223 protein-coding genes, 1 tRNA gene, 2 other RNA genes, 3 pseudogenes and 2 riboswitches (1 of these 231 only partly in view) are annotated in these 230,686 nt (G+C 29.9%); of the genes and pseudogenes, 54 read left to right on the top strand and 175 right to left on the bottom strand.

Annotated features, from left to right (window positions below; genetic code table 11):
- From ppdK to Q6H37_RS11405, 5 genes are all read right to left on the bottom strand, one after another.
- On the bottom strand, positions 1–457 hold the beginning of the coding sequence (ppdK, locus tag Q6H37_RS11425) for a pyruvate, phosphate dikinase (protein ID WP_318742015.1). 2,174 nt of this gene lie to the left of the window's left edge; the window shows 457 of its 2,631 coding nt (coding positions 1–457); it begins with the start codon at positions 455–457; its stop codon lies beyond the left edge, outside the window.
- Between the two features lie 157 nt (positions 458–614).
- Positions 615–2,675, bottom strand: a complete 2,061-nt coding sequence (locus Q6H37_RS11420) for an HD domain-containing phosphohydrolase (RefSeq protein WP_318742993.1) — start codon at positions 2,673–2,675, stop codon at positions 615–617.
- Positions 2,676–2,715: 40 nt separating this feature from the next.
- Positions 2,716–3,156 (bottom strand): transporter substrate-binding domain-containing protein, encoded by a 441-nt coding sequence (locus Q6H37_RS11415; protein WP_318742013.1) that lies wholly within the window; start codon positions 3,154–3,156, stop codon positions 2,716–2,718.
- Between the two features lie 209 nt (positions 3,157–3,365).
- The gene (locus Q6H37_RS11410; RefSeq protein ID WP_318742011.1) at positions 3,366–4,157 is read right to left on the bottom strand and encodes an EFR1 family ferrodoxin; all 792 of its coding nucleotides are present in this window, start codon (positions 4,155–4,157) and stop codon (positions 3,366–3,368) included.
- 56 nt (positions 4,158–4,213) lie between these two features.
- Positions 4,214–5,089, bottom strand: coding sequence for a cell division protein FtsZ (locus Q6H37_RS11405; protein WP_318742009.1), 876 nt, complete (start codon positions 5,087–5,089; stop codon positions 4,214–4,216).
- Between the two features lie 254 nt (positions 5,090–5,343).
- Between Q6H37_RS11405 and Q6H37_RS11400 the strand changes: the two genes are divergently transcribed.
- Positions 5,344–5,919 (top strand): ECF transporter S component, encoded by a 576-nt coding sequence (locus Q6H37_RS11400; protein WP_318742007.1) that lies wholly within the window; start codon positions 5,344–5,346, stop codon positions 5,917–5,919.
- 65 nt (positions 5,920–5,984) lie between these two features.
- On the opposite strand, the gene ftsH is transcribed toward Q6H37_RS11400, so the two are convergent.
- Entirely contained in the window at positions 5,985–7,805 is a 1,821-nt protein-coding gene (gene ftsH / locus Q6H37_RS11395; protein ID WP_318742005.1) for an ATP-dependent zinc metalloprotease FtsH, read from the bottom strand.
- Between the two features lie 296 nt (positions 7,806–8,101).
- Between ftsH and Q6H37_RS11390 the strand changes: the two genes are divergently transcribed.
- A complete protein-coding gene (locus tag Q6H37_RS11390; protein WP_318742003.1) occupies positions 8,102–9,025 on the top strand; it encodes a cation diffusion facilitator family transporter in 924 nt (307 codons plus the stop codon).
- A 91-nt stretch (positions 9,026–9,116) separates the two neighbouring features.
- Here the strand turns inward: Q6H37_RS11390 and Q6H37_RS11385 are convergent, their stop codons facing one another.
- The 30 genes from Q6H37_RS11385 to Q6H37_RS11240 form a co-directional block, all read right to left on the bottom strand.
- On the bottom strand, positions 9,117–10,307 hold the full coding sequence (locus Q6H37_RS11385) for an MFS transporter (protein ID WP_318742001.1): 1,191 nt from the start codon (positions 10,305–10,307) through the stop codon (positions 9,117–9,119).
- Between the two features lie 30 nt (positions 10,308–10,337).
- Positions 10,338–10,526: a DUF4250 domain-containing protein gene (locus Q6H37_RS11380; protein WP_318741999.1), complete on the bottom strand. Its 189-nt coding sequence runs from the start codon at positions 10,524–10,526 to the stop codon at positions 10,338–10,340.
- Between the two features lie 135 nt (positions 10,527–10,661).
- Positions 10,662–10,829 carry a hypothetical protein gene (locus Q6H37_RS11375; RefSeq protein ID WP_318741997.1) on the bottom strand — a complete coding sequence of 56 codons (168 nt, stop codon included), beginning with the start codon at positions 10,827–10,829 and terminating at the stop codon, positions 10,662–10,664.
- A gap of 15 nt (positions 10,830–10,844) precedes the next feature.
- Positions 10,845–12,119 (bottom strand): Ger(x)C family spore germination protein, encoded by a 1,275-nt coding sequence (locus Q6H37_RS11370; protein WP_318741995.1) that lies wholly within the window; start codon positions 12,117–12,119, stop codon positions 10,845–10,847.
- Positions 12,112–13,212 (bottom strand): endospore germination permease, encoded by a 1,101-nt coding sequence (locus tag Q6H37_RS11365; RefSeq protein WP_318741993.1) that lies wholly within the window; start codon positions 13,210–13,212, stop codon positions 12,112–12,114. Before Q6H37_RS11365 ends, Q6H37_RS11370 begins: the two co-directional genes overlap by 8 nt.
- Positions 13,205–14,926: a spore germination protein gene (locus Q6H37_RS11360; protein WP_318741991.1), complete on the bottom strand. Its 1,722-nt coding sequence runs from the start codon at positions 14,924–14,926 to the stop codon at positions 13,205–13,207. The genes Q6H37_RS11365 and Q6H37_RS11360 overlap by 8 nt, the downstream gene beginning before the upstream one ends.
- Before the next feature lie 179 nt (positions 14,927–15,105).
- Positions 15,106–15,372, bottom strand: a complete 267-nt coding sequence (locus tag Q6H37_RS11355; RefSeq protein ID WP_318741989.1) for a hypothetical protein — start codon at positions 15,370–15,372, stop codon at positions 15,106–15,108.
- 8 nt (positions 15,373–15,380) lie between these two features.
- Positions 15,381–16,445: a C45 family peptidase gene (locus Q6H37_RS11350; RefSeq protein WP_318741987.1), complete on the bottom strand. Its 1,065-nt coding sequence runs from the start codon at positions 16,443–16,445 to the stop codon at positions 15,381–15,383.
- 64 nt (positions 16,446–16,509) lie between these two features.
- A complete protein-coding gene (locus tag Q6H37_RS11345) occupies positions 16,510–17,517 on the bottom strand; it encodes an amidohydrolase family protein (RefSeq protein ID WP_318741985.1) in 1,008 nt (335 codons plus the stop codon).
- A 56-nt stretch (positions 17,518–17,573) separates the two neighbouring features.
- A complete protein-coding gene (locus tag Q6H37_RS11340; RefSeq protein WP_318741982.1) occupies positions 17,574–18,503 on the bottom strand; it encodes an alpha/beta hydrolase in 930 nt (309 codons plus the stop codon).
- Positions 18,504–18,534: 31 nt separating this feature from the next.
- A complete protein-coding gene (locus Q6H37_RS11335; protein WP_318741980.1) occupies positions 18,535–18,996 on the bottom strand; it encodes a MarR family transcriptional regulator in 462 nt (153 codons plus the stop codon).
- A gap of 277 nt (positions 18,997–19,273) precedes the next feature.
- A complete protein-coding gene (locus Q6H37_RS11330) occupies positions 19,274–20,293 on the bottom strand; it encodes an ADP-ribosylglycohydrolase family protein (RefSeq protein ID WP_318741978.1) in 1,020 nt (339 codons plus the stop codon).
- Complete coding sequence (locus tag Q6H37_RS11325; RefSeq protein WP_318741975.1) at positions 20,286–21,236, bottom strand: carbohydrate kinase family protein; 951 nt, start codon at positions 21,234–21,236, stop codon at positions 20,286–20,288. Before Q6H37_RS11325 ends, Q6H37_RS11330 begins: the two co-directional genes overlap by 8 nt.
- Before the next feature lie 13 nt (positions 21,237–21,249).
- A complete protein-coding gene (locus Q6H37_RS11320; RefSeq protein WP_318741973.1) occupies positions 21,250–22,320 on the bottom strand; it encodes an ABC transporter ATP-binding protein in 1,071 nt (356 codons plus the stop codon).
- The gene (locus Q6H37_RS11315) at positions 22,321–23,115 is read right to left on the bottom strand and encodes an ABC transporter permease (protein ID WP_318741971.1); all 795 of its coding nucleotides are present in this window, start codon (positions 23,113–23,115) and stop codon (positions 22,321–22,323) included.
- A gap of 3 nt (positions 23,116–23,118) precedes the next feature.
- Positions 23,119–23,937 carry an ABC transporter permease gene (locus Q6H37_RS11310; RefSeq protein WP_318741969.1) on the bottom strand — a complete coding sequence of 273 codons (819 nt, stop codon included), beginning with the start codon at positions 23,935–23,937 and terminating at the stop codon, positions 23,119–23,121.
- An 89-nt stretch (positions 23,938–24,026) separates the two neighbouring features.
- Complete coding sequence (locus Q6H37_RS11305; RefSeq protein ID WP_318741967.1) at positions 24,027–25,124, bottom strand: ABC transporter substrate-binding protein; 1,098 nt, start codon at positions 25,122–25,124, stop codon at positions 24,027–24,029.
- A 541-nt stretch (positions 25,125–25,665) separates the two neighbouring features.
- Entirely contained in the window at positions 25,666–26,424 is a 759-nt protein-coding gene (locus tag Q6H37_RS11300; protein WP_318741965.1) for a SagB/ThcOx family dehydrogenase, read from the bottom strand.
- A 175-nt stretch (positions 26,425–26,599) separates the two neighbouring features.
- Positions 26,600–27,589, bottom strand: a complete 990-nt coding sequence (locus Q6H37_RS11295; protein ID WP_318741963.1) for an inorganic phosphate transporter — start codon at positions 27,587–27,589, stop codon at positions 26,600–26,602.
- Positions 27,582–28,205, bottom strand: coding sequence for a DUF47 domain-containing protein (locus Q6H37_RS11290; RefSeq protein WP_318741961.1), 624 nt, complete (start codon positions 28,203–28,205; stop codon positions 27,582–27,584). The genes Q6H37_RS11295 and Q6H37_RS11290 overlap by 8 nt, the downstream gene beginning before the upstream one ends.
- Positions 28,206–28,561: 356 nt before the next feature.
- Positions 28,562–29,506, bottom strand: coding sequence for a sugar kinase (locus Q6H37_RS11285; protein WP_318741959.1), 945 nt, complete (start codon positions 29,504–29,506; stop codon positions 28,562–28,564).
- A 45-nt stretch (positions 29,507–29,551) separates the two neighbouring features.
- Complete coding sequence (locus tag Q6H37_RS11280) at positions 29,552–30,196, bottom strand: bifunctional 4-hydroxy-2-oxoglutarate aldolase/2-dehydro-3-deoxy-phosphogluconate aldolase (protein WP_318741957.1); 645 nt, start codon at positions 30,194–30,196, stop codon at positions 29,552–29,554.
- A gap of 35 nt (positions 30,197–30,231) precedes the next feature.
- Positions 30,232–31,506 carry a lactate racemase domain-containing protein gene (locus Q6H37_RS11275; RefSeq protein WP_318741955.1) on the bottom strand — a complete coding sequence of 425 codons (1,275 nt, stop codon included), beginning with the start codon at positions 31,504–31,506 and terminating at the stop codon, positions 30,232–30,234.
- 19 nt (positions 31,507–31,525) lie between these two features.
- Positions 31,526–32,539, bottom strand: coding sequence for a zinc-binding alcohol dehydrogenase family protein (locus Q6H37_RS11270; RefSeq protein WP_318741953.1), 1,014 nt, complete (start codon positions 32,537–32,539; stop codon positions 31,526–31,528).
- A 60-nt stretch (positions 32,540–32,599) separates the two neighbouring features.
- Positions 32,600–33,916: a gluconate:H+ symporter gene (locus Q6H37_RS11265; protein ID WP_318741951.1), complete on the bottom strand. Its 1,317-nt coding sequence runs from the start codon at positions 33,914–33,916 to the stop codon at positions 32,600–32,602.
- 218 nt (positions 33,917–34,134) lie between these two features.
- The gene (locus tag Q6H37_RS11260) at positions 34,135–34,992 is read right to left on the bottom strand and encodes an SDR family oxidoreductase (RefSeq protein WP_318741949.1); all 858 of its coding nucleotides are present in this window, start codon (positions 34,990–34,992) and stop codon (positions 34,135–34,137) included.
- Positions 34,993–35,007: 15 nt separating this feature from the next.
- Entirely contained in the window at positions 35,008–36,054 is a 1,047-nt protein-coding gene (gene uxuA, locus Q6H37_RS11255; RefSeq protein ID WP_318741947.1) for a mannonate dehydratase, read from the bottom strand.
- 299 nt (positions 36,055–36,353) lie between these two features.
- Entirely contained in the window at positions 36,354–37,040 is a 687-nt protein-coding gene (locus Q6H37_RS11250; protein WP_318741945.1) for a GntR family transcriptional regulator, read from the bottom strand.
- Positions 37,041–37,220: 180 nt separating this feature from the next.
- Entirely contained in the window at positions 37,221–37,631 is a 411-nt protein-coding gene (locus Q6H37_RS11245) for a DUF3139 domain-containing protein (protein ID WP_318741943.1), read from the bottom strand.
- A 466-nt stretch (positions 37,632–38,097) separates the two neighbouring features.
- Positions 38,098–38,173: transfer RNA gene (locus tag Q6H37_RS11240), tRNA-Met, on the bottom strand.
- Positions 38,174–38,430: 257 nt separating this feature from the next.
- Between Q6H37_RS11240 and Q6H37_RS11235 the strand changes: the two genes are divergently transcribed.
- The 7 genes from Q6H37_RS11235 (at position 38,431) to Q6H37_RS11205 (ending at position 45,342) form a co-directional block, all read left to right on the top strand.
- Positions 38,431–38,961, top strand: a complete 531-nt coding sequence (locus tag Q6H37_RS11235; protein ID WP_318741941.1) for an RNA polymerase sigma factor — start codon at positions 38,431–38,433, stop codon at positions 38,959–38,961.
- Positions 38,954–39,694 (top strand): hypothetical protein, encoded by a 741-nt coding sequence (locus tag Q6H37_RS11230; RefSeq protein WP_318741939.1) that lies wholly within the window; start codon positions 38,954–38,956, stop codon positions 39,692–39,694. The genes Q6H37_RS11235 and Q6H37_RS11230 overlap by 8 nt, the downstream gene beginning before the upstream one ends.
- A 15-nt stretch (positions 39,695–39,709) precedes the next feature.
- The gene (locus tag Q6H37_RS11225) at positions 39,710–40,597 is read left to right on the top strand and encodes an ABC transporter ATP-binding protein (protein ID WP_318741937.1); all 888 of its coding nucleotides are present in this window, start codon (positions 39,710–39,712) and stop codon (positions 40,595–40,597) included.
- Positions 40,572–41,864 carry an ABC transporter permease gene (locus Q6H37_RS11220; RefSeq protein WP_318741936.1) on the top strand — a complete coding sequence of 431 codons (1,293 nt, stop codon included), beginning with the start codon at positions 40,572–40,574 and terminating at the stop codon, positions 41,862–41,864. The genes Q6H37_RS11225 and Q6H37_RS11220 overlap by 26 nt, the downstream gene beginning before the upstream one ends.
- 438 nt (positions 41,865–42,302) lie before the next feature.
- Positions 42,303–42,842 carry a biotin transporter BioY gene (locus Q6H37_RS11215; protein ID WP_318741934.1) on the top strand — a complete coding sequence of 180 codons (540 nt, stop codon included), beginning with the start codon at positions 42,303–42,305 and terminating at the stop codon, positions 42,840–42,842.
- Positions 42,838–44,022 carry a thiolase family protein gene (locus Q6H37_RS11210; protein ID WP_318742990.1) on the top strand — a complete coding sequence of 395 codons (1,185 nt, stop codon included), beginning with the start codon at positions 42,838–42,840 and terminating at the stop codon, positions 44,020–44,022. Before Q6H37_RS11215 ends, Q6H37_RS11210 begins: the two co-directional genes overlap by 5 nt.
- Positions 44,023–44,028: 6 nt before the next feature.
- Entirely contained in the window at positions 44,029–45,342 is a 1,314-nt protein-coding gene (locus Q6H37_RS11205; protein WP_318741932.1) for an AMP-binding protein, read from the top strand.
- A gap of 163 nt (positions 45,343–45,505) precedes the next feature.
- Here Q6H37_RS11205 and Q6H37_RS11200 read toward each other — a convergent pair whose 3' ends face one another.
- The 5 genes from Q6H37_RS11200 to Q6H37_RS11180 form a co-directional block, all read right to left on the bottom strand.
- Positions 45,506–46,927 carry a cell wall-binding repeat-containing protein gene (locus Q6H37_RS11200; protein ID WP_318741930.1) on the bottom strand — a complete coding sequence of 474 codons (1,422 nt, stop codon included), beginning with the start codon at positions 46,925–46,927 and terminating at the stop codon, positions 45,506–45,508.
- Between the two features lie 257 nt (positions 46,928–47,184).
- Positions 47,185–48,108 carry a DUF4434 domain-containing protein gene (locus Q6H37_RS11195; protein WP_318741928.1) on the bottom strand — a complete coding sequence of 308 codons (924 nt, stop codon included), beginning with the start codon at positions 48,106–48,108 and terminating at the stop codon, positions 47,185–47,187.
- A gap of 529 nt (positions 48,109–48,637) precedes the next feature.
- On the bottom strand, positions 48,638–49,954 hold the full coding sequence (locus Q6H37_RS11190; RefSeq protein WP_318741925.1) for a hypothetical protein: 1,317 nt from the start codon (positions 49,952–49,954) through the stop codon (positions 48,638–48,640).
- Between the two features lie 64 nt (positions 49,955–50,018).
- Positions 50,019–51,506: a HAMP domain-containing sensor histidine kinase gene (locus Q6H37_RS11185; protein WP_318741923.1), complete on the bottom strand. Its 1,488-nt coding sequence runs from the start codon at positions 51,504–51,506 to the stop codon at positions 50,019–50,021.
- Positions 51,507–51,672: 166 nt separating this feature from the next.
- On the bottom strand, positions 51,673–52,353 hold the full coding sequence (locus Q6H37_RS11180; RefSeq protein ID WP_318741921.1) for a response regulator transcription factor: 681 nt from the start codon (positions 52,351–52,353) through the stop codon (positions 51,673–51,675).
- A gap of 353 nt (positions 52,354–52,706) precedes the next feature.
- Between Q6H37_RS11180 and Q6H37_RS11175 the strand changes: the two genes are divergently transcribed.
- Positions 52,707–53,003, top strand: coding sequence for a hypothetical protein (locus Q6H37_RS11175; RefSeq protein WP_318741919.1), 297 nt, complete (start codon positions 52,707–52,709; stop codon positions 53,001–53,003).
- 129 nt (positions 53,004–53,132) lie between these two features.
- Here Q6H37_RS11175 and Q6H37_RS11170 read toward each other — a convergent pair whose 3' ends face one another.
- The 4 genes from Q6H37_RS11170 to mtnK all read right to left on the bottom strand — a co-directional run bounded on the left by Q6H37_RS11170 (position 53,133) and on the right by mtnK (position 56,913).
- Positions 53,133–53,336, bottom strand: a complete 204-nt coding sequence (locus Q6H37_RS11170; protein WP_318741917.1) for a hypothetical protein — start codon at positions 53,334–53,336, stop codon at positions 53,133–53,135.
- Positions 53,337–53,973: 637 nt separating this feature from the next.
- The gene (locus Q6H37_RS11165; protein WP_318741915.1) at positions 53,974–54,621 is read right to left on the bottom strand and encodes a class II aldolase/adducin family protein; all 648 of its coding nucleotides are present in this window, start codon (positions 54,619–54,621) and stop codon (positions 53,974–53,976) included.
- A gap of 16 nt (positions 54,622–54,637) precedes the next feature.
- Positions 54,638–55,693, bottom strand: coding sequence for an S-methyl-5-thioribose-1-phosphate isomerase (gene mtnA / locus Q6H37_RS11160; protein WP_318741913.1), 1,056 nt, complete (start codon positions 55,691–55,693; stop codon positions 54,638–54,640).
- Positions 55,693–56,913: an S-methyl-5-thioribose kinase gene (gene mtnK, locus Q6H37_RS11155; protein WP_318741911.1), complete on the bottom strand. Its 1,221-nt coding sequence runs from the start codon at positions 56,911–56,913 to the stop codon at positions 55,693–55,695. The genes mtnA and mtnK overlap by 1 nt, the downstream gene beginning before the upstream one ends.
- A gap of 314 nt (positions 56,914–57,227) precedes the next feature.
- Here mtnK and Q6H37_RS11150 point away from each other — a divergent pair, with 314 nt between their 5' ends.
- Both Q6H37_RS11150 and Q6H37_RS11145 read left to right on the top strand, forming a co-directional pair.
- Positions 57,228–57,611: a BlaI/MecI/CopY family transcriptional regulator gene (locus Q6H37_RS11150; protein ID WP_318741909.1), complete on the top strand. Its 384-nt coding sequence runs from the start codon at positions 57,228–57,230 to the stop codon at positions 57,609–57,611.
- A 5-nt stretch (positions 57,612–57,616) separates the two neighbouring features.
- Positions 57,617–59,395 (top strand): M56 family metallopeptidase, encoded by a 1,779-nt coding sequence (locus tag Q6H37_RS11145; RefSeq protein WP_318741907.1) that lies wholly within the window; start codon positions 57,617–57,619, stop codon positions 59,393–59,395.
- A 95-nt stretch (positions 59,396–59,490) separates the two neighbouring features.
- Here the strand turns inward: Q6H37_RS11145 and Q6H37_RS11140 are convergent, their stop codons facing one another.
- The 3 genes from Q6H37_RS11140 to Q6H37_RS11130 form a co-directional block, all read right to left on the bottom strand.
- Positions 59,491–60,222, bottom strand: coding sequence for a TerC family protein (locus tag Q6H37_RS11140; RefSeq protein ID WP_318741905.1), 732 nt, complete (start codon positions 60,220–60,222; stop codon positions 59,491–59,493).
- Between the two features lie 741 nt (positions 60,223–60,963).
- Positions 60,964–62,079 carry an amidase domain-containing protein gene (locus tag Q6H37_RS11135; RefSeq protein WP_318741903.1) on the bottom strand — a complete coding sequence of 372 codons (1,116 nt, stop codon included), beginning with the start codon at positions 62,077–62,079 and terminating at the stop codon, positions 60,964–60,966.
- 413 nt (positions 62,080–62,492) lie between these two features.
- The gene (locus Q6H37_RS11130; protein ID WP_318741901.1) at positions 62,493–63,221 is read right to left on the bottom strand and encodes a J domain-containing protein; all 729 of its coding nucleotides are present in this window, start codon (positions 63,219–63,221) and stop codon (positions 62,493–62,495) included.
- Between the two features lie 265 nt (positions 63,222–63,486).
- Between Q6H37_RS11130 and Q6H37_RS11125 the strand changes: the two genes are divergently transcribed.
- A complete protein-coding gene (locus Q6H37_RS11125; protein ID WP_318741899.1) occupies positions 63,487–64,032 on the top strand; it encodes a serine/threonine protein kinase in 546 nt (181 codons plus the stop codon).
- A gap of 93 nt (positions 64,033–64,125) precedes the next feature.
- Here Q6H37_RS11125 and Q6H37_RS11120 read toward each other — a convergent pair whose 3' ends face one another.
- The 6 genes from Q6H37_RS11120 to Q6H37_RS11095 all read right to left on the bottom strand — a co-directional run bounded on the left by Q6H37_RS11120 (position 64,126) and on the right by Q6H37_RS11095 (position 70,115).
- Positions 64,126–65,526 (bottom strand): L,D-transpeptidase family protein, encoded by a 1,401-nt coding sequence (locus Q6H37_RS11120; protein WP_318741897.1) that lies wholly within the window; start codon positions 65,524–65,526, stop codon positions 64,126–64,128.
- A gap of 184 nt (positions 65,527–65,710) precedes the next feature.
- Positions 65,711–66,172: a peptide-methionine (R)-S-oxide reductase MsrB gene (gene msrB / locus Q6H37_RS11115; protein ID WP_318741895.1), complete on the bottom strand. Its 462-nt coding sequence runs from the start codon at positions 66,170–66,172 to the stop codon at positions 65,711–65,713.
- Between the two features lie 51 nt (positions 66,173–66,223).
- The gene (locus tag Q6H37_RS11110; protein ID WP_318741893.1) at positions 66,224–67,861 is read right to left on the bottom strand and encodes a rhamnogalacturonan lyase B N-terminal domain-containing protein; all 1,638 of its coding nucleotides are present in this window, start codon (positions 67,859–67,861) and stop codon (positions 66,224–66,226) included.
- 248 nt (positions 67,862–68,109) lie between these two features.
- Positions 68,110–68,886, bottom strand: a complete 777-nt coding sequence (locus Q6H37_RS11105) for a hypothetical protein (protein ID WP_318741891.1) — start codon at positions 68,884–68,886, stop codon at positions 68,110–68,112.
- The gene (locus Q6H37_RS11100) at positions 68,879–69,361 is read right to left on the bottom strand and encodes an RNA polymerase sigma factor (RefSeq protein WP_318742988.1); all 483 of its coding nucleotides are present in this window, start codon (positions 69,359–69,361) and stop codon (positions 68,879–68,881) included. Before Q6H37_RS11100 ends, Q6H37_RS11105 begins: the two co-directional genes overlap by 8 nt.
- Before the next feature lie 406 nt (positions 69,362–69,767).
- The gene (locus Q6H37_RS11095) at positions 69,768–70,115 is read right to left on the bottom strand and encodes a hypothetical protein (protein ID WP_318741889.1); all 348 of its coding nucleotides are present in this window, start codon (positions 70,113–70,115) and stop codon (positions 69,768–69,770) included.
- Positions 70,116–70,361: 246 nt separating this feature from the next.
- Between Q6H37_RS11095 and Q6H37_RS11090 the strand changes: the two genes are divergently transcribed.
- The gene (locus Q6H37_RS11090; protein ID WP_318741887.1) at positions 70,362–72,443 is read left to right on the top strand and encodes a methyl-accepting chemotaxis protein; all 2,082 of its coding nucleotides are present in this window, start codon (positions 70,362–70,364) and stop codon (positions 72,441–72,443) included.
- Positions 72,444–72,855: 412 nt separating this feature from the next.
- The gene (locus tag Q6H37_RS11085) at positions 72,856–74,055 is read left to right on the top strand and encodes a pyridoxal phosphate-dependent aminotransferase (RefSeq protein WP_318741885.1); all 1,200 of its coding nucleotides are present in this window, start codon (positions 72,856–72,858) and stop codon (positions 74,053–74,055) included.
- 119 nt (positions 74,056–74,174) lie between these two features.
- Here the strand turns inward: Q6H37_RS11085 and Q6H37_RS11080 are convergent, their stop codons facing one another.
- Together Q6H37_RS11080 and Q6H37_RS11075 are read right to left on the bottom strand one after the other, a co-directional pair.
- Entirely contained in the window at positions 74,175–75,155 is a 981-nt protein-coding gene (locus Q6H37_RS11080; RefSeq protein WP_318741883.1) for a serine hydrolase, read from the bottom strand.
- Between the two features lie 30 nt (positions 75,156–75,185).
- Positions 75,186–76,115 carry an AraC family transcriptional regulator gene (locus Q6H37_RS11075; protein WP_318741880.1) on the bottom strand — a complete coding sequence of 310 codons (930 nt, stop codon included), beginning with the start codon at positions 76,113–76,115 and terminating at the stop codon, positions 75,186–75,188.
- Between the two features lie 218 nt (positions 76,116–76,333).
- Between Q6H37_RS11075 and Q6H37_RS11070 the strand changes: the two genes are divergently transcribed.
- The 4 genes from Q6H37_RS11070 to ssrS all read left to right on the top strand — a co-directional run bounded on the left by Q6H37_RS11070 (position 76,334) and on the right by ssrS (position 78,681).
- Positions 76,334–76,801, top strand: coding sequence for a hypothetical protein (locus Q6H37_RS11070; RefSeq protein ID WP_318741878.1), 468 nt, complete (start codon positions 76,334–76,336; stop codon positions 76,799–76,801).
- A 521-nt stretch (positions 76,802–77,322) separates the two neighbouring features.
- Entirely contained in the window at positions 77,323–78,108 is a 786-nt protein-coding gene (locus Q6H37_RS11065) for a ribonuclease H (protein ID WP_318741876.1), read from the top strand.
- Positions 78,109–78,211: 103 nt separating this feature from the next.
- Positions 78,212–78,477, top strand: an RNA gene (ffs, locus tag Q6H37_RS11060) — signal recognition particle sRNA large type.
- A 12-nt stretch (positions 78,478–78,489) separates the two neighbouring features.
- Positions 78,490–78,681, top strand: a non-coding RNA gene (ssrS, locus tag Q6H37_RS11055) — 6S RNA.
- A 70-nt stretch (positions 78,682–78,751) separates the two neighbouring features.
- Here ssrS and Q6H37_RS11050 read toward each other — a convergent pair.
- Positions 78,752–80,302, bottom strand: coding sequence for a cell wall-binding repeat-containing protein (locus Q6H37_RS11050; protein ID WP_318741874.1), 1,551 nt, complete (start codon positions 80,300–80,302; stop codon positions 78,752–78,754).
- Between the two features lie 309 nt (positions 80,303–80,611).
- On the opposite strand from Q6H37_RS11050, the gene Q6H37_RS11045 reads away from it, so the two are divergent.
- Positions 80,612–81,688, top strand: a complete 1,077-nt coding sequence (locus Q6H37_RS11045) for an AI-2E family transporter (RefSeq protein ID WP_318742985.1) — start codon at positions 80,612–80,614, stop codon at positions 81,686–81,688.
- Positions 81,689–81,737: 49 nt separating this feature from the next.
- Here Q6H37_RS11045 and Q6H37_RS11040 read toward each other — a convergent pair whose 3' ends face one another.
- The 13 genes from Q6H37_RS11040 to Q6H37_RS10980 form a co-directional block, all read right to left on the bottom strand.
- Complete coding sequence (locus Q6H37_RS11040) at positions 81,738–82,217, bottom strand: XRE family transcriptional regulator (protein WP_318741872.1); 480 nt, start codon at positions 82,215–82,217, stop codon at positions 81,738–81,740.
- Between the two features lie 82 nt (positions 82,218–82,299).
- Entirely contained in the window at positions 82,300–82,989 is a 690-nt protein-coding gene (locus tag Q6H37_RS11035; RefSeq protein WP_318741870.1) for a radical SAM protein, read from the bottom strand.
- 14 nt (positions 82,990–83,003) lie between these two features.
- Positions 83,004–83,711 (bottom strand): B3/4 domain-containing protein, encoded by a 708-nt coding sequence (locus tag Q6H37_RS11030; RefSeq protein WP_318741868.1) that lies wholly within the window; start codon positions 83,709–83,711, stop codon positions 83,004–83,006.
- A 111-nt stretch (positions 83,712–83,822) separates the two neighbouring features.
- A complete protein-coding gene (sugE, locus tag Q6H37_RS11025; protein ID WP_318741866.1) occupies positions 83,823–84,143 on the bottom strand; it encodes a quaternary ammonium compound efflux SMR transporter SugE in 321 nt (106 codons plus the stop codon).
- 100 nt (positions 84,144–84,243) lie between these two features.
- Positions 84,244–84,339, bottom strand: a riboswitch (guanidine-I (ykkC/yxkD leader).
- A 194-nt stretch (positions 84,340–84,533) separates the two neighbouring features.
- A complete protein-coding gene (locus Q6H37_RS11020) occupies positions 84,534–84,866 on the bottom strand; it encodes a hypothetical protein (protein ID WP_318741864.1) in 333 nt (110 codons plus the stop codon).
- 539 nt (positions 84,867–85,405) lie between these two features.
- Positions 85,406–86,128: a polymer-forming cytoskeletal protein gene (locus Q6H37_RS11015; protein WP_318741862.1), complete on the bottom strand. Its 723-nt coding sequence runs from the start codon at positions 86,126–86,128 to the stop codon at positions 85,406–85,408.
- Positions 86,129–86,146: 18 nt separating this feature from the next.
- Positions 86,147–86,776 carry a YhbD family protein gene (locus tag Q6H37_RS11010; RefSeq protein WP_318741860.1) on the bottom strand — a complete coding sequence of 210 codons (630 nt, stop codon included), beginning with the start codon at positions 86,774–86,776 and terminating at the stop codon, positions 86,147–86,149.
- Between the two features lie 210 nt (positions 86,777–86,986).
- On the bottom strand, positions 86,987–87,973 hold the full coding sequence (locus Q6H37_RS11005; protein WP_318741858.1) for an alpha/beta hydrolase: 987 nt from the start codon (positions 87,971–87,973) through the stop codon (positions 86,987–86,989).
- Positions 87,963–88,535: a MarR family winged helix-turn-helix transcriptional regulator gene (locus Q6H37_RS11000; protein ID WP_318741856.1), complete on the bottom strand. Its 573-nt coding sequence runs from the start codon at positions 88,533–88,535 to the stop codon at positions 87,963–87,965. The genes Q6H37_RS11005 and Q6H37_RS11000 overlap by 11 nt, the downstream gene beginning before the upstream one ends.
- Positions 88,536–88,643: 108 nt before the next feature.
- The gene (locus Q6H37_RS10995; protein WP_318741854.1) at positions 88,644–89,348 is read right to left on the bottom strand and encodes a helix-turn-helix domain-containing protein; all 705 of its coding nucleotides are present in this window, start codon (positions 89,346–89,348) and stop codon (positions 88,644–88,646) included.
- Between the two features lie 318 nt (positions 89,349–89,666).
- Positions 89,667–90,017, bottom strand: coding sequence for an SdpI family protein (locus Q6H37_RS10990; protein WP_318741852.1), 351 nt, complete (start codon positions 90,015–90,017; stop codon positions 89,667–89,669).
- 147 nt (positions 90,018–90,164) lie between these two features.
- Positions 90,165–90,926, bottom strand: a complete 762-nt coding sequence (locus Q6H37_RS10985) for an MBL fold metallo-hydrolase (protein WP_318741850.1) — start codon at positions 90,924–90,926, stop codon at positions 90,165–90,167.
- Between the two features lie 226 nt (positions 90,927–91,152).
- Positions 91,153–93,942, bottom strand: a complete 2,790-nt coding sequence (locus Q6H37_RS10980; RefSeq protein WP_318742982.1) for a DEAD/DEAH box helicase — start codon at positions 93,940–93,942, stop codon at positions 91,153–91,155.
- A 486-nt stretch (positions 93,943–94,428) separates the two neighbouring features.
- On the opposite strand from Q6H37_RS10980, the gene Q6H37_RS10975 reads away from it, so the two are divergent.
- Entirely contained in the window at positions 94,429–94,998 is a 570-nt protein-coding gene (locus Q6H37_RS10975) for a dihydrofolate reductase family protein (protein ID WP_318741848.1), read from the top strand.
- A gap of 268 nt (positions 94,999–95,266) precedes the next feature.
- Here Q6H37_RS10975 and Q6H37_RS10970 read toward each other — a convergent pair whose 3' ends face one another.
- Positions 95,267–97,282, bottom strand: coding sequence for a molybdopterin-dependent oxidoreductase (locus Q6H37_RS10970; RefSeq protein WP_318741846.1), 2,016 nt, complete (start codon positions 97,280–97,282; stop codon positions 95,267–95,269).
- A 217-nt stretch (positions 97,283–97,499) separates the two neighbouring features.
- Positions 97,500–98,189: a Crp/Fnr family transcriptional regulator gene (locus tag Q6H37_RS10965; protein ID WP_318741844.1), complete on the bottom strand. Its 690-nt coding sequence runs from the start codon at positions 98,187–98,189 to the stop codon at positions 97,500–97,502.
- Between the two features lie 178 nt (positions 98,190–98,367).
- Here Q6H37_RS10965 and Q6H37_RS10960 point away from each other — a divergent pair, with 178 nt between their 5' ends.
- The gene (locus Q6H37_RS10960; protein WP_318741842.1) at positions 98,368–99,054 is read left to right on the top strand and encodes a YjjG family noncanonical pyrimidine nucleotidase; all 687 of its coding nucleotides are present in this window, start codon (positions 98,368–98,370) and stop codon (positions 99,052–99,054) included.
- Between the two features lie 59 nt (positions 99,055–99,113).
- Here the strand turns inward: Q6H37_RS10960 and Q6H37_RS10955 are convergent, their stop codons facing one another.
- From Q6H37_RS10955 to Q6H37_RS10940, 4 genes and pseudogenes are all read right to left on the bottom strand, one after another.
- On the bottom strand, positions 99,114–99,869 hold the full coding sequence (locus tag Q6H37_RS10955; RefSeq protein ID WP_318741840.1) for a hypothetical protein: 756 nt from the start codon (positions 99,867–99,869) through the stop codon (positions 99,114–99,116).
- A 44-nt stretch (positions 99,870–99,913) separates the two neighbouring features.
- The gene (locus tag Q6H37_RS10950) at positions 99,914–100,633 is read right to left on the bottom strand and encodes a hypothetical protein (RefSeq protein ID WP_318741838.1); all 720 of its coding nucleotides are present in this window, start codon (positions 100,631–100,633) and stop codon (positions 99,914–99,916) included.
- 21 nt (positions 100,634–100,654) lie between these two features.
- Complete coding sequence (locus Q6H37_RS10945) at positions 100,655–101,584, bottom strand: ABC transporter ATP-binding protein (protein ID WP_318741836.1); 930 nt, start codon at positions 101,582–101,584, stop codon at positions 100,655–100,657.
- Between the two features lie 44 nt (positions 101,585–101,628).
- A pseudogene (locus tag Q6H37_RS10940) lies at positions 101,629–101,871 on the bottom strand (IS3 family transposase); the annotation flags it as partial.
- Positions 101,872–102,091: 220 nt separating this feature from the next.
- On the opposite strand from Q6H37_RS10940, the gene Q6H37_RS10935 reads away from it, so the two are divergent.
- On the top strand, positions 102,092–103,213 hold the full coding sequence (locus Q6H37_RS10935; RefSeq protein ID WP_318741835.1) for an HD-GYP domain-containing protein: 1,122 nt from the start codon (positions 102,092–102,094) through the stop codon (positions 103,211–103,213).
- Positions 103,214–103,285: 72 nt separating this feature from the next.
- Here the strand turns inward: Q6H37_RS10935 and Q6H37_RS10930 are convergent, their stop codons facing one another.
- The 7 genes from Q6H37_RS10930 to Q6H37_RS10900 form a co-directional block, all read right to left on the bottom strand.
- The gene (locus Q6H37_RS10930; RefSeq protein ID WP_318741833.1) at positions 103,286–107,419 is read right to left on the bottom strand and encodes a beta strand repeat-containing protein; all 4,134 of its coding nucleotides are present in this window, start codon (positions 107,417–107,419) and stop codon (positions 103,286–103,288) included.
- 58 nt (positions 107,420–107,477) lie between these two features.
- The gene (locus Q6H37_RS10925) at positions 107,478–107,771 is read right to left on the bottom strand and encodes a DUF6916 family protein (protein WP_318741831.1); all 294 of its coding nucleotides are present in this window, start codon (positions 107,769–107,771) and stop codon (positions 107,478–107,480) included.
- A 21-nt stretch (positions 107,772–107,792) separates the two neighbouring features.
- Positions 107,793–108,455, bottom strand: a complete 663-nt coding sequence (locus Q6H37_RS10920; protein ID WP_318741829.1) for a phage tail protein — start codon at positions 108,453–108,455, stop codon at positions 107,793–107,795.
- Positions 108,456–108,543: 88 nt separating this feature from the next.
- Positions 108,544–109,056 (bottom strand): GNAT family N-acetyltransferase, encoded by a 513-nt coding sequence (locus tag Q6H37_RS10915; RefSeq protein WP_318741827.1) that lies wholly within the window; start codon positions 109,054–109,056, stop codon positions 108,544–108,546.
- 124 nt (positions 109,057–109,180) lie between these two features.
- Complete coding sequence (locus Q6H37_RS10910) at positions 109,181–110,197, bottom strand: phytanoyl-CoA dioxygenase (RefSeq protein ID WP_318741825.1); 1,017 nt, start codon at positions 110,195–110,197, stop codon at positions 109,181–109,183.
- Between the two features lie 886 nt (positions 110,198–111,083).
- Positions 111,084–111,449, bottom strand: a complete 366-nt coding sequence (locus tag Q6H37_RS10905) for a diguanylate cyclase (RefSeq protein ID WP_318741823.1) — start codon at positions 111,447–111,449, stop codon at positions 111,084–111,086.
- A gap of 320 nt (positions 111,450–111,769) precedes the next feature.
- A complete protein-coding gene (locus Q6H37_RS10900; protein WP_318741821.1) occupies positions 111,770–112,591 on the bottom strand; it encodes an Imm6 family immunity protein in 822 nt (273 codons plus the stop codon).
- A gap of 160 nt (positions 112,592–112,751) precedes the next feature.
- On the opposite strand from Q6H37_RS10900, the gene Q6H37_RS10895 reads away from it, so the two are divergent.
- Entirely contained in the window at positions 112,752–113,477 is a 726-nt protein-coding gene (locus Q6H37_RS10895) for a YfcE family phosphodiesterase (RefSeq protein WP_318741819.1), read from the top strand.
- Between the two features lie 271 nt (positions 113,478–113,748).
- Here Q6H37_RS10895 and Q6H37_RS10890 read toward each other — a convergent pair whose 3' ends face one another.
- Genes Q6H37_RS10890 through Q6H37_RS10875 form a run of 4 tightly spaced genes read right to left on the bottom strand, consistent with a single transcriptional unit; the run spans position 113,749 to position 117,326 of the window.
- Complete coding sequence (locus Q6H37_RS10890; protein WP_318741817.1) at positions 113,749–115,149, bottom strand: fructose-specific PTS transporter subunit EIIC; 1,401 nt, start codon at positions 115,147–115,149, stop codon at positions 113,749–113,751.
- 21 nt (positions 115,150–115,170) lie between these two features.
- Positions 115,171–115,614, bottom strand: a complete 444-nt coding sequence (locus Q6H37_RS10885; protein WP_318741815.1) for a PTS sugar transporter subunit IIA — start codon at positions 115,612–115,614, stop codon at positions 115,171–115,173.
- Positions 115,615–116,553, bottom strand: a complete 939-nt coding sequence (pfkB, locus tag Q6H37_RS10880) for a 1-phosphofructokinase (RefSeq protein ID WP_318741813.1) — start codon at positions 116,551–116,553, stop codon at positions 115,615–115,617.
- A gap of 2 nt (positions 116,554–116,555) precedes the next feature.
- Positions 116,556–117,326 carry a DeoR/GlpR family DNA-binding transcription regulator gene (locus Q6H37_RS10875; protein WP_318741811.1) on the bottom strand — a complete coding sequence of 257 codons (771 nt, stop codon included), beginning with the start codon at positions 117,324–117,326 and terminating at the stop codon, positions 116,556–116,558.
- Positions 117,327–117,883: 557 nt separating this feature from the next.
- On the opposite strand from Q6H37_RS10875, the gene Q6H37_RS10870 reads away from it, so the two are divergent.
- Positions 117,884–118,930, top strand: coding sequence for a hypothetical protein (locus Q6H37_RS10870; RefSeq protein WP_318741809.1), 1,047 nt, complete (start codon positions 117,884–117,886; stop codon positions 118,928–118,930).
- Between the two features lie 172 nt (positions 118,931–119,102).
- On the opposite strand, the gene Q6H37_RS10865 is transcribed toward Q6H37_RS10870, so the two are convergent.
- Together Q6H37_RS10865 and Q6H37_RS10860 are read right to left on the bottom strand one after the other, a co-directional pair.
- Complete coding sequence (locus Q6H37_RS10865) at positions 119,103–119,729, bottom strand: class I SAM-dependent methyltransferase (protein ID WP_318741807.1); 627 nt, start codon at positions 119,727–119,729, stop codon at positions 119,103–119,105.
- A 146-nt stretch (positions 119,730–119,875) separates the two neighbouring features.
- Complete coding sequence (locus Q6H37_RS10860; protein WP_318741805.1) at positions 119,876–121,165, bottom strand: serine dehydratase subunit alpha family protein; 1,290 nt, start codon at positions 121,163–121,165, stop codon at positions 119,876–119,878.
- A gap of 637 nt (positions 121,166–121,802) precedes the next feature.
- Here Q6H37_RS10860 and helD point away from each other — a divergent pair.
- A complete protein-coding gene (gene helD / locus Q6H37_RS10855) occupies positions 121,803–124,043 on the top strand; it encodes an RNA polymerase recycling motor HelD (protein ID WP_318741803.1) in 2,241 nt (746 codons plus the stop codon).
- An 88-nt stretch (positions 124,044–124,131) separates the two neighbouring features.
- Here the strand turns inward: helD and Q6H37_RS29570 are convergent, their stop codons facing one another.
- From Q6H37_RS29570 to Q6H37_RS10845, 3 genes are all read right to left on the bottom strand, one after another.
- On the bottom strand, positions 124,132–124,239 hold the full coding sequence (locus Q6H37_RS29570; RefSeq protein ID WP_412523917.1) for a DUF4351 domain-containing protein: 108 nt from the start codon (positions 124,237–124,239) through the stop codon (positions 124,132–124,134).
- Positions 124,202–124,963 carry a hypothetical protein gene (locus tag Q6H37_RS10850; protein ID WP_318741802.1) on the bottom strand — a complete coding sequence of 254 codons (762 nt, stop codon included), beginning with the start codon at positions 124,961–124,963 and terminating at the stop codon, positions 124,202–124,204. The genes Q6H37_RS29570 and Q6H37_RS10850 overlap by 38 nt, the downstream gene beginning before the upstream one ends.
- 395 nt (positions 124,964–125,358) lie before the next feature.
- Positions 125,359–125,994 carry a hypothetical protein gene (locus Q6H37_RS10845; RefSeq protein ID WP_318741800.1) on the bottom strand — a complete coding sequence of 212 codons (636 nt, stop codon included), beginning with the start codon at positions 125,992–125,994 and terminating at the stop codon, positions 125,359–125,361.
- A 211-nt stretch (positions 125,995–126,205) separates the two neighbouring features.
- Between Q6H37_RS10845 and Q6H37_RS10840 the strand changes: the two genes are divergently transcribed.
- From Q6H37_RS10840 to Q6H37_RS10820, 5 genes are all read left to right on the top strand, one after another.
- Positions 126,206–126,838 (top strand): helix-turn-helix domain-containing protein, encoded by a 633-nt coding sequence (locus Q6H37_RS10840; protein ID WP_318741798.1) that lies wholly within the window; start codon positions 126,206–126,208, stop codon positions 126,836–126,838.
- Positions 126,839–126,981: 143 nt separating this feature from the next.
- Positions 126,982–127,998 (top strand): fumarylacetoacetate hydrolase family protein, encoded by a 1,017-nt coding sequence (locus Q6H37_RS10835; protein WP_318741797.1) that lies wholly within the window; start codon positions 126,982–126,984, stop codon positions 127,996–127,998.
- 124 nt (positions 127,999–128,122) lie between these two features.
- Positions 128,123–128,812: a hypothetical protein gene (locus Q6H37_RS10830; RefSeq protein WP_318741795.1), complete on the top strand. Its 690-nt coding sequence runs from the start codon at positions 128,123–128,125 to the stop codon at positions 128,810–128,812.
- Between the two features lie 234 nt (positions 128,813–129,046).
- On the top strand, positions 129,047–130,279 hold the full coding sequence (locus tag Q6H37_RS10825; RefSeq protein ID WP_318741793.1) for a sensor histidine kinase: 1,233 nt from the start codon (positions 129,047–129,049) through the stop codon (positions 130,277–130,279).
- Positions 130,276–131,007: a LytTR family DNA-binding domain-containing protein gene (locus tag Q6H37_RS10820; protein ID WP_318741791.1), complete on the top strand. Its 732-nt coding sequence runs from the start codon at positions 130,276–130,278 to the stop codon at positions 131,005–131,007. The genes Q6H37_RS10825 and Q6H37_RS10820 overlap by 4 nt, the downstream gene beginning before the upstream one ends.
- Before the next feature lie 359 nt (positions 131,008–131,366).
- Here Q6H37_RS10820 and Q6H37_RS10815 read toward each other — a convergent pair whose 3' ends face one another.
- The 6 genes from Q6H37_RS10815 to Q6H37_RS10790 all read right to left on the bottom strand — a co-directional run bounded on the left by Q6H37_RS10815 (position 131,367) and on the right by Q6H37_RS10790 (position 137,895).
- The gene (locus tag Q6H37_RS10815; RefSeq protein ID WP_318741789.1) at positions 131,367–133,040 is read right to left on the bottom strand and encodes a PEP-utilizing enzyme; all 1,674 of its coding nucleotides are present in this window, start codon (positions 133,038–133,040) and stop codon (positions 131,367–131,369) included.
- Positions 132,967–133,707 carry a PEP/pyruvate-binding domain-containing protein gene (locus tag Q6H37_RS10810; RefSeq protein WP_318741788.1) on the bottom strand — a complete coding sequence of 247 codons (741 nt, stop codon included), beginning with the start codon at positions 133,705–133,707 and terminating at the stop codon, positions 132,967–132,969. The genes Q6H37_RS10815 and Q6H37_RS10810 overlap by 74 nt, the downstream gene beginning before the upstream one ends.
- A 14-nt stretch (positions 133,708–133,721) precedes the next feature.
- On the bottom strand, positions 133,722–134,345 hold the full coding sequence (locus tag Q6H37_RS10805) for a TetR/AcrR family transcriptional regulator (protein WP_318741786.1): 624 nt from the start codon (positions 134,343–134,345) through the stop codon (positions 133,722–133,724).
- A gap of 259 nt (positions 134,346–134,604) precedes the next feature.
- Complete coding sequence (locus Q6H37_RS10800) at positions 134,605–135,837, bottom strand: MFS transporter (protein ID WP_318741784.1); 1,233 nt, start codon at positions 135,835–135,837, stop codon at positions 134,605–134,607.
- 52 nt (positions 135,838–135,889) lie between these two features.
- Positions 135,890–136,858, bottom strand: coding sequence for a DUF2087 domain-containing protein (locus Q6H37_RS10795; protein ID WP_318741782.1), 969 nt, complete (start codon positions 136,856–136,858; stop codon positions 135,890–135,892).
- Positions 136,859–137,022: 164 nt separating this feature from the next.
- On the bottom strand, positions 137,023–137,895 hold the full coding sequence (locus tag Q6H37_RS10790) for an AraC family transcriptional regulator (protein WP_318741780.1): 873 nt from the start codon (positions 137,893–137,895) through the stop codon (positions 137,023–137,025).
- A 176-nt stretch (positions 137,896–138,071) separates the two neighbouring features.
- On the opposite strand from Q6H37_RS10790, the gene Q6H37_RS10785 reads away from it, so the two are divergent.
- The gene (locus tag Q6H37_RS10785; RefSeq protein WP_318741778.1) at positions 138,072–139,661 is read left to right on the top strand and encodes a cell wall-binding repeat-containing protein; all 1,590 of its coding nucleotides are present in this window, start codon (positions 138,072–138,074) and stop codon (positions 139,659–139,661) included.
- Between the two features lie 159 nt (positions 139,662–139,820).
- On the opposite strand, the gene Q6H37_RS10780 is transcribed toward Q6H37_RS10785, so the two are convergent.
- The 3 genes from Q6H37_RS10780 to Q6H37_RS10770 form a co-directional block, all read right to left on the bottom strand.
- A complete protein-coding gene (locus Q6H37_RS10780) occupies positions 139,821–140,948 on the bottom strand; it encodes a DUF6985 domain-containing protein (protein ID WP_318741776.1) in 1,128 nt (375 codons plus the stop codon).
- A gap of 57 nt (positions 140,949–141,005) precedes the next feature.
- The gene (locus Q6H37_RS10775) at positions 141,006–141,440 is read right to left on the bottom strand and encodes an SMI1/KNR4 family protein (protein WP_318741774.1); all 435 of its coding nucleotides are present in this window, start codon (positions 141,438–141,440) and stop codon (positions 141,006–141,008) included.
- Between the two features lie 137 nt (positions 141,441–141,577).
- Positions 141,578–142,297, bottom strand: a complete 720-nt coding sequence (locus Q6H37_RS10770) for an Ig-like domain-containing protein (protein WP_318741772.1) — start codon at positions 142,295–142,297, stop codon at positions 141,578–141,580.
- A gap of 280 nt (positions 142,298–142,577) precedes the next feature.
- Here Q6H37_RS10770 and Q6H37_RS10765 point away from each other — a divergent pair, with 280 nt between their 5' ends.
- Positions 142,578–143,120 carry a phosphatidylinositol kinase gene (locus Q6H37_RS10765; protein WP_318741770.1) on the top strand — a complete coding sequence of 181 codons (543 nt, stop codon included), beginning with the start codon at positions 142,578–142,580 and terminating at the stop codon, positions 143,118–143,120.
- Positions 143,121–143,355: 235 nt separating this feature from the next.
- Here Q6H37_RS10765 and Q6H37_RS10760 read toward each other — a convergent pair whose 3' ends face one another.
- The 9 genes from Q6H37_RS10760 to Q6H37_RS10720 all read right to left on the bottom strand — a co-directional run bounded on the left by Q6H37_RS10760 (position 143,356) and on the right by Q6H37_RS10720 (position 155,847).
- A complete protein-coding gene (locus Q6H37_RS10760) occupies positions 143,356–144,171 on the bottom strand; it encodes an SDR family oxidoreductase (protein WP_318741768.1) in 816 nt (271 codons plus the stop codon).
- A gap of 24 nt (positions 144,172–144,195) precedes the next feature.
- Positions 144,196–144,390 (bottom strand): hypothetical protein, encoded by a 195-nt coding sequence (locus Q6H37_RS10755; protein WP_318741766.1) that lies wholly within the window; start codon positions 144,388–144,390, stop codon positions 144,196–144,198.
- Positions 144,391–144,602: 212 nt separating this feature from the next.
- On the bottom strand, positions 144,603–145,043 hold the full coding sequence (locus Q6H37_RS10750; RefSeq protein ID WP_318741764.1) for a MarR family transcriptional regulator: 441 nt from the start codon (positions 145,041–145,043) through the stop codon (positions 144,603–144,605).
- Positions 145,044–145,378: 335 nt separating this feature from the next.
- Positions 145,379–146,905 carry a hypothetical protein gene (locus Q6H37_RS10745; protein ID WP_318741763.1) on the bottom strand — a complete coding sequence of 509 codons (1,527 nt, stop codon included), beginning with the start codon at positions 146,903–146,905 and terminating at the stop codon, positions 145,379–145,381.
- Between the two features lie 18 nt (positions 146,906–146,923).
- Complete coding sequence (locus Q6H37_RS10740; RefSeq protein ID WP_318741761.1) at positions 146,924–149,719, bottom strand: hypothetical protein; 2,796 nt, start codon at positions 149,717–149,719, stop codon at positions 146,924–146,926.
- Position 149,720: 1 nt separating this feature from the next.
- Positions 149,721–153,314, bottom strand: a complete 3,594-nt coding sequence (locus tag Q6H37_RS10735; RefSeq protein WP_318741759.1) for a phospholipase D-like domain-containing protein — start codon at positions 153,312–153,314, stop codon at positions 149,721–149,723.
- A gap of 683 nt (positions 153,315–153,997) precedes the next feature.
- Positions 153,998–154,903, bottom strand: coding sequence for a DMT family transporter (locus tag Q6H37_RS10730; protein WP_318741757.1), 906 nt, complete (start codon positions 154,901–154,903; stop codon positions 153,998–154,000).
- A 342-nt stretch (positions 154,904–155,245) separates the two neighbouring features.
- Positions 155,246–155,458, bottom strand: coding sequence for a DUF4177 domain-containing protein (locus Q6H37_RS10725; protein ID WP_318741755.1), 213 nt, complete (start codon positions 155,456–155,458; stop codon positions 155,246–155,248).
- A 41-nt stretch (positions 155,459–155,499) separates the two neighbouring features.
- Positions 155,500–155,847: a hypothetical protein gene (locus Q6H37_RS10720; RefSeq protein ID WP_318741754.1), complete on the bottom strand. Its 348-nt coding sequence runs from the start codon at positions 155,845–155,847 to the stop codon at positions 155,500–155,502.
- A gap of 491 nt (positions 155,848–156,338) precedes the next feature.
- Between Q6H37_RS10720 and Q6H37_RS10715 the strand changes: the two genes are divergently transcribed.
- Positions 156,339–158,060, top strand: coding sequence for a cell wall-binding repeat-containing protein (locus Q6H37_RS10715; protein WP_318741752.1), 1,722 nt, complete (start codon positions 156,339–156,341; stop codon positions 158,058–158,060).
- 291 nt (positions 158,061–158,351) lie between these two features.
- On the opposite strand, the gene Q6H37_RS10710 is transcribed toward Q6H37_RS10715, so the two are convergent.
- The 22 genes from Q6H37_RS10710 to Q6H37_RS10605 all read right to left on the bottom strand — a co-directional run bounded on the left by Q6H37_RS10710 (position 158,352) and on the right by Q6H37_RS10605 (position 176,659).
- Positions 158,352–159,074 carry a 4Fe-4S binding protein gene (locus Q6H37_RS10710; RefSeq protein WP_318741750.1) on the bottom strand — a complete coding sequence of 241 codons (723 nt, stop codon included), beginning with the start codon at positions 159,072–159,074 and terminating at the stop codon, positions 158,352–158,354.
- A complete protein-coding gene (locus Q6H37_RS10705; RefSeq protein WP_318741748.1) occupies positions 159,055–159,645 on the bottom strand; it encodes a PadR family transcriptional regulator in 591 nt (196 codons plus the stop codon). Before Q6H37_RS10705 ends, Q6H37_RS10710 begins: the two co-directional genes overlap by 20 nt.
- A 226-nt stretch (positions 159,646–159,871) precedes the next feature.
- Positions 159,872–160,732, bottom strand: coding sequence for a hypothetical protein (locus tag Q6H37_RS10700; RefSeq protein ID WP_318741746.1), 861 nt, complete (start codon positions 160,730–160,732; stop codon positions 159,872–159,874).
- A 4-nt stretch (positions 160,733–160,736) separates the two neighbouring features.
- On the bottom strand, positions 160,737–161,294 hold the full coding sequence (locus Q6H37_RS10695) for a sigma-70 family RNA polymerase sigma factor (protein WP_318741744.1): 558 nt from the start codon (positions 161,292–161,294) through the stop codon (positions 160,737–160,739).
- Positions 161,295–161,539: 245 nt separating this feature from the next.
- Positions 161,540–163,054, bottom strand: a complete 1,515-nt coding sequence (locus Q6H37_RS10690; RefSeq protein WP_318741742.1) for a cell wall-binding repeat-containing protein — start codon at positions 163,052–163,054, stop codon at positions 161,540–161,542.
- Between the two features lie 314 nt (positions 163,055–163,368).
- A complete protein-coding gene (locus Q6H37_RS10685; RefSeq protein WP_318741740.1) occupies positions 163,369–163,605 on the bottom strand; it encodes an Imm6 family immunity protein in 237 nt (78 codons plus the stop codon).
- Complete coding sequence (locus tag Q6H37_RS10680) at positions 163,602–163,877, bottom strand: Imm6 family immunity protein (protein WP_318741738.1); 276 nt, start codon at positions 163,875–163,877, stop codon at positions 163,602–163,604. The genes Q6H37_RS10685 and Q6H37_RS10680 overlap by 4 nt, the downstream gene beginning before the upstream one ends.
- 391 nt (positions 163,878–164,268) lie before the next feature.
- Positions 164,269–164,721, bottom strand: coding sequence for a barstar family protein (locus tag Q6H37_RS10675; protein ID WP_318741736.1), 453 nt, complete (start codon positions 164,719–164,721; stop codon positions 164,269–164,271).
- A gap of 336 nt (positions 164,722–165,057) precedes the next feature.
- Positions 165,058–165,864, bottom strand: coding sequence for an ExeA family protein (locus Q6H37_RS10670; protein ID WP_318735097.1), 807 nt, complete (start codon positions 165,862–165,864; stop codon positions 165,058–165,060).
- 15 nt (positions 165,865–165,879) lie between these two features.
- Positions 165,880–167,139 (bottom strand): DDE-type integrase/transposase/recombinase, encoded by a 1,260-nt coding sequence (locus Q6H37_RS10665; protein ID WP_318734736.1) that lies wholly within the window; start codon positions 167,137–167,139, stop codon positions 165,880–165,882.
- 206 nt (positions 167,140–167,345) lie between these two features.
- Positions 167,346–167,900 (bottom strand): DUF6431 domain-containing protein, encoded by a 555-nt coding sequence (locus Q6H37_RS10660; RefSeq protein WP_318742904.1) that lies wholly within the window; start codon positions 167,898–167,900, stop codon positions 167,346–167,348.
- Positions 167,901–168,285: 385 nt separating this feature from the next.
- Positions 168,286–168,666: a hypothetical protein gene (locus Q6H37_RS10655; protein ID WP_318741734.1), complete on the bottom strand. Its 381-nt coding sequence runs from the start codon at positions 168,664–168,666 to the stop codon at positions 168,286–168,288.
- A 105-nt stretch (positions 168,667–168,771) separates the two neighbouring features.
- Entirely contained in the window at positions 168,772–169,143 is a 372-nt protein-coding gene (locus tag Q6H37_RS10650) for a hypothetical protein (RefSeq protein WP_318741732.1), read from the bottom strand.
- A 373-nt stretch (positions 169,144–169,516) separates the two neighbouring features.
- Positions 169,517–170,044, bottom strand: coding sequence for an Imm6 family immunity protein (locus Q6H37_RS10645; RefSeq protein WP_318741730.1), 528 nt, complete (start codon positions 170,042–170,044; stop codon positions 169,517–169,519).
- A gap of 493 nt (positions 170,045–170,537) precedes the next feature.
- Positions 170,538–171,041 (bottom strand): hypothetical protein, encoded by a 504-nt coding sequence (locus Q6H37_RS10640; protein WP_318741728.1) that lies wholly within the window; start codon positions 171,039–171,041, stop codon positions 170,538–170,540.
- Between the two features lie 199 nt (positions 171,042–171,240).
- Complete coding sequence (locus Q6H37_RS10635) at positions 171,241–171,489, bottom strand: hypothetical protein (protein ID WP_318741726.1); 249 nt, start codon at positions 171,487–171,489, stop codon at positions 171,241–171,243.
- A gap of 198 nt (positions 171,490–171,687) precedes the next feature.
- Complete coding sequence (locus Q6H37_RS10630; RefSeq protein WP_318741724.1) at positions 171,688–172,035, bottom strand: hypothetical protein; 348 nt, start codon at positions 172,033–172,035, stop codon at positions 171,688–171,690.
- A gap of 574 nt (positions 172,036–172,609) precedes the next feature.
- Complete coding sequence (locus tag Q6H37_RS10625) at positions 172,610–173,128, bottom strand: metallophosphoesterase (protein ID WP_318741721.1); 519 nt, start codon at positions 173,126–173,128, stop codon at positions 172,610–172,612.
- Between the two features lie 842 nt (positions 173,129–173,970).
- Positions 173,971–174,381, bottom strand: a complete 411-nt coding sequence (locus tag Q6H37_RS10620; protein WP_318741719.1) for a hypothetical protein — start codon at positions 174,379–174,381, stop codon at positions 173,971–173,973.
- 50 nt (positions 174,382–174,431) lie between these two features.
- Positions 174,432–175,124 carry a hypothetical protein gene (locus Q6H37_RS10615; RefSeq protein ID WP_318741717.1) on the bottom strand — a complete coding sequence of 231 codons (693 nt, stop codon included), beginning with the start codon at positions 175,122–175,124 and terminating at the stop codon, positions 174,432–174,434.
- A gap of 262 nt (positions 175,125–175,386) precedes the next feature.
- Positions 175,387–176,226: a methyl-accepting chemotaxis protein gene (locus Q6H37_RS10610; protein WP_318741716.1), complete on the bottom strand. Its 840-nt coding sequence runs from the start codon at positions 176,224–176,226 to the stop codon at positions 175,387–175,389.
- Positions 176,227–176,485: 259 nt separating this feature from the next.
- Positions 176,486–176,659, bottom strand: coding sequence for a hypothetical protein (locus Q6H37_RS10605; protein WP_318741713.1), 174 nt, complete (start codon positions 176,657–176,659; stop codon positions 176,486–176,488).
- A gap of 1,110 nt (positions 176,660–177,769) precedes the next feature.
- Between Q6H37_RS10605 and Q6H37_RS10600 the strand changes: the two genes are divergently transcribed.
- A complete protein-coding gene (locus tag Q6H37_RS10600) occupies positions 177,770–178,594 on the top strand; it encodes a WG repeat-containing protein (protein ID WP_318741711.1) in 825 nt (274 codons plus the stop codon).
- A 129-nt stretch (positions 178,595–178,723) separates the two neighbouring features.
- Here the strand turns inward: Q6H37_RS10600 and Q6H37_RS10595 are convergent, their stop codons facing one another.
- The 6 genes from Q6H37_RS10595 to Q6H37_RS10570 all read right to left on the bottom strand — a co-directional run bounded on the left by Q6H37_RS10595 (position 178,724) and on the right by Q6H37_RS10570 (position 186,475).
- Positions 178,724–180,607: a cell wall-binding repeat-containing protein gene (locus tag Q6H37_RS10595; RefSeq protein WP_318741709.1), complete on the bottom strand. Its 1,884-nt coding sequence runs from the start codon at positions 180,605–180,607 to the stop codon at positions 178,724–178,726.
- 212 nt (positions 180,608–180,819) lie between these two features.
- Positions 180,820–181,182: a VOC family protein gene (locus Q6H37_RS10590; protein WP_318741707.1), complete on the bottom strand. Its 363-nt coding sequence runs from the start codon at positions 181,180–181,182 to the stop codon at positions 180,820–180,822.
- Between the two features lie 132 nt (positions 181,183–181,314).
- Positions 181,315–182,838 carry an FGGY-family carbohydrate kinase gene (locus tag Q6H37_RS10585; RefSeq protein ID WP_318741706.1) on the bottom strand — a complete coding sequence of 508 codons (1,524 nt, stop codon included), beginning with the start codon at positions 182,836–182,838 and terminating at the stop codon, positions 181,315–181,317.
- 233 nt (positions 182,839–183,071) lie between these two features.
- Positions 183,072–183,185: riboswitch (FMN riboswitch) on the bottom strand.
- A 59-nt stretch (positions 183,186–183,244) separates the two neighbouring features.
- A complete protein-coding gene (locus Q6H37_RS10580) occupies positions 183,245–184,801 on the bottom strand; it encodes a DHA2 family efflux MFS transporter permease subunit (protein ID WP_318741703.1) in 1,557 nt (518 codons plus the stop codon).
- Positions 184,802–184,811: 10 nt separating this feature from the next.
- Positions 184,812–185,471 (bottom strand): HlyD family secretion protein, encoded by a 660-nt coding sequence (locus Q6H37_RS10575; protein ID WP_318741701.1) that lies wholly within the window; start codon positions 185,469–185,471, stop codon positions 184,812–184,814.
- Between the two features lie 14 nt (positions 185,472–185,485).
- Positions 185,486–186,475, bottom strand: a complete 990-nt coding sequence (locus Q6H37_RS10570; protein WP_318741699.1) for an efflux RND transporter periplasmic adaptor subunit — start codon at positions 186,473–186,475, stop codon at positions 185,486–185,488.
- Positions 186,476–186,652: 177 nt separating this feature from the next.
- On the opposite strand from Q6H37_RS10570, the gene Q6H37_RS10565 reads away from it, so the two are divergent.
- The 3 genes and pseudogenes from Q6H37_RS10565 to Q6H37_RS10560 form a co-directional block, all read left to right on the top strand.
- Positions 186,653–187,297 (top strand): TetR/AcrR family transcriptional regulator, encoded by a 645-nt coding sequence (locus Q6H37_RS10565; RefSeq protein WP_318741697.1) that lies wholly within the window; start codon positions 186,653–186,655, stop codon positions 187,295–187,297.
- A gap of 61 nt (positions 187,298–187,358) precedes the next feature.
- Entirely contained in the window at positions 187,359–187,478 is a 120-nt protein-coding gene (locus tag Q6H37_RS29565; RefSeq protein WP_412523916.1) for a hypothetical protein, read from the top strand.
- Between the two features lie 53 nt (positions 187,479–187,531).
- Positions 187,532–187,759: pseudogene (locus Q6H37_RS10560) on the top strand (DNA replication protein); the annotation flags it as partial.
- An 11-nt stretch (positions 187,760–187,770) separates the two neighbouring features.
- On the opposite strand, the gene Q6H37_RS10555 reads toward Q6H37_RS10560, so the two are convergent.
- The 5 genes from Q6H37_RS10555 to Q6H37_RS10535 all read right to left on the bottom strand — a co-directional run bounded on the left by Q6H37_RS10555 (position 187,771) and on the right by Q6H37_RS10535 (position 192,251).
- Entirely contained in the window at positions 187,771–188,100 is a 330-nt protein-coding gene (locus Q6H37_RS10555) for a hypothetical protein (RefSeq protein WP_318741695.1), read from the bottom strand.
- Positions 188,101–188,334: 234 nt separating this feature from the next.
- Positions 188,335–189,360, bottom strand: a complete 1,026-nt coding sequence (locus tag Q6H37_RS10550) for a radical SAM/SPASM domain-containing protein (RefSeq protein ID WP_318741693.1) — start codon at positions 189,358–189,360, stop codon at positions 188,335–188,337.
- Positions 189,361–189,362: 2 nt separating this feature from the next.
- Complete coding sequence (locus Q6H37_RS10545) at positions 189,363–190,289, bottom strand: hypothetical protein (protein ID WP_318741690.1); 927 nt, start codon at positions 190,287–190,289, stop codon at positions 189,363–189,365.
- Positions 190,290–190,362: 73 nt separating this feature from the next.
- A complete protein-coding gene (locus tag Q6H37_RS10540; protein WP_318741688.1) occupies positions 190,363–191,451 on the bottom strand; it encodes an AAA family ATPase in 1,089 nt (362 codons plus the stop codon).
- A 2-nt stretch (positions 191,452–191,453) separates the two neighbouring features.
- Positions 191,454–192,251 carry an RNA ligase family protein gene (locus tag Q6H37_RS10535; protein ID WP_318741686.1) on the bottom strand — a complete coding sequence of 266 codons (798 nt, stop codon included), beginning with the start codon at positions 192,249–192,251 and terminating at the stop codon, positions 191,454–191,456.
- A gap of 655 nt (positions 192,252–192,906) precedes the next feature.
- Between Q6H37_RS10535 and Q6H37_RS10530 the strand changes: the two genes are divergently transcribed.
- The 5 genes from Q6H37_RS10530 (at position 192,907) to Q6H37_RS10510 (ending at position 196,727) form a co-directional block, all read left to right on the top strand.
- Positions 192,907–193,374: a hypothetical protein gene (locus Q6H37_RS10530; RefSeq protein WP_318741684.1), complete on the top strand. Its 468-nt coding sequence runs from the start codon at positions 192,907–192,909 to the stop codon at positions 193,372–193,374.
- A 149-nt stretch (positions 193,375–193,523) separates the two neighbouring features.
- Positions 193,524–193,991, top strand: a complete 468-nt coding sequence (locus Q6H37_RS10525) for a hypothetical protein (protein ID WP_318741682.1) — start codon at positions 193,524–193,526, stop codon at positions 193,989–193,991.
- Positions 193,978–194,643: an accessory gene regulator B family protein gene (locus Q6H37_RS10520; RefSeq protein ID WP_318741680.1), complete on the top strand. Its 666-nt coding sequence runs from the start codon at positions 193,978–193,980 to the stop codon at positions 194,641–194,643. The genes Q6H37_RS10525 and Q6H37_RS10520 overlap by 14 nt, the downstream gene beginning before the upstream one ends.
- The gene (locus Q6H37_RS10515) at positions 194,640–194,774 is read left to right on the top strand and encodes a cyclic lactone autoinducer peptide (protein WP_318741678.1); all 135 of its coding nucleotides are present in this window, start codon (positions 194,640–194,642) and stop codon (positions 194,772–194,774) included. The genes Q6H37_RS10520 and Q6H37_RS10515 overlap by 4 nt, the downstream gene beginning before the upstream one ends.
- 90 nt (positions 194,775–194,864) lie before the next feature.
- The gene (locus Q6H37_RS10510; protein ID WP_318741676.1) at positions 194,865–196,727 is read left to right on the top strand and encodes a sensor histidine kinase; all 1,863 of its coding nucleotides are present in this window, start codon (positions 194,865–194,867) and stop codon (positions 196,725–196,727) included.
- A gap of 137 nt (positions 196,728–196,864) precedes the next feature.
- On the opposite strand, the pseudogene Q6H37_RS10505 reads toward Q6H37_RS10510, so the two are convergent.
- Together Q6H37_RS10505 and Q6H37_RS10500 are read right to left on the bottom strand one after the other, a co-directional pair.
- A pseudogene (locus Q6H37_RS10505) lies at positions 196,865–197,210 on the bottom strand (transposase); the annotation flags it as partial.
- Between the two features lie 273 nt (positions 197,211–197,483).
- Entirely contained in the window at positions 197,484–197,783 is a 300-nt protein-coding gene (locus Q6H37_RS10500; RefSeq protein ID WP_412523915.1) for an RNA ligase family protein, read from the bottom strand.
- 640 nt (positions 197,784–198,423) lie between these two features.
- Here Q6H37_RS10500 and Q6H37_RS10495 point away from each other — a divergent pair.
- From Q6H37_RS10495 to Q6H37_RS10485, 3 genes are all read left to right on the top strand, one after another.
- A complete protein-coding gene (locus Q6H37_RS10495; RefSeq protein ID WP_318741674.1) occupies positions 198,424–199,023 on the top strand; it encodes a hypothetical protein in 600 nt (199 codons plus the stop codon).
- Positions 199,024–199,453: 430 nt separating this feature from the next.
- The gene (locus Q6H37_RS10490; RefSeq protein ID WP_318741672.1) at positions 199,454–199,591 is read left to right on the top strand and encodes a hypothetical protein; all 138 of its coding nucleotides are present in this window, start codon (positions 199,454–199,456) and stop codon (positions 199,589–199,591) included.
- 50 nt (positions 199,592–199,641) lie between these two features.
- Positions 199,642–200,400, top strand: a complete 759-nt coding sequence (locus Q6H37_RS10485; RefSeq protein ID WP_318741670.1) for a hypothetical protein — start codon at positions 199,642–199,644, stop codon at positions 200,398–200,400.
- 382 nt (positions 200,401–200,782) lie between these two features.
- Here Q6H37_RS10485 and Q6H37_RS10480 read toward each other — a convergent pair whose 3' ends face one another.
- The 18 genes from Q6H37_RS10480 to Q6H37_RS10395 all read right to left on the bottom strand — a co-directional run bounded on the left by Q6H37_RS10480 (position 200,783) and on the right by Q6H37_RS10395 (position 211,860).
- Positions 200,783–201,088: a hypothetical protein gene (locus Q6H37_RS10480; RefSeq protein WP_318741669.1), complete on the bottom strand. Its 306-nt coding sequence runs from the start codon at positions 201,086–201,088 to the stop codon at positions 200,783–200,785.
- 371 nt (positions 201,089–201,459) lie between these two features.
- Positions 201,460–201,900 carry an SMI1/KNR4 family protein gene (locus tag Q6H37_RS10475; protein ID WP_318741667.1) on the bottom strand — a complete coding sequence of 147 codons (441 nt, stop codon included), beginning with the start codon at positions 201,898–201,900 and terminating at the stop codon, positions 201,460–201,462.
- Between the two features lie 314 nt (positions 201,901–202,214).
- Positions 202,215–202,520 (bottom strand): hypothetical protein, encoded by a 306-nt coding sequence (locus tag Q6H37_RS10470; RefSeq protein WP_318741665.1) that lies wholly within the window; start codon positions 202,518–202,520, stop codon positions 202,215–202,217.
- Positions 202,521–202,712: 192 nt separating this feature from the next.
- Positions 202,713–203,747 (bottom strand): RNA ligase RtcB family protein, encoded by a 1,035-nt coding sequence (locus tag Q6H37_RS10465; RefSeq protein WP_318741663.1) that lies wholly within the window; start codon positions 203,745–203,747, stop codon positions 202,713–202,715.
- Positions 203,748–204,010: 263 nt separating this feature from the next.
- On the bottom strand, positions 204,011–204,586 hold the full coding sequence (locus Q6H37_RS10460) for a hypothetical protein (protein WP_318741661.1): 576 nt from the start codon (positions 204,584–204,586) through the stop codon (positions 204,011–204,013).
- A 328-nt stretch (positions 204,587–204,914) separates the two neighbouring features.
- Positions 204,915–205,250, bottom strand: a complete 336-nt coding sequence (locus tag Q6H37_RS10455) for a hypothetical protein (protein WP_318741659.1) — start codon at positions 205,248–205,250, stop codon at positions 204,915–204,917.
- Entirely contained in the window at positions 205,243–205,488 is a 246-nt protein-coding gene (locus tag Q6H37_RS10450; protein ID WP_318741657.1) for a hypothetical protein, read from the bottom strand. Before Q6H37_RS10450 ends, Q6H37_RS10455 begins: the two co-directional genes overlap by 8 nt.
- A 67-nt stretch (positions 205,489–205,555) precedes the next feature.
- Entirely contained in the window at positions 205,556–205,975 is a 420-nt protein-coding gene (locus tag Q6H37_RS10445) for a hypothetical protein (protein WP_318741656.1), read from the bottom strand.
- Positions 205,976–206,218: a hypothetical protein gene (locus Q6H37_RS10440; protein WP_318741654.1), complete on the bottom strand. Its 243-nt coding sequence runs from the start codon at positions 206,216–206,218 to the stop codon at positions 205,976–205,978.
- 227 nt (positions 206,219–206,445) lie between these two features.
- Complete coding sequence (locus Q6H37_RS10435; protein WP_318741652.1) at positions 206,446–206,814, bottom strand: hypothetical protein; 369 nt, start codon at positions 206,812–206,814, stop codon at positions 206,446–206,448.
- Positions 206,804–207,841 carry a hypothetical protein gene (locus Q6H37_RS10430; protein ID WP_318741650.1) on the bottom strand — a complete coding sequence of 346 codons (1,038 nt, stop codon included), beginning with the start codon at positions 207,839–207,841 and terminating at the stop codon, positions 206,804–206,806. The genes Q6H37_RS10435 and Q6H37_RS10430 overlap by 11 nt, the downstream gene beginning before the upstream one ends.
- A gap of 3 nt (positions 207,842–207,844) precedes the next feature.
- Positions 207,845–208,102, bottom strand: coding sequence for a hypothetical protein (locus tag Q6H37_RS10425; RefSeq protein ID WP_318741648.1), 258 nt, complete (start codon positions 208,100–208,102; stop codon positions 207,845–207,847).
- A gap of 352 nt (positions 208,103–208,454) precedes the next feature.
- Positions 208,455–208,856, bottom strand: coding sequence for a hypothetical protein (locus Q6H37_RS10420; RefSeq protein ID WP_318741646.1), 402 nt, complete (start codon positions 208,854–208,856; stop codon positions 208,455–208,457).
- 21 nt (positions 208,857–208,877) lie between these two features.
- Positions 208,878–210,533, bottom strand: a complete 1,656-nt coding sequence (locus Q6H37_RS10415; protein WP_318741644.1) for a hypothetical protein — start codon at positions 210,531–210,533, stop codon at positions 208,878–208,880.
- Positions 210,534–210,560: 27 nt separating this feature from the next.
- Positions 210,561–210,791 carry a WXG100 family type VII secretion target gene (locus tag Q6H37_RS10410; protein ID WP_318741642.1) on the bottom strand — a complete coding sequence of 77 codons (231 nt, stop codon included), beginning with the start codon at positions 210,789–210,791 and terminating at the stop codon, positions 210,561–210,563.
- A 209-nt stretch (positions 210,792–211,000) separates the two neighbouring features.
- Positions 211,001–211,252, bottom strand: a complete 252-nt coding sequence (locus Q6H37_RS10405; protein WP_318741640.1) for a hypothetical protein — start codon at positions 211,250–211,252, stop codon at positions 211,001–211,003.
- A 134-nt stretch (positions 211,253–211,386) separates the two neighbouring features.
- Positions 211,387–211,638, bottom strand: coding sequence for a hypothetical protein (locus Q6H37_RS10400; RefSeq protein WP_318741638.1), 252 nt, complete (start codon positions 211,636–211,638; stop codon positions 211,387–211,389).
- Positions 211,639–211,722: 84 nt separating this feature from the next.
- Positions 211,723–211,860, bottom strand: a complete 138-nt coding sequence (locus tag Q6H37_RS10395) for a hypothetical protein (protein ID WP_318741636.1) — start codon at positions 211,858–211,860, stop codon at positions 211,723–211,725.
- Between the two features lie 146 nt (positions 211,861–212,006).
- On the opposite strand from Q6H37_RS10395, the gene Q6H37_RS10390 reads away from it, so the two are divergent.
- From Q6H37_RS10390 to Q6H37_RS10370, 5 genes are all read left to right on the top strand, one after another.
- On the top strand, positions 212,007–212,231 hold the full coding sequence (locus Q6H37_RS10390) for a DUF1659 domain-containing protein (protein WP_318741634.1): 225 nt from the start codon (positions 212,007–212,009) through the stop codon (positions 212,229–212,231).
- Between the two features lie 54 nt (positions 212,232–212,285).
- Entirely contained in the window at positions 212,286–212,504 is a 219-nt protein-coding gene (locus Q6H37_RS10385; RefSeq protein ID WP_318741632.1) for a DUF2922 domain-containing protein, read from the top strand.
- Positions 212,505–212,602: 98 nt separating this feature from the next.
- The gene (locus Q6H37_RS10380) at positions 212,603–212,776 is read left to right on the top strand and encodes a YvrJ family protein (RefSeq protein WP_318741630.1); all 174 of its coding nucleotides are present in this window, start codon (positions 212,603–212,605) and stop codon (positions 212,774–212,776) included.
- A gap of 412 nt (positions 212,777–213,188) precedes the next feature.
- A complete protein-coding gene (locus Q6H37_RS10375) occupies positions 213,189–213,827 on the top strand; it encodes a hypothetical protein (RefSeq protein WP_318741629.1) in 639 nt (212 codons plus the stop codon).
- On the top strand, positions 213,818–214,402 hold the full coding sequence (locus Q6H37_RS10370; RefSeq protein WP_318741627.1) for a sigma-70 family RNA polymerase sigma factor: 585 nt from the start codon (positions 213,818–213,820) through the stop codon (positions 214,400–214,402). The genes Q6H37_RS10375 and Q6H37_RS10370 overlap by 10 nt, the downstream gene beginning before the upstream one ends.
- 117 nt (positions 214,403–214,519) lie before the next feature.
- Here Q6H37_RS10370 and Q6H37_RS10365 read toward each other — a convergent pair whose 3' ends face one another.
- Complete coding sequence (locus tag Q6H37_RS10365; RefSeq protein ID WP_318734740.1) at positions 214,520–215,764, bottom strand: IS110 family transposase; 1,245 nt, start codon at positions 215,762–215,764, stop codon at positions 214,520–214,522.
- Positions 215,765–216,082: 318 nt separating this feature from the next.
- Here Q6H37_RS10365 and Q6H37_RS10360 point away from each other — a divergent pair, with 318 nt between their 5' ends.
- Together Q6H37_RS10360 and Q6H37_RS10355 are read left to right on the top strand one after the other, a co-directional pair.
- Positions 216,083–217,066, top strand: a complete 984-nt coding sequence (locus tag Q6H37_RS10360; protein WP_318741625.1) for a DnaD domain protein — start codon at positions 216,083–216,085, stop codon at positions 217,064–217,066.
- Positions 217,002–217,751 carry an ATP-binding protein gene (locus tag Q6H37_RS10355; RefSeq protein ID WP_318742980.1) on the top strand — a complete coding sequence of 250 codons (750 nt, stop codon included), beginning with the start codon at positions 217,002–217,004 and terminating at the stop codon, positions 217,749–217,751. The genes Q6H37_RS10360 and Q6H37_RS10355 overlap by 65 nt, the downstream gene beginning before the upstream one ends.
- Positions 217,752–217,905: 154 nt before the next feature.
- On the opposite strand, the gene Q6H37_RS10350 is transcribed toward Q6H37_RS10355, so the two are convergent.
- Both Q6H37_RS10350 and Q6H37_RS10345 read right to left on the bottom strand, forming a co-directional pair.
- Entirely contained in the window at positions 217,906–218,292 is a 387-nt protein-coding gene (locus Q6H37_RS10350) for an OsmC family protein (protein WP_318741623.1), read from the bottom strand.
- Positions 218,292–219,077, bottom strand: coding sequence for a class I SAM-dependent methyltransferase (locus tag Q6H37_RS10345; protein WP_318741621.1), 786 nt, complete (start codon positions 219,075–219,077; stop codon positions 218,292–218,294). Before Q6H37_RS10345 ends, Q6H37_RS10350 begins: the two co-directional genes overlap by 1 nt.
- A 109-nt stretch (positions 219,078–219,186) precedes the next feature.
- Between Q6H37_RS10345 and Q6H37_RS10340 the strand changes: the two genes are divergently transcribed.
- Positions 219,187–219,837: a Crp/Fnr family transcriptional regulator gene (locus tag Q6H37_RS10340; protein ID WP_318741619.1), complete on the top strand. Its 651-nt coding sequence runs from the start codon at positions 219,187–219,189 to the stop codon at positions 219,835–219,837.
- 30 nt (positions 219,838–219,867) lie between these two features.
- On the opposite strand, the gene Q6H37_RS10335 is transcribed toward Q6H37_RS10340, so the two are convergent.
- The 9 genes from Q6H37_RS10335 to Q6H37_RS10300 all read right to left on the bottom strand — a co-directional run bounded on the left by Q6H37_RS10335 (position 219,868) and on the right by Q6H37_RS10300 (position 230,619).
- Positions 219,868–220,242 (bottom strand): helix-turn-helix domain-containing protein, encoded by a 375-nt coding sequence (locus Q6H37_RS10335; protein ID WP_318741617.1) that lies wholly within the window; start codon positions 220,240–220,242, stop codon positions 219,868–219,870.
- 236 nt (positions 220,243–220,478) lie between these two features.
- Entirely contained in the window at positions 220,479–220,694 is a 216-nt protein-coding gene (locus Q6H37_RS10330; protein WP_318741616.1) for a hypothetical protein, read from the bottom strand.
- A gap of 186 nt (positions 220,695–220,880) precedes the next feature.
- On the bottom strand, positions 220,881–220,937 hold the full coding sequence (locus tag Q6H37_RS29560) for a hypothetical protein (protein WP_412523940.1): 57 nt from the start codon (positions 220,935–220,937) through the stop codon (positions 220,881–220,883).
- 302 nt (positions 220,938–221,239) lie between these two features.
- The gene (locus tag Q6H37_RS10325) at positions 221,240–221,374 is read right to left on the bottom strand and encodes a hypothetical protein (protein ID WP_318741614.1); all 135 of its coding nucleotides are present in this window, start codon (positions 221,372–221,374) and stop codon (positions 221,240–221,242) included.
- Between the two features lie 44 nt (positions 221,375–221,418).
- Positions 221,419–221,634: a hypothetical protein gene (locus Q6H37_RS10320; RefSeq protein WP_318741612.1), complete on the bottom strand. Its 216-nt coding sequence runs from the start codon at positions 221,632–221,634 to the stop codon at positions 221,419–221,421.
- A gap of 16 nt (positions 221,635–221,650) precedes the next feature.
- Positions 221,651–224,848, bottom strand: a complete 3,198-nt coding sequence (locus Q6H37_RS10315) for a UvrD-helicase domain-containing protein (protein WP_318741610.1) — start codon at positions 224,846–224,848, stop codon at positions 221,651–221,653.
- A 47-nt stretch (positions 224,849–224,895) separates the two neighbouring features.
- Positions 224,896–227,871 carry a PD-(D/E)XK nuclease family protein gene (locus Q6H37_RS10310; RefSeq protein ID WP_318741608.1) on the bottom strand — a complete coding sequence of 992 codons (2,976 nt, stop codon included), beginning with the start codon at positions 227,869–227,871 and terminating at the stop codon, positions 224,896–224,898.
- Positions 227,872–228,014: 143 nt separating this feature from the next.
- A complete protein-coding gene (locus Q6H37_RS10305) occupies positions 228,015–228,878 on the bottom strand; it encodes a hypothetical protein (protein WP_318741606.1) in 864 nt (287 codons plus the stop codon).
- 314 nt (positions 228,879–229,192) lie between these two features.
- Positions 229,193–230,619 (bottom strand): IS1182 family transposase gene (locus Q6H37_RS10300; protein WP_412523864.1). Its coding sequence is split into 2 segments (ribosomal slippage): positions 229,193–230,031 and positions 230,031–230,619, totalling 1,428 coding nucleotides; the frame shifts between segments, so codons are not numbered across the junction.
- Positions 230,620–230,686 lie beyond the last annotated feature (67 nt).

Raw genomic sequence — 230,686 nt, 5'->3', positions numbered from 1 at the left:
TTCTCTTTTCAATTCCCATAACAACATCAGAAAACATTTGAATGAATCTTCTATATGAGTCATAAGCAAATCTCTCATTTCCTGTTAGCTTACTTAAGCCTTCTACAGTTTCATCATTTAATCCCAAGTTTAATATTGTATCCATCATTCCCGGCATAGAAACTCTAGCTCCAGATCTAACTGAAACAAGTAAAGGATTATGTACACTTCCAAACTTTTTACCAGTTGTTTCTTCAATCTTAATAAGTGCTTCATAAACTTGATTCATTACTTCTTCTGATAACTTTTTACCATCTTCATAATACTTTGTACAAGCTTCTGTAGACAATGTAAAGCCTTCTGGAACAGGCATTCCTAAATTCTTCATCTCGGCAAGATTTGCCCCTTTCCCGCCAAGTAAATTTCTCATATTTGCATTTCCTTCGTTAAAAAGATATACATATTTTCTAGTTTCCATACAAATAGTAACCCCCTAATGTAAATACTTTAATTTTTAATATGTGCTATACATTTCATTATATGTTATATACTATATAACAAAAATAACTTATATGCAATACATAATATATAAAAATAACTTATATTTAATTTATTGTACTATTAATGTGTAAAATTTAAACTACCTTTTCAACAAATATCTTTACAAGTTCTGGATCAAATTGAATACCTGCGTTCTTAATTAGCTCTTTTACAGCTTCTTCCCTTGATAAAGAATTTTTATAAGGTCTCTCACTGATCATTGCATCAAAAGCATCAGCAATTGCAATTATTCTTGATTTTAATGGAATTTGTTCTCCCTTAAGACCTTTAGGATAACCACTTCCATTCCATTTTTCATGATGTGCTAGAACATATTCCGCTATTTCTGACATATCGTTAACAGAGCTTAAAATGCGATATCCTATTTCTGGATGACGTTTTAACTCTTCCCACTCTCCATTAGTAAGCTTATCAGATTTATTTAAAATATCCTCAGGTATAGCAATTTTTCCTATGTCATGTAATAACCCTACAGTTTTTAATTCCTGTATTTCACCATCTGGTAAGTGCATGGATTTTCCTAAAAGATTACAATATTCAGATACTCTGTGAGAATGCTGTTCCTCCCTTTTATTTTTTTCATGCAGTGTATTTATAATGGCATCAACTGTTTTTCCCCTCATGCTTGGACTTTCAAAAAGCTTCCTTTTATACATAAAATCCTCTGCTTTTTTCAATATTTCAAATATATCCTCTTCATCATGGTACTTTGTAGCAAACCCGAAAGAAACTGAAAGCTTTATTGATGCTACCTCTTCCTTTGAAGCTAATTCCGAAATATGCTTAAGTATTTCCTCTGTTTCAAGAGCATTTGTTCTTGGCAGCAATATTACAAATTCATCTCCTCCTATACGTGCTATTATTCCATTATCACCACAGCCATAAAGCATTACTGATGAAACTTTTTTTAATAATTCATCACCAACAGCATGTCCAAATGAATCATTTATTAGTTTTAATCCATTAACATCAGCCATAACAATAGTAAGTGGAAGACTTTGACTATTGTCCAAACGTTTAAGCTCTTCTTCAAAAAATCTTCTATTATATAATCCTGTAAGTTGATCATTATAGCTTAAAAATTCAATTTCCTTTTGATTTTTTCTTTCAACTGTAACATCCCTGCTTATTGCAATAACTTCATTTTTTCTACATTTAACTATTCTGAGTTCAAAATATTTATTACCTAATGGTGTATCAATTTCATATTGAAAGCTTTCCACAGAATTATTTTCAAGAGCCACCTTAATTTTAACATAAGCAATTTCATATATTTTAGGTGGAAGCACTTCCCAAAGAGTTTTTCCTATGAACTCATTCTTAGGCTTTATTAAAACAGAATTATCTTTTGTTTCACAATCTTTAAAAACGCCATTTTCATCTACAACAAATATAATATCAGGAATTGCACTTACTATTGCTCTATTTCTTTCTTCACTTTTCTTTAAATTATCTTCACTTTCCATTAACATTTCATATTGATTTCGAAGTTCTTCCTCTATTGCAAACAATTCATTATAGGAAGCTTCTATTTCTTCATTTGATGCCAAAAGCTCCTGTTTATTTTTATTCAAAGCTTCATTTGCTTCTAATAGTTCCTTAGTACGTACAGAAACTCTCTTTTTTAAAGTTATGTTCCACAATAATAGGAGAAATATACTTGCTGCTACTGACACTATTACCCAAATGTTTTTCATTACTGTCTCATAAAAAGTTTTTTCTTCATAAACTCCCAACCATTTATTATATATCTCATCATATTTTCCTGTAGCCTTGAGTATTTGTAAACCACCATTAAGGGCAAATAACAAATCATCATTTCCCTTTTTTACAGCCAAACAATAATCATCAGGATTGATAACTAGTCCATTGTTTTTTAGATTTGAAAGATTATCTTTTTTTATAAAATAATTTCCTATTACAGTGGGAACTACTGAATATTCATATTTATTCATAGATACAAGTTTAAGTGCATTCTCAGATGAACTAACTTCAATAAAGTTAATTCCAAGATTCTGTTTTTTTAGATATTCCCCTGATATTTCATCTGCCTCAACTACTACTGTCTTTCCTTTCAAATCGCTTATATCCTTTACATTTTTACCATTTTTCGTGAATACATCAGCCCTAGTTATTGTACTCTTTGTCGTAAATGAGTAATTTTTTTCCCTATCCTTAGAAATAAAACATACCTGCTATGGCATCTATTTTACCACTTTCAAGCTCATTCCTAATATCATTCCAAACACCTAATTTAATCTTTACCTTAAATCCCATTGCCTCTGCTGCAGCCTTTGCAAGCTCTATATCAAAACCAGCTGGATTACCATTTTTATCTATAAAGCTGTAGGGAGGATAACCCTTATCATCACCTATTATTATTGTTCTATCTGATTTTTTATCATTACTAATTGGCTCATTATAGAAAGTTTCTCTATTTACACTAACACTTTCTCTATTCTCGGCAAACACTACTTTTCCGAAATTATTATCTAATAAACAAGTTAAAATTATAAAAAATACTATGATAAAAACTTTATGTCTTATTATAATCATACCCCTTCCTTTTACATATATTGCAATAGTATCCAATACTGCTGTTGGTTTAAAAAACATTTATATTTTTACACTATTCTACACAAAACATAAATTTCCTTTGTATTTTTTTATTTTCAAAAAATTTTTAAGGCTATATTCATATTTTGAACATAGCCTTAATTATCTCATAATTCAACCTAATTTCATTCTAATTTTTTAGAATCATATAATTTCCTTGTCTACTATTATAGATAAGAATTTACTAGCTTCCACTTCTATTATTGATTTTAAAGTTTTATTTTCAATTCTTCTACAGTTACATCAGGATTCTTATATCTTCCTTTACTTTCTGTAGTTTTACCACATTGAATTGCCTTAACTGGGCAAAGATTAATGCAAGCTAAACATTGACTGCATTCATTTCCCCACTTAGGTTTCCCTTCAACTTTTATAGTTTGACAATTACATACACTTTCACATATGCCGCAGCCTGTGCAATTATCCTTAGCATAAAAATTTTTAGTATTCATAGCTGACTTATTAAATAATGGATTTACTATACTAGTTCGAATTCCTGGCATAGATCCTTTTACAACTTTAAAAATATTTTTTTCTCTTTTCTGTATAATAATGTTTATACTTTTTAAATTTTCTTGAACAGCTAAAAGCTTTTTCTCCTGATCAGCCTTAGAATCAACATCTCCCATTATTATATAATTACTTGGCATGATAACAGAAAAACCACTATCTAGATGTAAATTCTTTTCTCTTAACCTTTTATCTAAAGCCTTCATAGTATTTCCAATATTTGCACCACAGGTTGCAACAGAAAAGATGTAATTATCTCTATAATTATTTAACTTTAACTTATGAATAAAATCAAATACCATTTTTGGTGGAGCCCATGCATATACTGGATATACAAAACCTATTATTTCATTATCCTTAAGGCTGTATTCAAACTTACCCTCTTTACTATTCATCATAGCTGCAATGGAAATTATCTCTTCATTATTTTCTTGTGCAATATTTTTAGCAACTTGCAGTGAATTTCCTGTTCCTGAAAAATAAAATATCATCTTAACTTCATATCTCCTTTATATTCAAAAGTCATACAATAGCATATTATCATCTTTTATCTTTCAGCATCGTATCCAGATGCCACTATAGATACCTGTATTTCATCCTTTAAATCTTCATTTATAACTGCACCAAAGAAAATATTATTTATATCACAATCTGATACATCTGATACCTTCTTAGTTGCCTTATATATTTCCATTAAATCCATACTTGGACCGCCTTCTATCATCAATAGCTGTTTAGTTGCTTTTTTCAAAGGCTCTACTAAAAGCTTGCTATTAATTGCCTTTTCTGCAGCTATTTCTGCTTTATTATCTCCACTTGCACTTCCAAATCCAATATAAGCTATTGTATTTCCACTCATTACATATTTTAAATCTGATACCTCAATATTTATTACACCTGGCAAAGATATTGGATAAATCATAGATTTTAAAGTAGCTATCACATTGTCACTGCTTTGTTTTTCTATGTCATCCAAAATAATATTTTCGCTATTTGATAAAACTTCATTATCTATTAATACTAAAGAATCCAAATTATTTTTTAACATCTCAATTCGAGAATCACAAATTTCCCTAAACTCCTTATTTTGTAAAAGTGATGGTTTAATTCCTATTCCAATTGTCAATATGTCTTTTTTCTTTGCTATTTTATATATGTACTTAGCTATTTTTAAATCTCTTTCTTGCTCTAAAGCAACAATCACATAGCATACTCCTGATTGATATACAGCTTTATATATAGACGGATATATAATCCCTTCTATATTAACCTCATTTAAGAATTCATCTCTTATAAGAACTTTGTTTACATTGTCTAATTTACAATTAAACTCTCCGCCAATCCTATCATACCTGTCCTGACAAGTACAAAATATTATTGACTTTGTTAAATACATACCCTCAATTTCTTCCATAGTGTGCATATTTGGTTCATCCCCCTTGAATAATTAAAATTACCAACATATATTACTTTACTACATTGACAACAAATTATCAATCAATTGATAACCCTATAAAATTTTGATTTAAAAATAATTTGACATATTACATTAAAGTGTACGGATACATTTTGACATAATTACATATTGGAATATAATACAAAAGTAGAGTTATTATACCAGCAATCGTATTGAATTATGTTGATCACTAATAATTAATTTATGGAGGGGATTTTTCTATGAAACAAGAAAATATTTTAAACAACAGGACAAATAGTTTATCAACAGTAAGTCTTGTTCAAATGGCACTTATGATAGCAATAACTTGTGTATCCACCATGGTTATTAAAGTACCAACTTTATTTGGAGTTGGATACGATCACTTAGGAGACAGCATGGTATTTTTAGGTGCGATTTTATTTGGAAGGAAAAAAGGTGCTATAACTGCTGCAGTAGGTATGAGCTTAGCAGACTTTTTGCTTGGATATGCTTATTATGTTCCTTTTACTTTTATTATTAAAGCAATTATGGCTTATATTGCTGCATCTGTTGCTTATAGAGGCACTTATAAAGGCAAAAATATGTTAAATAATCTATTTGGTTTTATTGCTGGTGGTGCATGGATGGTATTTGGATACTTTTTAGCCAAGATAGTAATCGTTGAGTATATTGTAGTTAAAGCTAGCAGCTTCAATCAAGCTCTTGCCATAGCATTAGCTGGTATTCAAAGTAACATAGGACAGGTTACCTTAGGCATGATAATTGCAATACCACTAGCTAAGGCACTTCAATCAAAGGTGAAAATTGAAAAATAACCAGGTTGTTTTCTTAGAAACAATAAAACCTAGCTTAATATCATAATACTAAGCTAGGTTTATATTTATCTAGGTACAGAATTTAATATTTCCATAAACTCATCACCCATTATAGTCTCTTTTTCAAGAAGATGAGATGCAATCTTAGAAAGCACTTCCATATTATCCTTTAAAAGATTTAATGCCTTTTCATAGCAGCTGTTTATAATTTGAAGGACTTCTCTATCAACTTCCGAAGATGTCTCCGTGGAACAAGTTTGAACTGGTCTTCCATCTAAATATCTGTTTTGAATGGATTCCAATCCCATCATACCAAATTTATCTGACATACCATACATGGTTACCATCTGCCTTGCAATCTGGGTAGCTCTTTCAATATCATTTGAAGCTCCCGTAGTTGCTTTTTTAAATACAATTTCTTCAGCTGCTCTACCAGCTAACAGAACTACTATTTGTTCTGTTAATTCACCCTTGGATATAAGGAATTTTTCTTTCTCTGGCATCTGCATTGTGTAGCCTAGCGCTCCCATAGTTCTCGGAATAATAGTAATCTTATGCACTGGCTGTGTTTGCTTTTGTAGTGCAGCTGCAAGTGCATGTCCTACTTCATGAAAAGCAACTAAGTTCTTTTCTTCCTCTGTCATAATTCTATCTTTCTTTTCCTTACCCGCTATGACAGTTTCTACAGCTTCAAATAGGTCTTCTTGTTTAACCAGGTCTCTGCCAATTCTTACAGCTCTTAAAGCTGCTTCATTTACCATATTGGCAAGATCCGCTCCAACAGCACCTGCCGTAGCCAATGCTATTTCTCCAAGATTCACATCGCCATCAAGTTTAACATTCTTTCCATGAACCTTAAGTATCTCTTCTCTACCTTTAAGATCAGGCTTGTCAACAATAACTCTTCGATCAAACCTTCCAGGTCTTAAAAGAGCTTTATCAAGTATCTCTGGTCTATTAGTTGCTGCAAGTATAACAACACCTTTTGAAGAATCAAATCCATCCATTTCTGCTAAAAGCTGATTTAATGTTTGTTCACGTTCATCATTTCCACCCATCTTACTATCACGACTTTTTCCTATTGCGTCAATTTCATCTATGAACACTATACAAGGTGCATTTTTCTCTGCTTGTTGAAATAAATCTCTAACTCTAGAAGCACCAACTCCTACAAACATCTCCACAAAATCTGAACCAGATAGTGAAAAGAATGGCACATTTGCTTCTCCTGCTACTGCTTTAGCAAGCAATGTCTTACCTGTACCAGGAGGTCCTACTAATAGAGCTCCTTTAGGTAGTTTTGCTCCAATCTCAGTATATTTTGATGGTTTATGAAGAAAGTCTACTATTTCATTAAGTGATTCCTTTGCTTCTTCCTGTCCAGCTACATCATTAAAAGTAACACCAGTCTTTTTTTCAATATACACCTTTGCATTACTCTTTCCAAAAGACATGGCACCTCCGCCCATTTTCTTTCCTAGAGATTTCATTATAAATGATCCTAGAAAATAGAACATAGCAAAAGGTAATATCCATGTAAGTAAAAAGTTTACAATAGGTGACTGCATGTCTTTAACCGGCGTTGAAAATTTTACTCCAGCAGTATGAAGCTTATCCACTAATTGGGGGTAATTTAAAGCCCCTGTATAATAAATTTTCTTATCGCTAACTGAAGAATTTTGATTAGCTTTTGGAGTTATTAAAATTCTATCGTCTTGAATCTTCACTGATTCTATCTGCTTATTTTGAATCATTGTAAGAAACGTACCATAGTCTATTTCTTTAAAAGAAGATTTAGCAAACCAGGTTATAACTACATTTATCATTAACGTAACAATTAAAGTAACTACAATATAACTAGCTAAATTTTTTTTCTTTTGTAACATAATTCTCCTCCTTAGGATTTACTTGCTGATTGTATCTTACTAATACTTACTAGCCTGATAGTTTACTTAACAAGTATTTTTCACCTTGATAAGATTAACACACCACCCTAGCCTTCATGTATAGTCATTATAATATACCACACTTAATTACTTTATTAAAGAAACAAATTATTAATTTTTTGTATCTGAAACTTCCTCTTATAACTGGATAATATCTTTTACTATTATGAGTTTATTGTTATACCAAAAAGGTAATACTAAAAGTAGTAAATTAAAATTTTAAGAGGTATTGTAATATGGTGCTATCAGAACTTTTAATTAGTAAATTTATAAAAGATTATAAAAACGTAGAGAATCCTAAAGTCAGAGATAAATATGGATACTTAGGCGGTACTATAGGCATTTTAACAAATGTTTTACTAGCTGGTGCAAAATTTATGATTGGAAGATTATCAAACAGCATTTCCCTTATTGCAGATGCTATGAATAACTTATCAGATGCAACTTCATCTGTTATCACCATTGTAGGCTTCAAGCTTTCATCAAAACCAGCAGATGAAGAACATCCCTTTGGACATGGAAGAATTGAATATATATCCGGGTTGTTAATTTCATTTATTGTCTTATACATAGGAGTTGAATTTGTAAAATCATCTTATGAAAGAATAATGAATCCTGCTAAAACTGAATTTCAATGGATTTATTTAGTTGTTTTATTATTTTCTATAGTGATAAAAATATGGATGAGTAAATTTAATAAAACTATAGCAAAATCAATTAATTCTTCAGCTCTTCAAGCATCCTCAATTGAGGCTTTCGTGGATGTAATTATCTGCACCTGTATAATTGTTTCATTAATTTTATCAAGATATACTCGCTTAGTTATAGATGGCTATATAAGTTTACTGGTTTCAATGTTCATATTATATTCAGGTTATATATTAATAAAGGACACACTGAATCCATTGCTTGGAGAAGCTCCAGACCCCGAATTAGTAAAAAACATAGCCAGCAAAGTTAAGGAATATGAATATATCAAAGGAGTGCATGAGTTAGTAATCCATAATTATGGTCCACGAAAAATTCTAGCCTCCATTCATGCAGAAGTACCTAAAGATGTTTCATTAGAAGAAATTCATAGAATTGTAGATAAAGCTGAAAAGGAAATTTCCGAGGATTTAAATATACATTTAATAATACATTTAGAACCAGTAGAGTAAAAATATATCTAAGATGAAAAAATGATTGTTGCACTAAGAATAAATATTATAGTATATTGCAATATTTATTCCTAGTGCAGCATTTCCTATACTAATTATTTATTTTTTCGTATAAGCATGTGATAATTGCTATTGCTTGAAACAATAGACCAACAACACAAACTCCACTCCATCCAAAGTGCTGCCATGCATATGACCCTAATATGGACCCTGATGCACCACCTATAAAATAGGAAACCATGTATACCGTATTTAATCTATTACGTGCTTCAGGATTTAAGGCGTATATTATAGCTTGATTAGAAATTTGGGCTGATTGAACTCCAATATCCAATAAAATAACCCCAATTATTAACCCCCACATTTTAAAGCCAAAGGTCCAAAAACATATATAAGACAAAGTAGAAATACAAATAGCTACTGCTACTGTAAATTTAGGACTTTTCTTATCTGCTATTCGTCCAACAAATGTTGCTGCTACAGCTCCTGTAATTCCAACTAATCCAAATAGTCCTGCAGTTTCAGTGCCTAAATTGTAGATTGGGCTTTCCAATAGAAAAATTAGGGATGTCCAAAACACACTAAATGTTGCAAACATCATGGCTCCAACAAGAGATGTTTCCCTCAACACCTTCTCGCTTTTTACCAATTGCCATAAAGAACTTATTAATTTACTATATTTTATGCTTGAATTAGCAGGACTCACAGGCAGCAATTTCTTAAGTATTATTGCTAAAAGAAACATCATGGCAGCTGCAGCCTTGTATACAGTTCTCCATCCAAAGTTTGCCCCTATAAACCCACTAAATGTTCTGGATACCAATATTCCTATAAGCAGACCACTCATAACATTTCCAATTACCTTCCCTCTCTCTTCTGGTTTGGCCAGTTGTGCAGCAAATGGAACAATAAGCTGTGGAACAATTGAGGTAAAACCAATTGCAAAAGAAGCTATAAAAATCATTTTGACATTAAAAGATACAGCCATTATTATAAGAGCTACAGCAGTTAAATACAACATTAAAGTAATAAGTGATTGGCGCTCTTTTATATCACCTAGTGGTAAAAAAAAGAACATCCCTAGAGCATAACCTACTTGTGTAAGCATAGCTGCGGCACCTATGCTTCCTTGCAGTACATGAAAAGCTCTTGCAATGTCTCCTAATAGAGGCTGAATATAATATAAATTTGCCACAGTTATACCACTAGCTGCAGCCATAATTAGTATTAAAGAGCTCCTCAGAACAAAGTTTTTTTGAACAATATTGTTATCTTTTATCATATTTCAATTCCTCAAATACTTTATTATTTATCACTTAAATTGATTAAGATTTGTATCATATGTATAATCTATTTTTTCGAGTTTATACTTAATATCTTCTTCTTTTATATCATAGTAGCTGCATAAACTTGAGATGCTCTCAAATTCATCCCTCAATTTAGTATTTATAAAACTTAATAAAATGTGTGCATCCATAAGTAAAATTTGGTCTTTATCCATTTTTCCCACCTCAATATAAAATAATTTTTTAATTACCTATGATTATATCAATAATATATAAAACTTTTCTATTAAAAAGTTATGAAAATGCAATCATTTGACTATTATAAATATTGTTTTTTAAACCATCTTGTATTACACCATAATATATATCTCTGCTATAGGAATTACAATTCCCAAAAAAGTTAGCAGTAATACTCCAAAGCCAGCAAGTCTTTCCTTTTCAATTTTCCATAGATAAATGCCATAGGAAAAACTGTAATAACAAGCTGCAATAATAATTAAGGATAACATAATTTTCATAAAAATTCACTCCTCCTACTTTATATTAGGCCTTTCCATAATAGGACTGGAATTCAACATAAGTCCAGTTCTCCTTACATTAACTACTACATTTACATTCACCTTTGTTTCTGGATAATGATAAAGCCAATGATAATTTTCCCATTGCTGTATAGTTGGAAAATAGCCTGCAAATTTTTCACCAAATTGAAATATATCAGTTTTATATTCTTTTTTAGTCTTTTCAATAACCTTCTCCACACCATCTTTTATCTCTTCCTGAAGCTGTTTATCCAAGTTTTCAATAAGATTTAAACTTTCATAATTTATTCTGCTGTGAATTGCTCCAATATCAGCTTCAATATTTAAATTTATATCAACCACAGGTTTCCCGTTCTCAAACTTAGCATTAATCTTTGGCGGCCTTCCATTTCTTATGGTTGCTATTATTCCATTACCAGGAGATTTTTTATCCTCTACAGTCATAATACCTTGACGAAATTGCCCCTTAACCATCATCATATACCTTGTTTCATAGGGATTTAAACTTCCCACCATTTTATCTCCATTAAATAGTGCACTGCCTACAAATTCCCTTTTAGCGTTTCCAATTCTTGGAACGTCGCCTGGCTTTATATCTTTTTCTATAACCAATTGAGATTTTCTCTTACCATCTTCTAGCTGTATATTCTTGCCTTCATTTAATCCAGCATAAATTGCAACAGAATTACCGTAGCTAGAAAGTATATCCCTATAAAAATTATGAAAATTTTCTGGAGGAAAAAATCCAGTATTTTTTGATTGTACCATCATTTGTTCTATATATTTTGTAAGACTTGTTCCTATTATAGTTTTATTCTCCTGCATAAAGGCTGCTGCCGTTCCTTTAGTAACTATAACAAACATGGTCCTTCTTACTCCACGAAATCTTGCAAGAGGAGAAAGAAATGCTCCTATTCCCTCCCTTGCAAAGTCTTCCGAAATTACAAGCATTTTTGTGTGAATTAATGAAATTCGGCGAGATATTACCATATTCATTAAATTTATACATTCAAGCATTGAAGGACCTTCAATTGACTGTAATTGCCCTGTACTTCCTTTACCACCTGCCATTGAACCTTTATCTTCTCCGTTCATTTGCATATAAGCTGGATATTGTATTGTTACCATAACTTTATTATTAATACCTTTATCAAGCCCAATTACCACGGTATATACATTATCATCCACTTCTGAAGAGTCTTTACATCCTGTTAACAATAAGCTTAAGAGTGTTAAAATAGCTAAACCAATAGAAATTACTTTACGCATTATTTTTTCCCCCTTTTTTTCTTAATACCAATGATATTATTAGTACTAAAATAGGTATACCAAAGACAATGTAACAGCTATACTGTCTGATAAACAGCAAATTTATATTTATCAATTCTGAAACATTCTTAGGTTGAAGTGCTATAACATACATTAAAAATGCAAATGGAAACAGTAAAGGCTTGTGATCTTTTATATCAAAACTCTGGCAATAGGTTTTTATTGACATATAAAATGCAGTTGATGTAGTCAGTAATGAAGCTGTCACCCAGATAAAGAGGAATATGGATTCTATTCTTTGTACATATCTGCTATAATATATTGTTCTAGATAGTTGAAACATTCCAGATAAGTTTTCACTTCCCATAGTATATTGATAAGTAGTTATGTAGCATGCGAAACAAACACTAAATATAATCCCTGAAAGCATTAAGCTTATAACTCCAATTTTTCTAAAATCCTTTATACTGTAGATAGAGGTAATAACTATTGCAAGTGATAAAACTTCTTCGTAAGCAGCACTTCTAAGGACTCCTACATAAAGAGATTTCTTAAAACCATAACCAAAATAAGGCTTAAAATAGTTAAAATTATAATATGGAGCTGCCATAATTAAAATAACAATCAGTCCAAATATGATAAAATAAAAGCTTATGTTTGAAATTCTCACAATGCTCTCAATTCCTTTATAGGCAATTAACATAGAAACAGCTATAAAACTTATAATTATGGCACTAGGTGGTGTATCTGGAAAATTATATACCTTTATTACATCGAGAAATTCTCTTAAATTTGAAGCAGCATAAAAAAGTATATATACAGAAAATAGTAATCCGCACAATTTACCTAATACTTTTCCCAGAACAGACTCAAAAATTTTTTCTAAATTTTTTCCAGGAAACCTATTCAATAAAACACATATTGGCAAAAATAAAATTATAGCTGTAATACAGGAAATTAAAGTAACATACCAACAAGCAGTTCCAACCTGTTCAACTACCGCAGCCGGGCTAGTATACAGTATTTTAGAAACTATGATAATAGTTACAAATAAAATTCCATCATATGCACTGAATTTACCACCTTTACTCATTACTATCTCCCTTCTTGTGACTATATTCAGGCTTTTCAGTCGTCCAGCTCCTTGAAATATCAGGCTGCCTTCTTATGTCTAAAGGATTTACATAGTCTGGTCTAAATTCCTGTTTCCAAACAGGTTTTCTTCTTAAAATATCATGACTTTTTCTTGCTTTGGGCACAATAAGTGTCATATAAGGCACTCCAAATGATTTCATATCCATCATTAATATTAATAAAGTTACTGCTAAAAGTGATATTCCATAAAACCCTAAAGTTGCTCCAGCAGCTATAAACATTACTCTCATTATTCTTATTCCAAAAGCAAATGGTATATTAGGCAGTGCAAAGTTTCCAAGTCCAGTTATAGCCACAATAATTATCAATATAGGACTTATTAAGCTTGCTTGAACTGCCGCCTGCCCTAATATTAATGCTCCCACAATACCAATAGTTGTACCAAGAGTACCAGGAACTCTCACGCCTGCTTCTCTTATAAGCTCAAAGGAAGTTTCCATAAGTAAAACTTCAAGTATAGTTGGAAATGGTACGTTTTCTCTTGCAGTACCTATTGCTATTAAAAGTTCAGTAGGTATCATTTCTTGATGAAAATTTGTAACAGCAATGTATAACCCTGGTAGAAGGCTAGCAACAAAAAGTGCAAATATCCTTATAAACCTTAATAATGTTCCATAATAAGGTTTTATATTCATATCTTCTGGAGAATGAAGCATTTCAGTTATAGTAACAGGAACTATTAATGCAAAAGGCTCTCCATCAGAAATTATAGCTATTTTTCCTTCTACAAGATTAGCAGCAGTTCTATCTGGCCTTTCAGTGTTTAAAATAGTTGGCAGCAGCGACTTTGATTCAGTTTCTATAAACTGTTCCAACATTCCATCACCAGAAACAAAATCTGTATTTATGCTACTTATTCTTCTTTTTACTTCTTTTACCAATGCAGGATTTACTAAATCACTTATGTACATTATGGCACAGGGTTTGTTAACTCTTTCTCCAACCTTTAAAAATTCTGTTACAAGATTATTATTTCTCACAATTCTCCTAATTAAAACAGTATTAGTTCTTAAGTTTTCATTAAAAGCTTCTTGAGCTCCACTTATAACACTTTCAACCTGTGGTTTGTCAACTGCCCTTTTTTCATAGCCCTTCGTTTCACAAAAAATATAGTAATTGCAATTATCTACATATACTCCCGTATCCCCTAGAAGCACACCATATATAGCATCCTCCATATTAGTCACCTTTTCAGCTTCATTTGTTTCTATAACACTATTTAGTATGTACTCAACAGTGCACTCTTCCTGATTTATTGATGAGTTATTTCTCAGTAATGGCCTTAAAATATCTCTATTCACAATATTCCTATCTACCATACCGTCAATATATATAATAAATGCTCTTATATTTCCAAATATTTTGAATTCACGAATTTTTATATCCTTATTTAAGGGATAATTAAAGCTTTTCTTCATATATTTTAAGTTATCATCAATATTATTTGGAATGCCACTTTCTTCATTATTTTTATTTTGTGAACTATCATTTTTTGATGCAGCATTCTTTTGTCCGTTAGCATTCTGTTCCTTGCCACTCTGTTTGTCATCCTCTGGAATTAATTCTGGTATATAAAATTGTTCATCATGCTTAGGTTTTTTATATGAAATTTTAGATAATATGCTTGTAATTTTACTATTTTTATTTTTCATTTAATCACCTATAATATTTAATAATTATAGATTATTATTTGTATAATGTGACTTTATATGTATAAAAAAAAGATGACTAAGCAACTTACTACTTAGTCATCTTTTAATTACCTAGCAACGGCCTACTCTTCCACAGAGCCTCTTCTTCTAAGTTAAGTTCAGGACTTTCACACCAAAAACTATTTTTCTCTATTCTTAATAACTTTTATCCATGAAATAATGATATCAAGAACTAATTTAGGATTTCCAGTATTGCAATGACTTGCTGCATTTTCATTCTCAGTAAACATTCTATATGTTAATAATTTTACATTTTTAAGACTATCAATAACATCTTTATATTTTCCTATACGTATTAAATGGTCTTTTTCAGCACCCAATAACATAAAATCCTGTGTAATCTTATCGGCAACATTCCTATATTCATATTTATTTGCTGCCAACATATAATAGATTAAAACTCATATCGCACATACTCATATTCGCAGGGATTGCCAGCCGCTATATATATAGCCCCTTCTCCAGGTACCATGATAAATGATGCAAGTGTTTTTGATGATACTGGAACCATAGTATCAATGTGACGACATATAGAATATGGATTTTGATCATGATCTTCCAAGATTTTCTTAACAATTTCAATATTTATATGTCCATAATGCTGATCCATTAAACTACGAATTCTATCTAAACGATGGTAGCTGTCAGGCTGTAATTGTAGCGCAGTATCCTCTTTCTTAAAACGTTCTATAAGATAATGATTTGAGTGCAGCATCATATCCCTTTCCGGATATAGAAGCTCAAAATCGTTATAAATACTCTCAATACCTAAAATACTCCCATTTGTATCGGCTAAATGATAATACCCAAGACCACGGGCAACTTGTTTAAGAACATTCATGGAATCGTGGATACTTTTCTGCCTCATAACTTTAGAAAGGTAACAGCCCACTGGAATATTAAATGAATAATTTTTACCTATAGTAACATTTGCACACATTCCAATTCCAGCGGATGAAAATATAAATTCACTGGAGTTTGAAAAACTCAATATGAATTGTTGGAGACCATTGGCATGATGAATTTTTAATAAGTCTATTGGTGCTTCAGGAACAAAATCTATATTTTGACCCAGAATGGTTTTTCCATTTTGTGTTGCCTTTCCTGTTGCTGCAAATGAAGTACATAATCCTGAAAGTCCTGAAATATTACCATAATGGAAAGTAAGATCAATAAAGCACTTCTGTGTAAATATTTCTTCCAAACTAAGCCCGGTAGCATCAGCCTGTCCCCGCATTATTTCAATTAGATAAGGGTCAAATTTTTGAACTGATGAAAAAAACTTCATAGCAGTTGAAATGACCTCTTCATTTGATGCTTTGTAATAAAGCATCATACTATTAAAAATGTTTTCTGAAACTTTTAGAATATTCTTTTTACAGCCTTCTCCCCACTGCTTACCAATTTCATAGGGAGTACCCTTGCATTCAATAATTTTGAACTCTTCAACCTTCTTCATTATTTTCTTTCCTTTCATTCTTTAAATGCCGAATATATATGTTCTAATAAATTCTACTCATCTTTTAAATGTGAAATAATTTTAATACGTTATCATGATAGATAGCATGACGCTGTTCATCATTAAGCAAATTAGTTTTATCTAAAGCATCAGCTAATATACTACATCCAATATTCGGTGTATAAGGATAATCACTGCCATATAATAAATGGTCAACATTAACAATTTGTAAAAGAACAGCTAATTGTCTAGGAAGGCAAACTCCAGCTATATCATAATATAAATTTTTTAAAGCATCATAGATATCTATCCTATTTTCCTCTAGCTTTACATTCTCACCAAATGAATGCGGTGCTATTTGAATTGCACCTGCAATCCTGTCAGCAAGTATTGGTAAAAAGGCACCAGCATGTGGAATGATAAATTTAATATCAGGAAATTTCTTTAATGTCCCTTTTAATATCATATTAATTACAGTACGAGTTGTATCAAATAAAAATTCCATCATAGGAATAGGCAAACCTTCCGCAACATTTTCAGGAACACTGCTTGGCTTATTTGGATGGAGAACAACCACAGCTTTGTGTCTGTTTAATTCTTCAAATACAGGATCTAAACAAGGGTTTCCTAGGTAAACTCCTTGAGTGTTAGTAGGCAAAGCAAAACCATCAACATGCAAAATTTCCTTTGCATATTGGATTTCTTCTATACTATCTTCTACATTAGGCAGAGGTAAAGATGCAAACAGACCAAATCGACCAGGATATTTTTTTACAAGTTCTGCTCCATCTTCATTTACTTTTCTAGCTAAGATTTTAGCAGCATTTCTGTCCCCAAAATTAATATGAGGAGATGATATTGATAGCATTGATCTAGATATACCTAGCTGCTCCATTATTTTTAAATGCACTTCCGGATCCCACTTGGGAGTTGGAAATCCATCTGGATTTTTTTCTCCTCTATTTAATAATGCATCTTTATAAGCTTGTGGCAGATAATGTGTATGCATATCAATTTTAGGTATGCCATTTCCTTTATAATTTTTTATTAAATTTTCTACGTTATTTCCCATGTTTTTTTTCCCCCTTATATTTACAAGTTTTATATTTGAAAATCATATAAAAGAATCTATTTATCAAAAGCTTCATTTAGTTTTGTACATACTAAGTTCAAAGCATCACGTGCTTCTTCTAGTGTTTTCTGCATATTGAAAAAGCCATGAATAATTCCATTATATCTTTTAAGACATACTTCTACCCCAGATTCAGACAAACACCGTGCGTAATCTTCTCCTTCATCCCTTAGCGGATCATATTCTGAAGTAATTATGCAGGCAGCAGGAAGATCTTTAAAATTACTGGCAAGTAATGGAGAAGCTAATGGATTTTTAGCATCCTTTAAATCGCTTAAATATTGCTGCATAAACCATTCAATACCTTTTGTTGTAAGTCTATACCCCTCAGCATTCTCTATTCTAGATCTTGGTTTTGTTTCTCCAAATAGATCCAGAACTGCATTAATAATGACTTGATAAACAATTGAAAATTCCCTTTTATCTCTTGAAAGTTGACTGATTACAGCACTAAGGTTACCGCCAGCACTGTCACCTCCAATAGCAATTTTATTAGGATTAATATTTATCTCTTTGGCATTTTCAAATATCCATTTAGTAATGTGATAACACTCTTCTACAGGTTCAGGAAATTTATATTCTGGTGAAAGACCATAATCTATAGATACCACAGCACAGTTTACATTGTTTGTTATCTTTCGGCATATAGAATCATAGCCTTCAATATTTCCAAGCACAAATCCGCCACCATGAATCCAAATAAATACAGGATGAACACCTTCTACTTTTGGATAATATATTCTTATAGGAGTATTTCTTTTAGATGTTTTAATAACACGGTTTACTACAGAACCAACTTCTATTGTTTCTCCTTTAAAATCATCCCAGCTTTTTGCATACCACTCTCTCATTTTATCAATTCCTAAAGAATAAATACTTACAAAATCTTTTTTTAATAATTCCTCAAATTTAGGATTTAGAGACATTGGTCATTCCTTCTTTCTATATATTTTTTAATCAATCTTTGTTACTATTTTCATCAATATTTTGCAATAATTCATCAAAGTTAGCACTTGCAGCTCTTTCAGCCATTAATCTCAAACCATCAAAAACAGTATTTTTAGTTTTTATATCCATTCCATCTGTAATAAAATTTATCCACTTTTCTAAAAGTGAAAATATTTCTTCTTTGCAGCTTCTTCCCTTATCAGTTAAGTAAAGTCTTTTAGACCTTTTATCTGTTTCACACTTTTTTCTGATTAAAAATCCTTTTTTTTCAAGTGACTTTATTGATTTCGCAGTTATTGTCTTATCGATAAATAATATTGAAGACAATTCTTCTTGATTAATACCTTCATTATTGTATAGATTTGATAAAAAAATACATTCTGAATAGCTAATATCAATATCTTTTAAAGCGTTATTTATATACGCTTGAGATTGCCTGTTTAACACTCCTACAAATCTTTCAATATTCATTTTTTCTATGTTCACCTCCTTTTATTAGTTGAATGATTCAACCAAATTATATCACATATAGTTGAATAATTCAACTAATTTATGTTAATTTTTCTCTTTTAATATTTTAAATTTCTTCACTTATAATTCTTTTGATTCTAATTAATGAAACTAGTATAATTCCAAAATGCAATACATGTTTGATTTATCTTCTTCCCTAATTTTTCATCTATCTTAAATCTAACTTCTTTAGCCCTAATTTCTGCATGAAAAAAGAGCCAAGATTTTACTCTCAGCTCTAGTTTTTTGTTTGAATTTTTTCTACAATTTTATTTCTAGCAGAAAGAATGTCCTGTGCCATCTTATAAAAATCTATGTGATTAGTATTTTCTATATATGATTTCCATTCATCTCTAATATTTGAAGCACCCTTAAATGCACCACAAAGTGCACCAACTATGGACCCATTAGTATCTGCATCATCACCAATATTGATTACTGCAGTTAAGCATTCCTCATAGTTTCCACCACCTGCATAGAAAACACCCAGGCTTAAAGGAATAGATTCATAGCTTTTCATGCCAGCTCCAATTAAACGATATAACATTTTAGAAACTTCGTCTAAGCTTTTATCCTTATTTCTATCTACAACCTCCATGGCAAGTTTTATTCTTTCCTCAATAGAGGGTGCTGGTATGTCATATCCATTTTCCTCACCATAATGTGCTCCATAAATTGCTGATTTCATTACTTTATCAATTGAAGCTTTCCCTTCTACAGCACAAGATACTGCTGCTGCTATTGCACAAGTAGAGCCTGCTCCTGGCTTGCTTCCGTGTGATACAATAGCCGATTCAAAGGCATCCTCTGTGGCCATTTTTATATCTTCGTGATGAAAAATTCCTATGGGAGCTGCTCTCATAGCACCACCATTAGTATCTCCAAGCCTCCCTGCCTTAATATAGTCTTCTCCATTAATAATAGAAGTTAAAAATCTTCTTGTACTTGGTCCAATAACTGTTGTTTTAAGCATTTTATTTTTAATTGCCCATTCTCTCATTTTATCTACAAATAATTCTCTATTAAAGCCAGATTTTTCTATTAAAACTGATGCTATAATAATACTTTCTTCAGTGTCATCCGTTATTTCTCCTTCATTTAATGAACCATGTGCTATCTGTTCTGATGACGGTTTGTTGAAGCCTACAATTTTCCCATAGGATTTTTTTATTTGATCAGGTGTCATAAATGATGCAGGCATTCCCATTCCATCGCCTATAGCTGAACCTATTAAAGTTCCATATGCCCTATCAAGCATTGTCAATCTCCTCCTTCATAAGTCTTTCTATGTCTTCCCTACCGTATTTTCCATTTGGTCCTATAAAAGTGGTATTTATAGCACCACATGCACTTCCTATATTTAATATTTCTTCAAATTCCATATCATTCAAAAATCCATAAATACATCCTGCTGCAAAGCTATCTCCTGCTCCTGTAGTATCTATTGATTTTACACTATAAGCTGATCTTTCATATTTTTTGTTTTCTTTATAAGCAGTGACTTCTTTACTTCCATTTTTAATAATTACATATTCTATTTTATTTTTTTCTGCCCAAACACTAAACTCTTCAGTTATATTCAGCTTTATTTTAACTTTTTCTATTTCATTAACATTAGGTATAAAAATATCACATAAATTTAGAGCTGACTGCAGTATTTCTAACTGAATTTTATTTACTAATGGACCTGGATCAAACATAATAGAAGCACCTAGATCCTTAATATCTTTTATAAAGCTTAATATTTCTGCTGCAAAACTTCCTAAAAGATAATATCCTGTTAAATAAACAAATTTAATTTCTGTCATCAAATGACGATTTATAAGTTTGTAAGAAAACTCCTCCTCACATCCCTTATAAGTCATAAAGGTTCTCTCTGATGTACCATCTAAAATCACCAAGCAGTAACCCGTATTTTTATCTTTCTCTACAACTACACAATTTTTATTAATATTAGCTTCCAACAGATATTTTTCTATTATGTTTCCATTTTCATCTCCACCTATAGTAGATACAGGATATGCAGCAACTCCAAGGTTATTCAGTGTAGATGCAACATTTATTGTACAGCCGCCAACTTTGTTAAAGGAATCTGTAATTAAAACATCTTCTCCCCTTAAAGGGTATTTCTCTGTAACAATATATTTATCAACTATTAAACCTCCCATGACAAGTACTTTCTTTACTTTGTCTAACTTCATAAAACCACCTACATTACTCATTTAAAATAATATTACTTGCTTTATCCCAAGTTAAATACACATTATCTCCATTTTTAAACTTTTCTTCTCCAAAGAAATTTTGCAGCTGTACTATCACTTCTTGCCCCATAACATCTACTCTGTATATTGATAGATTGCCTGCATAAGTAATGAATTTTATTACCCCAATTAAAGAAGTTTTATTATCAGGCTTTTCTTTTTCAATACTAATTTTCTCCGGTCTAATTGAAAAAATATAATTTCGATTTAAATTCAGCTTACCTTCTGCTTCTATATTCACATTGTGACCATTTCCCAATTTAACACTGTAAATATCATCGTTAATATCTGTTATTACTCCCTTAAAGAAATTTGACTGTCCTAAAAATCCTGCTACAAAGGAGTTAATTGGCCTTTCATAAATATTATGAGGGGTATCTAGCTGCATAATCTTTCCTTTGTTCATAACAGCTATTTTATCAGACATTGTTAAAGCTTCTTCCTGATCATGTGTAACAAAAATTGTCGTTATCCCAACTTTTTTCTGAATTTGACGTAATTCAACCTGCATATCAACTCTCAATTTTTTATCCAATGCACTTAAACTCTCATCTAATAGCAGTAAACTTGGTTTAATTACCAATGCTCTAGCAAGGGCCACTCTCTGCTGCTGTCCTCCAGATAGCTGCTTAGGTTTTCTCTTTTCAAGACCAGTGAGCTGTACCATTTCTATTGCTTTTGATACTTCTTTTTTAATTTCGCTTTTTGATACCTTTCTCTGCTCAAGTCCATAGGCAATATTTTGTTCAATATTCATATGAGGGAACAATGCATAGCTTTGAAAAACCATTCCTACATTTCTCTTATATACGGGAATCTTATTAATAACTTTATCCTCTATTGTTACCTCCCCTTCATCTGGACTTTCAAAACCTGCCACAATTCTTAAAGTTGTAGTTTTTCCGCAGCCAGAAGGTCCAAGTAAAGACAAAAAGGTTCCCTTTTCAATATTCAAATTTACTTTATCTAAAACTGTGTTGGAATCGTATTTTTTACTTAAACTTTTTATCTGAAAATATGACATTTAAGCTTTCCTCCTAAATATATTCTTAAGAGATGATTTCATAAGCAGAGTAATAAGTATAATTATTATCAATGAAACAGCTAATATAATTGTCGCTACTGCATTAATTTCTGGGGTGAATCCAAATTTAATTGAAGAATATATTTCAATTGGCAAAGTGCTGTTACCTGTAGGAATAAGAAAATAAGAGATAACAAAATTATCGAAGGATATCATAAAAGATAAAAATCCTCCTGCAACAACTGCTGGCAATATGGCAGGCAGAGTTATCCTCCTAAAAGTTGTCCACTCATTTGCTCCAAGGCTGTATGAGGCCTCTTCAATTGACTTATCCATATCCGAAATTCTAGCCCCTATTACCAATGCTGCATAAGGCAGTGAAATAATAACATGTCCAATTATTAATACAAATAGATTTTTATTTAAACCAAGCTTCATCAAAAATAACAATAAAGATAACCCCATAATAATCCAGGGAATTGTCAATGGCATAAGTACTATTGAATTTACAATATTACTTACTTTTTTCCTTCCCTCAGGTATTCCAAGCATCAAGGCAGTTCCTAAAACCACACAAATAATAGCTGTAATAAAGGCAATGTACACACTGTTTGTTGCTGCATTTATAAGCTTTGTATCATTAAAAAGTTCCAAATACCACTCCGTACTGAAGTTAAAAGGAAGTGTGTTATATCTTGATTTGTTAAAGGACATCAATGCCAGTACAATTATTGGTGTATATAAAAATATAAATACCAAAATGGCATAAGTCCATCCAAAAATTTTCTTTTTCATCAATTACACCTCTCTGTTGAACTTGGAAAATATGCCTAAGGATACTAATACCAAAGCAAGAAGTATAAAAGCTATTGCCGCACCAAAATTCCATCCGTATATTTCAAAAAATTGATCTTCAATAATTGTTCCTATAACTGAACCATTTACTCCACCTAATATTCTAGGCTCAACAAAACTTCCAAGACATGGTATGAACACCAGAATAGTTCCAGTCAAAATTCCTACTTTACTCAATGGAAGAGTAATATTTTTAAAGGTATTAAGACTAGTAGCTCCAAGACTTTTGGAAGCTTCTATAATGGAATCATCTAATTTCTCCAAAGACATATAAATTGTAATAACCATGTATGGGAAAAAAATATGAGTAAGCCCAATTATTACTGCTGCCTGTGTAAATAGGATGCCTAAGTTTCCACCTCCAATAATGTGAAGTTTTCTTAAAAATATTTCTAATATTCCTCCATCTCTTAGAAGGTTTACCCAGGAATAAGCACGTACAAGTTCACTTGTCCAAAATGGTATGATAATAAGAAGCAGCATAATGCCTTTTCCTTTTCGCACGATTTTAGCCATAATATAGGCCATAGGATAAGCTACCAATAGACAAATAACAGTTACAATAAGACTTATCTTTATAGTTTTTACTGTTAATTTTATGTACAATCCTTTTGAAAAAAAATCTATATAATTTTGCAATGTAACGCTTGCAGTTTGCCCATCACTTAAAAAACTAAAATAAAGCATTATGAACAATGGTACAATACCAAAGGCAATTAGAATAAAAAGTGCAGGACTCATAAGCAAATATCTCTTCTTCATTTTTCCCCTCCATTCATCTCACTTTTCATCCAATATATAGTTATATAAGGAGAGTTAACTTTTGGTCTAGAAACTCTCCTATAAATAAATTATTTTGCCTTAACTTCTTGCCATAATTCGTTCCAAGCCTTCTTTGTTGCTTCATCATGATAGGATATGAAGTTTAACTTGTTTAACACTGTTTCGCTCATAGAATTGTCCTCAACTAATTTTGGATCAAGAGCAGCTATAGCAAGCTTATTTGTAGGAGCTGGTCCACCTGATTTTGCCCACTTTTGCTGAAACTCCTTACTAGTCATAAAATCTATAAATTTGTAAGCTAAGTCCTGATTAGGTGCACTTTTTACTATAGACCAGTTATCAACCCATCCAATAGCTCCTTCTTTTGGTACAACAAACTTAATTGGCTGTCCTTCTTTTTTCATAGAAGCAGCTTGTCCACTCCACATAACCCCAACAGCTATTTGGTTATTTGCAAATAATTTGGACCACTCATCACCAGTTTTCCAGTAAGTCTTGTTTAATGCTTTTTGTTCAATAAGCTTATTCTTAATTGCATTTAAATCACTTGGGTTATTTGGATTTTGTCCAAGTGCAATAGCAGCAGTCATTACTGCATCATTAAAGTCATCCCTAAATGCAATCTGTCCCTTATACTTTGCATCCCATAAAACATTCACACTATCAACATTTTCTTTAATTGTATTTGTATTGTAAGCTAATGCTGTAGAACCCCAAACCCATGGAACTGCATAAGTCTTTCCATTCATGCTGTTTTCAGGTAAGCTCTTAAACTTATCTACTATATTTTTATAATTTTCTAATTTGCTGATATCTATTGCTTCAAGTAAACCTTCCTTTTCTGCCACTGGAAGTACAGAAGCATTAGGAAGTACCACATCTATTTTACCTTTTCCATCAGTTCTTAACTTTGTTAAAAGCTCCTCTTCTGAAGACATATAAACATGCTGAACTTTACATTTATACTTATCTTCAAATTCCTTCACCACATCTGCTTTATCCGAGCCATAATCCTTCCAATTAACTACCACAAGTGTTTTATCACTATTACTCTTTTGATCTCCACTTGCCTGATTTGATTTTAAACCGCAGCTTGTAAAACCAACTGTTATAAAAGTTGTTAAAACTAGTGCAATTCCTTTCTTTAAAAAACTTTTTCTACTCATTTTTGTTCCTCCTTGGATAAATAAATTACTTCATTGCATTGTTGTATATACATTGGTATTTACAAATGTATCGTGTAGTATATTCTACATATTTTTCTAAATTCCTTCTTTTTAGATATTAATTTTTGAGTTCTTATACCCTTTTTCTTAACTTTTATAGTTTATTACAAACCTACTTACAGTTTTTTCATGCTTTATTATTCTAAACTTTGCAGCATATAATCATGTTTTTCTTCATATATACTGCTGATTATACTATTAGTTTTAATAATAAAAATTTTTTCAATCTATACTAAAATTAAAATAATGCTATTCATTGAATATACACATGGCAAAGAAAAATGAACTTAATAGTAATTTTGTATTTGCTGAATTGCCATAAAGAATAAAACAAAAAACCGCTAAACAATCTTAATTGCTTAACGATTTTTATTAATATTAAAACAACCTGCTCTTCCATTTGACTTTCTCATAAATTACTTAATTATAATTCACTCTATAGATATTCTTTGGGTTGTTTCTTCACTATGTATTATTATCATCATTCATTTTTAACCTTTCCTACTGGTGCTGCATAAATAACAAACTCCTCTTCACCATCAAGCATTAAAAATTTATCTATTATTTCTTGATTATAATCTCCTATTGCACAGGTTCCACAACCTACAGCTTCACATGCTAAATATAAGTTTTCACAAAGATGCCCTGAGTCTTGAAGAATTGTCTTATGAGCAGCTACATCATATCTCCACTCACTTCTATATGGTATACAGCTCCAAATAAATACAACTGCACTACTAGCAATAAACTTTTGGCCAGAAAAAGCTTCTGTTACTTCTTCTTCCATATTATTTTTATCAAACAAAAATACAATTTTATGATCTAATGGCAAGTAACGATATACTCCTTTTTTTAATCCCTCTACCCTGTTTATTACTAAATAAGTTTCAAAAGGATGTCTTGCTCCACCTGAAGGCACTGTTCTAAAAGTTGCAAAATTTACTTTTCCCACAACTTTTTTTACTCCCTGAGTACTCCACAACAAAAATGAAAGTTCTTCTAATGATAGACTTTCTTCCGCATAAACTCTGCTGCTGCTTCTATCCATTATGCAATCGAAAATATCTCTTTTTACTATAACATTCCTATCTACTTTTGGAAGAACAATTATTTCTTCATCTTCTTTCACAGACTTTTGAAGCAGCGGCTGTGGAAGTTTTTGTTTTTGGTCTGTTTCTATATCCTTAAGTAAACTAAACTTTGCTTTTAACAATTCCCTTTGTAATTTAGCTTTATTCATATAAATTACCTTCTTCCTAATTTAAATTTACACCCGTTTTAAGTTTTTATCTTTACACTTACAATATAATTTCTTTACTTTCAACAATTACAGTGCATTTCATGGTCAATAAACATAATGTACTTTCACCAATTATAAAAGAGTATAACATAGATTTAATAATCCTATTAACAAGCTATCTATAAAATATCAAAGTACACACTCCAGCTATTGCAGCACTGCAGGGAATTGTCAGCACCCAAGCCACAAGTATATTTTTTGCAAGATTCCATCTTACAGCTGAAATTCTTTTAGCTGCACCAACACCCATAATAGAAGAAGTAATAATGTGTGTTGTACTAACAGGAGCCCCCATAAAGGTTGCAGTCTGTATAGTAATGGCGGCAGCAGTTTCAGCAGCAAAACCATTTATAGGTTCAAGTTTAATCATATTTACACCCATGGTTTTAATGATTTTCCAGCCACCTGACATAGTTCCAAAGGCCATAGCTGTAGCACAAGCAAGTTTAACTTCCCATAAAACCTGAAAATTTTTTAAAAATCCACCAGCTACTAGTGCTAGTGTTATAATACCCATAGACTTTTGAGCATCATTTGAACCATGGCTGTAGGACATAAGTGCAGCAGATACAACCTGAAGTCTTTTAAAAATTCCACTAGACTTAGCATGACTAGTCTTATGAAAAATCCATATTAGGGCCATCATAAACACGAATCCAATTATCAATCCTGCTATAGGCGAAGTAATAAGGGGAATAATAATTTTATTAAAAAAACCCTTCCACTTGATAACACCAAAATCGAACTTATGAAAGGCTATTGCAGCTCCTATAAGCGCACCTATGAGTGCATGTGAAGAACTGCTTGGTATTCCAAAATACCAGGTAAGCAAATTCCAGGCAATGGCTCCAATTAAAGCCATAGTTATCAGCTCAGGTGTTGCTACGCCTTCCTTCACAATTCCTTTGCCTATAGTTGAAGCTACCTCAGTATTTAACATGGCTCCTACAAAATTTAGTACAGCAGACATCAACAATGCCTGAGAAGGAGTCAATACTTTGGTACCAATTACAGTTGCTATGGCATTAGCAGTGTCATGAAAGCCATTTATATAGTCAAAAGTCAATGCCAATACTATAACAATTATGATAAATGTACTAATCATATTTCATAACAACTCCCCTTATTTCATTTGCAAGCTTTTCACAGGAGTCTATGCTGTCCTCTATATATTTGTATATATCCTTCCATTTTGTTATATAAAGTACATCTGATGGATTTTCAAAAAGTTTCCTAACAGCCTTTCTATATATCTGATCTGCTTCATTCTCAATTGTATTAACATATATTATCTTGTCAATCATAGTAGTGCTCTTATGAAGATTCTTTAATTCAGACACTATACCTACAAGTCCTTCTGTAGCTGTTACAAGTTTATCCAGCATATTCATTGCTTCAGTTGTTGGCTTATCCATGTAATACATATAAAATCTATGTCCCGTTGCATCAATATTATCTGTAACATTGTCTATTTCTCTAGTAATGCTAATTATGTCTTCCCTATCTAGCGGCGTAATAAACATTTTATTTGTATACTCTATAAGTTTGTGAGTAACTGTATCCCCTTCATGCTCAAGTTTGGTTAAATTTGAAAGTCTTTTATCAGGATTACTAAGCTCATCCATAAGAGTACGCAATTCCTTGGCAGCTGAGCTTGAAATTTTTACACCCTCTGTGAAAAGATTAAAAAACATTTCGTCCTTTGGTTTGATGCCAAACATAAAAATTCCTCCTTGGTAAATTAAATAATGTGTGTATTATTTAATAATTTTCCCTAGGATGAGTAGATTATTCTAAAAATGCTATTAAGCATAGAAAGTTACATTTAAATTTCTTAATTGTATTATAAATTCAATAATTATGTAATAATTTAAAAAGAAAATTCATCTATTTCAAATTTACAGTGTACTGGTATAGCTTTTAAAGTACAATAAAAAAACACTATAGGATTCAAATTGATATGCTCTCTTTATAGTAAACAATTAAAGCTGTTCCCATAAAAAGGCATTTTTAATTTGACTCTTACAGTGTTTTTACAAATGATTAGTTTCTAAATTAAATAGTAAAAAATATCTCCTTATCTATCTATAACCTTTTTGTTCCCCATAAATGTCATAAGTTGATCTAAATAGGGATACCCTTCCATGTCCCCTTGTACTAGAGTCGCCATAGCTCCAACTCCATTTCCAAGTTTACCACATTCCTTTAAACTTAAATTTCTTAATATTCCTGATAAAAATCCTGCTGTAAAGCCATCTCCTGCTCCAACAGTATCTACAGGATTTACTTTGTATCCTTCTACATATACTTCATTATCTTTATCTGCTATATAGCATCCATTTTCTCCAAGCTTTACAGAAGCTATTTTACAACCCATCTCTATAAACTTACTTGCTATTTCTTTTTCATTGCTTATACCTAAAAGCATTTCCCCTTCTTCTTTTCCAGGGAATATTATATCTGACATTTTTGCTATTTCCAAAAGTACAGGCTTTGCTTCCTCCAAAGTCCAAAGCTTCAATCTAATATTAGGATCAAAAGAAATAGTAACATTATTTTCTTTAGCTATTGTTAAAACTTCGAAAACTAGATCTCTTACACTTTTTGATAAAGCTGGAGTTATCCCAGTAATATGAATTATTTTAGTCTTTTTTATATAATCCGTATCTAAATCTTCTATAGATAACTTACTTGCTGCTGAATCTTTTCTATAATAGTAAACATTAGGATTTTCACCACTAAATCTTTCTTTGAAAAGAAGTCCTGTATTTGCTTCATTTGTAAATCTTACTCTAGAAACATCCACTCCTTCTCCTCTAATGGTATTCTGAATATATCTTCCGAACTCATCATTTCCCAATTTTGAAAACCATCCAGCTTCATGTCCAAGTCTTGCAAGTGCTATGGCAACATTAGAATCTGCTCCGCCTATTGACTTGTTGAAATTATGAACATATCTTAATGGTCCATTTGACTCTGGATTAAAAAGAAGCATCGTTTCTCCAAAAGTTACTACTTCCATTATAGCTGTACCTCCCTAAAACTTTATTACAAACTATTTCAAAAATTACTTTTCTCTGGCTTTTCTTACTTCTTCAATAAATTTAGCTGCTGTTTCAGTAATTAATTCATAGTTTCCAGTTTTAGCTCCTTTAGTCAAATCTGATCCAGTTCCAACGGCTACTGCTCCTGCCTTTATCCAATCTTTAATGTTATCCAGCTTCACTCCACCAGTTGGCATAAAGTTTCCTTGTGGTATAGGTCCTTTAAAAGAACTTATAATTGAAGGTCCGTATGCATTTCCTGGGAATACTTTCAATATTTCAGCACCATATTCAAGAGCTTCCACTGCTTCTTTAACAGTCATTATTCCTGGCATTATAGGTACTCTATATCTGTTACATAGCTTAATAGTTTCTATATTAAGACATGGGCTTACTATATATCTGGCTCCAGCAAGTATGCAAGCTCTCGCAGTTTCCGGATCAAGAACTGTTCCAGCTCCTATTATTACATCTTCATCTTTATATATATCTGATATCTCTTTTATAATATCGACTGCACCTGGCACAGTCATTGTTATTTCTAAAGCCTTTATTCCACCTTTTTTTACTGCATCTATAACCTTAATACCTTGTTCTTTCGATTCTGCCCTTATTACTGCTACAACCCCAGCTTCAATTATTCTTTGTATAGTTTCAATTCTTTTCACTGCCATCATCACCCTTCAATAATTTAAATTACATTTTATTCTTCTCTTATTGTCCAAAGTCCCATTGCAGGTGTTCTGACAAAATAAATTTCTTCACCATTTTCAAGTGTATTGTAGCCATCTTCCAGCTTGTCAGGATCATACATCTTATATGCTTCTTTAAGCGGCATATAGTTGAATCCAACCCCTTCAATTTCCTCTTTGGTTAAATGCTGAGTTGCGTAAGTAATTTTAAATCTATCATCACTGGAACCTTGAATTAAATGTGCTGCAATCATCATCTTTGCCTTCATATCAGGCACAGTATTATATAAATTCAACACATAGTCTCTTCCCTTATATCCATATTTACGTATTTCAACGTCAGTTTCTTCATTTTCTCCAAACTTTCTTACTCCAGGTGCTAAAAGTATAAGTTCTCCACCATCTGCAACAATTTTTCTTGTTCTGTAAATTCCTTTGTTTCCTACCCAGGTGGTTTTAAGCTCATGCTCATCAAGATATGCTACTACTTTTTTTACTGGTTTTTCTACATATGTTATATTTAATTCCTGACTGCGTTTTACTGCTTGTTCAAATACAGTCCTTTTATTTCCAATATATAGTCCATTAAGTTCTGTTGCATTATTTTTTACTGTAGTAACAGTTTGTATATAAACAAGTGGCAAATTTGACAAGTAATGTTCCTGGGCATAGTCAAATACCAATCGTGCAGGAGTATCACATACTCCCATGGCTTTTTCCATTCCACAAACAGCACTAAGCATATGAGATTTGTTGATCATCTGTCTTCCACCGCATCCTACAAAAATATTCTTACTGTAGTTTGCCATGCCTACAACTTCATGAGGTACCACCTGTCCAACGGATAATATAAGACCAAATTCTCCACTTACCAGGCGCTTATTTACTTCTACTTCTATTTCCTCAGCAAACAATCCATTTGAAATATCAGATACAAATTCTTTTGGTACTTTTCCTAGTGATACAGTATCTTTTCTCCAGTCATGAATCAAAAAAGCATCTCTTGGAATTTCACTACCAAACATCTTATCCAATTCTTCATTATCCATTGACATATGAGTTCCAAGTGCAGGCATTATATTTATATGATAATTGTGTGAGAGCTTTTTATATAAAATTTGTGTAATTTCTCCTGCCATAGAATAGCATCTCGTAAAATCAGGAGGTATAATAAGAATTTTTTTCACATTGTTAAGCTCACACTGTTCAATCAATACATTAATTTGCTGCTCTATTTCAACTTGAGAAATGGAGTCTTTTTCTAAAGAAATTACAAATTTATTCATGAAATCCTCCTAAATAAGCCTATATAATGGCATTTATTTTTAAATATCTTTCTGGATGCTCAGAAAGTTCTTTTACAGCCTCTGGAACTTCTTCTAATTTTATTACCTTGCTAATTATGCTCTTAACGTCTACAGTTCCTTCTGATATTAGTTTTAATGCTTCTTCAAATTCTCCAGCACTGGTTCTTGAACCTCTAATATCAATTTCTTTCATAGTAAATAAGTTTGTTGGAAGGCTTGTCTCTTTTTTAGGCCATCCTGTAAGTGCTACTCTTCCTGCATTTGATACATAATCAAGTGTATTTCTTATAGCTGCATTTGATCCTGAAGCTTCAATTACTACTTCTGCCATTCTTCCATTAGTAATCTGTTTTATTTTTTCTACTGCCTCTTTATCCATGGCATTAATTGTATGTTTTATACCTATTCCATTTGCAAAGCTTAATCTTTCATCAACAATATCCAATAATATTGGAACTGCATTATAAGCTATTGCAGACAAAGCAGCTAAAAGACCTATAGCACCTGCTCCAATTATAACCACATGTTCTCCTGCTGTAACTTTAGTTCTATGTATAGCGTGTAAGGCTATTGTTAAAGGTTCTGCTGCTGGAACTTGTTCCCATGGAATATTATCTGGAACCTTCCATAATAATTCTGAAGGATGAGTAAAGAATTCTACCATACCTCCATCAATATGAACTCCTAACACTTTTAAATCTGTACAACAATTTGTTCTGCCTATGCTGCAAGGATAACATTTTCCACAATAAATATATGGATCAATAATTACTTTATCTCCTGCTTTTATTCCTTTGCTATTTTCTCCAATTTCTACAACCTCGCCTGCTAATTCATGACCTATTATTCTTGGATAACTAACTAAAGGATTCACACCTCTATAAGCTCCTATATCTGATCCGCATATTCCTACTGACTTGATTTTTATTAATGCTTCATTTTCTTTTCTAACAGGTTTTTCAACCTCTTTAATTTTAATATTATTTGGTGATTCTAAATATACTGATTTCATAATACTATTCTCCTTTTTTATTGTCTAATTATATTTTAATATTTTTTTCTTTCATCATTTTTACACAAACATGCCAATAACTAATACTCCAATCAATCCTAGAACTGAAATTAAAGTTTCTAATATTGACCATGAACTTAAAGTCTCTCCAACACTTAAATTGAAATATTCCTTAAACATCCAAAAGCCTGGATCATTTACATGTGAGAATATTACACTTCCTGCTCCAGTTGCTAATACCATTAAAGCTGGATTGGCATGAGTTGTAGCTATTATTGGAAGTACAATTCCTGCTGTAGTCATGGATGCAACTGTTGCTGAACCTAAGGTTAAGCGAAGTATAGCTGCAACAAGCCATGCTAAAAGCAAAGGTGACATATGAGTTCCTGACATTAATATTGCTATGTATTTACTTACACCCGAATCCACTAAAACTTGCTTAAGAGCTCCACCACCGGCAATTATTAAAAGGATCATTGCAATTCCACTAATGGATTCCTCTAGCATAGCCATTACTTCTGAAACTTTTTGTCCTCTATTAATTCCCAATGTAAATATCCCAACAACAACTGCAATAAACATAGCCATAACTGGAGATCCCAAAAATTCAAAGGTTTGTCTTAATCCTGAAGTCTTAGGAAGTGTCATTTCACATACAGCTGCAAGTGTCATTAATATAACTGGAATAATTGCCGTAAAAACACTTATAGCAAAGCTTGGTAATTCTTCTTCCTTAAATATTTTAGGATTATATAATCCCTTTGGTGGTTCCTTTTCAAATCTTTTTAAAAACTTTGAAAAAATAGGTCCAGCTATAATTACTGTAGGAACTGCAATTATAATTCCATATACTAATGTCATACTTATATTAGCATTATATATTGCAGCTATAGCTGTTGGTCCTGGATGAGGTGGCAAGAAGCAATGAGTAACAGAAAGTGCTGCAGCCATAGGTACCCCTACATACAAAAGAGGCAATTCAGTAGAAGCTGCTACAGTGAAAACTAAAGGTATCAAAAGAACAAAACCTACTTCATAAAACATGGTAAGTCCAACAATAAATCCTGTTATAACAAGGGCCCATTGAATATTCTTCTTACCAAACTTATTAATAAGTGTAGTTGCGATTTTCTGAGCTGCTCCAGTATCCGCAATAAGCTTACCAAGCATAGCTCCAAAACCTAGTATTAAAGCCAAACTTCCTAAGGTTCCTCCCACACCATTTTGTATTGAGGTTAATACTTTACTTGCAGGCATTCCCTCAGCTATACCAACCATTAAAGAAACAAATACAAGAGATATAAAACCGTTTACTTTTAAAGTAATCATTAGAAATAATAATAATACGACACCCATAGCTACAATTAATAAAGGCATATATTTTCCCCCTTACAATAAAATAATTGAATTCCTACTAAAAACTTTGATTTTTCAATTGGTACTATATGTGGAGCATTCCCCCACACATAGTACCTTATGATTAGTTACCTAAGCACAATTAAACAAATTTTCTCTATTTCAAATATTGGTATATATAAAACTAATATATTTGTCTCAATTTAACTTTCATCTAGTCTCCTGTACTGTCAATTTTATTAAACTCCTGAATAAGCAGAGAATCCTCCATCTACTGGTACAACAACTCCATTTACAAAGCCTGAAGCTTTACTGTTTAAAAGCCAAAGAAGTGTTCCTGTTAACTCTTCTACTTCTCCATAACGTCCCATTGGAGTTGCATTTATTATCTTTTGAGCTCTTTCAGTATAGCTTCCATCTGGGTTTACAAGCAATCCTCTATTTTGATTTGTGAGGAAAAATCCAGGTGCTATGGCATTTACTCTTACTCCTACCTTTGAAAGGTGAACTGCAAGCCATTGAGTGAAGTTTGAAACTGCTGCTTTAGCTCCACTATAAGCTGGAATTCTAGTAAGAGGAGTAAATGCGTTCATTGAAGAAATATTTAATATAGCTGCACCTTCCTTGCCTATCATATCCTTTACAAAAATTTGAGTAGGAAGTAATGTTCCCAAAAAGTTCAAATTAAAAACAAATTCAATTCCTTTAGGATCTAGGTCAAAGAAAGTTTTAATTCCTTCTTCTTTATTTTCCAAGTCTTCTTTAAATAAATAATCCTTTGAAGTAGTTCCTTTTGGATTATTTCCACCTGCACCATTTATTAAAATGTCACAAGTACCAAACTTTTCATTCACTTCATTTCTTGCTTTTTTTATACTTTCAACATCAAGAACGTTTGTTTCAATACCAACTGCAATTCCGCCATCTGCTTTTATCTCTTCTGCAACTGCATCTGCAGCTTTCTTGTTTAAATCAAGCAATGCAACCTTAGCTCCACACTGTGCTACTGCTTTTGCAAAACCACTGCAAAGTATCCCACCTGCACCAGTAATCACTACAACCTTGTCCTTTAAATCTATTTGAAATGGTAAATTCATAATTAATCCCTCCAACTATTTATTTGTCTTTTCTAATGTTTCCCATATACCATTTAAATATGTTGCACCTAATGCTCTATCATAAAGTCCATATCCTGGTCTTCCTGTTTCTCCCCAAATCATTCTTCCGTGATCTGGTCTTATTGGTCCATCAAAACCTATATCATGATAAGCCTTCATAATTTCAAACATATCCAATGATCCATCTGCACTTCTATGTGAAGCTTCTTCAAAACATTTTTCCCCTGTTATTTTCACATTTCTGCAATGTCCAAAATGAATTCTTCCCTTTTTACCAAAGTAACGAATTAATTCAGGTACATTATTATTTGGATCAACACCCAAAGATCCTGAACATAGAGTTATACCATTATTAGGACTATCCACCAAGTTAATAAGCTTTTCAAGATCTTCCTTGTTCTTTATTATTCTTGGTAATCCGAATATTGACCAAGGTGGATCATCCTGATGTATGGCCATTTTAATTGCTACCTCGTCAGCTACCGCAATAACATGTTGCAAGAAATATCTTAAATTATTCCATAAATCTTCTTCTGTTATGTTTTTGTACTGCTCTAATAGGTCTTTCATACCTTCTTTTGTATAACTTGAATCCCAACCTGGAAGTGATAACTCCCCTTTTACTGGATCCATTTTTAAAACAGTTTCATGTTTATATATTAATGCATTTGAACCATCTGGCAATTCATGAGCTAATTCAGATCTTGTCCAATCAAATACTGGCATAAAATTGTAGCATACTACCTTTATACCTGCTTTAGATAAGTTTCTTAATGTTTGACAATAGTTATCTATATATTTATCTCTCGATGGAAGTCCCAGCTTTATATCCTCATGTACTGGAACACTTTCAATCACAGAAAACTCTAATCCATGAGCCTCAATTTTTTCTTTTAAAGCTGTTATTTTTTCCATTGGCCATACTTCACCTACAGGAACATCATAAATTGCTGATACAATTCCTGTCATTCCTGGTATCTGTTTTATCTGGTCCAAAGTCACTTTATCATCGTCACCATACCATCTAAATGTCATCTTCATGGTCATTTTCTCCTTTCGTTTTAAAAAATTATAAGTAATATTTGTTAATTATGTAATTCCAATGATATATCTGAAAATTGATGCATGCTTTAATTTTCAATATATTGAGTTTTGTAAATGTTTTCTTATAACTGGTATACAAGTATACTAGCATACTAATAAAAAATAGTCAATGGCTTTTTATAAAATCTTTTAATTAACAAACTAAAAAGACTGTATAGAGAAATTGAATAATCACCAATTTCTCTATACAGTCTTTTTCTTTTTAAAACAATTATTTATATATTTCTTTTAGCTTATTACTTAAAATAATCCTTATATTGAGAATCCTCATTAAAAATACTTTCCCAACCCTTTTTAGGCTTCTTAAAATGATCATTTATCAACATTTCAACACTATCAACATCTTTATTTTTTATGATGTTAAAAAACTGTTCATGTTGTTCAATAAAAACTTTATTAGAATATCTTATTTCAGAAATCAATCTCAATCTATTATAATGAGTACTTATCTTTAATATACCATTCCACACTTCTTCTAAATTAACTCCTTCAAATATTGTTCCATGGAATTTAATATCTAAAGTATGAAATTCTTTTTCAAAATTTTGTTTTCCAGCAATGTATCTTTGTGATACCAAATTTTTTTCAAGCTCTATAAGCTTATCTTCTGGAAAACTAGCACACGCCAGCTTCATTGCTTCCTTTTCCAAAAAGTATCTCATAAAAAGTGCTTCTTCAATAAGATGTTTATCTATTAATGATACATAAGTACCTATTTGAGGTTTTACCTCTATAAGGTGCTCTTCTTTTAATTTCATCAATACCTCACGAATTGGAGTCCTTGAAATATTTAATTGCTGTGATAATTCTGATTCGCTGATATATTCACCTGGTTTAAGTTCTAAAGTCATAATATTATCTTTTAGAACCCTGTATGCATAATCCTTTCCATTTTCGCCTTTTAACTTTTCTAGTAATTTCATATTTGTACCTCTCTATTTCAATAACATAAAAACAATGTCTATTTTAAAGCATTATATACTAGTATACCACAGACTATAGTATAAATATATATTGTATTAAAATTAAATACTAATGATTTTTCGTCATTATATAAAAAACGCCCTCAGCACTATCATTTTGTATTTATAGTGATTTGCTTACTATTCAGCATGTTTAAAATTTTTATCTTTTTTATGTTTCATTGGTGCTATACTTGTTTGAGTTATATCTTTAAGTTCTGAATCATAATTATATCTGTAATTATAAATAACATTTGGTTCATCATTAAAAATTACATTTATAAAGTATGGTTCTTTATATGAATTCATATTATCTTTATTATACTTAATGGTTAGCTTAAAATCCCCTTCTTTGTAGCCTTTTGCTGTCAAATATGCTGTTACCTTTTGCTTAACAGATTCTATAGGTTCCACTTTAACCACCTTTTGTGTAATAATTTCTACAGGTTTTTCTTTATATTCTTTTGATGCTGTCTCACCACAACCAACTACAAAAATACTAATTATAAAAATAATAACCAATGATAAAGTTCTTCTTTTTAAAGTTCTCATAAAAACCTCCACTTTTAAAATATTACATAATAATTTTCACTTTGCTAATGTTGATTACATTTTAATTTTTATTTTAAAGATTGATTTGACATAACCAATCTAAAACCTTCCTTACAATAGTTGTTTTGTATTACATTACCATGGAATTTATGATAAAAATTAAAACTATTACATATATTTCAAAACATTTTCTTATACTATACTGTTTTATTCTCGGAAAGCACATTCCTACGTAAAAATTATACATTAAAACCATGTTTCACCACAATAATTTTACTTTATCTTTTTCTATTCACTAAAGATATTTTCTCTTTAATAATTTTAAAAGGAACTGTTGAATTAAGAACAAATAACACAATATATTGTATTGGTTTCTAATTTACCAAACAACCTATTGTATATAAGTTACTTAATGCAGCAGTTCCTTTATCGATTGCCTATCAACTTGTAAAGCTTCTAATACTTTTGGTTGCGGAGACAGGACTCGAACCTGCGACCTTTGGGTTATGAGCCCAACGAGCTACCAACTGCTCCACCCCGCGTCATTATATACTGTATTGAAACTTTTCCTTTTTTGCGTTTGCCACTTCTTTAAGCGACATGCAACATCTTATTATGTATGTAAATACTATATTACAATTTTTCTTGTCATAATTTATACTTACCCAATATGATAATAAAAATACATTTTATCAAAATCTTTTTGTATAAAAGAAAAAATTTTTTCTAACTTTTTCCTTAGATAAATTGTTATACTAAATGAAAAGTACTTTTCAACTTGGTGAAAGGAGGTGCAGAAGTGGACAAGGATTTTTTCATAATACGAAGAATGAAACATGGTGATGAAGCTGCAGTAGATGATTTTGTAAAATTGTACTATGGTGAAATCTATAAATACTGCTATTACAAATTAAATGATAAATGGCTTGCCGAAGATATTACACAGGACACCTTTACCCGTTTTTTTGGACATTTTAACAATTATATTCACAAAGGAAAAGTAAAAAACTATCTTTATGTAATTGCTGGAAACCTATGTAAGAATCAGTATAAAAAACATAAAGAAGAATCTATTGATCTAATGGAAGAACAATTGACAAATAGTAAAGTAGAACAGGACGAGCTTACGCTGAAGGAAGGCATTATGCAAGAGATTTCAAGACTTTCAGAAGATTTTAAGGAAGTTGTTCTTCTGCACTACTTTCAGAATTTAAAATTACGTGAAATTGCTGAAATACTTGATATAAAGCTTTCACTGGTTAAATATCGACTTTCTGAAGGTAAAAAATTTCTTAAAAACAGTATGGATAAGGAGGATTTTTATGAATAAAAATTGGGACTATAAAATACCTGCTTATGATAAAGAAAAAATGAAACGAACAATAGAACTTTCAAAGAAACAATACTTAAAACAAATAATTTCAGAACCAGTAAACAGCTTGGAATTCTTATTTGAACAAATGCAGTATTTAAGTAAAAATTACTGGATAACACAAATTCTTGTATTTTTTACAGCTGTGTGCAGTTTAGTAGTGATGAATCAATATAATTTTATAGGAAATAAAGCCGCTTATTGTGCTATTCTCACTCCTTTATTGATCATTTTTGCAATACCAGAGTTGTGGAAAAATATATCAGCTGGTGCATTCGAAGTAGAAAATACAACTTATTTTGATTTGCGAAAGTTATACTTTGCAAGATTACTTCTTGTGGGGATGCTGGATTTAATAATAGCAACCATTTTAGTCATAGCAGCAGTGAATATAATTAAATTTTCCATATATGAGGCTGTTATTTATTTTTTTGTTCCTTTCAATTTTACCAGCTGTATTTGTTTTTCTTTGTTGTGCAGAAAAAAAAGGCTTTGTTCCGAAGTTTTAGCATTGGGAATATGTATTATCCAGGCTACTTTATGGTATGTATTAGTAAATAATTATCATATTTATGCCATGCTGCAGATGAAAATTTGGTATTTACTTTTGCTTCTTTCTTTTTGTTATATGGTCTTTGCAGGGAAAAAAATTATAAAATACAGCAGATATTATTGTGAAATACAGATGTAATTTGGAGGTATATAAATGCAATTACAAGTTAGTGATTTATGTAAAAAATTTAAAGATAATATGGCAGTGAATCATATTAATTTTACATTGGAAAAAGGAGTATATGGCTTACTAGGTGCCAATGGTTCAGGAAAAACAACACTTATGAGAATGCTTTGTACTCTTCTTATTCCAACTAATGGTGGAATACAATATAATGGAGAAAATATTGAAAAGCTTAATGAAAAATATCGAAGAATATTAGGTTATCTGCCACAGGAATTTGGATATTACCCAGAATTCTCAGCAGAAGATTATTTGTTATATATTTCATCACTAAAAGGATTAAAACCCAAAATAGCAAAAAAGCGTGTAAAAGAATTATTAGAAATAGTTTCATTAACAAAAGTTAGTAAAAAGAAAATCAAAACTTTTTCAGGCGGAATGAAGCGAAGGCTTGGAGTTGCCCAGGCTGTAATCAATGAACCTGAAATTTTAATTTTAGACGAGCCTACTGCGGGACTTGATCCAAAGGAAAGGATACGTTTTAGAAATCTTATAAGCCACCTTGCTGAAGAAAGGATCGTGCTTTTATCCACACATATAGTATCAGACTTGGACTCCATTGCAAAAGAAATTCTAATCATGAAAGAAGGAAGTATTATTGCTCAGGGTGATGTATTAAGTTTGCTCACACCAATAAAAAATAGTATATGGATTTGTGAAGCATCATTAAAAGAAGCAGAACAGTTGCGCACAAAATATGTGATTAGTAATGAGAAAAACATTGGAGAAGATATAGAACTTAGAATTATTTCTAGTGAAAAGCCAATTATATCTGCCAGGCAGATTACCCCTACACTAGAAGACTTATTTATGTACTATTTTGGAGAGGTGAATGAAATTGCAGATTTTGAAATATGAATTCAAAAAAATTTTTTGTAAAAAAAGTGTTCTAATCAGCTTTTTGGTGCTAACTTTTTATCTTGCAGCTATGTTGTTTTTTAATATAAAAGGTACACCATATATAACATATGTTAACGCTGATGGTACAGATATAAAAGGACTTAAAGCTATAAAGCTGCTTAAAAATAAGAAAATGACATGGAATGGGTCATTGACAGAGGAAAGAATTAGAAAGGTACTAGAAAAAAATCAAGCCATTAATTCCAAAAGTAAATATGCTAGTATAAAAAACGCTGACTCTAACACTAAACTTTCGGATTCTGATGCAAAGCTTTCAAACATGCAGTATTCAGAGAAACAAGAATTTGATGATATTAAAGCTTTAATTTGCTGCTCTTATTCAGAGTTTCGTTCTTATGATTACGATTTAATGGATAAGTTAAATGCAAATAGTGCTAATAAATTTTATTCTAACAGAATCAGTCAATTAAAAACATGGCTTAAAAGCCAGGAAGCTGATCAGCTTTCAACAAATAAAAAAACATACTTAATTCATTCTGCAGAAACGTTAAATACACCTTTTGACTATTCTTATGCTGATGGTTGGTCAATAGCATTGGAATATAGTGCTGCAGTTATTTATGCTCTAGCATTTGTTATTTGTATACTTCTGGCCCCTATATTTTCAGTTGAATATCAAACTGGAGCAGCAGCAATTCTTCTTTCTACAGAACATGGAAAGAAAAAAGCAATTATTTACAAATTAATTGCAGGCTTGTTATCTATTACTTTAGTGTATTTTGTGTTTATGTTCCTAGCTAATCTACCTATTTTTCTCATGTTTGGAACTGAAGGAGGAAATTGCCCTCTGCAAGCTTATATGGGGGGATGGAAAAGCTTTTATCATATAACTAATATTCAGGCATTGGGAATGGTTGTATTATTGGGATACCTAGCCTGCTTGTTTATTGGTACACTTTCAATGTTTTTTTCCTCAAAAGTAAAAAATTCTTTTTTTACAATTATTTTGATTTTTTTAATTATGATGGTTCCAGCAATCTTAGATAAATCAATTGGAGTGCAAGGTATTCTTCAAAAGATTTTAAGTGTAATGCCGCATCAATTGATGCTTGGTTGGAGATTGATAACAACATTTACGTTATATGATATTCATGGAAGAGTTTTTACACCTTATGAAATTCTCCCATGGTTATATATCTTTATTATAATTGCTTTATTACCTTTTACTTACCTAGCATCCCAAAAATATAGAACTGACATATAAGGATCTGAAATTAAATAACAAATCCAATATGCGTCGGATATTTTTTGAAGATGCCTAAAGCAAACTGAACAATTTCATTAGTAATTTTTCAACTCACTAATTTTACTTTTTCAAAAGGCTGTTTCACTAAGAATAAGCTTTACAACATATTGTATGTAAGCTTCTTAGCCAAACAGCCTTTTTTGCATTCAAAGTCACAAATTAAATTAGTTTTTCTACTATTTAACTTCTAAGGAATACCATTGATACATTTAAAATTATGAATATCATTGTCAACCGATTATGTTTGTACAGTTGACAATGCTTGATAATTGATTTATTATTTTCATATGCAAAATTAAAAAAACTTTTTAAAACTGGAGGTAATTTAAAATGTGATATTTTTTAGATATAACAGACAAATGATTAAAATTTACATAGTAGATAGGAGAATTCAAATTGAACAAGAAATTAACTATAAGAGATATTATTTATTCCTCATTATTAGCCACAATTATTTCCATTCTAGGTTATGTTATTATTCCACTTCCCTTTACTCCTATTCCAATAACAGGACAATCTCTGGCAGTGATGCTTGCAGGCTGTGTTCTTACACCATTTCAAGCTGGACTTAGTATGTTCACCTTTTTACTCCTTGGATGTGTTGGCATCCCCGTATTTTCAGGAGGAAGAGCAGGAATTGGAACTCTTTTGGGACCATCAGGTGGATATTTTATTGGATATCTTTTAGGTGCTATCGTAATAAGCATTCTCACAAGAAAAAATAAATCTCTTACAGGTATGCTTGCAGGCTGTGTTATAGGCGGAATAGTATTAGTTCATATTATTGGTGCAGCATGGCTTGGATTTATCACTAACATTGGAATAAAAAAAGCATTTATAACAGGATCTCTTCCATTTTTGCTAGGAGATTTATTAAAAGCCATAGTTGCTACTTTCATATCCTCAAGACTAAACAAGGAGTTGAAAAGAAATTAATATTAAAAAAAATAGTTTAACGCTTAAAAAAGTTTATATAATAGGAGGACTTAGAACACCCATAGGCAAAACCAATGGATGTTTAAAGGATTTTCTTCCTGAAAAACTAGCAGCCTTTATAATTAAGAGCCTTATACATAAATACAAGCTTCAAAGAAACTCCATAGAGGAAATCATTCTTGGAAATGCTATAGGACCAGGTGGTAATATTGCAAGACTCAGCTTACTAGACGCAGGTCTGCCCTTTGATACAGTTGGTACAACCATAGATTTTCAATGTGGTTCTGCATTAAAAGCTATAAACGTAGCAGGAAATTTAATAAGATCCGGTCAGAGAAATATTGTTCTAGCAGGTGGAGTAGAAAGTACAAGCTTGGCTCCTAACAAGCAGTATAATCCGAGAGATTCTAGGTATAAAGGAAAAGATATTTTTTTTAAAAGAGCACAATTTTCCCCCTGCTCAATTGGTGACCCTGGTATGATAGAAGGTGCTGAAAATACAGCAAAGTATTGCAATATTACCAGAAAAGCTATGGATACATGGGCACTTGAAAGTCATATAAAAGCATTAGAGGCAAGGAATGAAAACAAACTTGAAGATATAATCTGCAGTATACAAACTGATGAAAAAATCATTAAAGATGATGAAAATATTAGGAGAAATCCTTCCTTAAAGCTTATGGAAAGAGCTGTGCCTATTTTAGGAAATCACGGCACTATAACTGCTGGAAATGCTTGCAGTACCAATGATGGAGCAGCTCTTATAATTATGGCATCCGAAGAAGCAGTACAAAAATATAACCTGCATCCTGAAGCCTTATGGATTGATGGAGAAAGCTCAGGAGTTGATCCAAACCTATTTCCACTTGGAGCTATTGCTGCTTCGAAAAAGCTTTTGAAATTATATGATTTTAACATTGATGATATAGGTTTTATAGAGATAAATGAAGCTTTTGCTGTAAAGGTGCTGGCATTTTTAAAATACTTTAATTATCCAGAGCACAGAGTAAACATATTTGGAGGAGCCTTGGCTTATGGACATCCTTATGGAGCATCAGGAGGTATTATAATGCTTCACCTTTTAGAAGCTTTAAAGTATAACAATAAAAAAAGAGGAATGGCAACACTTGGAGTTGCTGGGGGATTGGGAGAAGCAGCTATCATAGAAAGGTGTGATTAGTTTAATATGTTAATTTTTTCAGGAATATTCAAGAATGCAGAATTGAATTCAGAAAAAATATGTATGACTTTTAATAAAAGAATTATTACATATGGAGAACTTGTAAAAAATATAGATGAAAAGGCATTGTTTTTAGCAGAAAAATATGAACCAACAAGCAAAATAATAATAAAAAATACAAACCCAATAGATGCCGTAATTAATTTTTTAGCCTGTTCAAGAGCAGCACTAATTGCGATTCCAGTAGAAGCTAAAACAGCTTCATTTAAATTACAGCAAATAACAGCAAAAGTTAAACAAAGCTGTATTATAGATGATAAATTTTGTTTTAAATATGAAGAAAAAGATTATTCAAATCTGCCTGATATTGATGACTCACATATTTTTCTTGGAGCTTTGAGTTCTGGAACTACAGGACATAATAAAATTATATGGCGAAACCACAGCAGCTGGTCAAGTGCCTTCAAATACCAAAGTGAAGTATTTAATATAAGCTCCAGTGATGTGCTTTTCATTGCAGGTTCCCTTTCATATACAGGAAATCTCAACAGCACAATACATATGCTAAATGAAGGCGGCAGTATAGTATTTTCTAAGAGTATTTATCCTGGAATATGGATAAAGGAGATTCAACAAAATAACGTTACAAGCATATTTATGGTACCTGCACGTTACAGGATATTGTTAAAGGAACTTAATAATAATCTTGAAGGTGTAAACTCCATTTTAAGTGCAGGAGACAAGCTGAATTATCAAACAGTGTATTTATTAAAAAAGCGATTTCCAAATGCTAGTATCTGCGAATATTATGGTGCAAGCGAATTAGGTCATGTAGCCTATATAAATTTTAGAGAAAATAATATAACTGACAGTGTTGGAAAAGCATTTCCACAAGTAAAGCTTTGGATAAAGGATGGGATCATATGGGTGGAAAGCCCCTATATAGCCCCTGATTTTAAGCCTAGAGCTTCTGTTTACGATTTAGGGAAAATCGATGAAGAAGGAAATTTATATATTTTAGGAAGAAAAAATAACACCATAAATAAAGGCGGTGTGAAAATACTTCCTTATAACATAGAAAAGGTGCTGGATTCAAATCCTGATGTTCTAAAATCCGTGGTATATGGTGTAAAAGATCCCATAAAGGGAGAAGAAATATGTGCAGTAGTTGTACCTAAAACTGATGTAGTTACTGTTGAAAGTATTAAAAATTACTGCAGAAATAATCTTGAATCATATATACAGCCAAAGAAAATAAAAATAGTAAAAGATTTAAAACTGAACTCCAGTGGTAAAATCGATAGAAAAACTCTAATTTAGCCAGAGATTTTCCTGAAATCTACTAACTACTTAGTTTTAATGCCTTAAACATTTTTTTGTGCAAAAAATAGAACATTCCTATACAAAAACGAAGCAAGTAAGGAAATATAATAATTGTTTCATTCCCTTACTTGCTTTTCAATCCTAATTAAATTTGCTTGTATTAGTTTTGGATAAATTCTAGTTTATTTATTTGAAGCTTTGTTAAATCATTTTCATTTACTAAGAATGTATATACAATATTTACTGACTTACCATCTATAATGTATTCATTTTGATATTTGGCTTCCATTATATTACCTGAACCATCATCTTCCAAAACATCTATGCTTATATTCTTTCTATCACCATCTTGTACAGCATTAGATCTATTTACCATATCCTTAAAGCTGTTCAAAGCAGTAACAGATGCATTATAATTTGCTGAACTTTTGTCTAAAAGATTTTCTATAACACTATAATCTTCATTATAAACACTATCTTTTAAATTATATATTCTGTTAACCATTTCATAAGTAAACTTTTTGCCAGCTTCCTCTATACCATTAATATTCTTAGAAATATTATTCTTTAGCTGAGTGACAGAACTATCTGCTAAAACCCCTGCACCGCCAAATATATTTATGCTGCTAGGATTAATATTAAAACCCGTAGCTACATAGCTGGACTGTCCATTATTGGCAGACAATACTAATGGTGCATTCAATTTATTTTGAAGTGGACTTGAAACTAACGCATCTGGGAAATTTTCACCAGAGGCTACTATTAAATCCTTTTGAGGATTATAATCTGAATGATATAAATTCTCTAAAACTACACTACTTGTCTCATATCTATCAAGACCAAACCATCTATCTAAATTTATAAATTTATCTTTTTTTATGGTAGTAATTTGCTCAGATAGTGTTTGTACAACATTGTTTGCCACTACCCCTGGTCCACCAACAACAATGATCTTAGAAGGTTTCAATTCCTTAATGTACTCTACACTTTGCTGATCTATGCTGTCTTTTGCAGTCATGAATACTGGATATCCTAATTTTGAAACTATATTATTGGCAGATAAAGCATCAGCAAATCCTTCTCCTGAAGTAATTACCACTGGTGTACCCTCTGCAACTCCACAATTTTCTATAACTTTTCTATTAGTTTCATATCTGTCTGTACCCTGAATTCTATCAACATTATAACCTATATCCTTAATTTTACTTTCGGTAACAGTGCTAACAACACCAGCACCACCAATAATGGTTACTTCTGCATCACTGGAATATATGTTTTTTAAATAATCATAAGTACCTTTATCCTGACTATCTATGTTACTTATTAATATAATTGGTGCTTTTAATTTTTTTGCTAATAATCCAGCACTTAAGGCATCTGGATAGTTTTCACCATATGTAACGATTATATTCTTAGGCTTTTCGTCACCTAAAAAGGTCTTACTTGCATTTATTGAAGTCTGATATCTGTCTGCACCAAATATTCTCTGCTGGCTCATATCAGCAGCTTTTACATTTGAAAATGTCCCTCCAGCAATGATAGTAGTTAGTAATAAACTTAGCATAAACTTATTTTTCTTCATCAATTTAAATCCCCTTTTTTAAATTAATTTGTACTACTAACTCCAACATATATGTTAATTTCTCAACAAAAATTAGAGCCTTCAAAAAAACATTATCATAAGTTGCTAAAAGCTGAAAGGCTTTATTATTGTTAGTTCTGCCATTATTGATGGTATCTTGCAAAAATAGGAACTTACATTACTTCGCTATTTTTTCTATAAGCTCTATGCTTATGTTTTCTATATCTGTAAAACCATCTATTATAATAGAATTATATTTACTTTTTGGATACTTTTGCTTTTTTAGGCTTTGATATATTTCCAGCAAAATCTATTGCTCTTACTTCATAATTAATTTCTTTCAATTTATCTTCTAAGGATACCTTATCTATATAACCCATTACAAGTCCTTCCCTTTTTCCTTCTTTTCCTTTGAATATTCTCTCTACATTAGTAGTAAAAATTAATTTTTTATTTCTATAAACTTTATAACCATATATCCCAATGTTATCATGGGCAGAGTACCAAGAAATTAAAAATTTATTTTCCCTCACCTCTTTAACTTTAACTTTCTTTGGAGGTGTTGGTTTACGATTTTCTAACTGACCACTTTTAACATATTTTAAATAAGTTTTATGGAAACCTTTATTAATATTATTAGGACTATAGTAATGACAATATGCAAAAGTTATAATGTTATCTACGTATGGGTTTTCAATTTCCATCTGTCTTATAAATTGATTGAGAGGAACGCTAGACCAATTTAAATGATTAAAGGTTTCTGTATTAGCCCAAAATAATAACCCTGGTTTAGTATCTACAGCCTTTCTTAATTCTGAAAACCAGTGATCTACTTCATCTATTTTTAGTCCACCGCCGCCAACGGAATCCTGCGGGCAAAATATATCCCCTTTTCCTAACCCTGTATGTTGAAATAAATAAGCCCAATTTTTTGAATATTCCTCAGCTGTTCCATAAATAGAATTCATAAAAGGTGATAACATCAACGGTAATCTATGATTCTTTTCTTTTAAGTATTTTAAATTAATATCAATTGCTTTAGCTAGCACAAAAAAATCATCCTTTGTTTTAAAATTTAAATTATCTACCTCATATACCCAATACCATCCATAAAAAGCATTAGGATATTGGGAATAGTATTTAGTATATAACTCATCAGCTATCACGTTTCCTCTTTTCATTTGAGCATAAAGCCATTCAGGATCTCTAGGTCCTTTTTTCCACCATATCAGCTTGAATAAATGACCCATCTGCTATAGGGTATTTTTTATTAGAATTGTTGATATTACGTAGGCTTAATATTGTTAACTTATTAATTATGCTGCTAGAGACATCTTTTAAAAATCCCATAATATCTTTGAATTCCTTTCAAAAATTTTTAACATATCACCACATTAAACATTTTATAGTAGTTTGTTTTCTTACATCTTCCCACTTCATAGAACTCATCTTGAACTTACCTTTATAATATTCTCAACATACTCTTCAATTAACATTTCTTGATATCCAGACATGCCTATATTCTTAAGCTTTTCTACCAAAGGTTTTAACTCAACATTTTGAATACTATATAACTTTTCCCTACTGACATCAGATATAGCTTTATTCGATATAGTAATGATTCGTAAGCATCTTCTTTTTCTGCCATTAATGATTCCTCTGATGGATATATATCTGAAATGTTTTCCTTACTTGTACCCTCTCACCTAACTATTTAAATGTAATAACATTAACTTCACTTTTTTCAACAATACTAAATCCATTCTTTTTCACTTCATTAATTTCATTAAAGAATACTACCTTTTTACTATCATTACTCCAGCTTAACCTATGAGGAAAATAATCTTTAGCAATACATATCTTGCCTGTAATAGTATTTCCACTTATTTTTGCAGCATATAAATTCCAGTGTGTTTTTTTATTATCTTCATAATCTGGAGCTCCATAAACTATCTTGCTTTCATCTGGAGATATCCAACTAAATATACCATATTCACCCTCTTTAGATTTGAATGTATGCGGAATTACATTATAAAACTTTTTAGAATTCACATCATATATGTAGGTACCAGCTTCTCCACTGATTAAACCATCAAATAAAATTTTATTACCTTTGTCTAATACTTTGAAATCTCCTGTCAATCCACTATTCTTATTTTTACCTTTTGATGTATGATCACTATAAGGTAGTACAAATACCTTTTCTATATCATTGGTATTACTATTAACTTTAAATATTCCCTGTCTTTGAATATTAAAATCCATAGAACCTGTTTTCCCTTTAGGCTGATCTCCCATAAAATAAATATCATTTCCATCTTCACTATAAAAATCTGCAATACTTGATATCCATAAATCATCTCTTTTTATTTTCAATTCCTTTGTAGTGTTATTTTTTTGATTATAAACCTTCAAATCTCCATCATTAAAAAAACTTATAAAGCAATTTCCATCCTCAGACCAAGCTCCATCTCCATTTGGACTTTCCTTTTTACTTTTATTATCATAAGGAATTTTAGAATTATTTTTTAAATTATATATATTATATTTATTATTATCTTCATAATTAATTTTTTCTCCATTAGGAGATAGATCTGATATTAAACTTTTTACATTTATGTTTAAAGGAGTTTTTTCCAATGTAGATAAATTTAACTTATATATATTTCCAAGCTGATCATCTCTAGCATTATTCATTTCCTTATCATTCATGTCGCTACTATTTTTAGTATACTTTTTGTAAAAATCCACAGGTTTCATTCCAATGCCTAAAAGGACTTCATTTTCACCAGTAAACCCATAGTTTTTTGAGATAAATTCATCTACACTTAAAACCTTCTTACTAAGTATTTCTAAAGGTTTAACATCTACTGATGGCAGTGAAGAACTATCCTCATTAACTATTACAGGTAAAGTTGAAACATCTCTAGCATTTACATTTAATGCTTTATATGCTCCAAAACACATACCACCTATTATTACTGGTATAGAAATTTTAACTATTAAGTTCTTATTAATTTTATTCATTTTAATACCTCCATAATCACAAGTTTTTTTACTATAATCAGATGTTATATTATAACTATTTCTATTATTTAACTAAGTTATTGCCAACTTGTAAAAAAAGAGGAATTTTTATATAAACTTTTGTTCCTTTGCCTTCTATACTTTCTATGTTTATAGTACCTTTATAACTTTCCACTAAAGACCTTACTATAAAAAGTCCTAATCCACTACCTTCTCTCTTTAAAAATTTTTCTTTATTTGCTCTATAAAAGGGTTTAAAAATTTTATTTAAATCTTCTTTACTTATTCCCTTTCCTTCATCTTCTACTGTCATAACACAAAATTTATTCTCTTTAAAAAGCTTAACTTTTATTAAAGATCTTACATTTCCATATTTTATTGAATTATCAATTATATTTATAACTATTTTAATAACATCATCCTTATTTGCAAGTATATAAGTATGCTCTTCTAATTCTTTTACTATATTTATTTCATATTTTTTAGCTTTAATAAGCATATCATCACATACTGCATTTAAAACCTTCTTCATATCAATTTGTTCCATTTTTTCACTGCTTATATTCGACTCAGACTTTGAAATTTGGAGTACCTCAATAATCATATTGTGAAGTTTATTAGATTCTTTTTTTATCTTTGAAGCAGCCTTAAATAAAAGTTTTGTATCACTATTGCCTTCATCTAAAATCATCTGAGTGTAACCATCTATTATAGTCAAAGGTGTTTTCATTTCATGAGTAACAGTATCAAAAAAATCCTTTCTATACCTTTCCAGTTTTCTTAAGTTATCTCTATCTTTTTTTATGGTTTCAATTTGGTTTTTTATTTTGTCTTTCATTTTGCTAAAGTTTTCTACTAATTCCCCAACTTCATCATGAGATTTTAAATTTATTCCTATATCAAAATTTCCACTACTTATTTCTTTAGTGATTTTTGTGAGTTTAATAATCGGGGTAGTAATTTTAGTGGTTAAGAGAAGAGAAAAGATAAATATTATAGAAAATATAACTATCATAAAAATCTCCATTTGTTTTAATAATTCTATTCCTGAAATAAATAATTCTGTATAGTCTTTAGTATATCTAATAACTCCAATTAGTTTTTTATCTACATATATAGGTTCTGAAAATACAGCCATATATCTATCATTTATCTTTTCAATTTTATAAGCTGATTTATCCTTAAGTGCAAGCTTTAAATCTTCATAATCATCTTTATCATATATTTTTCCATTATTATAACTACTGTCAAAAATCATATTTCCATTTAAATTGTAAAGCACCACTCTGTCATTAATTCTAGCATTTAATGCTGAACCTATATTTTCTTTATTTTCCTCAAAAGCTTCTTTACTGTTATCAATTTTATTTAAAGAAAGATATTGTTTAACATATATATTTAAATCCTTTTGTGAAACAGATAGTTCCTCTTTAATAACTTTTTTATTATTTTCTAAAATTATTTTATTCATAAAAAAGCACATAATATTAAAGCTCAATCCAAAAATCAAAAAAAGTCCTATTCCAAATTTATATCTTATTGAAAATTTCATTTTATCCTCCAAATATAAGCTATCCGATCACTAACATTGCTATCCCCACATCTCTTTCTATCAAAATGGGGGATAAGTACTGCTATGCGTCTGAATAAGTGATTCTAAGGTTCAGCTGAAGAAAGTCATGCTTATAAGCAAACTCCATCTGAACCTTAGAATCACTTTATAACATTTTATACCCTATACCAAATACTGTTTCTATAATAGATTTTTTCTTATCACTATCCAGCTTTTTTCTAAGCCTTTGTATATGTACATCTACAGTTCTACTATCCCCTTCAAAATCGTATCCCCATACTTTTTCTAAAAGCACATCTCTAGAAAGAACTGTTCTTTTATTTTTTGCTAAAATTAGTAATAAGTTATATTCTTTTGGTTTTAACTTTATGAGATTATCTCCCTTAAATACTTCTCTACTACTTTCTAATATTTTTACATTATCTGAAAGCTTTATTACATCTTCATGTTTTTCCTTTAAACTCTCAATTCTTCGAATACATACTTTTATTCTTGCTATAACTTCTCTTATATCAAAGGGTTTTGTTATGTAGTCATCTGCTCCAAATTCAAGACCTATTATTTTATCCACTATATCATTTTTAGCTGTAAGCATTATTATAGGTATTTTATAATTTAAACTAACTTTTTTACACACCTCATATCCAGTTATATCAGGAAGCATCAAATCTAAAATTATAAGATCAATATTTTTGCTTTTAACTATATCTATTCCATGAATACCATTTTCTGCTTCAATTACACTAAAGCCTTCTTTTTTCAAATAATGAGATAATATATCTCTTATATCTTCTTCATCTTCAATAATTAATATATTTTTGTCCATAGTCATCCCCCATTTTTAATTTTATAATGAGCTAAAATATAATATTAACTAAACTATAATACTATTAAAATATTGCCAAGTTGTAAACTCTCTTCCATCTTCTTCTTAACATATTATATATTGGTTAAAATTTATCTACTATGACACTTTCTCCTCTTATAATATCATCTACTGTACAATTTGTATCTTTCTAAATGAAATAAGCGTGGTTTTTGGCCAAGCTTTTTAGAGAAAAATATATACAGCTATATAAATATTTTGAAAATAAATACAATTATGGTATAATGTGCACAAGAGGTAATATAGAATAAATTTCTATTAAAACATATTAGTAAATTTATGGGAGGATAATTATGTTGGAATTAACTAATTCTAAAAGATGGGGAATAGGAAGTTCATCATTAATAATTTCTATATTCTCTATTATGTTTTCATTTACTTTTTTTAACGGAAAATGTGTAGGAGAGCATATTTTAGGTGCACTTGGAATATCTTTTCCTGTATCAATAATTTCTTTGATTTTATTTTGCATATCAATATTTATTGGGCACAAATACGAAAACGATTATTTAGCCAAACCAGGAAAAGTATTATCTATACTATTCATTATTTTAATGATTATATCATCACTAGTAAGTTCACTTTTTTAAAAACTTATATATTGAAAGGTAGTTCAAATAAAAATTGGACTACCTATTTTAATACGCATTATAATTTTACAATTCAACTCAATAGGTCATTTTTTCATTGTTGCACTAAATAATTAAAATTATAAAATGCTATTTTTTATTATACTTTAATTTATATACTATAAATGGTAATACTCCTAAAAGAAATGAATATTTTTTATCAATATATCTGTCATATAAACCTTTGTGAATTGATATCTTATCAGGCAAAATTGGCATTAACAAAAACATTATAATTACAGGTAGTACCAAAATTAAGATATCTACTAACATACTTTTTTTATTAAGCTTCATTTTACAACATCCTTTTCTTCATTATATAATTCAAAATATGATACTATAATTTCTAGTAAGTATATCATAAACCATATGATTTTCAATTAACCTTTTTAATAAACATTGAAATACTTTATACAAGGGCTGGTACTAATGGAGTCGATAGTCATTACTCATAATTTATTTTTTATAGTATTTATTGAAAATCCTATTACTGAAGAAGAAAAGCAGCCTAAATATACTAATTAAAAATAAAACTTGATATTAAGCAATATTCATAATTGGAGACTTTACCACTCTTTTCATATGGACGCATTTTCTTATTCTATGTTAAAATAAAAATAGATGTGCTTACCCTAGCACAACTAAGCTCATTTCCTATCCTGGTAACTGCAGCAGCAATTACCAGGTTTTAATTTTTTTACCCACAGTTATATAATTGAATTTAAAAAACAAGCACTATTTAGTAATTTAATAGAAAGCTTTACAGCCTTTGTAGATATACCTATACTTTAATCTTTTCTTTTTGCCACATCTATTTTTAGCTTTAAAAGTTGACTACTTTAATTATGTTGAATCTTTATGAGTAATGATATTTCAATGTTGCTGTTTTAAGCTGGATTATTAATTTTAGTTTTATCAACAACTATAAAAATTACTTGGTCTTCCCCATCCTTTTTACTCTATTTAATTTTTCTATTTGGTTATCACTTAAGTTTCTCACTTTTCCAATGATTTTTGTATACAACGTTATTTTTGATACCATTTCTAAGTTCTCCATCTTATAATAAGCTTCCATAGCAGTTCTACCTACCGTTAAGGCTCCATGATTTGCTAAAAGAAGAACATCGCTATTAGATATTTCTCTTTCTACTGACTGAGGTACTTCCTCTGTGGAAGGTGTCCCATAAGCACAATATCCTATATTTCCGAGAGAAAAAACAGCTTCAGGTAAAATTACAGGTTTATCTAACCTTTCGCCAGAAGCTGCAAAAGCTGTAGCTGCTGGTGGATGTGCATGTACTATAGCTTTTACATCCTTTCTCATTTTATATATAATTAAGTGCATTTTTATTTCAGAGGTTACCTTCATATGACCTTCAATTATATCTCCATTTAAATCCACTTTCATAATTTCATCAGCTCGAATTTCACCTTTATTCACTCCTGTAGGTGTTATTAGTATTATGTTATCCTTTAACTTTATACTAATGTTTCCATCATTTGAAGCTACAAAAAATCTTTGCTGCAGCCTCTTTCCTACTTCTAATATCTGTTCCCTTAAATATGTTTCTTCATCCATTCCCTTACCTTCCTATCTATTTATTATTTAAAAGCTTCTTCAAGTTTTCTTCATAAGGAGGGTAAACTATCCCCTTCTCTGTTACTATTGCCGTTATATTATCATGATCAGTTACATCAAAACTAGGATTATAAACCTTTACTTCCTTAGGTGCAGTCCAAATTCCAAACCTACAGGTAACCTCTTTAGAATCTCTTTCTTCAATAGGTATTTCTTTACCTGTTGGTGTATTTAAATCAATACTTGGAGTAGGTGCTGCAATATACATAGGTATTTTAAAATATCTTGCCAATATGGACACTCCCATAGTACCTATTTTATTAGCTGTGTCTCCATTAGCAGCAATTCTATCACAACCTACTATAACTGCATCTATTTTTTGCTCAGACATGACCACTGCTGCCATGTTGTCTGTTATTGTAGTTACATCTATTCCTGCCTCATGTAACTCTAATGCTGTAAGCATTGAGCCTTGAAGTCTTGGTCTTGTCTCGTCAGAATATATTTTTAAATGCCACCCTTTCTCCTTTGCAAGATATATAGGTGATGTTGCTGTTCCATATTTAGAAGTAGCTAATTGTCCTGCATTGCAATGGGTTAATATCCCCATACCATCCATTAAAAGAGTAATTAAATTTTCCCCTATTTTTTTGCATATAGCTATATCCTCTTCATGTATTCTTTTTGCTTCTTTTCGCAATATATTTTTTATAACCTTTATTGGTTTATCCTTATTTTCACTAACCTTATTCTCCATAATTTTTAATGCCCAGGATAAGTTAACTGCTGTAGGTCTGCTGCTATTTAAATATTCACATTGTTTCCTAATATGCTTTTGAAATTCTTTAAAGCTATCTTCATGTGCATTTTTAATTCCAAAATATAGACCATAAGCTGCCGTAACTCCTATAGCAGGAGCTCCCCTTACTACCATGTGACGTATGGCCTTCCAGATTTCTTCAATGCTGTCATATTCTATATACCTTATTTCATTAGGTAATTTAGTTTGATCTAAAAGTATAAGTTTATCTCTAATATCATCCCATTGAATTGCCAATAATCCTTCTCCCATTATATCCTCTCTCCATTCACTTCTTTGATAAAACTTGTTAAGCCCTTTACATCGCTTATTTCATTTCTCTTTAAAAGCATTGTCTCACCTATAAACAAACCTAATCTTTGAGCTTTTCCTCTTTTTTTCAAATCTCTTATAAAATCAAGATCAGGAACATGAGCCATTCCTAAAATTCTCCTTATTAACTCACAAGCAGCAAATCCAATAGTTTCATGTAATAAATTATCTATATAATAATCTTTATATCCAGAAACTTTTGTGCATATTTCTCTAGAACCCTTATCCCAAATTTCTTTAAAATTCTTTTTAAATTCATCCCATATTTCATCTATTGAATTTAATAAATATTTTCTATAATCCTCTATTTCTAATTTGCTTTTTTCTTCTCTTCCTTCCCAGGATATATAGTTTAATATAAAGTTTGCAATAAGTAATCCAATATCATATCCATAAGGTCCATAAAAAGCAAACTCTGTATCAAATATTTTCATGCTATTTTCTGTTATAAAAATAGAACCTGTATGTAGATCTCCATGTAAAAGTGCTTCTGCTTTAGTCATAAAAATGTTTTTTAATTTTGCAGTTTCCAGCAATACCTCTTTCCTTGTCCATAAACTTCTTGCATATTCCATTATATATGGATTTATGTCATTTGATTTAGCATCCATATAAGGATCTGTGAGCACTAATCTTTCTGTTATATCACACAATTCTGGATTAATAAATTTTGATACTTTTTTCTTTTTTTCTATTGGTCCAATTCCAAAATCTGAGGTATAGAATAAATTTTTAGCTAAAAATTCACCAACCTGCTTAGGAAACTTAGGATACTTCTTCATATCCATAAGTCCCTTTCTAAGCATATCCATATCCCCTAAATCTTCTACTATTGATAATGCATAATCATCATCATGATAATATACCTTTGGTACAGAATTAGGGCATGCTTTATCCTGTTCAATCATAGCCTCTGCTTCTATTCTATTTCTGTCTAAAGTCAACTTCCATCCCTCTCCTGCTACTCTTAGATATGGAAGAGCTTGTTTCATAATTACGGATTTTCCACTAATATTATCCTTTATCCTAAACACCAAATTTAAATTTCCATCTCCTATTTCCTGAGCTGTCAAATCAGCATATTTATTAAAAATTCCTAAATCTAAGTTTTTCACATATGATGCTGAAGTTTCATTAGTCATTGCCTTATATTCTGACATGCAAAAACACCTCCCTAAATATTTATGCTTTAAAAATCATTCTTAATAACATATATTCAGACAGGTGTATCTTTATTAATATACTTTCTTCTAATGAAGCTGGAAATTTAATAAATAACTTTTTAAAGAAGATAAATTGATATTATTATTCAACTTTCAATCCATCAATACTTTTTCCTTTAATTGATGAACTTAATTAAACACTATTTCATTATTAATTTTTAAATTATTTCCAAAAATTGTATTGACTTCCTGCGATTACAGTTGTAAACTAGATTTACAAATTACTTTTGTAATCGAGGAGGTGAAACTATATGTGTAAAATTCCTAAAATATCAGATGCTGAATGGACTATAATGAAAATAATATGGAAAAATTCTCAAGCCACATCAGCATATATTATTCAATCACTAAAGGATAAAAACAAGTGGAAACCAGCTACCATTAAAACTTTAATAAACCGACTACTGAATAAAAAAGCAATTGGCTTCAATAAAGTGGGTAATGAATACTACTATTTTCCACTAATATCAGAAGATGAATGTATAAAATTAGAAAGTAATTCTTTTATCAATAAGGTATTTAATGGCTCTATTAAATCTATGATTTTAGCCTTTGTTGAGTCAAAAGAAATATCTAAAAAGGACATAGAAGAGTTAAAAAAAATACTAAACCAACCAAATAAAATGAAAGGTTGATGTGTATGGACTTTATAGGTATCTTTGAAATAGTTGTACTCTCATCCTTCATTGGCAGCATAATAGTACTAGTGTTATTAGCTATTAAAAGAGTATTTAAAAACAATTTAAATTCTACATTTCATTATTATATATGGATGATATTAATTTTAAAACTAATAATTCCCTTTGGACCACAATCTCATTTAATTTTTCCCAATATTCACAAAAGCATTTATATACAACCTAATACAAATGAAAATACACAAAAAATACAAATCAAATCTCCTTTGAAGCTTGAAAATGGAAATATAAATTATTCAACACTAGCAAATACTATTCATTCCCAAAATAAAAGTAGTACTAACACCATTGTTAATACCTTTTTAGAAAACAGTGCTACTATTGAAAAGGGACTATGTTTTTTATGGATTCTTGGAATTATATTTCTAACAGGAGTATTAGTTCTAGGCTATAAAAAACTGAAAGAAATTGTTAGTGCTTCTATAAAAGATATAAACTACTCTAACAAAAAAATTCTACATGATTGTAAGAATGTTATGAACATAAGATCCCACTTAAAATTGTTCTATTCTTCTCAAATTAGCAGTCCTTCTTTATGTGGATTCATTAAACCAAAGATATTAATTCCAATTACTGTAGCAGATAACGTTAGTGATGAGGAATTTAAATACATCTTAATGCATGAGCTATATCATTTCAAAAATAAAGATATACTAATAAACTCACTTATAACTCTGTTATCAGTTATATATTGGTTTAACCCACTCTTGTTATATGGCTTTCAAAAAATCAGGCAGAACTGCGAAATTCATTGTGATTATCAAGTAATCTCTAATTTAAACCAAGGTGAAAATGTACAATATGGAAACACAATAATTAGAGTATTAGGGTTAGCTCAAAAAAATAAGATGCTTATTGGAACTACACCAATGGTTATGAATAATTCTGGAATAAAAAGGAGGATTATTATGATTTCAAGATATAAAAAGCCAAGTATTAAGAACATATTACTGGGAGGCATAATTATAACTATCATAGGCGGATTAAGCATTACATTGAACACTTCAAGTATTGGTTTATGTAACAATTCTAAAGCTGCAGAGATACATGCAAAAGCATCAGAAATTACTACTAAAAGTAACATTAGCAGTATGTCTAATGACAAACTGTTAGATAACATAAAAGCTCTGCAAACCAATAAGTCAAATCCTGTAGCACCATTCTCAGCAGATATAGTTATTTATAATAGTCACCCTGATGAAGATTATAAATTAGCATCTGGTATAAAAGTAAGCGAACTAGGTGCCTTAATCAATGATAAACTTGTAAAGGAAGGCTTAAATAGCAAATTTCTTCCATGCACTGCACCTAAAGAGTATACAAAATCCTACTATAATTCACGTGATCTGATAAAAAAGAATGTAAAAAATTATTCTAATACAGTTCTTTTAGATATACATGGAATTGTAGGCTTATCTGATGCAGAGGCAGATAAATCTAAAGCTAAAACCATAACCTTTGTATTTGCTAAAGAAAGTCCATACTATAAGGATAACTTTAAGTTTGCTAATTGCATAGTAGATAACATTAAACGTGCAAGTAAAATTCAAACAAATACAATCTACTTTAATAAGGGAAACACTTACTTCAACCAAGATTTATCTAACAAATCGGTACTTATTGAAATTGGAAATGATTTTTCAACTGAAAAAGATATTAAAGATTGCATAGATACTCTTGTTTTAGCAATAAAGAATACTCAAAAACTCTCATCTAAATAACAAAATCCATTAATAAAGCAATTAAGGCAAGCACCTTAATGATGCTTACCCTAATTGTTTTCTTTCCAGCTTGTCAATATAATCTATTCTTTTCCTTAAGAGTTAACTGGTGATTGCTGTTTTTTTACAATATAAATTCCATAAATTATAGTTAATAATGCTGCTCCATAGCTTATTATTTGTACTACGACAGGAGCTACTAAATTTATTGTTAACCTATCTTCAAAAATCATTTTAAATGATGTATGAGCAAGTATTGCAGCACCTATATAAGTAACTATAGGATATTTATTCATGAGTTTTGCTACCAATTGGCTTCCAAAGAATATAATTGGCACATTTAAAATCAATCCAAATATTATAAGTGTCATACTTCCATCTGCCAAGCTTGCTATTGCAAGAACATTGTCCAAACTCATAGTAATATCTGCTGCAATTATACTAAACACAGCTTTCGTAAATTTTTTTGAAGCATGTACATTATTCTCCTCTATGTTTGATTCCACTGCACATTCTTCACTTAATTGAACTTTATTTTCTTCACTTGCTTCAGGTTTTATAAAATCATAAGTAATTTTTACCAACAGGAGACCACCTACAAGACGTATAGGAAGCCATTGTATTGCTAAAATATATACTAAAAAGCATGTAAATAAAATTCTTAACATCATTGCTGCAAATATTCCTATGAAGGATGCAGATTTTGCATGCTTTGGAGGTAAATTTCTAGTTGCTAGTGCAATAACACCTATGTTATCGCCACTTAAAACTAAATTCATAACAGTAATTTGAAGAGCCTTCATCATAAAGAGGCTTAAATCTGGCATATTGTTATCTCCTTCCGTAATTTTCAATTCTACAGTTATAATTGCTTAATATTATAATACTAGTTTATCATAAATCTCATGCAATGCAACATTCATAATCCCATATTATAGTTATTGTACATATTGTAAATAGTCACAAATACCATATCCTTCATTATTCTCATACTATCTTTAATAATCCTTAATAATGTTTATAAAGATATACACTACTTTCTCAAGCCATGAATTGCACAATATAGAGTAAATATATTGTAGTAAAATGTTCTTATATTGAATAACACAAATTGGATGATAATATAATAACATATAAATAAATGCACTTTTTTTAAACTCCTTCATATAATAATATAGTACTTAATTACTATGGAGGTATATAGATGTATTATAACTATGATACTGATGAAAACTACTATGCACCTTACTCATACATGCCATTTTATACAATGATGGATGATGATATGATGGATTATGGTATGACCCGTCAGAGACCTTAGTATTACCCTTCACAACGTCCTCGTCCTCAACGTTGTGGTCCTAATGGCTGGTGGGTTCCTGGACATTGGGAAAGACGCTGGGTACCTGGACATTGTGAGTATAGAAGACCTAGATAAGAAGCACATTAGAAACCTTAGCTAAAAGCAAAATTAAAAGATACCTATTTAAAAAAAGAGCAAAGGTTAAATGACACCTTTGCTCTTTTACTTTCAAACAAAAATAAATATATTTTTATAATTTCGAATATTAATAATTTACACGGATCAACCAAAACTTTATATTTTTGTTACTCCACCCAAGATCCCATGGTACTCTGTTCCTATCTGTATTATGACAGCTAATTAAAGGATATCCTTTTGAATCAACAGCTGTTACAACTGAAATATGTTTAATATCACCTTTTTTTTCATAAGCAATAAAATCTCCTGGAAGCAACTTATAAGAATCCTTATATACCTTCTCATAGTTTCCATATGCAATAACAGATGCCCTACCACTATGAAGCATATATGCTTTAAATCCATCAGCATTTAACCAAGCCCGAGTTGCTCCGATATTATCGTAATTCCAAGCAGAATTTTTTCTAAATCCTCCTCCCTCAAATAATATTTGGGATGCAAAATTGGCACAATCTCCTCCCATGGGATTATAATCCCTATACTTTTTATTATATTTAAATCCATATACTTCATCATTAGCTGCTCCACTATATTGATCAGCATATTCTACAGCCTTTATTCTTCTTTCATTTATATTGGAAATATCTCTTGATGGTTGTGATGATATATATTGTCTAATGGAATCCACTTTTAAGCCATCTAAATTTAGAGAATCTGCAAAGGGGTCTTCATACCATTCTTTTGTAATTAACCACCCTCCATCTTTATTAACAATACTTAATAAATGATGCATTCCTATTCTAGATGTATTCACTAATTGTGGCTCATTTTCATATATATACTTATATTCCATCGAACATACCAAGCTTACTGTATATTTGTCATCCCTGCCTTTAATACTTTTAATTACTATTTTAGATAAAATGTCAGTAAATTTAACTCCTTGCTTTTCTTCCCAGCTTTCAATATAGTTTATCTTCTTTTTTTCATGTTCATAAGCCCACACTCCATACTTAGTACTTTTATCATAAATAGGCTCTATCATTTGTAAATTTTTATCTAATATAGCTTTATTTCTATCTTGAAAAATTTTTTCTACAGAACTTGCAATTTCTTCTTTAGAATCAATATTACTACCTAATACTTGAGTAGTATGACTTATATATATCAGTAAAGATACAATAATTAATATTACAATTCTTACAACCATGGATTTATGTTTATTTATAATATAGAATTTCATATTTTGATTCTCCTTTATCTCCTAATGGAAAATATAAATCTTACTCTAGACTTTTAACCTATAGTAAGATTTATATTAAATTTGTGTATTTGTTATATTGTTTTTATTATAATTGAGAATAGAGGATACTTTTAGTTTATACTATTGCAAAATAATTATTACTAAATTTATATGAAAATATTTAACAAAGTTTTTTCATTCAACTTTTATTTTAAAAGCCTGCACCTAAAATAGGTACAGGCTTCATGTAATTGAGCGTGTGGGTTAATCGAATGAACCCACTTATAGTTTATACATAAATATAAAAAATTATTATCTTAATTTATTAATAATGTGATGATTTAAGCTTGTTTCTTCATATTCTTCAAAATAACTGAATATACTTTATCTCTAAACATCTTAAATTTTTCTAGTTAATTAAACAATCTATGAATTAATGCACTAGGAGCTTGAACTTCTTCCGTTAGGTACTCCAATTGGCTAACTTTTTCCGAATATATTTCATCTTGTTTCGATGTATCATGCATCTGCATATCATGATGAGAATCTATTTTTCTACCAAGATTTTCAGAATTATTATCTGAGTAATTTACATGTTTGTTATTAACATTAACTTTCATTCTACCCATTTGTACTATGTTTGTACTTATATCCCTCTGAATTTTATGAATTGAAGCATAATCACTGCTAACTAACATTCTTTCTGCAGCTCCATATATTAATAAAATTGCTATAATACTTGCTATAACAATATTCCTTTTATTTAACTTTAAAAAGCTGCTTATTTTAAGCTTTTCTTTTTTTGTACCTTCTTTTCTAATTTCTTCTGACATATAAGAATTATACGCATTATTAATATTACCAATGTTACTGCTGTCAATATTAATATTATTAATGGTATCTTTCATGTATGAATCATAAATTACATTGTATTTTGTTCTGCTTTCTACATTGTTTAATATGTTGTATGCTTTATTTATATCCTTCATCTTTTCATTTGCTTCATTTAAGTTACTATTCAAATTTAAGTCTGGATGATATTTCTTTGCTAAAGCCTTATAAGACATGGTAATTACTTCTTGTGAAGCATTTCTATCTACTTGCAATATTTTATAATAATCTTTAAAGCTATCTCTGTTCATATTTTACTCCTTTTCCTACACTAGAATAATATGTATATAATGTGCTTTTGATTTAGTTAATAGCTTAATAATATATTAGAAATGTTACACTAGTATAACAAAATTGTGTCAAAACTGTGTATATATTATTAAAACTTTTTTATGATAACTATTTTGATAAAATCCATACCTTTTTGTATATAAGTAACATATTATTACTTTAATAATATACTGTAATATAAAATAATTTACGCATGACAAAGAATTACAAAGCGAGGTATTTGTTATGAATAAGCTACACAAGAATTACCATTGTGGCATAGATGTAAGTAAATTAAAGTTTATTGGAAAAGGCAGTCAAGGTAAAGTATATTTCTTGCCGCCAGACAAAGTAATAAAAGTTTTTTTCAATGATGATTCCTTCAAAGATCAAATTCATATTTTGAAGTGTGCACAAGAAAGTAGGTTTTTTACTAAGATATATAATTATGATGACGACTCTATAATTATGGATTATGTACCCGGACCTAATCTTAAAGAATACTTGAAAAATAATTCTTTAGATGAAAAGATAGCATTTGAATTAGTAGAATTAATATACAATTTTGAACTACTAGGATTTACAAGATTAAATATTCGTTCTCCTCATATCTTTGTACAAGCCGATAAATCTATTAAAGTAATAGATCCTAGAAAAAACTTTGAAATTGTTGAAAAATATCCTGTAAGTATACTAAAAACATTAAAGAAACTTGGATATTTAAATATATTCTTTAAACTAATAAAAAATAAATACCCTGACAAATATTCTAAATGGAAAAAATTTCATTAAATTAGGTAGAGTTATTAATTTAACTCTACCTCCTAAAAAATAGTCCAGACTTTTATAACATATACAATTAATTTAAAAATACTATTTCTGTCTTCATTCCTGTTCTTCATAACAAATAATAGGAGTTCCTTCTTCTATATTATCAAAAATTGCTTTAGCCAAGTCTAACGGAACATTTACGCAGCCATGAGTTCCATTTCTCTTGTATATATCTCCTCCAAAAGAATATCTCCAGGTTGCATCATGTATCCCTATGTTTCCAAAAAAAGGCATCCAATAACTTACTTCAGTTTCATAATTTAACCCACTTAAAGTTGCTCCATTTTGTTTATAATTAAGCATATAAGTACCGAGCACAGTAGAGCACCCTCTATTAGGATCTCCTGTTACTATATCACCTTCCGTTATAAGCCTTCCATTTTTATAAAACCATAAATGCTGTCTTGTTATATTAACTTCTACATAAGTTTTTCCTATTTCATCTTCACCTCTAGGTAAAGACTTTTGAATATATATAGGTTCTTTTTCTAGAGTTTCACCAAGCCTTATGTTTTCTAACAACACTTTTGTTTCAGCAATACAATTGACTTTCCATCCGTAAAGCCCACCCTTAACTTCTACTATTTTGCCTATAGATGTTTTAAAATTTCTTGCTATGCCAACTGTATCATATTTTTTTGCCAATCCTTGCACATATTTATCAACTGCTTTTTCATCTATTACTGCTTCTAAATTTTCATCAACATTAAGCCATTGATTTATTATATTTCCATCTAATATTTCATTTTTATTTTCAAATATATAAATGATTTTTGTTGATACATACTTATTTAGTAAATCCTTAGTTTTAGAAACTTTATTAGAATTTAAGGTGTACTTTGGGTTTTCATAACAAAATTCTTTGTTTAAATCTAATTTCATTTTTCCTTCTAGTATATTCATTTTTATAGCTTCATTCATTTTACCTTTATTTATCTTACTTCCATATACTTCCTTAATGACCTTATAGCAACCATTTGAATATTTAAAATTCACATTGCGAGGTTCTATAATAGCTTTATTCAAACAATTTAATTTATTTATCTTATTTTCCAAGATGTCCTGATTATAAATAAACAAATCATTTACATAATATTTTTGATTTTTAAATAAAGAAATAATCCATTTAAATGAACTTTTCTTGTGGCAAATTTTAAAAATATTGTTTGTTTCATTGTATTGCAGCTCTATATCTTGTCCTACTATTTCTTCTATCTCTCCATTTCTCTCTACTAGATGAAGCTTATAATTTTTAGTATAATTCCTAATTATATTATTAGCATCATCATATGACTTTAATGAGACATCTACTCCATTTATCACTGTATTGAAAAAGAAATGATTAGTAAAATACACTGAAATAAGTAAATATATCAGTATAATTGAAAATATTACAATAGCAATATTTGCTTTATCTTTACTTTTGAAAAATTTTTTCACATTAATATTTCTCATATAAATTTATACCTTTCATCAAAATACAAGCATATTTTAAATATAATAACTAATTTAAAATATGCTTGTATTTTTGATTTTAAAACTAAATATATGGATGCTAATTTTAAATATAAATAAAAAGTATCTGTTTATAGCACCATTGCAAATATTGCTGGAATTAAATTTATTTCAAAAATTGTATCTAATTTTTATTATCCTCTATCAAAGAAATATATTCCTCATATCCTTCTTCTTTCATTTTATCAAGTGGAATAAACGTTAAGGCAGCAGAATTGATACAATACCTTAATCCTCCTTCTTCTGTAGGACCATCATTAAAAACATGACCAAGATGAGAATCAGCATTCTTGCTTCTAACTTCAATTCTATGCATATTATGACTAAAATCAGCTTTTTCTTTTATGAACTTTCTACTTATAGGCTTTGAAAATGCAGGCCAGCCACAGCCAGAATTAAATTTATTAGTAGACGCAAATAGTGGTTCACCCGAAACAATATCAACATATATGCCCTTTTCAAAATGATCATCGTAAGTATTATTAAAAGGCCTCTCTGTTGCATTTTCTTGAGTAACCTTATACTGCAGTTCATCAAGCTTTTCCTTTAATTCGTCTTTACTTGGCTTTTTATAGTTTTGTGACATAAAATCACTCCTTTTAATCTTTGTTTCCTATTATAAAGCATTCTTTGATTTTTATTCTGCTAATTCTATACAATCATAAGAATAAGCAGGACTCAAATAAGTGCTAAGAGCAGCCTTTCCGCCAATAGAAGCTATTGTAATAGTGTTTTTACCAGTTTTAAAGTAGGATGCTGGGATCTTCCATGTAAAAGTAGTATTATTTCCACGATAAGTCCCTACTGTTAAAGTACGTGAACTAGGTTCTGTGGAAGGACTTTTAGAAGGCAGTTTATTTCCATTAATGGTTACATCAGGACGTCCGCTACTGTAGGCAGTAGTAATACCTATATTTAAGCTATGAGCTTCTTTAGCTTGGTCGGAGGTCAAATTAAAATTAATTGTTGTTGGATTGTTAGCAGCACTAAATTGTGCAGCAGGAAATTCATTCTCAGCATCACTGCCTATTGTATAAATAACTGGTCCCCAACTTGAATTACGTATATCTGATGGATGCATTTTTGAAATATTTTTTCCATTTAAAAATTCAAGTGGAGTGCCATCCCAATTGCCAATTCTCCAAATTACAGGTATATTGCTAGGGTCTTTAGTTATGGTTAAACTATTAAGACTTGTGGTCTTATAAGGCTCCACCTTAACAGTATCTTTATAAACAGCAAGTTCACCCTTATAAACTAGCATAGTATATATACCAGGCTTCATATTATCACATTTACCATAACCAGTTGTTGATGTATCATTCCAATATTGTGCTGTGTCATTTGAAAAACTGTACATATATTTATATCTTCTATCCATGCCGGAAAGTCCTTTTATTTCCACACTTCCCCTGTTTGAAACCCATCCTTGAAGCTTCAAAGAAGACATCCAATTAAAATCAGGAATGCTAGGTTTTGAACCTGTTGTAAAACATAAGGCATATGGTCCGTATAATCCCATACGAAATGGTTCTGTTTTTCCTTCTGCATGATTCATAACATTATATATTTCAGTATCATCTCCTGACTGAAACTGAATATCACGGAAAAAAGGTCCTCCAATTGAAGTTTCACGGCTGCCATAAGCCATAAATACACCAACACCTTTACCAGTGCATCCACGAATGCTTAAATCCTTAGCCTGATCATTACCATAATACTTGGAAGTAATCGTTTTATCAAGATGAATAAATACATCAGGTCTCCCTTCCAATCCAACAGCTCCTTTATTATTTGATTCAGCTGGAACGTTGGTTAATACATTTCCATTTCCCCTGAAAATGTAACGTAAAAGGCCATCTGATGGTTCCTTTGATATATAAGTTGCCATATAAATTGTATTGTCTTTAGAACGTGATGCATAATAATGTGTTAGTGCTGCCTGTTTCACTGTAATAAGAACTTCTGTATTGGAAGAAAACTTGCTCCATGTTACATTTGATACACCTAAACCACTATTGATCTGAGATTTCTTCTTCTGAGAATTAAGCTCAGTTCCATTTAATTTACATGAAGTCATATCACCATTTTTTTTATCAATAGTATAAACCAAACCTGCTCCTGTGTTTACTACAATGTTTGAACCATTATCAAGAACTTCTATAAGATGACTAGTTTTAGCCTCAGCTAATATCACAGAAGTTATAATAAATGAAGTTATAATTATAATACTAATTAACCAGCATAACGAAATTCTTTTTAACTTATGCTCCATAGTCTTTACCTCCAATGTTATGATTTATAGTTAATGTTAATATTTTCATTATAACTTTGAACTATTAATAAAAAATATAAATATTATTAAGAATTATTAATTTTCTCTCCCGCTTCACTTCTAGCTTTCTTTAATCTAAGAAATATATTTCTCATATCTGAAGAGCTTAATAAAAAAAGCCATAATGACCTTAAAATTCATTATGGCTAATGCTTTATATAGAAAATCTAACTATCCAAGAACTCTGTCTATTTTGTACTTATAACTTGTTGTGCCATTTTAACTAATTCATCTTTTGATACATTAGAATCAGATACTAAAAGAGTATAGTTAATTCCATCTTGCATCCAATTTAAATATTGAACTTGAGAGATTTTTTCCTTATCAGAATCAGATCCAAAACTAAATACATATTTACCAGATAACTTATCCTTTTTATCTTGTTCTGTCATTTTATAATTTTCTGGCTCAGTCTTGCTAGCATATGAACGATAATATAAATCTATACCATTACAATTAGCAACAACAGTCTCCTTCTTTGATCTTTCATCTAACTTTCCATTTTCTATATATAGACTTAATTTATCATTTCCTTTTGTATAATCAAAATCAAGTGACTTTGTTTTTCCTGCAAAATTACCTTTATCATCAGTTCCTTTATTATTTACAATACATCCACTTACAAAAGTATATCCATTGTCAAATTTATTAACTAATTTAGGATTAGATTTAAAATCCTTCTTCACTTGTTCTACTGTAGGTATAGTAGTATATGTTGGTTTACCACTTGAACTTGAAGTTATAGAAGTTACTTTTCCTGCAGCAAATACAGTTGTTCCTATTACCATAGTAGCCACTAATGCACCTATAATTTTTTTCCTAATTGATCCTTTTTTGAACATTTTAAAATTTTCCATTTTATCAATCTCCTTTTTATCTGGTAAACTATTTAACGTTGCACTTACCTTATTTTTAAAACTTTCAGGTGTATCTGGAAAGACACTATTCCAATCATAATTACTCATAAATTGCCTCCATATTCTCTAACTTTATTTTTAATAATTTTCGTCCTTTTGCCAATCTACTTTTTACAGTTCCTGTAGGTATTTTCAGAGTTTCTTTAATTTCTTCTACTGAATATCCTTCTACATAATAAAGAACAATTGCAATCCGAATACGTTCTGGTAACTTTCGAATGGCCAAATATAATTCCCTATAGTCCTTCCTATCCTCAGCCTTGGTGGACTCAAAGTATTCTTCATAAGATACCTCTGGATACTCTTTGCGTTTTAAATCATAACATTCATTTATGAGTATCCTAATCAACCATGTTTTAAAATATTGTTCTTTTTTTAGTGTATCTATTTTATCATAGGCTTTTAAAATTGCCCCTTGAACTGCATCCTCACAATCTTGATCATGAGTCAAAATTGATTTAGATACATGATATAAAGTAGATTCAGCTTCAAGGACATTAGCTATAAATGTTTCTTTATTCAATTGACTTCCTACCTTTCTTTGCAAACTGTAGCGCTACTTTTTTGCTTTACACTAATTAGATGGATATATGTATTAAATGGTTCATTTTATTTTCACTTAAATTTAAATTTTTTTATAATATCCAAAGCTAACTTTATTTTCATGGTAATTTAAAACAATGTTATAACCTAATTCTTTGGTTTTCACACCTACTTCTTTCAGCTAAATATAATCATTCAAAATAAATACCAATATACATTATATAACTTTACTATGCAAAAAAGGCTGTAGTACTAAGAATAAATTTCTTAGTACTACAGCCTCATTAAAATTTTTATCTATATAAAAATGTTTATATGATACAGATGTATAGCCCAATTTTCACCTTAAAAATCTAGCAAAATTTCTTTTTCACAACTTTAAAAAACTAAAGTGAAATTTGTAAATTCATTACAAATTTATTTTTAAGTTCAATTTCTATCTCTTTGACATAATGCGTATCAACATCTTCATCAATTGTAATATGACAAATATCATCTATATTTATACAAATTGTAGGAACAGCATCATTATCTACATCTTGAAAATCCAACAAAGCTTCTTCTTCACAATTTTTAAAAAAATTATAATCAAATTTTTCATATAGCTGATTTGTCATTACGTCCTCATTACTATCTACTGTAATTTGTTTTCCTTTAAATGCTTGTAATGCTTTGTCTAGTCTTGACATCATTTCATTTTGTTCTTTTGATAATATATTACCTGACTTTTCCATAGTTATCCCTCCTGTAAAAGAATCCTTTTATAATTATAACAAGTTTTGGTTAACTATAACAGTTAAGTCAGGTCCATTTTTGGGAATATTATAATTTCTTTAAAAATTTTAAGTTATTTTGTAATATACTATCATAATAACACTAGAAGGTTTCATTTAGTTATGTTAAAATATTTTATAAAAGCAGACAAATATGGTATAAGATAATTCCCCCTTATAAACATTAATTTTAAAGGAGAATATTCTATGAAATCTATTAAAAACAAATTAATTACTTTTGCAGTATTATTAGTATTATTACCAGTTCTAATCACTAATTTTGTATGTTATTACTATTTTTCCAGCAATATATCCTCTAACGTAATCGATAACAACAAAAAACTTTCATCTACAATATCTGATGGTGTTAAGGATTTTATAGATAAAGCCTACACACTTACTGAAGAAATGGCACAAAACAAAACAACTATTGATTTCAATGCGGAAGATCAGAAAGGAATGCTTACAAACGCTTTAGCTAAAAATCCTTATTTTGACTTACTTTATATTCAAAATACTTCTGGGAAACAAACAGCTCGTTCCTCTGGAGAATTAGGAGATAGATCTAATAGATGGTGGTTTACTCAAATGATGAAGGATAAAAAACCTTTTGTTAGCAAATCCTACTACTCTGCAAACGGAAATATGGCTGTGACTTCAATATTTCACCCGATTTTTGATAAAAGTTCTAATATGCTAGGAATATTTGGAGCCGACCTCAAATTAAATGAATTACAAAAACTCGTGGACAAGTATTCGAATGGTAAAAATGTCTACTCATTTATTTTAGATAGTGAAGGTGTTGTAATTGCTCATCCTGATAAAACTCAAGTTTCAGAACTTTATAATTATAAAACTTTGAAAAAAACAGTATTAGTTAAAGATGCCTCTGGTAATGTAGAAAAAGATGCGTCCGGAAATACAAAAACTAAGCTTGAAGATATAACTATTCCTCAAACTCTTAAAGAGACTGTTGAAAAAGCACTAAAGGGAGAATCTGGTGTTGTTGAATACTCAGATAGTAATAAAAAAGAAATGCTAGGTGCCTATACTACAATAAAGCTTCCTGGCCAATCACAAAGCTGGGCAGTGGTAACAGTTGAAAACAAAGCATATGCTATGTCAGTACTAAAATCTACTCAACTTAAGAACATTTTTATAGCCTTAGGATTATTATTACTAATTATCATATTAATATATTTATTAACTAAAAAATTCACACAACCTATCCTTGAACTAGTAGCTTTAATGAAAAGAGCATCTGAAGGAGACTTAACAGTTAAATGTAACCATAAAAGTGAAGATGAAATTGGAAACTTAAGCTTCAACTTTAATTGCATGATATCTCAAATTAGAGATCTTATTAATAATATAAGCAATACTTCAAACCTTGTAACAAATTCAGCTAAAACTTTAGCTATTAACACTGATACAACTTCTCAATCTATTGAACAGGTTGCCTTAAATATTGCAGATGTTGCTGCTGCTGCTGAAAAACAAACTTCGAACTCTATTACTGGCCTTGATACAACTACAAAATTGTCAGACGAAATTTCTATCATGACAAATTATATGAACGAAGGAAAAATGTCTGCTGAAAAAATATATACTGTTAGTACTAAAGGAGTTAATATTATTGGCAGCTTAGAAACTGCTGCAAAAGAAAATAATAATTCTATAAACAATATAGCAGTAGTTGTAAATTCTCTAAGCGAAAAAGCTAATGTAATAGGAAATATAGCAGATACCATAACTTCAATTTCAGAGCAAACCAATCTTTTAGCTTTAAATGCTGCTATAGAAGCTGCAAGAGCTGGTGACGCCGGAAAAGGATTCTCTGTAGTTGCTGATCAGGTTAGAAAGTTATCAGAAGATACTGCTGCCTCAAGTAACCATGTTAAAGATATTATCTCCAATGTTCAAATGGATGTTAATAAAGCCAAAGAGGCCATATCCCAAGCAGAACTTGTAGTAAAAAAACAAAATGATGCAGTTAAATATACTGGTGAAACCTTTAACGAAATTTCCTTAAAAATTCAGGATGTAGTAAATAAAATTATTACTACTGCATCCAGCCTTGATAATGTACTTATTAGTAGAGATCAACTGCTTATACTTATGGAAGATGCAGCAAAAGTATCAGAAACTCTCTCAGCATCTTCTGAGCATGTTTCAGCTATAACAGAAGAACAAAATGCAGCTATGGAGGAAGTAACAGCACTAGCAGAAGATTTAAACAAGATGTCCTCCACTCTCAATGAATCAATAAAAATCTTCAAATTAAACTAATAATAAGTTCCTTGAAAAATTTTTAGAAATTTTAAGCCAATGCCTAGCTTTTAGGTATTGGCTTTTTATCTGTTGAACAAGTTGATTCTATAAATAAAAAAATTCATAAGTGTCAATCTAATAATTGTACAAGTTCAAAAATGATACAAATGAAACAAAATATGCACAAAACTATTGCATTTGACTTTTTAGAGTAATATAATAAAACAGTGAAAAGGTTAACAGAATACGTTTAAATTTTAACATAGCCTTATCAATGACTCAATTTTCGCAATATGCTTATACTAAATAAGAATTTTCTATTTGTCAAAGTTGAATTAATAGCTATGTAAAAATAAAAAACACTAGATAAAAGCATATAAGCACTTAATAAAATTAGGTGTTATATAGCTAAAGAGGAGGAAAACTATAAATGAAATTTTCTGACAGAATAACTGCAATGGAGTGCTCTCCAATAAGAAAACTAATACCATATGCTAATAAAGCTAAAGGAAAAGGTAAAAAGGTTTACCATTTAAATATTGGTCAACCTGATATAGTAACACCAAGACAATTTTTTGATGCTGTGAAAAATTTTAATTGTGAAATTTTAACTTACTCACCATCTAACGGAATACCTGAATTAATTGATGCTGTAATTCCCTACTACAGAAATTATGGTATGGAATTTTCAAAGGATGATATATTAGTAACTAATGGTGGTAGTGAAGCTTTATTATTCACACTTATGTCATTATTTGATAAAGGTGATGATATAGTTATTCCTGAACCATTTTATGCAAATTACAAGAGCTTGTTTCAAGTTCTAGAGATAAATGTTGTTCCTATTAGCACTAAAGTTGAGGAAGGCTTCCATCTTCCTTCAAAGGCTGAAATTGAAAAAATTATTACTCCTAAAACAAAAGCTATATTAATCTCAAATCCTGGAAACCCAACAGGAACAGCTTACACAAGAGACGAGATCAATACATTAGCTTCTGTTGCTAAGGAAAAAGATATATTTATAATATCTGATGAAGTTTACAGAGAGTTTGTATATGATAATTTGGATTATGCAAGCTTTGGAACTATAAAGGATATAGAAGATAAGGTTATAATAATAGACAGCATATCTAAAAGATATAGTGCTTGCGGTGCTAGAGTAGGTTTAATCGTAAGCAGAAACAAAGAACTTATTACAAATGCCTTCAAGCTTTGTGAAGTAAGATTATCTGTTGCTGAATTAGAACAGATAGGTGCAGCAGCTTTATACAAAACTCCACAAAATTATCTAAAAGAAGTTAATGAAGAATATAAAAAGAGAAGAGACATAGTTTTTGAAGCTCTTAGCAATATGGAAGGTGTAGTATGCAGAAAACCTGAAGGAGCCTTCTACTACATGGTAAAACTTCCAGTAGATAATGCAGAAAAATTTGTAATTTGGCTTTTAGAAGAATTTGACGTAGATGGAGAAACATTGATGATGGCACCAGCAGATGGCTTCTATGAAACAGAAGGACGTGGAATAGATGAAGTTAGAATAGCCTATATTCTTAATGAATCTGATTTGTTAAAATCCATGAACATTTTAAAAGAAGGATTAAAAAAATATCCAGGAAGAACTACAAAATAGTAATCTTAGGTTTTTTAATTAGAAATATTGATTGTTGCTATTACAAAATAAAGAAGGAATTGAAGTTTTTATTTCAATTCCTTTTTATTTTATATTCAATTAGTCATAATTTACTTAAACTATACACAATCCTCAAACATTGGTTCAATATACTCTTTAATAAGTTTTATTCTATCCTCAGCATTAGGCACAAAAAGAGAAGCAATAGAAATTACCATTCTATTCTTTGTATTGACATAAATCACATTTCCTCCATCTCCCATAGCTGCATAGCTATGTTCTTTCTCATCAATAATCCACCACAAATAACCATAGGACAGCTTGCCCCACTTACTATGTTCTTTTATACTCTCCTCTATCCACCATGTGGGTACAATTTGTTTACCATTCCATGTTCCTTTATTTAAATACAACTGACCTATTTTTGCCATATCCATAGGTGTCAAGGTAAGACCCCAACCTGCTGTATTTACTCCTTGTGGGTCCGCAACCCAGCCCTTAACATCTTTCTCTTCATACCAGGCAAGTTGTTCCTCCTTATTATGAAAAACTACATTGCCATAAACATTAATGCCAAGTGGTGAGAATAAGTTTTCTGTTGCAAAATCAATCACAGATTGTCCAGTTGTTTTTACAATAATACCAGAGAAAATATCTGGTCCTATGACAGGAGTGTATCTAAATTCTCCTATCTTTCCCTTGCCTCCTAATAAATCAAGTGCACTATTTACCCAGTTATGGCTTGTAAAATATTCTATATAGGGTTCTGACTTATACTTATATGGAGCTGTCATAGTCAGCATATCCTTAAGTGTAACATTCTGTATGTTTTTTTCTCCTCTTTTAACTGTATAATCAGGGAAAAAATCCAATACTTTCTGATCTATACTTTTGATATAACCTTTGTTTATGGCAATACCAATCAATATGGAAATAATACTTTTTGTTACTGAAAAAACATGAAGGGTGCTATCAGCTGTATATCCATTAAAGTAGTTTTCATATAGTGTTTTACCGTCTTTCAGTACAATTATGCCTGCAGTGTTATTATAGCTGCTGTTTATTATCTTTTCTAAGCATATCTTTTTTCTTTGATTCATATGATCACCTCTAAATAAATTTGCAGCATGTTAGAAAAGATTGGGCTCAATGGGAACGTAGATATCTACCTCATGGATATGTCTCTCACTTACATAGGGATCGTTGCGATACACTTCAAATGGATAGGAGTTTCTTGGAATATAACCACTACCTGTAATCCACTGCTGATACATGTAATTCCAGGCATCGCCATACTGTTCCTGCTGAATTTGAAAATGTCCCACCGCATACAGACCACCTTCTAATTTCATGGTTCCAAGGATTCCATCTTCCTGAATCCCAATGCTCTCTGGCACTGTCAGACACAGACTGGTACGAAACTGACTCTCATCTCCAAATTCTGGATTGTCATGATATATGGCAAGCACCCAGTTTTGACCATCTACAAGAAGGTGCTGCTTTCTTGCATAATCAAATAACGTCTGCATCAGATTGACATACTCTTTTGCTAATGTCTCATAAGTACCTGTATGTCTCACATAAGCAACCTGTTTTTCCTCCAGTTTTTCTATGGTAATCTGACCTGTCACAGTGAAAGGATCGCCTGCCCATTCTTTCTTTGCTGTGTTCTTATTATACTCAGACAGTAAAAAAGAATCTTTGCAATTCTTGCTATATTCCTTCCGGTGTTCTTTTGGGCTTACACCATAATAATTCTTAAATGCTCTGGAAAATACAGCTGAATCCGTATATCCCAGTTCATAGGCAATGTCCGTCATATTTTTATCTGTTCGGTGTGCCAGCAAAAAAAGTGCCCTCTCCATGCGAATCCGGTTCACATAATGAGCTAATGGTTCATGTAATATGCCCTGAAAAATCCGGCTGAAATGATATTTTGAAAACCCTGCAGCACCAGCAAGCTCCTCAATGGACAGGGACTGTCCTAAATGATTCTCCATATAATCCTGCACTTTATGAATTCTTCGTATATACTCTTCCTGACACTTCTGTTCTGACATATGATTTCCTCCTGTTTCTGTTAATCCCAGTATAACAGAAATGTTATTTCTTGACGAATCAATCTTAACAGACTAAAGAGAAGAAAATATTACCGTTTAATTGAATTTTTCAATAGCTATTGAAAAAACTTTTTATTTACTATATACTATTTTGTCATGAGTAGTAAAAGCTACACATTAATTTAAATAAAAATATTAAATTCTAAGGTGGTAATATTATGGGCTATAATGTTATAGATTTAATTGATAAAGCTATAAATATTGCAATTAAAGAAAAGACTCTATATGAAAACATCGGAAAAGAAAAATGTAATATTCCATCAATAAAAATAATGTCAAAAGTTTTAATGCAAGAAGTTGATAAGAATATTCAGTACAATGAATGCCTAAAAAAAGAACTAGATGATTTAAATCCTGATGAAATTGATTTTGTAATATATGATAAAATGTCTTTTTTAATAAATCAGTTCAATAAAAAGGTATATGTAGCAGAAATTATTAATACCAGAGAATATCTAAAATTTTCACTTGGTTTTCAAAAAGATGTGTATTCTTTACTTATTGATTTACAAGGCAGATTTGTTAAAAGTACCCATGACACAGATACAAAAACATATGAAATATTATCTAATATGATTAATAATAAGGCTAGCCATATTGCGGTACTTGAAAAAATTTTAAAATAAACCTTATGTAATATAGAGCAAAGCCTACATCTTAAATAAAGATACAGGCTTTGCTCTATTAATATAATTATTATAAGTAGAAAAATATTGATCTAATTTTAAATACTTCATTTTCCATACTGCCCCCCCTGTACAAAAATAAGTAAGATACTAAGACTGTTTCTAGTTATCATTTATTACCACAATTTTCTTGTTTACAACTCTATTTAATAAATTTATACTAAAATCATTAGGAAACTTTATATATCATCAATTAATATATCAACACAATAAAAAGAGTAGAAATAATTGAGAATCATCCAATTTTCATTATCTACTCTTTTTATTGTGTAATTTTTATAATATAGTCATATTATTTGTATAATAAATTTGTATAGTAAAAAATTTTTTATATTAAGATACCTTTCTGCTAAAATAAAAATAAACAAGATAAATTGAGAAAATTTCTAATAAGTATTAGAATAAAAATAAGAAATGAACCAATTTAAAACAAGGCTTGAAAGGTGTGAAATACATTTCCTATGAAAATGCTGTTATTTAAAATGGAAATAATAGATGTTTATAATAATAATTATAAAATCAAGATAAGTAATGATTCAGAAGCTACTTTAATAGAATTTGACCCTTTTAAAAAAGGGCTGAACTTTATTCTCAATAATAATTTAACTGATTGTCTTAAGGCTAATGAATATCAACTTAGAAAAATGCTTCACAATAAGCGTATAGATACTTACTATGTTGGTTTTAAAGTGAAGCTTGTTTTAAGATCCAATAAGGATGTGGCAGCTTTTAATGATAGAAGTAAAATAGTAGTTTTAGACAAGCGAAATGATAATAATTATAGTTATGCTGTAGATGAAAATAAATGTGAAGAAAAAATTTATAAAATCTTTTCAGATGCCTGTTACTTTGAAAATAAAAAATATGGTGGTTTTGCTTTTATAATAGAAGATTTAGAAGGAAACTATAATCTACACACGGAAAAAGTTCAAGCAATAGGCAGCAGCCAGGCTGAACTTACAGCAGTTATAAAAGCTATTCAATTACTAAAAGATATAGAAAAAATAAGAATAGTAACTGACAGCCAGTATGTGAGAAAAGGTCTGACAGAATGGATTCCCTGCTGGAAATTAAATGATTTTAAAACCATCAATGGAGAACCTGTTAAAAATATTGAAAATTGGCTTCTCTTTGACAACATCTGTAATGGAAAATATATTGAATTTCAATGGGTAAAAGGTCACTCCAATCACTTTGAAAACTCTCTTTGTGACATGTATGCAAGAGATGCAGCTACAAATATTTAAAGTTAAGTAGGTAATAATTACTATCCATATATCCCTTGAATAAAGATTTAGATTATGTTATTATATTTTCACAGCAAGAGAACAACAAAATTAAAAATAAAATTCGTGCTAGATGGGGAGCTAGCGGTGCCCTGTAACCTGAAATCCGCTATAGCAGGATTGAATTCCCACTATAGGCTTTAATCTGCTTAGTCTGCCTGATCAAAGTGGTATTGAGAATTGGGTCCCATGCAGCAGAAACTCGCGAACTCCGTCAGATCCGGAAGGAAGCAGCGGTAAGTGATAACTTCTGAGTGCCGTGGAACAACCTGGTTTGAGCTAACTAGATTTGTAACGTTAGTAGATTAATTGTCAACAGTGGGTGCACGATATACATAGATAATATTTCTGAAATACTCGCTAAGCTCTTATTTTGAACCTACATTTAATTTAAGGGAATCCAATAATTAGATGAAGAAATGTACTTTCTTGTGAGTCCTTTTACGGCATTGAAGGCGATTGAGGCATTTATGAGGATACCCACCTATGGAGACATAGGTGTCAAAATCAGAGTACCGATATTTTGGATATTGTTTAGAAATTTCAAGCCAATGCTCAATTATTAAGCATTGGCTTTTTATCTTGTCATTTAAATTTAGTAAAATTAAAAGTTCATAATACCTTTAATAGTAATTATCTTTTGACTTAACTTATTCATATTCAAAATTGCATTTTGAGTATTAAATTTAGATAACTCGTTATTAGCTTCTTTTATTTGAGCAACTATACCATACATTTTCTGATAGTCTCCTGCCTTTATAGCATTATTAAGAGAATTAACCAAGCTCGAATAATTATTTACAAGACTAGTAAATTTATCAACATTTCCAATTTGTGAATTAATGTTTTTAACTAAATCAGTCTTTAAACAGTTTAAACTTTCTGGAGCACTCATGCTTGAAACTTCATTCTCCATACTAAGTAAAGTCTGCTTGTAATTATTTAAACTTAAAGTCATATTATTAAAAATACCTAAAATTTGATTTAAGGAATTTTCCGCATCTTGTATGCTACTTGAATTTGAGTTAGCGGAAATTTTTTGAATACTTTCTCCATATTGACTAAACTTAGTTGCAAAGCTTTCAGTACTGTTATAAAAATTACCACAGTAAATTAAAAGATTTTTTGTAAAATCTTTTTCTTGTTGTGAAATATCACTTGCTCTTTTTAATCTATATTCTGCAACCACATCTATTGATCCAGCACCACCAAGTAAAATTATATTTTTAAAATTTTTAGTACTCATATAAGATTTTTGTGACGATATATCTTGTCCATCAGTAAGTATTACAGGTGCTTTGGATTTTATTGCTAGTGCGCTGCCAGATAAAGCATCTGGAAAATTTTCACCACTAGCTAACACTGCAGTATCAGAATCCAAATTAAAATATTTACATATATTCATAGAAGTATCATATCTATTATTACCAGCTATTCTAAATACATTATCGCTGGATAATGATTTAGCTGTATCTTTAGCTTCTGCTACAACATTATCAGAAATAACGCCACTACCACCTATTACGTACAATTTGCTAGGCTGTATATCGTTTATTAAATCTTTAGTTTCAGCAGGCAAAATCTTCGAATCAGTCATCAATATTGGATATCCTTTAATAGCAGCTATACTTGATGCACTTAAAGCATCTGCAAAACCAAAGCCATTCGCAAGTATAACTGGAGTTCCCTTTTGAACTTTTATATCATTTAGTATTACCTTGCTTGTATCAAATCTATTTTGACCACCTAGCCTTACTACATTATTATAACCCAGCTGCTTTATGTAATTTATTGAATCATCACTTATCGAGGAAGTACCGCCTAAAACATACACAGTCCCACTTTTGCTTAAATGATTTTTTATATATTCAAAAGCATCAGAGCTTGTACTAGGGGTTAAGCCTGCTAGTACAATGGGTGCATTATATTTTTTTGATAGCAAGCTGCCAGACAATGCATCTGGAAAGTTTTCACCATTAGCTAATATTACGGTTTGTATAGTACCATTGTTAAAGCTTTCTGAAATATTAACAGAAGTTTTATATCTGTCATTTCCAGATAATCTTGAAACATTGTAACCATTATCTGCATAAGCCGATGCAGAACTACCTAATGCAATTAATGCTGTTAAACCTAAAATTAATGTTTTTTTCATAATTATAAAGTCCCCCTTAAGACGTAATGATTAAATTATGGATTAATATACATAATAATGCAATAACTATAATTACTGCTAATGATTTAGAATATGTAATTATCATGCGTATTATCCTTTTTATTTCCTTTTTCTTTTTATTTTCAAATTACATGCATAACATTTTTTGTAATTTATTTGTAATTTCTCCATTAATTTGTTTTTAAGTAATAATAAGCTTATCATATTGTACTTTAAATAAATATCATAAATTATATCCATAATATATTTACAAACAACTATTACTTCACAATTTTAAGGAGGTGATTTATTATACTAAACAATAAGGTAATCAAGATTTTAATAATTATAAATCTGCTTTTTTTATCTATAATCCTTTTTAGCAAAATACATTTTATTTTTAAAATAATAAGAACTTTATATAAATGCATTTTAGTTCCTATAATTATTTCAGTATTCTTATACTATATATTAAAACCCTTGAACAATATATTTAATAAAAAAGGTATTAGTAATGGTATTTCCTCCTTGCTCACTCTAATTATTAGCCTAATTGCTGCTTTATTAATTTTATATTTTTTTATTAGATATGCCCTATGGGAGTTTAATGGATTAGCTAAAAATATACATAATCTTAGTTCTAATACTAACACTATTGCTAACCAAAACCCTATAAATTCAATTGTTAATGAAATTTATAAGTCTATTAATGTTAACGAGTTAATTAAAATAGCTAACACTATGATGATCAATTACACACAAAAGTTTCAAAGCAACCTATATAAAAATATAAATGACATTGTTGATGCATTTTCTAAAATATTATTGGTACTTTTAATTTTGTTTTTTCTTTTAAAGGACCATTCTAAATTTAGAAATAAATTTATAGATTTGTTTCCCGAAAAATATAAAGATTTTTTATCTGAAACACTTTATGATGTGGATAAAGCATTAAATGCCTATGTAACTGGCCAGCTAATGGTAGCACTTTCCCTGGCTATTATGATATATATAGGCTATAAAATAATAGGTATGCCAAATGCATTGATATGGGCTTTCTTTACCTTTATTTTAGGTTTTATACCTTTTATAGGATTTTTTATATCTATGATAATTCCTTCAATTATAGCTGTAAGCAAAGGTATCTATATGATAATAAAGCTTAGTATAGTATTTATTACTGTTCAAACATTAAAAGGAAGAGTAGTAGTTCCACTAATTATGTCATCTACATTAAAAATACATCCTCTTACAGATATATTTTTAGTTGTAACAGCTGTTTCCTACGGAGGCCCTATGGCAGCCTTTATTATTGTTCCCTTGTATGCTATGGCAAAAGTTATTGTATTAAGCTTATACAAATATAAAATAATAAAAATAAGGTAAAGTGCTTTATTATACTCCTCTACCTTATTTCATTTAATTTATCCGATGGCTACCATGGATATTTACCTTTTTTTGCATAAGGTAGTAATTTGCCATCAAACTTTATAATTACTCTGTGATTACCTTCTGCATCTTCAATAACGTCAACATCAAGACCAAAATCGATGGCACTCATAATAGCATTTCCACCTTGTTCATGTATAATATCTTTAATAGCAGGGCCATAGGTATCAAGAACCTCGTGAAGTCTGTATAATATGGGATCAGTGTTTCCTTTGTATGGATGATTGTTTAAAAACATGGTTTTTTCAACACTAATACCAAGAGCCTTTGCAATTTTTGTGCAATATTCTTCAGGAACCCACTGCTGCCCCTTAAATGTAGATGCAAGCCATACCTTGTTTACACCAATTTTTTCAGCAAGTTGTTCAAAGTTTAATCCAGATGCCTTTTTTGCAGCTTCCAATTCTTTTAATTCATCAGAAAACTGTAATTTTAATAGATATTCTTCATTATTCATTGGCGTCATATTTTTACCCCCTCATAAATATGTTGTTGAATATTTTGAATTTTTGTATCATTTTAACATTACATTCAATAATTATCAACAACTAAATATTTAATAATGCACTTGAAATTTCCTCAAATCTTTTATCAGTTATACCAAGTTTTTTCTTAAATCTCTCATCTTCCATTCTTGCAACAATTATTTTATCAGGAGATATTTCCTTAATAATATTTTTTATCTTCTCAATTGATTCTTCATCATCGTTATAGCCCTTAATGATAGTAATTTCAAATATAAATTTCCCTTTGTACCTTTTATTAAAGGAAACCATATTTGAAATATATTCTGCTAATGTATATCCTTCAATAGGTCTTTGAACTTTTTGAAAGCCTTCTTCTGTTATTATTTTTATTTCTCCAACAACCTCATCACATTTATTAGCAATTTTCATATATTCATCTCTACCTAGTAAATATCCATTAGATAGTAGTCTTACAGGTAAACCTTTGGCTTTGATAAAATCAATAATATCACCAATTTTATCATTTACTAAAGCTTCTCCTTTTGAATTAATAAAGACTAATTCTGCTTTTGTACTTTCTATCCTGTTTCCAAGTTCAATCAATGAACTGTCTATTCCATCAAATGACCTTTTGGTATCCACCTTATTTTGTGATCTTCCAATAGGACAAAATATGCAATCAAAATTACAATACTTTTCTGGAAGTACGTTAATCTCCAGTACCCTTTTTCCATCTTCCATATAAATATCTTTATAACTGAAACCACCCATTATCTTTTTTCTCCTTAATTTATTGATACTTCTTTATTGTTAATATCAAGAATTGAAATCTTGCATATTCCACCTAGATTATCCTGTACTGTTTTTGCTAAATCTTTTAAAGCATTTTCAAAATCTTTAAATCTTCCTTCATCAACTAATTCAATACACAAAAAAGCATTCTTTGTATTTTCGGTAAGCATTGTTCTTACTGATTCACGCCAATTAAAGCATCTGCAAATTGCTCCTTCGTTATCTTTATATACTATTTCACCTCCATATGGTGGTGCACTCTCATCTGTTCCTAATGTAATAAAACTTTCATCTCCAACTGCCTTAGTCAATCTTATATAACCAGCAAATTTATCCATATCCTCTCCACCACAAGGCAAGGCATATGTTAAAGAAATAGAATTGTAAATATCAACTAAAGGATTAATATTTCCTATATGATTTCCTTTATGAACTCGTTTTAACAATGCTTCAATAGATGATCTTGCACCTTTCTTTGTTTTAAACTTTTGGAAAGCTTCTCTCCATACTTTTATGACTTCATTGCTGCTGAACTCTGGATTTTGCAAATGTTTTAAAGCTTCCTTTTCTGAATTATCAATCATATTTTTATATTGCTCTTCATCCTTTATAAAGTTATCTATACCATAACAAACCACAACTCCTATCCTTGCATCTGGAAATAGACTCCAAAAATCGTCTTCAATAACAAATTTTTTCACTAAAATTCCTCCTTCATTATATTAAAAATTAGATAGCTGTATACTTTTTTCTTATCACTTTTTTAAACAAAATTATACTTATTTTTGTTATTTATAAGCTATATACAATTATTAGTCTATTGATATTAATTTTAAACCAACAATTCCAAGAACTATAAATACAATACAAAGCATACGCATTATATTAATTGGTTCTTTAAATAAAATAATACCTAACACTACAGTGCCAACAGTTCCTATCCCTGTCCAAATTGCATATGCATTACCTAGTGGTAAACTTTTTAAAGACAATGATAAAAAATAGAAGCTTGCAATCATTCCTGTAACAGTTAAGATGCTAGGTAATATTTTTGTAAATCCTTGTGAGTACTTCAGTCCTATTGCCCAGCTTACTTCGAAAAAACCTGCTGTAACTAAATAAATCCATTCCATAAACTTTACCCCCTTAAATTAATAGTTAAGATTAGTATTGTAATATTTCATGGCCTATTTAAAAGAAAATAAAAAAAGCCTAAGGAAATATTACAAAAATATCTCCCAGGCTTTTATCCTTCCGTGTACACAATTAAATGTGCGTTTTCTCTCGGACCAGCCAGCTACAAACTGCGGAACCCTAGAAAACTCAAATATATAATTAAATTATAACTTGCAAGTTTAAATTTATGGGTTGATTTTAGCATAATATTGAGGCTAAGTCAATTATATATTTTCCTTCGAAAAATTATAGCTATATATTAAAGGATGTAATCAAAAAACAGAGATATATAGTATATCTTAACTATATATCTCTATAATAAACACATATTGATTAAAAACTTTATTTTACATACTACAGCCTTTTTCATTCTTCATTACACTAATGTTTATTATTTCTGATTGAAATGCCTTTAATAAAGCTTTTTCCAAAACTTTTTGCTGATCAAAATTTTCTATATCATTACAAACTGCAAAAACCTTATTAGTAACTCCACTTGGATTTTTATAAGTTAAAGTAACATTTGGCTTATCATATTGTACATCAAGTATTTTTAATCCCCAAGAAATTTGTGCAAAATCATCTTTAACATTTAAACTTGTTAATTTACTTAAATTTTTTTCATCTTCCATCTGATTTTGTATTATTATTAATTCATCTCCAACTTTGTATTTACTCATTGTTACCCTCTCCCTTACGTATTGTTAATTTTTTATCAATCTGATTTATGAATTAATTATATACCTCTAAATTTATCCAATCAAATACCATTTATGGTCTTTTGAGGAGATTATCCCAATAGCATACTTAATATCTCCCATTTGTTATTTTTTTTACATTTTCCCTTATTATATTGAAATTATTTATATTATTTTTTATATAGAATATTTTTTATAGCTCATTACCTAATGTTATATCATGTAAGCTAAAGCTTTCTATTTATCTGTTTCAACTAGCATGTTTGAGCTTTTAGCTTATATACTAGTATATTTTCTTACAATTCAGTGTAGTAGTTATTTAAAGCTATAAAACCTTAGCTGATCAGACTCTTTACAAAAATAGGAACAGTTTTTGTTGCGTGAAATATTTTGTTAAAATTGTAATTATTGAAAAGTATCATCAGATAATTCTTAAAGTTCTATAGAAAGATAAACAAAAACGTACTGAAAAAATCCAGTACGCTTTCTCTATTTGTGTAAATCTCCAAATGTTTCATAATTTAATCTATTTTTTTGCAAATTGTCTTGGAATTACTATCAATATTTATTTTATTTCTATATTCTACAACTTCAATACTACAGTTATCTCCTATTGTAACATTATTTCCTCTTACTATCTTTGCTGTAGTATTTTCAAGAAAAATATCATCACCTTCAATTGTATCTGCTTCAAGTCCATTACTATCCATAAAAAGATTTAGCATTTTGCCAAAAAAATGCCCTTTTCCTAATCTTACTTTTATATTTTCTCCTCCTATATCTTTTACTCTACAGTTTCCATACATCTCTATATCAATATTCCCTGCATTTAGTAGTCCCCCTATTTTAAATCCACCTCTTGCATTAAAATTTTCTGCCTCACAGTCACCATCTATAGAAACTGACCCTGATATTTGTATATCTTCTGTATGCAAACTGCCTCCTATGTCGGAAGATCCACTTATTTTCACTTTTCTTGCATTAACATCACCTAATATATCTAAAGATCCGCTTACAGTTATTTCGTCAGTATCAAGATCTCCTGTTATTTTAGTGCTGCCACTAATTCCAACTGTTTCAGCCTTTACATTTCCATTAACAGAAGAGGAGCCTGAGCACTTATAAGTATAACATTCTATATCTCCTTCAACTTTAGCTGAACCACTAATTTTCACTTCATTATATTTTCCACCGCTGATTTTTCCTGATCCAGAAATTTTCATATCAACTAATTTTTCTTCCATTTTAAAGCTTCCCTTCATTTACAAATTTATTTTTGATTTTAACTCTTCTACGCATTCTCCAGCATTTATCTTTAATACAAGTACAGCTTCACTTTCAATGTATATTTCATTAGGTATTAGCATTAAAAAGCATAATCCTACTCCAAATTTTCTTATAAGCACTACATCACAATATCTACCATCAAAATTTTTGTAGTTTTTTTCTAAAGTATCAAAGACCAGCTTTCCTTCTTCTAAACTTGCCTTACCAGACTTAATAAACCTATCCACAATACTCATAAATAATAACTCATCAAAATAAAATCCATTACTTTCTTTATGAGCAGCTTTATATAAATTTATTACAGTTTGTGAAACAATGTTTTGTTTTAATATATCACTTTCTTCTAAAAATACTGTTGAAAGATTTGGAGAAAATATTCTTGCTAGCTCATCTAAGGATATATCTTCTTTAAAATTTTTAATTTTTTCTACTCTTTCTAGTATTTCTTTTCTTGGAAAAAATGTTTCCTGACCTGTAAAGCTGGACTTTTTTATAAACCACTCCTCAGGTATAAGATTTTTCCTCTTCCATCTATATAATTGCCCATAAGATATATCCGTTATTTTAAGCAATTCTTTTTTAGAAATTAGATTTTCCTCTTCCATATGTTCATTCTCCTTCTCAACTGTTTTACAAAAACAGTATAACATAACATTGTTACGTTAGCAATAGTTACTTGAAAATAAAAAAATTAGGAACTATACATGTAAGCTGCAAAGTTCCTATACTCAAATAAATTTTCTACTTCAGATTCTTGATAGTAGTTCATCATATTCATCTAGCTAACGATCTTTTCATAATGTCATATTTTAGCCTTATATAACCGATGCTTGTTGATCAAGTGATTCTTTTTTATTTATTGCTGACAATGCATCAAAGACAAGATCAGTCTGATCCATCATTAAAAAGTGTCCTGCATTTGGAATGATGAATATTTCTTTATTTGGTGCTTTTATATCTTTAAAATAATCTTCAGCTATAACACATGGAGCTTGCCAATCCCTTTCTCCTAAAATATAATATACTGCCACTTTATATTCTTTGGATTCTGTACGGAGATTGAAATCACCAAGAAAACTATGAACTTTTGAATTTGCCTTAAAGATTTTCATAAATGCTATAATATCAGAGAGCTTAAAAATAGGGCTTTTAAACATAGCTATCCACATATCAATGCCTATTTCCACTCCTAATTTATATTTTCCCTGAAGCTTATGAACTATATTACATTTCCTCAAAAATTCTTTGTCAAAGACAATTTTGCTGCCAGGATATTCACCTACACTCTCAAGCTTTTTCAATGATTTTTTATCACCTGTCTGCTCAATGATTTCTTTAAGTTTGCTATAGGATACCTGCTCATTTTCCACCATGCCAACGACCTGTCCTGCACCAATATAATATTCTATTTCTTCTGGATGCTTTCTAATAAATATTGATCCTAAAACACTTCCCCAGGAATGTCCAAATATAACAACCTTTTTCTTGTTATATTTTTTCTTAAGATACTGGATGACTTCAAACAAATCCTGAAGCATTAACTCTATTGTAGGAAGCTTATCTGGATTTCTAGTCAGGGTCTTTCCAGCACCTCGCTGGTCCCAATGAACTACAGTATATATTTCTTCCCATCTATCTTGAAATACCCCTGTAAATAATGATTCTGCCGAACCTGGCCCTCCATGCAAAAATAGCATTACAGGATTATCAAAGCTTGTTCCTAGATGAAATAAAAATTGACCTATTCCATTAATCCTTACATATTCAGAAGTACATATTGGTCTGTTATTTTTATTCTTCATAGCTTTCTCTCTCCATTTTCTGATTTATTCTTATTCTTTCAAACTCCTTTAATATCCTTGTTACCTCCTCCTTCTGACTTTCACCTACTTTTAAGTTACTATCTTCTTCAAAGCCATCTTGTTCTTCACCATCAAATCGATAAAGCTTCTTCAGCATTCCCCAAATAGTTTCCAGCTCTTCAGTTGAAAAATCCTTAAAAAGTTCTGCCATGAAAAATATTCCTTTTTCTGAAACTTGATACACTACCTGCTTTCCAGCTTCCGTAATTATTACATTAACTGCACGCCTATCTTCAGAATTAGGTATAACATCAATATATCCTTTCCTTTCCATAGCCGTAACAATTTGTTTTACATTTTGTTTAGTTGTCCCAAGCTTTCTTGCAATATTATTAAAGGTAGCTTTGCCTTCAGGTAAATGAGCAATTGCAACCATAGCCATATATTGCCTTGAAGTCAAACTTCCCAAGTATTCATCTCCCCTTACCTGAAGCTTATTTGCCAATGAAAATAGTGTTGCATAAGTTTGTTCCATTAAAAATATCTCTCTGTATATGTCCATAAAGTTTTTCCTCCATTAGTCAATATATTGTCTAATTATAGTTTAATAGCATTTCGTAAATTTGTCAATATATTGTCTATTATTTGTGTTTTAACACCTACCTTACTCTTACATATCCCCTCGTCCAATAACCCATATATTTTCATTACTCTCCTTCAATTTGTCTACCATACTATTAATATCCTTCTTAGCAAACCATGACTGAGGAAAATACAAATCTTTATAGTAGTGCTTTCTGCTATTATCACACTTAATTACTACCATGGGGTAACTGCCTCTAGAACATGCAATAAACTCTATTTCTGTTATATCTGCTATATTTACCCTTTTGGTTGTAGAAATTTTTTTTATTTCTATATAATTGTCCATTATAGTAATATAAATTTTATTTTTAAATAAATAGTAAGCTAACACAGTATGATAAGCAGTAAATATTAAGCATAAGAATACTACAATAAATGTAACACGTACTTCTAAAATATTAGGACTATCGGCTAATGCAAATATTAACACTGCCGAAAAAATAGCTGAAAATAGTATGGGAAAAATAGCTTTATATTTATTAGCTGGATAAATTGTATATTTAAATGTTTGGTTAAATTTAAATTGCTCATTTTTATCAAGCCACCAATTCATATTTTTACCACTAAATTTATATATTTTTTCAAGTAATACCTTAGATGGTTCCTTCAAACCAGCTTCTAGCTGACCTATAGTTGCTTTTGATAAATCTAGTTTCCTGCCTAAATCTTTTTGTGTAAGTCCTAAGTCTCTTCTATACTTTTTTAATTTGTCTGAAAACAATGCGATCACTCCTACTATTCATTATTACCATTTCTAAGATCGTTGAATTTTATGCCATTATACAATTTATAATCATATACTTTGCCATCTTTTTCATATCTCTCTTTAGCTATATTATAGCATTAGATAAAACTCCTGCTTTTTAATCTGTTTTGAATTAAACTCAGCCACAAAAATATTGACCTTTCCCTTTTACAAAATGAAGCTATTCTAAATTAGCTAACATAAATAATAAACTAGAGAACCACATTATTTTATTGAATAATGCGGTTCTCTAGTTTATTATTCATTTTTATAATCAATTTTAAAAATACAAATGCTTACAATTTATATTTTTCTGTTACCATTTTTATCGAACACTTTTCTTATATGAATTTCTGTGCAGGGTATAGAACATATAATTAGTGTTACAGATACTATTTCTGAAATCTTACTTCCAATATCAATATCATTTTTATAAATTATATTACACAATATTGATATTACTACACACATAATACCAATGCATAATAACATATTGCTGCAAAAATAGTTAGCCTCATTCCATACTTCTTTGTTCTTCATAGCAAATGGTGTTCTATATCCATAAGCATTATTTATATTTTCTGGTGGCCAAACTTTAAGTGCTGCTCCTACTGCAAATATAACTCCTCCAATTAAACAACTGGTAAATGACATGATAAAACATCTCCTTATTACTATATATAGTAAATTTACCTTTTTAATTAATTATATCATATCTATATTTCATTAAATAACTATACTACAATAATTTTAATAAATTTGTATTTTTGCTATACTCATGCTGTCTTTTATAACTTAAAACTATATCCATATGGCAAAATCTTTGTATTTAAAAGTACCACTGTCATGATGCAATTTATCTTCCGATTCCAGCTTTCTAAAAGCATCCCGCATTCTAATAAGTATTTCTGGATGTATATCCAAACTATGATGCGCTGGAAAAACCTTTTTTACTGGGAGTGTTGCAATTCTCTCAATTGATTTCAAATAAGCTTTCGGATCAGTAGAAGGATAATAAGCAAATAAAGTATCTTTATAAACTAAATCACCTGTGAAAAGATAACCACGTTCCTTTTCAAAAAAACATATATGTCCTGGTGAATGGCCGGGTGTATGTAACACTTGAATAGAACGTCCTCCTATATCAATGATATCATTGTCTTTTAGGATCTTTGTAGGCGTACCTTGAAAAAACTCATAATTGTTCACATTATAACCTTCAGGCAAATCGCAGCGATCTACTACCATGTCCTTGATTTGTTCCAAGGTTAGTGGAAATTCTCCATTAAGCCAATTTAATTCATCCTCATGAGCATAAAAGTCTGGAAAAAACTTATGCCCACCAATATGATCCCAATGAATATGAGTTGCCACAGCAGTTACCGGTCTATCAGATAGCTTTAACACTTCATCATAAATATTGCAAATGCCAAGACCAGTATCAATCAATAAGCTTCTTTGAGTACCATTTAAAAGATAAGCATGTGTTTCCTCCCAATGGCGGTATTCACTGATGATATGTGTATCTTTATCAATATGATCTATTGTAAACCAATTGTCCATTTAACTTTTCCTTCTTTCAATTTTATTGAATCTGTAAATAAAATCGTGACAAAATTCAATTTACTTACTGTTAAATTATAACATATATGTATCTCATTATTGAACTTTTTACTAATTACTACTACAAGAAAATTAGTAATTAAATAAACATACTTCCCAATAAATCATTAAAATGTTTTATTGGGAAGTAAACCTACATTCTCAAGGGTTATTTTAAATGCTTTATTTAACCGAAAAGCTCCTCGATATCCTTTTCTTCCATACTAGAAAGCAAAATTTCCTCTCCAGCATTTTCTTCTATAACATCATTTATTATTTCTTTCTTTTTCTCCTGTATTTTGTGTATTTTCTCTTCTATAGTTCCTTTAGCAATAAGCCTGATAACCTCTACTGTTTTCTTCTGTCCAATTCTATGAGCTCTGTCCGAGGCCTGATTTTCTACTGCTGGATTCCACCAAGGGTCATAATGAATCACTATATCTGCAGAAGTTAGATTTAGTCCTGTTCCGCCAGCTTTAAGAGATATTAAAAATATAGGAATTTCTCCTTCATTAAACTCTCTAACTATTTCTCCTCTATCTTCTGCTTTTACACTGCCATCAAGATACATATACTTTATGTTTTCATTTTTAAACATATCTCCAATATTTTTAAGCACAGATGTAAATTGAGAAAATAACAATATTTTATGCCCATCATTTACATTATCCTGTACTATGTCCTTAAGAGCTTCCATTTTTCCATTATCACCTTCATAGTTTTCTATAAAGGTAGAGGGATCACAGCATATTTGTCTAAGTCTTGTTATTATAGAAAGTATCTTTATTTTGCTTTTATTAATACCTTTATCTCTTATTTCATTATTTACTTCCTCTTTAGCCTGCTGAAGGTATGCCGCATATACCTTCTTTTGATCCTCTGTCATATCCACCACCATATTATGTTCAATTTTAGGTGGAAGTTCTCTTATAACATCTTTCTTAAGCCTTCTAAGAATAAAAGGTTTAGTATGTTTATTTAATTCCCCTAAAGCTTTTTTGTCACCATTTTTTATAATTGGTGTTTCATATTTTTGGCTAAACTTTCCATGACTTAACAAATATCCTGGCATGATAAAATCAAAAATTGACCATAATTCTGTAATAGAATTTTCAATAGGGGTTCCTGTTAGTGCAAAATAGCTGTCAGCTTTAATGGATTTTACACTTTGAGCATTTAAAGATTTAGGATTTTTTATATTTTGAGCTTCATCTAAAAAGCAGTGTCTGAATTTTATAGCTTTATATTCTTCTATATCTCTTTTAATAAGTGCATAGGAGGTTATAACTATATCCGCATCCTCCATCTCCTTTAACTGACTTTCTCTTACATCCCTACTGCCTGATACAATTAAACATTTTAAATCCGGCTGAAATTTATTTATTTCACTTTCCCAATTGTATACTAAGGATGTAGGACACACTACCAAAGAAGGCTGTTTCTTCTCATTTTCATCTACTTCTGATTTTATAAAAGCTATAGTTTGAAGGGTTTTTCCAAGACCCATTTCATCTGCTAAAATACCTCCAAAGCCACAGCTTGAAAGAGTTTTAAACCACTTAAATCCAAATTTTTGATAACCTCTCATAGTATTATCCAGTTTTTCTGGAATTGTATAATCAATGTCACCAATATCCTTTATATTATTTATCAGTTCTCTAAACTTCCTATTCCTTTGTACAAAGGTTATGTTGTTTTCCTTAAGACTTGTATCTATGTAAACAGAATTATATTTAGGAAGAACTATTTGATCCTTTGTAAGTTCTGAAGTCTTAATGTTTAAATAATCTATCATATCTGATATATTTTGAAGTTCACTAGCTTGCAGAGGAATAAAGCCTCCATTTTTAAGTCTGTAATATTTTTTCTTTTGTTTTAATGCTTCAAATATATGCTTTAATTCTTCTCTATTTACCCCATCAATATTAAAGGTAAATTCCAAAAGATCCTCATCATTTAATCTTATGTTAGATTTATAGCTTTGGGAGGTATAAATCCTTATATCTTTAAAGGCACCTGAATAGTAAACTTCTGCAGATTCCTGAAGTTTTTCCAGGCCTTCTCCTACAAAATCTAAAATTTTATCCTCATCCTCTAAAATAAAATTAAATTCCCTTTTTTCAAATTGAAAGGCAGTCAAGGTATCTACTATAGCTGCCTCTTCTTCAATATCCCTAACCAATACCTTACCATCTTCTCTCGTCTCATTATCTCTCAAAGGGTTTATATCTACATTTCCATATTTAAATATCACATCACAAACTACAGCATCTCTATCCTTGTCAAAGTAAAGACAAGGCTTTAAAGGTTCTTCATAAAATTTCTCTTTAATACTGTTATTTACTATTACCTTTGTACCTATCTTTTTTAAGGCTGGAATTATATAAGAAGCTATTTCTTCACTTTCATTTTGATGAAAAGTAATTTCGGAACTTCTTTGTTCAGTAAAAGTATTGTAAAGTGCCTTATAAACCCTTACCTGTTCATCTGTTGGTATATATATTTTGTTATTATAATAAAAATAGTTTCCACTTTTCACTAAAGCTTTAGGCAGCTTTGAAGTTTGAGATAAAATTATATTATTTCCCTTGCTATCTAATTTAAATTCTAAAGGAAAATTTTCTCTTGCCACTTTAACTTCACTGTAGTTATCATCATTTATGACCAAATCTATAGCTTTTTCTCCTATATTATCAAGAAATTTTTTTAAGTTATTTTCCGTAAACCTTGCCTTTTTTCCACTTAAAAATCTTGGTGTTTTGCTATAACGATAGCCATACATTATCATACCCTCTGCAGCCCTATCTATTTCATATAGATCTTTAAGCATACTCAGAATAAATTTGTCTTCATCCTTAAAATTGTGTAAATATGAGCTATATGTAAAATTTTTACCAAACTCCAGATCATTCTGCTCTATAACTGCCTCTAAAAAACTCTTCATATTCTTTACTACATAAAGTTTTTCCTCTCCCACCTTTAATTCTAAAAAAGCTTCACTTACTCTGCGGCTAATATTAAATTGGAGCTTATACTGCATATTTAAAGTCTTAGTTTCTATGCTTGTCTTAGAGGATATTAGACTTTCCTTTAATTGTTCAATTAATTTACTATTTTTCTTTATTACCGATCTTCTTTCTTCTTCATTTATTTCAAACAAATTTATTCACTCCTGTTTAAATATCTAAAAAATAATTAGACTAGTAGATAGACTTATTATTTTTTGAAGATGTCTTGTATTCCTATTAAACATTCTAGCACATAATAATATTTTTAAACATGTTGCTAAGCCATTTTCAAAGCAGTTAAGGGAACATGTTAAAATTAGTTATGCTGTTATTTATAAAGACATATAAATGCATGGGAATAGTAGTATAATTTATTATATATCAGTTGCTTCGCAGTTGTAAAATATTGTGTCACAATTAAAGTTTTAAAAAAAACATAAGAAGGAGTAAGAATTATGTCAAATAACGTAAAACAGAGAAAAGTAATTTTAGATTTAGCAATTACTTTAGATGGCTTTATTGAAGGAAAAAATGGAGAAGTTGATTGGTGCATTATGGACGCTGATATGGGGTTCATTAATTTCTTGAATGAAATTGACACTATTTTATATGGTAGAAAAAGTTACGATTTATGGGGACAATATATTCCCCAAGATGAAGATTCTAATAGTGAAAAAGAAATTTGGAAATTGGTTCATAGTAAAGAAAAATATGTATTTTCCAGAACACAAATAGGTACTGATAATCAAGCAATATTTATAAATGAAAATATTCTTGAAGAAGTAAATAAATTGAAGAATAAACCTGGTAAAGACATTTGGCTATATGGAGGAGCAAGTCTTATTACAACTTTTATAAATTTAGGGCTTGTTGATGAATTTAGATTATCTATTCACCCTGTTATTTTGGGAGAAGGAAAACCGTTGTTTATTGATATAAAACAGAGATTGAATTTAAAAATGGTTAATACAAGAACATTCTCTTCTGGCGTTGTACAACTAATCTATCATTGGAATGGTAATTAATTTTTAATAGAGACAAAAGCAAAATAAAGTTTAAAATGTAAAGGGAGCGTCACAAAATTCTTATATTATGAAACAAAAGTTATTAATAAAATTACTAACAAGCTATAATTAAGGAGCTGTGGCACTAAGAATAAATACTACAATGTGTTGTGTTAGTTTTTAATTTACAAAACACCATATTGTAGATAAATTCCTTAGTGTAACAGCTCTACTTCACTTTCTTTCTCTAGATTATTATTTTTAATATATTTACAATCCGCCCTTTAAATTAATTGCTGATGCTTTTTTGATGCAATTTAATATTTACCTTAACATCATAAAAAGTACTTCCTTTTCCCTGATCTGTAAGCCTTTGGGAAGTAAGTGTATTAACAGAACGATTTCCTGGTGTATTTTTCAGCCACCAAACTCCCTCAGTAACAACAACTCCTTTTGGGACTTTAGTTGTGATACTTAGCTTAAAGTCAGCTTCTCCTCTTTCGTTATAGGCAGTAACAAGTTCACCATCTTCTAATCCTATTTTAGAAGCATCCTCTGGATTTACCTGTAAAATCATTTTATTTGTTTTTACTAGCTCTTCTCTTTCATTAAAGGAAGAGTTTAATAATCGTGGATCTGGAGCATTTATTAACCAAAATTCTGCATCATCTCCATGAGGTTTAAAATATCCTGGTAAAGGCTCATCCTCATTTGGATTTAAGATTTCAATTTTTCCTGAAGAAGTTTTAAATTGAGTCTTATATCCCTCAGAAAGTGGTAACTCTAATGGTTTCCCTTCAATTAACGTTTCAATTTTAGTACTTGCAAGCCATGAAGATGGTTTTTCAAGGATAGTATTTATTAAATCATCCGCCGACTGCTTAAAGAAAGGTTTGTTTATTCCCATTGCATCTGCTAATAAGCTAAATACTTCAAAATTGGATTTTGCTTCACCTACTGGAGATACTACTGGATAGGCTCTCTGTACAGCGTAGTAACCATAAGCACTATATAAATCACTATGTTCAAGAGAAGTTGTTGCTGGCAAAATAATATCAGCATATTTTGCTGTATCAGTCATAAAGCGCTCATGAACTACTGTAAATAAGTCTTCTCTTGCCAACCCTTGCAATACTTTGTTTTGATCAGGAGCTACTGCTGCTGGATTGGAATGATATACATATAAACTCATTATAGGTGGATCGTTCAATTCATTTAGGGCATTACCCAATTCAACCATATTTATAATTCTTGTTGTTTTTTCTTGAAATTCTTCATGAGTTACAAGTTTTTTATCAAAAGCATGAGATGCAGATACAGATGTAAGCAGACCACCGCCAGCTTTTCCCCATGCACCAACAAGTGCTGGCAGACAGGTAATTGTTCTTACAGTCATTGCTCCATTACCATAACGTGACAAACCACTACCAAGTCTAATGAATGGTGCTTTAGCCTTTGCATACTGTACTGCTATATCTGCAATTACTGAAGCATCAATTCCAGTTATCTCACTTACTTTATCTAGTGAGTAATCTGGCAAAACAGTATCTTTAAGTTCCTCATATCCCTGTACATATTTATTTATAAAATCTTTATCAATTAAATTTTTTTCCGCCATTACATGCATCATTCCAAGCGCTAGAGCACCATCAGTACCAGGTTTAACTACAATAACTTTGTCAACAATTTTAGTCGTACTTGTTTCATATGTATCAATTAACCATACTTTTGCTCCCTTTTTTTTAGCTATGTTTATATCATGTATAATATGAATATCCGTTGCTATTGCATGGATGCCCCATAAAATAATTAAATCACTTTCCTGTATTTCTTTAGTGTGAGGCCCCATAGTTTCTCCCATAACTGCATTCCATCCACACTCTTTAGCTGGTGCACAAATAGTTCTATCAAGTCTTGAAGCACCTAAACTATAAAAAAACGGATGACCTGAATTACGCTGAACTAATCCCATAGTTCCTGCATATGAATATGGAAGTATTGCCTCTGACCCATACTTATCAATAACTTTTTTCCAATTTGTTTTAATATGTTCAATAGCTTCATCCCAGGATATAGGCACAAAATCACCACTGCCCTTAGCACCCTTTCTCAAAAGTGGTGTTAAAATACGTCCTTCAGAATGAACTGTTTTTTCATAATGAGCCATCTTTGGACAAAGTGTTCCCCTTGTAAAAGGATGTTCAGGATCTCCCTGTACCTTTACAGCTTTTCCATCTTCAACATGAACAATAAGACCACAAGTATCAGGGCAGTCATAGGGACAAACTGATCTAAAAATTTCCACAGCTATTCCTCCTTCTATTCTTCAACATTTTCTATATTTATTTCTAAAAATGATCCTACAAGAGTCAGTATATATCAAGAACTTTCAAGGTCATATTTATATTAAATAGATTATACCACATAAAAAATTATCATCTCAATATTAACTTTATATAATCTGTAATTCGTAAAGTAAGCATAGTGTGGCATAACCTTAATATTTATCATCTCTCAACTAATTATATAGATGTCATATATAAATTTTTAGAAAGTTCTCGAAGTCTAGCTTCATCTAGAATATGTATTGTTGTATTCTCACACTTTATAATTTTCTCAGCCTCAAGTTCTTTAAAAGTTCTATTTAAATGTCTATAGGTTGTTCCTAGAAATTGAGCTATTTCTTTAAAGGATGAACTTAAAACTATACTGCTTTTATCTGTTATATGCTCAACTAAATAGCTAGCCAATCTATTAGTAAGTGGATATATAAAGTTATAGGATGTATTGTTAATAGTTGCCTCAAGCTTTTCACTTAAAGAATCTACTAAATGATGTAAAAAATTAACATTATTCATATACTTTTTTCTGATTACAGTTGAAGGTATTGCAATTAAATAAGTATCTTCTGTTGCTTCAACATTACAGCGTACAGGCTTATCTTTTAGAAGTTCTATGTCTCCTATAATGTTAAATTCCTTGTAAAACTTTAAAAGCATTGACTTTCCATTTTCAAAAAGATAGGATATTTTAACTTTTCCTTTAACAAGCAAATAGTAATATTCAAGTTCGGACTCTGCTTTTAATATAACCTCATCCTTATGATAAAAATGAAGCTGTACATAATTTATTATATTATCATCAAATATATTTTCTATATCATACTTAACAAAATAATACTTCAAAAGTTCACTGTTCGAAATTCTTTCCATAAACCCTCCTTAACAGGACATATGTCATATCATAATTTATATCAATATGGTAACTTATCTATAAAGTAATGTAAAGCAAAGGAGAACTCTATAATGATTTTCTTTAACAGAATGTTCCTTATATGAGTGCTTTAATATATGTTACAATTATAAAAAGTAAGTAATTGGAGGATTAATTATGAAATACGAAATAATAATATTTGATGCAGACGAAACTTTATTTGATTTTAAAAGATCTGAAAGAGATGCTTTTAAAAATGCCATGCTTGAATTTAATATTGAATATGATGAAAATTACCACTTGAAAATATACAGCGATATAAATAAAGCCATTTGGAAAGAATTTGAGAAAAGATTAATTACTCAAGAAAAATTAAAGGTAGAAAGATTTAAGAGATTATCTGATAAATTGGACCTTAAATTTGATGAGGTTAAATTTGCCAGATCATATATGAAGCATTTAGCTAATGCATCCTTTTTATATGATGATAGCATATCTCTTGTGGAAAGTTTGCATAAAAGTTATAAGCTTAGTATAGTAACTAACGGTCTTACAGATGTGCAAAATAAAAGAATAAGAAAATCCGTTATAGCAAAATTTTTTGAGGATATAGTTATATCTGAAGAAGTAGGAGTGTCCAAGCCAGATTCTAAAATATTTGAACTTGCTTTAAATAATATAAAGCATACTGACAAAAGCAAGGTATTAATAGTAGGTGATAGCTTAACCTCTGATATACAGGGCGGTATAAATTCAGGTATTGACACCTGCTGGCTTAACTCAAATAAAATTGCAAACACAACAAAATTTAAACCTACTTATGAAATTTCCAATTTGATGAAACTTATGGATATACTTAAATAATATTAATATATAAAAATTTTCTTACTCATATTAAAGTTAGTGTTATAAGTAAACAGCTATTACTTTCCTGCCTCAATGGCGTTATAAGACTTATAAAAATCGCAGCCATTATTAACATCTTCTATTAATTTTGATAAACCTTTTTGTCCTACGACAGATAACCATCTATGCACCTCATGTTTTGCTAATGTATAATTGAACACTCTTGTTTTTAAATCACTTGCATAAAATTGTGCATATGAGTCTAAATTTTTCATATTAGTTACCTTCACACCATTTTCAGTTTTCTTTACCCATTGCTCTTCAGAATATTGAGGCCTATTATCTACTTGCATTGCCATTCCCTCATCAAACCACACAGGAACTTTTGTGATTTTGCTTTTATTAATTCTACATGCTAATTCACTATGAGTAAGTTCATGAGAAATTACATTAGTATTTAAACCATCTGGCCCTAAAACTATGTAACTACCAAATATAGTTTTTTCTGTAGCCCCTGTTTTATTTTCAACTCCATACTTTTTTAGCGTTGCTTGATCTTCGCTAATTATAAAAACAGGTTTAGCATTAAAGTTTCCATACAACTGAGCCACAGTATCTTTAGATTTAGAAATAGTATTCAATATATTGCTTGCCTCTCCATTGGCAGTATCAGGTTCCACATAAACATTTTTAGATATCTCTTTAAAGTCTGAAAAACTTATTGTATAGCAATTAAATGCGTAGACAACTGACCTATTGGATAATATAAAAAATAAAGATAAAGTAATTATAAATATTATAAAACTCCTAATAATAATTTTACTTTTTTTCATAATAAGGACCTCCATAAAAAATTTTTTAATTGGTTAATAATAAACTAAAACAATTTTTTCTTCATGCATTTTATAAATAGTATTATCAAAATCAGCAAATAAATTAGCCCTATTGCAAAAGTAAATATTATATTAAATATGTTTCCTATATTTATATAATCTATTGAACCAATTTTATCTATCATCAGATATGCAGGTGGCAATATCACACCTATCCATTTTAAAAATGGAAATGATTGAACAATAGGTTTTTCCATAGTTGAAACAATGATAAGCAGGTTTAAAAATAATATTGCCATTTTTCTGTCTTTAACTAACCTAGAACTAAATAAACTTCCAACAGTAATCCCAAGGAATCCAACAATTGCATGACTAATTAATGCAATTATAATATCTGATATAACAACTTTTCTAATAAAAGCACCATTTAAAATTGGATAATAAACTGTAAATATGTCTAATATGAGAATAAAGCTCCACATAAATAATACTTTACATAAATAATAAATATTTTCATTTTTAATATGTAAAATAGTTAATTGCTGCTGTACAACATATTCATTATCAATAAATCCAAAAGATAGCCATGCAGAAATTGCATATATACATATGCATGTAACTGCGTACGAACTCATTACATAGGCAGGTTTATTAGAATACATGGCTGAAATTAGAACAATATATACCAATAAAGGAGCAATGTATTTGTAAGATCTTTTGTAATCTTGAAAAAAGTACAACATTAAATATTTAAAAGTATTCATAATTAACTTATCCTTTCTAAATTATAGATTACTTTCATTTACTGAAACAATACTATAACCCATTTGCAATAATTTAGATATAGCAATATCACTATACTTCTTATTTATTAAAACACTAACTAATTGTCCATTTTCTACTATACTTAATAAGCCATTAAACTTTTTTATCATATTAGCATCAAATCCTTCGCATGCTTTAAAACGTATCAACATATTTTTATAATTACTATTTTTATTACGTATATCCCATATAATTTTACCATCTTTAATTGTTATAACTTTATCTGCCAACTTATTAACCAAATTCATTTCGTGGCATGCTAATACAATACAGCTTTCTTCTATTTTAAATTTTTGTAATATATCAATAAACTTTTTTTGTGAATTATTATCCTGTCCTGAAAGTGGTTCATCTAATAGTAATATATCAGGTTTAGACATAAAGGCTTGTATAACAGCAACCTTTTGAATTGTACCTTTGGATAGGTATTTTATTCGAGTATCTTTCATTAAATCAATATTAAAGGTTTGAAATAATTCACTCGAGCACTTATCTATGTAAGTTTGAGAAAATCCTTCTATTTTTCCCATATAGTAAATATATTCAGATGGAGTAAAATTTAGTTTAGGAAAACGATCTGGAACATACCCAATTTTAAGTTTATCCCCATTGTTGCACAAAATTCTTTTACCACTAGATAAACTGCTCAAACCTGCTATTATTCTTAATAATGTACTTTTGCCTGTACCATTATCCCCTATGATGGCTAAATTTTGGCCTCTTACAATTTTTAAATTTATATTATTCAATACACATTTATTTCCATAAATTTTACTAACATTTTCAAGAGTAATTAAACTTTCCATAAGTATGTACTTTCCTTTCTGTTTATTAAAATGGAATCCATCCAGAGACATTGCAGCTTTAGTAAAATAATAACTTACAACCATAAAATTTCCACATAATTTTATTATATATTTCCTGTATAAAAAGTTCAAATATATGAGAGATATTGAACAGGAGTCATCTTTTTTAATGCCCATTGATATCTATAATTATTGCAGTAAATTATGTATTCCTTGATTTCTTTTCTAAGCTCATCTAGAGTTTTTCATAACTTTAAGTATGCCTCATCTTTAAAGTGACCGAAAAACGATTCTTGAGGTGCATTATCCCAACAGTTACCACGTCTAGACATAGATTGTCTTAATTTATAGGTTTTTATTAGACTTTGGAATATAATACAAATAATTTTATATTTTCTCATTATCCTTCGGATATGATTTACGATTGTAAATCATATTTTTTATAAAAAAATTATAATAATGTCCTTCAGTACATTACCAAAAATGACGAAAGCTAGTATAATGATAATTATAGTATACATTTTAGTAATCAATTTGCTTATTATAATAAAATTTCAAATATATTGTAATGGATAGAAGGAGATGAGAAAATTGGATTTGGATAAAATACCTGGTAAAATAGCCGTACCTATAGATAAATTAGAACCTGGCATGGTGGTTGCAGAAGAGATTAAATTACACGATAAGGTTTTCATAGCTTCAGATGTAAAACTTACAGAAAAACTTATAGAAAAATTGAAGAAATTATTAGAAGATTTTTGTATAGAAGGCGAAGTAACAATATTTAATCCAGAAAGGTATAAAAACATTGACACTATGCTTCCTGCACATAATAAATCTAAAAATGTCAATGTACGATCAAATCAAAATGTTTTAGGAGTTGAAATGTATTTTCAAGCATATACAAGAGTGCTTGGAGAACTATTTACAAATATAAATTATAAGGCTGATGACATTATAAAGGAAATAAAGAAACTTTCAATGGATATACAGACAGATCTTCATTATCCAGCACCAGTTGTGAAAAATATAGTTCTTTATGGCAGTGGAGGAGATTATTTATACAGGCATTCTGTTAATGTGTCTGTGCTATCTTTTATGATTGGTAAGTGGCTAGGATTAAGTGGATCAGAACTAGAATTACTAACTTATTCAGCTATATTACATGATTTTGGAAAAACAAAATTGGATTGTTCGACCTTAAATAAAAGTACAAAATTATCTCCAGCAGAATTCAAACATATAATGTTGCATCCAATACTAGGATATGAGTTTATGAAAAAAATACCTTCTGTTCCTGAAGATGTTCTTCAAGGGATACTAATGCATCATGAAAGATTGGATGGTTCAGGCTACCCACTAAAACTTAAAGAAGAAAGAATACATAATTTTGGGAAAATTATCGCAATAGCAGATGTATTTGAAGCCATAAACTCTAATAGAATATATAAAAAAAGAAGATCTCCCTTTGAAGCTCTTGAAACAATCAAAAGTGAAAGTTTAGGGAAATTGGATTATAATTTTTGTAAAATATTCATTGAAAATATTAGCAGCTTTTATGTTGGCGAGAAAGTTCTATTGAATACAAAAAAGGTAGGTACAATTTTAAAGATTGACTATAACAATTTGACATGTCCGTTAATTTCTGTTGGATCTGAGTTTATAAATTTAGCAGAAACAAAAGATGTACATGTGAAAAAACTTATATTATAACCAAACTAAGTCAATAAGAAAGAAACTTGAATAAGCATATGCCTATTCAAGTTTTTGTTTTTGAGGATTGTATTACTTAACAGTAAATTCATATCTTAAATTTTCTGCTAATGGCTCTTTGTAGTTCGAGGTAACCTTTTTAGTGATATATATATAATAAGTTTCTCCTGATTTATATGAATTTACAGGTGATACCTTAATTACATCATCTGATTCACAACTTACCTTTATGTCAATTTTGTTTCCTTTTGAATCAGTTACATATATATTATCTGATGTTACTGTGGATGGATCTGCTTCCTTTGTAAACTTAAGATGCCATTCTTTATTTTGATCTACCTTATCCGGCATAACAGTAGTTTTTCCATTGAAATAATCCTTTGGCATTTCTATTAAAGTAAAGCTGCTAAATTTATTTACATAAATAGAAATACCTACTACGCTGCCTTTTTCATCATATACAATAGTTCCTTTATCCACCACATCTTGTCCACCACTGTGATGAACCATAACTGCTAAGGAAGAAAGGAACTTGTCTAATTCCTCCTTTGAAGTTGGAAGCTTAGATGAATCTATAGGAATAGTTATCTTTACTCTTCCTGTAATATTAGCTTCTATATTAAGTGGTGCCGCAATTATCTGTGCACCTGAAGCTAATTTTAATACAAGTGCTTTATTATTTTCAATTTTGCTTTCATCTTTTTCCTCACTTATTTTTACTACTGCACCCTGTTCACCTAATTTCTTTATTGTCACTGCTGGTACCTCTAAGGCTGCTTTTTCTGTTTTCAAATCTAAGGAGATATTTTGTTTCGCAAGTTCACCCATTGAAACTGCTGGAAGTTGAAATTCTGTTCTATCTGCACTATTCCCTGCTGTATTTGAAATATCTATAGCTGCCTTTGTACTTTTTGTTTCTGAAGCCTTCTTTACAGCTTCTGCTGCTGTATTTTCATCAAATTTTACAATATCTGTTTTTACCCCTTGCGTATCTGTAGTTCTTGTTATAGTTGTCTGAACTGCAGTACTTTCTTGATTTCCATTCTCAACTACAACTGGTACTTGTCTGGTTTCAGTTGTAGGTTGTGGTGTTGGAGGGATATATGGTATTGGAACATCTGCTGCAAAGTACGCTGTTACCTTTATATTGTTTTGAACATTTCTATCTATTCTTGTAGCTGTAGGCACACTATCACTCCAGTTTGTAAAGTGATATCCTGCATTTGGTACTGCTGTTACTGCTGTTCCTATTGTACCTCCAGCTACACTCTGTAAGCTTTGTCCTGATATTGTCCCATTTGGCCCTGCTGTATAAGTAAGGGTATAGGTTATTGGTGTTCCTACTGTTGCTGTCGCTACACTACTTATTGTTTTTCCACTTGACTGTGCTGTTACTGATATACTTTGTCCTGCTGTTAATGTCAATCCACTAACTGTCCAAGTTCCTCCTACTGCTGTTACTGCTGGTTTTGCAACTCCTCCTATACTAAGTATTACACTTGCTCCTGCTTCTGCTGTTCCACTTATACTTGTATCTCCAGCTGTTGGAGTCCCTGTTATTACTGGTGCTGCTGTTTGCAATGGTGCCATTGCTACTGTTGCTGTCACTGCACTACTTATTGTTTTTCCACTTGCCTGCGCTGTTACTGATATACTTTGTCCTGCTGTTAATGTCAATCCACTAACAGTCCAAAATCCTCCTACTGCTGTTACTGCTGGTTTTGCAACTCCTCCTATACTAAGTATTACACTTGCTCCTGCTTCTGCTGTTCCACTTATACTTGTATCTCCAGCTGTTGGAGTCCCTGTTATTACTGGTGCTGCTGTTTGCAATGGTGCCATTGCTACTGTTGCTGTCACTGCACTACTTATTGTTTTTCCACTTGCCTGCGCTGTTACTGATATACTTTGTCCTGCTGTTAATGTTAATCCACTAACTGTCCAAGTTCCTCCTACTGCTGTTACTGCTGGTCTTGCAACTCCTCCTACACTAAGTATTACACTTGATCCTGATTCTGCTGTTCCACTTATACTTGTATCCCCAGCTGTTGGAGTCCCTGTTATTACTGGTGCTACTGTTTGTAATGGTGCCAGTGCTGTTGGTGTTACACTACTAGATGCACTTGAAGCTGCTCCTGTTCCTACTCCATTGGTTGCTGTTACTGTAAAAGTATATGCTGTTCCATTGCTTAATCCAGTTACTGTTATTGGACTTCCTGTTCCTGTTTTTGTAAAGCCTCCTGGATTTGATGTTACTGTATAGCCTGTTATTGCACTGCCTCCATCGGATGCTGGTGCTGTAAAGCTTACTGTAGCTTGGCCATCTCCTGCTGTTGCACTTACTCCTGTTGGTGCTCCTGGTACAGTTGCCGCAGCTGTTGGTGTTACACTACTAGATGCACTTGAAGCCGCTCCTGTTCCAACTCCATTGGTTGCTGTTACTGTAAAAGTATATGCTGTTCCATTAGTTAATCCACTCACTGTTATTGGACTTCCTGATCCTGTTCCTGTAAAGCCTCCTGGATTTGAGGTTACTGTATAGCTTGTTATTCCACTGCCTCCATCGGATGCTGGTGCTGTAAAGCTTACTGTAGCTTGTCCATCTCCTGCTGTTGCACTTACTCCTGTTGGTGCTCCTGGCACGGTTGCCGCAGCTGTTGGTGTTACACTACTAGATGCACTTGAAGCCGCTCCTGTTCCAACTCCATTGGTTGCTGTTACTGTAAAAGTATATGCTGTTCCATTAGTTAATCCACTCACTGTTATTGGACTTCCTGATCCTGTTCCTGTAAAGCCTCCTGGATTTGAGGTTACTGTATAGCCTGTTATTCCACTGCCTCCATCGGATGCTGGTGCTGTAAAGCTTACTGTAGCTTGGCCATCTCCTGCTGTTGCACTTACTCCTGTTGGTGCTCCTGGTACAGTTGCTGCTGCTGCAGATATTGTAAAGGTATTACTGTCCACTGCAGGTGTTCCACTAGCAAAGTGGATTGCTCCATTTCCTGCTGCTGTAAGGCTACATGTTAAATCTGTAAAAGTTGCTACACCTGCTACTGCTGCCTTCGTTGCTGTTCCTCCTATTGTCCATGTTCCTGTCCCTGCTTTTGCACTCGCTACTACGTTTGCTGTAGTTGACACTCCTGTTGAGCAAGTATTATTATATTGATCCTTTAAAGTCACTATTGGCTGTGTTGCAAATGCATCTCCACTTGTGGTTCCAGCTGCTGGCTGTCTGCTAACCGAAAGGTTTGCCACTGCTCCTGCATTGATTGTCTGCGGTACTGTTGAATCATCATAGCCTGTTGCTTTTATTACTACATTTCCTGTTGCAGGTGTTCTTAAATAGCTTTGCTTTGATGAATCTGTTGTTGTTGCTGATGGTTTTAATGTTACCTTTCCACTGGAAACACTATACTGACTTGCTTCAAGTGCTTTTCCATTAAAACTTACTCCTGTTATTTTTTCTTGAAAATCTAAATCTGCTCCAAATGTTACGTCTATATCATGATCTACATCATTGTTTATTGTTGCTGCTGTTAAGCTCTTTCCTGGTAGAATCGGATCAGCTACACTAATATTATCCATAAAAATACATAAATCAGCAGTAGTATTATTATGACTAATTCTGAACTCATTTATATTATTCCACCCAGCACCCGACAAAGTTACTGTTACTGGTTCCACCGCCCCGTTCGGAGCAGTAAATTTTTGTGTTGCACCTGGAACAACACTTCCTCCATTATATCCTGTTACTGTAAATTCTACAGGATCAGTATTATCTGCATTCGTAAAATTATCCTCTGCTTGAAAGGATACTAATTTAAAATTACCTTTTGTGGAGGTAATTCTTGCTGCTCTATTCGATCCACAATTTCCTTGAAAATAAATAGCCTTTGAATTAGTTGGAATACTACTTCCAGAGTATCCACTAGTACTATTTACAATTTCAACCCAAGGTGCTTGAGTACCTGGGATACCACTTGTATCATCACTTCCATCAGCTTTAAGCAAAGAATATGTCCAATCTCCAATAGTTTTTGGACAAACATATTGCCCAACAGAATATGAATTTGATTCAAAATTCTCAGATTGAGGCGTAGTTGCTGCATAAGCCTTATTCTCCCCTAGTCCCATGGGGCCTGGAAAAATTGTTAAAACAAACAAAAGTGTAGATAGTATCGATACCTTTTTCAAAAATTTTTTCATATCAAAATCCTCCTTGTAACTCTTTTATCTTTAAACTACACATGAAACAAAAGCTTTACTACGAAAAAGCAGCCTCATAATAATTAAATTTTCCATCTAATGGTGCTGTAGGAGTAATGGCCATTTCGAAGTTTCCTACTTTCTCCTGCTCCATACTATAGCAGCCCGTCTCAATCCATATTTCTTTATTGCTTGAAAACACTAAAAAAAATGGTTCTCTTTTCAAATTTGGAATTTTAAACTTTGAAGCAGATACCTGCACAAGGGTAATTTCCACATGCTGCCCTTCTCCATAAAAGACTTTAAATACATCCCCTACACTAAATGTACCTATGGTAAAGTTCTCTAACATTGCTCATAACTCCTTACTTTGTTATTCTCTTGTAGGAAATATTCCATTAACACATATTATATAACCTACACATAAATAAGATGGCATAACTTTAACTCCACTAAAAGGATTAGGAACATTAGCACTACATGTTGATGTTACTGTAGGTGCTGAAACAGTAATATTAGCTTGTACATTAAATGGTTTTAAATTTGCTCCTGTTGTTGGGCTATTGGTAGTATAAATATTGGCATTCTGTCCTCCTGAAGTTTTAGCAATTCCAAGCGTACAGGTGTTACCTGGCGTGTTTAATACTGTAGCAGCATTATAAGCATCAGTATTAACAGGTATTTTCACCTCGATATTTACTGGTGTAGTACCTCCACCTCCAGTAACACTGCTTGTAATCGGATGTATATGTGCTGGTATGTTATTTGCTGTAAGTGTTACAGCTTCAACGTTATCCACACGCTGCGCCAACTGATAACTTACTTTGTTGTTTGGATTTACTCCATACCCTATAGGAAAACGTCCTCTTAAATCTGGCAGGCAGAAATTATTACCACTACCTCCAAAATTGTATCCAAGTAGCGCAAAGAGTGCTTGATTTTGAGCTATCGGAATTGACTGCCCTTGACATAACATCCATCCCCTTGGTGCCCAATTCATTGCCCATGCTAAAATAGTTCCAATATAAGCGTCCATTTTTTAATTCCTCCTGTTTTTTTATTATTTATAATCAACAATGCAGCAATGCTACACTGGACTATACCTTTTCATAAAATTCTTAATACTATAGAATACACTTCATTTCATAAGCAATTCCTTTGTTTTCTACAACCTTAAATCCAAGTTTTTCATAAAATGCATATGCCCCTTGGTTAAACCAAGCAACTTGCAGAGATACTGTTTTTTCCTTTTCTACAGCATTTCCTACCACTGTGGTAACAATCTTTCTCCCAATACCTCGACCTCTGTATTCTTCTAACAACCCAATCTCCAAAATTCGGTCTACGGTTTTACCATAATAAATATAAAGACGCCCTATAGGCTTTCCATCCATCGTAATTATATTCAGCTGTGCCTCTGGATACATTTCCATCAACTGTTGCTGTTCCATCATAAATTGTTGTGCTATAATACTTTCTTTTTGTTCTTCAGTTATACCACTAATCCAAGTCAAATCTTGACGACTTTCCTTAAATATTTTTAACAGCATGTCCTCATGTTTAGCTTCTAGCACTTCTATTGAAATATTAATTCCTTCCTCAGTATTCCTACTAGACTTTTGTTCGTTATCATCCATGTTTATAATCATTCCTTTCAGCATTTATCTCCTATAGAATAATTGTACATTTTTAATTCATATCATTCATTGGGTGAGTTTTTTATAAAATACGTTTTTATACTTAAAATTAAGTCTCAAATAGTCACACTTGTAATTTATATATGAAGCCTGGTTTTTCACTAACTACATATTGAAACCTCAACTTTTTCCATTTATTATTTCTCCAGTCTATATCCATTATTTTATAAGGTAAGTTTAAAGAACATTGTTTGTAGGTTAATTTCTCTCCTTCAAAAACTTGTATAGTGGTAAGTAAACTTAACCTTTTATATCGTTCCTCCATGATATGTGAAAGCTCAATCTCTGTTTCAGGAAATTCATAATTTTTATTTTTCATTACTCTTTTTACACTCTCCTTATTCAACTCAAATATTTTACGCAGAGGATAATAGAAATCGCCTTCCGCCCCCTCAATTCCCATTGTTCTTTCCATTTCCCTCTTTGGGTCTATTAAGGCAGCTTCAATATCTATATTTTGTGGTATTAAAATTCCTTCTATCTCCATTTGAGGAACTAAGTTAAAAGTTATAGCTACTTGTGGTTCATTTTTAAGTGCATTTTGCATGGTTTCTGTAATAATCATATGAACAGGCTTACTTTTATTAATCTTGTATTCTGTAGCATCACATTGAACAATTTCTTCTACGTATTCTTCCACTTCGAAAACTTTAATTATCTTTTTCAAAGCCTCTATACTTCCCTGATTTATTTCAAGTAAGGTAAATTTTATTTCCTTACTTGAAAAAACAGTAGTTATCGGAAGCATTAATGTTGCAAAAGGACCTGTACCTGCATATAAAATATGTATTGTTCTATCAGGAAACTTTTCTTGAGCTTTTTTTATTCCAAAAAAAATCCCCCTAATAAATCTCTTTGTTCTCATTAATTCCTTCACGCAGACCCCTGCCCAAAAAGTACCGATTGCCTTTCCTTTTGGAAGATAGTATTCTTTCCTACTACACTCATCTTCCTTCAACTCTGATGCAGCTAGAAAAAGTGTAAATAAATCATCACATGTATCTTTTATTTTTCCATACTCATCCTCTTCTTCAAGCAAAATTCTAGTTATATTTTTCAATTTTTCTTTATAACTGTTCATAAAATTAGACTTCCTCCTGTTTGCAAAAAATCCTTATATTCTAGGTTGCTAATTTGTGCATGAATCCACCATTCCCATTTATCACATAAATATATTCAACCTTGTTTATCTTGTGTTACTCACGTTAGCATATATTGTAACTTCATCAATCCTAATGATTGTTATTTCCAACATATTGCATTAATATAATATTCTTCACTTTTCACCAAATACCTTCACATAAATAAATTTTTATGCAATTTTTCTACTTTTATGAAAATTTTTATATATTGCTATCATTAACGAATAAAGTCAAACGATTCTGAAAATCATAATTTTCTATAGATATTTTATTGCTATTTAACACACAAATATAATTTTTAAAATTTATATAGATAAATGTCCACATAAAAATCCTTACACTCAAATAGTATAGTTATTTTTTATAAAATACTATTGGCTAAATGGCCAGTTTTTTATTTAAATATAACTTTTATTTCTGCAGGTCTATTATCAGCAATTACATCTAATCCTGTTCCAATATGACCTGCAAACAAAAATGTCTCCTACAAAAATAAGCTAATATGTAAAAAAATTATCTTAATTTGTTTCAAAGTAATTTTTATCATAATATAAAAGTTTTTTATGTGCTATACCCCTTTTGGAGTATTTTTATAATAAATTTTAAAACTTATTATAAAAAAACTTCACTATGTATTTGTTATAGATTTTCTACTGGATAGTTACCTTTAAATAAATGCAAAAATAAAAAAATTCTCTATACAACTATAATTGTAAAGAGAATTTTTCGTTTAAGTACAAATTATTCCGAATAACTTTTTTATAATTATTTAACAGCAAATTGATATCTCAATTCATTCACTAAAGAAGTCTTATTCTTATATTCTTACATATCTAATGAAGCTATTACAACTTTATTTCTCCCTTGTTCTTTAGCTTGGTAAAGGGCAACATTCGTTAATTTATAGGAAGCATCAAAGGATTCTGAAAAATTGTCTTTTAATAGAGAAATACCAAAACTTGCAGTTATCTTTATTTGAATTTTATCAGTGACTATTACATTATCCTGAATTGCCAATCTAATTTTTTCAGCTATGGCATAAGCTTCATCAATTGAAGTATCAAAAATAAAAACAAGAAATAATTTTATTCGTGTAATATTACTTGCATTAAGATCATGGATAATTTTACAGTTTTGTTCTTTTGTAAAAGCATAATTTGACTTATTAAAAAAGCTTAATTTATTCATCATGGTTCTCATTCCTTCCACTTAGACTAGTCACAAAATGCTTATTAAAACACTCAATTTTCCATAATGCTACACCGTTTCCTTAATAATACAATTATATATCAAACGACTTTATTTTATAATTACTGACTTCGTAAAGCTGTATAAAAACTAATTTGCGATGCAAGATTTTAATAAAGTGAATTTTCTAAAATTGAATAAGAACAAACAAATTAAGCTTCTAATGAAATATAAAATAAAAATAAAACTGCCTTACTTTAGAAAATCACTTTCTATTATAAGACAGCTTTTGTTGCTAAAATCAACTCATTTTTCCATTAAAATTATAAATTATTTAACCCTAAACAAAAGAGTATTTTTTCTTTATTAATTAATTTATCCTGTATCATATAAAGCAAAAATTTTATAAACATTTCTGACATATCTTCTCCCTGGAAACTATCAAGTATTTCAGGAAGTGGGCAATGTTCCCCATACTCCTTGTAAATAGCAAGTGTAAGTATGTATGATGTTATATTGCTTATATGACCTATAAGTAATATAATATCATTATCTTCTACTTGACATGAAAGTTCAACAATATCTGAACAATCTTCACTATCCAGAAGAGGATAAAGTTCATCAGCTGTAACACCTTCTCCTTGTACAAAGCCTTTGCACACTTCAAGAGTTCTTTCAACAACTTCCACCCACAAACTGTCATCTGATAACTTTGATGCTGCATTTTTCTTCTGTTTCATTTCCTCGAGTAATATTTCACCAATTCTAACCAATATACTTCCTAGTTCAATGTCTGATAACATTTCAATATTACTTTCTATCCATTTAAGTGGAGCAAGAAACTCCGACATAATCTTAGGAATCTTTAGTAATAACTCCTGTTTTGGTTCAAAATAGTTATTTGAAAAATTCTCTGCATGTTTTAAAAATAAATCTTCCCCCATCTCATAACGTTCCCAAACAATTGGTCTTCCATCTAGTCTTATTTCATAACGAAAACCATTAACCAAGCAGTATGCATTACTTGCATTACTAAAATATATAAGCAAATCACCAAAATCAACATTGTTTTTTAAAGCCTCTGCTACATTAGGGGCAATTGTTTCCCTTAAAATTAATTTATCTAAAATTTCCTTTCGTGACATAATACAACCTCTTTCATTCATTTTATTATCTGTATGCTATAATTTATTATATAGACAAACTATTATTTGCTCAACTTTCATATATACAATTTTCACTTAATTAACTATTAATTATTCGCTCTTACCTATTAACTAAAAATATAAATCAAGGAGGACTTTTATGAAGGTAGCAGTTTTATCTGATATTCATGGCAATGGAGTAGCATTACAATATGCAATAAATGATTTAAAAAGTTTAGGTATTAAAAAAATTATTATTTTAGGAGATATAATAATGAAAGGTCCTATGCCTTCACAGTCTCTTGAAATGCTAAAAGATAAGGATTTAAAAATTATAGCATGGATTAAAGGAAATACAGATTTATGGCTTGAAAAAATTACAGATGTTTGTATACCTTCAACAAAAAGAGAAAAGGAACTATATTCATATTATAAATATGCAAAGGATAATTTAAAGAAAGATCAAATAGTATTTCTTAAAGAATTGCCATTACAATGTTCAATTAATTTAAATGGAATTAGCATACTATGTGTTCATGGAACACCTCAATCCATAGTTGAAGCAATAGATTGCAGTGTTCCAGAAGAAGAAATTAAGAAAGCAATAAAAGGTGTGAAAGAACAAGTTATTTTAAGTGGACACTCTCATACTTCTTTTATTGGTGAAGTAGATGATAAAATCATATTTAATGTGGGAAGTATAGGCAATTCACTTGATGGTGATAATAGAATATCCTATGGAGTTTTAGATTTTGTTGAAGATAGAGTTAATTTAACAAATAGAAGAATTAGTTACCCTACAGATGAGATTATTAATATAGCAATTGATAATAAATTTCCTCTGCTGGATGAATATAAAAGTGTTATATTAAATGCTTATATGTAATAGACATACTTCCATATTAAAAAACACTAAAGATAATATACAAGGATGCAGTATAGGTGGACAATCTATATCTGCATCCTGTAAAGCTTTCGCAATAATTTTACTTATATATATCTTCCGACACTGTCCTCTGAAAAAGTTGTGTCACAATGTGTTTATATTAATTCAAAATTGTATTTGCAAAAGTTCAATTCACAATAAGTAAATAGAACTGCCTTCCTTTAGAAATTGCTTTCTATTGTAAGACAGTTCTTAAAACTAATATTTATATCTATTCAATATTTTTCTTAACTACTGAAAGTATCACAGCTGTTACTACAGTACCTGCTACTAAAGCAATTAAGTATCCACCAAGGTTTGTTACAACATTTGGAATTGCTAAAACCCATGCTCCACCATGAGGAACTGCAAGTTTACAACCAAGCATCATTGATAGTGCGCCTGCAACTGCAGAGCCTGCCATGTTTGCAGGTATTACTCTTAATGGGTCTGCTGCTGCAAATGGTATAGCACCTTCTGTTATAAAGGATAATCCAAGTGCCCAAGCTGCTTTTCCTGCTTCTCTTTCTGCATCTGTAAATTTCTTTTTAGCGAGTACTGTTGAAGCTAAAGCTATTCCAAGTGGAGGAGTCATTCCAGCTACCATAACTGCTGCCATTATTGGAGAACCACCTGCTACTATTGTACCTGTACCAAAAACATAAGCTGCTTTATTAACTGGACCACCCATATCAAATGCCATCATGCATCCAAGAATTAAACCAAGAACTGCTGCATTTGCACCTGCTAATCCTTTTAACCAAGCTAGTAAAGCTGTATTTATAGCTATAAGAGGAGTGCCTAAGATAAATAAGTATATTAAACCAATTAGTGCCACTGAAAGTAATGGTAATATTAACACTGGCATTAAACCTTCTAATGTTTTTGGAAGTTTAATAATCTTCTTTAAGCCTAAAACTATATAACCTGCTAAGAAACCTGTGATTAAAGCACCTAAAAATCCACTGCTGCCAGCTGCTGGCGGATGAGCTAAAAATTGTCCACTATAAATTGCTCCGCTTGCAAGAGAACCACCTACAAAACCAGCTGCAATACCTGGTCTATCAGCTATTGAATAAGCAATATATCCTGATAGAACTGGTAACATAAGAGCAAATACTCCTTTACCTGTGTTGAACAACGCTTCTGCTAGAGTTCCAGGGCAGTTATAAACATAAATTCCACCAAGTGCGAAACCTAAAGCTATTAAAAGACCACCAGCTGCAACAAATGGTATCATGAAGGATACACCTGTCATTAAGTGCTTGTACACACCTGTTTTCTCTTTCTTTTCAACTACTGGCATTTTTGCATCAGCTTTTCTTTCTGCTGGTTTAGCAGCCAAAGCCCTGTTTATAAGGTCTTTAGAATCTTTAATTGCATCTTTAACTGAAACTTTTACCATTGGTTTGCCTACAAATCTTGACATATCAACGTTTGTATCTGCTGCAATTATAACTGCATCTGCTTCTTTTAACTCCTGATCTGTAATTACATTTTCAGCACCTACAGAACCTTGAGTTTCAACTTTTATTTCATGCCCCATTTCCTTTGCTGCCATTTGAAGGGCTTCCGCTGCCATATAAGTATGAGCTATACCAGTTGGACAAGACGTTACTGCTACTAATTTCATAATTTTTTCCCCCTTTATTATTTATTCAAAAACTTCTATAAATTCTTCAAAACTCTGAGCTTTAAATAACTTTTCTCTTATTTCAGTATGCATAAGTTTTCTAGAAATTTCGCTTAATGCTCTTAAGTGAATGTCACTTGATTCTTCTGGAACAGATATAAGGAAAAATAAATAAGCTGGCTTATCATCCATAGATTCATAATCTATACCTTTATTACTTCTTCCAAAAGTTATAGAAGGTTCCTTTACAGCATCACTTTTTCCATGTGGTATTGCAATTCCCATGCCTATACCAGTTGAAAATTCTTCTTCTCTCTTCAAAACAGCTTGTCTAAATTTTTCCTTGTCGGTTATTTTGCCATCATCATATAAAACTTGTATTAACTCTTTTATAGCCTCATCTTTATTAGTTGCTTTTAAATCAAAGCATATTCTGCTCTTTGAAAACATGTCCTTTGTTGCCATTTAAAATTCCTCCTTAATTTCACATTTAACATCTATTAATAGTTTCTTTACCTGTTCTAAAGTACAAGCTTGAGTACCTTCAAGTGATACTGAAGCTGCCCCACAGGCTGTTGCAAATCTTAAAGTTTCTTCATCACTATAATTGTTCAATAAGCTGTACACTATAGCTGCTACCATTGAATCTCCAGCACCTACAGTACTTTTTACTGGAACCTTAAGTCCATGGCATTTATATACACCATTTTTTGTTACAAACAATCCGCCTTTTTCTCCAAGTGAAATCATAATTTTTGATATTCCTTGACTGTTTAGTTGTTTAGCTGCATTTATAATGCTTTCATCGGAGACATCCTTTAAGTTTAACAATTTTTGTAGTTCATGATCGTTAGGCTTAATAATATCAGGGCAAGCCTTTATACCTTGTTCTAAAAGATTTCCACTTGCATCTAGAATTACTAGTGCTTCTTTTGCTTTTGCTATTTTTGTTAATTGTAAATAGATATCATCTGGCAAGGATGGACTTACTCCACCTGATAAAATTACAATATCTCCTTTGTTACATATGGATTTAAATTTATTTATAAATGCTTCAAGCTCATATTCACTAATGTTTGGACCTGGTTCATTTATATCTGTATTTGTATTACTTAAACTATCCACTATTTTAGTATTTGTCCTTGTTTCATTTTTAATATGGATAAATTCATTACTTAGTTCCCTTTTTTTTAAGTCTTCGATAAACACATTCTCAAGGCTGCCACCTAAAAAACCTGTACATAAAGAATTTACATGAAAGTTTTTTAAAACTTTTGAGACATTTATGCCTTTGCCGCCAATGTCTTGTCTTGTAGTAATTGCCCTATTTACATTTCCAATAGTTAATCCATTTAATGTAATAGTTTTATCTAGAGCAGGATTTAAAGTTACTGTTATTATCACATTTATTCCTCCTGTTCAGTACAAATTATTTCAACACCAGCATCCTCAAAATTTTTTAAAGTTTCTTTGTTTAATTCTCCACTTGTTATAATGGAAGATACAGCTCTTATAGGACTTATAACGGAAAAACATACCTTATTAAATTTAGAGCTATCAGCTAAAACAATAACTTTATTTGATACATTCATCATAACTTTTTTAGTTTGAGCTTCTATAAAATTAGGGGTTGTGACACCTTCTTCTATTGATATACCATTAGTTCCAATAAAGGCTTTATCAACTCTAAAATTTTTTAATACGTTTTCAGTTATAGAACCAACCATAGCTCTTGTAGTAAATCTCATACTTCCACCCGTAACAATAAGATCTATATTTTCATTATTTGCTAGAACAGCTGATATATCTATGGAATTTGTTATAACTGTAACTCTATGTGCAGTTATGTGTTTTGCTACTTCTAAAGTTGTGGTTCCTGAATCCAGTAAAATTGTATCTCCATCTTTTATCATGGAAGCTGCAATTTTTCCTATAATAACTTTTTCATCGTGACCTTCTATTTCTTTTTCTTTAAAAGAAGGTTCAAAGCTGGTACTTTGTATACTAACTGCTCCTCCATGAGTTCTAGTCAAAAGACCTTTTTCATCCATCTCTTGTAAATCTCTTCTTATAGTAGATTCAGAAACATCAAATATTTCTGTTAATGCAGTTACTTTTAAACTACTTTGTTCTTTTAATAATTCTGATATTTTTTTTTGGCGTTCTTCTGCAAACATATAATCATCACTTTCATTCAATTATTTTTAATATATCTTTCAAAGCCAATCATTTTGTAAACGTTTTTGATTGATTTACTTAATTGTAACCGATTTAATTTATAATGTCAATAAAATTTTGAATGTTTTTAATTGATTTTAATCGAATATGAATGATATTAACTAGCATCGATTGTAATTGATCACAAATAAAGAAATCTCGCTCATAAAACAGCAAATATTTAATAAAATATGAATGATTGAGTTTGATAATGTAATAAAGTATTGTAGATTATTCTTGTTACACTCAATCGATGCTTTCACAATATAATTAAAATTCCTAAATTTCACATGCAGTCAATTAAAGCTGCTAAACTAGGATGCAAACTAAATCAAATGACTCTTAAACTCAGGTTACGTTTTCCTGTGAGAAATGCCTCTTATCTGAGCATGCGTGTAATTATATGATGAACTTTATCATAATTAACAACATACACTATTAGTATATTACATGTTGAACTATGTTATAAGTTAGCTTAGTATAGATACAAAAATTAACTTTAAGGAGAATTAAGAGTATGATTGTTAAATTGGCAGTGCCTGCTTGGACAAATAGAGAAACTAAGATGTTCTACTTTAACGTTGAAAATAGAGCTAGTTTTCCACTGATATGTGTTGGGAGGGATTCTTATCTTGCTGATGGACTAATTACCACTGGAGCAAACTTTACCTTTTCACAAGGATATGCAGTTCATAATTTACATGTAGGTCAATTTTCTTCAATTGGACATTGTTCAAATTTTACTGTAGGATTGGGGCATAATTATTTCAATCTAACCACAGGAGTATCAGAGCTATTTAAAGAAAATATCGAACCTGACTATGAAGGTAATTATAAAGAAAAGGGACAAATATTAATTCAAAATGACGTGTGGCTAGGTCATAATGTAACTATAATGCCAGGGGTAATAATTCACAACGGAGCAGTTGTAGCTGCTAACTCCCATGTTGTTAAAGATGTACCTCCATATGCAGTAGTAGGAGGAAATCCTGCAAAGATAATAAAATACAGATTCAGCAAAGAAATAATAGATAAGCTTCTTACTATTCAATGGTGGAATTGGAGTGACGATAAAATTAAAGAAAATAATGAATTCTTTAAAAGCCAAGATATTACTACTTTTTGCAATAAATTTTATGATGAAGCGTTAGATAATAATAGAAAAATTAAAGATGTTGAAATATCAAAATTAGAGAACACATATCTATTCTTCATGGATTTTACAGACCCATATGCCATTTGGAAAAGAGTAGTAAGGGAATTTGTAAGAAAATTCAAATCAAAAGAAGATTGCCTATTAATTTTATACATTGATAAGGAATCTTCAAATAACAATGTTGAATTAATTAATTCGCTTCATCAGTTTATACACGAATTATCAACAGCTGAGAACTTTAAATGCAGTATTAATGTTTATACAAGCACTAAAGAAAGTGAAAGAGCAATATTTAAAAAGGTAGATTATTTTATAACTAATAGAAGCAAGTACACAATTCTTTACTCAGAATATGCATATGAAAATAATGTTAAAATAATCTCTGGCGTTGATATTCCTATATTCTAAATAAAATAAATACCATAATACTTTTTATATTAGATTATTGAATTCTTTAACTACAAAAACAAAGGCCTAGGAAGCAATTCCTAGGTTTTTGTTTTTGTGAGCTCAACATGAGCCACACCCCGACACTAAAAGTCTGTTATAACATTATCTTAGCAACCTGGCCCATTGAACTTCATAATTTTTTGCACTTTATCATTATAAATTTAAATGGAGGTTTATTTTCTGCATTCTTATGTGGCTCAACAATTTCTGAAAATTCTATAAGTCCATATTTCCCAAAATCTCGTTTTATGGAATCGGAATCATAAAAAAACATTTTTAACCCTTCCATTATCTCGAAGTAGTCTTTATCTAGTTGTTTGCCCTTTCCAAACATTGGTGCTTCTTTTGAAATAGTAGTGAAAATCATATAGCCGTTTGGTTTTAACTGATTATAGCAATCTTTAATAAACTTATCTCTTTCGCACTTATCCAATAAGTGAATAAGTGCATAACAAAATATACCTTCATAGAGTTTGTTATCAAAAGGCATATCAGTTACTGAACCATGAAAAATACTATTATTAAGCCCCTTTTGTCTTGCCAAATCAATTGCTGTTTTTGAAATTTCAATACCTGTTACATTTATTCCGTTATCAATAAAAACCTTTGCGTTTCTACCATATCCAATGCCAGGTATCAATATATCCTTAACTTTCTCTTTAAGAAAAAAGTCCTTTGTCAATATTGCTGAATCTGAAGGTTCAAATCCCCACATCATTTGATTTTCTATAAAACTTGATTCCCAGAATTCTGTCATACAAATATCTCCTTACATTATAATTATAACTTAACTGTAATAATGCCCTACTCTCTTTAAATTAAACTCTTTATAGTTGTAACTAACCAATAAATCAATTGAATAATACAAATGTACGCTATTAGCGATACACTCCATATTGATTACTAACTTCTCCTTTTGTTTTCAAAAATCTCTACAATGGTTTTTTCTGTACCAATCATTCCTGGAGATGCAATGCAGCCCATATTCTTCATGGTTTCTTCAGGGGTTTTACCATTAATACCATGTACACTATCAATATATATACCGTTCATTGCAAAATCTACAGATTTATAGGCAGCATCTACAGCAACAATTCCTTTCATGGTACACCCCTGGTTTCCCCCATCACATATCATACCAGTAATACTGCTAGCCATATTGTTCAGCACATTGGACATCATATCTACAGTTCCCCCTCGCAAATATACCAATGCACATGCCATTCCAGAACCTGCTGCTATTGCACAACCACAAAAAGCTGAAAGCTTTCCAGAATATTCCTTAATATACATGCAAACTAAATAGCTGAGCGCAGTAGCACGAAGCAGCTGCTCTTCAGTATAACCATTTACTTTATAAGCTGCATACAAAGGCATAGTAGCTATAATTCCATGAGCACCAGAACCTGTAATACTCATTGCTGGCTTATCCAAACCAATTACACGAGCTTCAATTGCCGCATTGCACAATAAAGATGCAGTAGATTGTTCACTTTTAGAGATTTCCTTTCCTCCATTGTTTTTCAAAAGATGTCTGGAAAATGTTGTCCTAGAATTCTTTAACCCTTCATTATATAATTCCAGATTAACTTTATAAGCTTCTTTTATAAAACTTATTTCTTCAATATCAACAGTTGTAATATAATCGTATAATTGTTGAAGAGTATATTTATGTATATCAAATGCTTCTTCTAATAACTCATCATCGTCATTCCCTTTTTCATCTTTTTGTTCCATTTCTACTTTTCCATTTACAGTAATCTTTGTGATATTGGTATGCGAATCCTCTATAGTAACAACAGCTGTATCACTTTCAGTAATAACTTTAGCTTCTATATATATTTTACTTGTAATTCCCCTAAGTTCAACTGTGACAACACCAGCCTTTACCAGTTTTCGAGCTTCTATGTTATCCTCCTTTGTTACATTTTCCAATGCTTCAAGACCTTTCTCAGCATTTCCTGCCACGTAACCTAGCGCTGCAGCAAAGACATTACCAACCTGGTTGCTGTTTGGTATTCCACAAGTAAAGGCATTCTTATACATACCACTGTTCATTGCTACATTTATTTTCACCACACTTCCTTTTGTATAGCTTCTTGCTTTTGATACCGCAAAGGCAATCGCACCCGGTTCCGTTACCCCCAATGCAGGCTTCATATCATTTTTAATTAATTGTGTTAATTCATGCATAGACAATTCCCCCTAAAATTTATATTGTATTTTTATTTAAGTTATTTTCCAATATAGTTCTTATACTCATCTATTGACATATGACGATTTCCTTGAAAAATAAATGAATTTGTTTTCTTATCAAATGAATTATATGTCCCCCTTTGAAATAAATCTCTTTAAAATTATTCTACATTATTATTAATAAACCTTTATTTATGCAACTTAATTAATATTTACCGACCTTTAACAACAAAAAATTGTTCCAAGCTTTGTAGATCATTTGATGTTCTACAAAAACTGAAACAATTTTTGTTAATAACAATTTATATACTAGTTTATTAAGCATTTTTAAAGAGCATATAAAATAAATACCTAATAAATTACATTGTACCTATTGTATTGGAAATAGAGAATGTGTGGATAGAAACTCACATTAATAATGAGCAAGATTTTTTGATAATTAAAGTTAACGAAAAGATGTGTATAATTATTGACACACCAAAACAAAAATGATAATATAAATCTACTAACGTTGCGCTTTTTATGTATAATATATTTTCTCAATTATATTATACTATTTTTCCAAAGCAATGTCAATGTTTTTTTTACGATAACCTTACTGAATTATTTGTTATTAAGGAAAGGATGGGATTAATTGAACAACTTTGAATGGAAACTGGAAAATGAATGGCTGCAAGAAGTGCTCAAAGAAGCTCAAAAACAGTTTAATGAAAAACATGATTTTAAAGAAAAATTTAGAAAGGATTCTATTGAAACACAAAAGCAGCTTTGGCAGGATGTAGGTCCTTTGTCCATATCTAATGGGTTGGATCAGGTTGTAGACTTTATGGAATTCATCACAACTATGAAAATACAGAAAAAAAGACATGAATTTGTCAGAAAGCTTGAAGAAAAATATAAAAAAATACTTTTATCTCCCTACTTTGGGAGGATGGATTTTCTTGAAAGAGGAGATGAGAAAACTCAAAAATGTTATATTGGAAGCTTTAATCTTATCAACGACAATTTTGATTTTCTAGTATATGATTGGAGAGCACCCATTTCCAGCATGTACTATGATTATGAAATTGGAAAAGCTAATTATATATGCCCTGAAGGAAAAATCCATGGTGAAATTACTTTAAAAAGACAGTACAAAATCAATAATGGCAAAATTGAGTATATGTTTGACAGCAATCTAAATATTGATGATGAAATACTTCAAGGTATGTTGAGTAAAAGCACTGATGGTAAAATGAAGAACATAGTGACAACTATTCAAAGAGAACAAAATAAGGTAATTCGTAATGAGGATTATAAAAATTTGATCGTTCAGGGGCCTGCTGGAAGTGGAAAAACTTCCATTGCTCTTCATAGAATTGCATACATCTTATATAAGCATAGAGATAAGATAGCATCAAAAAATATAATAATATTTTCTCCAAATGAAATTTTTAATGAGTACATTTCCAATGTATTACCTCAACTTGGAGAAGACAATATGTGCCAAACTACATTTAAAGAATATATGCAAAAGGTCTTAGAATCTGCTTTTAAAAAGGAAGATTACAGTGAAATGATGGAAATTATTCTTGCAGCTAAGAAAGGTCCAATGTATCAAAAAAGAATAATGAGTATAAAATATAAATCTTCCATGCAATTTATAGATATATTAAAAAAATATGTAGACTATGCTGAAAAAAAAGATACGAACTTTAATGATATTATTGTAAGAGACAAGTTAATAATCTCCTCTAAGGATTTGCAAGAGCTGTTTTTTAAAGATTATATACAGCTTCCACTAAAAAGAAGACTTCAAAAGATAAGAGAAAGAATATTATTTCTTATGGAACCTTATGAAAAAGATTGGGTTGAAGAAGTAATCAGCGAGATTAAGGAGTCAGATTCTTATATAGATAAAACAGAAATTAGGAATCGCAGTATAGCTATTGTAAAAAATGAAATGAAGGATATATATTCTGAAATCAATAAAATGACAGAGTTTGATTTAATGGATATTTATAAAAAGCTTTTTATGAAATTGGAATGTTTTTCTGGAAATTGTAATACTGGATATAGCGAGAAGGAAATTGATGAAATAAAGAGCTATACTTTGGAAAATTTGAAGGCTGGAAAGCTTAATTATGAGGATCAACCTCCTCTTCTATATCTCAAAGGAGCACTAGAAGGAATTCCTAAAACCTCAGAAATCAAATATGTTATTATTGACGAAGCACAAGATTATACACCATTGCAGTATGAAATCTTTTATCAGCTTTTCAACCATGCTAATATGACCATACTGGGTGACCTTAATCAATCAATCAATCCATTTATGAATGTAGGAGATTATAACAACATCTCTCATATATTTCCCAAAGATAATACTTGCATAATAAATTTAACCAAAAGTTACAGGTCAACCATGGAAATTACTAAGTTCTCCAGAAGGCTGCTTGGCAAGGAGATTACTGATGGATGTGTAGAAAGAAGTGGAGCTGAACCTTTAATCCTTGGTTTTTCAGATGAAAAAGCTATAAAAGAAAAATTTCTTGAGGATATAAAAGTGCATAAGGAGAAAGGTTATAAATCCATTGGTATTATAACAAGAACTGTAAAAGAAGCAAATGAAGTATACAATTTTTTAAAAGAAAGGATTAATGTTAAAGCCATATTAAAGGACGATGATGAATATGTAAGTGATACCTTGGTAATCCCAGCATATCTTGCTAAAGGGTTAGAATTTGATGTAGTGCTTATATATAATGCAGGAGATGAAAATTATTGCTGCGAAGAAGAAAGACTGCTGCTATATACTGCTTGCACCAGAGCTCTTCATATTTTACGCATATATTATTCAGGCAACTGTACTCCATTATTGAAAGAAAATTACTAAGTTTAATTCTGTAAAATATAATTGTTTAAGTAGGAATTCACCTATGATTCCTACTTAAACAAACCACTATAAAAAACAACTCATATTTTTAAAAATACTTCTCAAGTTCTTTAATATCTTCCATATCAAATATTTCTAGTCCTATTATTTCCAATGTTTCATTGGACAATTCTTTTATCCTTTTTTTTATATTCATCTGGTAACTTTTTAAACTTCTTAGTTAATAGTTTAAGTAAAAGTTCTGCTTTTCCTTTTTCTATACCTTTTTCCATTCCCTTTGCCATTCCATCTTCTAATATCATTTTCCCAATTTCAGTCATATTGAATACCTCCTTAAACTTTTTCTTGCTTTCTTCATCCCCAAACTTCTCTAAAAGTGCATACAGCATTGTAAGACACTTTATCTTCTTTTCACCCGATTCTATCTTATCTGCTAATTCTATACTTTTTAAAGTTCTCTCCGTTCTAGTTAATTTTCCCTTCATTAAAGGTATAAATGTAAGACTTAATATTTCCTCATCAGTAAGCTCTTCATTACTTTCGATTTTATCCTTTAAAATATCATATTTTTCATCTCCATTCATACTACTCATATAAAATGCATCTATGCTATACTTTATATTACCTGCATCTACATACGTTTTAACATTTTCTATATCCGCTGAATATACAACTATAGTTTTTATTTTTCTATTGCTTTTATAATGTAAAGATGCATCATAGAATAAGAATCTTCTTATGTCTTCTTCTTTATTAGTGGTTTGAAATTCAAAATGAAGATAATTACCATCCTCTGTATAAAAGGTATAATCCATAATATTTGTACTTATTTTTATATCTTTTAATTCTGTTTCCGCTGATGTAGTTATTTTAGTATCTATTCCAAAGAAATTAACTGCACTTTGTCTAAAAAAATCCATAGCATTTTTAAAACTGAATCCTCAATTTTTTGATAATCCATAATAAATCTCCTTTAATTATACCAAATTTTACTTAACTATAGTATTGGTATAATTTTCGGGTTTTATGCAAACGTTAGTTCTTATTTTAAATTTTCCATACCCTAAAAATACCAGTTTTTAAATATAACCTATTTGCTTATAAGTTAATTATTGAAATAAAGTTTCTTAGTATTTACATGGAGATTAATGATAAAGAGAAAAAGCACCCATCCTCCAACGATTAGTGCTTTACTCTCTTAAACTTAATATCTAAATTTATCCAATAGCCCTAAAACAAAATAAACGTTCTAGGATGCTTAGAAAGGTTTGCCTGAGATTACTAATGTTTTTGAAATTCCTCTTTTGCTGATATATTATTTATTTGGTACCTCTCCATAATGTTTTATATCAGATGCTGAAGTTTTTACATATCTTAAAACAGTTTGATGTTTTTTATTATCATATTCTTCAACATAATGATAGTAAACTATCTTACTTACTAAATGAGGGGCAGTGCTGAAACTTAAAAAAGTATTAAAATCACTGCTGGTTATAGATTTCTTAGTTGTAGGATCTTTGTAGGTAAAAGAATGAAATATGCCATTATGAGTATGAAGGTTTTTAGCATCCTTTTCCTTTCCATAATAACAAAATACATGTTTATTATTTCTTATGCCAATATCAATGAAAGCATGTGCATGAGAATGATTAATAGTATGGGTACGAAAATACTTTTCATTATAAAAATAAAATTTGTCATATTTAAAAGGACTTCCCTTACTTGCATCTGAACAATGTCTTACTATATACCCTTCACTATCACAACCTATTATTCTTCCATTGTGTATCTTTACAGCACCTTGTTGCTGATACATTACGCCTACACCTTTTCCATTATCTGATGATTTGCATGAGCTATTATACGCTCCTGCTCCTACTGAAATATTTTCTATTTCCAAAGAAGTATCTTCTGCTTTATCAATTCTAATATCATCTTTATGATGTGACATAACTTTTTCCTCCTATTCGTTGTTTTTTAGCTTCTTGCAGAATTCTACAAAAGGCTAAAATTTATTTCCTATTAATAAATAATATTTATATACTACTCAATTTGTTACAAAAACTTGAACATGTTAAAATAATTATTGACACTTTATATCCAAGGTAGTATTATTTAGTTGTTGAACATGTTAAAAAAAGATTATTTTTGAGGTGACTATGATGGAAGACACTAGAAACAAAATACTTCAGAGTGCAAAAGAGCTTTTCATACTTCAGGGCTACAAAAAGACCACAATTCGTCAAATTGTTGAAAGATCTGGTGTATTAATTGGCAGTATATATTACCTATACAAAAATAAAGAAGAAATCTTCAAAAGTCTTATTCTTGAAACCTTTAAGAAGAGTGACGAGGTCATTTGCAATTATTTTGGAGAAGATTTAGACCCAGTTCTCCGATATGGACTATCCTGTGCTATTGAACTTACAGCAGTAGAAGAAGATGAATGCATCTGTGAAATCTATTATGAAGCTTACAGTTTAAAAAGTATTTTTGATGGACTTGTAGATGCTGCTGCTAGAAGATCTCAAATTCTTTTTAAAAATTATAATCCTGATTTTGAGTTTGAGGACTATTACATAAGAACCTTGGCAATTAAAGGCGCTATGCGCAGTTTTATTGCTACACAATATTTAACTAGAAAGGTTTCTCTTGAAAAAAGAATTGATATGATTTTAGACTTTAGCTTACCAACTTATAATGTACCAAAAACTGAAATCCATCAAGCAAAAAAACATATATTGCAATTAAAAAATGAAATAAAAGATTTTGCATTGTTAATAGCAGAAAACTAATAGAAATAGATAATAATAACCCGATATGGCTGTCATTACAGGCTTCATTTCGGGTATTAAATTAGTTTCATTTGAACATGTTCAAGTAACATTAACCTTCATCAATTTTTTTAAACAAAATTAATATATAGGGAGAGATTAAATTGAAAATTAAGAAGTTACAAATAAATTCAAAAGAGAATGAAGTTTCACTTGCTGTTTTATACAAAGGACAATGGATTGTACTATCTAAGCTGCTGGAACAGTTTCAGACAGATAACAGCAACGAATATTCAAAAATAAAGTCTGTTTCTAAAGACCTTATTTTGTTTTTACAAACACTTCCTGAAAATAGAGAAAATTTAAATTTCCTTTTACAAAAAGCTGATTTGAAAATTGCCCATGAAACTGAGAATATGAAAGAAATTATACCTTTTCGTCCCCTACTTTACCGTGATTTCATGCTGTGTGAAAGACATGTAATTAACAGTGGTAGGCTTTTTACAAAATATACTATGCCCAAGGTATATCCAATAGTAAGAGCCTATGAAGCTATATTCAGACATCCATTTCCAGCTTTTAAACCTAAAAAAGCATGGTATGATAATCCTGTATATTACAAGGGAAATACCCTATCATTTATTGGAGATGGTGAAGTAGTAAGCTATCCACATTATGCAACACTTAAAGACTATGAGTTAGAACTTGGCATGATCATTACCAAGGATCTTCTTAATGCAACTGAAGAAGAAGGTCTTGCTGCTGTAGGTGCTTTTTGTGTATTTAATGACTTCAGCGCCCGAAATGTTCAGCTTGATGAGATGCGGAAAACAGGCTTTGGACCGTGTAAAGCAAAAGATTTTGCTAGTTCCATATCTAATGTAGTTGTAACAACAGATGAAATATTACCAGTGCTTAATACTTTAAAAACACGGGTATTTATTAATGAAGAATTAGCTGCTGAAGGACAACTAAATGAATTTTATCATTCCATTGGAAAAGCTATTGCCTATGCTTCCAAAGGAGAGAAGGTTTATGCAGGGGAGTTTATGGCATCCGGAACAATTCCTAATTGTTGTGGAATGGAAAATGGTCATTTACTCAATTTGGGTGATGTTATAAGATTAGAAATAGATAATATTGGCACACTAACAAATCAGGTTAGTATTGAATTAATGTAATAATTAACATTTCACTACAAATAATTCATATTTCATTACTTTTTTAATGAAATATAGGTTGTTTCTATTTAGAATAAAGTTATAAAGTTTATTGAATATGTATTCTAAATATGGAGGTTTCAAAATGGAGATTAATAAAGAAATATCAATTTTACAAATTCTAAAAGAGTCACTTAGAAGTCTCAAAAACAAAGAAATTTTAATTGCAACTATGACCTTTGTATTAGTAGGAAAAGCTATATCCACACTCTACGGTTCTTCTTATAATTTTACAATTAAAAAACTTATTTTTTATGCTTCTGGCGAATTTATAATTTTTATTGGAGAGATGATAATAATTAAAATAGTAGATAAAAAATATAAAAAAGAAAAAGTTGATATAAAAAATATTATTCAAGAATTAATTCCAAGAAGTTTTAGCGCTTTAGCTCTATATTTAGTAGTGAGCATTATAGCTATTTTGGGAACGCTAGCATTAGTTATACCAGGAATACTGTTCTGTGTATATTCAGCATTTTATCTTCAAGTCTTTATTCTTGAAAATAATGGAATAGAAGATTCTATAGAAAATAGTATAAATTTTAGTAAGGGTTTTAGAAATTTTATTTTTCAAATATTTATAATTTCTATAATTATGACTTTAATTAATGATGAAGCATTATTAAGGCTATTAAAACATTTATTTAATTCCTCCATATCATCAGGAGTGAATATAATTATATCATCTGCTATTGACTCATTTATTACAATAAGTTTTACTACCCTATATTTCAAGATTAAAAAAATTAAAACCATAGAACAAGTATCTAAATAATACTAAAATTACAATTAATTAAACTTATTATATACAAATTAACTATAATTTTATATATAATAAGTTTGGTTATTAAATTAATTTAAAGTTATTTTACATGGAGTTGATGCTTTTATGATTTATATATTGAATATATCCACTTGCCTTGTAAGTATATATTTTATTTACTTCCTGGGATTATTCAAATTTCAAGTTAAAAAATGTTTAATCATAAGTATAAGTGTTTTTAGTCTTATGATGTTATTTTTAATATTTGAGGATAAATTAAATTATATTAGCTGTATTTTAGATACAAGGTTTATTTTAAGTATAGGTTTAATTGCAACTTTTTCTATAGCTTATCATAAGGAAAAAGTTAAATATCTAGAAAAAGCACTATTTTCAGTATTTATACTATTTATAGTTAATAGCTTTGCTGTAAATTTGGTTAAAATAATTTTCATTAGTGTTTTTAATTATGACAAGCTAATTTATGATACTTATTTTATGCCTATATCAACCCTTGTAAGTTATCTATACACAATAGTTATGATATTCTTAATAAAAAAATATAGTAAACTCAATAATTATAATATCAAAGACATATTTAAAAATAGTTTTTTATATTACAGCATAATATCTTTATTTTCTTTTGCTTTAATCATTGATAGATTTACAGCATACACCATTTCAATCATAGCTTTTAACGAAATTATTTTTAATGCCTTATTAATTTTAAATGAAGTGACTATTGTTATTTTCTTTGGAATAATTTTAGCATTCATATATTTAAGCAAAAGACATGAGGAAATATTATTTAGACAATTAGAACTGGAAAAACTTACAGAATACACAAATAATATAGAAGTTTTAAATGAAGATATTAGAGCTTTTAAGCATGACTTTGTAAATATACTATCTTGTATAAGAGGATATTTAGATACAGATAATTTTGCTGGATTAAAAAGTTTTTTTCTTAATAAAATATTACCGCTTAATGATAACTTAAACAAGCATTCTTTAAGACTAAATTTACTTTCAAATATAAAAACCCCAGAGATAAAAGGACTTATTTCTTCAAAGGTTTTAAAAGCAAAATCAGAAGGAATAGATATATTTATAGATATTGTGGACCCTATTGAAGATATAGAGATGGATACTATTGATTTGTGCAGAATTTTAGGTATTTTACTAGATAATGCTATTGAAGCAGCAGTTTTATGCACTAATCCAGTTTTAAAGCTAGGAATTATTAAAAAACAAAGATCTATTAGCTTTATAGTGATTAATTCATTTGAAGGAGAAACGCCTAAAATACACGAAATATATGTAAGTGGATTTTCAACTAAAGGAACTGGGCGAGGAATAGGACTTGCTAATTTAAAAAGCATACTTGGCAATTACTACAATACTATTCTTGATACCAGTATAGAAGATAATTTATTTATCCAAAACATTGAAATTATAAATAGGAGAATACGTTTATGATAAAAATATATATTTGTGAAGATATTGAAGAGCATCGAAATAGGATAAGAAGGATAGTTAAAGATATTATACTAGAAGAAGAATTAGATATGACAATTGAAATAGCATCTCCAAATCCTATGGAGGTATTAAACAAAGCAAAAGAAAATGATAAAGATATTTCTTTGTACTTTTTAGATGTGGGCTTAAATTCTGATATTAACGGTATAACCCTAGCCAGTAAAATTCGAGAGTTTGACGAAAAAGGGTTCATAGTATTTGTAACTACTCATGGGGAAATGAGTTATTTGACTTTTACCTACAAGGTTGAAGCTATGGATTATATAATTAAAGATGATTATTCAAATATGGCTGAAAGAATAAAACAATGCATTTTAGAAACTAAAAAGAGATATTTAAAGAGTGATGAAGATGATGGTGAAATTTTTACAATAAGAAAAGAAGATAAAGTTATAAATGTAAAATATAAGGATATTCTTTTCTTTGAAACCTCTGATACAATTCATAAGATAATATTACACGCAATTAATAGACAAGTTGAGTTTTACGGTAAAATGAAAGATATAGAAGAAACTTTAGATGAACGTTTTATAAGATTTCATAGAGCCTATCTAGTTAATAAGGATAATATTTCAGAAGTAGATAAGAAAAACCGTATAATTCATATGATAAATGGAGAGATATGTTACAGTTCGGCTAAGAACTTAGAGAATTTTTGTACTAGATAGCAAGGCGTCTCTCATGGTCCGTTAGCTTCTCCTAAGGATTATTAACAATTTGTTTTCTAATGATATCATATGTAAATAAATTAATTATATCATCAATTAAAAAGTCTAGTTATAGCAAGTAAAGCACGCTTACAATAAACCTCATATAGACAATTTACCCATATGAGGTTTATTTGCAAACCTTTAGTGCTTTTATTTTTTTGTGATATTATGCATATTTTAATGTTCAGCATAGAGTAAATTCTTAATATATAGCTCAATGTTCATTATGAGCCTACAGATATAACAACGTTGATTCTATTTATAAAAGGCAGCCTTATCAAGTGTACTGAAAGCTTTCTTATATTCCTTGGTATCTGCTATTTCAATATCTCCACTACACCTTGTCCACCATCAACAATAACTTTGTCTCCTGTTTTTAATCTTAATGTGGCGTTTCCACACCCTACTACAGCAGGGATTCCAAGTTCTCTAGCTACTATAGCTGCATGTGAAAGTGGAGCTCCTATATCAGTGATTATAGCTGCAGCTCTTGGAAAAAGTGGTGTCCATCCTATGTTAGTTGTAGATGCCACTAAAATTTCACCAGCCTGAAATTTTTCCCCTTCTTCTGGAGTTTGAAGGACCCGAACAGTTCCTTCAATTCTACCTGCTGCCCCGGCAAATCCTTTTAAAGTTTCAGAATCATCTGAAACAACAACAGGCATAGTAGAATCATAATAATCAACTCTTCTATCTGGATCTTCTGCCCATTTAAATGGATCAAATCTTCCTCTTATAATTGATGGAAGTGGTGGAAGAGCTTTATATTTATTATAGTTTTCCTTTCTAACTGATATATTATCAATTCCTAATTTTTTTCCAGAAAGCAAAGCTAAAACTTCATCAATATAAAGGAAAAATATATCCTCTCCCAAGCCAGTAAGTTCCCCTGCCTTAAGCGCAAAGGCACGATTAACTCTAAAGGCTCTCGTCCATTCTGAGCGAACAGATTCTCTAAGCCTGGCAGCTTCAGCTACCTTTACCAATTTCTTTTCAATACCCACAGCTTCTCTAGGAAAGCGCTGCTGTAATTTTTTAAATGCTCTTTCATACTGATTCTTCTGCTTCTCAAGAAGCTCCGATACATTAGTACCTGACTTTATAAATTCCTCTATTTGTTTCTCAAGCCAAGTTTCATCCTCACCAGGATGAGGTATAGATATCTCAAATTCATGTGGTCCTCGATGACCGTAAAGCACCTTATATTCCTCCCGGCTCATCTCTCCTTTTATAATTTTTGATATTCCTATGACAGGACCAAGACTTTTCAATTCCAAACTTTCCCTGAAGTTAGACATCAGTGCATTTGTATCTTCTGTTCCTACTAGCCTTGTGAGCTCATCTTTTAGTTTATTAGCAAGAACCATCTTTCTGCCACCAATAAGCATAACCCACATTGCCTTAAAATTAAGAGGAAGAAGTTCAGTTTTCCATAAAGATAGCAGTTCTTCCCCGATTTTCACTTCTTCAATGCCTTCAGTAACTCTTCTACACAATTGTGAAGATTCCTTAAGATGTTGTGGTATTTCTTTAGAAAGCTTAATCATATTTTTCAGACGATGCATTAATTTAGGTGCCATTGCCTTTACTAAATCCATCCTTGAAAATGGATATATAGGAATATTCACTTCTTCTGGTATCTTTCCAAATACTTCATTCATGGTTTTTAAAAGAGGTTTAATATCCTTTCCAAATGCAGGGTATAGTGATAACGCTCTACTAATATTTGTATATGCTCTTCCACAAATATTGCCCGAAATCATGTAATATCCTGGAATAACCATTTGTTCTTCATCCAATAATCTTATTAAAGACCAGTTTAGTGGAGTAGAAACATCAGAAATTGCCTCTCCAACGTTTGTATTTGTCCATAAATAATCTCCATCCAAGGTATCATTCCATTCATAAGTATCACTATTACCTGTCTTTAAGGTCGTAATTGGCCTTGCTTGAAGTATATATAGTTTTCCTTTTCCTACAAGCGCCTCCATATTTCTTTTCAAGCTTTGATGCGTACTTATATAACTCTAAAGCGTATTTCTTGAATTCATCTGGGCCTTCATATTTTCCCTTAGGTCTTATCAAAGAAAAAGCATATGCATTTGCTTCACCAGATACCAGCTGCTCTCCTAATCCATATACATAATTACCACTCATACTAGCATGACTGCCTGTAATTGGATTAGCAGTAAACAATACTCCAGAAATTTCAGACTGAACCATAAGCTGAACCACCACAGCTATCTGATGAGCCTGCTCCATGCCATGTACATTGCTATATGCTTTTACCCTATCCGAATACTTTGACTTAAAAACCTCATATATAGCTTCAAAAATCTTCTCATCACTTACAACATTAAGAACTGTTTCAAACTCTCCTGCAAAGGAGGCTTGTGCAGAATCCTCACTTAAAGCAGAGGATCTCACTGCAAAGGATGAATCCTTATGTTTCTCTCTTATTCTGTTCAAATGAGCCTTTATTTCCTTCCAAGCTTCATCATTCAGTTTTTCATTCTGAAAAGCCCATGGTAAAATTACAAAACCATCAGGTACTGGGTAGCCGTCCTGAAACATTTTTGATAGCATAGCACCCTTTCCACCAGCCATTAGCTGAAGTTCGGTAGATAATTCCTTAAACTCTTTCACCATATCTCCCATAATAGCTCCTCCTTTTACTTGTAAAAACAGTATTTAAGCATGTTTAAATACTCATCTTCTTCTAAAAAGGCATTATCATAATTAATTTGATTTGATGAGGATAGCTTTTCTCTTGTCATCACTTCATTAGCAAAGCCTTGTAAAGTCCATACAACAATATTTATAACCTTTTTTATATCAATCCCCTCTTTAAATTTAGAGGTATCAATACCTTTAAATAATACATCTACACCCTTCTTCATTAATTCCTTGTTTTTGGCTTCCAACTCCTGCTTTATTTCACTTGACTCCTCTAAATATGCAGATTTAATAAACCTGAATATTTCAGGATATTTTTTTAAAAGCTCCATTTTAATCAACTGTGTTTGACGCAACCTTGTGAAAAAATCTGATTCGTTCAAGTTAATTTTTTTATAAAACTCATTCATATTTAACTCTACACAGTAGTCATATAAATATAAAAACAACTGCTTTTTATTTTTGAAATAATGAAATAGCAATCCCTTTGATATCTCTGATTCTTTAACAATCTCATTTGTAGAGGCCTTTTCATAGCCATTCTTTGCAAACTCCTTCATGGCTGCATTTAAAATACGATTCTGCTTTTCTATATCTATGCTTAGGAATTTTGAAAACATACCATTAACCTTCTTTCTCAGTAACTATTCATAGAAACAAAGTGGGATGACATCTCTCTTCTAAGTCTAACTTATTCAGATAATATATGCCCCCAACGCCTACTGACCAACTTGGTCAATATTATTATAAAACTATTGACCGCTTTGGTCAATAGACTAAATATGATTTACAAAAAAATTAAAAGAGAGTGTCACAAAGATACTTTTTACAGTATTTCGTAACACTCTTGCTTTTTCTATTCTATACTTAAGCTCTCACCTATTCCCCACCAGCAATCAATTTATTTTCTTTATTAAATAACTTTGCAGTTAAAAGCATTCCTAAGAAGAACAGAGCCCCAGAAACCATATACATAATTACTAGAGAAAACTGAACCTTTAACCATCCTGCTAAGCTCATGGTGATTACCATTGCTCCCATAAAAAGTGGGTTTAGAACACCATTAACCCTTCCCACAAATTCCTGTTCAGTAAATTGTAAAATCAGAGTATTGATTCCAATTTGAATACAAGGCATAAACAATCCATTTAAAAACTCAAATGCAAGAGTAATTATCCAATTTGTCGATATTCCAATCCCTATAATTGATATAGCATTAGCAAACATACCAATGGCAAGTAGTTTTTGTGGACTAGTCTTTTTTGAAAAACTAATCAGTATACCACCACCTATAAGCATTGCTGCACCATTTGTTGCAAGTATCCATTGTAAATTTTCCTTTGGCAAACCCAATTTTTCCACTACAATAAAAATTCCTAGAGGTTGAATAATTCCTACTGCGAGACCTGCTATAGCAAAAACTCCTCCAAGTATAGTAAGTACTTTTCTTTCCCATACATATCTTAAACCGTCACTTAGTTCCTGCCAAAAATTTGTCTCCGCTTGTTTATTTTCTTCTTTATTGTCAGCAGGTAGAAATGTCAATACCGATGCTGATAGTAAAAATGCCACTCCCATTACTCCAATTGCAATATTAATACCAAATCTTTGATATACAAATGTCCCCAGCATTGGCCCTATAATCATAAAAATTGCCATCAATGTTTGAAACATTGCCATTCCCATCTGAAGCATTTCAACAGGTACATGAATTTTGAACAGCTTCATAGCAGATGGTTGAGAAAATTGTGAAAGAATGGACGAAATAAATGTTACAAAAAATACAGCCTGCCAAGTCCCAAAAATTATTGTAAGCAATACTAATAGCACCGAAATGGCACTTAATAAATCACACCAAACCATTGTACGCTTTGGAGGCCAGCGGTCTGCGTAGGTTCCTCCTATAAAAGAAAAAATAAATATTGGAGCAAATTCCGCAACAGAAATCATTGAAACAGCAAAAGCATCATTGTTGGTTTTTTCCATTACAAACAATAGAATAGAAAAATTACGAACCCATATTCCTATTTGTAACAGAATACCTGAAATCATAATAACTTGAACAAAACGATTTCTAAAAAAACTTACTGCCGCAGGCGATGACCTTTCCATCTAATCACTCCTTCAAATTTATTTATAATTAAAATCTTCCTTATTCCTAAATTTATTTGTACAATTTTAAACTTTCTCCCTGACTATCAATCCACATATGTAGAAGCTCCTTTAAATCCTCCATTTTTTCTTTTTCTGTAGCTCCTTCAATTTGTTTAAGTTTTTCTACCACTTCAAAAGTAAAAGCATTCTCTCCATATGTTTTCCAATCTTCTTGTAGTTTATTTAATTTAAAATTCCCCATATTTAATCTAAACTTTATTCCTTCAAAAGGCTTATATAGATTACTACATATATCCACAAAAGAATAACCTGTAATTGTATTATGTATCTTAATTATTCCCATTTCCACTTCTTGCTGCTTATAATTATTAATAAGTTCTTTTCTATTTAACTTCTCCATCATATTCTCCTCGCAATTCCTATAATATTTACTTCCATCCTTGGTTCTCTTTAGATATCCATAATCTACTAGATAACGTCGTATAGTACAATCATCTTCATAGATAGTTTTAATAAGTTTTTTTACTTCCTCTTCTGTGTACACCTTCTTTGGTTCAAATAGCGCAGCAAATCTTGGCAATAGCTTTTTTCTCTTTCCTTCCCTAGCAGGAAAATTTCTAAGCTTAGGAGGTGTTAATGTAGGTATATTCTCTTCAGTTAACTCCATTGCTGCTAAAAAGCCTCTTGCTTGCCTTGCTCTCTCCCTTAAAGCAAATCTCATATTTCTTACTGTTGATTCTGTACAAGCAAGCTTACTAGCAATTTCTTTGTCAGTATATTTATTTGATGTCATTATTAGAAATTCTTTTTGAATTTCAGTAAGCCCAGTATACTTCTTGTCAAGCAAAAGCAGCCTTTCCATTGGATTCCCATGCTTTTCAATATGAGCCTTTACATGCACATCACTTTCACCAATTTTTTCACCACATATTAGGCAAATAAATTCTCCTTCTTTGCTATTCCAAATATATCCCCTTTTAAAATCTTCTATTGTAGCGCTACGAAACAACTCCTCCATAATTTCCTCCTGTCTATTATTTTCATAGACATATTAACATTAATAATTAGTATTGTCAATCAGCTTTTTATTTAAACCTATATTAAAACAATTACTTTAAATTTATAAAAAAGGTTACATTAATCCTAGGATAAGAATTAATGTAACCTTCTTAAAAATGCATATTACTTTTTTATAACAGGTATCCAAATTTCACTTTTAAAGTTTGGTGAAGTTATATCCTTATTCTCATTCCATAAAATTTCAGGTCCTTCTGCTATTTGATAGTTTGATGATTGAAACCACTCTGAATAGATACGTCCCCAAACATCTTGTAAAGTATCCGGAAATGGTCCAACTGCTTCAAATACAGCCCATGTTAAAGCTGAAACTTCAAGCCTCGCAAAATTATCCGGACACTCTTTTGTTGTTGCCACTCCTATATAATGATCAAGCTCTCCCTTCTCCTCCATTCTTCCTTCAGAAAAATTTACAGATGCACTAATGATCCCCAATGGCTCAACATTAGATAGCTCTTTAAGTTCACGGATCATCTCAGGATTTAGACTTTGCCACATATCAGCAATCTCGGGATTAACTCCATTAAAAATTATAGGTACCCTTTTCTTTATACCAACAATACTAAACGCTTCCTTTTCTTCAATTCTGTAATTCATTTCATTTCCTCCTTTAATTGATAGTTGAAAGGTCATTCTTGGATAAGCTTTTAATGATTGACCGTTAACTCTAGCCTCAGAAGGCGTTATTCCATGCAAATTTTGGAACGCTCTTGTAAAAGAGTCAGGTGACTTATATCCGTATTTAATGGCAGCATCAATTATTCTGATACTACTATTATTAAGCTCAAAGGCTGCAAGAGTAAGTCGTCTTCGACGAATATACTCCGAAAGCGAAATACCTGCAAGGAAAGAAAACATCCTTTGGAAATGGTATTCTGAGCAAAGAGCCAGCCTCGCTACTTCTTTAAGGTCAATCTCGTTATCAAGGTTTTCTTCAATATAATTTAATGCATCATTCATTCTTTTAATGGAATCCACTTTATGACCTCCCCTCTCATCAACATAATATCAGAAAGTCCATGTTTCTATCCGACTTTTCCCGTACAATATTTCTAGGTTGTCACACTCATTAAAATTCCATTCATCTACTATAGAAATCCTAACACTTATTTAATAAAATTAAATTATAAAATTACAAAGGAGCTGTAAACAATTTGAAAAAAATATTAAGTTTAATTGTTGCCTCTAGCATTGTAACAACTGCTTCTATTACTGCACATGCTGAAACTAGATATAATGTAAGTCGATTATATGGCGTAGACAGGTATAAAACTTCTGTCAATATATCTAATAACTTCAGTAATGGAAAAATACAAAACGTAATTATTGCAAGCGGAAAAGACTTTCCTGATGCTTTAACTGGAAGTATACTTTCTAAAAAATATACTGCACCCATATTACTATTAAATAACACAGTAAATGAAAGTACAGACTCTATAAATTATGTTATTAATCATCTTGATAAAAGCGGTACTATATACATTTTAGGTGGCAGCGGCTCTATAAGTGAAGATTTTGTAAAGTACATGAAGAATCTTGGTTATGGTAACATTATAAGACTTGGCGGTATAAACAGAGCTGAAACAAATAAGGTTATTGTTCAAAGTATTGATATAGAAAAAAAGACTCCAATTGTTATAACTAACGGTTATGACGGCTTTGCTGATGCCCTCAGCATTTCAAGCATTGCAGCAGCAAAAGGTTATCCTATATTTATTACTGAAAAGAAAGCTCTACCTAATGAAATAAAAAACACTATTTCAAACATTGAACCAAGTGAAGTATATATTGTTGGTGGAACTGGTGTTGTAGGAGCTGAAATAGTAAGAGAGCTAAAGAATTTAGTTCCAACCTTAGATGATAGTAAAATAATCCGAGTAGCTGGCAATGATAGATATGAAACCTCCCTTAATATTGCCAAATACTTTAAATTAAATACTGACACAGCCATAATTGCAAATGGTACAAATTTCCCTGATGCTCTTTCTGGCACTGCTTTAGCAGCTAAACTTAATGCCCCTATAATACTTACAGATGGACAAGACATAGAAAATCAGAAAAGCTTTATAAATACTCAAAATTACTCGAATATAGTTTTACTTGGAGGACTAGGTTCTATAGATTTTCCTATTGAATACTCCTTTAAAGATCCTGAAAAAATAAGTCAGGCTGAAAAAGATTATATAAACATACTTTTAAAATCTTGTGATGACATGTTAAATAATACTTCATTAGTTTCTAAAAGTCTTTCAGATTTTAGTTATGTACTTTCAGCTATCGAAAATACTATGAACGAAAATGCTTCTGAGCCTGCTCCATCAGTTGAAGCTGTTCGCGACTTTTTTTCTGATGAATTTAGCAACAATTATAGTAATTTAGCTAATTTGGGTGGGGCTATAGGGGTAACAGAAGATATTTCGAACCTACAAAGCCCAGATGGATTGGAAAGCTTAAAATCTGAGTATATAAAAGCTGCACAAATAGAGCATAACAATATGGAAAAGATTTATAATGATTATTCTGACTGTGTATCATCAATTGATTCATTAATTAGGAATAGTAAATTTTCAAGTATCTATCCTAAAGGCTCTGCTGCCTATAAGAAACAAATAAAAGATAGCATGGAGCATATATCTAAGTCTATCTATAACCTAGCTGGCAGCTCGCAATATTTAGGTAGTCAAAAAGGCAAAATCCTGCAATTGAAGCAGCGACTTGAGAAAGCCAAACAGTATATGCAGTAAGTTGTTTTAAAATAACTTAAATTTGGCATCCATATAGCTCATTTTTCTAAAATAAATTATATGGATGCCACTCAAACATTTATTATAACTGTATTATAATATCCTCACTTACTGGTGTATCTGTAATTGGTATAGCATATTCTTTAAAAATGAACTTAATTAAAACTTATATTCTACGGGATAATTAATTTTCTTAAGTTCCTCTATTGCTGCTTTGATATTTCTATCTGCATTTAATTTTTTTATCATTTCTTCTGTAATTGGCTGATGATTAAATATCTTTTCTACATCTTCAATAGATAATTCTTCTCCCAGTCCCCAATAATCTTTTGACCAATCTATATAATCCTCTACCGAAAATATTCTACTAAGCATATAATCAGAACCATCACTGCATCCTTCTGGAATTTCAACTTTTCCTTTTTGCCACTGCTTATTATTGTTATCCTGCCAAATACAAAATGTAACATCATCTTGCTCAATGGCTTCATCATCAAGCAAGTTTAATAATACTTTAGGGACGTCTTCATAAATGCCTTTCCATACCTCAAATTCTTCTTGAGCATAAGGAGATAACTCTGATTCATGGTCAAAGCCTTTAATAATACATCCATCCTTAGAAAATAATATATGCATTGTATCTCCACCACCATTATCAACTACAGCTAAAGAGCTTTTTTCATCCCAATTAGGATTCCAAGTATATACTCTTAACCATTCTTCTTCACTAAAAATGATATCAAGGGCAGACATAGAAATAAGTTTCTTTTTAAGTATATCTATAGTTGGTAAATTCTTTAAAGTACAGTATGTTTCATTAAATACATAGTTCCAATTAAGTTCTTTATAATAGGAAATCTCTTCCCAACCATCTTCACTCTCAAAGGAGCCAACATAAAGTATTTTGCCATCACAGATTGTCCACTCTAATCCATGTTCTACTTCCCAAGCACAGTTCAATTCTAAATGAAAAGCTATTTTATTCTTATCTTTAGGACTGCTAATTATTAAGCAAATGGGAGTTATATAATTTAATACATCCTTTAATAAATTAAACTCATAAGTTTCTTCCCCAACTTCACTACAAAAATCATTACAATAATCTATTGAATATTGACACAAGCTATTTATAACTTTTTCATCTAAATTATTTAAACTTTCAACACACAAATTTGCATATTTCATATCCATATTTTCAGGCATCAATACATCAATAATCTTATTGAATAATTTAAATTGTACTTTTCCTTCTAATCCATATTCGGTCTTAATTATATTTGTAATCATTCTCCTAAGTTCCTTTCTTAAATAGTAAGTATTTTGTATTCAGTTTATATGCTATTTTTAACCCAGAAAATTTGGTAAATCTTTAATCCACTCTTCAAAGCTATCATTATACTTCTCTACCCTGGAGTCCTCATGATAATAGTAATATACCTTAGAATTAGGACATTCCTTTACATTCAAACAAAAATAATCACCATTACCAATTCCATAGAAAGGTATAAAATCTTGATTCCAATTCCCACCCTTCATTTCATAATCATAAACTAATGTGATACTGTCATTCCCATTAGTTTTACTTGTTGCCACATTATAAACATCTCCTGGAAATGTATATTTTGACATTAGATCAATAAAGAACCTAAAATCATCACTAAACTTACAATTGAATTTACTACTTATAGAATTCCAATCCTCATTAGATGGAAAATCTAATTGTATCTCCTCTGTTTCCAATATTTTCAGTAAAATTGACTCAACTTCATCTCTTGTCATTATTATTTTCCTCCACTGTTTATTTAAATTTCTTCACCCGGTAATATATATCCACTTCCCCTTTTGTTCCAATAATTTCTGGAGGGATTTGCAAAGGCCTGCCTGAGCTTGCTAATAATAGCAAAATACTGTCTACATTATATTTCATAAGGTATATTATTTAGATCTTTAAACTCATCTATTAGTAAGTTATATACTTCTCCTACATGTTCCCTTAATGATGTTTCAAATATTAAGTTTCCTAATGTATATAATTCACCATCTTTAATACCCACAATTCTTTGCATGCTTCTTGCCGAAAATACATATCCTTTTGCCGTGTAATCATTTCCTTCCTCTACTACTGGCTTCAAAGGAACATAATAAATAAAATATCCTTCAACATTTCCTAAATATTTAATTTTCATATTTTTTAATTCATTATTTGTATAAAAATAAGAACGTACTTTTTTTATAATTTTTTCATTCTCAGTATTTATGCTATATATATTGGAAACTACAAAACTTTTAGTTGAAGATTTTTCTAAAGATTTTCCTCTAACTGATCTAATATTTTGATTTATATTTAAAGTATATGTTTCATTGGGAATGTATGCTCTTTTTGGTATTACGGTAATTATTTTATTATCTGCACTTGCATTAAAGACAGTATTAAGTACATTTCCTTTACTATCTGTAATATTTATATTACTATCTAATGTTTTGGTATCAATTGGAACATTAAATTTTATAGACCATGTTTTATCAGTTGTAACATTATTCTGAGTTCTCAAATCTTTAGCATGTGTACAATTTGGTAATAGCAAACTGCAAATTAAAGTTAAATATAAAGCTATTATTTTATATTTTAAGTTCAAGGTAACATCCTCCTCATAAAATAAAAATTTACAATTTAATTATATATCTTTGTTATACTTTTATCTATAAGTGTAGCTGCAAATCAAGAAAATTATCTGACAATTCTTGATTATGGATTATGCAAAAAAATATTAAAGAATTTAATAAATAATATAGACTATAGTCTTTTATATGATATAATCAACTTAAGTGTTTAATCGATAATGATTTTCATTTTCTTTTTATCAAAACTTATCTTAAGAAAAAATAATTATATATTATATACAAGGAGAGTTACAAATGAAAAAAGTTCAAATATCTGAGTTAGCTTTAGATAGCATAAAATTAAATATTAAACAAGACACTAGTGTGCATGTCCATGGTGGGCATTATGCAGGTGAACGTAAATATGGTAAAATGCATGGTAAAGGCATCTATTTCTATAATGATGGCAGTAAGTATACAGGCGACTGGGAAAATGATGAAATGAATGGTCAAGGTACTTTTACCTGGGCTTGTGGTGAAAAATACATAGGCCAATGGAAAAATGATATGCAACATGGTTATGGTATTTACACTTGGCCAGATGGTGACAAGTATGAAGGCCAATGGGAAATGGGTGAAAAAACTGGGTTTGGTATATTCACATGGTCAGATGGTGAAACTTATATAGGCCAATGGAAAAATGACATGCGCCATGGCAAAGGTACTCATAACTGGTCAAATGGCGATAAGTATATAGGTGACTGGAAGGATGACGTAAGAGATGGCAGCGGCATATATCTCCACTCAAATTCTGAGGTTTCTATAGGAAATTTTGAAAGCAACAGATTTTTTAAATAGCTCTCAGAAATTACCATTCCATTTTTTTAAATATAATAATATGTGATCTATCCCTAGCTTTTAGCCGTACACTCAAATTATATAGAAGTATACGGCTATTTAGCATTCAATCATTTACCTATTAATATAGCTATTAGACACTTTTTACTGAATTTTTTTACTTTCTATTTTCTTCATCAGTTCCAAAATTTTGATTTTATCTAGTTTTGTGTACTCCTTAAGCTTTTCTATAAGCTCATTTTATCTTAAAAAGAGATTTAACAACATAATCTTTCACTCCGTCTCCAAAATGAGTCATCATGCGGTTAAAAGCTGGGACGCCAGCCATATATCTTTTTTTGGGTCTTGATGCTTCTATAGCCTTTTGTACAACTAAAGAAACAACTTCTGGCCCTGGTTCATTAGTACGTGCATTATCGTTAAAAGTTTTATAATTTTTGTATAATTCATTATACGGAGAACTAGAATCTGATATGATTCTATCTGAATTATTTTGAACTGTTTTCATAAAGTTTGTTCGAATATTTCCAGGCTCTACAACTACAACATAAATGCCGAAAGCTGATAGCTCTAAGCGAAGTGCATCACTTAATGCTTCTGTAGCAAATTTTGAAGCACAATAAGCACCACTAACTGGAAGAACCATTTTCCCCGCAATTGAACTAATATTTATTATCCTACCTGACCTTTCTTTTCTCATATAGGGAACAACTGCTCGAATCATTCGTATAATACCATAAACATTAACATTAAACATTTGTTCAATATTGTTATCTGATATTTCCTCTACAATACTTCTAAAAGCATAACCAGCATTGTTAATCAGAACATCTATCTTTCCAAAATTTTGTATTACTTTATTAACTGCAGCTGATATAGATTCATTGTTAGTAATATCTAAAGAAAGTTTTAAAGCCACATTTAAATTTTCCATGTCATTTAAATTTCTTGCCGTAGCAACTACTATGTAACCATTTTTAGATAATCTCTCAGCCATTTCTCTACCTATTCCTGAAGAACAACCTGTAATAAGAATTACTTTTGACATCATATTTAATTTCTCTCCTTACATTTTTTACATTCCCAAACAAAATGGCATTGAAATAAAATTTATCAAATCAGGCGGAAATTTTTTATCAATGGTACTCTGAAAACTTTGAAGAGATGATTTACACTCTTTCAAAAAACATTCTGGCGAAATAATTTCGTCCTTTAAAAGTGTTAATAACATTGGTGTAGTAATTTCTGTTAAGTTAAATTCTTTTTTCAATTTAAATACCTCCAAAAATATTTTTTAGTTACTAAAACATTATATTTATATATAGCCCCATTTAATTATGAGGCCAAAAATTAATTAATCTATTTAAAAATCACAACATTATTTAGTAACCTTTTTAGATCAAATTCTTTTTCAATTTTAACATCTCCTTATAGCAAAATATTTTTTAGTTACTAAAACATTATGCCTGTATAAAGCCTTCTTTATTTAGAAGGCCAAGATTTAATTAATTCATCGAAAAACTTATTTATTATATTAATTTTCTCTGGAACAAGTTCATCTATATATTCTTTCATATGACGATATTGTTCTTTATGATAATTACTATGCTCAACATTAGCAATTTCTCCTTGAGGTGTTAATTGATAAAATACATCCTTTTTATTATCTTTCATTCGATATTGTTCAACTAGTCCTTTTTTAATAAGTTTATTTGCTACCTGATTAATAGCTCCATTTGTAATTCCCATAATAATAGAAAGTTCACTAGCATTAGCATTTTTGTGATTGCCTATAGCTTCTATCATATGAATTTCAGCTGGATAAAGCATGTACTCAGTTCCATAATTATTGGGTTTTTTATTATTTTGACTAACTTTATTGGAAAAACAAATTATTTTTTCTAGAATTTCATTTTGTTTCATTATTTATCACCAAATATATTTTATTATAGATTATACACTATTTTATTTGATATCAATTTCTCCTTTATTTTTAACTTTTAACACTTGCTCATTAATCTGAACTTTATTCCTTCAAAAGGCTTGTATAAGTTACTACATATATGCACAAAAGAATAACCTGTAATTGTATTATGTATCTTAAAATTTATAAAAAAGGTTACATTAATCCTAGGATAAGGATTAATGTAACCTTCTTAAAAATGCATATCAATACTGTTACCACCCCTATATAATGATCAAGTTCTCCTCTCTCATTAACATAATATCAGAAAGTCCATGTTTCTATCTAACTTTTTCTATAGAATACTTCCAAGAAGCACTAGATCACATGGTACAAGGAATCCAATTTTTGAATCAAACTTTAAAACTTTTTCCATAGGGAATAGCAAATTAGTTGTTCTAAAAATATTTATACCTCCAAGTGATAAATTACATGACATTGAACCAATTTCTTTAGTAATATAACTTATTACAGTTTTTTTAACAAAATCCATTCCAAGTCCTGCGTCTGTTGAAACTGTTATAGTTGGATTTACATTTATTGTTAAATTAATATCTGTATCAGTTATTGTATATATATTAGGATCTCCTAAATCATATTCTTCATCTATTGATATTGTTATTTTTGCATCATCAGAAGTGCTAGCACCATAACCACCTGTAGTTCTACTCCACTGCCAAAATTGTTGATATTGTAATGGATCAAGTTTTATATTTAATTTCATTTTGTGGTTTTGACCGTCATAAAAAAAAGTAAATTTTATATAGTTATCCCCCCCATTTATAAGTTTACCATCATAATAATTATATTCTTCTTGACCATGATCATAATAAACTTCGTTGGCAACCAATCTAGCCTTATAGTTATTTTTAGCATATATAATTGTTTCCTTAGGACTAGTTCTTATATCTGTCCATCCTGCCCTCTCAAGGGAAGCTTTAAAACATACTTTTTGAAAAAAATCACTAGAAAGTATTAGCGATGCTGTATATCCATCTGAAAACGGTAAAATTGCCTTACCATCTGGTTGAAAAGATGGTACTTTATTTCCTGCAGAATTTCCAGAATTCTTCGTTTGTATATATAAACTTAAAGCTCCTTTATCTCCTTCAGCATATGTTGCAAATACAAAAGAAAGTGGTTCAATTACAATTTGATCTCCTGGTATATTAACCGATTTACTTGAAATACTTGCAAGAGTGTAATCTATTTCAGTTGAACTATCTTTAAAATACTGTGCTATTGCAGGCAAAAAATATGTTTCCATAATATCCTTATCATCTGGTCCTGGACTGGGACTTATACTCCAACTTGTTTCTTCATTATGTTTAAATTGGAGTGTTACACTTGCTTTTTGGATTTGCTCAGAAAAATTAATAATGTTTCCTTCTTCAACAATTTTAGGTTCATTATTTGATGAACTATTAGCAGTTCCACATACTGCAACTATTGGTAGTATGCCATTTAAGCTATACTTATTACTTGGTATTACTTTTTCTATGGCTTTTCCAGACTCTGTAATAATAGTATATTTACCTTTTATAGCCATAACAAGTTTGCATTTTCCATTTATTCCTGCAATAAAAGAAAATGAAGGTGCTCCTAATGTTAACTCATATTTAATTTTAAACTTTTCTCCAGTAAATGGATCAGCTCTTTCTATATCAAATGTTATATCTTTATAAATAGTAGGTTTTTCACTTGAATACTTATCCTCTAGAATTTTATTAAGTTCTTTAGTGGAATACGAACATACGATATCCCACTTATTTGCTGCAGAACCTCCTGACATATCTTGTAAATAAGTATTTAAATCACTCATAAAAATCCTCCTTTAAATTTATCGTTTAAAAGGGTAATTAGTTCCGTAAAATTCAAAATTTACTTCTGTTACTTCTGATAAATCCAATCCCTCATTCCAATTATCATCTATTTCAATAACCCAATGTGTAAATGGTCCTACCAAAGAATAATTTTCTTTGGTTTCAGTGTCCTGCCAGCCTAGATCACCATCTTGCTCAATTTGGTTATTTGTTACATCATACTTAAACAGCGTATATCTTGGGTCATGCTTAAAACAAAATTTAGTATCATCACTATCTACTATCTTTTCTGTTCCACTATGAATAATATTAACTTGCAACATATTATCAGAAGTTTTTGCACCTTTAACCCATACCCTCACTTTGCTGATTCGAATATTACATGCTCCTGCAAATGGATTATCAATTTTCTTTGTATCCGATACAACCTCACTAATATTAACCATTATACGATTATGTTTTTTTAAGAATTCTACTTGTGACTTACTCAAAGTAAAAATTATACCTTTTTCTTTTTCTTTCTTAGGGAATATACCTGCCCCATTACCAAATCTTTCAACAGTTTTTTTATAAGCATCTAAAATAACAATTTGAGCCTGCTTTAAAGTTGCTGTTGTTATTTCTGGCAATGTTTTATTTCCATATGCATTTGCCATCAAATTACGATTATCATCCAGTGACCAAAAACCATAAGCTCGTGCTGTTAAATCTAAAGTTTCCATTATTATGTTTCTAGCTGAATAATACATCTGTGATACAAATGTAGCAATATGCGGAATATTAGGATCTAATTTACTAAAACTATCATCATCTAGTGTATTAAGCTTTTGAGTTGCATATTTAATTTGTTGATGTTTTTTACGCAGTAATTGTATCATTCCATTATAATTTAGAATTTCATTATTTCTTGTAATAATAGTATCCACATAATCTTTAACTGCTGCTTTTAAATCATCTATTTTTTTTGGAAATTTATCATAAAAATCATCCAGCAAATCGAACAATTTATCTTCACTAGCAATTAGTATATTTACATCACCATCAGGTTTTATACTTCCATCATTTAGCTGAGAATATTCATCAATGACTCCTTCAAAAGTTGTGCTTATAAATTTTAATTTATTTATAATAAAATCCCTATTAACTGAATCTCCCTTATCATCTGTTACATTCTGCATTTCTTCTACTCCTAGCTGTGCAATCTGAGTAACCCACATCAGCTTTGACTGTGGTGCAAATGCAATCATAGTTAATGCAGACATAAATGATTCTAAATTAAAATCACAATGATCCTGTATAGCATTTTTAATTTCATCCATTTTGTTATTTACAAACTGCTTCTTAGGTTCTAATATAAACTTATATGAGCTAATATTTTCTGCAGAATCTGATAGTTTTTGCCTTAGTAACTTAATATCTGAATTTGATTGGATTATAATATCTTCTTGCTGATTTTTGGCGATTTTTATAGTATCCATTGTTGCTTTTTGGTCTATTAGCTTTTTATAATAAGAATTATATTCATCCTCTATCATACTAAAGTTGGTAATCAAATCTTCTAGTAATCCTTCATAGAACTTAAAAGATACTAGTGGTACATAATTGTTATCATATCCAAAATAATCTAATCCATTTAATAAATTGTTTAATAAATTTGTTGTTTCATTATAAATTTGTTGTAATGTATCTACACTATTTACTGCACCTATAGACCATTCATTATTTTTATAATACGTTGCTAACTCAGATTTATTATCTAAGTTATTAAAAATAGCTGTTCGTTCTTGTAACCTTTTTAAAAGTATAATCAAATCATGTGCACCTTCAAGATTTTTAATAGGATCTACTGAGAAATATATAAGTTTTGCTTTCTCAAGCAACATTGCACATTGACTTGGATGAACAAATATAAATGGCTTGAATTTTTTTTGCAAAAGAGAACTACCCGTATCTATTGTTAAAATTGTTGATTTTCCTTCATTTTTGCCTTCATATCCTGATTGGCCATTCTTTTTACCAATACCATATATACCACCATTTCCAACTGTAACATCAATAACTATATTTGTTTCCCAGTATTTTGCTAATATGCTTAATTTATTGCCTTCTACTCTAATTACATTATTTAACTCTTCAGTTGTAGTAGTATTACCAAGAGAATTCTTAAGGTTAGTCTTTATATCTCTTAACTTGGTAAATTGACTCATTTCTTCTATGCATATATTCAAATCAGCCTTCTTTTTATTATAATTTTCATTTTTGTAAATGCGCATAAGTTTTGATAAAATTTTCAGATAAGGATGAACAATTATTACTTGAACATTACCTCCATCTCCTCCGTTACCTCCATTTCCACCATTTGCGCTTTCTGTGCCATCCTGTCCATTACCTCCATCTCCACCTTTTGCTAATAATGTGTACATTACATCAGCATCTTCATTCTCTATATACAAATCTAAGCTACCACCTATAGTTCCATCGCTACCTTTATCACCAAATGTCTTTTGTGGATCCTGGTTTATTCCCTCTGCATCATCACCTCTACTACCAGAAACATCTATAATAATCCTTTTATCTTCTGATGTAACAACATTATTTACTGAAATAAGTCCTTCCTTCATTTTTATATCCCCTGGAATTATTATTCCCTCAGCAAAAATCATAAATTCTGAATTAGTATCCTTATCACTAACATAATCTTTTATATTTAATATGTCATTCACACTCAATATGATTTTTTTCTTATCTATAGTGATTTCTCGAAATGTCTCATTTACTTTAGACAAAATTGTGCTATTAATATCATTGCTCATTTTAAACTCCTCCATTAAAAATCCTACGTCCATTCTCTACCTTTCTTTTATCTACATCCTTTTTAGCCCTATCACTATTCTCTCTATCTTCCTCATTTTTACTACTTTTCCTTTTTAAATCATCTACCTCTTCAGCTTTTTCTTTTTGCTTTTTCACCAAATCTTCTACTTCCTTATTCAATTTTTTTTCTTGCTCTATAAGATCAGGATCTTCTTTTTTATATTTTAATTCTTCTTGTACTTTCTTTAATGCATCTCTAGCGCTGTCTGATTCACTTTGCATTTTATCTAAATCTGATGATAAATCTGAAATCTTTTGTAAAATTTTATTGCTATTTTCAATAAGGTAATGATCTTTTTCTTTTAAAAGGGCAGCCTCTACACTTTCCTTTAAATAACTACTTTCTTCATCACTTATTATTTGTTTTAGTTTAGGAGATACCACCTCTGTAGATAAAACTGCCCGAATTTCCGAAGCACTTAATTCTGAAAATTCACTTTCAATATTGCTAGACACAAAATCAATAATTACAGCCTTCGACATATATTCAACTCTTGTCATGTCTACTGCATCAGTAACAGCATCCTTATCATTTTCCAAATTAATACTTCCACCTTCCACAAGTTTCTTTATTTGATGTGCTACAGCTTCATCTAATTCATTCTGACAAAAATTCCATGGAAGCCCTTCACTCATTTTCCTAACTTTTTCACTATATTTCAAACGTAAATCCTCATATACTGGATTATTTATAGTATGAAAAATTTCCATATCAAAAGCCATACTTCCTGCTTCTTCATTGTACATTTCAGAACTATCCTGCCTATTAAAATGTGTAAGTGCATCTGCATTATATCTATATCTATCTTCTAAATTTCCCTCTGTTATGTTACCCAGCTCAAATTCTCTTTCCGCCTTATCATCTATGGAAGAGCTCTTACTTGATGATGGAGATTGATCATCATCGTTTTTCTTTCTTCTTCTTAATTTCTCATCCGCATCTCTTTCCATTAACGATTTACATCTACATTTACATTTAATAGAAGCTACCATTATTGACAAAGTAGCCAAAGCACTTAGGACATACCACAAATAATTATATTTAGGATTATTTTTTTCACCTTCATCCTTATTATGTATTCTTCCATAATAACTTACTTTTCCTTTTCTAAGTTCATCATTTGTATTTTTAAATATTATTATTCCAAAAAACTCATTGCCTACAAAATTATCAATAAGGGCTGGTCTTGATATTTCACTAAATGTTATTCTTCCACTAGTATCATTTCCTTCTGTTATATCCCAAGAAAGGACTCCATCTATATAATTAGGTTTCACAAGCTTAATGCCATCAATAGTTACATCTAAATTACCTGTAACTATAAGTTCCGGACCATTAAATACCTTCTCATCATCTAATTTTTCATTATCCTTCCTATCCTTTGATTGCATATCGGTTTCATCATATGACTTACCCCCATCATTCGTACACCATGTGTCATAGTTTCCTGACCAGTACTCTAGTATATGATTTCTCAACTGATTAAACGATGCTATAACCTGTGAGGAATTACAATTATATCCTTTTGATTTTAAAAATTTTGTTATATCTTCATCTGATTTTTCAAAGGAATCCCTATCAGTATCCACAACCTTTAAAAAATCATCTAATAACTGCTTATTTGTTAATAGTTCCTTTACAAATCTATCCGATTCACTAGAAGGTAAATTTTCTTTTCTATCTTCCTTAAAAAATGCTGTATTGAGCATTTCGGCAACTCTTTTTTCATTTGTAACAAAACCGGCATTAAATATTATCTTATTCAATTCTTCCCTTATTTCTTCAATACTTTCCTTCGATGTATAAAGGTTTTGTTTTGCAAGAACTTTATTCCAAATCTTCTTAAGGCGTTTATTTTTCTTTAGTTCAAGTAAAAATAGCATAGCTTCAGAATTTTCTTCCTTTGTAACATCATCACTAAAAATTTTAGACACTGTGCTTTTTGATTCATTCCAAAGAGGATTAAAATATGAATTTATATATTCCTGTGCTTTTTCAGGATCTTCAACTACATAACCAAATTCATTAAGATCACAAACATACTGATTTTGTGAACCTATATAAAACACTGTATCATCAATCATAAATGTTTTAGCATGATTAGGAATAGGAGCATTATTGGGATAGTTTTTATCTGAAGAATATCTAATTGATGCAACATTAAAATAAGTATTAATTAAATTTTTTGCTGTAATTTCTGCCATATGCAGCTCATTTGTCATGATATTGAGTAATTTCTCATTAATATCACAAGGTTCCTCTCCACCATATTGTTTAGAAGCCAATTTTAAAGTATCATAAATTGAATAAGGATTAGAAAGTACTATATTAATATTGACTCCTTTCTGAATTGCCTTACCAAACTCAATAAATAATTTGTCATTATAGCCAGCAACTTTAAAACTTAAGTGAAATGACTGCAATGACATTCTTATATTCTTTTTTGCTAAGCTAACCAATTTTATAAAAATATCATCACTTGGCTCATCTTGGGGAATCAAATAACTATCTGGTCTTGGAAACAAATAAGAGGTATATGTTTCTGCACTTCTACCAATAGCTAATATAGGTATGCTTCCAACTGATTGATTAGAAAGCGAATCTTTTATATTTTTAAAAACATTTTTATCAGGATAAGTCATTGTTTTAATTTCATTTTTATTGGTTGCTGTATTAAATTTGTACGATCCATGTAACATTTTCTCACTTTCAATGTACCTCACTATATTATTATGAGGAAATGTACTTTTAGACAATTCTTCATTCATGTTAATCATATAATCCCACAAATTATCAGCATAGCAATGTGCATGTATTGCAGAAGTTCCATTGAGCTTCATAGAAACATCAAATACAGGATTAGTTTCAAGATAATGTGGCCCCCACATATTATGTCCACCTACTATAGCACGAGTACCATCTACAGCTATTATTTTTGAATGATTCCACGAAGTGAAGCTGGAACTTAAAATGCTTACATATATCTCCATTTTAGACTTTTCGTCAACATCTCTTGTAATCTCATTTAAAAAATCGCTTACTACAAGTGGTGGAATGTTTGGGAGTGGATTAGAATATACTATTCTAATTATTGGTCTTTTACTTTCTTCTTTATTGCTTATATATGTAATTGCATTTCTAAGAGCTGATAAAAAATATCCTGTAAATGGTGATAGGGTTGTTATATCAACAAATTTTTCAGCACTTATTATTAATTTATAAATTTCCTCAAAAAAATTATATGAATGACCTGGCATAAACCTTTTAGCATGACCTCCAGGTGTCTTTATTGAAGATTGAAGTGCTACTGCCTCTGGTAAATCTGAACACTGCTTCAAACCAAAATCAGGATCATCACCTTCTACACGCATAGGAAATTCTGTATATTTTTTACCAAAACAATTTGTTGGGGTAGCAAATAACCAATCTTTCTCTAAAATATTGTCATAAGCGCAATTCCAAAGTGCATTGGGCTGCGGATATTTTTTGTTTAGTTCCTCTACTAAAACCTTAATATATTGGGTTTCCAACATAAATCCCTCCTTATGTTTCTTTTTATATCATTTATAATTTTATCTATAGTATTATATTCTTATATATATATGCATATTATACATACAACTTTTTCATATGACACAGCTATCCAATGCAGTATAATCATTAACAGTTATAAAAGTTCATAACTAATGTTTTACTCATTTACTTTACCCACTATGCATTCATCCGTTATAGCTTAATAGCTTGATCAATCGTTTAATTTTCTAGAAGACAGAAGATTCTTTATGTTCAATAAACTAATAACCCCAACACTTTAAAAAATGCTGGGGTTATTAGTAATCTGAAAAATGTGGTGAATATAATTACAATGTCTATGAATTCTTGTGGTATTATAAAATGTTTCAATATACTCAAATACAAGAGTATATGCATGACGATAATTCTTAATTTTAAAGTGATTTATTCATTCACGTTTAATAATTGCATGGAATGATTCAGTACATGTATTATCCCATAGATAAGCTTTCTTAGAATAGCTAAGTACCATTTTTTCAAGTATAATAGCTTGTGGTCTATACCTCGCTTTTTAGCCATACACTCAAATTATATAAAAGTGTATGGTTATTTAGCATTCAATCATTTACCTATTAATGAATATATACTATATTATTTAAATTAAAAAATTATACAGGATTAAATAGAAAATGAATTCATTGCATTAAGCAATTTTTTTCAAGTTAACAGCATCTATCTTATCTTTTTTTAGCTTTATATTGCTACCTATAATTCCTACTAATATAAGTGACACTCCCATCCATTGAATCCAGTTCACATGTTCAGATAAAAATAGTAAGGACATAGTAACAGCTACTGGAAGTTCAGACGCAGATAATATAGTACCAAGTCCTGGTCCAATATGTGGCATTCCAATTGAAAATAAAAGTGGTGGAAGAACTACTCCAAATATACCAAGAATTAATCCATATGGAGTCAACCTCTTTAAGGTAGATAAATTCAATAAAAATGTTGGTGGGAACAATGCAAAGACAACTATTAAAGCACCAATGGAAAAAAGAGCACTTTTTAACACTGGAGAAGTATCTTTCTCAACTGAACTACTGAGAAAAATAGAAGTTGTATACGTTAAAGCGGCAAGTAGTCCCCAGATTGTCCCTTTCAAAGAAATACCATCAGTCTGTTGTGTAATGATGTTTGCAGCCAAAAATGAACCAACTATTAGAATGAATATAGAAATAAGCTTTTCTTTTGTAGGCTTTTTCTTATTGAATATCCAGTCAAAAAGTGTACCAATCCAGACAAATTGAAATAGAAAAATTATTGCTAATGAGGCATTAAGTGTCTTAAGTGATTGATAATAAAATAAACCTGTTAAACCAAATGGAATTCCAGATAATATTAGTTTAAAAATTTGATTGAAAGTTAACTTTTCCTTTTTTGTGAATATAACTACAGTACAAATAAGCACTGTTCCAAAAAAATATTCACCTCCTGTTACTTCTGGTGATGAAAAGCCTGCTGAATAAGCAAGTTTAACAAATGTTGATAATACTCCATAACAACATCCGCCTAAAAAAACAGCTAATACATAATACCAATTTTTCAAAAATCTTACCCCTTTCTTTTAATATAAAAAAGCCACACAATTATCATGTTAATAATTGTGTGGCGAAAATAGAATTTCTCTAGAAAAATCCACGTCCTAAAAGGTTTTGTTATTTAATTTTCGTTTATAGTATAAAATTAATAATTTAAATTGTCAAGTTTTTACTTTCATCATCTTCTAGAGACTTTCCATTTTCACTCAATAGTTGAAGGTTGTTTTAAAGTTATGCAATAAATATTTATGTTTACTCCTTCAACTTCTTATATAAAAGATCGTTTTGATAGAAAAACTAAACTTTAGTTAGAAATATCCTCAGATAGTTTTAAAAGTTTAGTAGATAATTTACTTTAGTCTTTTAAAAATCCACTTTTCTTCACTAGTCAAACCTGACCTGTTCTCTCCCCAATTTGTAGACTCAGGAATAACATTAATAAGTTCCCAACCTTCCTCTCCAAGCTCCGGCAACATTAATTCAATGTCCTTATCCCATTCTTCCGTCTTAAAGAAATGTGGTTCTTTCTTGCAAATAATAACTTTATATTCCCACTTTTGCATATTTCCCTCCCAAAAAACATTATTTAATTTTTGTTTAATCCTTAATATTTTTTTAATAGTCCATAAGAATTATATACTTCCTGCAATTCTTCTTTCATATTGTATACATAGAACTCTGCATCTTCTTCATCGAAATCTTCTGGTTTATCGTATCCTAAATTGCTATAGCTCTGACATTTTATTGAATGAACTATATTTAACCCACTTATTTTTTCACTAGTATTTCTAATTACAAAATCTAAGGTATCTGTGATATATACAGTATTATATCCATCTCTTTTTATTGCTTGTATCATTGCTTCTTTAACCTTTTTTGTAAATTCATCAAATTTTTTCTTATCTTCATTGTTAGATTCTTTTTTAAAAAATTTTGATAGTATCTTTAGCATTTTAAAGTCCTCTCCTTGTGTTTTAGTTTTAATTATTATAAGTTTTTAATTATTCCTATAAGTGATATTTTATACTATATATTTTAAAAATGAAAGTTCAAATAATTCTTGTTTTATTTACTATTTTCTTAAACAACTATATTTAACAAAGTTTTAATAGTTATATCTAACATATTCTTGTATTCTCATTATTTATCAATAACTCCTACACCTATCTTTTTAACTAAAATTATTTTTCACTCTGCACAACTCTATATTATTAATTCTATATAATTGATTTAAAGAATAGGTATTTTAGAATGGCTAAATCTTAGCATTAGATTCATCTTAGTCCTTTTTGGAAGGCAGCAGATATATTCTAAAAGAAATGTATATTCTTTTTAAAGCAATAAAATTTAAGAAGATTCTTACTATTGCATTTATAAGAAATTTATTATATAATCATATATCATGTAAATGCTACCAATTTATGTATAAAAAGGAGAAATTGTATGTTTAAAAGATCAACAGCATTTATTTCTGGGTTAGTTTTAACCTTATGCATTATATCAACAGCACCTGTTAAAGCTACATCTTCTATAGAAATAAAACGTTTGTGGGGTGTAGATAGATATGCCACTTGTTCTGAAATTGTGAAAGAAGGTTGGGCAAGCTCTGACTATGCAGTAATCGTTAACGGAGAGAATTTTCCCGATGCATTAAGTGCATCAGCCTTGGCCAAAAAGTATAATGCACCTATTTTGCTTACACAATCCAATTCACTTGATAAAAACGCATTAAATCATTTAAAGAGACTTAAGGTGAAAAGTGTTTTTATAGTTGGTGGTAATTCTGTAATAAATAAAAGTATTGAAAATTATATAAAGAATAATTTAGGAATACAAACTAAAAGATACAACGGAATTGACAGAAATGAAACTTCCACAAAAGTGGCAGAACAAATAGGAACTGACAACGGAATAATTATAGCCTTAGACAGCGAATTTGCAGATGCTCTTTCAGCAGCTCCAATAGCAGGCAAGTTAAATATACCCATAATATTAGTTCCTAAAGATTACATACCAAGTTCAGTTAAAAATTTTATCTCAGACAAAAACATTCCAAAGACCTATGTATTAGGAGATACTGACATAATTAGTGATAATGTAGCTTCTCAATTTCCTAATACACAAAGAATAATCGGTAAAGATAAATATGAGAGAAACATAAATATTATAAAGACCTTTGAAGACAAACTAGATCTTAATAGTGGATGTTTGGCTTATTCAGGAGCCTTTGCAGATGCACTTAGTGGTTCAGCTTTTGCAGCTTTAAGTGGTAATCCGGTAATTTTAGTAGGAGATACTCCAACTCAAGTAACATCGGATTTTATAAAGTCAAACCATTTTAACAAGTTAAATGTTTTAGGAGGAGTAGCTGGAATTAAGGATGAAACTTTAACAAATTTAACTTCTTCTCAAAATGATGATAATAATAAAGTAGTTTTTAAAGATAAAAATTTTGAACAGGCTATAAGAATAAGAATAAATAAGCTTAGTGGAGATTTATATAAGGATGATATTAAAGATGTTACAACCTTAATATTTGGAATTCCTGACCCTGGAAAGACTGTTGTACAAATGACTGACATAAGTGGTATTGAAAATTTTGTTAACTTACAGGATTTAAATTTAGATTTCAGTAAAGTAAGTGATATAAGTTGCTTAAAAAATCTTACTAAGCTAAAGTGGCTTAGGTTATCTGGAAATCAAGTAAGTGACATAAGTTCATTAAAAGGTTTAACTAACCTATACGAGATTGAATTAAGTAACAATAAAATTAGTGACATAGGTGCATTGAAAAACTTCACTAATTTACAAAGACTTGGGCTAGGCGGAAATAAAATCGCTGATATTAGCACAATAAATTCGCTAACTAATTTAAAATATCTTGAGTTAGACAATAACCAAATCAGTGATATAAGCGCATTAAAAGAGTTAACTGGCTTAAATTCCTTGTATATAAATAATAATCAAATTAAGGATATAAGTCCATTAACGAATTTAAGAAATTTAGAGTCTCTTGACTTAAGTAACAATCAAATTAGTGATATAACTGAGCTAAAGAAGCTTATTAATATCACATCTCTTAATTTAAAGGGAAATCCAATCAGTGACAAAGATAAAGAATCGTTGAAAAAAGCATTGCCTAACTGTACAATAACCTTTGAGTAAAGTTCAGCTTACCCCCTAATGACAATGTCATCAACTTATAAATACACAAATTAGAAAAATTTTAAAAATATTCAAAAGTAGGATTTCAAACAAAACACCTCTATAATTATTAATGCATCATTTATTGGATATAACTTAATAATTATAAAGGTGTTTTTAAGGAAAGAAGGCATTGCTGCCTTTAGGGTTGATATACAATATTAGAACATTTCGAAGTATCACTGAGTAATTATCGTTTAAAATCTTCTTTTAGTATTAAATACATGCCGCTTTAATCTTTTTTAAGCCCAATTAATATGTTTTTTTATTTAAGCCACTTATACCACAGCTTATGGCTTTTTTAGGGCAAATATCTACACATTTCAGACATGAGATACATTCAGGAGAATCAGCACAACCATTTTTCACCATCTCATGAACATCTAATCCCATTGGGCATTGTTTGTTGCACTGTCCACAGGAAATACAGGCTTCACTATGAACTTTAAGTCTAAACCTTGGTATGTGCAGAAAGTCTGCAGTTTTTTCACCAATTACCATGAATGGAGCCATCCAGCATAAACTGTGGCACATGCCTCTTTTGCCTGTGACAATGGTAAATACATAAATAATTGTCATTACAATAAAATAGATAATTACAAAAATTATTTCTATACCAGTCATATAAAAGAACTTCACTTTAAGAGGTCTGTGAATCATCCAAAGAAAAATAATAAATGAAAGCCATATTACCCATATAATATATTTTGAAACATTTTTCCACTTGCTATTCCAGGGTCTGCCATTAGAAATTGAAATATAATCCTGTATAGCACCTCCTGGACACAGCCATCCGCAAAAAAGACGACTGCCCACCAAAGAAAACAGGAACAGAATCCCGAATATTACAGCACTTCCGTTTACAACTCCATTCAATGCTGACAATATGATTATAAATGGGGATATGAAAAGAAATGATAAAGGAAACAGTAATGCAGAGTAAACAAGTATACCATTACGAATTTTTTGTCTCATTTTTATCAATATTCCTTTCTAAGATTATTTTTTCGGCCTCTTGGGCCCAATCTCTCATGGCAGTATAAAAATACTTGCCACAAAGGGCCGTTAATTCACTGTAGGCATGGTCTTCGCCCTGACTTTTAAGTTTTTGAAACATTTCCAGAAAACCATTTATATCTTTAATTAATTTATCATTTCTTTTAATAAATTCATCCAAATGTCCAAGTATGATTTCAGGCTCAGTATTTGAACCAAATGAAACCTTAAGAAGAATTTCGTATCTGAGCTTCTCTATATTAGGGGCTTCAGACAGCCACTTTTTAAGTTCAGCTCTGCCTGACTCTGTGATGCTGTAAATCTTCTGTCCCCTTCGATTGCTGCGATCTGATGCCTCAGTGCTTTCTGCAATTTCTGCAAGACCTTCTTCAACAAGACACTTAAGGGTTGGATAGATTTGTCCAAAACTTTCCTGCCAGAAATGACTGTACTCATATTCAATAGATTTTTTAATTGTATATCCTGTTTGTGGGCAGTTTGCCAAAAGCCCAAGAAGTATGTACCTTGTTTTACCAGTATTTTCTTTCATAACAACCTCACGTATCATAATGATATATCTTTATGATACGTTATTTTAAAATAGAAGTCAATACTTTTTAACATGTCATATAGAAGTGTACGCTTATTTAGCAACTACTTGTTCTTAAGCATTAAAACTCTATTAAGCTACTGACTATTTTTAAATTAATCTTTTAGAATATCATATTTTTCATATCCATTTATACTATTCTAACAAATTCCTTTTTTTCATTAGGTTATTTTGAAGTTATTATGCTATCAGCCATTTTTGACATTTGCTCAAAACTTAATCCATAATCTGAATCAGTAAGTTGATAATTCACATCATTTTCTGTCCATTTTAATGCATGTGTGATTTTAACTTCCTCATTTCCATTATCCCCAAAAATACTACCACCGTGAAGTTGTAGAGTTGCTTTACCATTCTTCATATCTTCATGAAGTTTATCCTTCTGCTGTTGTGTCATTTTATTGTAAGTATTTATTGGAATTCTACAATTTTTATACTCCATCCAATATGCAGTAGTATTTCCAATAGTTATGCTCTTAGCATTTTTTAAAATTGATGAATCAGGCTTTGACCCAACTTTCCAAATGCTTAATGCAACTACTTTGGGACTAAAGATATGTTTTGAATATATTGCACTAGCTTGTTTCTTTTGATATTGCTTTTCTGCTGGTTGTGCTCCATCAATATAACCAGCTATACTACCTTCAACTAACTTATATCCTTCTGGGAGAAGTTCTGGTATTTTTGCTTCAAACCCTAAATCTGTTTTTAATTCCTCTTTTGGTGGTACTTTATCATAATTTTTTATTGTTGTATAACCAGCAACATTTTTATCTATATTTTGAAGTTTTGATGCTCTGATGTTAAATGAAACTGCAAAAACTAATCCTGTGCATATAAGTATAGTGCATGCTGCTGCTGCCCATTTTAGATTACTTTTTCTTTTTTGCAATTTTTTATTAATTTTATTTTTAATTCTTCTTGACGTTAAATCATCTAATTCTAAACTTTCATCAAATTCATCATTTGTTTCAGCATAATTTAATAACTGAAATATAACATCTTCATTATTATTTCCATTCCTCATATAATTACCTCCCCATAAGCTTTTCCCATTTATTTTTTATAAGTTTTCTACCTCTAGATAACCTATTATCAATTACGGTTCTAGGCAACTTCAAATATTCAGCAATATTATTGATATTTTCATTCAAAATATATCGTTTAAAAAATATTCGCCTATCAATTTCACTCATATTTTTTATAATACCTACAATTGTATTAACATCATCAGTTTGAATGATTTTTTCCTCAACATTGTCATTGGAGATTGCCGTATCCTCTTTAAGTTCAACTAGTTCTTGTGCTTTTCTTAACTTTCTTATATAGTCAATGGCTTTATATTTTGATATAGCAACAAGCCATTTTTTAAAAGTTGTAATATTATCATTGTATTGTACAGCATTTTTCCAAAGTGATATAAAAATATCGCTTACACATTCCTCAATATCCTGCTTAGATGCTGTATCTTTTAATAAATCAAATACTACCTTATATACCAACCCAACATATTTTGAGTATGTATACTCCAATGCCTTGCTATTTTTTCGTTTTAGTTCGCTTATATAGTTACTTTCATCTATCTTCATCATATACCTCCTGAAGAGCTCTTCATAAACCTAATACGATTGTTAATATATATTTCTATCATACACAAATAAAAAAAAGGTATCACTACCTTTTTAGTTAATGAATAATATCCTACAACTGAATATTAATTATAAATTTATTTAATGCTTGGGCTATATTTTAATATATTGTTGAAATATAACCTAAAAAATATTCTTCAAGTTGGAAACATAGAAAATAATTTTTGCTTCTCTTAATATTTCAATTATTTGTTTGCTTGTAATTTAGTACTTTGTGCTTTAATATTATGGTTATCTCTATATTGGAAATCATTCCAATCATAATTCGCACAATCATCTGCTAGCCATCTTCCATTTTCATAAACTAGTGTATAATTTATATTTTCAGGATACTCTTTATTAACGTCATCCTCACAATAACAAAGTAAGGTAACATTCATTTTATTTTCATCTATAGTTTTATTTTCTATTTTAGATTCTAAAATTAAAGGCCTTAAACCAGGATTACAACCAAGAATATAAAAAGTGTTATCTAAATTTATAAATAATCTTGAATTTATAAAGTAATTTGATTTTCTTTCTGAAAAATACGTATTATAATGCTTAAATAGCTTATCATAAGTATTTACATCATCCTTTAACTTATAATAAGTGTAATCTTTATTATCACCATGTATGGTTTCATTTAAAGATGAAAATGAGTGTATATTCCAACATGTTTTATCTGCATTGTATATTAACTTTTTTATTTCCTCATCACTTATAGTTGGAATAGCACCCTTGCTTACAATACTACTTACTGATGTATCTGAAACTACTCCAGTTCCACCTAATACAGTCACATTACTTACATTATTATTGCTAATAAAACTATTTACCCCACTTTGGTTAGTGTCTCCTACTAATATTATTGGATTCCCATTCTGTCCTGCCAATGCTGAACCTGAAAGAGCATCTGCAAATCCTTTGTCACTAGCTAAATAGATGCTGCTTAAATCCATATTGTTAGAATACTTATTTTTTAATTGTTTAATTATATCTAATGAATTATCACCTTGGATATAAGAACTTATGTCAGAATTATGAGTACTTAAAGCACTCTCTGATGATATTTTATCGCTAAATTCTTTACTACCTATAATATTAAAAGATATATTCTTATTATTTATACAATAATTGCTAACACTACTAGGCACTTTTCCATCTGATGATATTAATAATATAGGTGCTTGTATTTTAGAAGCTATAGGAGCTGCAGTTAAAGCACTTTTCCAATCCTCCCCACTCACAACAAAGGCATTTTCAACGTTTCCTAATTCTTTAGCTACATTGACAGATGTTTCATATCTATCTTGCCCCCATATTCTTCTTACACTCAATCCCATACTTTCTACTAGATTCTTAACATTATCACTTACAACTCCTGTACCACCAATAATAATTACATTTTTAACGCCTAATTCCTTAAGCTTTTGTTTAGTAGATTCAGTTAGCCTATTACTGTCAGTTAAAAGAATAGGTGCATTATATTTTTTTGCTAAAGGTGCTGAAGTGATGGCATCTGCAAACATTTGACTATTTACTAAAACTGCACATTCTGATTTTTTCCATCCTTGAGAAACTATTGCATTGCTTGTTCCATACCTATCCTGACCTGATAACCTATTGATACTAATATTATCCTTAGCAAATACGCTAGTTGAACTTATTAAGCTTGTCCCTAAAATACATGACATAACTAATAATTTAATCTTTTTCATTTTATTGTCCCCCTTATTGTACTTAATTCCTATCCCATTATACCCAAATTATCATAATAACTCCATAGCGTATAACATATTTATCCTATATTCATTTTCTTTTTTATCACTATCATAAAAACATGATTATTTTATTTACGTTTTGTCTTTTTTTTATTTCATCTGCTATGGCAATTAATCTAACTATACTTCCTAAAGCTTCAATAGCGGCTATTCCAGGGGTAAATAATATTTTTTCAAATTAACCATCTTCTAAAAAAAGCAAAGAATTTTTCCATAAATTATTTATATTTGAGTTCTCATGGTTAAGTAATTCAGTGAAAGAGCATATGGGAAAAGCAGAATTTATCATTCACATTATCAGGATACTTTTCTCTAAAATTATTTAAGATAAATTTTATATTTTCTTCTGTAATAAGTTTGTCTATTTCAATCAAATCTTTAATTAATTCAACTAAATACTCATCATCAACTACCTCTAAATATTGTGGATAATGGTAATCATCTTCTTTATTATATGCTTGCCATGCTACATATGAAACTGAAGTCATAATTGAATTGTACCATATTTATTTCCTAATTTATCATCCTCAATATTACAGGTTATATCAGCTAAACATATACTATCATTAGCAATCAAATTACATATTTCATATTTATTAACATTACTGCATTCCAACCATTGCCAACACATATCAATAGCATCTCTACAAAACTTATACTCAGTATTGTGTTGTTCTATACTATCTAATGTAATTTCTGACATAATTAGTGCTACAGCAACTTTTCCGTTTTCACAAATACCATCTAAGTTGATTATCATTTTACCTTCACTCCTACTTTTGGGTCCAATTTCAAACTTCTCCATCAGTATGGCCAGCATTCTCAACAATTAACACTATTTTATCATTATAAAAAGTAATAAACCAGCTTACTTAAACTGCAGCTGGTTCATTATTTTTATATTTTTTTGCATCCAATCACTCTTTAGTTTTGCAATCACTTATATTCCTCTGTATGTTACTTTTATACATTTTTCTTTTTCACACCTTACAACATGTAATTAACCATAATCTTCATATATTAGATTTCCTTCGCATCATGGGCGTTTTGAGATTATTTTTCCTGCAGTTAAAAACTCTTCTGAAGCCCTATTTATATTCTGTGAAATCTCCCTTTCCTTCACCTACTACCTTCCCTCCAGAACTTTTGATTTAATCTTTATATATTACTTTACATTCATTAGAAACACATTCTACTAATATTTCTTTCAACTTTTCAGTCTCATTAGGCATAATATCATTTAAATGACTCCATCCATTGAATATAAGCATTTTAGGCAAAAGAGTTTCTTTCAAAAATTCTCTTAACGCATACCAATTCATTACATAATATTGTGAAAACCCTAATTTTTCTTTTAAGACTTCGTGTAACTCGATTAAGGAATTTATATTTCTACAATTTATCTCTACCTTGTCTTTCTGACCATATTTTTGTTTTAATATTTTTATTATATTATCATCAGTTTCCACATCATCAATAAGTTTCTCAACATAGCTATCATTAATTTTGTTAAACTCATCATAATTATTAGATAATAAGTACTTTTGTAGTTTATTTTTAAGGCTAGCAACTTCTCTATTATCACTATAATTAGTGGAAATCATTTCATAATATATAGTATTAGAAAATAATCTATTTAATTCATCATTATTACCATATACCCATTCTTCAAATTCTCTATTTGATAAATAATCTTTTGTATATAAGCCTATAATTGTTACGCGTCAAATTATTTAAGCTATTCAAAGTCAAATTATTTCAACCTAAATTAAGTAATAATATGGTAAAAATGCAGATTAAATAATCTTACGATAGAAAAAAATATGTAAAAAGTCAAATTAAATCAACCTTTCTTCACAATATCCACAATGTATAAAATATGAAAATTAGACAATTAATATAGGTATAAAAAAACACTGCCAAGTAAGCAGTGTTTAAAATTAAATTGTAAGGTCAATTTCGCTTTGAGCTTTATAAACTATTTCAGCATTAATAGAGGAAAGTTTTTGATTAGCACCAGAAATAAGACACATTCTCGTTAGAGAATTTAAAGGTCTTATAGAGCCATTTGTGGTTGAATACATAAGTTCAAATGCATCATCAGTAAAAATAGGTTCTATGCAGCCTGCGGCTTTAAGCATTGAAATTATGTAGGGTTTACATTCTTCTGGCGTTAGCCCTCGTAAGCAATAATTCATTAAAATTCGCTGGCGCAGCGCTTCATGAATTTGTCTGCTGAGTTGAAGTAAAAAGTTAGGTTGACCTGAAAGAATTAGCATAGCATAATTCTTTGAATCCATATTAAAGTTAAATATAATTCTTAAATCATCAAGGATGGAATTGCTTAAAAACTGACATTCATCTAATATAATGACTGGGGTTATATTTTTACTATGACTATAAGTGTATATAGCTTCCTGTATTTGTTTAAACATAGTAACTTTTTTACAGGCAGGAATTATTCTAAGACCATCACAAAGAGCTCTGTAAAAATCCATGACCGTTAAGGTCGAAATAGGAATATATATACATTTATATAAATTGGGGTTGAGTGAATTTACAAAATAACGGAGTAGGAAAGACTTACCTACTCCGGGTTCACCAGTAAGTACACCAATGCCCAAAACAGATTTTAAAAATTCTAATCTGCTTAATGCGTGATTAAAGTCTTGGAATTTAAAGCTGTGTGTTAAATCAATATTTTTATCAAATGGGTCAAAGGTTAACCCATAAAAAGTTTTATACATAATATCAACCTCCGGTTAGTTAGCTTTAAAGGCAGAAAAATCAACAGAATCATTATTAGATCTTCTAACCTTTGAGTTATCAATTTTTTTTAGTGGGAAAATAGTATCTGTAAGCTTAGCATCTTCAGAGAAGATGTATGCTTTATCAAGTGAAGTAGGATCATAACGAATATTTATTTTTTCTCTTACATACTTTAATGGAACTTCAAATAATTTAGTTCCTATGGATACTGTGGAGTCATTTTTAACAGTACGTTGAACTTTATATAAAAATAAATGATCAAGTTCACTTTTAGAGGAAACAAACCTTAAATTTTCAATATTATTCATATATTTATCAAAGGGTGTAGAATTTATTGATGAATGAAAGGTTTTGTTATAGTGATTAACATAAGTCAATAGAGATTCATTCAAAATGTCTATTGACTTAAAATCACCCCAGTTTATTGAATTCATCCATTGTTTTTGCATTGTTTGAAACCACCTTTCAATTTTACCTTTCGATTGAGGAGAATATGGCCTAGCAAAGCTTAAAATAGACCCAAGTGAAGCACATATAAGTTGAAACTGTTCACTTTTATATATCTTTCCGTTATCAACAAAAACTTTTTTAGGAATACCTTTAGATGCTACCGCATCTTTAAAAACAGCCATAAGAGACAATAAATCATCTTTAAAAAATACTTTACATCCAACAATAAGCCTACTAGCATCATCAAGGAAAGCTATAATATAAGTTTTATATTTTCTGCCTTGAATAGTGAGATAAGGTCCAACAGATACATCAGACTGCCAACATTCATTCGCATATTCAAATTCAAAGGCTCTTCTATCTTGAGGCGCCAGCTTTTGAGGTGCTATATTAGCCTGTTTTATGAATCTAGTTATTGTAGAAAGAGATATATTGTTTTCATTTTCAAATCCTTTGGCAATAACTTCATGATATATATGTTTAGCAGTTTTTTTGGGGGAATTAATTTTGCAGTTTATAATGAACTGCTTTGTTTCTTGCGAAATTTTTCTTGAACAACCTTTGTCATCTCTTGTTTTAGGATATAAACCGTCTATACCATGTTTCCTATATAAGGTTAACCAACCTTTAATTGTAGCCGGAGAATACTCTTTTCTTCCGCCGTTAGGCATAGTATAAGATTTAGCAGCAATTTCTGATAAATATTCTTTAACAGAAGATTGAGTAAAAGTATTAGTGATTATAGGTGCAATTAGAGAGTATCTAAACAGAGCTATTTTTTGGCTTAATTCATGAGATATCATAATTAAATGCCTCCTTCAACTTTGAGTTTATTTTCATTTTTAATTATGTACCTCAATAATCAGCCTTAACCGTTAAAAGTTGTGTGGAAAAATATAAGAACTTCAAAATAAAATTTAAAAGTTGAGACAAGTTTTAAGTAAATAAGCATTAAAAAAATAAGAAGTGTTTAATTTGATAAAGGGCAAAAAAACTAAAGCTTCTGTAATTAAGGTTTACAGAAAAAATATTTAGGCATATCTAAGAAAAATCTTAAATTAAAATCATATCTTAAACGTGAAAAATCAGTAATCATTGTAAGTAAATTGGATGGAAAAACATTTTTGGTATCAGGGCAAAATATTTTAAGTTGTGCAAAAAATAGGCGAATAGCCGTTAAAGAAGTTATTAGTCTGCTTTTCCAAAATGATAAATGAGTTTTGTTTATGGATAACATACAATTTATAGAGTTAACAAACTTAATAATTTTGCTAAATGAGTAATTAAATTTAAACATAATAATAAGGCAAGTTAATATAACATGATAGGTGTATTGTCTATAAGGTATTATGAAACTTGGAATAAGAGAGTACGTCTTATGGCATGATTTGCACCTATATCTAATGATAACTACTCTATAAGCTTTGTTAAATGTAATCAAATTTCTATAGTAGAATCCATGTCTATATAGTTTTCCTTCATATCCGCATGCTTCGCATCCATATTTTATGGGAAACCTATTATACTTATTAAGCTTATTATATTTTCTTATGCCGTAAGGCATCTTTATTATTTCTATCACTTTTTTTCAGTCCTATAAAATTTTTTTATATTTTTAAATTATAGTCAGATTAAATAATCTTATTCTTTTTGTGTCAGATTATTTAATCTGACGTAAAAAGAAAGGCTATTATTATTTACTTTTTTTGAACCTGTTATTAAGCAAATAAATTGCTTAATAACATATAATTTCTATTACTTTCATAGTCCTCCTTTATGTCATTGTATCTGAATAAATTACTCGATATCCAGGATTTTTGCTTCTTCCTTTAGTGTAATCCATTCCCACATCAACATTATATCCATGTTTTTCTATTATTGCTTTTATATCATTATTTGTTAATTGCTCAATTGTTGACTAAGAATCTCCTTCAATTTTCTCAAACCTATCAAATATTCTTTTCTCTCCTTCTGTTAAAATATTTTTTTCTGTATTCATCATAATAGATAGTATCAATAGGTTGATTACGTATTAATATACTAATAGATTTAATATTACCATTTTTGAAAAACTCTTTAGCCACTCCATTTACTGTATTATGGTCTGTCTCACTTTCTTCCATTAGTTCCCCAGTATCCTCATAATACACCCTTCCTATTCCAGTCATAAAACCATCTTGTACTTCAAATTTCCAATTCAATACTCCTTTAAAATAATCAACTACTATTCCAGAGTAAGGTTTTTCTAGACTGCTGTCCGTATAATATATATTCTCTCCAGTATTAATGTCTGTTTTTGTAAACAGATCATTTAAAATCACTTTATTCATATTAACCTCCCATTTCAATTATTAATTATGAAGGAACATATTGATTCCATCTGTTAAATAACGACAGTTTTCATATCATTATAGTGAGAAACTTATCTCGTTAATTTATTCATATGAAATATATACTTTTCCATCATTATCAATGGCTTTTTTAAACATAATTATAATTTTCATAAGAACCTCTTTATCTTCATTATCCTCAAAACTTTCAATATCAATTTCTTTTAATTGTTCATATGATTCCATAAGATTTTCAACTAGCCATGGACTTTCTTCAAACCACCCAATATCCAAATGATAATAATATGCTAAACCTGTCCAACCATTTTCCTTAGGTTCAACCTTTTCTATAAATCTAATGAAATAACCATCCCATATTCCAAATTCCTCTTTTTCCCCATTTATTTTTACTAATGTAAAAATCATTTCTGGTTCACCTTCAAAACCATCATAATACTTTTCATCAATTTCACTCATACTTATCCTCCTACTTTGCTACCCAATGACCTGATTGTAACAACTTCATTGGTTCTTGTATTGCTGTTCCTACCATATTTGCTATTTTTGAATCTTTCCAGACTTTTGTATAAATTCACTTATATTTTATATAAAATTTATTCTAGTTTTAAAGAAAAAATACTTCTGAAATAATCCAAAAGTATCTTGTAATATACTATTATCACTTTTTACAATCAATGTACTAATTAGTTATATTCCTTTAAATGTTACTTAATACTAGGATTTTTATAGCACCAATTTTCATCAAAAGGTAACTTACTCAATGGCTCCATGTCCTCTAAAGTATATACTCAATCATTTTCAACTCAAAAGTAATCTTTGAAATTTAATTTTAAATATTCATGTATAAATTTAAAATATCATTTTTCTCAATATCTTCCCCTAATTCATTAATATCATTAACTTTATACTTTAACAAAAACATATTTTTTATTTCTTCTATTAAGTTATTTGTTATTCCTGCACATTTACTTGCATTTTCAATTAAATATTCCAGTACATTCTCATCAACTTGCTCAATTGATTCTGGCAAGTATGGATCCTTGTTTATTTTATATGTTTGCCAAATTGTATACATAGTTGCTGTAATAATTGTCAACCATATAGGTTCCAATACTTTATCATTCATAACCTCACTACTAAAAACCATAAGTCCAGTTCCCTCTTCATTTTCAAGGTATGAACATAACTCATCACCATCAATTATTTTACCTCTACATATATCCCAACACTTATCAAGAGTTTCTCTTGCATTATAATAACCAATACTATCATTAGATAAATTTTTAATTGCTTTCTCTGCTATTGCTAAACTAAAGGCAATTCTTCCTTTTACACTTACATTGATTTTACTTTCCACTTGCTCACCTCATGCTTATTTATATTTACCATTAATCAAAGTAAAGTTCTACCTTCCAAATGGTCTGATATCTTTACTACCTTCAGAAGTCACCTTAATGACCAAGTTAGGATACTTCCCACTTAATTGTTTAAATATACCCGATTTAACATTTAGATTAACAATCCCTTGTAAACATGTTGGACACACTCCTTTAGGATTAGATTGATGGATATACAACTGACCTTTTACAATCATTTGGTATTTTAAATGCCTAATACAATTTTATTAATATAAAAAATAATGAACCAACCTACTTAATTCAGCTAGTTCATTCCGTCTATCCACTACATTATTAATATTATGCTGTGTGTAATTCTATTTTCCATTGAGATTTTTGTATATCATTCTAACATAGCCAGTTTCTAAATTATTCGCCACTATATGAAGGTGATCATTCATATAGTATGATCAAAAAGATAAAATTTCTGATTATATTACAATTTATACCATTCTAGTATTCTTGAATATTCTCAAAAGGGTAAATTGGTGATGTTTTTGGGGAACAGAAGATTTCTCCTTTACTACTAATAGAAATCGCATACCATCCTTTCTCAAGCTGTAATTCAAATACTTTTTCCATCTCCAAATCAGGATATGATACGCACTGGATTAACTCACTTGCAGTAACTGCTAATAATTTACCTGTTGGCATACGCAACCATTTCAAAGATCCAAGAAGCTCATCTACCATCTTAAACTCACCCTGTTGATCACCATTTGGTAGCAAGCATACTATCATTTTACCACAATTACAAAAATTCTTTATTGCTTTTGACTCTCTCTCTCTTACAATATCCCAATTTTCTTTTGAAAAATCAAAAATCAGCTCTGATTTTCCATAATGATCTAATAAGGTATCCATAGAATAAAGCAATTCACTATTCATTTCATCTAAATAACTTTGATCCATTAGCACCAATCCATCAAATCCACCACATTCCACTGTAAACTTCATTTCATCTATCTCCTCTTAATCTTTTTTTCACCTTGCCAAATCTCACATATTGTTTTTCCATCTGACCCAATAACTCATACATTTGCATTGCGTGCATCTGGAACAACACCGGTCCCAGTTGACCTTGCAGGAAGGACTTCAACATTAAAAGTGCCTCCATTTACTTATTGAGGAGGTATTCTTTTCACATTAGGATTACTTAGCACCTCAACAAAACCATTTTCTTCAACCAAGCGACTCCTGATAACATTTGAGAGTGTTCTTCTGTTGCTATTGGTTCGTTTATATCAATTAATTTAAAACCATTTTTGACAAACGCTTTTATATAATCTGACAAAGTCCTATGTCTATATAAAATTGGAGCATTCATTCCTTTGATTTCTCCAATCCATTCTTTTGGATTATGATAATCAGAAACAAGCACCTCTATATTTTCATTATTTAACATCCATTTAGTTTCCTTGCCATTGAAGCATGGATTCAATATAAAAATGAATACCTTTCCACTTTGCTTTATAGGACGAAGCCCCATACCACTACACTATGGGATTTTTATCAAATTCTACTTTCTTAAAAAACACGACTTCAGTCCAATTTTTATACATAACATGGAATAAACTATAATATAATAATTTTTAAGGATATATTAACAAATTTCTTTTATCATTTTATCCATTAATTTTATGTCAAACGCATCTGTTGTATTTCCAACTAAATAATATAGTTTTAACCAATACCCATCATCTTTTACATATGTTTCTAAAGCATTTCTAATATTCTCTTCTGTTAACTTTCTAACAACAATATCTGGTGGCATAGAAGGAACATAGTCTATTTTTTCTTTGTCCATATACTTGTAATAATTTTTAGGTGTAGTTACAGTCATTGTATAAACCATGCCGTCATCTAATTCTACAAAAATATCAATATTATCATTCTCAATATCAGGGATTTTTTCTAATGAAGTTGGATAGCTTATCTTTTTTATTTTCATATTCTTCCCTCCAAACCAATCATAAAGCTTATACAATATATAAATAACTTTCTGCTCATTTGCTAGTATTTCTATTCCATTCTTTCTCTCTTCTTACCCACTCCTTCTCAGATAATTTTAAATCTCCCCAAAAACTATCCGAATTAATAGCATTACCGTTTTGTTCCGTTAACACAAGTGTTGTTCTAGAGCTTCCAAAGACTAAAAATGGACAACACTGATTCGCATCTCTATTAAATTTCAAACAATTAATACTTATATTATATTGTATCCCAAGTTAAACCTTAGGAATAAAAATTCCAATAGACACCATCTTAGCATCCACTGGAATTTTGCTATTAGCGTATATTTTTTTATATTATTACCAAACTTACTAGAGAATTTGAATTATGCAGTAAGCTTCTACTCTAGTTTGTATACCTTTTATATTTGCAAGCATGTCTTCTGCAACTTTTAGAAGTTTTTAATATTCATCTATGCTCGTTTCTCTTATTTTTTCATACTATCCTTACTAAATCCAAAATTATATACAATAAACTCCTCATTCTCAAAGTCTTTTCGATTTTTGATGATTCTACTTAGGTAGTTCATCTACACATTTTTTTAAATGCTCAAATTTAACTGGAGCATAATTCCACCGTTCTACACTAACACATGCTGATTGTTTCGTGACAGTTGGATACATCTCAGTTCCATGAACATGTCCATATATATAGAAAAACGGAGTTGCAGAATTAATGTACTGTGGAGGCTGATGTTGCATTACTATAAACTCGTTATAGATAATTGGATATTTATATACTTCATCGAAGCCACATTCCATCCACTCATCTAATGTTAGATAATTATCATGATTACCCATAATCAGTATCTTTTTTCCATTCAGCTTCTTAATAATATCCTTCATTTTCAATAATGGATACAAGCCCACATCTCCAAGATGAAATACCGTATCATCTTCATTTACTACGCTATTCCATGAAGCAATTATTTGCTCATCCATATCCTCAATGCTTGAAAATTGTCTTTTTTCATATATTATAATATTTGTATCGCCAAAATGTGTATCTGCTGTTATAAAAACTTCTGACATATTGTACCCCCCACTACAAAAACAACTTAACATATTTTATTAAATGTGTATCCTTAAGTTTTCAAGGTCTATAATTTTCAATTTTTTTTGCTTCAATATATTTATTTATCATTTCAGCATTTCCATCTTTTTTACTAGCCAATTGAATATTAGAATCATTTTCTTTATTATATTCTATTCTTTTTTCTCTATAATAGTCAACTAAATTAGGGTCTGACCAATCATCATCTGCAAATGTCTTTACACTTCCAGTTTTAGAAGTTCTATAACCATATACTGCATTTGAATCCTCAAGCGCATTCTCAAAAACTTTAGCATTGTTAGTATTGGCAACTTATGTTATCGTATATCAGACTTTCTTAATGTAGGACAGTTAGAAATAAAGAATCTGAATATTGATAGATTTTTTTATTAACTATTTGATACAGATTATATTGGGATAATACCAGAAAAATAAGAGCTATAAAGGTTAAAATGTTATAAATTTATTAGAAGAAAGGTACGGAAATATTTTATGAATAATAAGAGAGGATAATCCTCTAACAGCACCAAGTAGGGAACTTAATAAAAAACTCAACAATTCAGTGTGGCTCGATGGTGATTGGTGCTGGATGATGAATCCTTTTACTGTAAATGATGAAAATAAAAATATGAGCACAATAAAAATTGATACAACAAATATTTTTATATTGTTGAACAATGCATGGTTGAATGTGATTATATGGTAACCAAAATTTTTAGTGAAAAATTTGCTTACTTTTAAAGGTAAGCCCAATTTTATGAATGATATTATTTTCTAAGATAAACTTCACTACATCTTTTATGTATTGGCTTGTCTACCATCAGTACTTATATTCTAAATTTATATTATCAAGAATTTGATTATTAATTTCTTCTATAAAAACTTTTCTAGGAAAAGAGTAACAATTATGCGGCCACCCTACTCCTCCACATATAAGTTCATTTTGATGATAACTAATTTTTCCACCTCTCTCAAATAGCTTAATAATTGGCTCGTATAAATCACTATACTCAATAGCAACCTCATTTTTCATATCAATTAAATATGACCATTCTAAATAATATTGACACAATGACGCCATCGTCCACCCGTATTTTACTAAATCTTTATCATCAATGAGTGCATGAATATCTTCTGGGATTGATGCATTTATAATTTGTGCTGCGCTAAATACAGCTAAGTTTCTGGTTCTTTTATTTTTTGTGGTAAAAATAAAAAATGGCCGCTGCATTATCGATTTTTCAAATCGTTATGAACAACCAATCTTTTATCCAAAAAAATCTATTTATTTTGATCTTCTTCTAGAGTCTCTTCACTTATAGAAACACTCTCTAAATTACACTTTCTATTATCTAAGGTATTGTGGCTTATGTATTTTGTAACCATGTCTTCTGGAGTATTCATTATAAAGTCTTTCAAATAAATTCTACCATTAGGAGTATTTGCTACAGCATAATGCTCTCCCTGGCTCATGTAATAAACCCATGAATTACTGCTATTTATCACTCTATCTAAGTCTTCACTATCAATTAAAGTTCTTTCTTTTTTTCTACCATATTTATCTCTAAGTATGATATAAACACTTTCTGAATCAACAGTTTCATAATCATTAACTACATTGTTTTGATTGTATATTTCTATATTACATTTTCTATTATCTAAAGTATCTCCATTAAGATGTCTAATAGGAGTTTTAGTGTGTGTCCCTAATATAAATGAATGTAACGTTTGCTTTTCTTTTACAATTTTACCCTTTACAGATTGGTGATTTAAAGTTAGAGCTAAGTAATTATTAAATTCTTTATTCCATTCTGCAAACCATGTTCCCTTTTCTAAAACCGCTTTTAAATCCTCAGCATCTATTTTTGTATCAATAAATGTACCATCTTTTTTTCTTAACTTTACATATGCAATGTTTTCTTTTATTTCATATTCATTGGCTTTTATTTCATATTTGCTTTTTATGGTAAGCACCTCTTTCTTTTATTAGCTTGCTGTCAAATCTATACTTTATTTTTGCCATCACCTTTTATTATATCATATATGCCAAAGATTAATATATATTTTATTAAAATGGAATCAAATCATAAAATAAAAATCTACAAATCCTTATTTTATAAGAACTGTAGACTTTCTATTTTCACTCAATAGTTAAAGGTTATTTTAAAGTTATGTAGAAAACATTTATATTTAATTCTTCTTATATAAAATATTGTTTTGATAGAAGAACTAAACTTTAGTTATGAATATCCTCAGATAGTTTTAAAAGTTTAGTAGATAATTCATTTAATTTTTGACTTCCAACAGCTATCTGCTGAGCTTGTGCAGCCTGCGTTTCACTTGTAATAGAAAACCCATTCAAAACACTTATAATACTATTTATATCTTCCTTAATTTTAGATAAGGTTTCATTAATTTGTGCCGTTGAATCTTTGCTATTTGCAGCAAGTTTTCTTATTTCTCCAGCTACTACTGAAAAACCTTTCCCTTGCTCTCCAGCCCTTGCTGCTTCAATTGCTGCATTAAGTCCTAACAAGTTTGTAGTATCTGCAATACCTTTTATGTACTTAATTATATCATCCATACTTGTAATACCTGTTTGAGTCTCATTTATTAAATGATTAACATTTTGACTATTACTAGATAACTCTTCCGTAGAACTTGCTAATTCTTGAGAAGATGCTGCTAGTTCTTCTGAAAATTTCAGTAATTCATTTGCCATTTCAATTGTTAAATCTTCTTTTTCTAAAGAAATAGCATATGTTACAGTTCCTACTAAATTACCAGTATCAGGATTAATAACAGGTACTCCATAAGCTACTATTGGAAAACCAAATGTTTCTTTCGGATAACGAAGTGAATGGACTTGTTTAGTTTTTATTGCCTTATCTGAAACTCCTCCTTGTGGTATTGTCATTCCTTCATAAACACTTAATTGAAAAGTTTTTGCCTGCCTAAATAAAATATACTCTTCTTTATTAGTAAGTGTCATGGCCACATCAGAAGAGAATAATTGTGGTAATACTATAAATACTGTCTTTAATGAATTAAAAAATTCTTCATCTCCTATATTCATGTTAAATTTTCTCCTTATACTTTCTATTTTAATACAATTTTACTGTTAATAAAAATAATATACTTAAATATATAATTTCATTGTATATATTACATATATCGGCTATTTCTTCTATAAATTGATTATAAAATGCTTTATTATTAGCAAGGTTGAATTTTAAAAAAATATATTGTAGAAACAAAATTAATAATAAAAGACATGTCTACTTTACATTAGATTAGTAACATGTCTTTTTACTATGTTTAAAATAAAATTTTAATTATTTTTCATATTCCTTATTTTCTTTATCTTTTAATCGGTTATATCTATTTTTGTTGTCATCCCACAATAAAAAGTAATTCATTAGAACAAAAATAATGCCAGCTATTAAATATGGAGCTGGTGTCATCGGTATTTGACTTTCCAATTTATACACCATGCCAATTCCATACATTGCAACCTCTATTATACCTATGATAATAATCTTATAAACAGCATCATAAATACTATACTTTAATCTTCCTTTTTCTTGTACTTTTCTCCAATAATTGATGAATTTTTCATCATCTTGATAAAATATCCTTGAAACCTTACTTGGTTTTACTATGTTCTCCCTAATCAGGTATTCAAATATTAGGGTTGCAAATATAGCTACAAAAAAAATAATAAATCCTATATTTCCTATTACTTCTATATCAATCCCTCTCCTTTATAGTTTTATGAATTAATATAATAACTATTGCTTATATTATAGCCAAAATTTTTAAAGGTTGCACTAAATTTCTCTTTTATACACTTCATAGAATTAAGTTAATAGTAAAGAAAAAAGTGCTTCATCCTCATAAGATTAGCACTTTTTCCTTAAATTAATTTGCTACCAATTTCTTAAATGTACCTGTTACCTTTCAAAAACTAGAAACCTTGTACTTTACTAATATGGTTATCCCTATATTGGAAATCATTCCAATCATAATTAGCACAATCATCTGCTGTCCATCTTCCATTTTCGTAAACTAATGTGTAATTTATATTTTCTATATCTTATTATTATATGTCTAGTAACTCTCTCTAGGATACCATCCCTCGAAGCTTATCTTTTAAGTCTGCTTTTACTGATACATCTTTTTCAATAAGTTTAAGTCATGTTATCTTTTAAATATAATTCTATAATTTTCTCAAATATCCTGTAGAAAATGGTAATAAAATAAAAACTATTACAATTCAAACTGAAAACTAATAGTTTTTATTAGCTTGCTGTCAAATCTATAGTTTATTTTTGTCAGTACTTTTTATTATATCATATATGTCATAAATTAAAATGAATTAAATAAAAACAAGATTTAATTAATTCATCTTATGTACAAGAATATATTTAAAATCATGGTAAAAAATGATACTGTTATATAGAGAGTTCCAATTTGAGGATTTAAATAAAATATAACTGGTATTGAACCTGTCATTTCAAAATCAAATGCTTAAATTTAAGAAAATAAATCATCCCATTTATTTGTATTTAATTCTGTAACAAGTTTTGTGCGATATCACAGAGAAAGGAATGATAATTATGATGATTTTCAAAAATCAGAAAAAAATACTTATATACATACCGATAATTATTATGATAATAATTTTAAGCTTTTTAGTGCTTACTTGCGTACAAAGATTTAAATACGATAAGGTTACTCCACTTTTTAAAACATTTTCATTAGTAGAATTAAACAATAAATTTGGTGTTATAAACCTATTAGGGAAAGTACTAGTAGAACCTAAATATGATGAAATAAACTTTATGTATAATGACAACATGTTTAAAGTAAAATTAGATAATAAATATGGTTTTATAGATAAAAGTGGTAAGCCTGTTACAAAAGTTCAATATGAAAAAGCTTCTTTATTTTTTAACCAAGATGCATTAAGTGTTAGGAGAGATGGAAAATGGGGATTTATAGATAAAACTGGAAATGAAATAATTAAACCCGATTTTGAAGAAACTCTTTCTTTTTCTGAGGGAGTTGCAGCAGTTGAAAAAAATAAAAAATGGAGTTTTATAGATAAAACTGGGAAAAAAATAATTAAACCTGATTTTGAAGAAGCATCTTTTTTTTCTGAGGGAGTTGCAGCAATTAAAAAAAGTGGAAAATGGGGATTCATAGATAAAACTGGAAAAGTAATTATAGATAATAAATTTGACTTTGCACTTGAGTTTAGTGAAGGATTAGCACCTGTCAAGAAAAATGGGAAATGGGGCTTTGTGGACAAGAGTGGAAGTATGGTTATAGAACCGAAATATAATTTAGTAATGCCATTTTCTAAAGGACAATCTAAAGTAAAAATTAATGGACAAAAGTTTGTTATAGATAAGTCAGGAAAAATACTAAATAAGAAGTAACCATGTAGCCTTCAATTATTGGATTCTGTATTAAAATATGGTAGATCCATAAATAGACGTTTGTGTAGATGCGGAAACTAGATAACCGCATGCTAATTTAAACATGCGGTTTATAACACAGGAAGTTTTTTATTTCATTGATTTGTCTTGTAAGTATTTAAGATGCAAATTTACATTTTCAGAACCGTCTATTTTACTTTTGTATAACCATGTAACAGTGTCTTCAGCAGAAATAAAAGTAAAACAGTCATAATAAATCCAATCACCTACAATATTAGGATTAAATATACTAGGACTTCCACCAAACTTAAAATCTAGCATTTTAATATTTATCAGTTTCACATTTTCACTGCCATCTGTTTTAACTTTATATAAACAACCATCTGTTGACACATAATAAATACAATTATTTTCAATATTAAATGAATCATTCATATCAAATCCACTAACAACATTAACAGTTTTTGAGTTATCAAGCTTTGTCTTATAAATCCCATTAGCAGTGGAATAATATATAAATCCATCTGCTAAAAGAATTTGATGAGCAGCATCATCTATTACCTTCATCTTACTTGAACCATCAAGTTTCATTTTATATATTTTAGAATTATCAGATTCATTTATATAATAAATCCAGTTTCCAACTATATTTAAACTCAAAATACTGTCTTCTTCATTTAGTATTGTGTTTCCTGAACCATCTGTATTTATTTTACATAAATGATTTTTACCATCTTTATTAGTATCTTGAAGATAGTAAATTGTATTTCCAATTACAATCATGTTCTTACATGAGAATGAGATATCACCAATTATTTTTGTTTTGCTAGATCCATCAGTTTTCATCTTGTATATTTCAAATCCTGTGGAATAATAAATCCAATCTCCAACAACATTTATGTATCTATATATACCATTGTCTAACTTTGTAGTTGAACTGCCATCTTCCTTAGATTTATATAAACCTCCAAATGGATAAGTAGTATAATAAACCCATTCTCCTTGTTTAGCAGCAAGTCCCTGTAAACATACATTACCATTAGTGTTACCTGCAGGATATATCATATAATTTATTAGTTCATCTGATATCACCTTACTTCCACCAATTATATTAGCTTCACACTGTGAAGGTATTTTGGAAAGTACAAAATCTTTAGTGGGTTGTCCAGAATCATCATTTACTAATATAATAGCAGATGAATTTTTTGATGCTAAAGCCGAGCCTGCTAACGCGTCGGGAAAATTTTCACCATTAGCAAAATAAATTTTACTAAAGTCAAGTTCATTTTTAAATTTATTTAATACTGCAATATTAGTATCATATCTACTATCACCATATGTTCTTTCAGCATTAGGCAGCGAATAAAAAATATCTTTACTCACTACAGAATCATCACCAATTACATATGTCTTTGATATATTTTTATTTTTCATATATTTAATTACAGAAGTTGGTAGATTATTACTAGGTGTAAGTATAATCGGCATAGATTTTTTAGCTGCAATGGGTGCTGCTGATACTGCATCGGGAAAATTTTCTCCATTAGCCACAAATATTTCGCCTTTAAAATCTAACTGCTCTGCAACCTTAACTGCAGTTTCATATCTATCTTGTCCCCAAAGTCTTGTAGTTTTAATATTTAGGTTTTCAAGTTTATTTTTAACTGTATCAGATATAACTGCTGTTCCACCAATAATAAATACCTGTTTTACTCCTAACTTTTTTAATTCATCTTCAACTCTAGTGTCTAGAGTTGTTCCTGGATTCAATAAAATAGGTGCATTATATTTTTTAGCAAGTGGGGCTGCACTAAGAGCATCAGGGAAATTTTCTCCACTAGCTAGGACCGCGTATTTCGAACCATTTGTCCAACCACTTTTGCAAATTTCGATGGCTGTATTATACCTGTCATCACCACAAATACGCTGAATGTTAGTTGAAGCCATTACTTTAGTTGACATAGAAAAAGTCGCGCCTACAATACACAGCATAATGATTAACTTGTTTTTCATAATTATAGTGCCTCCAATATTAGTAAGTTATTTGAAATTAAGGTAAATTTCATTATCATTATACTATAAAAAGTCTTATTCAGGTATAAATGGATAGTTTTGTTTTTCATATATCATTAAACACATAAATTATTAGTAATGATAAATAACTCAGCAGTAATATAAAAAAATACCAAGCTATAAAACTTAATTCATAGCTTGGTGCTTTTTTACTACATATTCTCTACAAATTGAATTTTTAGCCCATTTGGGTCTAACACAAAAAAGAATTTAACATGTGGATTAGGCTGAAATGGTCCGCTATGTATAGCTATTCCTTTTGACTTAACAAGCTCCATCATTTGATCTACTGAATTCACTTCAAAACCAAGGGAAATATCGGCACCATAATTTACTTCTTTCACATTTGAGTTATATACAAGTTCTATCTTTGTTTCCCCTTCTCCTAAAAAGGCAATTTCCATTCCTGGTCCACCTTTAAATCTTTGCTGAATCTTAAGTCCAACAATATCTTCATAAAACTTTAAAGATTCCTCTAAATCTTTAACTGTTAATGTACTCCAACAGAATTTCATATTCTAATTCCTCCCTTTAATATCTCTGCTTTAATTATATAAAATATTATTGCAATTTAAAATATTTATATGTAACTAAAACTCCATATTTTCATTTATTGCTTCATGTTCTTCTGTATAATTTGTACCGTTTTACAACTTTACATTACTAGCTACATTATTTAATACATTTTTTCTAAGTTTATAATGCTCTTTATAAATTTTTGAATTATTGATATCAGGAGTATACTTATTTATGATTTTTAAGTTACCTGCAAGTGCTTTCTTTAAATCCTGTGTATCACCCACTGCATAGGAAGCAACAATACAATTTGTAAGTACAGCACCACCTGAAACTTCTAATGTAATTGCCTCACTTTGCATAATGTCTGCTTTAATTTGATTCCAAAGATGATCTCTACTTCCACCTTCAGTTATGGTAATTCTATTTATTTCAATTCCAGCATTTCTATAATCATTTGTAATTTCCATATAATCATATGCAATAGCCTCCAAAACAGATCTCCATAAGACAAATTGGTCAGTATCTAAGGTCATGTTCAAAAAACAGCCCTTAACATTTGAAAATTCTCCATATCCACCAGTTAAATATGGTAAAAAAATCACACCATTGCATCCAGGCTTAACCTTTTCCGCTCCTTCACTAAGTGCTCTATAATAACTGTCGTCATCAGATTTCTTACAAATACTATCCTTAAACCATCTCAGTGCCAAACCTCCAGTTCTAACAAATCCCCAATAAAAATATGTATTCTCCAAAGTACCACTGTTAAAAATCAATTCACTTCCCTTCTTACTTAGTTCTGGAATAATTCCATTTGTTGAAACGCAAAACATAGCACAAGTTCCAGCAACGTCCACAGCTTTATTTGCTTCAAGTATTCCACTTCCAAGCATGGACTGCATGGTGTCACCCGCTCCAGCACAAATTGGTATGCCATGAGGGCATCCAGTTTCCTCTGCAACACCTTCTGACAGAGTACCAATAACATCCCAGGGTTTTACAATTTTAGGCATATAACTTTTGTCTATTCCCAATATGTTAAGCTGCTTATCAGACCATTCCTTTTCATATACACGATATCCAAGTCCCCAACCTGACATGGTTCCCCAATCAATAAAGGCAGCACTGCTCTTTAAACCTGCAAGATTCATTAAAATATAAGGAGCATTATGAACAAATTTCTTTCCTCTTTTTTGAAATTCTTTAATATTTTCCAAAATCCATCGTGCATGTAATGCAGGAAACATACAGCTTGGATCAGCATTACCCGTTTCTCTTCCCCAAATATCAAGATCCAATTTTTTAAGGTTTTCAACATCACTTTGCGTTCTTGAATCCAGGTAGTTTATATAAGGCGTAATTGCCTTCCCATTCTCATCTATGCCAACAACTCCACAGATGATTCCATCACCCATAATTGCTTTGATTTGTCCAGGATCAATTTTTTTATCTTTCAACTGTTTTATGCACTGCTTAATTCCTAGTTTTGTAAGCAAAAAATATTCATCTGCATCCATTTCAACCCATCCTGGATGTGGATATTTTAAAGTTGTCTTATTAGATGATTTTACTATACATTTCATATTTTCATCATATACAGCTACTTTTACACTTTGAGTACCTGCATCAAAACCCAGATAATAATGTCCCATTTTTCATTTTTAGCAGGAGATATTTAAACACATAAGTCTCCCACTAAAATTCACCTCTTTTCCTTATATAAAGTATTGTGTACCTTGATATAAAGCTATATAAAACATCTATAGAGTAAAAATAAATTTCTATATACCAACTTTTTTTAACATAAAAATAACCCCTAGGTTTTCCTAGGGGTTAGTAAACACAATAAACATATTGTTAAATTTAACAATATACAATATTATTCATTCACCTTCTTTCATCCAGACTATACTGTCGGCTTCGGAATTTAACCGAATCTGCCAAATGGCTTGCGGGCTATACCGCCGATAGGGAATTTCACCCAACCCCGAAGGATACTTTATATAACTTTACCATTAATATAGCATTGTTATTTTTTCATGTCAATCATGACTTATACTAATTTCCTTTTTCCATACCCTTTGCCATTCCATCTTCTAATTGCTTACCTTCTTTTAATAAAAATGTGGGAATAACAATAATTGCTGTGATGACTGAAATGACTAACATAGTATCATTCAGTGCTTGAAGCTGAGCTTGTTTTGCAACTATTCCAAAAAGCTGACTTAATGCTCCAGCTTGAGCATCGCTTGGAGATACTCCAGATTGTACCATAACTCCCTGCAGCATTTTAAACAGGTTCATGCTATTGGGATTAAAATAATTTACCTGTTGAGATAAATTCGAATAATTGATTGTGGTTCTACTCTGCATGATACTTGTAATCAAAGTAATTCCGATAGATGTACCTACTTGCTTTACTGTATTTAAAAGTGCTGAAGCATTTGACATTACAGACTTTGGCAATGCACTAAACCCCATTGTTTGAACTGGCGCTATAAGAAACCCTACTCCAAAACCTCTTATCATTAACAGAACAGTTATAATTGTATTAGAAGTTTCCAATGTAATTTTGGACATACTGTAGCTATTTAAACCAATTAATACCAAAGCAGATATAGCAAATATCCTTGTATCCAGTTTATTCCCTATTTTTCCGTAAACCGTCATAGAAATTGCAGTTGCTATTGCTTCAGGAAAGAGTATTAAGCCTGCTTGCATAGAATCTAATCCTTTAATCTGCTGAAGAAATATAGGCATAAGAAACACACCTCCATAGAGAGCCAATAAAGCAACGTTCATAATAATGTTACTCATGCAAAAAGTGTAATTCTTTAAAAGTCTCAAATTAAGCATAGGTTCAGGGATTAGCAGTTCATTAACAACAAACATGAACATACTATAACATCCTACTATCATTATGATTATATTTTTAATATCGCTCCAATCCACATTACTTTTTCCCAGCACATAAAGAATAGCTGACATTCCAACAGCTGAAGTCACAAGACCTATGATATCAAAGTGTTGCGAAGCTTTGTGCTGTGATTCTCTAAGTATGATCATAGCTAATATTGTACTGAGTATCCCTATTGGAATATTAATGAAGAAAATAAACCTCCAATCAAGATTCTGAATGATATACCCTCCAAGAGTGGGGCCTAGAGCAGGAGCAGCCATAACACAGATACCAATAATACCCACAACCATACTCATTTCACTTTTATCAAAAGTAGTCATTAATATTGTCATACCAAGTGATATAATGAAGGCTCCTCCTACTCCTTGAGTAATTCGTGCTACTATAATAGACATTAAGTTCCATGAAATACCACACATTAATGAACCAGATGTAAATAAGATCAAAGCAATAACAAACACTTTTTTTAATCCAAATCTATCACTTAAATATCCTGTTGATGGTATAGTAACTCCCAGTGTCAATGTATAAGCACTTATTACCCACTGTATTTGATCAAGGGATACACTAAAGGTTTGCATCATTTTTGAGGTGGAAAGATTGACAACGCTGGTATCTAAGTTTGCCATAAAAAGTGCCGATACAACTACACTCATTGTAAGCCATTTATATGAAATATTCTTTTTATTTTCCATTACTACCCACCTACTTTATATGGATTTTTATGACTGCATTGGTTCCGGGTAAAAGATTACCATCTGTTTTATCCAACTTAATTTTTACAGGTACTTTCTGAACTACTTTTGTAAAAGTGCCACTTGAAGAAGAGGGAAGCATAGAAAATGCTGAATTTGATGCTTTACCTATAGAATCCACCTTTCCTTTAAAATCTTTTTCTTTAAACTCATCAAAATTTATATCTACCTGCTGACCCAATTTTATATTTTCAACCTTACTCTCTTCGATATTTGCAGTTACATATAACTGGCTTGGGTCTACCACCATGGCAAGAGTAGGAGCTGAAGTACTTAATTCATACTCCCCAACATTTGCCTGCTTTTTAATAATTACTCCATCCATAGGTGCCCTCAAAAGGGATTCATCTATACTGGAATCATCTAATCCAACAGCATCAATACGACCAATGATTTGATTTTTCACTACCTTATCCCCCTCTTTAACATTGAATTCAACAAGTTTTCCTGACACCTCAGGTAATATCTTCACAAAATCCCCAGATACCTTTGCATCTTCAGAAGAAATATAATATGTATTGTTATGCCAGTAGTAATATCCTACGCTTCCAAGGGTTATTAACATTGTAACAAATATAACTAAAATTATTAACTTTCGTTTTTCCTTCATTTTTATCATCCTCCCTAATTTTTTACGCCAACTTCGGCAAACATACCTGGTTTCAATTCTACATCCTGATTTTTAAACTTCACCTTAACAAGAATATTTTTATTTTTTAAATTAACTACAGAATCAATTACAGATATTTCACCGTTAAATTCCTTGTCTGGGACTTCTACTGCTTTAATAACCACTTCTTGTCCAACTTTTATTTTATTTATATATTCTGCAGGCAAATAAGCATCTACCACCATTGCATCAGAATTTACGATATTCATCAAATTAGCTCCTGCTGCTGCTAATTCTCCAGTTCTAATATCCTTTGCTGTCACAACTCCAGATATAGGTGAAACAATAACGGAATTGTCCATTTGAATTTTTGAAATATCTAATGCTGCCTGAGCCTCTTTTACTTGTGACTCTGCAACATTAATAGTTTCTTGTGCTTCTCCTTTATTTAAAATATCCAATTCTGCTTTTGATGATTTATAGGATGCCTCAGCTTCAGCTAACGCTGTCTGAAACTGCTCCAATTGAGATTTTGAAATAGCTCCAGTATCAAAAAGTTTTTGATTTCTTTCATAATTCTTCTTGGCATTTTCATAACTGACATTTGCACTATCCACTAAAGCCTGAGCTTTATATATTTGTTCTGGTCTGGACCCGCTTTGGGTTTTAGCTAAATTTGCTTGAGCCGTTCCTACACTGGCCTCTTCCTTAGCTACCTGTGCTTCAAGGTCTTTTGAATCCAGCTTCATGAGTGGGTCGCCTTTTTTCACCGTTGAACCAATATCAACATATGTTTCAGCAACTTTAGCAGTAATTTTTGAGGATATATTTACATTTTCATTGGTATTAATTTTACCTGCCATTAAATATACTGTTCCACATTTATCACTATGTTCTACATTTACAGTGGTTTTAGCATTACTTTTATCTGGGCTACTGCACCCTGTTAATATGGAGATTCCTAAAAATGTGGATAATATGAACATTAAACCTAGTTTTTTCATTAATCATTACTCCCTTCAATATATTGGTTATTTTTTCAAAATCAATTCCTATTAACTTTTATGTATTTTTTCTTTTTAAAAATAAGAAACGCACAGTTCCTTATTTGTATGATATAATAAGTTTACGATAAATGCAATAGAAAAAATAAAACTTTTCAAAAGGATGGTGTTAGCAATATGGATGAGCAAAAAAATAACTTTTCTACCGAGCCTACTAAATCTTGCAGCGATGAAAACAAAAATACGGTAACTAGACGACGTGGAAAGATCCTTGAAGCTGCAATACTTCAAGCTGCTTGGGATGAACTCAATAATGTAGGTTATTCTCATCTAACTATGGAGGGAGTTGCTGCACGAGCAAAGACAAATAAGGCAGTTTTATATCGTCGTTGGCCAAATAAACCAACACTTGTAATTTCAACAATACAAAAACATATACATAAACCTATTACTGATGCTCCTAATACAGGTAACCTTCGAAATGATGTAATTATTCTGCTTGAAGAAATAGCAAAACCTCTTCAAGCCATTAGTGCCGAAACCATACACGGCCTCATGGTAGACTCTAGTAGTCATATAATATCTTCAATACCACAAATAGTAAGTAAAAATAACGAAGACACATTGTCAAAATCCATGATGACGATTTTAAAAAATGCTGAACTTAGAGGAGAGGTAAATCTTAAAAAGGTTAGTCCTAGAATTATTTCACTACCTATAGATTTATTGCGGTATGAAATTCTCACTACTCATGAACCTATATCTGATAAAACAGTAAGTGAAATCGTTGATGATATTTTTATACCACTTATTCATTCATGAACTTTTGTTCCTTTAGAAATGCAAACGGAAAGGATGTAATCAAAAACAAAGCTTTTCAAAAGTGAAAACTTCAGCAGCAGACCAAGATATTTTTGATGTAGCAAAGCAATTTGAAACACTACTTGGAAAAACTTTAAATGAACTTGTAAGAGAAGACCAAAGTGGAATAACTAACGCCTAAACTACAAAAATCAGGCACTTAGCTATTTCCAAATAGTAAAAAATAAGGAGGTCTTAATAATAGATGATCTCTATAAAGGCAAGCTTACTGAATCGGATATAAATATAACCTTTGAAATAATAAATTACAGATACATGAAAAATTTGCCTATAATATCTTCAGAATTCACCGTAGAAAAGCTCTTGTACTTTGATGAAATCATAGGAAGTAGAATTTTAGAAATGTGCAAAAATTTCACTGTAGAAATACACGGTAAGGAGAATAATTATAGTTTGAGGTAGACGTAACTAAATTACCCCTTTATAGTTGTAAATAACCAATTAATTAACACAATAATAGAAATGTATGCTATTGGCGATATACTGCATAAAAACGCTTTAGTGTTGGATTTTTTAGATACTAAGATAATAGAGCTTACACATGCTAAAAACATTACTACTGGTATTGATAAAGTAAGAAAAAAGAATAACCATGCCCTCGGATCTCCAGCCGACTTTGGTGTATCAAATATCATTGCACCTGCCACAAGGAATGCAAACCCAACCGGCACTATTGCAATAACATATATAGTATTTAATATAATTGCTATTATTCTAAATAATTTATCTTTAATATTATTCATAATCTAAAACTGTCTCCTTTGATGCTTATATAACACTTTTCCTATGCTTTATTTATATCGAATTTTTCTCTATAAACTTTACTTAACTTCCAAAGTTTACATCTTGAGGGGACTTTGTAAGTGCTTACTTGAACTTGTTATTATAAACCTGCCTTCTTTTTAAGATTAACTAAAACAGACTAGCTTGCTGTATTAGTGCTAAGCTAGTCTATCTTAGAATATATATTATAGGTATTAGCCTTCTTCATTCTTAAGAATGCAGCCATAATCTCCAATTTTGTAATCACCATATACACCATAAGCTATACACTTAGCTCCACCTTTACATAAATTAAAAAAATTACATTTTGTACAGCCTTTAGGCTTTTCCTTAAAATCTCTTAAATCTTTAAATACTTTTGAATTAAAATAAATTTCTTTTAAATTTGAATTTTGTATATTCCCTGCTACAATTGGTAATCTTCTACAAGGCATTACATCTCCATTTTCAAGAAGTACTACTAGTCCATCTGCTGCACTGCATTTATAACACTCACTAATTCCATTTAAAAATTGTAGACTTCTTCCACCAACAATTTTAGTTTTAGTAAATTTATTTAATACATTTAATTGCTCTTTACGTATTATATTTATATATTCAACCACTTCTTTTTTACTTAAAGTTTTAATTTCCCCACAGTTTCCTGAGCCAATTGGGACCATTCTATCTGTCCAAACCTTATATGCCTTACACTTTTTAGCTGCCTTTACTACATTCTTAAATTCTTTATAGTTCTTATTATTTGCAGTAAATGAAACTAATGATTTTATCTTGTATTTTCTTAATAGTTTTAATGCTTTTATAACTTCATTATAAGAATTTGCGCCTCTTATTTCATCATGAACTTTTTTACTTCCATCTAAACTTACTTGTACCATTTTAGGATTGTAACTTTTTAGTTTAATAACATTTTCCTCATTTAAAAGTGAACCATTAGTAAGTATTCCAAAATCAAAATACTCAGCATTCTTTTTAAAAAAGTCTAAAAGCTTCCAAATATCTTCTCTAATAAATGGTTCTCCCCCAGTTATATTTATTTGTCCCTTCATTTTTTCATTACAATTTTTATTATACTCATATAAAAGTTCTAAATATTGAGACCCTAATTCCTTTAATTTTTCTATTGTAAATTCTTCCCCACTGTAGTCTTCTTGATAGCAATGCTTACATCTTTTATTACACCTTGCAGTAATATGCCATTGCAAAATTAATCTTTTCAAAATTAATCTCCTCCACTACCACAGCCTCCACAAGATGAGCATGAAGAACAAGAACTTCCCGAATCACTACTATCAGAAGAACCACTACTATCAGAAGAATCAAAACTACTATCATTGTCAAAAAAAGTAGATGTATCACTACCACTATTTTTATATATATTATTTACACCTAAAAAATTCATCCATGCTGATCCAATTAAAAAGCCCCCCATAATATTTGCATAACTTCCATTACTGTTAGAGCTACTGTCAGAATCATTAATTATTGAATTATATTGCTTTTTAAATGCTCTTTTAGAAGCATATCCCTTATTGGTCAAGTTATCATTAACTAAACTAGATAACACGACCATTATTGTAACAAAAGTTATAATAATTTCCATTACTAGGGCTGTTACTGGCATATTACTTGCTATTCCTCCAATAAGTCTCCAAACCCCTGGAATAAATATAATAAGCATTCCCATTTTTAAAGTAGATTTATTCTTTTTTATCATCTTACTATCTTTAATTAATCCCTTTGTTATTAATTCATTATAAATGCTATAATAATACCCTTTAAACTGATTTTCATTTAGCATACTTGATTTAAAATCCTTTGGTGCAAACTTTTCTAAATATAAACTGTATACTTTTTTTTCAATACTTGATAAATATGTGGAAACAGACTTATTTACATAAAAAGTTTTTTCTTCTTCATCTTTTAATAGAATTCCTTTAGCATATAGCCTGTACGTTATATAGTAAAACATATTCTCCAAACTATATTTATTATCTAAAACATAATATTGTACTTCATCTAAATCTGCTACCACATAATATTCATCATTACCTTTTAATTTCTTTGACAATAATATTATTAATGCTACTGCATAAATCCCATATATCACCAAAAAAAGTTTTCCATTGATAAATGGTAAAAATCTCATTATTAATCCCTCACTTACATTATTAAATATAGGTTTATAATACACTATTTCTTATAATTAGCAAAATAATTTGTTAACAAATTTCTTCTGCTTCAGGCATATCCATATTTTTTATCATGTTATCTATTACTTTAATAGGCACATATCTTTCTCTTTTATTATCCCTTAAAATCAACTCTCTATAAGGCACCTCTAAATAAACAAACTTTACTTTTGCTCCATAAGCTGTGCATAGTCTAATTAATTTTTGCCTATTCTCTCTTCTTAAATTCGTAGCATTCCAGACAAAGCTTTCCTTTCTTCTTAAATATTCCTTTGCCTTAGAAAACGCCACTGCTCCAACTTTTCCAAAATCTTTAGAAGGTGAAATATTAAGTTCTTCTCTAATATCATCTAAGGATATTACTTTTACCCCCTTAAGATTACACTTTATATAAGTATCCTTTCCAGCTAAAGGAAGTCCCATCATAATTATTACTTCAAAGCTTCTATTATCAAAAATCTCTGCTCCAGGATAAACCTTATTTCCTGTAAGATACAAAAACCTTGTATAGTCATTCTTAAATTTCTTAGGTCCATAAAAACAACCTAATTCTTCTGCATAGGTTTTAAAATAAAAAACCCTTTCAAGCAAGGCTGCCTTATCTTCACAGTACCTTCCAAGCAAATCACATTTTCCTAATAAATAAAGCAGTTTCATATTAGTGATTTCAGCTGCCTTTATAAGATGGTAATCTATATCTTCTTTTTCGATAAAGTACAGAGGCAGCCCATGGTATCTAATGAGTGCCGCTATTTCTTCTCTTATAGACTTATCAAATTCATATTCTCTATAGGCTAAGTATCTAAACATCTTTGCACCCTTTATAGCATGCTTAGGTGAGATTATTTGTCCATCTTCTTCCCTTGTAGTAATAACCTTACCTATGTCATGAAATAGTGCTGCTGTATACAAAATTACCTTTTCTTTATCCTCTAAACCTTCCCATTCTTCAAGCTTTAAAACTTCGCTGCATACTAACTTGGTATGCTCATAAACATTTCCTTCGCCATGAAATTTAGGATTTTGCTTAACTTCCTTAAACTTATCTATAACTTTAAATTCCTCAACTATGTCTTTGAAGTTATAGTTCTTTTCCCCCAAAAATTTTTCTATATTCATGACTACGCCTCCTCAGAAAAAATATCTATTCCTGATTTTAATTTGTTAGGAATAATAGGTCTATTAACCCAATGAGTTTCAGAATCCATAATTGTATTTAAAAATGAAGCCCTTACATATTTCATTCTGCTAAGTACATAGTTTTCATCTTCTACTTTTATATATATACCTTCCATTAAATCAGTTGTATCTGTTTGTTTTTTAGCAATTTCATAGGATAAATTTAACTCACTGCAGCTTTTTTCTAAACTTCTCTGCCAGTTATTTGATTTAAAATTTGATTTACCCAAAAGTGTTGTAATTTCATCTTTAGACTTTAGTATTCCTTCTTTTAAAACCAGTACAGACTTTATAAAAGGATAGCTTTTAAGCATTTCTCTTCTTCTTCTGGTACTTAAGAATTTTTCTTCCTGCTTATCAAATATATCAAACTCCATAAAATAGTGATTAAGTTCATCATAATACACAGTATGCTTTGCATAAAGCCATTCTCCATACATAACGTATCTATGTCCTAAAATTTCTCTAAGCCTATAAATAAAAGTATTTGCCCAGGTTTTAAACATATCAAATTGAGTTTCTCCATATCCTCCATTTAAAAAATGCCCTCTGCTTTGTAAATACATTCTTCCTTGCTTATCAAAGCTAATACCACAGTTAGCACCATCTACCTTTTCTTCAAGTACACAAAAGCTATTTTTAATTTTTTCAAACTTTATGCTGTCCAAATCCTCGTCTCCCTGTTGAAATCTCGATCCTTCAATATGAGGAGTTCTTGGATATTTATAAATTCTTTCCATACAATCATCTCCTTTAAATTTACGCAGCAAAAAAGTGCTGCGAATCTTAACTTTTCACAACACTAATAAACCTAAAAGAGATATTCTTTTTAAGGCAATTATTATGGTTATAAAAAGCAAATTATCTTTAAAACTAAATTAGAGTACATAAATAAACTCATTAAATTATTTTTTTAATGAATACAAATACCCTTTTTAATTTTCCTTAGATAAATCTACTTAATTACATAATAATTTTCCTCTTATTCTATATTTTTAACAATTGTTATTATAACATTACAATTTATCCCTAGTCAATATTTAGTGGCAAATAATTTATGTATTGTGGGGTATATGTGCTCCACTTGCTATCTTTTTGCTTTTTCAAGTTCTAGCTTTGGCGTTTTATCTGTCTCTTCTTTCAAAGTAAAACAATTTGTTAACGTCCCTAGCATAATCTCATAAACCTAAGGTTGAATAAAATGGAAATTAAAATATATAGTTTATTTAGTAAAAAAAGTTAAAAAAGAAGGAATTATACTTTTAATGTCGAATAATACATTATATAGAAATAAAGTTAAAACATATGATAATGTGCACATATTTGTTAGCATTATTTTTAAACTTTTAATTGTTAAATTTGCACACTAAATATTACAGAAGGGACATAAAAAATATGTTGAAACTTACATGGATAGAATTCTTTTTTAGAACTATTCCAGAAATATTTATTTTAATATGGGGAATACATGTAATTTCTAGAAAGTCTTTTAATACACTACAATATGTACTTTCCAGTATAGTAATATCTATATTAAGCTTTTTTGTAAGATGGCTTCCTATATATTTTGGAGTACATGTGATACTTAATATGATTTTAACTATAAGTATTATGATTATTATTGGTATACCATTAATAAAATCCATATATAGCACTTTGATAATGTTTTTTGTACTTTGTTTAAGTGAATCTTTAAATGTGTTAATATTAAATCTACTAAAAATCGATACAAATTTTCAACTTTTAGAACCTGTTAAAAAATGTGTATTAACACTTCCATCATTAATTATTACATCAGTTTTTATTATAATAATGCATCATTTATTTTTAAAAAAAAATCAGTTAGTAATAGTCAATAGTTGAAAGAAAAAAAAGTTAAAAAAGAAGGAATTATATTTTTAATGTCGAATAATACATTATATACAATTTAAGTTAATATATATGCAAATATTCTAATATATGTTATTTTTTTAAATTTATACATTGAATATTATAGAAAGGACATAAAAAATATGTTGAAACTTACATGGATAGAATTTTTTTTTAGAACTATTCCAGAAATGTTTATTTTAATATGGGGAATACATGTAATCTCTAGAAAGTCTTTTAATATACCACAATATGTGCTTTCCAGTATAGTAGTAGCTATCCTAAGCTTTTTTGTAAGGTGGCTTCCTATATATTTTGGAGTACATATGATACTTAATATAATAATAACTATAAGTATTATGTTTATTATTGGTATACCATTAATAAAATCTGTATATAGTACTTTATTAATGTGTTTCATACTTTCTTTAAGTGAATTTTTAAATATGTTAATATTAAATTTACTAAAAATTAATACAACTATTCAGCTTTTAGACCCTGTTAAAAAATGTGTATTAGAAATTCCGTCCCTGGCTATTACATCAATTTTTATTATAATAATACATTATTTATTAAAAACAAAAGAAGGAATGAAATATGTCTCTAATTGAAAGAATATCAGTTAAAATAGGAAGAAATGCTAAATTATTTTTAAATGTTGATGAAGATAAAGAACAAATTATTGTATATGGTGCAATAAATTTACTTCAAACTATGCTTGCTATTTTATGGGTAATCATTGCTGGTTTGTTTTTTGGTGTACTTTATGAAGCATTATTATTTTCCATTACTGTTAGCATTTTAAGAAAATATTCAGGAGGGGCACATGCTTCTTCATCAAGTCACTGTATTATAATAGGTACAATTTTAGCAGTGGCATCAGGAATATTTATTGATAAGATATTTTTCAAAATTAATATGCTTACTGCAATATTAATAAGCATAGCTTGTATATCATTTTCTTTTATAGTAGTTGCAAAAAATGCACCAGTAGACAGTATTAAAAAACCTATTACCAATATTGAACTTAAAAAGCAATTAAAAAAAAAATCTATTATTGTACTATTTATTTTTTCATTGATAATTACAATTTTATGTGTGCTTAGTAGAAAGCATTTGAAATTATATTACATAAAATTCATAGAAAGTATCATTCTTGGAGTTCTATGGCAAACCATTACACTTACTAAAAGTGGAACAAGTTTTCTAAACAAAGTTGACTTTGTTTTAAAATATGTATATCGAAAGGAGCAAACATTATGAAAAAGGAAATTAAGAAGTTCTTTGTTACAATTACATCATATTTTTGCACAAAAATGGCCTTTTCAACTTCAGCATCAGCATGTTCTTTTAGTTTTTTTCAACCTGAAGAGCCTAAATGCTTAAGGAAATAGAAAATAGAAAATAAAAATTATTAATTTTGTAATTAATAATTTTTATTTTTATTTTAAGCAACTTTATTTATAAAAGAAGGAGGTTTCTTTATGAATGCTTTTACACATAAAATTGAAAATAACTTATCTGTCATGCTATCTACTTTGAAAATTTCAATAATAGTATTTATTAGTATAATTATATATATTAACTTACCTAAATATTGGTTTGATTTAAATATAGAAAATAATGGTCAATTTAATTTATATACTACAGCATTTTTTTTGATTATTACTGGAGTATGTTACTTAGCCTGCTTAATAACTAATCATAAAGTATATCAATCATCAAATGTATTTAGGATTTCTTGGCTTTTAGAAAATATTTTTTTTATGCTTATTATTGCATTACCAACATATTTATCTACAGCTTATGAAAGTGAATATAAATATTTATTTCTACTATTAATAATAGCGTCAGTTATTGAATATGGTTCTCGTTATGGAATTATAACTTCACTTTTTTCTTCATGTTTTGTACTTGGAGCAGATTTGCTATATGCCCCAGTAAAAGATGGAATTAATTTATATTTTCAAAAGGATTTAATAATGGTAGGAATATTTATTTTTGTTGCATGGATTCTTGGCTACTATGTTGATATGGAAAGTGAGAATAATAAAAAAAAGGATGAAACACTTAACATACTAAGTACTGAATTGGAAAATCAGAATAAACAGAGACAGAATATGGAATCATTATTATTAAAAAATAAAATTTGTTATGATATGTTGTTTGAAAATTCAGTAAATGCTATTATTGTACATAAAAAAGGAATAATTATATATGCTAATGAGAGTGCAGCTAAATTGCTGGGATATGACAATCCGATTGAACTAAGTGGTAAGAGCTTTTATAATCACTATTCAGGAGATACTAAATTAAATATTAAAAAAAAGTATTGGAACATTATTACTAATAAACTTTCAAAGATTGCAGAAGAAGAAAATATATTAAACTGTAATGGCGACTTTATTCCAGTACGCAACACATCATCTTTTTTTACTTACAAAGATAACCCTACCATATTAACATTTTTACTTGATATAACTTCAGAGAAAAAAGTAGAAACCTTAAAGCAAGATGCAGAAAAAAATTTAAAATTACTTAATGAAACTAGAGAATTTAATATCCTTATAACTGAATTTTTTACTAATATGTCCCATGAACTTAAAACACCTGTTAATGTTATTTACGCTGCTATTCAAACTATAAATATGTATTTAGATAATTACAAAATAGATAATATAAACAAATTGAAATCCTACTTAAAAACAATGAAACAAAATTGTCTGAGAATGATTAGGTTAATAAATAATCTTCTAGATATAACTAAGTTGGATTCTGGATTTATTAAACTTAATAAAAAAAATGGTAATATCATAAATGTTATAGAGGATATTGTTCAATCAGTAGCATCTTATGTAAAAAGTAGGGATATAGAGCTTATATTCGATACAAATGTTGAAGAAAAAACTATGGCTTTTGATTATGATAAGATAGAGCGTATAATGTTAAATTTAATATCCAATGCTTTTAAATATAGTCATTCTAAAGGACGAATATATGTTAATTTAATAGATGAAGGATCAAATCTTGTTATTAAAGTAAAAGATGAGGGAGACGGTATTCCAAAAGATAAACTTGATGTTATATTTGAACGTTTTGGACAAGCAAATCGTTCACTTTCCAGACAATGCGAAGGAACTGGAATAGGACTATATCTTGTGAAATCATTTACTGAAATGCATGGTGGTAAAATAAGTGTTACAAGTAATGAAGGAAAAGGGAGTGAATTTTCAATATTACTACCTGCTGGATTGATTAAAGATCAGCCTTTTATGGATGATAAATCTCTTCTTCAGACTAATGTAGAGAGAATAAGCATAGAATTTTCAGATATATATTCACAGTAATTCTGAAATTAATCATAGCAAAACAACTTGTTGGCACCTCAGGAGATCTTGCGAAGCCTTAGCTGAGCCTGCTATTGGTTCAAAATTTGGAACTTGGGCTGAATAAATATTAAATTTAAAAAGATAGAAAACTTATAATCAAGTTTTCTATCAGATTGTTCAAGATATCCTTTAGTTGACTGAGTAATTATTTCTTTAGTAAACTTATTTTTATTAGCATTAGCTTTTAAGTGAGTTGAATCTGTGTATAAAATTTTACCATCTACTAATTTTTTATTTATAGCTTGAAGTACAATATTATCAAATATCTTTTGATATATATTGGTATCTTTAAATCTTGCTATTCTATTTTGACTTATAGTTGAATGACTTGGAATTTTATCTGTAAGGTTATATCCCCAAAAAACATCTATAAGCTACATTAACTTCAATATATTTATCTATTTTTCTAAGAATATGATTTTTGGGAACTAAATTTTCTATATAAACTAATTCTAATTCATTTTATTTTTGTGAATTATTTGTAATCATATATTTGTTTCGTATAGTATTTGTATTATAAATCTATCTATTTATCTTTATATACCAATATTAAAATACAGTTTTTAAAAAAATAACTAAAAACACTACAAAATTGAATAATGCTGTGTTCATAAAAATTATTTGATTTCTCTCCGTTTTTACCTGACATAAGAGATGTCTCAGAAAAAGTGCCAAAAAATATTGCACCTAATATTGCATCACATTTTAGAGGAATTAAATAAAGAAGATTAGGAACTCCATAAAATAGTGATTAAGTTCATCATAATACACAGTATGCTTTGCATAAAGCCATTCTCCATATCCCCCATTTAAAAAATGCCCTCTGCTTTGTAAATACATTCTTCCTTGCTTATCAAAGCTAATACCGCAGTTAGCCCCATATACCTTTTCTTCAAGTACACAAAAGCTATTTTTAATTTTTTCAAACTTTATGCTGCAAAGATCCTCGTCTCCCTGTTGAAATCTTGATCCTTCAATATGAGGAGTTCTTGGATATTTATAAATTCTTTCCATACAATCATCTCCTTTAAATTTACGCAGCAAAAAAGTGCTGCGAAGCTTAACTTTTCACAACACTAATAAACCTAAAAGAGATATTCTTTTTAAGGCAATTATTATGGTTATAAAAAGTAAATTATCTTTAAAACTAAATTAGAGTACATAAATAAACTCATTAAATTATTTTTTTAATGAATACAAATACCCTTTTTAATTTTTCTTAGATAAATCTACTTAATTACATAATAATTTTCCTCTCATTCTACATTTCTAACAATTTTTATTATAACATTACAATTTGTTCCTAGTCAATATTTAGTGGTAACATCATCAGACATTTTAATAAATACCTTTGGTGATATTTTTTGCCTAACCTGCGGGAAAGCTTGCTTTGATACATTTAAAATCCATTTTATTTCTTCCTATCCTTGTGAAATACGTTGCTTTAAGCCTTACTTCACACATGAATATTATATCATTTATAAGTGCGTTTGTTATACTTATTACTTAAATGGTTTTCATCCGTTGCATTGTATCAAGATAGATTGTACAATTGTATGAGAAATTTTATATGGTTGGAGGTCAAACATGGAGACAATCACATTAATCAATAAGTTTTATGACATTTAATCTAGTTAAGAAAGGAAAAGGAAAATTGAGTAAGAATAAAAGGAAAAAAGTTAATATGAGAAATGATAAGAAAGTAAAAAAATATAGTGTTTTAAAGGATATAATGATTTATATTGGTATATTTGCTATTTTCGCACTGATACTTGCACTAATGATTTTGATCAATTCTACTTTCAGTGGTGCTTATTGGCTGAATACTGTTGAGTTAAGTATTGGGTGCATTGTATTATTTTGCTCAGCTTTAGGTTTATTTAAAATGGGAATTGAATTCATAAAAAAAGATACTGCTGGATTGGGAGGAATAACAGTTAGTTTTGTTCTTGCAATTCTTATAGGTGTTTTGGTAACTGGAATTTTTTTAATTAATCTTCGTCCAAGGTTATTAGATATTCCAAGAGCTTTATCACATAACTATATGATAACAGGAGGAAAAATAATAGCAATACATAGAAATGAGGGAAAGAAGGCTTATGCTGATATTACGGTGCAGTATGAAGATAATGATGGAGAAATAACTATTACATTTAAGGGAGATAAGTTAACAAAGCTATCAGAAGGACAAAAAATAAAAATAGAATATTTACCACATTCAAATCTTGGAATGGCATATAGTATAGAAAACTAGATATATTAAAAGCATTAGTAAGCTCAGGAATTTTCCCTCGCAAGTACCCCAAGGGTGTAAAATTTGGTACTGTTTGATGAACAATCATGTGCACCCACAACTAAAAACCGAAGATGCACCTATAGAACAGTTTATGGGAAGAATAGTGAGGCAAATTTTTGGGTTCGCCTAGTACCCTTGGGGCTGTTACAGAAACTGTAAGTTTCTGTTTGCTTTAACACACCAAAAAAATTCTAAAACTATTCGTTGCAGGCAACATATGAAGTTCAAGTGATGGGATATATACTTATAGCATTCAGGTTACTTATGATGAAAAAGCAAGAAAAAAGGAAGGGTCATTAATCGACATTGACACGAATGTACAAAACAATTAAAATAAAAGAAATGCATGGGTACTAATGTAAAATTTGGATATGTATTAATATAATATATGAAAAGTACTTTAGAAAATGGAGAGAAAACATATGCAGTTGGATTAAAGAAGAGAAGTGAGGACTTTGAAAACTGCATAACAAGAAGTAAAGGTGTGGCAGCTCTTACAAGTGATAAAGTGAATAGAAGGTCCTAAACATGTTAAGAAAATACTAGTAAAACTAATAAGGGGGAAGAAAGATTATTATGAGTTTATTAAAAATAATGTACAGGTTAAAATATTTCTTTTCTAAAGAAATTGAAATTGATGACATTATATTTCCTGATAAGAATTTAGCCATAGCTATAGCTATTGAAAGGAAAAAATATAATAGTATAAGTGAGATTGAAAAATTAAGATTAAGTAATATAAAAAATTTAAATTTAGAGGGCTTACAACGGTTATCAAGTGTTACTACGCTTGACATTGTTGAGTGTGAAGTGATAAATGCAATTCCACTAATGCAGATGTTCAATGTAGATGATTTAAATCTTTACAAAAACAAAGGTATTGATTATAACATATTAACAAGTTTATATAATCTTAAGAATTTAATAATTGCGGATCCAAAATTAAAAAATATCTCCTTCCTTAAAGAATTAGTACAATTAGAGTTCTTATATATTTGCACAAATAGTATTGAGGATATTTCAACATTAAAATATCTCAAAAATTTAAAAGGGTTGGATATAAGTGAGAATCCAATTTTAGATTGCTCTCCTATTGTTGAACTAGAGAACCTTGAAGAACTTGAGCTAGAAGATCTTGGTTTAACTAACGTAGAATTTTTATCAAATCTTAAGAAATTAACTCTACTTGATTTATCAAAGAATAATATTTTAGATTTAACTCCACTTAAACAGTTAGAAAATCTTCAGACACTATATTTAGGAGATTTTAGCGGAAACATGGTTAGCATATTGTCAGATTTGCAAAACACTAATATTAATATAGAGAATAATTGATGTGCCCATAGTATTTGTGAGCATTGCTGCATATTCTCAGTGGCATTTGCTGCGGAAAAAATAATTTTTTTCATCCGGTGAGAAGGCTGGGGTCATTGTAACCATTCCCTTAGCAGTAAATCCAAAAGATTCAGTACTTGCTATCATGTCTTTAGGTAAAATAGGTGTAAAGGTTCCACTTATTATATCTACAACACCTAAGGTTTTATGTCATTCGTATCCTTACTAATAGGTTTAGAAGGGACTATAACTTTTTCTTTTCCTAGTGCTAAATCTCTGTTTTATCTTTTAAACTATTGATTTTTTCACCTATATCATATACTTTATTAATATAAGTAAGTAATTGTTTTAAGCTTGTCTGAGCTTGCTACAAACCTAAGAATCACTTGATATTGTCATACTCCTTGTTTTCTTTCTCATTTAATCGGTTATATCTACTTTTGTTGTCATCCCACAACAAGAAATAATTCATTAAAGCCAAAATAAGGCCAGCTATTAAATATGGAGCTAGTGTCAGTGGTATTTCAATTTTCGATCCATATAATATAGCAACTCTATTCATTATAGCCTCTATTATACCTATAATAATAATCTTATAAATAGCATCTTGAATACTATACTTTAATCTTCCTTTTTCTTGTACTTTTCTCCAGTAATTAATGAATTTTTCATCATCTTGATAAAACATCCTTGAAATCCTACTTGGTTTTACTATGCTTTCTCTAATAAGATATTCAAATATTAAGGTTGCAAACATAAATACAAAACAAACAATAAATCCTATGTTTCCTATTAGTTCTATATTAATTCCTCCCCCTTATAAAATTCTATAAATTAATGTTTTGTCTAATCTAATTACTCTTTTATAAATCTTTAATAGCTAAATTTACACCTCTTAGGTATTTGCAAAGACTTTTCTGAAGTTACTAATAACTTTATTTTATTATATATAATTTTTATTGTCCTATAAAATATCCAAGATTTTTATTATTATGTATATTGCTATTCGTAATATTTATTGAATTTTCTTTCAAATTTCCCCATTATTTTTAATAAGATTTAATCCCAATTCTCACAAGCATCTTTAAGTCTTTCATAAAAGAACTCATAAAAATTTTTATATTCTTGTGAGCCAACTCCTTCTCTTCTATCCCAATCTACTATTGTACATTCTCCATCTTTAATGTCAGATGTATCCAAACAATATATCCATTCATCACTACTCTCAATTACAACAAATTGTAGTGGTAATCCAAACTTTCTGTATCTTTCAGTAGCTTTTATACAAGATGGAATTTCACCTTTCGATACTCCATAAATTTCAATACCCATAATTAATATATGACCATAATTTTGAAGAAACCATTTGTAGCTTTCTGGAAGATCAACCTTTAAAATGGTTTCAATTTGTAATACTCTACTATTATCAACTCCACCTGTATAATTAGAATAATGCTTTTTTCCTCCAATAATTCTAACTATTTCATTTTTCCTTTCCATGTTAAACCTCCATAATAATATCATACATTAGCAAACATAAACTTCCATTTCCTGTAACGCCACCTAGGACAAGGATAACCCAAAAGGTTCTCCTTGCCAATGAAGGTTTATTTGTCCTATTTAAAATTACAAATCTGGCTTTATTAGTAATATTGACTTCTTAGAAAGTCCATAATTTCATATGAACCTTCTATAAAAGTACATTTTGTAAAAATATTGAAGGTTAGTTTAATGACATTGCCACCGAGAAATCTTGCGAAGTCTTCACTGAGCTTGCTAATACTCCAGAGATTTGAATATTTTTGTATATTCTTTTATTCAATTACTTCTTTAGCATATCTAATATCTTGATCTAAATTTAAATCTTTAAATTTATCATTTAATTTTTCTATGCAACTGATAAATTGGGAACTTTGAAGTATTTCTGAAATATCCTCAAAAACTTCACTTATCCACTCAACATTCTCTTCGCTACAAGTATTCAAAAACTCTATTGTATCTTCTTGATTTTCAGTAAAGATATCAGTCAGCTCTCTCCATTTATTCATAATACGTGGATCATCTGGGTGCATACTTACTCTTTCTTTTATAATACTGTTAATCTTATCATTATCTATCATAAGCTCAATCCTCCTTGGGTTATTGGTGAATTATTTTACTGAAGCTTAGGAGATGGTATTGGATATGATAGAATTAATTATAAAAAGTTTTACTACTATTTATATTATTAGACTAGTTTTAAAACATAATCTTTTTATATACCAATTAAAAAGACAATATACTTATTAAATTTGGTGTTTTAAAACATTTCATTAATCTTTATATGTTATAATAGGCTTTAATTTTGCTATTACTTTAATCAAATCAAATTCAATAAGATCCTGAATTACCCTATCAATGTTTTTATAGGCTTCTGGAGCTTCTTCGTAAATTAAACTTTTATCTTTACATACAAGGTTATAACTAAAGTTGCCATTTTTAACATCTTTTTTAGAAAACTTACCTAAAAGTCTTTCCTTACAGCCATTTCTCTGCCACTTACGTCCAGCTCCATGAGCAATTGAAAAACCTGTATCCAAGCTTTCATTTATAGGCTTAACAATATATGAGTTAGTCCCCCTAGAGCCTGCTATAACAACATATCCATTATCAGATGGTGCTGCACCTTTTCTATGAACATAATAATTATCTTTAAATTCAATACCATTATGAACAGCTTCAATTACAAAAGTTTCTAAGGATCCATTAATAGCATCACATAACCTCTCAGCAATTAATTTTCTACTTTTTCTGGAAAAAAGTATTGCCTTTTCATAATCTTTTAAGTAGCTTTTAAAACCTTCACTACCCTCTACCAAACCATTCTGACAGCTGTACTTCTCAATATGCTTTCTTAAAATATGTTCGCCTAAACCTCTACTGCCGCTATGAATTAGTAAATGTACTTTATTTTTATCTAGATTCAGATTATTAAATTCTTCTTTATCCAATATTTCATCAATAGCAGTGAATTCTGCAAAGTGGTTACCCTTACCTATAGTACCAATATTAAATTGATCTTTTTCAAACTCTAGATTGTTCAAACTTTTCATTGCCTTATCTACTTTAAATTTCTTTTCAAAGATAGAAGTTTGAAATAAACTTACAGAACATCCTATGTCATTTCCAATTAAATGAGGATAAATTATTCCTTCTGTTAAAAAAGCTACTCCAATTGGTGTTTTTCCAGGGTGTAAATCTGGGTAACCAACAGCTAAAATTACTCCTTTTAAATTTGACAGTTTTTTTACCTGCTCTACACCTTCACTTTCCATCCATGATTTTTCTGTGTATATAATTTTATACATATTCAAATATTCTCTCCTTAATAAATAAAATAGTGTTATATTGAGAGAATAACTAATTTTAAGTCATTACTATAATCATAATTTAGTAAACTCTTATTTAATCTTCTCTCACCATCATATTTTTTATCATATTCATCACAACCTTTACTAAAAATTTTTAGAATATTAAAATCCTGTGCTAATTTTAACAGTTATGTTCACAAAAATCAATTTTTTTGTCCCTAGTCAATATTTAGTGACAACTAATTTATGTTTTGCATATTTTATTTATTTAAACTAGAATACTTATCTAAAATCTCTGGTATATCTATTGCTTTGTCTAGTAAGTTTTCTTTTAATTCTTGTATTTTGCTCATTTCAAAACCATATTGCCCTTCTGTTAAGCTTAAGCTTTCAGTAATATTTTTGAAGAACATTTCACTTTCATTAAGTAATGTATTTAAAAATTCTTTACTAGGCAAAGTCCAAGTATAATGAGTATTAGTTTCTAAAACCATTATCATATATTCATCCGATATCTTCTTAAACTTAATTTTTGTTGGTTGGTCTGGGAACAAAGTTTCTGAATCACCATTTAATTCAAATTCTTCTACTAGATTAAGTATATATGCCCATAATTGGTCAACATAATCCCATAATTTAAAATCTAATATTACTTCATCTTCATATTTTAAATAAATCGCCCCTGCTAAATAATCTAAATCTAATTTACTTGCCAATTGTGTAATTCTATTTTTCTCTGAAACTTCAATAAAGTATTTTTCCCATTCTTCATTAACTTTTTCTAAATCAGTTATTTTTACATCAGGCTTATTTATATATGACTTACATATAAACAAAATGTTCATCACCCACTTCTTGTAAAAAAATCCACTTTCTACTTTCATAATTAGATAAAGATTTAATAACTTTTTCTCGATTAGTTTTAATTACTCCATTAGCCGCATTACCTTCAATTACACTAAGAAAAAACACTTCTGAACTTAATCAGAAGTAAAATTTTATTTTAAATGTTTGTATTGATTATTTCTATATTGAGAAATCATTTTTTTACCATTTCATGCATTTGTTCATACTGCCAAATAAAATCAGAATAAATTTTATCAATATCATCTATATTATCATTTTCCTCTTTTATTTTGTCTAAGTAATTTAGCACATCCCTTACTACAATATTTCTCCCTTATCTATCATTTCAAATGCTACTTCAATTTGTGGGTACTTATACATTTCTTCTTTTAAGTGGGTACTATCGTGACTTTTAAAAGAATTTATATTATTTTTCCCATCTTCTGTTGATCTCGTATATTCGATTACGTCTTTACCTTTTGTTACTATCACCCCATATTCATTTTCTTCCTCATCCTCCATAAAAGAAACTAATGCAATTTCTTCTAATTTGAATTCTTTCTTTATTAATATATCTCTCAGATCACTCCAATTCTCTTCATCTTTAAGTAATCGAGTTAACTCCAGCACTTCTTCTTTTAATAATTCATCCACTACTTAAATTCCTCCTATTTATCTTTTTTAGCAGTGTTGCAACTCTATCTATTATACCATTTCCCTTGCAACTGCTTGACAAGCTGGACACATATCCCTTTTTCCCTGCTGCACTTACCAACATTTCAGTGCTACCATCTTTCAATTTAACCAATGCTGATCCCATAAGTAGTTCTTGACTTTTGAAAAAACAACTAAAAACACTCCAAAATTCAAAATTGAATAATGCAGTGTTCATAAAAATTATTTCATTTTCAAAATTAAATTTATTTTAGTAGTTTCTTTATTCATTATTAACTTCTTTCCTAATTTAATTTTGGAAATATACCCATAAACGGCATTATATCTTTAATTATACCAAAAAAAGATAACAAATTAATTATTATTCCCATAATGAGCATTAACCCAACAACTGTTAGACCGTATAGAGCACTTCTCCAACGTCCTTCAGATTCACCATAGCCATCAGGTAAAAGTTCCTTTTCATACTTAAGCCTTATAGCAGGAACTTCAGCAAAAGTACCAAAAACTCCTGCACCTAATATCGCATCAAATTTTATAGGAATTAAATAAGTCCATTTTGGTACTCCTGTAACACATATAGATAAGACACAACATATGAGATAACCAATAAAAAAAACTTTCCAATGTAATCTATCTTTAGTTTTAGGTGACTCTTTTATATATTCTCTCTTCTGCTTGGTAGATTTTTTTCCCCTATTCATTTATTTGTCCTTCTCTTCATTTTTAGGTGAAGAAACTAAATTATAAGTACCCTTAGTATTTCTTATATCTACACCTGTATAAAATATATCTTTACGATATTTATTAGTGAAATCTATAAACCAATCACTAATTGAAATATTTTTATTTACTGTACGATATAAAACCATAGGAGTTTTAGTTGTTTTATCAACCACTTGTATAGTATCCACTGTTGTAATAAGTGGTACTTTAACTTTATCCATCTTTGTTTTTTTAGTTGCTTTTCTAATTTCATCAAAAGTTACTTGCTTAACTTTTTGTTCTGTTACTTTCTCAGTAGGTAAATTTAATTTTTCTGCAAGTTTTATATGTTAAGTTCTTGGTACTTCAATTAGAACTGCTAATCCTCCTGTGAGACCCAAGCCATCAATCTTATATACGCTTTTAACGCTTCTTTTTCATATTTTCTTATCGTTTGTTTGACTTAGCGTTAAAACATACCGCGAAAAGGATCTTGGTTTGTAATTATACCATAATTGGATAAGACTACAGATATAAGCGCCATTATGAATGTTAATAATAGTGCTATCACTGCTGGAAGAAATCCATATCCACGTGCATCATATCCAGTTATCTTATAATGATTCATATTGCATATCGTTCCAATGCAAACAGATATTACTAACGCATCACCTTTTATTGGTATTAAATATATTACATTAGGCACACCAGTAACAGACAAGGATATGACATATCCAATTACATAACAAATTACATAATAAATTAATTTGTATTCATATTTCTTCTTGTTTAACTTATTTTCTTCCTTTAAACTTGTTTCTTTTTTATTATTTTTCATTATTGCCACCATATACCTTTGCTAAGTCTGGATTAGATTTAATATAAGTATCAGCTGAGTCAGTCCAGGAGTTCACTGTGCCATTTTCATTAAAAGTATTACGCATATCAATTACAGTAGAGATAAAATCAAATTTCTTTACTTTATTAGGATCAAAGTTTTTAACATCGAATACTGGATCTTTAACTATTACACGTTTTAGTATCATTGGTTTTGGATTGTTTTCATCAATTACTTGAGTAGTGTGTACTGTCTGACTAGCTTGTCTTGTAACTATAGTTTCCGTTGGCAAATTTTCTTTAAATGCCCTTGCCATATTTCTTTTCCTTGGTATCTCTATAGTCTCTTCTTTGACCATAGTAGGTTCTAATGTTTTAAAGTCATTTGTTAAACATAAACCAGCAGTTACCATAGAAGCTCCATTGTAAACCATTTCTCCCTTTTCTGATCCTAAATATTCTTTATATTTATCTTTTAAAAAATTTGTCGTGTCTCCATTTGGATTCGCTATACTATTATAAAACTTACTCCAACCTTCTCTTGAACTATTAGCACCATCAGCCATTAAATAACCACCTACTGGAACAGCCCATGGTGCGAATGTTCCTTCTGTTAAGAAACTTCCTCCTGTTGCAACTGTCCAACCAAATGGAATTTCGGTAGCACCACCTATAAATTCACAAATCCCATCCGCTCCCAAATTAACCCTCTTTTGAAAGGCTGTAGTTTTTTGATAATAAGGACTTTGTACAACACTCATTACTCTGCTTAACTCATCTATATAATCTTGTTTACTATAGAGTAAAGAAAATCCCCAGCGTCCTTCATCTACTTTCTCATTATCACTCATTGAATTTATCTCTCTTATTAAATATTTTACACGTTCTCTTAAATCTTTATCAGCTATGAAGTTCAAATCAAACACTTGTTGTCTTAATTCATCATATTTTTCTTCACCTAATACTTTTTCTACATATGATAATGCCTCTTTTTCTTCCTCGGTCAAGTTATCAGGATTCTTTATCATTAATTACATTACTTTATTCTTGTCTACTTGTCCACCTTCTGAAATAATAGACATACCTCTAAGTTTAGATATCCCTTCAGTTATTCCGGATATCTTTGAAAATACTGAACATATATTGCTTTCCAATGTCTTAACACCACTGCAATACTTATTAAAGGAATCATTAAAATCTGTTAAACTAGTTGTTTGATCTTTTAATGACCTTCGTGCCTTTTCAATATCTTCTCCAATAGGAAATGATGTAAAGGTTAGGCTATTCACTAAATTTTGTATTTATACAAATTTAGAATCCATTTTTTTTAAAGAACGATTTTACATATTTAAATTTTTAGATTGTTACACATTTTATTTGTATTATAAATTTATCTATTTATTTTAATATATCAATATTAAAATACAACTTTTGAAAAAACAACTAAAAACACTCCAAAATTCAAAATTGAATAATGCAGTGTTCATAAAAATTATTTGATTTTCAGAATTAAATCTATTTAGTAGGTTCTTTTTTCTTTTTCATTGTTAAATTTTTTCCTATCTTCCACGTATAAATAAAATTTAGTAAAAGAGATATTAGCCTAAATGTTGGTTGTAACTCTTTTTATTATATTTAAAATTAATGCTTATCTAAAAGTGCAAAAATCCCTTCAAATGGCTTTATATCTGTAATTATATTAAATTTTAATAGCATTGTAAGTAGTAAAAAAAATACACCTTCTAATAAAAAAAGTATAACTGCAAAAACAACTCCTCTCCAACGAGCATCTAAGGTGTTTTTTAAGTCTACAGGTGGAGCTGTTATCGATTCTCCCATAAATACAGATACAAATAGAGCATCTAACTTTAAGGGAATTAAATAAGTAAGGCTTGGAATACCTGTGATGCATAATGATATAACATATCCTATTATATACATTATTAAATAAGCAAGCCATTTTCTTTTTATTTTTCTTCTTATTTTAGGAGGTTTCTTAATATACTTTTCTCCCCATTTAGTGGTTTTTTTTTCTTTATTCATACAATCTCCCTTCTTTTAGTTTTATTTTTTATCCGTATCGGGTTTGGGTTGTAATAAATCTATTGTACCATTAGTATTTCTAAAATCTACACCAGTGTAAAAAGTATTTTTTGAAAGTTCCAATTTATTAAGTAAAGGATGCTCTGTAACTTTGTGGTATAAAATCATAGGCGATGTAGTTGTTAACCCTGCTACTTTTGCAGTGTCTGTTGTTGTAACGACTGTAATTTTAGCACCATCTTTTATTGTTTTTTCAACTGTTTGCTTAGTTATATTTTCTATAGGTAAATTCAACTTTTCTGCCTTAGCTATGTTAGCAGGTCTTGGAAATAGTTTAACTTTATCCTCTAAGCTAGTATATCTTGCAAGAGTTTTAAAATCTTCTGTTATACAAATTGCCGCAGTACCTAAACTAACTAAATTATAATATTTTTCTCCATTTGTATCACCAAATGCTTTTTTATAGACAGAGTCTCTCAATAGGTTATATGAGTCATCAGGGCTAAGTCCCACCCATGCTCTACGTGCTTTATCAAAACCTTCAAGCATATTACTACTACCTTCAACTCTTAAATAAGTTCCTGTAGTGAATAATCCTCCACCAACGATTGCTCCCAAAGTAGTTTTTGCCTTAGATTCTAATTTATTCTGTGGTATTAAAGTTGTGCCATTTGAAAATACTGTTGAAAATGCAGAAGCATAAAGCATTTTCTTACCAGTGCCCATGAATGCTTTTCCTAAAGCATTTTCTGTGAAACCTCCTATACCTTCTAAGAATCCGTCCAAAGTTATGTTTGCTGCCCTTTTTACCTTTTGCCAATTAACATATTTACCACTTGTTATATTTGTTATTTCTTTTGCTAATTCACTCTCAAAATAGTCTCTATTGTGGAGCTTCCAGGACATTATACTATCCTTATCAGTGATTTGACTATTTGGATACTCATCAAACCATTTTAATTCACCTGCTAAATAGTTAATTCGATTTAAAGTGTCTTTATCAATGTTTGATATATCAATTGCTTTGCCTGTTTTGGGGTCTATAATATAAGTTACAGATGATTGAGCGTTCATACCTATCAAGTTCATAAATTGGGATAAATTTTGATTTTCTCCCACTACTTCATCTTTTAATTTAGCATATTCCTTTTCACCTAAAACAATTTTTGCATATGCTAACATCTCTTTTTCTTCCTCAGTCAAGCTATTGGGATTCTTTAACATTAACTGCATTACTTTATTCTTATCTACTTGTCCACCTTCCGAAATAATGGACATACCTCTAAATTTAGATATTCCCTCAGTTATCCCAGATATCTTCCCAAGTACTGAACATATATTGCTTTCCAATGTCTTAACACCACTGCAATACTTATTAAAGGAATCGTTAAAATCTGTTAAACTAGTTGTTTGATCTTTTAGTGATTTTCGTGCCTTTTCAATATCTTCTCCAATAGGAAATGTTGTAAAGGTTAGGCTATTCAATAAATTTTGTATTTCTACAAATTTAGAATCCATTTTTTTTAAATGGTTATTTACACATTCATCAACATTTTTATTTATTAGAGCTTGACCTGAGTATTGAAGTGAAATAATCCCTATATCATCATGTGTAAGAGCTGCTCCTGCTGCACTTCTTTTGATATATTCTTCAAACCCCTCACACCTTTTCTTCAACTTGACTGCTTCTGGTTTTTCCTCTCTTTACATTGCATTTTCCACATACTTAAAATCTTCTTCTAACTTTGTATAAAACTCTTGCTTTTCACTATGATTTTGTTCAAATTTATCTTTTGCTGCACCTGACCATCCTAAGTCAGTAAGTTCTTTAACTGTTTTATTTATGTTTTCTTTCTGTTCTGCTAGTATCTTTATAAAATTTTCATAGTCTCTTATTGTATTAGTCAATTTCCCTATATCTAATTTAAAGTCCATTTATTTTCTCCCTCGTGTATGTAATTCTACATTAATATTCATATACTCCTTTATTTTAATTTTTATTCATATATATGTAAACATTACTTTATTTTTCCCTAGATGTTAAAAACAGTTTAATTGATTTTGAATTGAACTCAAATACAAAAATATCGACCTTTCCCTTTTACAAAATGAAAATTTTTTTAATTGAGTAAATCTCATATTTTTTAATCATTGATTTTATTGACTTTCATTTTTCTTTTCCATATTAAACCTCCATAATAACTTCTTAGAAAGTCCATAATTTCATTAGTATAAATAAGTTTATAACCATATAATTTATTGCTAATCACTTGACCATCTTTTGTGATTATATCATCATTAGGAAGTTCTACTCCATTAAATGTAGGCGAAGGGCATTCTATTAAATCGTAAGTATAAACATATCCATCTTTTTCATAAGTTATTTGCTTAGGCAAATTAGATATCTCCTTTGACGAATATGTCTTAAGTCCCACATTAAGTCTTGAAATATCACGCTTAATATATTTTTGAGGTTAATTATTGCATCTTCTTTTAGCTAGTTAACTTCTATATTCTTTAAATTTATTTATTAAGATTCAAAAGTTGTTTTATCAGGAAATTTTCCTCCTTCTTTAATGAAGCACCTAGCTAATCGTTGAGCTGCTCTATTAAAATAAAATTGTGGTGATTGTTCTAAATTCGGAACAGGCTCTAGTTCATTAAACATCCTTGTCCTTTTATTTAATTCTATTTTTCCCATTGTTTCCTCATTAGGACCAAATTTATATACTACTCTGTCATCATCCTCAACTTCTTTGATTAATAACACAAATGACGCCATTCTATTATCTCCTCGTAAAATTATTATTTGTCAGAATTCCATGTACATCCAAAACTAATTGTAGCATAATAAGCTGTCTGATAGTCAGTTTTGAACACCCCTTTCTTCAACCTTAGGATCATAAAAACTCTTCACCATATCTTTAACCTCCTCATCAAAATTCGTATATTTTCCGTACATACTTAAAAAATATGAATTTATATTTTCTATTGCAGATGTCATCTCATCATAATCTTCCAACGTTATCTTATTATTATTTACTTTAAAATCTATAGCTTTTAAAGTAAATAATCTTTTTCAGCCCTTTAAGAATATTGTCTCCTTTTTTTAAATTCACCCTATATATTAAGTGAAAGGAGATGATAAGCATGGCTGCAAAAGCAACAAAGCTTGAAACTGCAATGATTCTTAAGTACAAGGATGGAGTAGACAAAAATGGAAAGGATGTAATCAAAAAACAGAGCTTTTCAAAAGTGAAAACTTCAGCAGCAGATCAGGATCTTTTTGATGTAGCAAAAGAATTTGAAACACTGCTTGGAAAAACTTTAAATGAACTTGTAAGAGAAGACCAAAGCGGAATAACCAACGCTTAAACTACAAAAATTAAACACTTAACTATTTTTAAATAACAAAAAGGAGGCATTAATATGGCAAAATCATTATCTATGACTTTTTTAAATGAAGAAGGCAAAAAATCTTCCATAACTTTAAATAATGTTAAAGAAGATGTTACTGAAGCTGAAGTTAAGGCGGCTATGGATGTAATACTGGCTAAAAATATATTTACATCAGGTGGTTTAGATCTAAAAGCAAAAGACTCTGCTCACATAGTAGAAAGAAACAGCTCCAGCTTAACAGTAAAATAATGAAACTTTCAAACCCATAATTGACAAATGGGCAGTTAAATCAAGTTTAATTGTCCATTTATCGCATTATTTTCAAAATTAACTTGGAGGTTTAAAACATGGAAACAAATCTTGTAAACTTAATAGGTAACCTAGGTTTTCCCATTGCAGTATCTGCTTATCTATTAGTAAGAATTGAAAGCAAAATGGAAAACTTAACTTGCAGCATAAATAATTTATCCAATGCTATAAACCAAATGATAAGGGATGAAAAGAGATCAAATGGTCCCTGATGCAAAATAATCAACTTTAAAAAGTTCTGATTGAAATTTTCCAATCAGAACTTTTTTATATTCTTTAATCATTGTAATAAATAAAACAAAGTCTCATAGAATGCTAAAACTAAATTTCAAAAATGAAAAATGAAAATCAAAGTTAAAAATATTGATTAAAAATCTTCAGTTTTAAAAAATTTCGCATGAAATTTTTTCATCGTAAATCTACCAAATTAGAGGCTTTTCCTCACTAAAAAATCAAATTATTCTATAATAAATATAAAAATTTGTCATATATCACTAAATTAAGTGAAATTGTGTAAAAAAGTTGTATAAATAAGTAAAGTCATTTTTCTATTAATATGCAACATTTTCTTCATAAAATAGGACTTTATTAATAGAGAGAAAAAAATAAGAAAGAAGTGATAATATGACTTTTTGTACTATGGATTTAAAAGATTTTATAGAAAGGATAAGAAAGGAAGATACTGATGCTATAAGTCACTTATACAAAAGTTTTGAAGGCTATATATTTAAAACTTACAATGACAGAATAGGAAATATTTATGGAAATCAATATTGGGAAGATTATCAAAGTGACGTAATTTTATCGATAGTTAGAGCAGCTTCAAATTTTAATGGAACTACTAAAAATAGCTTTAACCGCTGTATATTCAAAACTATTTCGCATTGTGAAAAAAGAATTTATACAAATAAATGTAAACATATTTATAAATATCTAGATGATGAAAACGATTTGTATTATATAGAAAAAAACTTTACTTGCAGCGAAAATTCTATTTTAAATCAAGTTTTGTTCAATAATGAATTAGTGAATTATTTAAAGCATAGACTAAAACCTTTAGAAATTGAGTTATTTGAATGTTTTTTTTATAAAAAGGAAACACTAAAATATTTTTCTGAAACTCACAATCTAAATTATTCCTCTGTAAGATCCACCTTTCGCAGAATGTTAAAAAAAATAGAGTACAAAGAAATTAAATCCTTATTAGAATTGAAACACAGTTTGTTCTTATTTATCGCTTGTATCATTGGGGGGTGCTTATAATATTACAGCTTCTAGATTTAGTAAAAAAGGCCCAGGCTGGAGATAAAGCATCTCTTCAAGCTATAATTAAAAACTTTGAAGGCTTTATGTATAAAACTGCTAGTTCCATTTACATAAATGGATATGAAGTTGAAGATCTACTGCAAATAGAAGCTATAGCTTTAATTAATGCTGTATTTAAATATAACTGTGAATATAAAAATGCTTTTATAGCCTATGCCACTACTGCTATTAAAAATGCTGCATTCAATGAACTTAGAAGTTATTTAAATAAGAAAAATGGAGAAAAATTTGAATTCAGCTTAAATAATACTATAGATGAAGACACTAAATTTATGGACATGCTTCTTAGTGATGATAATGTGGAAGAGGATATATTGTTAAAAGAAGACATTAGGGCTTTAAAAAAAGCCCTGAAACTTCTCCCTGACAACTTTAGAGAAATTATATACTGGCACTATTTTAAGGAAAAATCTTTAAAGGAATATGCAGAATTTAGAAATATAAAATATTCAGCTGCAAAAAAGCGACATGCAAGAGCACTTGAGAAGCTGAAGCAAATAATCAATAAGTAAAGGATTGGTGTTAAGGTTGAAAATAAAAGTATGAACTGTCACTAGTGTAAAATTGCATAGCAAACAAGCCATCATTTGATGACTTAAAAAAATTAAATATAGATGAGAACAATAAGTTTAGGTAGCTGACTTGATTTTATAACCTTGGAACTGTGCCATTAAAATAGCTTGCTCCACTGTGATTTCGCGTTCAACAGGAATAGCATCTGCTTTTTTATAAAGTTCAGCATTATAAGTTTCTTTATTTTTTAACATATTGTATAATGCTGTTAGAAGCATTCTTGCTATTGCAATGATTGCCTTCTTGTGACCGCGGCGTTTCCTTAAGCGGAGGTAGCGATTGCGGATTTCTGGATGCTTTTCACTTTTAACCACAGAAGTAGCACATTGTACTAAAAGTGGCTTAATGTAGCATCCAGCTTTGGAAACCCGGACAGATTTTTTCTTCCCTGCACTTTCATTGTTGGTAGGTGTTAGACCTGACCATGAGCATAAGTGTTTCGCCGAAGGAAAAGCCTCCATTTTGACACCAATCTCTGAAATGACAGTGATTGCAGAGAACGGATTTTTAAATGATGGAGCAGTTAGAATTAGGTCGAGTTCTTGTTGATAGGGACTGGCGAGCGCAAGAATCAGTTCTTCTAGCTCTGCTTTCCGGGATTCCAAATCCTCAAAATGTTTCTTTATAATCTTTAATTTACCAGCCTGTTCAGTAGAAATAAATCCATCAACGGCGAGCTCTATCTCAGGAATTTTGTTCCTCATAGAGCCATGAATTAAAGGTTTAATATCAAAGGAAGTATCCAAAGGATTTTCAAGAATCTTGTCTAAAATTCTTTTTGAACTTTTACCAAAAGTGTCCGAAACAACGTTTCCCAATTGGATATTAGAAACCGTGAGACAATTTTGAAGACGATTCTTCTCACTAGACATAAAGCAGGTTAGTTTGTAACGATAGCGCATAAGGTCACGAAGCTGACGAATGTCAGTAGGAGGCATAAAGCTACCGACAACAAGATCATGCTTAAACAGGTCAGCAATCCATTTCGCATCTTTCTTGTCAGTTTTTTTACCACGAATAGCCTTAACATATTTAGGATGTGCCAATACAATGGAACAACCTTTCTCTAAGATGTTGTACACAGGAATCCAATATTTACCTGTGGATTCCATACAAACATCCTTACAATTTGAATCAAGCAGCCATTGTAACAGCTCTTTCAAACCATTCGTGTAGGTAGAAAAGCGATGGCTCTTGTAGGTGGTAACACCTTTAGAATTAGTGGTTGCAATACAAGCAACTACAAAAGTATTGTGGACATCAATGCCACAACAGATTTTGTACACGATTTTTAAAGCCATAGGGACTCCTTTCTGAACTAAGAAGTTCTAAAAAAATTATAGGGAGAAACAGCATTGACTGACAGCCTAGCATTTAAACGAGATTGTTTAAACAAAGATAAGGTTACGTGCTCAAGGCACACTTATTTGTGCTTGAAAAGACAATCTACACATATAATTATTCGGTCATCTGACAAGTCAGACAGCCCACTCACCGTCCCGTGATTTGTAGTATACTGAAAATCCCTATGACTTAATAATAAAATATAAACTCACTCAAAGCCAACACTTTTCATTACGTTTTGTGCCTTGAGCGAAGTGAAAGGAATGGATATAATTATGAAAAAAGTACTTTTGGAAAATGAAATCACTATGGTTTTTCAACCTAAGCTTGCCGAAATTTTTGGAATTACGGAAAGTATAATACTCCAGCAAATTCACTACTGGCTTTTAAAAAGCAATCACATAATAAATGGCACACCCTGGATTTATAACAGCTATGAAGCTTGGCACAATCAAATAAGCTTTTTATGTAAGAGAACCATAATAAGAGCTATAAAAAAGCTTGAAACTGCAGGAGTAGTCTTAAGCTCTAATTTCAATAAATCAAAAATGGACAAGACTAAATGGTACACCATAGATTATAAAAAACTTGAAAGCCTATGTGATGCTTTTGAAGATGGTACTAATTCAACAATTGACACTAAAGAAAAGTTAGATGATGTAAATAAGTCCAGCAATAAGTGCCTTTCTCCTTCTTCCATTGAGTCAAAAAGTCCTATGGATAATGCCTATTTTAATAAAGCAATACCAGAGATTACTACAGAGACTTACTTAAAAAAAGAAGAAGAAGGGTTCACTGATGTTGTAAATTTTTACAGTGACAATATAAGCTGTGCTAGTCCTTATGAAATTGACCTGCTAAAAAATTTTATGGAGGATTTTAATTCCAAGGACCTAATTATTCTTGGCATGAAGCAGGCACTAAAAAGCAATGCCAAAAATTTAAGATACATCGAAAAAGTGCTTTACAGCTGGAAAAATAAAGGTTTAAGAGATGAAAATGAAGTTATAAATTATTTAAATAATTATAAAAAACATAAGAGTTATTACGGTTTTCATAACTTTAAAACTAACAGTGATTTTCTTGATGATTATAAAAAGCTGCAGGGAGGGGAAAGCTTTGGAAGAACATGGGGAAACTATGAAAAGAGTTGGGGATATAATTCAGAGACTGAGGAAAAAGAACTTGGAAAACATGAAAGAGAGGAAGAAAAAACAGAGTGGTATCAAGGAGACATGGAAGGACTCATCTGCAGTTGACGCTTTGGAAAACTGCCCTATTTGTGGTGGAAAAGGATATATTATAAAACACTCTCCTGATGCGCAAGATACCATTGCCTTCTGTAAATGCAGAGAAATGGATAAGCTTAAGAGGATGTGGAGTTTTTCAGGCATAGAAACTCAAAAAAATAAACTTACTTTCAAAAACTACAATGCCTATAATACAGCTACTGAAGAAGCAAAGAATACTGCTATCAAATACTTTAAAAGCTTTAAACAAATAAGAACTACTAGAAAAAACAGCATAGCTTTTTTAGGACAAGTTGGTAGCGGAAAATCGCACCTTAGCATAGCTATAGGCTTGAACCTTCTATCAAAAGGCATTCCCGTAATTTATATGTCTTATAGAGAACAGATAATAAAATTAAAACAAAATATTTTAGATGAAGAATATTATGAAGCCTGCACACGAAAGTTTAAAACAGCACAGGTTTTAATAATAGATGATCTGTATAAAGGCAAGCTCACTGACTCAGACATAAATATAACCTTTGAAATAATAAATTATAGATACATGAAGAATTTGCCTATAATAATATCTTCAGAATTTACTGTAGAAAAGCTCTTGTACTTTGATGAAAGCATAGGCAGTAGAATTTTAGAGATGTGCAAAAATTTCATTGTAGAAATACACGGTAAGGAGAATAATTATAGATTGAGGTAAAAGTAAATAAATTAAGCTGCTAATAAAAAAGATTATCTATAAATTGGTGCAGCAAGCAATTTGTTAGAAGCTTTTGTGGTTCTTTTAGACGCCTTGCCTAAGCTTGCTGCACTCTTTAAATTAAACCCTTTATAGTTGTAAATAACCAATTAATTTACACTAAATTAATACTTTGAAATTCTATTTCCTTGGATAAAGTTTTTTTTACGGGACAATTTCTAACCATACTAATTATGAGTTTCTTTGTATCATTAGAAATATCACCCAAAATATCAATATCATAAAGAAATTTTGTTTTATTCTCATCACTTCTATCTAAATCTACTTTAACAATTACCTTCTCATATTTTATATTTTTACGTTCTAATAACATTCTTGTAGTAATATTAATACATGAGGCAAATCCCGCACATAGCAAATCATGTGGTCTTAAATATTGTCCTTTTCCTCCTTTTTCTCCTGTTACATCAGAAAAAATAACTGAATTACCATTTGAAATTTCTGTACAATAATTTTCTTGTTTACATTCAGAAATTATCATTATCTATTCCCTCCATTTTTCATAGATTGGAATATCTCTTTATTTTTTACTGCAATAATTTTAATACGCCTATAATCAGCTATCCATTGGTTCTCTTTCCATAAACTATCTTTGCAAATTTTTTCTGTTTCAAATAAGATTTGTTCCCTTTCTTTATATGAAACATTTGATATATGGTTTGCAAAAAATTGACAACTCCAATTACGTAATCCTTTTTCACCATCAGCAAGCGGCGTTGGTCTATCATATTCAATTATATCTTCTATTTCAAAACCAGCTTCTTCTAATAATATTTTATATTCCTCTTTTGAAGGAAAGAAAAATTCTGAACAATAAGAATATCCATGTTGCTTTAGTGCTATTTCAAATGCAGTTTGAATTTTATAAACATTATTTTTTGCTCCAAATTCACAAATCAATTTTCCATTGTCTTTTAATGAATTATAAATAGAATTCAATAATTTTTCTTGATTTGGAATCCAATGAAAAACTGCATTAGAAAAAACAGTATCAAAATAATTTTCAAAATCTAAATTTGTTGCATCTGCCACTTGAAAATTTAAGTTTGGGTAATTTAATTTTGCCTTTTTAACCATATCTGTTGATGAATCTATTCCAATAACAGTTGCCCCTTCTTTTGCCAACTCATTTGTCAGTATTCCAGTACCACAACCTAAATCCAAAATTTTTTGGTCCTTCCCCACATTCACTAAATCAATCATAGATTTACCATATTCCGCTACAAAAGAATGTTTATTATCATATAGATTACTATTCCATTTCATAATTTGTTACCTCCATAAATTTTTTTATTATATTATTACATAAAACTTTAATGAAGAATGTAAACTATGATACAATTAGAAAAACATTATTTCAACGGAGGTGTTTTTCTTGGATAAAGGGATTTTATTTTTAGACCACAAAATAGATATGCCCACTAAATTGTTTGAAATTTTTAAAACAAAACCTGCACGAATATTTAAAAATAATCAATTAATCTATCAGCAAGGAGAAATTGCTGATAATTTTTACTACTTAAAAGAAGGAATAGTTCAAGTTTTTGCAAATTCCTCAGATGGTTTAGAAAAAATCTTAACAATTTATAAAAATGGTGAAATTTTTGGAGAAGCTTCTTTTTTTGATGGTTTTCCAAGAATGTCATCAGCTAAAACTCTTTCCGATTCAGAAATTATCACCATTAATAAAACTGATATTATGTCGTACTTTCAAAAAGAACCTTTTCTTGCTCTAAATTTCATAGAGCTTTTATCTCAAAAGGTTAGAATGTTATCAAATGAAATTGATAATATTTCATTCTTATCAGCAGAAAAAAGAATAGCTCAATATCTGTTAAGGATAAATAGATATACAAATTACCCCATTAATTGTACTCATGAAGATATTGGAAAATCTGTAGGTGTAAGTAGAATTACTGTAAGTAGAACTTTAAATAAATTCTCTAAATATCAATGGGTTTATACTAAATATAAAAAAATACTTATATTGAACAAGAATGCTCTTTTAGAATTTTTAGAGGCATGATATATTTTTTTCTTAAAATGTTGATGTCCATTAAATTTTGCCTTCTTTGTCATTTAGCTTTTTAACAAATTCATCCCAATCTTCATCTGTGGCCAATTCTCTGGCTTTTCTAATTGCTAACCTAACTTTAGCAAAGGACATAATATACTCTATAAGATCAGGTGATATTGTATTTTTGCCTTCTCCTGCTAAATCAAACATTTTATGTTTTTCATCCTCAGTTAATTTTAAAATTTTAACTATTAGCATTAGCTTATCCATATCTGGTGGATACCTTCTGCCTTTTTCAATATCACTAAGATATGAGGGTGCAATTCCTAGCTCAGCAGCCATTCCTCTTAAAGTTATTCCAAGTGATTTTCTTTTATCTGCAATAAATTTTCCAAAACCTAATATATTATTCATTCTAATCCCCTTCTAAATAAAATAATATGTTCGCATATATGATAATACTATTATACAGGAAATTACTTTCAATGCAAGGGATATTTGTAAAATTATTTAATCAAATTACATTTAATATTAGCAAAGCAATTTATTGGCAAATTGTATCTCAATCCTCAGAAACTCCATCAAATTTCTTTTGTTAATGCTGATGCATTTGCCATAGAAATATAGCCTCTTTAAACTAAAAAATATGGCTAAATTAGCCACATTTTACTGAACTTTTTCATTTTCAATTTTTTTATCAATTCTAAAATTTTATTTTCATCTAATTTTGTGTACATATTTAAAAAATATGAATTTATATTTTCTATTGCAGATGTCATCTCATCATAATCTTCCAGCGTTATCTTATTATTATACGATAAATCTATAGCTTTTAAATCTTCTTTTCTAACACATGAATAGACCATATTATATCCCTCCAATACTTATAGATATAGTATGGTCTATTTTTATGAGTTATTTTTAAAATATCTACATTCTAATAGCAAAACAATTTGTTAACAACCTCCAGGGTTTATTACAAAAGCTTGCTATTATTTATTAATATCAAACCTTTTTAATATGTCCTAATTTTTATATCTTATCTTATATTTTTAGAAATATTTCTCAAGCTCTTTAATATCTTTCATATCAAATATTTCTAGTCCTATTATTTCTAGCGTTTCATCTGATAATTCTTTTATCTTTTTTTATATTCTTCTGATACTTTTATAAATTTCTTAGTTAATAATTATAGTAGTAAGGGTAATAAGAAAGGATTTTCATGGACATGTAGACATCATTGGGTAGAGAGGGTATATGTAAAAGTAAAATTTAAATACATAAAAGACATTATATCTAAACTTGGTAAAAAAAGGTACAAAAACAATTTTGTTCTTGCACCTTCTCTTTAACTTTATAATTTCTTCTACTGCTCTATCAACAAAGTTTGTTTCACTTCCAACTTTTGTTACTAATTATTACTTATATCTTCCTTTAATTTTTTAACTTCATCAATACTTAGCCCAGTTTTTTTTGATACCATCTCTATTGAAAGTACATCTATCAAATTTTTAGCAATTTCTATTAAAATTTTATTTCGATGCAAAATTACCTTCTAGAAATACAAAGCAGGAATCCTTATTCATTTCATTATACCAATCTTTCTATGACCTCAAAACTATGTATAAAATCATATCCCTGCACCTTACACATTTTCACATTAGCTCTTACTATCTGCTTATTAGGATGCTGCACTTCTTTATATCTCTTATAAGCTTGCACCTCATTATCACCCTTGTAGTATATTGTTTCACTTTCTAAATCTATATTTGTAACAACTAAAAATTGATTCTCAACCAACCACATTTTATTTTCTCCTTACCTATAACTCCATCTCATCCATACTATAAAGCAATTCTCCAACCTTTTCCCTATCAAACTCAATCTCAACCCTTTTACCACAATCCAAAAAGTACAACTGCAGTATAATCTCATCTACATTCCTACCCTTCACATAAAGTAGCTTTTCAACAGCAGCTCCATATAATAAAAGCTGAGGTGCATAAAACTCTGCAATTTCATGCATACTCTCCTCACTTCTAATCTTATTTGTTTTATAATCTGTAATTACTGCCGTATATCTTTCGTTTTTCTCAAATACTTCTACCCTATCAATGAATCCCCAAAGCATCATTTTTTTATCTTCAAGTGGCGAGAAAAGATACTGAGCTTCATTTTGAATATCTATTTTGTTTCCTAGACTATCAATACCTGCCTCTATAGAAAAATAGTTATCTATATATCTTACAAATTCTGCTTTAATATTCTTCTTATTTTCTGCCTTAATATTATCGCAAATACTATCTAGATATTCTTCATAATTCTCTTCCTTATTTTCATTAATAAATTCAATTATACTATGGACTGCAGTTCCTCTTACATCTGCTGCTAGAGTATTCTTCTGTTCTTTTTCTTCCTTCTTTACATCAGGCAATTGCTCATAGTCTTCAAATTTTATTCTTAATACATTTTCCATATAGTACAGCTTTGGATTCTTGGAGTATTTCATATATTTTGAAGCACTATTATAGCGCCTTGGTTTAATATTTTGAGTATAGTATATTCTTTCTCTTATTTCTTTTCTATCAAAGCTTTCTAATTCCTTAGAATCTTCAGCATGCTCCATTTGAGGTAAATTCTCCTCTTGAATATACTCTACAAATCCATTCTTTTCAGCTTTCATACTTAAAGCATATCCTATCATTTTTCCATAGCTATTAAGATCCTCAAGCTTATTACCAGTAAATTTAACCTCTTCTTCTTTACCTGTAAGTACTATGTATTTTTCTGCTCTTGTCATAGCAACATAAAGTATTCTTATTTCTTCATCTATAACTTCTTCCATCTTTCTAGCTATAGCTTGCTTAAATTCTTCACTTTCACTATTATCCTCATTAAATTTTAATAAGAACTTATTCTCATCTATAAGCATATGTGTTTCCTTTAAGTCACTCATACTTCTTGAAACTGCATTTTTATCTATTGCCGGAATTATAACACCTTTAAACTCAAGACCCTTTGAACCATGTATTGTCATAATCTTTACTGCCTCTGAATTTTCAGTATCCAAAGCAGCTTCGCTATCATCTGCTCCAAGATTATTAAGTTTTTCTATGTAACCTAAAAACTCCTGTGGCGTAAATAAATATTCCTTGTCAAATTCCTCTGAAACCTTTAGCAGCTTTTCTATATTTCTAAACTTCTGCATTCCACTTTTCTGAAGAATAACATTTTCTTTTATGTTACACTCCTTTATAATACCTTTTAAAATTTCCGTTGCTGAAAGCTTTTTTCCTATGTCTAAAAGTTTTTCAAGGATACTTAAAGCTACTTCCAGCTTCCTTATATCTTCCTTTGCAGCATAGTTATCCTCTCTATCTATGAACTCTTCTTTTAACTCTATTACAGTTTCACCTATAGCTTGAATAAAATCTTTTTCTTCCTTCAACTCATTTATTCTTAATCTAAAAAGTACATCATCAGGCACTTGAAAAACAGGGCTTTTTAGAATAGAGTAAGCCTCAATTATATTACCATTTTCATTAATACTTTCCCTACTATTAATAGCAAACTTATATAAAGCTAAAACATCCTTAACCTCTTCCTTTTCATAAAAGCCAGTTCCTCCAATAATACAGTAAGGTATGTTGTATTCCTCCAGCTTTTCTTCCAAATCACCTAATAAAGTTCTTTTTCTAAGAAGTATAGTTATATCCTTAAAACCTAACCCCTTATCTAATAAAAGCCTTATTGCTTTTACAATTGTATCTGATGACTTAGAGCTAGTATATTTATAATCATTTTCTTTTAATTGCTCTAAAGCAGCTTCAAATTCACTTAAGTCTATAGTATTTTCTACCTTATGCTTTAGTTTTTCTTTTAGTAACTTTAGACCTGTATTTGACGCCTTATTTTCGCCTTCATTATACCTGACTATCATTATTCTTTTTTCTTCACCAGGCTTTTCTTCCTTAGGCTTTAATTCCTCATATCCATTAATTAAATTTTTAAATATATCATTTATACCGTATATTATTTCCTTTTCACTTCTGTAGCATATATTCATAGACTTCTGGGCGTCAATACCCATCTCCTCAGATACCTCTTTAAATACTCTGTTGTCTGTGCCCCTAAAACCATAAATAGCTTGCTTTTTATCTCCAACTATAAAAAGTCTTTTATCTATTATTTTTTCTTCTCTGTCCTTTGTAAGGCTATAAATTATGCTCTTTTGAAGATCATTAGTATCCTGAAATTCATCTACCATTATTCTAATATATCTCTTCTTATAAGCTTCTCTTAACTCTGCCATTTCTAGGAGTTCTGAAGCCATGGTTTGAAGATCTGTGTAGTCTAGCATATCTCTTTTTAACTTATATTCCCTATAGATTTCATTTATTTCATAGATAATTTTTAATATAAAATCCTCTATAGAAGCTGCTTCTGTCCTTTCAATAACCTCTTGAAAGTTCAAACCCTTCTCTAATATATCTACTCTTATTTTTAAAATTTCTTCTATAAATCTTTCCTCTTTATATTTATTTTCAAATATATTATTCAAGATTTCAAATTTTGCACTATATTTCTCATTAGAAAAATAAATATTTAATACTTGAGCCGCTGTATCCTTTAAAAACTCCTTACTGTCAATATCATTTATAATTTTAAAATTAAAATCCATTCCTAGAAATGCTGCATTTTCCTTCACTATATTACTGCAAAAGCTGTGTATTGTGCTTATATTAGCCTTTTCAAGCTTATCTAAAGCCTTCTGCCAGTCTACTGTTTTTTCACCCTTTTCAACTCTCAAAATAATTTGCTCTCTTATTCTATTCTTCATTTCTAGTGCAGCTTTTTCTGTAAAGGTTATGGCTACAATTTGCGATACATCTATTCCACTTTCTAATAACCTCAAGAATCTCTCTGTTAAAACTCTTGTTTTACCTGATCCAGCACCAGCAGAAAGTGCTATATTCTTATCTATATTCAAAGCCTCATTTTGTTCACGATTAAACTCCATAAAACCACCACCTATTTAATTTCTGAAACTCCTTGTAAATCTATAATTTATTCTTGATTTTTCAAGCCTATATTCACTACTTTAGACTTATTGTATCTGCACATTTCTTTAAATTCACAACTGATATTAGCATAGGAATTCAAAACTGCACTGCATTCTAAAGTATAGTTAAACTTACCTGCTTTAATTTTTGCCATAGTTTCTTCTATTGTAGATTTTACGTAATTTATAAAAACATAAAAGCTTTCTTTATCAAAAGGTGACTTCTTTGATATTCCTAAGTTTTTCATATATTCTTCTAAATAAATTCCTTCATAATTTAACTTAATTTTACCTCTATCTTCTATACTCAAATACAATAAAGCCATACACTCCAACGTCTTATCCCTTAATTGTGGTATGTTTTTTAACTCTTCTAAAATAATAAGATAATATATAGTAAGTTGACAGTCTTTTATGGATAAAATACTATCAAATTTAGGTATATTTTTCTTTTTATAATCATAAATCACAAACCTACCAGTAGGTATGTATTCTCCTTCCTTTAATTCATACTCTAAATCTACCCTATCAATCTTGCTGACTACTGCCATTGAAAACAAATCTGTATTTTTAAACAGCTTTTCCAGTATAGCAGGTCTTAAAAGCTTTCCTTTGCTTTTCTTTTCATAGTCCTTCAATCTCTTTAAATCAAGCTTAATAAATTCCGTCAGATTTTCATGAACACCCTTATAAAATTCCTCATACTGCTCTGGCTCCTGATCAATATTTCTCATCTTCTTAATTTCTATATCAAGCAGCTCCTGTACTCTTTCTTCGTCTAGCTCTTCATAATTTGATAAACCATCATAGTATGAATAAAGTACAGCATGATAAAGATTCCCTATTTCCATGCTATTATACTCATCCTCTGGCTCCTCAACATAGGATAAATTGAATATCCTATTTGCCATAAAAGAATAAGGACAATCTAAATATTCCTTAATAGCTGATATACTTAATTTATTCTTCTCTGAAAATCTACCAAACTTTTCTCCCAGTATACCTTCATAATTATTAAAGCTTATTTCCTTATTTTTATGATATTCAACAAAGCCTTTATAGATATAATTTTCCACATCTTTCTCATAGGCTTTTATTATATTAAGCTTCTCCTCATAGGATATTTCTTTTCCATCATTGTAGTATTTATCAAATAAACTTTTAAGAAGTACTACTTTTAGCTCATATTCAGACATTACATCACTAAACTTCAGTTCAAATCTATCTCTCATAGTAAAAGCTCTACTGTAGTTTATTCCAGTTAAAAACTTCACCTCTTGAATAAAGGAAGATGGTATAGAAAAACCACCCTTCTCATCAGAAGTTCTAAAAGATAGAGTAACAGCCTTTCTAGCTGTGCTTAAAGTAAAATTAAATCTTATTTTTTCCTTTAAAAGATCTAATTCATAATCCTTATAGCTAATACCAAGATTAATCAAACTATTTATATCCTGCTCATTTAGTATACCTCTGCTTTGTGATACTGCTGGCATTTCTCCTTCGTTTAATCCTAATATGTATACGTGATTATAGAAAGTGCCTCTAGCCAAATCTGTATTTAATATTTTTACCCCTGCTGCTTTAGTATTTTCTATGGTCATAGGAGTATTTTCACCAGAACTTCTTATAAGCTCCTTTATATCCTCTTTTGGCATTAGATCCTGTAACATTCCGCATAGCTTAAAACTAGTCTTCAAACCTTCAAGAAAACTTTCAAAGCCTAAATATCCCTTTAAAACTATCATATCCTGTATAGGTAAAGACTCTTCTAAAACTTTTTTCTTTAACTCAGATATCTCTAAACTGTAATCCTGAAGATTTTCACAGATACAATCAATCCACTGCCCTACAGTTTTATTTTCTTCTTCAAAAAACACTTCATTTATAGTATTTCTAACTAATTGAGCTGCAGAAATAGCCATATTATCTACTACCTCAATTGGAATTTTAAACTCCCTAAAAATGCTGATCAGATGAGGTATATACTCATCCTTATTGTTTACAAACACTGCTATATTTTCTGCTTCTTCTTGCAAAAGAAGTCTTTTTATATCTCTAGCTGTTTCCCTTACCTCCACTGAAATAGAAGGATAACTGTTAATTGTTACAGCTTCAGCCTTCTCCACTGTTTTCCCAGCGTAGAGGTTTTCACATAAGCATTTTATATCTTTGCTTATCTCATAAACTTCTTCTAAGGATTCCTCTATAGTAAAGCCCATATTAGCAAATCTATTAGCTATTTTCTCTTTCAACATACCCTTAGTTAAGGCATTTTTAAAAGAAATGTTTACATATAAATTTACATTGCTTTTCTCACATATCTTCTCAATAAGCTTCATATCTACTTCATCTATACTTATAAATCCATCTATAATTATGTTATCTATCTTGTGAAATACTTTTTCCCCTTCTCCTTCTCTCACTACTTCTACTGCTTTTAGCGATATGTCATTAACATCATATACGCTATACTTTTTAAGCATATCCGTATATTCTTTATATATTAAACTTAAATCCTGAAGCTTAATTTTAAGAATAGAATCCTCCAAGTCATTTAAGTTGCTTATTCTCTTAATAAATTCTTCTGAGGATATATTTTGTCTTTTTAACACTTTGATAAAGGTTCTAGTTTCTTCAATAAATCCATGCTTATTAAACACTTTTTTATAATAAAGGAGCTTATCCTTATTTTCTTTAAATATTCTTGCTATAATTACAGCTTCAAAGTCCTCATGAATAACCCTATCATTACTTATTACACCTTCCACAAGCATTCTTTCAAGTTCGTCAAACATTATTACAGTAGAGTTAATCATTCCGCAGTTTCTATCAATTATAGAATACCTTACATCTTTTATCGCCTCTCTTGAAGGAAGAAGGTAAATGAAGTTTTTTCCTTGTCTTTGAAGCTTTACACAACTTTCAACTAGTTTTTCTCTTCTTTTTGTAAACAGAGGTTCAAAATAAACTATTCTTTCCATTAAGAAGCCACCTTCCTAGAACTTAAGTACTATTTATTTTCATTTCTTTATGATTTTCTTTGAATTTTACATTAAAATATAAGCTTAACAAGTCTTTTTAGAAGTAATTATATCATAAATATATTTAAACTTTTTCTAATTTCCTAATAATACTTTAATATTTCCTTGTAAGTATCTTTAAACTCTTTTTTTAAGAATTTCTTAAAGCATTGTGTTTCAATAAATTCTCCCCCACTATCAAATGTTCCAATTAACTTTATATACTTAGGTGGTATACATGAATTGACTAAGATTTCATCTATTCCCCAAGACTTATCCATTCGCTTAATTCTTTTAGAATACTCTCTATACTCATCAATTGTGCAGCAATTATTCCAATATAATTTACCATAATGTTTGGCTCTTTTAATGTTTTTTTCTAATTCTATATCATACATCATACAAAATCCACTTAGCCCCAATGAACCCATAATACACTTACTAAGATCATCTATAATAACTGCATAAACATCCACGTTTCTATGCCCTAATTCTTCATCTTGCTCTTCACCAATCCAATTACCCAATTGAGGATGCAGGTATACTGAATTCGCTTTAGATATATCACTATGATGATTATTTAGTTTATCCAATATTACACTTGCATTATAAACTTCTAAATCCATATCTTTATTAGGAATAAGGCCATTCTTCAGAATACTTTTTCTGTTTTTAATCGATGTAATGTGATATCCTATATTTTTTTCCCTAATAGAATAAAGTACATCTTCATAACACGGTTCAATTTCATGTCCTTTTTTTAATATCTTATGTATATCTTCAGTTTGCTGCTTAAACCATTCTCTTAGATTTATTTCTGCTTTTTTATATGTATCCCCATAAAACTTAATACATTCTACACAGATATTACCAGGTTCCCTATAAACTTCAGCATATATCTTATCTTGTTCTTTATATAGCTTATAATTTATTCTAAAATGATTATACACATAAAATCTTTCCTTCAAATATAGCCCTCCATTTTTTCTAGTAACTACCTGACATAAACATTATTACATCAATATCTATCTTCTCTCCTAAATTAAATTTTGTTTCATTAGATAATGTTACTTATTTATGAGTATTTACATTAGTAATTTTATTGTATTATTCTTTGTGTCCTTATTTATGTCACAACACTTTCATAATATTCAAATTTACAGGCAAATCTTCCAATATGATATGAACAAATTAACTAAAACAGAAAAAGAAGGTAATTTATTTACCTTCAGATTGTTCAAGAACCCAGCACTTTTAAAAGTGCTGGGTAAAATTATCGATTCTAATTTATGCGGTAGTATTTATAGAAAATATCAACATCTTCAAATATTTGTAAATAGTTGTTTCGTAAAATCAAAAAAATGTGCGATAGCACTCTGGCTATCTTTTTCATATTCTGAACTGCTGCCGTAAGTAGGCATTGTTCAGAAACTTTTTTGATTCCACGCAAACGAGCATAGCGTAGACCATGAAGATTTTTTGAATCTGCAAAGCTACGCTCAATTTTTTCTTTTCGTCTATTATATATACTTTTTCCTTTTTCTGTCTTGGTAAACTTAAAAACTTCTTCTTTATAGTCCTCCCAAACATGGCGTCTAATAGTTCTAAAGCTTGCTTTATCTGAAGTTAAACATTTATCTCTATATTTACAGTTTGTACAATTATCTGAATTACTAACATATTCTTTATAGCCTTGTCTATTGGTTGTTTTATATTTTAATAGGTACTTATTTTCACAAACATAACCATCTAAATCTTTAACATACTGAAATCTATATTTTGTAAATTTGCCTTTAACGTGCGGTCCTAGTCTAAAGCCTAAAACGGCCTTATAACTTTTCTCAGAAAGTTTTTTACAAATTGGATTAGTTGAATAACCAGCATCAGCAACTACATATTTTGTGTGAAAATTAAACTTTTCTATTTGTGTTTTTAATCTATCAATATAAGGATCTACATCATTAATATTTCCTGGAGTTACGTAGACATCAGTTATTATATTGTATTTGCCATCTACTGTTCTATGATCCAAATAGAAGAAACCTTTGGGTTTACCTTCTCTAACCATGTATCCACTTTCAGGATCTGTAGTGCTTACTTTTATTTCTTTAGTTTCAGCTATTTTTTCTTTTTTTTTAAAGGTTTTTTTCCATGTTCTATTCTATCTTTATCAATATCTTTTTCCAGTTGTTCAAGATATCCTTTAGTTGACTGAGTAATTATTTCTTTAGTAAACTTATTTTTATTAGCGTTAGCTTTTAAGTGAGTTGAATCTGTGTATAAAATTTTACCATCTACTAATTTTTTATTTATAGCTTGAAGTACAATATTATCAAATATCTTTTGATATATATTGGTATCTTTAAATCTTGCTATTCTATTTTGACTTATAGTTGAATGACTTGGAATTTTATCTGTAAGATTATATCCCAAAAACCATCTATAAGCTACATTAACTTCAATATCTTTAACAAGCTGACGTTCTGAACGTATACCAAATAGATATCCAATAAAAAGCATTTTAAATAAGACTACTGGATCTACTGATGGCCTACCATTATTGTGACAATATAAATCTTTTATTAGTTCTCTTATAAAAGAAAAATCAATATATTTATCTATTTTTCTAAGGATATGGTTTTTGGGAACTAAATTTTCTATATAAACTAATTCTAATTCATTTTGTTTTTCTGAATTATTTGTAAGCATATATTACCTCCGTAAAAACCCTATCGGGTTAATTTTATCTATATTATATATTCGACATTTATACAGA

It is taken from the genome of Clostridium sp. JS66 (assembly GCF_033561535.1).
Lineage (GTDB): Bacteria > Bacillota > Clostridia > Clostridiales > Clostridiaceae > Clostridium_AM > Clostridium_AM carboxidivorans.
Note: the sequence above shows the minus strand (reverse complement) of the source record. Positions and strands in the feature narration are given on the sequence as shown.

What these genes read in the sequence shown, in the direction of transcription:
- Q6H37_RS10360 (WP_318741625.1), top strand. Translation starts at nt 216,083, where the DNA reads ATGAAAAAAGTACTTTTGGAAAATGAAATCACTATGGTTTTTCAACCT.
- Q6H37_RS10675 (WP_318741736.1), bottom strand. Translation starts at nt 164,721, where the DNA reads ATGATTTCCACTAATTATAGTGATAATAGAGAAGTTGCTAGCCTTAAA.
- Q6H37_RS11140 (WP_318741905.1), bottom strand. Translation starts at nt 60,222, where the DNA reads ATGCCAGATTTAAGCCTCTTTATGATGAAGGCTCTTCAAATTACTGTT.
- Q6H37_RS10670 (WP_318735097.1), bottom strand. Translation starts at nt 165,864, where the DNA reads ATGTATAAAACTTTTTATGGGTTAACCTTTGACCCATTTGATAAAAAT.
- Q6H37_RS10625 (WP_318741721.1), bottom strand. Translation starts at nt 173,128, where the DNA reads ATGTCAGAAGTTTTTATAACAGCAGATACACATTTTGGCGATACAAAT.
- Q6H37_RS10960 (WP_318741842.1), top strand. Translation starts at nt 98,368, where the DNA reads ATGAAATACGAAATAATAATATTTGATGCAGACGAAACTTTATTTGAT.
- Q6H37_RS11020 (WP_318741864.1), bottom strand. Translation starts at nt 84,866, where the DNA reads ATGAGTAAATACAAAGTTGGAGATGAATTAATAATAATACAAAATCAG.
- Q6H37_RS11170 (WP_318741917.1), bottom strand. Translation starts at nt 53,336, where the DNA reads ATGAAGCTTAATAAAAAAAGTATGTTAGTAGATATCTTAATTTTGGTA.
- Q6H37_RS11110 (WP_318741893.1), bottom strand. Translation starts at nt 67,861, where the DNA reads ATGGAGCATAAGTTAAAAAGAATTTCGTTATGCTGGTTAATTAGTATT.
- Q6H37_RS11035 (WP_318741870.1), bottom strand. Translation starts at nt 82,989, where the DNA reads ATGGGTGGTTTCAGTTATAAAGATATTTATATGGAAGATGGAAAAAGG.
- Q6H37_RS11125 (WP_318741899.1), top strand. Translation starts at nt 63,487, where the DNA reads ATGAATAAGCTACACAAGAATTACCATTGTGGCATAGATGTAAGTAAA.
- Q6H37_RS10365 (WP_318734740.1), bottom strand. Translation starts at nt 215,764, where the DNA reads ATGGCTTTAAAAATCGTGTACAAAATCTGTTGTGGCATTGATGTCCAC.
- Q6H37_RS10890 (WP_318741817.1), bottom strand. Translation starts at nt 115,149, where the DNA reads ATGAAATTAGTAGCAGTAACGTCTTGTCCAACTGGTATAGCTCATACT.
- Q6H37_RS11380 (WP_318741999.1), bottom strand. Translation starts at nt 10,526, where the DNA reads ATGGATAAAGACCAAATTTTACTTATGGATGCACACATTTTATTAAGT.
- Q6H37_RS10475 (WP_318741667.1), bottom strand. Translation starts at nt 201,900, where the DNA reads ATGGAAAGGAAAAATGAAATAGTTAGAATTATTGGAGGAAAAAAGCAT.
- Q6H37_RS10905 (WP_318741823.1), bottom strand. Translation starts at nt 111,449, where the DNA reads ATGATGAATAAATTAAGCTTTTTTAATAAGTCAAATTATGCTTTTACA.
- Q6H37_RS11080 (WP_318741883.1), bottom strand. Translation starts at nt 75,155, where the DNA reads ATGAATCAAAGAAAAAAGATATGCTTAGAAAAGATAATAAACAGCAGC.
- Q6H37_RS10570 (WP_318741699.1), bottom strand. Translation starts at nt 186,475, where the DNA reads ATGAAAAAACTAGGTTTAATGTTCATATTATCCACATTTTTAGGAATC.
- Q6H37_RS10575 (WP_318741701.1), bottom strand. Translation starts at nt 185,471, where the DNA reads ATGAAGGAAAAACGAAAGTTAATAATTTTAGTTATATTTGTTACAATG.
- Q6H37_RS11370 (WP_318741995.1), bottom strand. Translation starts at nt 12,119, where the DNA reads ATGCGTAAAGTAATTTCTATTGGTTTAGCTATTTTAACACTCTTAAGC.
- Q6H37_RS10695 (WP_318741744.1), bottom strand. Translation starts at nt 161,294, where the DNA reads ATGAAGATAGATGAAAGTAACTATATAAGCGAACTAAAACGAAAAAAT.
- Q6H37_RS10685 (WP_318741740.1), bottom strand. Translation starts at nt 163,605, where the DNA reads ATGACTTCAGTTTCATATGTAGCATGGCAAGCATATAATAAAGAAGAT.
- Q6H37_RS10780 (WP_318741776.1), bottom strand. Translation starts at nt 140,948, where the DNA reads ATGATTACAAATATAATTAAGACCGAATATGGATTAGAAGGAAAAGTA.
- Q6H37_RS10335 (WP_318741617.1), bottom strand. Translation starts at nt 220,242, where the DNA reads ATGAATAATATATTAGGTTTTGGAAAATTTATTGCAGATAAAAGAAAA.
- Q6H37_RS10825 (WP_318741793.1), top strand. Translation starts at nt 129,047, where the DNA reads ATGATGTTATTTTTAATATTTGAGGATAAATTAAATTATATTAGCTGT.
- Q6H37_RS10655 (WP_318741734.1), bottom strand. Translation starts at nt 168,666, where the DNA reads ATGAATAAAGTGATTTTAAATGATCTGTTTACAAAAACAGACATTAAT.
- Q6H37_RS10660 (WP_318742904.1), bottom strand. Translation starts at nt 167,900, where the DNA reads ATGCCTTACGGCATAAGAAAATATAATAAGCTTAATAAGTATAATAGG.
- msrB (WP_318741895.1), bottom strand. Translation starts at nt 66,172, where the DNA reads ATGTCACAAAACTATAAAAAGCCAAGTAAAGACGAATTAAAGGAAAAG.
- Q6H37_RS10520 (WP_318741680.1), top strand. Translation starts at nt 193,978, where the DNA reads ATGTCTCTAATTGAAAGAATATCAGTTAAAATAGGAAGAAATGCTAAA.
- Q6H37_RS10950 (WP_318741838.1), bottom strand. Translation starts at nt 100,633, where the DNA reads ATGAATACTTTTAAATATTTAATGTTGTACTTTTTTCAAGATTACAAA.
- Q6H37_RS11230 (WP_318741939.1), top strand. Translation starts at nt 38,954, where the DNA reads ATGAATAAAAATTGGGACTATAAAATACCTGCTTATGATAAAGAAAAA.
- Q6H37_RS11390 (WP_318742003.1), top strand. Translation starts at nt 8,102, where the DNA reads ATGGTGCTATCAGAACTTTTAATTAGTAAATTTATAAAAGATTATAAA.
- Q6H37_RS10590 (WP_318741707.1), bottom strand. Translation starts at nt 181,182, where the DNA reads ATGAAATTCTGTTGGAGTACATTAACAGTTAAAGATTTAGAGGAATCT.
- Q6H37_RS10820 (WP_318741791.1), top strand. Translation starts at nt 130,276, where the DNA reads ATGATAAAAATATATATTTGTGAAGATATTGAAGAGCATCGAAATAGG.
- Q6H37_RS10500 (WP_412523915.1), bottom strand. Translation starts at nt 197,783, where the DNA reads ATGGAAAGAATTTATAAATATCCAAGAACTCCTCATATTGAAGGATCA.
- Q6H37_RS10815 (WP_318741789.1), bottom strand. Translation starts at nt 133,040, where the DNA reads ATGGAGGCGCTTGTAGGAAAAGGAAAACTATATATACTTCAAGCAAGG.
- Q6H37_RS10810 (WP_318741788.1), bottom strand. Translation starts at nt 133,707, where the DNA reads ATGGGAGATATGGTGAAAGAGTTTAAGGAATTATCTACCGAACTTCAG.
- Q6H37_RS10490 (WP_318741672.1), top strand. Translation starts at nt 199,454, where the DNA reads ATGAAAAGTACTTTAGAAAATGGAGAGAAAACATATGCAGTTGGATTA.
- Q6H37_RS11260 (WP_318741949.1), bottom strand. Translation starts at nt 34,992, where the DNA reads ATGAATTTACCATTTCAAATAGATTTAAAGGACAAGGTTGTAGTGATT.
- Q6H37_RS11305 (WP_318741967.1), bottom strand. Translation starts at nt 25,124, where the DNA reads ATGAGTAGAAAAAGTTTTTTAAAGAAAGGAATTGCACTAGTTTTAACA.
- Q6H37_RS10535 (WP_318741686.1), bottom strand. Translation starts at nt 192,251, where the DNA reads ATGGAAAGAATTTATAAATATCCAAGAACTCCTCATATTGAAGGATCG.
- Q6H37_RS10870 (WP_318741809.1), top strand. Translation starts at nt 117,884, where the DNA reads ATGATTGTTAAATTGGCAGTGCCTGCTTGGACAAATAGAGAAACTAAG.
- Q6H37_RS10915 (WP_318741827.1), bottom strand. Translation starts at nt 109,056, where the DNA reads ATGGATGATAACGAACAAAAGTCTAGTAGGAATACTGAGGAAGGAATT.
- Q6H37_RS11085 (WP_318741885.1), top strand. Translation starts at nt 72,856, where the DNA reads ATGAAATTTTCTGACAGAATAACTGCAATGGAGTGCTCTCCAATAAGA.
- Q6H37_RS11335 (WP_318741980.1), bottom strand. Translation starts at nt 18,996, where the DNA reads ATGAATATTGAAAGATTTGTAGGAGTGTTAAACAGGCAATCTCAAGCG.
- Q6H37_RS10775 (WP_318741774.1), bottom strand. Translation starts at nt 141,440, where the DNA reads ATGACAAGAGATGAAGTTGAGTCAATTTTACTGAAAATATTGGAAACA.
- Q6H37_RS11300 (WP_318741965.1), bottom strand. Translation starts at nt 26,424, where the DNA reads ATGAATAAAGCTAAATTACAAAGGGAATTGTTAAAAGCAAAGTTTAGT.
- Q6H37_RS10515 (WP_318741678.1), top strand. Translation starts at nt 194,640, where the DNA reads ATGAAAAAGGAAATTAAGAAGTTCTTTGTTACAATTACATCATATTTT.
- Q6H37_RS10435 (WP_318741652.1), bottom strand. Translation starts at nt 206,814, where the DNA reads ATGAAAAATAATAAAAAAGAAACAAGTTTAAAGGAAGAAAATAAGTTA.
- Q6H37_RS11290 (WP_318741961.1), bottom strand. Translation starts at nt 28,205, where the DNA reads ATGTTTGGCATCAAACCAAAGGACGAAATGTTTTTTAATCTTTTCACA.
- Q6H37_RS10580 (WP_318741703.1), bottom strand. Translation starts at nt 184,801, where the DNA reads ATGGAAAATAAAAAGAATATTTCATATAAATGGCTTACAATGAGTGTA.
- Q6H37_RS10710 (WP_318741750.1), bottom strand. Translation starts at nt 159,074, where the DNA reads ATGAGACAAAAAATTCGTAATGGTATACTTGTTTACTCTGCATTACTG.
- Q6H37_RS10400 (WP_318741638.1), bottom strand. Translation starts at nt 211,638, where the DNA reads ATGGCGTCATTTGTGTTATTAATCAAAGAAGTTGAGGATGATGACAGA.
- Q6H37_RS11090 (WP_318741887.1), top strand. Translation starts at nt 70,362, where the DNA reads ATGAAATCTATTAAAAACAAATTAATTACTTTTGCAGTATTATTAGTA.
- ftsH (WP_318742005.1), bottom strand. Translation starts at nt 7,805, where the DNA reads ATGTTACAAAAGAAAAAAAATTTAGCTAGTTATATTGTAGTTACTTTA.
- Q6H37_RS10840 (WP_318741798.1), top strand. Translation starts at nt 126,206, where the DNA reads ATGGAAGACACTAGAAACAAAATACTTCAGAGTGCAAAAGAGCTTTTC.
- Q6H37_RS11135 (WP_318741903.1), bottom strand. Translation starts at nt 62,079, where the DNA reads ATGAAATTCTATATTATAAATAAACATAAATCCATGGTTGTAAGAATT.
- Q6H37_RS11075 (WP_318741880.1), bottom strand. Translation starts at nt 76,115, where the DNA reads ATGTCAGAACAGAAGTGTCAGGAAGAGTATATACGAAGAATTCATAAA.
- Q6H37_RS10555 (WP_318741695.1), bottom strand. Translation starts at nt 188,100, where the DNA reads ATGAATAATATTAAAGATAAATTATTTAGAATAATAGCAATTATATTA.
- Q6H37_RS10715 (WP_318741752.1), top strand. Translation starts at nt 156,339, where the DNA reads ATGTTTAAAAGATCAACAGCATTTATTTCTGGGTTAGTTTTAACCTTA.
- Q6H37_RS11165 (WP_318741915.1), bottom strand. Translation starts at nt 54,621, where the DNA reads ATGGATGAAGAAACATATTTAAGGGAACAGATATTAGAAGTAGGAAAG.
- Q6H37_RS10430 (WP_318741650.1), bottom strand. Translation starts at nt 207,841, where the DNA reads ATGATAAAGAATCCTGATAACTTGACCGAGGAAGAAAAAGAGGCATTA.
- Q6H37_RS10465 (WP_318741663.1), bottom strand. Translation starts at nt 203,747, where the DNA reads ATGTATAAAATTATATACACAGAAAAATCATGGATGGAAAGTGAAGGT.
- Q6H37_RS11195 (WP_318741928.1), bottom strand. Translation starts at nt 48,108, where the DNA reads ATGAAAAGAGGAAACGTGATAGCTGATGAGTTATATACTAAATACTAT.
- Q6H37_RS10385 (WP_318741632.1), top strand. Translation starts at nt 212,286, where the DNA reads ATGGCAAAATCATTATCTATGACTTTTTTAAATGAAGAAGGCAAAAAA.
- Q6H37_RS10680 (WP_318741738.1), bottom strand. Translation starts at nt 163,877, where the DNA reads ATGATAATCAACTTAGATGGTATTTGTGAAAACGGAAAAGTTGCTGTA.
- Q6H37_RS10945 (WP_318741836.1), bottom strand. Translation starts at nt 101,584, where the DNA reads ATGGTTGTAAGTTATTATTTTACTAAAGCTGCAATGTCTCTGGATGGA.
- Q6H37_RS10375 (WP_318741629.1), top strand. Translation starts at nt 213,189, where the DNA reads ATGACTTTTTGTACTATGGATTTAAAAGATTTTATAGAAAGGATAAGA.
- Q6H37_RS29570 (WP_412523917.1), bottom strand. Translation starts at nt 124,239, where the DNA reads ATGAATATAAAAAAAAGGATAAAAGAATTGTCCAATGAAACATTGGAA.
- Q6H37_RS10850 (WP_318741802.1), bottom strand. Translation starts at nt 124,963, where the DNA reads ATGGATTTTTTTAGACAAAGTGCAGTTAATTTCTTTGGAATAGATACT.
- Q6H37_RS11005 (WP_318741858.1), bottom strand. Translation starts at nt 87,973, where the DNA reads ATGAAGAATAAAAATAACAGACCAATATGTACTTCTGAATATGTAAGG.
- Q6H37_RS11010 (WP_318741860.1), bottom strand. Translation starts at nt 86,776, where the DNA reads ATGGAAGAGGAAAATCTAATTTCTAAAAAAGAATTGCTTAAAATAACG.
- Q6H37_RS11340 (WP_318741982.1), bottom strand. Translation starts at nt 18,503, where the DNA reads ATGTCTCTAAATCCTAAATTTGAGGAATTATTAAAAAAAGATTTTGTA.
- Q6H37_RS11050 (WP_318741874.1), bottom strand. Translation starts at nt 80,302, where the DNA reads ATGAAAAAAACATTAATTTTAGGTTTAACAGCATTAATTGCATTAGGT.
- Q6H37_RS10865 (WP_318741807.1), bottom strand. Translation starts at nt 119,729, where the DNA reads ATGACAGAATTCTGGGAATCAAGTTTTATAGAAAATCAAATGATGTGG.
- Q6H37_RS10830 (WP_318741795.1), top strand. Translation starts at nt 128,123, where the DNA reads ATGGAGATTAATAAAGAAATATCAATTTTACAAATTCTAAAAGAGTCA.
- Q6H37_RS10525 (WP_318741682.1), top strand. Translation starts at nt 193,524, where the DNA reads ATGTTGAAACTTACATGGATAGAATTTTTTTTTAGAACTATTCCAGAA.
- Q6H37_RS10745 (WP_318741763.1), bottom strand. Translation starts at nt 146,905, where the DNA reads ATGAGTGATTTAAATACTTATTTACAAGATATGTCAGGAGGTTCTGCA.
- Q6H37_RS10445 (WP_318741656.1), bottom strand. Translation starts at nt 205,975, where the DNA reads ATGAATAGGGGAAAAAAATCTACCAAGCAGAAGAGAGAATATATAAAA.
- Q6H37_RS11200 (WP_318741930.1), bottom strand. Translation starts at nt 46,927, where the DNA reads ATGAAGAAAAATAAGTTTATGCTAAGTTTATTACTAACTACTATCATT.
- Q6H37_RS11345 (WP_318741985.1), bottom strand. Translation starts at nt 17,517, where the DNA reads ATGGGAAATAACGTAGAAAATTTAATAAAAAATTATAAAGGAAATGGC.
- Q6H37_RS11330 (WP_318741978.1), bottom strand. Translation starts at nt 20,293, where the DNA reads ATGCTTGATAGGGCATATGGAACTTTAATAGGTTCAGCTATAGGCGAT.
- Q6H37_RS10725 (WP_318741755.1), bottom strand. Translation starts at nt 155,458, where the DNA reads ATGCAAAAGTGGGAATATAAAGTTATTATTTGCAAGAAAGAACCACAT.
- Q6H37_RS10985 (WP_318741850.1), bottom strand. Translation starts at nt 90,926, where the DNA reads ATGGACAATTGGTTTACAATAGATCATATTGATAAAGATACACATATC.
- Q6H37_RS10895 (WP_318741819.1), top strand. Translation starts at nt 112,752, where the DNA reads ATGAAGGTAGCAGTTTTATCTGATATTCATGGCAATGGAGTAGCATTA.
- Q6H37_RS11180 (WP_318741921.1), bottom strand. Translation starts at nt 52,353, where the DNA reads ATGGACAAAAATATATTAATTATTGAAGATGAAGAAGATATAAGAGAT.
- Q6H37_RS11275 (WP_318741955.1), bottom strand. Translation starts at nt 31,506, where the DNA reads ATGAATAAATTTGTAATTTCTTTAGAAAAAGACTCCATTTCTCAAGTT.
- Q6H37_RS10605 (WP_318741713.1), bottom strand. Translation starts at nt 176,659, where the DNA reads ATGTATGGAATTGGCATGGTGTATAAATTGGAAAGTCAAATACCGATG.
- Q6H37_RS10530 (WP_318741684.1), top strand. Translation starts at nt 192,907, where the DNA reads ATGTTGAAACTTACATGGATAGAATTCTTTTTTAGAACTATTCCAGAA.
- Q6H37_RS11400 (WP_318742007.1), top strand. Translation starts at nt 5,344, where the DNA reads ATGAAACAAGAAAATATTTTAAACAACAGGACAAATAGTTTATCAACA.
- Q6H37_RS10600 (WP_318741711.1), top strand. Translation starts at nt 177,770, where the DNA reads ATGATGATTTTCAAAAATCAGAAAAAAATACTTATATACATACCGATA.
- Q6H37_RS10390 (WP_318741634.1), top strand. Translation starts at nt 212,007, where the DNA reads ATGGCTGCAAAAGCAACAAAGCTTGAAACTGCAATGATTCTTAAGTAC.
- Q6H37_RS10665 (WP_318734736.1), bottom strand. Translation starts at nt 167,139, where the DNA reads ATGATATCTCATGAATTAAGCCAAAAAATAGCTCTGTTTAGATACTCT.
- Q6H37_RS10585 (WP_318741706.1), bottom strand. Translation starts at nt 182,838, where the DNA reads ATGGGACATTATTATCTGGGTTTTGATGCAGGTACTCAAAGTGTAAAA.
- Q6H37_RS10690 (WP_318741742.1), bottom strand. Translation starts at nt 163,054, where the DNA reads ATGAAAAAGATTAAATTATTAGTTATGTCATGTATTTTAGGGACAAGC.
- Q6H37_RS10930 (WP_318741833.1), bottom strand. Translation starts at nt 107,419, where the DNA reads ATGAAAAAATTTTTGAAAAAGGTATCGATACTATCTACACTTTTGTTT.
- Q6H37_RS10975 (WP_318741848.1), top strand. Translation starts at nt 94,429, where the DNA reads ATGTCAAATAACGTAAAACAGAGAAAAGTAATTTTAGATTTAGCAATT.
- Q6H37_RS11175 (WP_318741919.1), top strand. Translation starts at nt 52,707, where the DNA reads ATGTTGGAATTAACTAATTCTAAAAGATGGGGAATAGGAAGTTCATCA.
- Q6H37_RS10925 (WP_318741831.1), bottom strand. Translation starts at nt 107,771, where the DNA reads ATGTTAGAGAACTTTACCATAGGTACATTTAGTGTAGGGGATGTATTT.
- Q6H37_RS10355 (WP_318742980.1), top strand. Translation starts at nt 217,002, where the DNA reads ATGAAAGAGAGGAAGAAAAAACAGAGTGGTATCAAGGAGACATGGAAG.
- Q6H37_RS10540 (WP_318741688.1), bottom strand. Translation starts at nt 191,451, where the DNA reads ATGAATATAGAAAAATTTTTGGGGGAAAAGAACTATAACTTCAAAGAC.
- Q6H37_RS10800 (WP_318741784.1), bottom strand. Translation starts at nt 135,837, where the DNA reads ATGGAAAGGTCATCGCCTGCGGCAGTAAGTTTTTTTAGAAATCGTTTT.
- Q6H37_RS10875 (WP_318741811.1), bottom strand. Translation starts at nt 117,326, where the DNA reads ATGTTTGCAGAAGAACGCCAAAAAAAAATATCAGAATTATTAAAAGAA.
- Q6H37_RS11310 (WP_318741969.1), bottom strand. Translation starts at nt 23,937, where the DNA reads ATGAAGAAGAGATATTTGCTTATGAGTCCTGCACTTTTTATTCTAATT.
- Q6H37_RS11095 (WP_318741889.1), bottom strand. Translation starts at nt 70,115, where the DNA reads ATGGAAAAGTCAGGTAATATATTATCAAAAGAACAAAATGAAATGATG.
- uxuA (WP_318741947.1), bottom strand. Translation starts at nt 36,054, where the DNA reads ATGAAGATGACATTTAGATGGTATGGTGACGATGATAAAGTGACTTTG.
- Q6H37_RS10635 (WP_318741726.1), bottom strand. Translation starts at nt 171,489, where the DNA reads ATGTTAAATAATGAAAATATAGAGGTGCTTGTTTCTGATTATCATAAT.
- Q6H37_RS11130 (WP_318741901.1), bottom strand. Translation starts at nt 63,221, where the DNA reads ATGAACAGAGATAGCTTTAAAGATTATTATAAAATATTGCAAGTAGAT.
- Q6H37_RS11265 (WP_318741951.1), bottom strand. Translation starts at nt 33,916, where the DNA reads ATGCCTTTATTAATTGTAGCTATGGGTGTCGTATTATTATTATTTCTA.
- Q6H37_RS11205 (WP_318741932.1), top strand. Translation starts at nt 44,029, where the DNA reads ATGTTAATTTTTTCAGGAATATTCAAGAATGCAGAATTGAATTCAGAA.
- Q6H37_RS10380 (WP_318741630.1), top strand. Translation starts at nt 212,603, where the DNA reads ATGGAAACAAATCTTGTAAACTTAATAGGTAACCTAGGTTTTCCCATT.
- Q6H37_RS11040 (WP_318741872.1), bottom strand. Translation starts at nt 82,217, where the DNA reads ATGACGCCAATGAATAATGAAGAATATCTATTAAAATTACAGTTTTCT.
- Q6H37_RS10630 (WP_318741724.1), bottom strand. Translation starts at nt 172,035, where the DNA reads ATGAAAATAAAAAAGATAAGCTATCCAACTTCATTAGAAAAAATCCCT.
- Q6H37_RS10740 (WP_318741761.1), bottom strand. Translation starts at nt 149,719, where the DNA reads ATGAGCAATGATATTAATAGCACAATTTTGTCTAAAGTAAATGAGACA.
- Q6H37_RS11220 (WP_318741936.1), top strand. Translation starts at nt 40,572, where the DNA reads ATGAAATTGCAGATTTTGAAATATGAATTCAAAAAAATTTTTTGTAAA.
- Q6H37_RS10595 (WP_318741709.1), bottom strand. Translation starts at nt 180,607, where the DNA reads ATGAAAAACAAGTTAATCATTATGCTGTGTATTGTAGGCGCGACTTTT.
- Q6H37_RS11225 (WP_318741937.1), top strand. Translation starts at nt 39,710, where the DNA reads ATGCAATTACAAGTTAGTGATTTATGTAAAAAATTTAAAGATAATATG.
- Q6H37_RS10620 (WP_318741719.1), bottom strand. Translation starts at nt 174,381, where the DNA reads ATGCAGCGGCCATTTTTTATTTTTACCACAAAAAATAAAAGAACCAGA.
- Q6H37_RS11315 (WP_318741971.1), bottom strand. Translation starts at nt 23,115, where the DNA reads ATGAAAAAGAAAATTTTTGGATGGACTTATGCCATTTTGGTATTTATA.
- Q6H37_RS10350 (WP_318741623.1), bottom strand. Translation starts at nt 218,292, where the DNA reads ATGATAATTTCTGAATGTAAACAAGAAAATTATTGTACAGAAATTTCA.
- Q6H37_RS10545 (WP_318741690.1), bottom strand. Translation starts at nt 190,289, where the DNA reads ATGAGATTTTTACCATTTATCAATGGAAAACTTTTTTTGGTGATATAT.
- Q6H37_RS10330 (WP_318741616.1), bottom strand. Translation starts at nt 220,694, where the DNA reads ATGGTCTATTCATGTGTTAGAAAAGAAGATTTAAAAGCTATAGATTTA.
- Q6H37_RS10640 (WP_318741728.1), bottom strand. Translation starts at nt 171,041, where the DNA reads ATGAAGTTTACAGTGGAATGTGGTGGATTTGATGGATTGGTGCTAATG.
- Q6H37_RS11070 (WP_318741878.1), top strand. Translation starts at nt 76,334, where the DNA reads ATGGGCTATAATGTTATAGATTTAATTGATAAAGCTATAAATATTGCA.
- Q6H37_RS10765 (WP_318741770.1), top strand. Translation starts at nt 142,578, where the DNA reads ATGAAAAAAGTTCAAATATCTGAGTTAGCTTTAGATAGCATAAAATTA.
- Q6H37_RS11250 (WP_318741945.1), bottom strand. Translation starts at nt 37,040, where the DNA reads ATGAAATTACTAGAAAAGTTAAAAGGCGAAAATGGAAAGGATTATGCA.
- Q6H37_RS10705 (WP_318741748.1), bottom strand. Translation starts at nt 159,645, where the DNA reads ATGAAAGAAAATACTGGTAAAACAAGGTACATACTTCTTGGGCTTTTG.
- Q6H37_RS11325 (WP_318741975.1), bottom strand. Translation starts at nt 21,236, where the DNA reads ATGAAGTTAGACAAAGTAAAGAAAGTACTTGTCATGGGAGGTTTAATA.
- Q6H37_RS10410 (WP_318741642.1), bottom strand. Translation starts at nt 210,791, where the DNA reads ATGGACTTTAAATTAGATATAGGGAAATTGACTAATACAATAAGAGAC.
- Q6H37_RS11360 (WP_318741991.1), bottom strand. Translation starts at nt 14,926, where the DNA reads ATGAAAAATAAAAATAGTAAAATTACAAGCATATTATCTAAAATTTCA.
- Q6H37_RS11190 (WP_318741925.1), bottom strand. Translation starts at nt 49,954, where the DNA reads ATGAATAAAATTAATAAGAACTTAATAGTTAAAATTTCTATACCAGTA.
- Q6H37_RS11355 (WP_318741989.1), bottom strand. Translation starts at nt 15,372, where the DNA reads ATGTTGGCAGCAAATAAATATGAATATAGGAATGTTGCCGATAAGATT.
- Q6H37_RS10510 (WP_318741676.1), top strand. Translation starts at nt 194,865, where the DNA reads ATGAATGCTTTTACACATAAAATTGAAAATAACTTATCTGTCATGCTA.
- Q6H37_RS11105 (WP_318741891.1), bottom strand. Translation starts at nt 68,886, where the DNA reads ATGAGTAATTATGATTGGAATAGTGTCTTTCCAGATACACCTGAAAGT.
- Q6H37_RS11405 (WP_318742009.1), bottom strand. Translation starts at nt 5,089, where the DNA reads ATGCACACTATGGAAGAAATTGAGGGTATGTATTTAACAAAGTCAATA.
- Q6H37_RS10920 (WP_318741829.1), bottom strand. Translation starts at nt 108,455, where the DNA reads ATGGACGCTTATATTGGAACTATTTTAGCATGGGCAATGAATTGGGCA.
- Q6H37_RS11375 (WP_318741997.1), bottom strand. Translation starts at nt 10,829, where the DNA reads ATGAAAATTATGTTATCCTTAATTATTATTGCAGCTTGTTATTACAGT.
- Q6H37_RS11150 (WP_318741909.1), top strand. Translation starts at nt 57,228, where the DNA reads ATGTGTAAAATTCCTAAAATATCAGATGCTGAATGGACTATAATGAAA.
- Q6H37_RS10480 (WP_318741669.1), bottom strand. Translation starts at nt 201,088, where the DNA reads ATGTTTTATCAAGATGATGAAAAATTCATTAATTACTGGAGAAAAGTA.
- Q6H37_RS10320 (WP_318741612.1), bottom strand. Translation starts at nt 221,634, where the DNA reads ATGTGGTTGGTTGAGAATCAATTTTTAGTTGTTACAAATATAGATTTA.
- Q6H37_RS10450 (WP_318741657.1), bottom strand. Translation starts at nt 205,488, where the DNA reads ATGAACACTGCATTATTCAATTTTGAATTTTGGAGTGTTTTTAGTTGT.
- Q6H37_RS11350 (WP_318741987.1), bottom strand. Translation starts at nt 16,445, where the DNA reads ATGAAGAAGGTTGAAGAGTTCAAAATTATTGAATGCAAGGGTACTCCC.
- Q6H37_RS10965 (WP_318741844.1), bottom strand. Translation starts at nt 98,189, where the DNA reads ATGGAAAGAATTTCGAACAGTGAACTTTTGAAGTATTATTTTGTTAAG.
- Q6H37_RS11320 (WP_318741973.1), bottom strand. Translation starts at nt 22,320, where the DNA reads ATGTCATATTTTCAGATAAAAAGTTTAAGTAAAAAATACGATTCCAAC.
- Q6H37_RS10720 (WP_318741754.1), bottom strand. Translation starts at nt 155,847, where the DNA reads ATGCTAAAGATACTATCAAAATTTTTTAAAAAAGAATCTAACAATGAA.
- mtnA (WP_318741913.1), bottom strand. Translation starts at nt 55,693, where the DNA reads ATGGGAGAAGGATTATTGGCAATTCAATGGGATGATATTAGAGATAAA.
- Q6H37_RS10310 (WP_318741608.1), bottom strand. Translation starts at nt 227,871, where the DNA reads ATGGAAAGAATAGTTTATTTTGAACCTCTGTTTACAAAAAGAAGAGAA.
- Q6H37_RS10395 (WP_318741636.1), bottom strand. Translation starts at nt 211,860, where the DNA reads ATGACATCTGCAATAGAAAATATAAATTCATATTTTTTAAGTATGTAC.
- Q6H37_RS10885 (WP_318741815.1), bottom strand. Translation starts at nt 115,614, where the DNA reads ATGGCAACAAAGGACATGTTTTCAAAGAGCAGAATATGCTTTGATTTA.
- Q6H37_RS11410 (WP_318742011.1), bottom strand. Translation starts at nt 4,157, where the DNA reads ATGATATTTTATTTTTCAGGAACAGGAAATTCACTGCAAGTTGCTAAA.
- Q6H37_RS11295 (WP_318741963.1), bottom strand. Translation starts at nt 27,589, where the DNA reads ATGATTAGTACATTTATCATAATTGTTATAGTATTGGCATTGACTTTT.
- Q6H37_RS10470 (WP_318741665.1), bottom strand. Translation starts at nt 202,520, where the DNA reads ATGATAGATAATGATAAGATTAACAGTATTATAAAAGAAAGAGTAAGT.
- Q6H37_RS10650 (WP_318741732.1), bottom strand. Translation starts at nt 169,143, where the DNA reads ATGAGTGAAATTGATGAAAAGTATTATGATGGTTTTGAAGGTGAACCA.
- Q6H37_RS10750 (WP_318741764.1), bottom strand. Translation starts at nt 145,043, where the DNA reads ATGAAACAAAATGAAATTCTAGAAAAAATAATTTGTTTTTCCAATAAA.
- Q6H37_RS10760 (WP_318741768.1), bottom strand. Translation starts at nt 144,171, where the DNA reads ATGATGTCAAAAGTAATTCTTATTACAGGTTGTTCTTCAGGAATAGGT.
- Q6H37_RS11015 (WP_318741862.1), bottom strand. Translation starts at nt 86,128, where the DNA reads ATGGAAGAAAAATTAGTTGATATGAAAATTTCTGGATCAGGAAAAATC.
- Q6H37_RS10955 (WP_318741840.1), bottom strand. Translation starts at nt 99,869, where the DNA reads ATGAAAAAAAGTAAAATTATTATTAGGAGTTTTATAATATTTATAATT.
- Q6H37_RS10345 (WP_318741621.1), bottom strand. Translation starts at nt 219,077, where the DNA reads ATGAAATGGAATAGTAATCTATATGATAATAAACATTCTTTTGTAGCG.
- Q6H37_RS11285 (WP_318741959.1), bottom strand. Translation starts at nt 29,506, where the DNA reads ATGGAAGTAGTAACTTTTGGAGAAACGATGCTTCTTTTTAATCCAGAG.
- Q6H37_RS10440 (WP_318741654.1), bottom strand. Translation starts at nt 206,218, where the DNA reads ATGGATAAAGTTAAAGTACCACTTATTACAACAGTGGATACTATACAA.
- Q6H37_RS10900 (WP_318741821.1), bottom strand. Translation starts at nt 112,591, where the DNA reads ATGTCACGAAAGGAAATTTTAGATAAATTAATTTTAAGGGAAACAATT.
- Q6H37_RS10845 (WP_318741800.1), bottom strand. Translation starts at nt 125,994, where the DNA reads ATGTCACATCATAAAGATGATATTAGAATTGATAAAGCAGAAGATACT.
- Q6H37_RS11245 (WP_318741943.1), bottom strand. Translation starts at nt 37,631, where the DNA reads ATGAGAACTTTAAAAAGAAGAACTTTATCATTGGTTATTATTTTTATA.
- Q6H37_RS10990 (WP_318741852.1), bottom strand. Translation starts at nt 90,017, where the DNA reads ATGTCATTTACCAGTTGTTTAATTGGAGGAGTTATATTTGCAGTAGGA.
- Q6H37_RS10485 (WP_318741670.1), top strand. Translation starts at nt 199,642, where the DNA reads ATGAGTTTATTAAAAATAATGTACAGGTTAAAATATTTCTTTTCTAAA.
- Q6H37_RS11065 (WP_318741876.1), top strand. Translation starts at nt 77,323, where the DNA reads ATGAAAATGCTGTTATTTAAAATGGAAATAATAGATGTTTATAATAAT.
- Q6H37_RS10420 (WP_318741646.1), bottom strand. Translation starts at nt 208,856, where the DNA reads ATGAATAAAGAAAAAAAAACCACTAAATGGGGAGAAAAGTATATTAAG.
- Q6H37_RS10735 (WP_318741759.1), bottom strand. Translation starts at nt 153,314, where the DNA reads ATGTTGGAAACCCAATATATTAAGGTTTTAGTAGAGGAACTAAACAAA.
- Q6H37_RS10795 (WP_318741782.1), bottom strand. Translation starts at nt 136,858, where the DNA reads ATGGAGGAGTTGTTTCGTAGCGCTACAATAGAAGATTTTAAAAGGGGA.
- Q6H37_RS10700 (WP_318741746.1), bottom strand. Translation starts at nt 160,732, where the DNA reads ATGAGGAATGGAAATAATAATGAAGATGTTATATTTCAGTTATTAAAT.
- Q6H37_RS10910 (WP_318741825.1), bottom strand. Translation starts at nt 110,197, where the DNA reads ATGAACAGTTATAAAGAAAAATTGAAAAATATAACTAGAATTTTGCTT.
- Q6H37_RS11145 (WP_318741907.1), top strand. Translation starts at nt 57,617, where the DNA reads ATGGACTTTATAGGTATCTTTGAAATAGTTGTACTCTCATCCTTCATT.
- Q6H37_RS10805 (WP_318741786.1), bottom strand. Translation starts at nt 134,345, where the DNA reads ATGTTTTCAAAATTCCTAAGCATAGATATAGAAAAGCAGAATCGTATT.
- Q6H37_RS10610 (WP_318741716.1), bottom strand. Translation starts at nt 176,226, where the DNA reads ATGAATATAGGAGATGAAGAATTTTTTAATTCATTAAAGACAGTATTT.
- Q6H37_RS11120 (WP_318741897.1), bottom strand. Translation starts at nt 65,526, where the DNA reads ATGAGAAATATTAATGTGAAAAAATTTTTCAAAAGTAAAGATAAAGCA.
- Q6H37_RS11415 (WP_318742013.1), bottom strand. Translation starts at nt 3,156, where the DNA reads ATGTTTTTTAAACCAACAGCAGTATTGGATACTATTGCAATATATGTA.
- Q6H37_RS11385 (WP_318742001.1), bottom strand. Translation starts at nt 10,307, where the DNA reads ATGATAAAAGATAACAATATTGTTCAAAAAAACTTTGTTCTGAGGAGC.
- sugE (WP_318741866.1), bottom strand. Translation starts at nt 84,143, where the DNA reads ATGGAATGGATTTATTTAGTTACAGCAGGTTTTTTCGAAGTAAGCTGG.
- Q6H37_RS10860 (WP_318741805.1), bottom strand. Translation starts at nt 121,165, where the DNA reads ATGCATGAATTAACACAATTAATTAAAAATGATATGAAGCCTGCATTG.
- Q6H37_RS11270 (WP_318741953.1), bottom strand. Translation starts at nt 32,539, where the DNA reads ATGAAATCAGTATATTTAGAATCACCAAATAATATTAAAATTAAAGAG.
- mtnK (WP_318741911.1), bottom strand. Translation starts at nt 56,913, where the DNA reads ATGTCAGAATATAAGGCAATGACTAATGAAACTTCAGCATCATATGTG.
- Q6H37_RS11365 (WP_318741993.1), bottom strand. Translation starts at nt 13,212, where the DNA reads ATGAGTAAAGGTGGTAAATTCAGTGCATATGATGGAATTTTATTTGTA.
- Q6H37_RS10565 (WP_318741697.1), top strand. Translation starts at nt 186,653, where the DNA reads ATGGATGAGCAAAAAAATAACTTTTCTACCGAGCCTACTAAATCTTGC.
- Q6H37_RS11000 (WP_318741856.1), bottom strand. Translation starts at nt 88,535, where the DNA reads ATGGACATATACAGAGAGATATTTTTAATGGAACAAACTTATGCAACA.
- Q6H37_RS11185 (WP_318741923.1), bottom strand. Translation starts at nt 51,506, where the DNA reads ATGAAATTTTCAATAAGATATAAATTTGGAATAGGACTTTTTTTGATT.
- Q6H37_RS10315 (WP_318741610.1), bottom strand. Translation starts at nt 224,848, where the DNA reads ATGGAGTTTAATCGTGAACAAAATGAGGCTTTGAATATAGATAAGAAT.